The 230,686-nt window shown below is 36.8% G+C and carries 178 protein-coding genes (2 of these 178 running past the window's edge); 87 read left to right on the forward strand and 91 right to left on the reverse strand.

Annotated elements, in window-relative coordinates; all coding sequences use genetic code 11:
* A protein-coding gene (locus IEX65_RS06380; RefSeq protein ID WP_188765184.1) for a DUF1501 domain-containing protein crosses the window boundary here: on the forward strand, window positions 1-330 show its 3' end. Its footprint begins 1,146 nt before the window's first position; the window shows 330 of its 1,476 coding nt (coding positions 1,147-1,476); the start codon falls outside the window, past its left edge; the stop codon is at window positions 328-330.
* Between the two features lie 2 nt (window positions 331-332).
* Here the strand turns inward: IEX65_RS06380 and IEX65_RS06385 are convergent, their stop codons facing one another.
* Together IEX65_RS06385 and IEX65_RS06390 are read right to left on the reverse strand one after the other, a co-directional pair.
* The gene (locus IEX65_RS06385) at window positions 333-2,921 is read right to left on the reverse strand and encodes a glycoside hydrolase family 95 protein (protein ID WP_188765185.1); all 2,589 of its coding nucleotides are present in this window, start codon (window positions 2,919-2,921) and stop codon (window positions 333-335) included.
* An 8-nt stretch (window positions 2,922-2,929) separates the two neighbouring features.
* Window positions 2,930-5,305, reverse strand: a complete 2,376-nt coding sequence (locus tag IEX65_RS06390; protein ID WP_188765186.1) for a GH92 family glycosyl hydrolase — start codon at window positions 5,303-5,305, stop codon at window positions 2,930-2,932.
* Between the two features lie 159 nt (window positions 5,306-5,464).
* Between IEX65_RS06390 and IEX65_RS06395 the strand changes: the two genes are divergently transcribed.
* Together IEX65_RS06395 and IEX65_RS06400 are read left to right on the forward strand one after the other, a co-directional pair.
* Window positions 5,465-6,013, forward strand: coding sequence for an NUDIX domain-containing protein (locus tag IEX65_RS06395; protein ID WP_188765187.1), 549 nt, complete (start codon window positions 5,465-5,467; stop codon window positions 6,011-6,013).
* Between the two features lies 1 nt (window position 6,014).
* Window positions 6,015-6,635: a LysE family translocator gene (locus IEX65_RS06400; protein WP_188765188.1), complete on the forward strand. Its 621-nt coding sequence runs from the start codon at window positions 6,015-6,017 to the stop codon at window positions 6,633-6,635.
* A gap of 68 nt (window positions 6,636-6,703) precedes the next feature.
* Here the strand turns inward: IEX65_RS06400 and IEX65_RS06405 are convergent, their stop codons facing one another.
* The 4 genes from IEX65_RS06405 to IEX65_RS06420 form a co-directional block, all read right to left on the reverse strand.
* Window positions 6,704-7,633, reverse strand: coding sequence for an SPFH domain-containing protein (locus tag IEX65_RS06405; protein ID WP_188765189.1), 930 nt, complete (start codon window positions 7,631-7,633; stop codon window positions 6,704-6,706).
* Window positions 7,634-7,760: 127 nt separating this feature from the next.
* Window positions 7,761-8,462 carry an SDR family NAD(P)-dependent oxidoreductase gene (locus IEX65_RS06410; RefSeq protein ID WP_188765190.1) on the reverse strand — a complete coding sequence of 234 codons (702 nt, stop codon included), beginning with the start codon at window positions 8,460-8,462 and terminating at the stop codon, window positions 7,761-7,763.
* A gap of 114 nt (window positions 8,463-8,576) precedes the next feature.
* Entirely contained in the window at window positions 8,577-9,257 is a 681-nt protein-coding gene (folE, locus tag IEX65_RS06415) for a GTP cyclohydrolase I FolE (protein ID WP_188765191.1), read from the reverse strand.
* A complete protein-coding gene (locus IEX65_RS06420; protein ID WP_188765192.1) occupies window positions 9,238-9,660 on the reverse strand; it encodes a 6-pyruvoyl trahydropterin synthase family protein in 423 nt (140 codons plus the stop codon). The genes folE and IEX65_RS06420 overlap by 20 nt, the downstream gene beginning before the upstream one ends.
* Window positions 9,661-9,991: 331 nt before the next feature.
* Here IEX65_RS06420 and IEX65_RS06425 point away from each other — a divergent pair, with 331 nt between their 5' ends.
* The 7 genes from IEX65_RS06425 (at window position 9,992) to IEX65_RS06455 (ending at window position 18,287) form a co-directional block, all read left to right on the forward strand.
* Window positions 9,992-11,335 (forward strand): Gfo/Idh/MocA family protein, encoded by a 1,344-nt coding sequence (locus IEX65_RS06425; RefSeq protein ID WP_188765193.1) that lies wholly within the window; start codon window positions 9,992-9,994, stop codon window positions 11,333-11,335.
* 74 nt (window positions 11,336-11,409) lie between these two features.
* Window positions 11,410-12,633: a sugar MFS transporter gene (locus IEX65_RS06430; protein ID WP_188765194.1), complete on the forward strand. Its 1,224-nt coding sequence runs from the start codon at window positions 11,410-11,412 to the stop codon at window positions 12,631-12,633.
* 29 nt (window positions 12,634-12,662) lie between these two features.
* The gene (locus tag IEX65_RS06435; protein WP_188765195.1) at window positions 12,663-13,841 is read left to right on the forward strand and encodes a thiolase family protein; all 1,179 of its coding nucleotides are present in this window, start codon (window positions 12,663-12,665) and stop codon (window positions 13,839-13,841) included.
* Window positions 13,842-13,904: 63 nt separating this feature from the next.
* Entirely contained in the window at window positions 13,905-15,233 is a 1,329-nt protein-coding gene (locus IEX65_RS06440; RefSeq protein WP_188765196.1) for a galactokinase, read from the forward strand.
* Window positions 15,234-15,273: 40 nt separating this feature from the next.
* The gene (locus IEX65_RS06445) at window positions 15,274-16,149 is read left to right on the forward strand and encodes a glycerophosphodiester phosphodiesterase family protein (RefSeq protein WP_188765197.1); all 876 of its coding nucleotides are present in this window, start codon (window positions 15,274-15,276) and stop codon (window positions 16,147-16,149) included.
* Between the two features lie 56 nt (window positions 16,150-16,205).
* Complete coding sequence (locus tag IEX65_RS06450; protein WP_188765198.1) at window positions 16,206-17,567, forward strand: amidohydrolase; 1,362 nt, start codon at window positions 16,206-16,208, stop codon at window positions 17,565-17,567.
* Between the two features lie 90 nt (window positions 17,568-17,657).
* Window positions 17,658-18,287, forward strand: coding sequence for an L-threonylcarbamoyladenylate synthase (locus IEX65_RS06455; RefSeq protein WP_188765199.1), 630 nt, complete (start codon window positions 17,658-17,660; stop codon window positions 18,285-18,287).
* A gap of 56 nt (window positions 18,288-18,343) precedes the next feature.
* Here IEX65_RS06455 and mtaB read toward each other — a convergent pair whose 3' ends face one another.
* Window positions 18,344-19,675 (reverse strand): tRNA (N(6)-L-threonylcarbamoyladenosine(37)-C(2))-methylthiotransferase MtaB, encoded by a 1,332-nt coding sequence (gene mtaB / locus IEX65_RS06460; RefSeq protein WP_188765200.1) that lies wholly within the window; start codon window positions 19,673-19,675, stop codon window positions 18,344-18,346.
* A gap of 242 nt (window positions 19,676-19,917) precedes the next feature.
* Here mtaB and purL point away from each other — a divergent pair, with 242 nt between their 5' ends.
* Window positions 19,918-23,634, forward strand: coding sequence for a phosphoribosylformylglycinamidine synthase (gene purL, locus IEX65_RS06465; RefSeq protein ID WP_262891833.1), 3,717 nt, complete (start codon window positions 19,918-19,920; stop codon window positions 23,632-23,634).
* A 163-nt stretch (window positions 23,635-23,797) separates the two neighbouring features.
* On the opposite strand, the gene IEX65_RS06470 is transcribed toward purL, so the two are convergent.
* The 3 genes from IEX65_RS06470 to IEX65_RS06480 all read right to left on the reverse strand — a co-directional run bounded on the left by IEX65_RS06470 (window position 23,798) and on the right by IEX65_RS06480 (window position 28,614).
* Window positions 23,798-24,829: a glutamine synthetase beta-grasp domain-containing protein gene (locus IEX65_RS06470; protein WP_188765202.1), complete on the reverse strand. Its 1,032-nt coding sequence runs from the start codon at window positions 24,827-24,829 to the stop codon at window positions 23,798-23,800.
* 408 nt (window positions 24,830-25,237) lie between these two features.
* Window positions 25,238-26,632, reverse strand: coding sequence for a C1 family peptidase (locus IEX65_RS06475; RefSeq protein WP_188765203.1), 1,395 nt, complete (start codon window positions 26,630-26,632; stop codon window positions 25,238-25,240).
* Between the two features lie 221 nt (window positions 26,633-26,853).
* Window positions 26,854-28,614 carry an LTA synthase family protein gene (locus IEX65_RS06480; protein ID WP_188765204.1) on the reverse strand — a complete coding sequence of 587 codons (1,761 nt, stop codon included), beginning with the start codon at window positions 28,612-28,614 and terminating at the stop codon, window positions 26,854-26,856.
* Between the two features lie 278 nt (window positions 28,615-28,892).
* Between IEX65_RS06480 and IEX65_RS06485 the strand changes: the two genes are divergently transcribed.
* The 3 genes from IEX65_RS06485 to IEX65_RS06495 are packed head-to-tail and all read left to right on the forward strand — an operon-like array spanning window position 28,893 to window position 34,180.
* Window positions 28,893-31,085 (forward strand): glutamine synthetase III family protein, encoded by a 2,193-nt coding sequence (locus tag IEX65_RS06485; protein ID WP_188765205.1) that lies wholly within the window; start codon window positions 28,893-28,895, stop codon window positions 31,083-31,085.
* A 14-nt stretch (window positions 31,086-31,099) separates the two neighbouring features.
* Window positions 31,100-33,160, forward strand: a complete 2,061-nt coding sequence (locus tag IEX65_RS06490) for a sialate O-acetylesterase (RefSeq protein ID WP_188765206.1) — start codon at window positions 31,100-31,102, stop codon at window positions 33,158-33,160.
* A gap of 24 nt (window positions 33,161-33,184) precedes the next feature.
* On the forward strand, window positions 33,185-34,180 hold the full coding sequence (locus IEX65_RS06495) for a hypothetical protein (RefSeq protein WP_188765207.1): 996 nt from the start codon (window positions 33,185-33,187) through the stop codon (window positions 34,178-34,180).
* Here the strand turns inward: IEX65_RS06495 and IEX65_RS06500 are convergent.
* From IEX65_RS06500 to ispG, 6 genes are all read right to left on the reverse strand, one after another.
* The gene (locus tag IEX65_RS06500; protein ID WP_188765208.1) at window positions 34,170-36,653 is read right to left on the reverse strand and encodes a DUF5686 and carboxypeptidase-like regulatory domain-containing protein; all 2,484 of its coding nucleotides are present in this window, start codon (window positions 36,651-36,653) and stop codon (window positions 34,170-34,172) included. The two genes, IEX65_RS06495 and IEX65_RS06500, sit on opposite strands and share 11 nt — an antisense overlap.
* A 116-nt stretch (window positions 36,654-36,769) precedes the next feature.
* The gene (locus IEX65_RS06505) at window positions 36,770-37,189 is read right to left on the reverse strand and encodes a gamma-glutamylcyclotransferase family protein (RefSeq protein WP_188765209.1); all 420 of its coding nucleotides are present in this window, start codon (window positions 37,187-37,189) and stop codon (window positions 36,770-36,772) included.
* A gap of 4 nt (window positions 37,190-37,193) precedes the next feature.
* Window positions 37,194-37,748, reverse strand: coding sequence for a tetratricopeptide repeat protein (locus IEX65_RS06510; RefSeq protein WP_188765210.1), 555 nt, complete (start codon window positions 37,746-37,748; stop codon window positions 37,194-37,196).
* 4 nt (window positions 37,749-37,752) lie between these two features.
* On the reverse strand, window positions 37,753-38,103 hold the full coding sequence (locus IEX65_RS06515) for an MmcQ/YjbR family DNA-binding protein (RefSeq protein WP_188765211.1): 351 nt from the start codon (window positions 38,101-38,103) through the stop codon (window positions 37,753-37,755).
* 5 nt (window positions 38,104-38,108) lie between these two features.
* The gene (locus tag IEX65_RS06520) at window positions 38,109-38,303 is read right to left on the reverse strand and encodes a DUF6728 family protein (RefSeq protein WP_188765212.1); all 195 of its coding nucleotides are present in this window, start codon (window positions 38,301-38,303) and stop codon (window positions 38,109-38,111) included.
* A gap of 50 nt (window positions 38,304-38,353) precedes the next feature.
* Window positions 38,354-40,378 carry a (E)-4-hydroxy-3-methylbut-2-enyl-diphosphate synthase gene (ispG, locus tag IEX65_RS06525; RefSeq protein WP_188765213.1) on the reverse strand — a complete coding sequence of 675 codons (2,025 nt, stop codon included), beginning with the start codon at window positions 40,376-40,378 and terminating at the stop codon, window positions 38,354-38,356.
* A 283-nt stretch (window positions 40,379-40,661) separates the two neighbouring features.
* Here ispG and IEX65_RS06530 point away from each other — a divergent pair, with 283 nt between their 5' ends.
* Complete coding sequence (locus IEX65_RS06530) at window positions 40,662-41,273, forward strand: 7-carboxy-7-deazaguanine synthase QueE (RefSeq protein ID WP_188765214.1); 612 nt, start codon at window positions 40,662-40,664, stop codon at window positions 41,271-41,273.
* A 60-nt stretch (window positions 41,274-41,333) separates the two neighbouring features.
* On the opposite strand, the gene IEX65_RS06535 is transcribed toward IEX65_RS06530, so the two are convergent.
* The gene (locus IEX65_RS06535; protein WP_188765215.1) at window positions 41,334-42,449 is read right to left on the reverse strand and encodes an NAD(P)/FAD-dependent oxidoreductase; all 1,116 of its coding nucleotides are present in this window, start codon (window positions 42,447-42,449) and stop codon (window positions 41,334-41,336) included.
* 3 nt (window positions 42,450-42,452) lie between these two features.
* A complete protein-coding gene (locus IEX65_RS06540; protein WP_188765216.1) occupies window positions 42,453-43,955 on the reverse strand; it encodes a vanadium-dependent haloperoxidase in 1,503 nt (500 codons plus the stop codon).
* Between the two features lie 146 nt (window positions 43,956-44,101).
* Between IEX65_RS06540 and polA the strand changes: the two genes are divergently transcribed.
* The 9 genes from polA to IEX65_RS06585 all read left to right on the forward strand — a co-directional run bounded on the left by polA (window position 44,102) and on the right by IEX65_RS06585 (window position 52,647).
* A complete protein-coding gene (polA, locus tag IEX65_RS06545; RefSeq protein ID WP_188765217.1) occupies window positions 44,102-46,996 on the forward strand; it encodes a DNA polymerase I in 2,895 nt (964 codons plus the stop codon).
* 90 nt (window positions 46,997-47,086) lie between these two features.
* Window positions 47,087-47,482, forward strand: a complete 396-nt coding sequence (locus IEX65_RS06550; protein ID WP_188765218.1) for an Xre family toxin-antitoxin system antitoxin — start codon at window positions 47,087-47,089, stop codon at window positions 47,480-47,482.
* 39 nt (window positions 47,483-47,521) lie between these two features.
* Window positions 47,522-47,971 (forward strand): RES family NAD+ phosphorylase, encoded by a 450-nt coding sequence (locus tag IEX65_RS06555; RefSeq protein WP_188765219.1) that lies wholly within the window; start codon window positions 47,522-47,524, stop codon window positions 47,969-47,971.
* Window positions 47,968-48,570 (forward strand): nucleotidyltransferase family protein, encoded by a 603-nt coding sequence (locus tag IEX65_RS06560; protein WP_188765220.1) that lies wholly within the window; start codon window positions 47,968-47,970, stop codon window positions 48,568-48,570. The genes IEX65_RS06555 and IEX65_RS06560 overlap by 4 nt, the downstream gene beginning before the upstream one ends.
* On the forward strand, window positions 48,570-49,469 hold the full coding sequence (locus IEX65_RS06565; protein ID WP_188765221.1) for a lysophospholipid acyltransferase family protein: 900 nt from the start codon (window positions 48,570-48,572) through the stop codon (window positions 49,467-49,469). Before IEX65_RS06560 ends, IEX65_RS06565 begins: the two co-directional genes overlap by 1 nt.
* Complete coding sequence (locus tag IEX65_RS06570) at window positions 49,466-50,398, forward strand: glycosyltransferase family 9 protein (protein ID WP_188765222.1); 933 nt, start codon at window positions 49,466-49,468, stop codon at window positions 50,396-50,398. The genes IEX65_RS06565 and IEX65_RS06570 overlap by 4 nt, the downstream gene beginning before the upstream one ends.
* Before the next feature lie 120 nt (window positions 50,399-50,518).
* Window positions 50,519-51,883: a M20/M25/M40 family metallo-hydrolase gene (locus IEX65_RS06575; protein ID WP_188765223.1), complete on the forward strand. Its 1,365-nt coding sequence runs from the start codon at window positions 50,519-50,521 to the stop codon at window positions 51,881-51,883.
* A 166-nt stretch (window positions 51,884-52,049) separates the two neighbouring features.
* Window positions 52,050-52,409 (forward strand): DUF1304 domain-containing protein, encoded by a 360-nt coding sequence (locus tag IEX65_RS06580; protein WP_188765224.1) that lies wholly within the window; start codon window positions 52,050-52,052, stop codon window positions 52,407-52,409.
* 76 nt (window positions 52,410-52,485) lie between these two features.
* Window positions 52,486-52,647, forward strand: a complete 162-nt coding sequence (locus tag IEX65_RS06585) for a hypothetical protein (RefSeq protein ID WP_188765225.1) — start codon at window positions 52,486-52,488, stop codon at window positions 52,645-52,647.
* Here the strand turns inward: IEX65_RS06585 and IEX65_RS06590 are convergent.
* From IEX65_RS06590 to IEX65_RS06600, 3 genes are all read right to left on the reverse strand, one after another.
* Entirely contained in the window at window positions 52,613-53,938 is a 1,326-nt protein-coding gene (locus IEX65_RS06590; protein WP_188765226.1) for an ammonium transporter, read from the reverse strand. The genes IEX65_RS06585 and IEX65_RS06590 overlap by 35 nt on opposite strands.
* A 61-nt stretch (window positions 53,939-53,999) precedes the next feature.
* Window positions 54,000-55,127, reverse strand: coding sequence for a porin (locus IEX65_RS06595; RefSeq protein WP_188765227.1), 1,128 nt, complete (start codon window positions 55,125-55,127; stop codon window positions 54,000-54,002).
* 359 nt (window positions 55,128-55,486) lie between these two features.
* Window positions 55,487-55,837, reverse strand: a complete 351-nt coding sequence (locus IEX65_RS06600; protein WP_188765228.1) for a 4Fe-4S dicluster domain-containing protein — start codon at window positions 55,835-55,837, stop codon at window positions 55,487-55,489.
* Window positions 55,838-55,953: 116 nt separating this feature from the next.
* Between IEX65_RS06600 and IEX65_RS06605 the strand changes: the two genes are divergently transcribed.
* On the forward strand, window positions 55,954-56,973 hold the full coding sequence (locus tag IEX65_RS06605; protein WP_188765229.1) for an acyl-CoA reductase: 1,020 nt from the start codon (window positions 55,954-55,956) through the stop codon (window positions 56,971-56,973).
* Window positions 56,974-57,031: 58 nt separating this feature from the next.
* Here IEX65_RS06605 and IEX65_RS06610 read toward each other — a convergent pair whose 3' ends face one another.
* From IEX65_RS06610 to IEX65_RS06635, 6 genes are all read right to left on the reverse strand, one after another.
* Window positions 57,032-58,228, reverse strand: a complete 1,197-nt coding sequence (locus IEX65_RS06610) for a vWA domain-containing protein (RefSeq protein WP_188765230.1) — start codon at window positions 58,226-58,228, stop codon at window positions 57,032-57,034.
* 291 nt (window positions 58,229-58,519) lie between these two features.
* Window positions 58,520-59,374, reverse strand: coding sequence for an AAA family ATPase (locus IEX65_RS06615; protein WP_188765231.1), 855 nt, complete (start codon window positions 59,372-59,374; stop codon window positions 58,520-58,522).
* Between the two features lie 60 nt (window positions 59,375-59,434).
* On the reverse strand, window positions 59,435-59,965 hold the full coding sequence (locus IEX65_RS06620; RefSeq protein WP_188765232.1) for a hypothetical protein: 531 nt from the start codon (window positions 59,963-59,965) through the stop codon (window positions 59,435-59,437).
* Between the two features lie 50 nt (window positions 59,966-60,015).
* Complete coding sequence (locus tag IEX65_RS06625; RefSeq protein ID WP_188765233.1) at window positions 60,016-61,449, reverse strand: MBOAT family O-acyltransferase; 1,434 nt, start codon at window positions 61,447-61,449, stop codon at window positions 60,016-60,018.
* Between the two features lie 274 nt (window positions 61,450-61,723).
* Complete coding sequence (locus IEX65_RS06630) at window positions 61,724-63,028, reverse strand: dihydrolipoamide acetyltransferase family protein (protein WP_188765234.1); 1,305 nt, start codon at window positions 63,026-63,028, stop codon at window positions 61,724-61,726.
* Window positions 63,029-63,124: 96 nt separating this feature from the next.
* Window positions 63,125-64,384 carry a competence/damage-inducible protein A gene (locus IEX65_RS06635; RefSeq protein WP_188765235.1) on the reverse strand — a complete coding sequence of 420 codons (1,260 nt, stop codon included), beginning with the start codon at window positions 64,382-64,384 and terminating at the stop codon, window positions 63,125-63,127.
* Between the two features lie 144 nt (window positions 64,385-64,528).
* On the opposite strand from IEX65_RS06635, the gene IEX65_RS06640 reads away from it, so the two are divergent.
* Window positions 64,529-65,260: a DUF4197 domain-containing protein gene (locus tag IEX65_RS06640; protein WP_188765236.1), complete on the forward strand. Its 732-nt coding sequence runs from the start codon at window positions 64,529-64,531 to the stop codon at window positions 65,258-65,260.
* An 88-nt stretch (window positions 65,261-65,348) separates the two neighbouring features.
* On the opposite strand, the gene rhaT is transcribed toward IEX65_RS06640, so the two are convergent.
* Window positions 65,349-66,419: an L-rhamnose/proton symporter RhaT gene (gene rhaT / locus IEX65_RS06645; RefSeq protein WP_188765237.1), complete on the reverse strand. Its 1,071-nt coding sequence runs from the start codon at window positions 66,417-66,419 to the stop codon at window positions 65,349-65,351.
* Between the two features lie 321 nt (window positions 66,420-66,740).
* On the opposite strand from rhaT, the gene gldC reads away from it, so the two are divergent.
* Window positions 66,741-67,088 (forward strand): gliding motility protein GldC, encoded by a 348-nt coding sequence (gene gldC, locus IEX65_RS06650; protein WP_188765238.1) that lies wholly within the window; start codon window positions 66,741-66,743, stop codon window positions 67,086-67,088.
* A 57-nt stretch (window positions 67,089-67,145) separates the two neighbouring features.
* Here gldC and IEX65_RS06655 read toward each other — a convergent pair whose 3' ends face one another.
* The 6 genes from IEX65_RS06655 to IEX65_RS06680 form a co-directional block, all read right to left on the reverse strand.
* The gene (locus IEX65_RS06655; RefSeq protein ID WP_188765239.1) at window positions 67,146-67,889 is read right to left on the reverse strand and encodes an acyl-CoA desaturase; all 744 of its coding nucleotides are present in this window, start codon (window positions 67,887-67,889) and stop codon (window positions 67,146-67,148) included.
* A gap of 144 nt (window positions 67,890-68,033) precedes the next feature.
* Entirely contained in the window at window positions 68,034-68,693 is a 660-nt protein-coding gene (locus tag IEX65_RS06660; protein ID WP_188765240.1) for a DUF4159 domain-containing protein, read from the reverse strand.
* A 57-nt stretch (window positions 68,694-68,750) separates the two neighbouring features.
* The gene (locus tag IEX65_RS06665; RefSeq protein ID WP_188765241.1) at window positions 68,751-69,443 is read right to left on the reverse strand and encodes a 16S rRNA (uracil(1498)-N(3))-methyltransferase; all 693 of its coding nucleotides are present in this window, start codon (window positions 69,441-69,443) and stop codon (window positions 68,751-68,753) included.
* 2 nt (window positions 69,444-69,445) lie between these two features.
* Complete coding sequence (locus IEX65_RS06670; RefSeq protein WP_188765242.1) at window positions 69,446-71,296, reverse strand: sialate O-acetylesterase; 1,851 nt, start codon at window positions 71,294-71,296, stop codon at window positions 69,446-69,448.
* Between the two features lie 137 nt (window positions 71,297-71,433).
* Entirely contained in the window at window positions 71,434-72,180 is a 747-nt protein-coding gene (locus IEX65_RS06675) for a L,D-transpeptidase family protein (RefSeq protein WP_188765243.1), read from the reverse strand.
* A 110-nt stretch (window positions 72,181-72,290) separates the two neighbouring features.
* Window positions 72,291-73,181, reverse strand: a complete 891-nt coding sequence (locus tag IEX65_RS06680) for an alpha/beta hydrolase (protein ID WP_229250547.1) — start codon at window positions 73,179-73,181, stop codon at window positions 72,291-72,293.
* 245 nt (window positions 73,182-73,426) lie between these two features.
* Here IEX65_RS06680 and IEX65_RS06685 point away from each other — a divergent pair, with 245 nt between their 5' ends.
* The 7 genes from IEX65_RS06685 (at window position 73,427) to IEX65_RS06715 (ending at window position 81,230) form a co-directional block, all read left to right on the forward strand.
* Complete coding sequence (locus tag IEX65_RS06685) at window positions 73,427-74,143, forward strand: alpha/beta hydrolase-fold protein (RefSeq protein ID WP_188765244.1); 717 nt, start codon at window positions 73,427-73,429, stop codon at window positions 74,141-74,143.
* 133 nt (window positions 74,144-74,276) lie between these two features.
* Window positions 74,277-75,278 carry an ATP-grasp domain-containing protein gene (locus IEX65_RS06690; RefSeq protein WP_188765245.1) on the forward strand — a complete coding sequence of 334 codons (1,002 nt, stop codon included), beginning with the start codon at window positions 74,277-74,279 and terminating at the stop codon, window positions 75,276-75,278.
* A gap of 127 nt (window positions 75,279-75,405) precedes the next feature.
* Window positions 75,406-76,503, forward strand: a complete 1,098-nt coding sequence (locus tag IEX65_RS06695; protein WP_188765246.1) for a carboxylate-amine ligase — start codon at window positions 75,406-75,408, stop codon at window positions 76,501-76,503.
* Between the two features lie 65 nt (window positions 76,504-76,568).
* Entirely contained in the window at window positions 76,569-77,393 is an 825-nt protein-coding gene (locus IEX65_RS06700; RefSeq protein WP_188765247.1) for a type 1 glutamine amidotransferase, read from the forward strand.
* Window positions 77,394-77,405: 12 nt separating this feature from the next.
* Window positions 77,406-78,602 (forward strand): ATP-grasp domain-containing protein, encoded by a 1,197-nt coding sequence (locus IEX65_RS06705; protein ID WP_188765248.1) that lies wholly within the window; start codon window positions 77,406-77,408, stop codon window positions 78,600-78,602.
* Window positions 78,603-78,751: 149 nt separating this feature from the next.
* Complete coding sequence (locus IEX65_RS06710) at window positions 78,752-80,188, forward strand: alpha-L-fucosidase (RefSeq protein ID WP_188765249.1); 1,437 nt, start codon at window positions 78,752-78,754, stop codon at window positions 80,186-80,188.
* 19 nt (window positions 80,189-80,207) lie between these two features.
* Window positions 80,208-81,230, forward strand: coding sequence for a sialidase family protein (locus IEX65_RS06715; protein WP_188765250.1), 1,023 nt, complete (start codon window positions 80,208-80,210; stop codon window positions 81,228-81,230).
* 54 nt (window positions 81,231-81,284) lie between these two features.
* On the opposite strand, the gene IEX65_RS06720 is transcribed toward IEX65_RS06715, so the two are convergent.
* From IEX65_RS06720 to IEX65_RS06730, 3 genes are all read right to left on the reverse strand, one after another.
* A complete protein-coding gene (locus IEX65_RS06720; protein ID WP_188765251.1) occupies window positions 81,285-81,878 on the reverse strand; it encodes a hypothetical protein in 594 nt (197 codons plus the stop codon).
* Between the two features lie 158 nt (window positions 81,879-82,036).
* Window positions 82,037-84,307 (reverse strand): aconitate hydratase, encoded by a 2,271-nt coding sequence (locus IEX65_RS06725; protein WP_188765252.1) that lies wholly within the window; start codon window positions 84,305-84,307, stop codon window positions 82,037-82,039.
* A 259-nt stretch (window positions 84,308-84,566) separates the two neighbouring features.
* Window positions 84,567-86,810, reverse strand: a complete 2,244-nt coding sequence (locus tag IEX65_RS06730; RefSeq protein WP_188765253.1) for a M4 family metallopeptidase — start codon at window positions 86,808-86,810, stop codon at window positions 84,567-84,569.
* Between the two features lie 227 nt (window positions 86,811-87,037).
* Between IEX65_RS06730 and topA the strand changes: the two genes are divergently transcribed.
* From topA to IEX65_RS06745, 3 genes are all read left to right on the forward strand, one after another.
* A complete protein-coding gene (topA, locus tag IEX65_RS06735; RefSeq protein WP_188765254.1) occupies window positions 87,038-89,506 on the forward strand; it encodes a type I DNA topoisomerase in 2,469 nt (822 codons plus the stop codon).
* A 124-nt stretch (window positions 89,507-89,630) separates the two neighbouring features.
* Complete coding sequence (locus tag IEX65_RS06740; protein WP_188765255.1) at window positions 89,631-90,329, forward strand: SIR2 family NAD-dependent protein deacylase; 699 nt, start codon at window positions 89,631-89,633, stop codon at window positions 90,327-90,329.
* Entirely contained in the window at window positions 90,326-91,423 is a 1,098-nt protein-coding gene (locus tag IEX65_RS06745; protein ID WP_188765256.1) for a serine hydrolase domain-containing protein, read from the forward strand. The genes IEX65_RS06740 and IEX65_RS06745 overlap by 4 nt, the downstream gene beginning before the upstream one ends.
* Before the next feature lie 52 nt (window positions 91,424-91,475).
* Here IEX65_RS06745 and trxA read toward each other — a convergent pair whose 3' ends face one another.
* Entirely contained in the window at window positions 91,476-91,799 is a 324-nt protein-coding gene (trxA, locus tag IEX65_RS06750) for a thioredoxin (protein ID WP_188765257.1), read from the reverse strand.
* Window positions 91,800-91,885: 86 nt separating this feature from the next.
* Complete coding sequence (dnaE, locus tag IEX65_RS06755) at window positions 91,886-95,464, reverse strand: DNA polymerase III subunit alpha (RefSeq protein WP_188765258.1); 3,579 nt, start codon at window positions 95,462-95,464, stop codon at window positions 91,886-91,888.
* A 268-nt stretch (window positions 95,465-95,732) separates the two neighbouring features.
* Here dnaE and rpmI point away from each other — a divergent pair, with 268 nt between their 5' ends.
* Window positions 95,733-95,927, forward strand: a complete 195-nt coding sequence (gene rpmI, locus IEX65_RS06760; RefSeq protein WP_188765259.1) for a 50S ribosomal protein L35 — start codon at window positions 95,733-95,735, stop codon at window positions 95,925-95,927.
* 284 nt (window positions 95,928-96,211) lie between these two features.
* A complete protein-coding gene (rplT, locus tag IEX65_RS06765) occupies window positions 96,212-96,556 on the forward strand; it encodes a 50S ribosomal protein L20 (RefSeq protein ID WP_188765260.1) in 345 nt (114 codons plus the stop codon).
* A 93-nt stretch (window positions 96,557-96,649) separates the two neighbouring features.
* Here rplT and IEX65_RS06770 read toward each other — a convergent pair whose 3' ends face one another.
* Window positions 96,650-97,075, reverse strand: a complete 426-nt coding sequence (locus tag IEX65_RS06770) for a nuclease A inhibitor family protein (RefSeq protein WP_188765261.1) — start codon at window positions 97,073-97,075, stop codon at window positions 96,650-96,652.
* 152 nt (window positions 97,076-97,227) lie between these two features.
* Here IEX65_RS06770 and IEX65_RS06775 point away from each other — a divergent pair, with 152 nt between their 5' ends.
* The 3 genes from IEX65_RS06775 to dnaK all read left to right on the forward strand — a co-directional run bounded on the left by IEX65_RS06775 (window position 97,228) and on the right by dnaK (window position 102,681).
* Window positions 97,228-97,821 carry a DUF937 domain-containing protein gene (locus IEX65_RS06775; RefSeq protein WP_188765262.1) on the forward strand — a complete coding sequence of 198 codons (594 nt, stop codon included), beginning with the start codon at window positions 97,228-97,230 and terminating at the stop codon, window positions 97,819-97,821.
* A gap of 145 nt (window positions 97,822-97,966) precedes the next feature.
* The gene (locus IEX65_RS06780; protein ID WP_188765263.1) at window positions 97,967-100,681 is read left to right on the forward strand and encodes an NPCBM/NEW2 domain-containing protein; all 2,715 of its coding nucleotides are present in this window, start codon (window positions 97,967-97,969) and stop codon (window positions 100,679-100,681) included.
* A gap of 104 nt (window positions 100,682-100,785) precedes the next feature.
* Entirely contained in the window at window positions 100,786-102,681 is a 1,896-nt protein-coding gene (dnaK, locus tag IEX65_RS06785) for a molecular chaperone DnaK (protein WP_188765264.1), read from the forward strand.
* Between the two features lie 58 nt (window positions 102,682-102,739).
* Here the strand turns inward: dnaK and IEX65_RS06790 are convergent, their stop codons facing one another.
* The 5 genes from IEX65_RS06790 to trpS form a co-directional block, all read right to left on the reverse strand.
* Window positions 102,740-103,855, reverse strand: a complete 1,116-nt coding sequence (locus IEX65_RS06790) for a hypothetical protein (protein ID WP_188765265.1) — start codon at window positions 103,853-103,855, stop codon at window positions 102,740-102,742.
* The gene (locus IEX65_RS06795; protein WP_188765266.1) at window positions 103,855-104,493 is read right to left on the reverse strand and encodes an ABC transporter ATP-binding protein; all 639 of its coding nucleotides are present in this window, start codon (window positions 104,491-104,493) and stop codon (window positions 103,855-103,857) included. The genes IEX65_RS06790 and IEX65_RS06795 overlap by 1 nt, the downstream gene beginning before the upstream one ends.
* A gap of 70 nt (window positions 104,494-104,563) precedes the next feature.
* Window positions 104,564-104,989: a DUF2147 domain-containing protein gene (locus IEX65_RS06800; RefSeq protein WP_188765267.1), complete on the reverse strand. Its 426-nt coding sequence runs from the start codon at window positions 104,987-104,989 to the stop codon at window positions 104,564-104,566.
* Window positions 104,990-105,004: 15 nt separating this feature from the next.
* Window positions 105,005-105,580 (reverse strand): phosphatase PAP2 family protein, encoded by a 576-nt coding sequence (locus IEX65_RS06805; RefSeq protein WP_188765268.1) that lies wholly within the window; start codon window positions 105,578-105,580, stop codon window positions 105,005-105,007.
* Between the two features lie 49 nt (window positions 105,581-105,629).
* A complete protein-coding gene (trpS, locus tag IEX65_RS06810) occupies window positions 105,630-106,604 on the reverse strand; it encodes a tryptophan--tRNA ligase (protein ID WP_188765269.1) in 975 nt (324 codons plus the stop codon).
* Window positions 106,605-106,662: 58 nt separating this feature from the next.
* Here trpS and IEX65_RS06815 point away from each other — a divergent pair, with 58 nt between their 5' ends.
* The 3 genes from IEX65_RS06815 to IEX65_RS06825 are packed head-to-tail and all read left to right on the forward strand — an operon-like array spanning window position 106,663 to window position 110,595.
* Entirely contained in the window at window positions 106,663-107,334 is a 672-nt protein-coding gene (locus IEX65_RS06815; RefSeq protein ID WP_188765270.1) for a DUF2461 domain-containing protein, read from the forward strand.
* A gap of 47 nt (window positions 107,335-107,381) precedes the next feature.
* On the forward strand, window positions 107,382-108,998 hold the full coding sequence (locus tag IEX65_RS06820) for a DUF1800 domain-containing protein (RefSeq protein ID WP_188765271.1): 1,617 nt from the start codon (window positions 107,382-107,384) through the stop codon (window positions 108,996-108,998).
* A 43-nt stretch (window positions 108,999-109,041) separates the two neighbouring features.
* Window positions 109,042-110,595: a DUF1501 domain-containing protein gene (locus IEX65_RS06825; protein ID WP_188765272.1), complete on the forward strand. Its 1,554-nt coding sequence runs from the start codon at window positions 109,042-109,044 to the stop codon at window positions 110,593-110,595.
* A 96-nt stretch (window positions 110,596-110,691) separates the two neighbouring features.
* Here the strand turns inward: IEX65_RS06825 and IEX65_RS06830 are convergent, their stop codons facing one another.
* The 5 genes from IEX65_RS06830 to IEX65_RS06850 form a co-directional block, all read right to left on the reverse strand.
* Entirely contained in the window at window positions 110,692-111,924 is a 1,233-nt protein-coding gene (locus IEX65_RS06830; protein ID WP_188765273.1) for an aspartate aminotransferase family protein, read from the reverse strand.
* 279 nt (window positions 111,925-112,203) lie between these two features.
* Window positions 112,204-112,923: a LytR/AlgR family response regulator transcription factor gene (locus IEX65_RS06835; RefSeq protein WP_188765274.1), complete on the reverse strand. Its 720-nt coding sequence runs from the start codon at window positions 112,921-112,923 to the stop codon at window positions 112,204-112,206.
* Between the two features lie 171 nt (window positions 112,924-113,094).
* Window positions 113,095-114,111: a sensor histidine kinase gene (locus IEX65_RS06840; RefSeq protein ID WP_188765275.1), complete on the reverse strand. Its 1,017-nt coding sequence runs from the start codon at window positions 114,109-114,111 to the stop codon at window positions 113,095-113,097.
* Between the two features lie 169 nt (window positions 114,112-114,280).
* Complete coding sequence (locus IEX65_RS06845; protein ID WP_188765276.1) at window positions 114,281-115,615, reverse strand: MFS transporter; 1,335 nt, start codon at window positions 115,613-115,615, stop codon at window positions 114,281-114,283.
* Between the two features lie 34 nt (window positions 115,616-115,649).
* On the reverse strand, window positions 115,650-117,494 hold the full coding sequence (locus IEX65_RS06850) for an alpha-amylase family protein (RefSeq protein ID WP_188765277.1): 1,845 nt from the start codon (window positions 117,492-117,494) through the stop codon (window positions 115,650-115,652).
* Window positions 117,495-117,596: 102 nt separating this feature from the next.
* Between IEX65_RS06850 and IEX65_RS06855 the strand changes: the two genes are divergently transcribed.
* The 3 genes from IEX65_RS06855 to IEX65_RS06865 all read left to right on the forward strand — a co-directional run bounded on the left by IEX65_RS06855 (window position 117,597) and on the right by IEX65_RS06865 (window position 122,645).
* Entirely contained in the window at window positions 117,597-119,474 is a 1,878-nt protein-coding gene (locus IEX65_RS06855; RefSeq protein ID WP_188765278.1) for a glycoside hydrolase family 13 protein, read from the forward strand.
* Between the two features lie 76 nt (window positions 119,475-119,550).
* Window positions 119,551-120,201, forward strand: coding sequence for a beta-phosphoglucomutase (pgmB, locus tag IEX65_RS06860; RefSeq protein ID WP_188765279.1), 651 nt, complete (start codon window positions 119,551-119,553; stop codon window positions 120,199-120,201).
* Window positions 120,202-120,320: 119 nt separating this feature from the next.
* Window positions 120,321-122,645: a family 65 glycosyl hydrolase domain-containing protein gene (locus IEX65_RS06865; protein WP_188765280.1), complete on the forward strand. Its 2,325-nt coding sequence runs from the start codon at window positions 120,321-120,323 to the stop codon at window positions 122,643-122,645.
* A gap of 72 nt (window positions 122,646-122,717) precedes the next feature.
* Here IEX65_RS06865 and IEX65_RS06870 read toward each other — a convergent pair whose 3' ends face one another.
* Both IEX65_RS06870 and IEX65_RS06875 read right to left on the reverse strand, forming a co-directional pair.
* Window positions 122,718-125,663 carry a 3-coathanger stack domain-containing protein gene (locus IEX65_RS06870; protein WP_188765281.1) on the reverse strand — a complete coding sequence of 982 codons (2,946 nt, stop codon included), beginning with the start codon at window positions 125,661-125,663 and terminating at the stop codon, window positions 122,718-122,720.
* A gap of 114 nt (window positions 125,664-125,777) precedes the next feature.
* The gene (locus tag IEX65_RS06875) at window positions 125,778-127,382 is read right to left on the reverse strand and encodes an acyl-CoA carboxylase subunit beta (RefSeq protein WP_229250549.1); all 1,605 of its coding nucleotides are present in this window, start codon (window positions 127,380-127,382) and stop codon (window positions 125,778-125,780) included.
* Window positions 127,383-127,523: 141 nt separating this feature from the next.
* On the opposite strand from IEX65_RS06875, the gene IEX65_RS06880 reads away from it, so the two are divergent.
* The 3 genes from IEX65_RS06880 to IEX65_RS06890 all read left to right on the forward strand — a co-directional run bounded on the left by IEX65_RS06880 (window position 127,524) and on the right by IEX65_RS06890 (window position 130,802).
* Window positions 127,524-128,678 (forward strand): acyl-CoA dehydrogenase family protein, encoded by a 1,155-nt coding sequence (locus tag IEX65_RS06880; protein WP_188765282.1) that lies wholly within the window; start codon window positions 127,524-127,526, stop codon window positions 128,676-128,678.
* Window positions 128,679-128,757: 79 nt separating this feature from the next.
* Window positions 128,758-129,978, forward strand: a complete 1,221-nt coding sequence (locus tag IEX65_RS28170; protein ID WP_188765283.1) for a DUF559 domain-containing protein — start codon at window positions 128,758-128,760, stop codon at window positions 129,976-129,978.
* Complete coding sequence (locus IEX65_RS06890) at window positions 129,978-130,802, forward strand: enoyl-CoA hydratase/isomerase family protein (RefSeq protein WP_188765284.1); 825 nt, start codon at window positions 129,978-129,980, stop codon at window positions 130,800-130,802. Before IEX65_RS28170 ends, IEX65_RS06890 begins: the two co-directional genes overlap by 1 nt.
* A gap of 80 nt (window positions 130,803-130,882) precedes the next feature.
* On the opposite strand, the gene IEX65_RS06895 is transcribed toward IEX65_RS06890, so the two are convergent.
* Window positions 130,883-132,238: a PhoPQ-activated pathogenicity-related family protein gene (locus IEX65_RS06895; RefSeq protein ID WP_188765285.1), complete on the reverse strand. Its 1,356-nt coding sequence runs from the start codon at window positions 132,236-132,238 to the stop codon at window positions 130,883-130,885.
* A 187-nt stretch (window positions 132,239-132,425) separates the two neighbouring features.
* On the opposite strand from IEX65_RS06895, the gene IEX65_RS06900 reads away from it, so the two are divergent.
* The 4 genes from IEX65_RS06900 (at window position 132,426) to IEX65_RS06915 (ending at window position 138,232) form a co-directional block, all read left to right on the forward strand.
* The gene (locus IEX65_RS06900) at window positions 132,426-133,610 is read left to right on the forward strand and encodes a sialidase family protein (RefSeq protein WP_188765286.1); all 1,185 of its coding nucleotides are present in this window, start codon (window positions 132,426-132,428) and stop codon (window positions 133,608-133,610) included.
* Between the two features lie 24 nt (window positions 133,611-133,634).
* Window positions 133,635-135,854: a ligand-binding sensor domain-containing protein gene (locus IEX65_RS06905; protein ID WP_188765287.1), complete on the forward strand. Its 2,220-nt coding sequence runs from the start codon at window positions 133,635-133,637 to the stop codon at window positions 135,852-135,854.
* Window positions 135,855-135,915: 61 nt separating this feature from the next.
* The gene (locus IEX65_RS06910; protein ID WP_229250551.1) at window positions 135,916-137,235 is read left to right on the forward strand and encodes a DUF3748 domain-containing protein; all 1,320 of its coding nucleotides are present in this window, start codon (window positions 135,916-135,918) and stop codon (window positions 137,233-137,235) included.
* 64 nt (window positions 137,236-137,299) lie between these two features.
* Window positions 137,300-138,232: a dihydrodipicolinate synthase family protein gene (locus IEX65_RS06915; RefSeq protein WP_188765289.1), complete on the forward strand. Its 933-nt coding sequence runs from the start codon at window positions 137,300-137,302 to the stop codon at window positions 138,230-138,232.
* A gap of 167 nt (window positions 138,233-138,399) precedes the next feature.
* Here the strand turns inward: IEX65_RS06915 and IEX65_RS06920 are convergent, their stop codons facing one another.
* Complete coding sequence (locus IEX65_RS06920) at window positions 138,400-139,317, reverse strand: SAM hydrolase/SAM-dependent halogenase family protein (RefSeq protein ID WP_188765290.1); 918 nt, start codon at window positions 139,315-139,317, stop codon at window positions 138,400-138,402.
* A gap of 200 nt (window positions 139,318-139,517) precedes the next feature.
* On the opposite strand from IEX65_RS06920, the gene leuS reads away from it, so the two are divergent.
* From leuS to IEX65_RS06935, 3 genes are read left to right on the forward strand one after another with little or no spacing between them, the layout of a single operon-like run.
* A complete protein-coding gene (leuS, locus tag IEX65_RS06925) occupies window positions 139,518-142,298 on the forward strand; it encodes a leucine--tRNA ligase (protein ID WP_188765291.1) in 2,781 nt (926 codons plus the stop codon).
* 58 nt (window positions 142,299-142,356) lie between these two features.
* Window positions 142,357-143,670 (forward strand): PQQ-dependent sugar dehydrogenase, encoded by a 1,314-nt coding sequence (locus tag IEX65_RS06930; protein WP_188765292.1) that lies wholly within the window; start codon window positions 142,357-142,359, stop codon window positions 143,668-143,670.
* 36 nt (window positions 143,671-143,706) lie between these two features.
* The gene (locus tag IEX65_RS06935) at window positions 143,707-144,297 is read left to right on the forward strand and encodes a Uma2 family endonuclease (protein WP_188765293.1); all 591 of its coding nucleotides are present in this window, start codon (window positions 143,707-143,709) and stop codon (window positions 144,295-144,297) included.
* Between the two features lie 53 nt (window positions 144,298-144,350).
* On the opposite strand, the gene IEX65_RS06940 is transcribed toward IEX65_RS06935, so the two are convergent.
* The gene (locus IEX65_RS06940; RefSeq protein ID WP_374757853.1) at window positions 144,351-146,975 is read right to left on the reverse strand and encodes a sodium-translocating pyrophosphatase; all 2,625 of its coding nucleotides are present in this window, start codon (window positions 146,973-146,975) and stop codon (window positions 144,351-144,353) included.
* Window positions 146,976-147,284: 309 nt separating this feature from the next.
* Between IEX65_RS06940 and IEX65_RS06945 the strand changes: the two genes are divergently transcribed.
* Window positions 147,285-149,753: a PIG-L family deacetylase gene (locus IEX65_RS06945; protein WP_188765295.1), complete on the forward strand. Its 2,469-nt coding sequence runs from the start codon at window positions 147,285-147,287 to the stop codon at window positions 149,751-149,753.
* A gap of 153 nt (window positions 149,754-149,906) precedes the next feature.
* Here IEX65_RS06945 and infC read toward each other — a convergent pair whose 3' ends face one another.
* From infC to IEX65_RS06990, 9 genes are all read right to left on the reverse strand, one after another.
* Window positions 149,907-150,464 carry a translation initiation factor IF-3 gene (gene infC / locus IEX65_RS06950; protein WP_188765296.1) on the reverse strand — a complete coding sequence of 186 codons (558 nt, stop codon included), beginning with the start codon at window positions 150,462-150,464 and terminating at the stop codon, window positions 149,907-149,909.
* A gap of 101 nt (window positions 150,465-150,565) precedes the next feature.
* Window positions 150,566-152,512 (reverse strand): threonine--tRNA ligase, encoded by a 1,947-nt coding sequence (gene thrS, locus IEX65_RS06955; protein ID WP_188765297.1) that lies wholly within the window; start codon window positions 152,510-152,512, stop codon window positions 150,566-150,568.
* Window positions 152,513-152,594: 82 nt separating this feature from the next.
* On the reverse strand, window positions 152,595-153,821 hold the full coding sequence (locus IEX65_RS06960) for a tetratricopeptide repeat protein (protein WP_188765298.1): 1,227 nt from the start codon (window positions 153,819-153,821) through the stop codon (window positions 152,595-152,597).
* Window positions 153,822-153,953: 132 nt separating this feature from the next.
* On the reverse strand, window positions 153,954-154,205 hold the full coding sequence (locus tag IEX65_RS06965) for a redox-active disulfide protein 2 (RefSeq protein ID WP_188765299.1): 252 nt from the start codon (window positions 154,203-154,205) through the stop codon (window positions 153,954-153,956).
* A 26-nt stretch (window positions 154,206-154,231) separates the two neighbouring features.
* Window positions 154,232-154,948, reverse strand: a complete 717-nt coding sequence (locus IEX65_RS06970; protein ID WP_188765300.1) for a DUF3667 domain-containing protein — start codon at window positions 154,946-154,948, stop codon at window positions 154,232-154,234.
* Window positions 154,949-155,052: 104 nt separating this feature from the next.
* Window positions 155,053-155,964, reverse strand: coding sequence for an RsmD family RNA methyltransferase (locus IEX65_RS06975; protein ID WP_188765301.1), 912 nt, complete (start codon window positions 155,962-155,964; stop codon window positions 155,053-155,055).
* Between the two features lie 92 nt (window positions 155,965-156,056).
* Window positions 156,057-157,613: a hypothetical protein gene (locus IEX65_RS06980; protein ID WP_188765302.1), complete on the reverse strand. Its 1,557-nt coding sequence runs from the start codon at window positions 157,611-157,613 to the stop codon at window positions 156,057-156,059.
* 82 nt (window positions 157,614-157,695) lie between these two features.
* The gene (locus IEX65_RS06985; protein ID WP_188765303.1) at window positions 157,696-159,300 is read right to left on the reverse strand and encodes a hypothetical protein; all 1,605 of its coding nucleotides are present in this window, start codon (window positions 159,298-159,300) and stop codon (window positions 157,696-157,698) included.
* On the reverse strand, window positions 159,290-159,700 hold the full coding sequence (locus IEX65_RS06990; protein WP_188765304.1) for an EVE domain-containing protein: 411 nt from the start codon (window positions 159,698-159,700) through the stop codon (window positions 159,290-159,292). The genes IEX65_RS06985 and IEX65_RS06990 overlap by 11 nt, the downstream gene beginning before the upstream one ends.
* 245 nt (window positions 159,701-159,945) lie before the next feature.
* On the opposite strand from IEX65_RS06990, the gene IEX65_RS06995 reads away from it, so the two are divergent.
* A complete protein-coding gene (locus IEX65_RS06995; protein WP_188765305.1) occupies window positions 159,946-161,475 on the forward strand; it encodes a 3-coathanger stack domain-containing protein in 1,530 nt (509 codons plus the stop codon).
* Window positions 161,476-161,527: 52 nt separating this feature from the next.
* Here IEX65_RS06995 and IEX65_RS07000 read toward each other — a convergent pair whose 3' ends face one another.
* Complete coding sequence (locus IEX65_RS07000) at window positions 161,528-164,770, reverse strand: VPS10 domain-containing protein (protein WP_188765306.1); 3,243 nt, start codon at window positions 164,768-164,770, stop codon at window positions 161,528-161,530.
* Between the two features lie 123 nt (window positions 164,771-164,893).
* On the opposite strand from IEX65_RS07000, the gene IEX65_RS07005 reads away from it, so the two are divergent.
* From IEX65_RS07005 to IEX65_RS07015, 3 genes are all read left to right on the forward strand, one after another.
* A complete protein-coding gene (locus tag IEX65_RS07005; protein ID WP_188765307.1) occupies window positions 164,894-165,469 on the forward strand; it encodes a hypothetical protein in 576 nt (191 codons plus the stop codon).
* Window positions 165,470-165,535: 66 nt separating this feature from the next.
* On the forward strand, window positions 165,536-166,000 hold the full coding sequence (locus IEX65_RS07010) for a DinB family protein (RefSeq protein WP_188765308.1): 465 nt from the start codon (window positions 165,536-165,538) through the stop codon (window positions 165,998-166,000).
* A 106-nt stretch (window positions 166,001-166,106) separates the two neighbouring features.
* A complete protein-coding gene (locus tag IEX65_RS07015; protein WP_188765309.1) occupies window positions 166,107-166,649 on the forward strand; it encodes a DinB family protein in 543 nt (180 codons plus the stop codon).
* Window positions 166,650-166,707: 58 nt separating this feature from the next.
* Here the strand turns inward: IEX65_RS07015 and IEX65_RS07020 are convergent, their stop codons facing one another.
* Complete coding sequence (locus IEX65_RS07020; RefSeq protein ID WP_188765310.1) at window positions 166,708-167,811, reverse strand: MBL fold metallo-hydrolase; 1,104 nt, start codon at window positions 167,809-167,811, stop codon at window positions 166,708-166,710.
* Window positions 167,812-168,020: 209 nt separating this feature from the next.
* On the opposite strand from IEX65_RS07020, the gene IEX65_RS07025 reads away from it, so the two are divergent.
* Together IEX65_RS07025 and IEX65_RS07030 are read left to right on the forward strand one after the other, a co-directional pair.
* The gene (locus tag IEX65_RS07025; RefSeq protein ID WP_188765311.1) at window positions 168,021-169,070 is read left to right on the forward strand and encodes a helix-turn-helix domain-containing protein; all 1,050 of its coding nucleotides are present in this window, start codon (window positions 168,021-168,023) and stop codon (window positions 169,068-169,070) included.
* Window positions 169,071-170,216: a methionine aminotransferase gene (locus IEX65_RS07030; RefSeq protein ID WP_188765312.1), complete on the forward strand. Its 1,146-nt coding sequence runs from the start codon at window positions 169,071-169,073 to the stop codon at window positions 170,214-170,216.
* Window positions 170,217-170,223: 7 nt separating this feature from the next.
* Here IEX65_RS07030 and IEX65_RS07035 read toward each other — a convergent pair whose 3' ends face one another.
* The 4 genes from IEX65_RS07035 to IEX65_RS07050 all read right to left on the reverse strand — a co-directional run bounded on the left by IEX65_RS07035 (window position 170,224) and on the right by IEX65_RS07050 (window position 173,833).
* Entirely contained in the window at window positions 170,224-171,357 is a 1,134-nt protein-coding gene (locus IEX65_RS07035; protein ID WP_188765313.1) for a transglutaminase domain-containing protein, read from the reverse strand.
* Between the two features lie 4 nt (window positions 171,358-171,361).
* On the reverse strand, window positions 171,362-172,084 hold the full coding sequence (locus IEX65_RS07040; RefSeq protein WP_188765314.1) for a hypothetical protein: 723 nt from the start codon (window positions 172,082-172,084) through the stop codon (window positions 171,362-171,364).
* On the reverse strand, window positions 172,050-173,186 hold the full coding sequence (locus tag IEX65_RS07045) for an AMP-binding protein (protein ID WP_188765315.1): 1,137 nt from the start codon (window positions 173,184-173,186) through the stop codon (window positions 172,050-172,052). Before IEX65_RS07045 ends, IEX65_RS07040 begins: the two co-directional genes overlap by 35 nt.
* A gap of 71 nt (window positions 173,187-173,257) precedes the next feature.
* Window positions 173,258-173,833: a QcrA and Rieske domain-containing protein gene (locus IEX65_RS07050; protein WP_229250553.1), complete on the reverse strand. Its 576-nt coding sequence runs from the start codon at window positions 173,831-173,833 to the stop codon at window positions 173,258-173,260.
* Window positions 173,834-174,118: 285 nt separating this feature from the next.
* On the opposite strand from IEX65_RS07050, the gene IEX65_RS07055 reads away from it, so the two are divergent.
* On the forward strand, window positions 174,119-174,580 hold the full coding sequence (locus IEX65_RS07055) for a DUF2452 domain-containing protein (RefSeq protein ID WP_188765316.1): 462 nt from the start codon (window positions 174,119-174,121) through the stop codon (window positions 174,578-174,580).
* 99 nt (window positions 174,581-174,679) lie between these two features.
* On the opposite strand, the gene IEX65_RS07060 is transcribed toward IEX65_RS07055, so the two are convergent.
* The 4 genes from IEX65_RS07060 to IEX65_RS07075 form a co-directional block, all read right to left on the reverse strand.
* Window positions 174,680-178,306, reverse strand: coding sequence for an ABC transporter permease/M1 family aminopeptidase (locus IEX65_RS07060; RefSeq protein ID WP_188765317.1), 3,627 nt, complete (start codon window positions 178,304-178,306; stop codon window positions 174,680-174,682).
* A 13-nt stretch (window positions 178,307-178,319) separates the two neighbouring features.
* Window positions 178,320-179,192: an ABC transporter ATP-binding protein gene (locus IEX65_RS07065; RefSeq protein WP_188765318.1), complete on the reverse strand. Its 873-nt coding sequence runs from the start codon at window positions 179,190-179,192 to the stop codon at window positions 178,320-178,322.
* A gap of 248 nt (window positions 179,193-179,440) precedes the next feature.
* On the reverse strand, window positions 179,441-180,001 hold the full coding sequence (locus IEX65_RS07070; protein ID WP_188765319.1) for a 50S ribosomal protein L25/general stress protein Ctc: 561 nt from the start codon (window positions 179,999-180,001) through the stop codon (window positions 179,441-179,443).
* 87 nt (window positions 180,002-180,088) lie between these two features.
* On the reverse strand, window positions 180,089-181,039 hold the full coding sequence (locus IEX65_RS07075) for a ribose-phosphate pyrophosphokinase (RefSeq protein ID WP_188765320.1): 951 nt from the start codon (window positions 181,037-181,039) through the stop codon (window positions 180,089-180,091).
* Between the two features lie 129 nt (window positions 181,040-181,168).
* Between IEX65_RS07075 and IEX65_RS07080 the strand changes: the two genes are divergently transcribed.
* From IEX65_RS07080 to IEX65_RS07100, 5 genes are all read left to right on the forward strand, one after another.
* A complete protein-coding gene (locus tag IEX65_RS07080; RefSeq protein ID WP_188765321.1) occupies window positions 181,169-181,561 on the forward strand; it encodes a hypothetical protein in 393 nt (130 codons plus the stop codon).
* Window positions 181,562-181,598: 37 nt separating this feature from the next.
* Window positions 181,599-182,129: a hypothetical protein gene (locus tag IEX65_RS07085; RefSeq protein ID WP_188765322.1), complete on the forward strand. Its 531-nt coding sequence runs from the start codon at window positions 181,599-181,601 to the stop codon at window positions 182,127-182,129.
* Between the two features lie 129 nt (window positions 182,130-182,258).
* Entirely contained in the window at window positions 182,259-184,430 is a 2,172-nt protein-coding gene (locus IEX65_RS07090) for a TonB-dependent receptor (protein WP_188765323.1), read from the forward strand.
* Window positions 184,431-184,526: 96 nt separating this feature from the next.
* Window positions 184,527-185,117: an RNA polymerase sigma factor gene (locus tag IEX65_RS07095; protein ID WP_188765324.1), complete on the forward strand. Its 591-nt coding sequence runs from the start codon at window positions 184,527-184,529 to the stop codon at window positions 185,115-185,117.
* 3 nt (window positions 185,118-185,120) lie between these two features.
* Window positions 185,121-186,344: a hypothetical protein gene (locus IEX65_RS07100; protein WP_188765325.1), complete on the forward strand. Its 1,224-nt coding sequence runs from the start codon at window positions 185,121-185,123 to the stop codon at window positions 186,342-186,344.
* Window positions 186,345-186,387: 43 nt separating this feature from the next.
* Here the strand turns inward: IEX65_RS07100 and IEX65_RS07105 are convergent, their stop codons facing one another.
* A complete protein-coding gene (locus IEX65_RS07105; protein WP_188765326.1) occupies window positions 186,388-187,995 on the reverse strand; it encodes a S8 family serine peptidase in 1,608 nt (535 codons plus the stop codon).
* Between the two features lie 59 nt (window positions 187,996-188,054).
* Between IEX65_RS07105 and IEX65_RS07110 the strand changes: the two genes are divergently transcribed.
* Window positions 188,055-189,341, forward strand: a complete 1,287-nt coding sequence (locus IEX65_RS07110; RefSeq protein ID WP_188765327.1) for an aminopeptidase P N-terminal domain-containing protein — start codon at window positions 188,055-188,057, stop codon at window positions 189,339-189,341.
* Between the two features lie 48 nt (window positions 189,342-189,389).
* Here IEX65_RS07110 and IEX65_RS07115 read toward each other — a convergent pair whose 3' ends face one another.
* Together IEX65_RS07115 and IEX65_RS07120 are read right to left on the reverse strand one after the other, a co-directional pair.
* Window positions 189,390-189,929: an NADH-quinone oxidoreductase subunit B gene (locus IEX65_RS07115; RefSeq protein WP_188765328.1), complete on the reverse strand. Its 540-nt coding sequence runs from the start codon at window positions 189,927-189,929 to the stop codon at window positions 189,390-189,392.
* A gap of 73 nt (window positions 189,930-190,002) precedes the next feature.
* Complete coding sequence (locus IEX65_RS07120) at window positions 190,003-190,569, reverse strand: Crp/Fnr family transcriptional regulator (protein WP_188765329.1); 567 nt, start codon at window positions 190,567-190,569, stop codon at window positions 190,003-190,005.
* Between the two features lie 140 nt (window positions 190,570-190,709).
* Between IEX65_RS07120 and IEX65_RS07125 the strand changes: the two genes are divergently transcribed.
* Both IEX65_RS07125 and IEX65_RS07130 read left to right on the forward strand, forming a co-directional pair.
* Window positions 190,710-191,108: an Xre family toxin-antitoxin system antitoxin gene (locus tag IEX65_RS07125; RefSeq protein WP_188765330.1), complete on the forward strand. Its 399-nt coding sequence runs from the start codon at window positions 190,710-190,712 to the stop codon at window positions 191,106-191,108.
* Between the two features lie 10 nt (window positions 191,109-191,118).
* Window positions 191,119-191,577 carry an RES family NAD+ phosphorylase gene (locus IEX65_RS07130; protein ID WP_188765331.1) on the forward strand — a complete coding sequence of 153 codons (459 nt, stop codon included), beginning with the start codon at window positions 191,119-191,121 and terminating at the stop codon, window positions 191,575-191,577.
* Here the strand turns inward: IEX65_RS07130 and IEX65_RS07135 are convergent.
* Together IEX65_RS07135 and IEX65_RS07140 are read right to left on the reverse strand one after the other, a co-directional pair.
* Window positions 191,574-204,608, reverse strand: coding sequence for an Ig-like domain-containing protein (locus IEX65_RS07135; protein ID WP_188765332.1), 13,035 nt, complete (start codon window positions 204,606-204,608; stop codon window positions 191,574-191,576). The genes IEX65_RS07130 and IEX65_RS07135 overlap by 4 nt on opposite strands.
* A gap of 15 nt (window positions 204,609-204,623) precedes the next feature.
* Window positions 204,624-205,553: a tail fiber domain-containing protein gene (locus IEX65_RS07140; RefSeq protein ID WP_188765333.1), complete on the reverse strand. Its 930-nt coding sequence runs from the start codon at window positions 205,551-205,553 to the stop codon at window positions 204,624-204,626.
* 271 nt (window positions 205,554-205,824) lie between these two features.
* On the opposite strand from IEX65_RS07140, the gene IEX65_RS07145 reads away from it, so the two are divergent.
* Entirely contained in the window at window positions 205,825-206,646 is an 822-nt protein-coding gene (locus tag IEX65_RS07145; RefSeq protein WP_188765334.1) for an N-acetylmuramoyl-L-alanine amidase-like domain-containing protein, read from the forward strand.
* Window positions 206,647-206,744: 98 nt separating this feature from the next.
* Here IEX65_RS07145 and IEX65_RS07150 read toward each other — a convergent pair whose 3' ends face one another.
* Window positions 206,745-208,013 carry a metal-dependent hydrolase family protein gene (locus IEX65_RS07150; protein ID WP_188765335.1) on the reverse strand — a complete coding sequence of 423 codons (1,269 nt, stop codon included), beginning with the start codon at window positions 208,011-208,013 and terminating at the stop codon, window positions 206,745-206,747.
* A gap of 46 nt (window positions 208,014-208,059) precedes the next feature.
* The gene (locus IEX65_RS07155; RefSeq protein ID WP_188765336.1) at window positions 208,060-208,230 is read right to left on the reverse strand and encodes a hypothetical protein; all 171 of its coding nucleotides are present in this window, start codon (window positions 208,228-208,230) and stop codon (window positions 208,060-208,062) included.
* A gap of 104 nt (window positions 208,231-208,334) precedes the next feature.
* On the opposite strand from IEX65_RS07155, the gene IEX65_RS07160 reads away from it, so the two are divergent.
* Window positions 208,335-208,853 carry a nucleoside/nucleotide kinase family protein gene (locus tag IEX65_RS07160; protein WP_188765337.1) on the forward strand — a complete coding sequence of 173 codons (519 nt, stop codon included), beginning with the start codon at window positions 208,335-208,337 and terminating at the stop codon, window positions 208,851-208,853.
* Between the two features lie 82 nt (window positions 208,854-208,935).
* Window positions 208,936-209,817: a bifunctional methylenetetrahydrofolate dehydrogenase/methenyltetrahydrofolate cyclohydrolase FolD gene (gene folD, locus IEX65_RS07165; RefSeq protein WP_188765338.1), complete on the forward strand. Its 882-nt coding sequence runs from the start codon at window positions 208,936-208,938 to the stop codon at window positions 209,815-209,817.
* A gap of 42 nt (window positions 209,818-209,859) precedes the next feature.
* Here the strand turns inward: folD and IEX65_RS07170 are convergent, their stop codons facing one another.
* The 3 genes from IEX65_RS07170 to IEX65_RS07180 form a co-directional block, all read right to left on the reverse strand.
* A complete protein-coding gene (locus IEX65_RS07170) occupies window positions 209,860-210,087 on the reverse strand; it encodes a T9SS type A sorting domain-containing protein (protein ID WP_510185803.1) in 228 nt (75 codons plus the stop codon).
* A 94-nt stretch (window positions 210,088-210,181) separates the two neighbouring features.
* Window positions 210,182-211,651 carry a capsule assembly Wzi family protein gene (locus IEX65_RS07175; protein ID WP_188765340.1) on the reverse strand — a complete coding sequence of 490 codons (1,470 nt, stop codon included), beginning with the start codon at window positions 211,649-211,651 and terminating at the stop codon, window positions 210,182-210,184.
* A 115-nt stretch (window positions 211,652-211,766) separates the two neighbouring features.
* Complete coding sequence (locus IEX65_RS07180) at window positions 211,767-213,005, reverse strand: DUF819 family protein (protein WP_188765341.1); 1,239 nt, start codon at window positions 213,003-213,005, stop codon at window positions 211,767-211,769.
* A gap of 570 nt (window positions 213,006-213,575) precedes the next feature.
* Here IEX65_RS07180 and IEX65_RS07185 point away from each other — a divergent pair.
* The gene (locus IEX65_RS07185; RefSeq protein WP_188765342.1) at window positions 213,576-214,040 is read left to right on the forward strand and encodes an Lrp/AsnC ligand binding domain-containing protein; all 465 of its coding nucleotides are present in this window, start codon (window positions 213,576-213,578) and stop codon (window positions 214,038-214,040) included.
* Between the two features lie 105 nt (window positions 214,041-214,145).
* Here IEX65_RS07185 and IEX65_RS07190 read toward each other — a convergent pair whose 3' ends face one another.
* The 5 genes from IEX65_RS07190 to IEX65_RS07210 all read right to left on the reverse strand — a co-directional run bounded on the left by IEX65_RS07190 (window position 214,146) and on the right by IEX65_RS07210 (window position 218,809).
* Entirely contained in the window at window positions 214,146-215,006 is an 861-nt protein-coding gene (locus IEX65_RS07190; RefSeq protein ID WP_188765343.1) for a DUF5694 domain-containing protein, read from the reverse strand.
* Between the two features lie 109 nt (window positions 215,007-215,115).
* Window positions 215,116-216,561: a Fe-S cluster assembly protein SufB gene (sufB, locus tag IEX65_RS07195; protein ID WP_188765344.1), complete on the reverse strand. Its 1,446-nt coding sequence runs from the start codon at window positions 216,559-216,561 to the stop codon at window positions 215,116-215,118.
* A 119-nt stretch (window positions 216,562-216,680) separates the two neighbouring features.
* Entirely contained in the window at window positions 216,681-217,169 is a 489-nt protein-coding gene (locus IEX65_RS07200) for a hypothetical protein (RefSeq protein ID WP_188765345.1), read from the reverse strand.
* A gap of 13 nt (window positions 217,170-217,182) precedes the next feature.
* A complete protein-coding gene (gene lpxB, locus IEX65_RS07205; protein ID WP_188765346.1) occupies window positions 217,183-218,313 on the reverse strand; it encodes a lipid-A-disaccharide synthase in 1,131 nt (376 codons plus the stop codon).
* 88 nt (window positions 218,314-218,401) lie between these two features.
* Entirely contained in the window at window positions 218,402-218,809 is a 408-nt protein-coding gene (locus IEX65_RS07210) for a 6-pyruvoyl trahydropterin synthase family protein (protein WP_188765347.1), read from the reverse strand.
* A gap of 163 nt (window positions 218,810-218,972) precedes the next feature.
* On the opposite strand from IEX65_RS07210, the gene rfaD reads away from it, so the two are divergent.
* The 6 genes from rfaD to IEX65_RS07240 all read left to right on the forward strand — a co-directional run bounded on the left by rfaD (window position 218,973) and on the right by IEX65_RS07240 (window position 226,621).
* Complete coding sequence (gene rfaD / locus IEX65_RS07215) at window positions 218,973-219,938, forward strand: ADP-glyceromanno-heptose 6-epimerase (protein WP_188765348.1); 966 nt, start codon at window positions 218,973-218,975, stop codon at window positions 219,936-219,938.
* 158 nt (window positions 219,939-220,096) lie between these two features.
* A complete protein-coding gene (gene lepA / locus IEX65_RS07220; RefSeq protein ID WP_188765349.1) occupies window positions 220,097-221,887 on the forward strand; it encodes a translation elongation factor 4 in 1,791 nt (596 codons plus the stop codon).
* Window positions 221,888-222,158: 271 nt separating this feature from the next.
* Complete coding sequence (locus tag IEX65_RS07225; protein WP_188765350.1) at window positions 222,159-223,031, forward strand: AraC family transcriptional regulator; 873 nt, start codon at window positions 222,159-222,161, stop codon at window positions 223,029-223,031.
* Between the two features lie 48 nt (window positions 223,032-223,079).
* Entirely contained in the window at window positions 223,080-224,054 is a 975-nt protein-coding gene (locus IEX65_RS07230) for an NAD(P)H-dependent flavin oxidoreductase (RefSeq protein ID WP_188765351.1), read from the forward strand.
* Between the two features lie 21 nt (window positions 224,055-224,075).
* Complete coding sequence (tesB, locus tag IEX65_RS07235; protein WP_188765352.1) at window positions 224,076-224,930, forward strand: acyl-CoA thioesterase II; 855 nt, start codon at window positions 224,076-224,078, stop codon at window positions 224,928-224,930.
* A 332-nt stretch (window positions 224,931-225,262) separates the two neighbouring features.
* Entirely contained in the window at window positions 225,263-226,621 is a 1,359-nt protein-coding gene (locus IEX65_RS07240; RefSeq protein WP_188765353.1) for a flavin monoamine oxidase family protein, read from the forward strand.
* Between the two features lie 249 nt (window positions 226,622-226,870).
* Here the strand turns inward: IEX65_RS07240 and IEX65_RS07245 are convergent, their stop codons facing one another.
* Window positions 226,871-227,941: an asparaginase gene (locus tag IEX65_RS07245; protein WP_188765354.1), complete on the reverse strand. Its 1,071-nt coding sequence runs from the start codon at window positions 227,939-227,941 to the stop codon at window positions 226,871-226,873.
* A gap of 282 nt (window positions 227,942-228,223) precedes the next feature.
* Between IEX65_RS07245 and IEX65_RS07250 the strand changes: the two genes are divergently transcribed.
* Complete coding sequence (locus IEX65_RS07250; RefSeq protein ID WP_188765355.1) at window positions 228,224-228,610, forward strand: hypothetical protein; 387 nt, start codon at window positions 228,224-228,226, stop codon at window positions 228,608-228,610.
* 73 nt (window positions 228,611-228,683) lie between these two features.
* Here the strand turns inward: IEX65_RS07250 and IEX65_RS07255 are convergent, their stop codons facing one another.
* Entirely contained in the window at window positions 228,684-229,007 is a 324-nt protein-coding gene (locus IEX65_RS07255; protein ID WP_188765356.1) for a tetratricopeptide repeat protein, read from the reverse strand.
* Window positions 229,008-229,195: 188 nt separating this feature from the next.
* Between IEX65_RS07255 and IEX65_RS07260 the strand changes: the two genes are divergently transcribed.
* Together IEX65_RS07260 and IEX65_RS07265 are read left to right on the forward strand one after the other, a co-directional pair.
* Window positions 229,196-229,930, forward strand: coding sequence for an electron transfer flavoprotein subunit beta/FixA family protein (locus IEX65_RS07260; protein WP_188765357.1), 735 nt, complete (start codon window positions 229,196-229,198; stop codon window positions 229,928-229,930).
* 109 nt (window positions 229,931-230,039) lie between these two features.
* Window positions 230,040-230,686: the 5' portion of an electron transfer flavoprotein subunit alpha/FixB family protein gene (locus IEX65_RS07265; RefSeq protein WP_188765358.1), read on the forward strand. 316 nt of this gene lie beyond the right edge of the window; 647 of the gene's 963 nt are visible here — the first part of the coding sequence; the start codon lies at window positions 230,040-230,042; its stop codon lies off the right edge, out of view.

Below are 230,686 nucleotides of genomic sequence, written 5' to 3' on the forward strand. Positions count from 1 at the left end.
ACGCTGATTGTTTGGGGAGGAGAATTTGGCCGTACACCAATGATGGAAAACCGAGCTGGTGATAATAATACCCCACTCAAAGGCCGAGACCACCATGTTGATGCCTTTACAATGTTTATGGCAGGTGCGGGAATCAAAAAAGGATATTCCCACGGCGAAACTGATGAGATTGGTTATTACGGAGTAAAAGGAAAAACTCACATACACGATTTGCAAGCAACAATTATGCACGTAATGGGCTTTGACCATGAGCAATTTACGTTTCCATTTCAAGGACGGAATTTTAGATTAACAGATGTTTCGGGGAAAGTAATTCGTGAGATTTTGTAGAGTTATTTTGTGACTACTTCGTATTTTTTTCCTTTTTCAGTCCAAAAATCAATGACAAAGCCATTTGGTTCTTCAAGTTTTAATAATTTTGAAGAGTCTTTAATTATCTGCTTATCAACCTTAACAAAGCTAAAGAACTGATTAGGATTTGCTCCTTCAGCGATTTTGGCTTGCATATGATTGATTATCAGCTTTTCATTAGTTCTAACTCTACAATTTCCGTCTATTTTAGAATAAATAGTTGCTTTTAGTAATTTACCATTTTCCCAAGTCATATCTAATTCAAAGCCACCACGTACTTTCAATCCTCTAACATGCCCTGTATGCCATTCTTTCGGAAGGGCTGGTAACAGATGGATTTCTCCTGCGTGGCTCTGCACAAGCATTTCAGCAATTCCTGCCGTTGCTCCAAAATTTCCATCAATTTGAAATGGCGGATGTGCATCAAATAAATTAGGATAAGTTCCCCCTCCTTCCATGTGTGTGGTATGACTTCTAACCAATTTGAATAAATTAGTCAATAATTTCAAAGCATGGTCGCCATCATGTAGTCTTGCCCAAATATTTACCTTCCAACCCATCGACCATCCCGTAGCTAAATCTCCACGACGTTCCATGACTTTCTTGACTGCCGAAGTTAATTCTGGAGTAAACTGATTGATTTGATTACTTGGATGAAAGGCATATAAATGCGAAAAATGCCGATGCTGCACATCAGCATCCTCAAAATCTTCTTGCCACTCTTGCAACTGACCATATTTACCAATTTGATACGGCAAAAGTTGTATAAAGTTTTGTTTTACTATTTTCAATAAAGGTTCTTCAATCCCCAATATTTTACACGCTTCAACATACCGAGACATTGATTCTCGTATAATGGCCACATCCATAGTTGGACCAGCACTAAATGTGCCTTGTTTATTTTGGCCGTAAAGAAAATTTTGTTCAGGCGAGTGTCCTACTGGAGTAACCAAATACCCATTTTCATTTTTCACCAGCCAACCTTGATAAAATTGTACAGCTCCTTTCAGAAGTGGATAAACTTCTTCTTTTAAAAACTTTTTATCACCATTATAAAGATATTTCTCCCAAAAATGACTTGTTAACCAACCTGCAGCCATTGGCCAAAACGAGCAATTACAATTATCTATTGGCTCGGTGTGTCGCCAAATATCGGTGTTATGATGTGCAACCCAACCTTCATTTCCATACATATTTCGGGCAGTCTCTTGGCCATTAATTGCCAATTCCTTGATTGCTTGAAAAAAAGGTTCTTGACACTCAGACAAATTTGTGACTTCGGCTGGCCAGTAATTCATTTGGGCATTGATATTGATTGTATAAGCACCATTCCACGGCGGAGTCATTTGGTCATTCCAAATCCCTTGAAGATTGAGTGGTTGCCCCCCAATTCTTGAACCTGCAATCATCAAATATCGGCCATAATTGAAGTAAAGTGTAGGAAAAGAAGGGTCTTTTCCGTTAGAAAACAACTCGATGCGTTTATCAGTCGTTAATTTTGATTGTGGGCTTTCTGCCGCTAATTCAAGTTCAACTCTGTCGTATAATTTTTTATAATCTGAAAGATGATTTTTGTATAAAACATCAAACGATTTTCCTTGAATTGCCTTAAAATAATTTTCTACGAGTTTTCTGGGGTCTTTACCTTCATAAGCAGGGCTTTTATCAAAACCATTAAAACTTGTTGCAGCCGAAAAAACCAGCACCAATTCAGTAGCGTTTTTTACAATAATTTTATCTTTATCACTAACGAGACTTCCACCTTTATTGTATGCTTTAATAGCCGACTCGAAAGACATTCCCAACCCATCAGCTTTCTCTGCATAAAGCATGTTTTCTATTTCTGGTTTACGATTACCCGATTTGTCATAAAGTTCGGGATATTTATGTTGGTCGCCCAGTTTTTCAACTTGTTCAAAACTTCTTCTCAATCCAAAACCTGCTACTTTACCTTGCATTGTTAGTGCATTTCCTTTTGCTTCAAAATGAGTTGTTGATTGATGTGGAGTTGTAAACCTTAAAGTACAATTAATTTTTTCAGTTCCCTCAGCTTGTAATTTTATAACTATTACATGGTTGGGGTAACTGGCAAAATACGTTCTTTTAAAGGTAGTTTTACCAATTTTATAACTTGTGGAGGCAGTTGCAGTCGAAAGATTTAAGTTTCTTCTATAATCTGAAGCTGTATTGTTTTTATGCTCAAAATCTATCCAAAAATCGCCCATTGGTTGATACAATTGATGATTTCTACCGAGCCATTCTTTTGCTATTACGGCTTGGACTTCTTGGTATTTCTTAGCATTCAATAAATCTGTAACTTCCTTGAATGACTTTCTGACATTGATATTTTTGAATGTACCTTTTGGGTCGCCAGTATAAAGTGTTCCTTCGTTCAGTTGTAGATGCTCTTGTTCTGGATTTCCAAAAACCATTGCTCCCATGTAGCCATTTCCGAGTGGAAGAGCTTCTGTCCAAACTGAAGCAGGTTTATCGTACCAAAGTTCATGATTTTGTGCATGAAGTACGATTTGATAAATCAGAAACAGAAAGAAAAATACTATTTTTTTCATGATTCAAATCACTTTGATGACATTGACTGTGGTGAATCTTTTTCAGCACTTCCCCAGTTTTTATTTGGATTAGCACCCATATTCAGCAATAATTTTCCACCATTGACAAGCGTTTCGTGCCACAACCACGGTTTTTCGTGAGGTTGCCCATTCAATTGAGCCGACTGAATATAAACATTCTTGTTAGAATTATTTTTTGCCTCAATTACAAACTGTTTTCCTTTGTAATATTTAGGATTAAGCTTGAAAGTAATCTTATTAAAAATTGGGCTACTGATTTCGTAAAAAGGCTTTGGAGTAGTGCCTCCATTAGTTGAGAAAATACCTGTTTTTAATAAAACTGATAAACTTCCCATCAGTCCTTGGTCTTCATCGCCACTGTATCCATATTCTGGAGAGATTCCACTATATACTTTTTCTATCACCTGACGAGTCCAATATTGAGTCAACCACGGAGCACCCGAAAAATTGAATAAAAAGGCTGTTTGCATACAAGGTTGATTTCCGTAATTGATATAAACCCTTCTGAACTCTTCGAGTGTTTCTTTATCATGCGATTTTCCCGAAACGAAATCATGTTTTTGAGCTTTCTCAAATGAAGAATTTAATTTTTGGGTAAAAGCCTCTTTTCCTCCAACCAAATTAATTAAACCTTGCATATCGTGCGGAACAAACCAAGTATATTGAGCAGCATTCCCTTCTTCCCAACCGTTATCATAGCGTAAAATATCTACTGGTTCGGCCCATTTTCCATCAAGGGTTCGATTCCACATCCAACCAATTTCAGGATTCCAAATGTTTTTATAATTCTCTGCTCTTTTCATAAATAACTCATAATCAGACGATTTTCCTAAATCTTTTGCCATTTGAGCCAAAGTATAATCTTGATAAGCATATTCTAAGGTTTGAGTAGAACCATCTTGATGAAAACCATATCGAATATTGCTCATCGGGTGCGGCACATAACCACGCTCTAAATAGTACTCAATGCCCCCGCCTTTGAAAGTATTGTGTTCGTAGCCCGCTTTACTCATTAAACCACCAGGAAAATGATTTTTTCTAAGTCCTTCATAAGCTTTATTGATATCATAACCTCTGATACCTTTCAAATAGGCACTTACAATAAATGGTGTAGAAGAAGCTCCTGTCATTACGAAAGTATAATTTCCACCAGCTGGCCCTCTCGGAATCAAGCCACCATCATTGTACATGAGCAACATTGAGTTGATAAATGATTCAGTAACTTCAGGATACACTAAATGCCAGAGCGTATTTAATGACCATTGAGCCCCCCACATGGCATCAAAATTATGATGAGTAAACTTAGGTTTACCATTGGCATCAAGAGGAATTTGTCGAATCTGACGTTCTGCCCCAGTCATGTCCGAATATTTTCCATTAACATCCGAAATTATTCTTCTACCTTGTAAAGCATGCCATAAATCAGTATAAAATCTGCCTTTTTCTATTTCGGTTCCACCCTCAACTTGGATTCTACTAAGCCAATTGTTCCAATCTGTTCGGCTATCGATTACACATTTTTCAAAATCCCAGTGTGATAATTCTGATTTTAAATTGATTCGAGCTTGCTCTTCACTTACGTATGAAATTGCCACTTTCATTTTTCTGACTTCGCCAGCTTGCGTTTTGAAACTCACATACGCTCCAATTTTCTCTCCTTCAATTTGGCCATCTACATCCTCAAGTTTTCCTTTGCTCCATCCTTTAAAAGCATCGAAAGGTTTATCAAATTGTGCTACAAAAAATACAGTTAAGGTTTTAGGACGACGAATTGTTGGAGCCATAATAGCATATCCTTCAATTTCAGTATTTGAGACTTTTTTTACAAAACCTTTTTGTGTATCCGAAGGCCCTAAGAAGGTTGCAAAATCGAACAAAATATGGCTTTTATCAGATTTAGGAAATGTATATTTATGAAAACCTACACGAGTAGTTGAGGTCAATTCAGCTTTGATGGCATAAGCATCTAATACAACTTTATGATAACCTGCCTTTACGATTTCATTGGAATGTGAAAACTTAGAACCGTAAACATTTGAGCCTAAATGTCCATTAAAATCTCCGACCGTGGGCATTACAGGCACGCCAGATAATTGCCAACCATGAATATGACTGAAGCATTTGATACTATCAGAATTATAGCGGTAGCCAGCTCCCCAATCTGCATTTACACCGTTATCGGGGCTAAGATTAACCATTCCAAATGGGCGGCTTGCCGAATTAAAGAAAAACCAACGAGAGTTTGCTGAATCAACCCAAGGGTTTACGTAGTCAACTGGAGCCTTTTGGGCGTTAATTGATAGAACTGAAAATAGAAATACAAAAAATGTTTGAAGTGAAAGTTTTGTTGTCGATGTCTTCATTGAAGGTTAAGGATTAGGGAAACGAAAGTTACAAAAGAATTCTGCTTGCTTACAATAAAATCTTGAAAAAGTATAAAAATCAATCCTTTAGGCATTGTAGGGTCATAACCATTCAACACAAAGTTTTTATGGTTTGTGATTTTATTCTATTTTTGCTCCATGAATGAAGAAAAAAATCCGTGGCAAATTCTTGACTCAGAGGTCAAGTATGAAAATAATTGGATACAGGTTGTCCACCAAAATGTCATCAATCCGAGTGGTGGAAAAGGGATTTATGGAACTGTAAATTTCAAAAATATTGCAGTTGGTGTTGTGCCAATTGATAAAGATGGTAATACATGGTTGGTGGGGCAATATCGCTTTCCGTTGAATGAATATTCATGGGAAATTCCAGAAGGAGGCTGCCCCGATGGAGAAGAAGTGCTTGAAACCGCCAAGCGTGAATTAAAAGAAGAAACTGGCTTAATTGCTCAAAATTGGTCTTTAATCTCAAAACTTCATACATCAAACTCAGTTTGTAATGAAGTTGCCTATATTTTTCTTGCCGAAGAAATAACCCAATCTGAAAGTCAACCCGAAGATACGGAGCAATTACAAGTAAAGAAAGTTTCGCTGAAAGAAGCTCTCGAAATGGTGTTGGCCGATAAAATAACCGACTCTATGAGTGTGGCGGGTATTCTGAAAGTTGCACGTTTAAAAGGTCTTTGATATGCTTGAAGCTATAATTTTTGGTTTTGTCACTGGTGTTGTGCTTAGTTTTGGCTTCGGCAGTGTCTTTTTTGCTCTTATTCAAGATAGTATTCAGTATGGCTACAAAGCTGGCGTTAAAATCTCACTTGGTGTAGTTTTTGGCGATATAATCATGGTATCAATTGCTTTTCTCGGCACTTCATTTCTACCAGATATTCCAAACTTTGGTCTTTATTCACGTATTTTTGGTGCATTTCTGCTTATAAGTTTAGGATTAGTGCAGTTTCGTAAACCTAAAGCACCATCAAAAATGCAGGAATTTAAGTTGGCTCGATTCTTCTATTTCTTCGGCAAGGGTTTTCTTCTGAATGTAATCAATCCAGTCAATTTTATATCTTGGATGCTCGTTTCGGCAACTTTGAAAGGTTATAAATATGATTCACTTGATGAAATTCTATTTTTTAGTACTTGTATCATCATGATTTTTGTGGTAGAATCAGCTTTCGCTATTTTTGCCGACCGAATCAAAACTAAACTCAACGATAATACGATTCTCTACATTAAATATATTTCAGGTTTGGTTTTCATCGGTGTAGGCTTGAAAATGGTTTGGGATGCCTATAAAATGTTGGTTGCGTAAAAAATAATGAGCCACACCTTTGCAAAATGGTGTGGCTCATGTAATTTTCAACAAGTTGGAAACTTGTTTTACTTTCCTTTCTGCTTATTCTCCGAATTCTGATTCAAAGCCATCATTTGCTTCATGGTTTTATCAAATCCTTCGACCGAACCATCCATAAATATCACATTACCTTTTCCATCTTGTGCAACTTGACGCATGGTTTCTGTCCACAACGAGAATAAAATAATTGATGGGTCAAGATGTGCTTTTTCCATTTCAGCAGCAGCAACAGCCATACCTTTTGCAATTTCCTCACGGAATTGAGCTAAGCCTTGTCCACGTAAACGAGCTGCTTCACGCTCAGCTTCAGCCGAAATTCTGATTGCATTTCCATCAGCCTCCGCACCTTTGGTTTTTGTAATTAATAATGCTTGTCCTTCATTTTCGGCAGCTGCTTTGAGGTTATTAGAAGCCACCACACGAGACATTGATTTCACGATTTCTTCGTCAAATGTAATGTCATTTATCTGTAAATCGAGTAAATGATAGCCCCAGCCATTCAAAATATGGTCAAGATTTGCTTTTACATCCGTCACGATTTCGTTTCTTAATCCTAAAATTTCAGCTTGCTTTTTGGTAGCCACAAAACTACGAATCGAACCTTCGATTGAGCGAACTAAGGCTTGCATAAAGTTGGCTTGGTCAACAAACTTAAATGCTACATTCTTTATTTGTTCTTCCGAATTATCAGTTACTGTATATAGCAACATTGCCTTAAAATAAACATTGGCTTGGTCGTTAGTGATAGCCTGAAACTGCAACTCCGCAGAGCGATTTTGAATCGAAATTGTACGGAATACAAACTCTATGAACGGAATCTTAAAATTTAACCCAGGGGTCATAATTCGGCTATATTTCCCGAATACCGTGATTACGGCAACATTGCCTTGCTGAACAATAACAACTGATAAATAAAGAATGACTAATGCAAATACGATAAAGAAGATTGCTCCCATTGTGTTTTACGGTTTTGGTTAAATGAATGGTCAAATGTACTTTGAAAGTAGCAACCTAATCTAAAATCTTGACAAATGGTAAAATCACAAGGAATATTTGCAAAAAATATATTTATCGGCGATAATGTTACTTCAAATTACCCATTCCACCATCAATATGTAGAATCTGGCCAGTAATCCAGCTACCTTCATCAGACAATAAAAGTTTGGCAGCAGCTGCGATGTCAGTACTTGTTCCTACTCTTCCCAGTGGGTGACGTTTGTTTGAAGCATCAATTTTTTCGGGCGAGGAAAGTAACATTTTTGCCAAAGGCGTATCGGTCAATGAGGGAGCGATGGCATTAAAGCGAATTTTTGATGAAGCATATTCGGCTGCCAAAGAACGAGTCAAGCCTTCAACTGCTCCTTTTGATGCCGCTACCGAAGCATGAAAACCCATTCCTGTTTGTACAGCTACTGTGCTAAACAATACAACTGAAGCGTTACCAGAAGCCTTTAATTTGGGTAAAATAGCTTGAATGACATTTATTGCACCCAAGACATTTATCTGAAAATCTTTTTGGAAATCTTCATTTGTAAATCGGTTGAATGGCTTTAAATTGATTGTTCCTGGGCAGTAAGCAACGCCATCGAGTGTGGCAGGAAGTGAACTAAAAACTTGACTATCAGGATTTGCTGCATCCCAAGTGATATGTGTAGATTGTAAATTGGGTTGAGTACGAGAAGCTGTAAAAAGATTAGCACCCGCTTCTATTAATGATTGTGCAAGAGCCAAGCCGATTCCCGAACTTGCTCCAACAATAAGGTAATTTTTTCCTTTGAAAGACATTTCTATAATTAATAATTGAAAATGGATAATTGATAATTTCAACCTCTACAATTTTAAACCGATAGTTAGTTAAATTGTTTTGAACACTGTCAATTATCCATTCTCAATTCTACATTAAATACTAAGCACCTTCAAAAATTCGCTACGTTTTTCCTCCTTATTGAAAGCACCGCTGTAAAAAGATGTAATTGTTGAACTCGTTTGGTCTTTTACGCCACGAGACGAAACACATTGGTGGTCAGCATCGACATAAACCGCTACATCATCAGTCATTAAGGCATTTTTGATGGCATTACCAATCTGAATTGTCATACGCTCTTGTACTTGTGGGCGACGAGCAAAATGATTCACAATTCTGTGCAATTTCGATAAACCAATTACTTTACCATTTGAAATGTATGCCACATGAACTTTTCCTACAATTGGCACAAAATGGTGTTCGCAGCATGAGTAAAACTGGATATTTTTCTCAACCAACATTTCATTATAATTATATTCGTTGGTGAAGAGTGTCATTGCTGGCTCATTTTCTGGGTTTAGTCCCGAAAACAATTCTTTTACGTACATTTTTGCTACACGTTTTGGGGTTCCACGAAGACTTTCATCTTGTAGGTCAAGGCCAAGCGTAAGCATGATTTCTTTGAAATGTTTTTCTATTATTTCAATTTTTTCGTCATCGTTCAAATCAAAAGCATCTTCACGAAGAGGTGTTTCGAGTTTAGTAAACGGATGGTCTTGGTCGTCGAGTAATAAATCGTTCACAAAAGTTTTTTCTTTAAATTGGGTATTCGACATAATTTCGTTCAGTTTCAAAAAGTGTAATTTTCAAATCATAATCGTGCGATATTTTTTCTCGTAAAATATCGTAAATCACAATAGCAATGTTTTCAGCCGATGGATTTAGTTCTTTAAATTCTTCGACGTCTAAGTTTAGATTTTTATGGTCAAATCTATCCAAAACGTTTTCTTTGATTAAATCACTTAAAATTTTCATGTCGAAAACATAACCTGTCTTTGGGTCAACTTCGCCCGACAGTCGAACAATCAGGTCATAATTATGCCCATGGAAATTCGGATTATTACATTTTCCGAAGATTCGGGCATTATCTTCCGCATTCCACTCAGGATTGTGGAGACGATGAGCTGCATTGAAGTGTTCTTTTCGCAACACAGCAACTCTCTTTTTTTGATATTCCAAATTAGATGTTTAAAAATGAATAAAATGTTAGCCAAACAGTCATTACAAAGGTTGTGTACAACACTTGTAGGCTACCGAACGGTGGTTAAATCGTTCTAAAGAAACAGTTTCAAATATACTAACAAGTGGTATTTTTATTTTGTTCAAGATTTTTTCAAAAAAAATATTTACCTTAATTTTTTAGTTACTCAGATTAAAATATTTTTTATCTATTCAAACCAAAAAAGATTATATTTTTTATTAATCATTTAATTATAAAAATTTTTTATTTTATCTTTGAAACACAAATCAACATAATTGTTTGTAATACCATCTTCAAACCAACCTGAATATGAACCGTCGAAATTTTCTTTCAACCAGCTTGGCAACCTCAAGCATTCCATTTATTGTAAAAAAACAAAATCTAAATGAAGATAAAAAAGTAAGACTCGGCTTTATTGGCGTCGGCCTTCGTGGACGTACTCACCTCCAACAAGCACTTTATCGCTCAGATGTAGAAATTCCTGCCATTTGTGATATTGACCTTAATTCAATTGCTGAGGCAAATAAAATTTTCAAAAAATTTGAGAAAAAAGAGCCTGTTGCTTATACCAAAGGTGAACGAGATTTTGAAAATATGGTAAAGCGTGATGACCTCGACGGAATCATCATTGCGACACCGTGGGAATGGCACGTACCCATGTCGGTAGCAGCTATGAAAGCAGGTAAATACGCAGGTGTAGAAGTTTCGGCAACTGTTACGCTCCAAGAATCTTGGGATTTGGTTGACACTTATGAAAAGACTGGTTCTCACTGTATGATTCTCGAAAATGTGTGTTATCGTCGTGATATAATGTCGGTTTTGAACATGGTTCGCAAAAAAATGTTCGGAGAAATGCTCTACGGACATTGCGGCTACCAACATGATTTGCGTTTTGTAAAATTAAATGATGGGAAATCAGCTTACGGTAAAGGCGTAGAGTTCGGAGAAAAAGGTTTCAGTGAAGCACGTTGGAGAACACAACACTCGGTCGATAGAAATGGTGACCTCTACCCTACGCACGGACTCGGGCCTGTTGCTCACTGGATGGACATTAATCGTGGAAACAAATTTGAATATTTGACTTCAATTGCCACAAAATCTCGTGGTATGCACAATTATATTGTAGAAAATGGTGGAGAAAATCATCCGAATGCCAAAGTAAAATTCAAACTCGGAGACATTGTAACCACTACGATTCAATGTGCTAATGGCGAAAATATTGTCATTATTCACGATACAAACAGTCCACGTCCATATTCGTTGGGCTTCAGGGCTCAAGGAACAAAAGGTATTTGGATGAACGATGGCAATCAGATTTATTTAGAAGGTGTTTCTAAAAAACATGACGCTTGGGAACCATTTGCCGACTATCAAAAAGAATATGACCACCCGCTTTGGAAACGTTTTGAGCAAGATGCCGTAAATGCGGGTCACGGTGGAATGGACTTTTTCGTACTTCGTGCATTTATCGAATCAGTCAAAAACAAAGTTGCTCCTCCAATTGACGTTTATGACGCTGCCGCTTGGAGTGCAATCAGTCCACTTTCTGAGTTGTCAATTGCTCGTGGCAGTTCTCCAGTAGAAATTCCTGATTTTACTCGTGGAAAATGGAAAACCAACAAACCAATCTTTGGCTTAAACGATAATTATTAATAAACAAAAACCTTTAGGGTCTTTCATGGGCTTTAAAGGTTTTCAATTTAAAACTAAACTCTAAAAAGATTTTTATGCAAGAAAATAAAAACTACACCGGCCCATTAATAATTATTGGACTTTTATTCTTCGTTTTCGGATTCGTAACTTGGGTAAACGGAACGCTCATTTCTTTCTTCAAAACAGCCTTTGGCTTGAGCAACGCCAACTCATATTTGGTAACCTTCGCTTTCTTTATATCATATACAGTAATGGCCATTCCATCATCGTATGTTTTAAAGAAAGTTGGTTTTAAAAAGGGAATGTCGGTTGGTTTGGCAATCATGGCAATTGGTACTTTTATTTTTGTGCCTGCCGCAAAAGCAGAATCGTATCCCTTGTTTCTGGCAGGTTTATTTACGATTGGCATTGGCTTGACACTTTTACAAACAGCATCAAACCCTTATGCAACAATCCTTGGGCCACGAGAAAGTGCTGCACAACGTATTAGTATTTTAGGAATTGCCAATAAAACAGCAGGAATCATCAGTCAAAAAGTTTTTGGTGGAATTTTATTGGCAGGTAGTGTAGCAGGTGCGGCTCTTTCATCAAAAGAACAACTCGCAAAAGTTATCACTCCGTACATGATACTTACTGGCGTTTTGATTGCACTGGCGGTATTAATTTTATTGACCAAAGGTTTACCAGAAGTAAGCGAAGAACAAGAAGGCAACGACAATTCAATAAACTTAGCCAAAACAAGCATCTTTGATTTCCCGAATTTAGTATTGGGTCTAATTGCCTTATTTTGCTACGTTGGTGTTGAAGTAATTGCCGGTGATTCTATCATAAGTTACGGAATTTCACTGGGATTTTCGAGTGAAGAAGCCAGCCAATTTGGTACCTATACACTATGGTTGATGATGCTTGGCTACGTTTTAGGCATAGTTTTGATACCAAAATACGTTTCTCAACAAACTTGGCTCAAACTTTCATCTATTTTTGGCATAATCGTTACTATATTTGCATTAGTAACCACAGGCTTTACGTCTGTGCTTTGCATAGCAATATTAGGTTTAGCAAATGCCATCATGTGGCCAGCCATTTGGCCACTTGCCATTGATGGTCTCGGTAAATTTACCAAAACTGGTTCGGCTTGGTTAATTATGATGATTGCAGGTGGAGCAATTTTACCACTTGTCTATGGCAGTTTGGCTGACTTTTTACACAGTTCTCAAACGGCCTACGCAATCATGATTCCGTTGTATGCTTTTGTTTTATATTTTGCTATGCTTGGTTACAAAAAGAAGTCTTGGTAAATTTTTCAATTTAGTAAAACGACATTTTTGTGCAACAATCATTTATAATTTCAGCTGTACGCACACCAATCGGTAGTTTTGGTGGTTCATTAGCAAGCATTTCAGCTCCAACACTCGGAGCTACGGCCATTAAAGCAGCTATCGAAAAAGCAGGTATCGACCAAAATCAAGTTGAAGAGGTTCTTTATGGAAATGTGTGTCAGGCAAATGTTGGTCAAGCACCAGCACGTCAGGCAACACTCGGAGCTGGCTTGAGCAATAAAACCAACGTAACGACCATCAATAAAGTTTGTGCGTCGGGCATGAAGTCAATCATGTTTGGTAGCCAGTCTATCGAATTGGGTCAAAACGATATCGTTGTGGCTGGTGGAATGGAAAGTATGTCGAACATACCATTTTATCTATCAAAAGCACGCTATGGCTACGGATACGGCAATGGCGAATTGATTGATGGCTTAGCTAAAGATGGTCTAACGAATGTTTATGATAACAAAGCAATGGGCTGCTTTGCCGATGCAACTGCCCAAAAGTTTGAAATAAGCCGAGAAGAACAAGATGCCTTTGCAATTCAATCATACAAACGTTCGGCCGAAGCTTGGGCAAGTGGTGCTTTTGCAAATGAAGTTACTCCAGTAGAAGTCACTGACCGAAAAGGAAATGTAAAAGTAATTGCCGAAGATGAGGAGTTCAAAAACGTGAATTTTGAAAAAATTCCAACTTTACGCCCTGTTTTTACCAAAGAAGGAACCGTTACAGCAGCCAATGCCTCAACAATCAACGATGGTGCAGCTGCTTTGGTTTTGGCATCATCTGAAGCAGTTGAGAAAAACGGTTTAAAACCAATAGCTAAAATAATTTCTTACGCTGATGGCGAACATGAACCAGAGTGGTTTACGACTGCCCCAATCATTGCCGCTGAAAAAGCACTAAAAAGAGCAGGTTTAACAATAGCCGATATTGATTACTTTGAAATAAACGAAGCATTCGCCGTAGTTCCAATGGCTTTTGCCAAACATTTTGATATTAGTCACGAAAAACTAAATGTTTTTGGTGGAGCAGTATCGCTCGGACACCCACTTGGTTGCTCAGGAGCAAGAATTGTTACGACTCTAATAAACGTATTACATCAAAAAAAAGGCAAGTTTGGTATGGCAGCCATTTGTAATGGTGGCGGAGGTGCAAGTGCCATTATTATTGAAAAAATTTGATATTTATAAACAAAATTCAAACCTTGCGAGCTTATTATATCTCGTAAGGTTTTTTTTATTGAAATGAAAGTAAATTCTGATTCAAGTAGTGCATTACAAAAGTTTTTTGGTCCTAATCAAATATTAGTGCAAGCCACTTCTCCCGGTAGAATGGACGTAATGGGTGGAATAGCCGACTATTCGGGTTCGATGGTTTTGCAAAAATCAATTTCACAGAAAGCAACCGCTACTATCGGAATCAGGAATTATAATCAACTTCACATCAAAAGTTTGGATATCACCTCTCAAAACGAAATTTATATTGATTTAGATGAGATTCCAAACAACTACAACGAAGCTCAGAAATACCTAAGAAATATAGAAGGCGGAGATTGGGCATCTTATATTGTTGGCTGTTATTTAGTTTTAAGCAATGAGAAAAAGGTAAAATTAGGCGGCCTCGACATCTTGATACAATCTGAAGTACCTGTTGGCAAAGGCGTTTCATCATCGGCAGCACTTGAAGTGGCCACCTTAAAAGCAATTACTGAACTCTTCCATGTAGAATTAACTGATACTGAACTACCCAAATTGGCACAAATGGCCGAGAATTTGGTTGTCGGGGCTCCATGTGGTTTAATGGACCAACTTGCCTCTTATTTCGGTGATAACAACAAGCTACTACCTATTTTATGCCAACCCGACAAACTTTATGACTTAGTAGAAATTCCCGAAAACTTATACTTTGTGGGAATTGATAGCGGTGTAAAACACGCTGTAAGTGGTGCGTCATACAGCGAAGTACGCACAGCAGCCTTCATGGGATATTCAATCATTGCACAAAAAATAGGCGTTTCAAAAGAAGATTTAAGAGCGAAGAAAAATTCAGAATTACCATTTGGTGGTTTTTTGAGTAACATTTGTCCATCTCAATTTGAAGCAGATTTTGCTCGTAGCCTCAACTCAATGTATGGCAAAGATTTTATCCATGATTTTGGTGTAGTTACCGACTCTCTTTCAGTCATTAAACCTGATACTTTTTACAATATTAAGGCTTGTGCAAAACACCCGATTTACGAAAACTATCGTGTAAATTCTTTCAAACAGTTATTAAAATCAGTAAACGAACACAATTACGAAGATATGCTTCCAATTATGGGAGAACTAATGTACCAGGCACACGAAAGTTATAATAATTGTGGACTGGGCAATGAAATGACTGATAAAATTGTGAATATGGCAAGAATAAAAGGCTATCAAAATGGCGTTTACGGGGCAAAAATTACAGGTGGAGGAAGTGGCGGAACTGTCTGTTTGATGGTGTATGGCGAAAAAGGACTTCAATCAGCCAAACAACTATTTGAAGATTACCAAGAGCAAACCAATCAAAATTCACTGGTTTTCTTTGAGTAATTACCAAAAGCCTTTTTATAATTTTACACTTCACCACAAAATGAAAAAAATATTTGCCTTATCTTCATTGATAATCGTGCTGATTTATGGTTGTAAAACTTCTAAATCAAGCACCTATGTAGCCGTACCGAAAAAAGGCTTAATGGCTTTTTTGAAGTACAATGAAAATTTCAAGCCAATGATTTCTGCCCATAGAGGTGGTGGTGACATTGCGGGTTATCCAGAAAACTGCATCGAATCATTTGATTATTTGGCCAAACAAATGCCCGCTATCATCGAATGTGACATCGAATACACGAAAGATAGCGTATTGATGATGATGCACGATAATTCACTCGACCGCACAACCACTGGAAAAGGAAAAATTATCGAAAAAAACTGGTCAGATTTCAAGTCGGTAAAATTGAAAGACAACGCAGGAAATTTGACTAATTTTGAGATACCTACACTCGAAAAAGTTTTAAATTGGGGAAGAAATAAAGTAATTTTCACGCTTGATGTAAAACGAAATACACCATACCGAAAAGTAGTTGAGATGGTTGAAAAACTAAAAGCCGAAGAATATTCTGTCATTATCACTTATGATGTAAATCAAGCGAAAGAAGTTTACAAGCTCAACCCAAATTTGATGATTTCAGTTACGATTCGTGATATGAAAGAATACGAACGATACCAAAATGCTGGAATTCCCGATAAAAATATGGTCGCCTTTATTGGAACTCGTGAGCCAAACAAAGAATTCAATGCGTTTCTACACCAAAAAGGTATTTGCACAATTCTCGGAACACTTGGAAACCTTGATAAGATGACAGCCGCAAAAGGCGATAATTTATACCACGAATGGGTGAAAAATGGTGCAGATATACTTTCAACCGACCGAGCCATTGAAGCATTCAAAGCAATTAGTACAAAATAAACACTACCTAACCGAATTTTGACTATATTTGAATATACTAAACTAATATAAAACCAATGAAAAAAATCCTAACCACGGCCCTGTGTATTTCCTGCGGCCTCACATTTGGGCAATCTGCTCTTAAACCAAAAATCAATGCTGGTGCTGATGCCATCGAGAAAAAAGTTATTTCTTGGCGTCGTGATTTCCATGAGCATCCAGAACTTGGAAACATGGAGATAAGAACAGCTAAAATTGTAGCTGACCATCTTCGCTCGCTCGGAATTGAGGTACAGGAAAATGTGGCGGTTACCGGTGTTGTTGGAATTTTAAAAGGCGGAAAACCTGGTCCAGTGGTAGCTCTTCGTGCCGATATGGACGGACTTCCAGTTACCGAACGTGTGGATATTCCTTTTAAATCTACTGTTAGCACAGTTTATAACGGACAAAAAACGGGAGTAATGCACGCTTGCGGACACGATTCGCACGTTGCAATTTTAATGGGTGTGGCAGAGGTTTTATCTTCAATGAAAAATGAAATAGCAGGAACGGTCAAGTTCTTATTTCAACCAGCCGAAGAAGGTGTTTATGACCCAAAACTATTGAAAAATGGCAAATCTGGTGCTGAATTGATGGTGATGGAAGGTGTAATGGAAAACCCAAAGGTTGATGCAGTTTTTGGTTTACATATAAGCTCGGTTACTGAAGTTGGCACAATCGGCTATCGTCCGGGTGCTACAATGGCAGCTGTTGACCAATTGGCAATCAAGATAAATGGCAAGCAAACGCATGGAGCAAATCCATGGTCGGGTATCGACCCAATCGTTACAGCCTCTCAAATTGTAATGGGTTTACAAACAATTGTAAGTAGGAATGTAAATATCACAGAGAACCCAGCTATCGTTACAGTTGGTGCGATTCACGGTGGTATTCGCCAAAATATTATTTCTGAGTCATTGGATATGATTGGAACAATCAGAACTTTTGGCACAGAACAACGTGATTTAGTTCATAGAAGAATCAAAGAAGTAGCAACAAACATTGCCGAAAGTGCTGGTGCGAAAGCTGATGTAACAATTGATACGGGCTATCCAGTAACCTACAATGACCCAGCTTTAACTGAAAAAATGATTGGTTCGGTTGAAGGAGTAGCTGGAAAAGAAAACGTGAAAGTTCAGCCAGTTCAAACAGGAGCAGAAGACTTTAGTTTCTTCCAACAAAAAGTACCCGGTTTCTTCTTTTTCTTAGGTGGAAAACCCAAAGGCAGCACAACTCCTGCCCCACACCATACACCTGATTTTTATATCGACGAATCTGGCTTTACACTTGGAATCAAGTCATTAGCAGCACTAACGGTAGATTATATGGATATGAATGCCGTAAAAACTACTGATAATCAAGCAAGTGCAACAAATAAAAAAGCAAAAAAGAGTAAATAAATAGACCATGGTCGATAGTCAATAGTCCACAGAAACAAATACTATTGACAGTGGACTATTGACCATCGACTATTGACCATCGACTAAAAAATGTCTGCTGAAATTATTGAATTATATCAAGGGAATTTGGATGAACGAAAACTTCAAAAAGTTGTCGAATGTCTAAAAAATGGTGGGATAATCATTTATCCGACTGATACCGTCTATTCGATGGGCTGTGATATTTTCAATACAAAAGCAGTTGAAAAATTGAGTAAAATCAAAGGAATAAAACTCCAACACAACAATTTTTCGATTGTTTGCCACGGTTTATGCAATATTTCAACTTATGCAAAAGTCTCAAATAATGTTTTCAGACTTTTAAAAAGAGCATTACCCGGCCCGTTTACGTTTATTCTTCCTGCAACTGGTGATTTGCCCAAAACTTTACAAACCAAACGTAAAACGATTGGAATCCGAATTCCAGACCACGAAATTCCTTTAAAAATCATCGAAATGTTGGGAAATCCAATCATCACGACTTCTGTAAAAGATGATATTGACGATATTTTAGAATACCCCAATGAAATTGAAGTGATTTATTCACAAAACGCCGAAAAAGTTGATATTATCATCGACGGAGGTTGGTGTGGAATCGAACCATCAACGGTAGTTTTAGCAGTCGATGACGACTTTGAGGTTATCCGTGAAGGCCTAGGCGATTTAAACGAGTTTTTGTAACGACAAATATTCGTATATTCATGGAATACAACATGCCACCAATGCACGAATAAATTTTAATGCACCACATATTCTTCTACCTCCTCAACTTCTACCAACATTTTATCATTTATCGAAGATAAAGTAACTTTCTTGGTTTCATTGATTAGCATTGGGTCGTATTTGGCTGTTACACGCACATAATTCTCGGTCCATCCGTGCATATTTCCGTCCTCAATATCTTCCTCAAATAATACATTAAATTGTTTTCCAATTTGGCTTTCGTAGAAAAATCTCTTTTTCTTATCTGATAAAATATGAAGCATTTTTGAGCGTTCGGCACGCTTGCTTGAAGGCACTGTTGGCTTGATTGAAACTGCGTGAGTATTTGGTCTTTCTGAATAAGTAAATACATGTAAATAACTAATATTCAACTCATTCAAGAAATTATAAGTTTCAAGAAATTCTTCTTCAGTTTCGCCAGGATGGCCAACTATCACATCTACACCAATGCAGCAATCAGGCATTAATTGTTTGATTTTATTGACCCTCTCTACGTAAAGTTCTCTTTTATAACGACGTTTCATCAATGCTAAAACTTTACTCGAGCCTGACTGCAACGGAATATGAAAATGAGGCACAAAACGCTTCGATTTTGCTACAAACTCAATGATTTCGTCGGTTAAAAGATTCGGTTCTATACTTGAAATTCGGAAGCGTTCAATACCTTCAACTTCATCCAATTCTTTTATTAAATCAAAGAAAGTTTCAACTCTAACACCATTTTGTAGGCCAAAATCACCAATATTCACACCTGTCAAAACAATTTCTTTTACGCCACTTTCAGCAATCTCTTTGGCAGCTTTCACTACGTTTGCTATCGAATCTGAGCGACTTTTGCCACGAGCCAACGGAATCGTGCAATAAGAACAAGGATAATCGCAACCATCTTGTACTTTCAAGAAAGTACGGGTACGGTCATTTAATGAATAGGAAGTATGATAATCAACGGCTTCTTCAATATTTGAATTAAAAACAGCAGCTTTTTCTGATTTTTCTCGTGGTTCCTTTACAAAATCGCCTAATAAATCTACCAATCGAAATTTCTCGGCAGCACCCAAAACAGCATCTACCCCTTCGATTTCTGAAATTTCTTGCGGTTTTAATTGTGCATAACAACCAATAATTGCCACATAACCATCAGGATTTACTCGATTGGCTTCTTTGACAATCTTTTTGCATTTTTTATCGGCATTTTCAGTAACCGAACAAGTATTGATTATAAAAATATCAGGGTTTTCATTGAACTCTACTTTCTGATAACCACGACTTTCAAACATTCGTCCGATTGTCGAAGTTTCCGAGTAATTTAATTTACAACCCAATGTATAAAATGCTACTTTTTTCATATTCTAAGCGATTAAGGAAGTCTTCGCTTCGAGCGAAGACTTCCTTTTTCTATTTTAAACTACAAAGTTAGCTAAAAAACAGTTCGTTTTTAGCAGAAAATCTAATTTTCAAGATTCTTCGCCCTATAAAACTGCATTATTTCAAGAAGAATTATAAACATATTTTTCTCATTGCTCGAATCTCAGATTTTCGAGTTTTCTGATGTTTTATTTCTCGTTTTCTTCATTTAATTGAATTAATTTTGCGTTTTCAAAAACCTCTACAAAATAGCAACAAAATGATTCATTTCTTCGGAAGCCAACACACAGTATTTGCGGTACAAACGCAAGACAACCTTTCAAATGAAGACATCAAAAAACTACTTTGGCTCTTCAATAGCAATTCAGACCACAAATACACCATTACAAACACCAAAGACGCTTCATTAAACGACTATTTTGTTGGCCCTCGTGCCGCAATGATTACACCTTGGAGTACGAATGCCGTAGAAATTACTCAAAATATGGGTATTTCGGGTATTATTCGTATCGAAGAGTTTAAATCAGTTTCGGCAGATTTTACGAGCTTCGACCCGATGCTTTCTCAAAAATATGCGGAACTTAACCAAGACATTTACACGATTAATATTCAGCCTGAGCCAATTATCGAAATCGAAGATATTGCGGCCTACAACAAACAAGAAGGTTTATCGCTCAGTGTTGAAGAGGTTGACTACTTGAATAATCTTTCTACTAAATTAGGTAGAAAATTAACTGATTCAGAAGTTTTTGGTTTTTCACAAGTTAATTCGGAACATTGCCGTCACAAAATTTTCAATGGAACATTTATCATTGATGGTGAAGCAAAAGAAACTTCCCTCTTCAAATTAATTAAGAAAACTTCCGAGACAAACCCAAACGATATTGTTTCGGCCTATAAAGATAATGTTGCCTTTGTGAAAGGCCCAAGAGTTACGCAATTTGCTCCGTTAAGTGCTGATAAACCAGATTTTTATGCTGAAAAAGAGTTTGACTCAGTTATTTCTTTGAAAGCAGAAACCCATAATTTTCCTACTACTGTTGAGCCATTTAATGGAGCAGCTACGGGTTCTGGTGGAGAAATCCGTGACCGTTTAGCTGGTGGAATTGGCTCTTTGCCATTGGCAGGAACTGCCGTTTACATGACTTCTTATTCACGCTTAGAAGAAAATCGCCCGTGGGAGAAAGGAATGAACGAGCGTACGTGGTTGTACCAAACTCCGATGGATATTTTGATAAAAGCCTCAAACGGTGCATCTGACTTCGGAAATAAATTTGGTCAACCGCTCATCACAGGTTCGGTTCTGACTTTTGAACACGAAGAAGATGCACGAAAACTTGGTTTCGATAAAGTAATTATGATGGCTGGAGGAATTGGTTATGGAAAAGCTGAACAAGCTATCAAACAAAAACCAAGCGTAGGTGACAAAGTAGTGATTCTTGGCGGTGAAAACTACCGAATCGGTATGGGAGGAGCAGCAGTTTCTTCGGCAGATACGGGTGCTTTTGGCTCAGGAATTGAACTAAATGCTATTCAACGTTCAAACCCCGAAATGCAAAAACGTGCTGCCAACGCAATTCGTGGCTTGGTTGAAAGCGACCATAACCCAATCGTTTCGATTCACGACCACGGTGCGGGCGGACACCTCAATTGTTTATCAGAATTAGTAGAAGAAACAGGTGGTTTGATAGATTTGGATAAATTGCCAGTTGGAGACCCTACCCTTTCGGCCAAAGAAATTATTGGCAATGAATCGCAAGAAAGAATGGGACTTGTAATTGGAGAAAATGATATTGAAACCCTCAAACGCATTGCCGACCGTGAGCGTTCGCCAATGTACACTGTTGGTGATATTACTGGTAGTCATCGTTTTACTTTTGAATCAAAATCGACTGGTGCAAAACCGATGGATTTTGCGATTGAGGATATGTTTGGTAGTTCGCCAAAATTCATCATGGATGATAAAACGATTAAAAGAAATTACTCTGATTTAAGTTATTCAACAGAAAATATACCAACCTATCTCAACCAAGTGCTTCAACTCGAAGCGGTTGCATGTAAAGATTGGTTAATCAATAAAGTTGACCGTTGCGTTGGTGGCCGTGTTGCCAAACAACAATGTGCAGGCCCCTTGCAATTGCCATTGAACAACGTTGGTGTGATGGCTTTAGATTTTAAAGGCAAAGAAGGTATCGCAACCACAGTAGGTCATTCGCCTTTAACTGCCATAGTTGACCCAGTTGCAGGTTCAAGAAATGCAGTGGCGGAAGCACTTTCTAACATTGTTTTTGCTCCACTAAAAGATGGATTAAAATCGGTATCACTTTCGGCCAACTGGATGTGGGCGTGTAAGAATGAAGGTGAAGATGCCCGACTTTATGAAGCCGTAAAAGGTTGTTCAGATTTTGCTATTGAACTCGGAATCAACATCCCAACGGGAAAAGATTCCCTTTCAATGAAACAAAAATATCCAAATGATGAGGTAATTGCCCCAGGAACAGTGATAATTTCGGCGGGAGGAAATTGCTCAGATATTACGAAAGTGGTGGAGCCAGTTCTAAAACGAAATGGCGGGGATATCTACTATTTGAATTTATCGAAAGATGCTTTCAAACTTGGTGGCAGTTCATTTGCTCAAGTTTTGAGTAAAATTGGTAGTGAAGTGCCAACAATCAAGGATGCAGCTTATTTCAAAAAGGCATTTAATACATTACAAGACTTAATCAAAGCCGATAAAATTTCAGCAGGACACGATGTTGGTAGCGGTGGCTTAATTACCACTTTGCTCGAAATGTGTTTTGCAGATGTAAATCTCGGTGTTGATTTTGATTTAAGTCCTTTGAACGAAACTGATACTGTAAAAGCTTTATTCAACGAAAATATTGCGATTGTTTTCCAAGCTGATGCAACAGTTGAATCCGAATTTGAGAAAAATGGTATTGAAATCACAAAAATTGGTTCGGTTGTAGAAGGAGATTCTGTTGCACTAAAAAACAATGCAGACTCTTTCACATTTAGTGTTTCTGAATTAAGAGATACATGGTTTAAAACCTCTTTCTTACTCGATTCTAAACAAACTCAAAATGGAGTTTCGGTTGAAAGATATAAAAACTACAAGAATCAACCATTGAAATTTACTTTCCCGATACAGTTTGATGGAAAGAAACCAGTAATTGATTCGAGTAAACCAAGACCAAAAGCGGCAATTATTCGTGAAAAAGGAAGTAATTCAGAGCGAGAAATGGCCAACGCTATGTATTTGGCAGGTTTTGATGTAAAAGACGTTCACATGACCGATTTAATTTCTGGTCGTGAAACTCTCGAAGATATACAATTTATTGGTGCAGTTGGTGGTTTTTCAAATTCAGACGTACTGGGTTCAGCAAAAGGCTGGGCTGGTGCATTTTTATACAATGAAAAAGCCAATACTGCCATTAAGAATTTCTTCAAACGTGAAGACACGCTTTCGGTTGGTATTTGTAATGGTTGCCAGTTATTGATGGAGTTGGAATTAATAAATCCAGAACACGAAATTCATGGCAAACTTCACCACAACCAGTCACATAAACACGAAAGTATTTTTACATCGGTAAAAGTGCAGAAAAATAACTCGGTGATGCTTTCAACGTTGGAAGGTGTAACTTTAGGTGTTTGGGTGTCGCACGGTGAAGGGAAATTCAATCTTCCTTATTCAGAAGACCAATACAATATTGTTGCAAAATACGGTTATGCCGAATATCCAGCCAATCCGAATGGTTCAGATTATAATACGGCCATGATGTGCGATAAAACTGGTCGTCATTTAGTGATGATGCCGCACATTGAACGTTCGACATTCCCTTGGAACTGGGCAAATTATCCAGAACGCAAAGAAGATGAAGTAACACCGTGGTTAGAGGCCTTTGTAAATGCTCGTAAGTGGATTGAGGCTGTGAAGTAATTACATACTTTTTTAGAGTTTAACGACGGCAAGGTTCAGAACCTTGCCGTCGTTTTTTTATCTGCGAACTGGAAGTTCGCTCCACAGATATGAATACAAAAACCCCACGACAGAGTCATGGGGCTTTGTGAACAAAATATTATTCGAAAAAAAGTCTTTATAATTAAGCAGGAATTACTGCTGTCTTTACAGTTTTGATGATACGTGCTGCAACTTTGTATGGGTCAGCAGCTGAGTTTGGACGACGGTCTTCCAACCATCCTTTCCAGCCTTTTTGCACGGCGGCAATCGGAATACGGATTGAAGCACCACGGTCAGAAACACCATAAGAGAATTTATCAATTGATTGTGTTTCGTGTTTACCTGTCAAACGTAAGTGGTTATCTGCACCATAAACAGCGATGTGTTCTTTAACGAATGGAGCAAACGCTTGGCAAACCGCATCGTAATCTTCTTTTCTACCAGAAGTTCTCAACAAAGTGTTTGAGAAGTTTGCGTGCATACCAGAACCATTCCAGTCAGTATCGCCCAATGGCTTACAGTGCCAGTTAATTGAAACACCATATTTTTCACCGATTTTCTCTAATAAATAGCGGCCAATCCACATCTCATCACCAGCTTGTTTCGCACCTTTTGCAAAACCTTGGAATTCCCACTGACCAGCTGCAACCTCAGCATTGATACCTTCGATATTCAAGCCAGCTTGTAAACAAACTTCAAGATGTTCTTCAACCATGTCACGTCCGAAAGCGTTAGCCGCACCTACTGAACAATAGTATTGTCCTTGTGGAGCTGGATAACCTGTTGCTGGGAAACCAAGAGGTTTGTTAGTTTCTGGGTTCCACAAGAAATATTCTTGCTCGAAACCAAACCAGAAATCATTATCTTCATCATCAATAGTAGCACGTCCATTAGACTCATGTGGAGTTCCATCAGCGTTTAAAACTTCACACATTACCAAGAAACCTGCACCAAGACGAGTTGGGTCTGGGCAAATAAACACTGGCTTCAACAAACAGTCAGATGAACCACCTGGAGCTTGCTGCGTTGAAGAACCATCAAAAGACCACATATCGCAATCTTCTAATTTACCACTGAAGTTTTTTTCAATTTTGGTTTTGCTGCGAAGGCTTTGCGTTGGTTTGTAACCATCAAGCCAAATGTACTCTAATTTTGCTACTGGAACGTTTGCCATTGTTGTAATTTTTTAATGTATTGCGGTTATCATTCAAAGAATATGATACAAATATATAATACGAAAACAATATAATATTCTTTAAAAGGCAAAAATTTTAGTGGAAAATTCTAAATTCTTTATAAAGTACAACTTTTTGTTTGATTTGTTTGGTTTTGGTGTTTTTCTTAGGTAGAAGATTAGCCTATATTTTCAAAATTGAATAAATATTTCGTGCATAAGTACCCATTTTCAAACCTAAATTTTAAGTATTTAAAACTTTAGTAAGTATTTACACTCAAATTTAAACCTAATATTTCAAAATATATCTTTTTGCTACATATAATTATTTGTAGAATTGACCGAAATGATATCTTATCTTTAAAGAATAAAAAAAGTCACAAGTTTTACAACCTGTGACTTTTGATTTTACGCTTCCTCCTCTTCCTCACCTCCTTCTTCTCCGCCCTCTTCTTCAGATGATTCATCAGATTCTTCCTCACCACTTTCTTCTTCGGCTTCTTCTTCCTCTTCGGCTTCTTCTTCCTCTTCGGCTTCTTCCTCCTCTTCACTTTCTTCTTCCTCCTCTTCCTCCTCTTCCTCCTCTTCTTCCTCTTCTTCCTCTTCTTCCTCTTCTTCCTCTTCTTCCTCTTCTTCCTCTTCTTCCTCTTCTTCATACTCTTCTTCCTCCTCTTCTTCCTCCTCTTCTTCCTCCTCTTCTTCCTCCTCTTCACCTTCTTCTTCCTCCTCTTCGTACTCTTCTTCCTCATCCTCTTCGTACTCTTCCTCTTCTAAGCCTTCAAATTGCGATTCATATTCATATAATATTTCATCGAATTCACCATCGCCTTCATATTCGAGTTCATAAAATTCTTCTGGCTCTTCTTCGTCATATTCTATTACTTCGATATTCTCAAAAACGTCAAATTTTTTGTAATCTTTTTCTTTATAAACTACAAAGTTTTTCTTGTCGTAGCCTTTGCCATCATTAATGATAGATTTTTTATCATCAACCCAGCTATCTTCAGAATCAGGAATTGGTGTCGAGCGACCAAAAATCCAACAATCGCCTAAATTAAATTTATTATTAATCAGATAATTATATGGCATGTAGCAGTATCCCTTGTCTCCCCATGCAGTTCCCCATGAATTTCTAACTATAAACATTTCGTCAACATCAGAATATCCTACGCATAGCATGGCATGAAGACCATGTGCCGAACGAGAGGCTTCATCAGGTGATGGCATTGGCACGATACCATGATTTTTTGAACATGAATCAAAAGAAGGGAAAAGTGCAACGCCAAAAACAATCGGATAACCATCAGCTAAGGCTTTTTTCCAATCATCGAGCTTTACTGGAATAAATTTCTTTTGTTCAATTTTAAAGTTACTGGCTGCTTCGTACGATTTTTCGTGAGGTTTATCATTCACTTTTTTTACTTCATAAGGCCATGTATCTTCTTTACAAGCACCCACTTTCATCAAACTATCTACCGCATATTGGATATGGCTTCCAGAGTCTTTGATTGGGCCGCCAGCTCTCAGACGAGCATTGTAATAGATAAACAAACGACTAACATCGAATGCTTTTTTGCTTAAATACTTTTTGATTAGGTATTCGTAAGCTCCAGCTACGGCATTGGCTGTACAGCTACTTAATTGTTGTTGGTTTTCGACAGGTGTCATGTACTGTCTTAAATCTACTTTTGCGGGAACGCCAGACTCTCTAACTTTAGATGAAGGGCGATAACGTTCGGCATTAGCACTTGGTGCTAAATATTCATACCCTTTGACTGTTCCATCTTCAAATTCTAAGCTCATAGTAAATAGTTTGTGCTAAATGCAGTTTTTAAGAATGATTAAATAAGTAAATTGAAGTATAATTATATATGAAGTGGTGGCGTAGAAATTTATAGGAGAGCAAAAGATTTCACAAATAAAGAAAAACTTTACAAATTATTGTATGAGAGTTTCGCTAAATTAAAAAAGTCATCAAAATTTTAATTTCTGATGACTTTCTAAAAATATCACAAAATTTTCTACTACTTGTCTAAATAATCTTGAAACATTCGTTGCATGAGTGCTTTGCCATAATCTTGGTCTTTTGGAGTAATGGTTCCGTTTTGTTGAATCACTTTATGACCAACATTATCATACACAAGTTGTTTCGACTGATTGACAAATCCGAATCCATTATTGAATGCAAAAAACGCCCAAGGTTTGGTTTTCGGGTCAAAAATATTTTTACTCCAATTGTAGGCATAGGCATTGAGATTCACTTGGCGAAGTACAGTTGAAGCCAAATCAATTTGAGAGTAAACATTTGAAACCTCTATTCCTTTTTTTTCTAATGCACCACCTAACCAGAGCATAGGAATTTTAAAATCATCTACTTTTTTACCAGTTTCAGGAATTCGGTGTCCGTGGTCTGCTACTATTACAATCAAGGTATTATTCCACCAAGGTTGTTTTTTTGCTTCTGCAATAAAATTCCCCAAAGATTGGTCAGCATAATACATGGCATTCATAAATTTAGCATCTACATCTTCACCAGCAAATTTTGTCTCGATTGGCACTTCAAACGGCTCGTGACTACTGAGAGTCAATAATGTTGAGAAAAATGGTTGATTAATATTGGCATGGTCTTGCAGAAACTTCTTGTAAACAGCTCCGTCTTGAGCCCCCCACTTGGAGTTCCAATCCTTCGGGTCGAAATCTTGTTTACTTATAATTCGCTGAAAATCAGCTTCGTATAAATAAGATTTTATATTAGCAAATTCGGTTTCTCCGCCATAATAAAAAGCGGTTGAATAAGCATTATCGCCAAAATCTTTGCTCAAAACAGGCAATTTGGCAGATTTATTAGGCTCTGTGATTATAGAGGTTGTCGATTGGGCTGGATAACCACTCAAAATAGCTGGTAGTCCTTTATCTGTGCGGTCGCCGCTTGCATAAATATTCGAGAAATAAATTCCTTCAGATTTAAGGGCATTAAATTGCGGCGTAACTGCCTGACCATTAATAATTTTCTCAGTAGCTTTCTTTGTAAAACTTTCCCAAATTATAAAAATCACATTTGGCTTTTTTAGGTCATTTTTCAAGACCTTTTGTGTAGTATTTGAAGTGGTATAAAGCTCTTTTATGGTTTCAGTAAGTGATTCTTTAGGCAGATAAGTAAACGGGTTAACTTTATCGTAAGTGCCATTTACAATCGAACTCATGAAATTCCACGGGGCATTAATGGCCGAAATATTGGCAAAGTTGTTGGTCGAAAAATAAACGGTACTTTGGTTCATGGGCGAAATCCCTAAACTTCCACGAATCGGCACAATTAAAGCCAATAAACAAATAACAGATACGGGTATAAATGGAATATTTTCGATATAATTCCAATTATCAATATTACGAGTGATGATTCGATATACTATATAAGACGCTATAATAAGAAGTATAATAAAACTTATAAAAAGCTGCAATAATGGAGAAGAACTAACCGATGCCCAAGCTTCCTTTGGTGATTTTAGGTAATACAAAGGCGTAGCATCGAGTCGATAGCCCCATGTATTAAACACCTGTAAATCAATTACAACAATTAAAGTTATAAAAAAAACAGCCACGAAAGTATAGGAAAAAATCCAGTTTTCGAGACGACTTTTCTTTATAAAGTTTGATATACAAACAAGAATAAATGGAATAACGGACAAGTAGCCCGACATCGAAAAATCCATTCTTATCCCATTCCAAAATATTCCCCAAACGGTTTCAAGCGTGAGTAGTTTTGTGTCTTCTATATGATAGCTCAAAAAAATAACCCTGGCCGACAGGAAGTATATCACCCAAAAGCAAAAATAAATTAGTAGAAATTGTAAGCGTTCTTTCATTAAATTGGTTTGATTTGCTTAATTTAGCCCAAATATAAGATAAGAAATGATATTTGTAAATTTTTAAATCATTGTCAGATTGTAAAACACTGATTTTCAAAGGTTTACAAAGCCCCCTTCTGTTCGATATATTTTAAATATTAAAGAGATATTTTTCCACCTATAACCAATAAGAATATTATTCGTAAACAATTAAAGCAATGGCAAGATTAAGATTTAAAGCAGTTGAGGAAGCACAGAATCGAACTGCTACAAAAGTAGAAATTCCAGCAGGAAAAGTAACCGACTTTTACGGTTCAAACATATTTAATGACGAAGTGATGCGTGCGATGCTTTCGCCCGAAGCATACATGAAAGTTACGGTTGCTATTAAAAGCGGTGATAAAATTGACCGTGAAATTGCCGATGAAGTAGCCGCAGCCATGAAATCGTGGGCGGTTTCTAAGGGTGCAACGCATTATACGCACTGGTTTCAGCCATTAACGGGTGGTTCGGCCGAAAAACACGATGCTTTTTTTGATATTAATCTTGATGGAAAAGCTGTCGAGAAATTTAAAGGAAGTGCCTTAACTCAACAAGAACCAGATGCCTCATCATTTCCAAATGGCGGTATCAGAGCGACATTTGAAGCTCGTGGTTACACCGCTTGGGACCCAACTTCACCTGCATTTATTATGTATAATGAAGCTGGTACTGGTACTTTGTGTATCCCTTCTATTTTCGTTTCATACACTGGTGAATTACTTGACTCTAAATCACCATTATTGAAATCACTTCATGCACTCGACAAAGCGGCTACCGAAGTGGCTATTATCTTCGACCGTCATGTCGAGAAAGTTTCGGCAACGCTCGGAGCAGAACAAGAATATTTTTTGGTTGATAAATCGTTATTTAATGCACGTCCAGATTTGATGATGTCGGGGCGTACAGTCTTTGGACATCCGCCAGCAAAAGGCCAGCAACTTGACGACCATTATTTTGGTTCGATTCCTCCTCGTGTAAACGCCTTTATGGTTGACTTTGAATTTGAAGCCCTGAAATTAGGAATTCCTGTTCGTACTCGCCACAATGAAGTTGCTCCAGCTCAATTTGAAGTTGCTCCTACTTTTGAGGAAGTGAACCTTGCTTGTGACCATAACATTTTGTTGATGGATTTAATGAGAAAAATTGCCAGAAAACACAATTTCGAGGTACTTTTCCACGAAAAGCCATTTGCAGGAATCAATGGTAGCGGCAAACATAATAACTGGTCGCTGGGAACAGACACTGGTGTTAATTTGCTCGGGCCAAGCACAAAGCCTAAAGAAAGTTTGCGTTTTGTGACATTCTTGGTAAATGTAGTTAAAGCAGTACATGACAATGCAGACCTCCTACGTGCAAGTATTGCATCAGCAGGTAACGAACACCGACTTGGAGCCAATGAAGCCCCACCAGCAATCATTTCTATCTTCTTGGGAACTCAAATGACAAAAGTTTTGAATGACCTTGAAAATAAAGAAATCGTTTCAATAGAAAAAGGAGAAAACGCATACATCAAGCTTGGTTTGAATCGTATTCCATCAATTTTGCTTGATAATACTGACCGTAACCGTACATCACCATTTGCCTTTACTGGAAACAAGTTTGAGTATCGTGCAGTTGGAGGTTCGGCCAACTCAGCTCAGCCAATGATGATTCTAAATACGATTGTTGCGAATCAATTAGAGAAATTCAGAGCTGATTATGACGCCGAAATGACTGACCATGAAGGCAAAAAAGAAGAAGTGATTGTAAAAATCTTGAAAGGTTATATCAAAGAAAGCAAAAAGATATTATTTGAAGGAAACGGCTATGGCGACGAGTGGAAAGAAGAAGCAGCACGTCGTGGTTTATCAAATATTGCCAGCACACCAGAAGCACTCAAAGCGTATTTGAATAAAGACTTTATCGAGATTTTTGAGCGTATGGGAGTCTTGACAGAAAGAGAATTCCATGCCCGCTACGAGATTGAATTAGAAAACTATATCAAGAAAATTCAAATTGAATCTCGCTTAATTGGAGATTTGGCAATGAACCACGTAGTTTCTACGGCTGTTAAGTACCAAACTCGTTTAGTTCAAACTGCCAAAGCATTGAAAGATATGGAATTGGTAAATGAGTCTGTGCCTGTGGTTAATATCATCAAAGAAATCTCAGAACGAGTAACTATCATTTCAAAATTAGTACATGAAATGACCGAAGCTCGAAAAAGAATCAATAACCTCGAAGATATTGAAGAACAGGCTAAACTTTATGGTACAGAAGTAAAAGGATTCTTCGAGGATATCAGATACCACGTAGATAAATTAGAGATATTAATAGATGATGAAGATTGGCCATTAGTAAAATACCGAGAATTGTTGTATATTCGATAATAATTTTCAATTTTATGATTCCCAAACTTAATATAACAAAACACCAAGTATTAAAAACTTCGCACCGAAGCATTTTACTTGGTGTTTTATTTTTGTTTATTTCTATAAATTCAGCGAGTCAAATTTTAGTGTTTTTTGACAAATTTCCCAAAGATGGCCAACTATTTCAACGAGACGATTTTAATAAAGCCACAGCAACTATTGAAGGGAAAGTTTATACAGAAGGACAAACAGATATTTCGCTGGTTGTTTATAAAAATAAAATTCCATTCATCTATAAAAAGCAAAAACTTCAGTACACAAACCAACCACTTTCTGCTGCTTTCTCATTCTCACCTATTATTGATGCAGAACTTTCAGAGTATGAATTTAAAGTTTATTCTTTTCATAATAAAGATTCAGTATTAGTCAAAGGAGCAAATGAAGTTGTTTGTGGCGATAATATTATAATTTATGGGCAATCAAATGCACTTGCCAATCCAACAGATGAATTACCAAGGTTTAAAGATGAATTTAAGTTTGGAAGAAGTACTTATGCAGACTTTACAAAAAATGAATTTATGTGGGTTGTCACAAGACAATGGAATCATTGGAGTGCTGGTTTTTTAGGTTTAGAAATCCAAAGACAACTCATTGACAAATACAAAATCCCTATTGGTATACTTAATGGCTCCGAAGGAAACAAAAGTATCGAAGAGCTCAGTATCAGAGATGAAGTTTCTCATGATAATCCCTCCACAATTTATGGTCGTTTAGTTAAACGCTCAAAAGCTTTTGACATAGACAAAAATGTTCGAATAATTGTTTGGCGACAAGGTGAAAGTGAAGCACTCGACCCATTCTACAAAAATGATTACGATAAGAAATTTGAAAAATTCAGGAAACAGTTGTACGAAGACTTTCCCAATCTTAAGAAAATATATACTTATCAAAATAATATTTACTTCGGTAACAACCCATCAGCAGGAAATTTAAGAGAATATCAACGAACAATCAAAAATAAATATAATGATTGTGAAGTTGTTTCTACATTTGGAACCGTTACTTTCGATGGACTACATTATAAATTAGAAGGGTATCAGCAAAATGGCAGTGATGTTGCACGATTAATAGCACGTGATTTTCTTAACAGCAAAGATACAGTCGAAATTTTATCACCAAATATCAAATCAGCTTACTTTACAGCAAAAAAAGATAGTTTAATTTTAGAATTTGATTTAAATCAGAAAATGTCTTTTCCAAAAGACGAACCTAAAAAAGATATTAGTCATCCTTCTATAAACGTAAAAGACTATATATATTTAGATGGTAAAGCAGGGAATATTGAGAGTGGAAATGGTGTAGATAATTACATAGTTTTGAAACTTAAAACTCCAAGTGATGCAAAAAAAATAACATATATTCCAGATAATTACACAAATGATTTTATTGCTGTTCTTCCTGGAATTACTCAAATCAAAAATTCAAGAGGGTTAATGGCTCTTACCTTCAAAGACCTGCCAATAACAAACATTAATAATGCACCAACACCAACCTTAAATGGCGAATGGGATACATCTACTTACAAAAGAGTAATTCTGCATTGGCAAGTACCTAAATTTTTGAACTGTACGTATGTGATAGAAAAAGCACAAAACCATCCTAATATTTTTTACGAAATTGGAACGGTCAACGGAACAACTTTTGCTGACAATAAGGTAAAAAAGGGGGTAAAATATTTTTATAGAATTAGAATTAAGGAAGATAACACCTATTCCCCATACAGCAACATAACAGAGGTAAGTTATCAATTGCCAACTGAAAACCAAGCAGTAGAGATTACAAACGAAGACATTCTTGTATATCCTAATCCTATTGCCAAAAACAGTTTATTAAACTTTGAACCGTTATTCGATACCCCAGTTATTCATTTACGAATTATTAATGCTTTAGGTAAGTTAATTTATGACAAACTCAATTCTGGTTATGTTCAAACAATAACCATCCCAACCAATGATTTGGCTGAGGGCCAATATATAATTGAAGCTATTTTGGAGGATAATACAAAATTAATTAAGAAATTTGTTGTTCAATAGAACGATAAACAATACTATTTTTGAATGTTACGTAAATTTTCGATAAAACTCTGCCTTTTTCTAAGTCCATTTTTTGTTTTAATCATCGGGTATTTAATTACAGACCCTTTCAAAATCATCAGAAAGTATGAGGCTTACCCTGATAATTTTGCTAAAAGCTTAAATCGTGACCGTATTTCGACTCAGATTTTTCTGCATAATCATCAGCATTTCAATTACAAATCTTTCATTTTTGGAAGTTCTCGCTCAAGTGTTTTCTATGCTCGTGAATGGGGTAAGCATATCAATGATAAAACACCCTATCATTTTGATGCTTCGTGCGAAACTATTTCGGGAGTTGCTACAAAGCTAAAATTTATTGAAGCAAAAGGTAATAAAATTGATAATGTTTTATTCGTATTTGACAGAAGTTTGTTTAATTATGAACAAGATACCTTAGGAAGTGTATTTATTCAAGATTATCGAGTTAGTGGGCTTCAATGGTGGAAATACCATACAGTTTTTATCAATACTTATTTCTCAAAAGGATTTTTTGTAGCATTTTATGATAATTTACTGACAGGAAGTTTCAGAAATTATATGCGTCAGTTTTTAGAATTTCGTAAGATAAACTATACTCCTATCGTCAATGATTTTATTTTTACGAGTTATATCGAGCAAATCAAGAAAGATTCGGTAGCCTACTATAATCAACCTAATTTCTTTTATAAACGTAGCAAAGAGAAAAACATACAACCAGCAGCAATTAAGGCTTATCAGCTAAAATATTTGGCTATGATTCAAGAAAGCCTAAAAAAGAACAATACCAAGTATAAAATTATCTTAGGGCCTACCTACGACCAAGCTTATTTCAATCAACAAGACTTAGCAACACTCATTAAATATTTTGGTAAAGAAAACGTCTATGATTTTTCAGGTATTAACGAATACACCGAAAACATAGCCAACTATTATGAGATTTATCATTATAAACCTTCGGTTGCCAATGATATTATGAACAAGATTTATGCTACAAAGTAAGCTCTAAAGTAAGTTTAACACCAAATTTCTTGACATTTGGCATATCCCGATAAGTGAGTCGATGAATGGCTTCGACTCTCAACACCTTAAATATATTATTTATTCCGTAGCCTAATTCAACATAGGGTTCTGTACCGAGACCAGAAAAGGGCTTCACATCTCCTGCTGGATTCATTTGCTGATTTTGTGCAGAAAGATTTCCCACTAAAAACTTTCCAGTAGTAAATGTTCTCCATTTTAACTTCTTAATTAGCGGAAAACGATTAAAAAACAAACCTTCAAAATCATGGGTATATCTTGCCGAAGCATACCTATCACTCACAAACTCAAAGTTATTCATGAGGTTGAATGAGTTTCCAACAATAAAAATACTTTCATTTCCTAAGTGACTTTTCAGCAACGGATATGGCACTGTTCCCAAAATCACACCAGCTTCTGCTTTATAATAAGTCTTACCAAAATATCCTAAATTTAGAGTATGGCTATATTTCGCCATCAATTTATGGTAATTAAAGTCGCTATTAAAAATGTTTTTAGCCCCTAAAACGTATCTAAATGTAATTGTTGGAGACCTTGTTGTGCCAAAACTCAATCTCTCATTATCATTCACTATCGCCAATTCATCACGAGCAAATGTGATTTCTGAAATAAACTCCGATGTATTGAAACTCGTAATAAGTGGCGATGCTTCCTCTAAATGGGGTTTTTCACGGTATGAAAAATCGTAGAGTGGGTCAAAACTGCGTGTCCTGAAACCAAAAGTTGTAAATACACCTTTTGCAACTTCACGTTGTAATTGAATTTTTCTTTCAGTTTCATAAAATGGTCGCATTAGAGTACCAAATCTCATGTAAGCCGAATAAATCGCCCCTAATCCTAAGTCTTCTTGACGTAAACCCACCTGCTCAATATCGTTGGTGTATTTTAAACTAATGGTTGTCCAAGGCTTTCTCGAAATAATGCGTGTTACTTCCCCTCCCATTTTCCAAGCTTCATCCTTAGTACCATAAGCCAAATACCCCTGTAAAATCCACTTTCGGCTAAACTCAAAGTTTGTTCGTAAGCCCAAACGCATTCTAACACCTTCAACATTATTGATTGCTCCCGAATAAACCAAAGGGCCAAGTTCGATTCCTGTATAAATCTTTTTATATCCACTTGATAGCAACAAAGCTAAGTTCGTATATCGCTTTACCACTGGCACATTCTTAATGGTATCAATCATTGCATAGGCCATTTGTTCTTTCTCAGAAAAAGGCTCGGGACGAGCTTTCTGCCAATATTTATTATCATTCTCCTTAAAGTCAGGAGATATTTCAATACCGTTATCAAAGAACTTGGCATCTTTTACTTTATCAGCAACGATGTCTTCATTATAATTGGTAAACTTCAAGAGCATACCCGCCGAATTTTTAGTAAGTTCGTTTACATCAACCAAAATACGGTTTTTTACAGGAAACCACACATTTCCAACGGGTTCGAGTTCTTGTTGAATTTTTATACGTTCAACAAAATTCAAATTGGCATCTTTCGTAATAGTCGCATCAATTTGAGCAATCGCCCATGATTCTTTATCAATCCAAATTGAGCCAGCAAATGCTAAATCTTGTTTACGTTTTGGTGTAAAATCAATTTTATAACAAAAGTTATCACCAAAGTAGGTACTATCTGCCAAGTAATAGTCATAAATCAGTTTCCAGTCGTCAGCTACTGGAGAAGCGAAGTTTTTGTTTAAAACATCAACTTGATTTGTATAGAAATTATATTGCTGAAAAGTAGAACCAATTAATTGTGAAGTCAAACTCCCATCAGTGACACCTATGCCTTTGATGTTAGTTTTCTCAATGATTTCTTTAGAAAGACGAGGGTTATTGCGGTAATAATAATGTGAAACCGACTCCGAAATAAAAGTAGGAAGCAAAACGTTTCCATCATCATCGGTCAAAGTGCCAATTTCTTCGATTGCTTTATTTACTTTCTGAGTGATGCGTCGCTCACGTAGTTTTTCACTTATTTTATTAAAATCAACTTCAATTTTATTGTAACTTTTATAATCAAAGCCATCAATTTTCTTGTAATTATTTTCAGACTTAGCAGCAACTGCTTTTCTAATAATTCGATAGGCTGGATTTTCGCCCGAATAAACTTTTACCTCTTGCAGTAAAATCTCTGAAGGCTTGAGTTGAATATTGAGCGTTTGTGTGAGTGAATCTTTTGAAATGTAAAAGGATTTTGAAAAATAGCCCAAACAACTCACAAGCAGCGAGTCAGAAGGAATAGCCCCTAATTGAAATTGAAAATTTCCTTCAAAATCAGTATTCTTTCCGAGAGAGGTATTTTTAATATTTATCGAAGAAAAAGGAATAGGGTCATGCGTGACGGCATCTGTTACCTTACCTTTTATGATATATACATTTTGAGCAGAAACTATGTGTGATAAAATTATAAAAAATAAAATGTAAAGTCCTTTCATTATTTGTGCAAGTTTCATCGACAGCATACTAACCATCATTTTAATTAAAACGTAATTAGTAGTAGAAACGTTGCTTTTATTAATGAAAACTAACAAAAATCATATAAATTCATTGATTATTTATGATATTCATTCAGGAAATCACCTTTGGGCATAAACTCTAAATCTTCAACTGACTGATTGAAATAATAAACCCACGCATCATAAGTTTTACCATCATTTTTGAGTTCAACTTTGGCTTGTTTTCTCACATATTCTGAGTGTGCAGGGTCCATCGGATTATATTCTTCGTAACGGTCTAAAAAACCAAAGAGTTGGTCGGGTTCTCGCAATTTGTAGAGTTCGCCTTTTACGTAATACTTTTCACCTTGCTTGCATGGAACAATACCTGGGTAATAATCAACCATATACATTTTGCCTTCCATTTTGGCTTTTCCAAGATACTCGGCATATCTATCAACCCATTGGTGCGACTCATTATCACCATATTCGCTCAACAGCGTTCCATACACAAAAAGATACTCATTCTCAGTCATTGCCTTACTTTGAAATATTACGAATATTTCCTAAAAAAAGTGTTTGTAAAAGTATTGTAGATTGGCTATCGCCTAAACTTGAAGCAATTTTAAGGTTTTTTTCGGCACTTTCAAAATCTCCACCTCTAAATTCTAATTCTGCAATGAATCTAATTACATCCGCATTTTTTCCTAAAAACATCCTCGAAGCTCTTTTTAGCTCGAAAAGTGCCATTTTATAGTCTTCGAGCATATAAAGACAGTTAGCTTTCTGCAAATATGCGTCAGCTATCGAATTATCTATACGTAAAGTTTTTTCGAAGTCATTGAGTGCAGCCTCCCAGTTTTCAAAATAGTAGTGGCATTTGGCTCGGTAGAAATAGGCGGTTGCCGACTTAGGATATTCAATGATTTGGGCATCAAAATAACGGAAGGCTTTTACGCAATCTTCTTGATTGAATAATTCAATTCCTTCTTGAAAAAGGGCCTCGTCTCTTTCTTGGTCTGAAATATCATTTCCCAATCTGATTCGCAAATAAATGTAAATCAAGAACGGTATGCCAATAAGCATTACCTCCATTTTCTTACAAATTTTTAAGTTCTTCTTTGGTCTTTTTTGTCAAACTACTCACCACAATTTCATAGGATTCATCAATCCATTCACGTAGAAGGGCATCTTTTACTCGGCCGTTGGTTAAAACCATATTCCAATGCTGTTTGTTCATGTGATAAGCTGGCAAAACAGCATCGAATTCTGCCCGCAATTCTTGATTTTTTTCAGGGAAGTTCTTTAGACTGATTCGCTCGAACTCAAAACCTGTCAGAGCAAACATTTTTCCCATTACCTTATAAACAAGCGTATCTGGCCCGAATGGGAGTTCTTCGGTAACGCCTTTTTTTGACAAACAATATTCTCTAAAATTCTCTAAATCCATCAAAATTAACGAGTGGCACAACGTGTAACCATGATAATCAAACAAACCAAAAACATCAAAATTGATATTTTATTGATTCCGTGCATCATTTTCAGATTGAAACTGTGCGGATATTTACCATCTTTATCTTTTTGAAAGATTCTAAAGAAGTAACTAAAAACAGGCCCAATGGAAAAGAATTCTTTTAATTTATTTAGCATCGTGATATTATTTTGAAATTGTTGACTGCTTTTCTGTTATTTTACTCTTACTATTCGGCATATTCAAGCACTTCCTGCTCAAACCAACGACCATCCTCTTTGATAAGCTCAATTAACTCATCTACTGCATTATCGGCATGAACTGACTTTTTCATTACAGTTTGTCCACGATAAAGTGCGATTTTATCTTTTCCGATGCCCACATAACCATAATCAGCGTCTGCCATTTCTCCTGGGCCATTTACGATACAACCCATGATACCTATTTTCACACCTTTCAAGTGGTCGGTGCGTTTTCTAATCATGGCGGTTGTTTCTTGCAAATCGAATAAAGTACGGCCGCAGGAAGGACAACTGATATACTCCGTTTTACTCATTCGGGTGCGTGCAGCTTGCAAAATACCGAATGAAGTACTATTTACGGTTTTCAGACGCTCCAATTTTTCATTTTTATCGGCCAAATCTGGCAAGCCAATCATAATTCCATCACCAAAGCCTTCAATCAATACGCCACCAAAATCAGTTGCTGCAAAAAGTTGAAAATCACTTTCTGAAATTGCCTCGTAATCTTTACTTAAAATTACTGGATTTTTGATAGAAAACTTCAAAACTTGAAAATAAAAACTTCTTAATTCAACCATTGCAGCAGCGTTTTTTGCTTTTGCAATGATTACTGTGTTTTTATATTCTTTTACATGCTCAACAAATGCTGGTGTTAGTTCATCTAAGCTTACCTCTACAAAATTGATTGTTTGATGTAATTGTTTGGCTGGATTGAAAAATTCTTCAACCGTAAACAATGGCAATTTATTTTGTAAATCTGACTGAGTCAACCAAACATCATAATCAAGAATTTCTTTGAGGCCATTTGGCAACATAAATGGCACAGATTTTTTGCCAGAATAAATATAATCTGCTCCTAAATCGTTCATTCTCCATTTATCTGGCAATGGCAAATAAAAATGACCGATTGGTTTTAAATCATCATGAGATTCGACCTCTATTTTAGAGAAATCGGCAATGACTCTCGGTACATTTAAGGCTCCAAAGTTTCCAACCTCAAAAGTCTCTCTACGACTATAACTGTATGGATTTATGGGTGAAACTTCAATTAGTTCTGAATTATGAGTTCTGAATGCTGAGTTATTTTTCTTTATCTCGAAACTTTCCTTTTCTCTTAAATCAGCACTTTTAGTTATAAGTGAACGAGCCACTGGAGCTTCAAATTCTGGGTCTTCGGTTAAACTTACACGAACAGTGTCGCCTAAGCCATCTTCGAGCAACGTACCGATTCCCATTGAAGATTTTATTCTACCGTCTTCTCCTTCACCTGCTTCAGTTACACCTAAATGTAGTGGATAAGGTTTTAGTTTTTCTCCTTCAAGTCTTTGTACTAAAAGACGATACGCCTGCACCATTACTTGTGGGTTCGATGATTTCATCGAAATCACGATATTGAAATAGTTTTCATCTTCGCAGATTCGTAAAAACTCTAATGCTGATTCAACCATTCCGAGCGGTGTATCTCCATAGCGGCTTAAAATACGGTCTGAAAGCGAGCCATGATTCGTTCCGATTCTCATGGCAGTACCATATTCTTTACAAATTTTCACAAGCGGCATGAAACGCTCTCTGATACGCTCTAACTCAACTTGATAGCTTTCTTCGGTATAATCAATTACTTCAAAACGCTTTTTATCGGCATAATTTCCTGGGTTTATACGTACTTTTTCTACGATACGGGCAGCCAGTTCGGCTGCATTTGGCGTAAAGTGAATATCGGCAACTAAAGGTGTATTATAGCCCCTTCTTCTTAATTCATTCTTAATATTTTCGAGATTCTGAGCTTCTTTTACGCTCGGAGCTGTGATACGCACCAACTCACAACCGCTTTCTATCATTCGTATTGACTGTTCAACCGAACCCAGCGTATCCATTGTGTCAACAGTTGTCATTGACTGCACTCGAATCGGATAGTCTGAACCTAAATAAAGGTCGCCAATTTTTACTTGATTCGTGATTCGGCGAGAATACTCAGTAAGAGAATGACAGTATTTTTTTTGAAAATCTTGCATGAAAAATATAAAAAGAAATGGATTACCTCAAAAACGATTGAATTTAAATGGGACCTAACTTAATCATTCATAGAATTTTACAAACTCAATTAATGATTTCTTAGCACAGGTTAAGCTAATCAAAAATAATAAAATAATTATTTTAGTTTTGTTATTATTTTTGCAAAAATAGTCATCATTATAACTATAATAACGATAGAAAGGTTGAAAATTTGTCAACTATTCTTTTTAAGGTCGTATTTTGGTTATTTTTTGGTATTTTTGCAGATATTTTAATTATTAAATGATTTCTACTGAAAATAAATTACCTGTCATGGAGGCGTTTTATACACTACAAGGCGAAGGTTTTCATGCGGGAAGGGCAGCGTATTTTATTCGTTTGGGCGGGTGTGATGTAGGCTGCGTATGGTGCGATGTGAAAGAATCGTGGGATGCTGAAATTCATCCTAAAATAAGCATTAGCCAAATTGTGGCTGATGCAAGCCAACACAATGGCCGTTTAGCTGTGATTACAGGTGGCGAACCTTTAATGTATAATTTAGATGAATTGACAACAGCTTTGAAAGAAGCTGGTTTTCAGACTAATATCGAAACTTCGGGAGCTCACCCAATGTCTGGACATTGGGACTGGGTCTGTTTTTCACCGAAAAAATTCAAAGAGGCTCACCCAAGTATTTTTGAGCAAGCAAATGAGCTAAAGGTAATTGTTTATAATAAATCTGACTTTAAGTTTGCAGAAAAATACGCTAAACTTGTCAATAAAGATTGCCAGCTTTTACTTCAGCCCGAATGGAGCAAGAAAGATACGATGCAGCCTTTGATTGTTGAATATATCAAGCAAAATCCACAATGGAGAATTAGTTTACAGACTCACAAGTATTTAGATATTCCATAAGAATTGTACCGTAGGTTTGGAGTTGAGCAGTTATGTTCAGACCTACGGTACAGATTTCAATTATAAAGTCTTGCCGTGAGTGGCTCTGATAATTGGATTTAATAAAAATGGAACTTTTTTAAGTGTAGAGATTGCTAAATTAGAATTAAACTCATCGCCAAAAAGTTTTTGAAGTTGTCGGCCACGCCATAATCTATTTCGGAAATTCTTATCCCACTGATTGGTATAAGTTTCCTCCATTTCTGCCCTACTGATTTTTTTACGCAAAAAGTCATTGATAATGTCTGAGGCAATAACCCCTGCTCGAATGGCTATTGACATACCATTTCCAGCCAATGGAGTAATCAAACCTGCCGTATCGCCTACCATCAAGATATTTTTATGGACCGCCGATTTGGGAGTAAAAATGATTTCGTTGATAACCAATGGCCGAGCAAACAAAAACTCAGCATTCTGAAAAATATCAAACAAAAATGGATTTTGACACATGAACTCCAATTCCATTTCGTGGATTCCTCCGCTTTGTTTTACATTTTTTCTTTCGGAAAGATAACATAAACAATATTTATCATCTTCGATTGCCGAAATACCGCAATAGCCACCATTAAAATTATGAAGAGCTATCAAATCTTTGGGGAAATCGTATTTTATATGATACTTTACCCCTACAAATGACTGTTTTTGTTCTGGAAATTGGCGAAAAAGTGATTTATCAAGCTTTCCTCGCTTGCCATACGAACCAATTACAAGGTTTGTCTCGAAAGTTTGATTGGTATTTGTCTCAACAAAAAATTTTTCGTTGATTTTCTGAATATCATCAACACTCGTATTTAATAGAAATGTAACTCCTGATTTTTGAGCAATATTATAAAGTTCGTAATCGAGAGTGTATCTACTAATACCAAAACCACCCATTTTAAGGTTGGTTTCGAGGCTTTTTCCTTTTGTTGATGTAAGTTTAAACTTATTGATATTTGTGCAGCCCAAGTGCTCTAAATCCAAGCCAAGGTGTTCAAGAAATGGCCTTACTTCGTTTGAAACATACTCGCCACAAACTTTATTAAATGGGTAAGCATATTTTTCAATCAATAATACCTTGTAATCTTTTTCTGCAAGTTGTATAGATGAAATCAGGCCGCCAAGCCCACCTCCAACAATTATGACGTCATAATCCATAGGTTATTTTTTATATCGCAATGAAAGTGCGTTTTTTCCAACGATTTTGCCTAACTCTTCGCCTTGTTCAATTCCATCTCTAAAATGGATACCACCATAAACCCTCGATATACTACATTCTTTGGCAGCAGTCCAAAAAGACGAAAAAGTCTTTGGTGGGCCAACAAAGTACTTTGAATAATCAGTAAAGCCTACATTATCGCCAATTTTTGATGTAAGCACAGTGGCCATTGTTGAAGTCTGTGCCGAATGTCCCGATGGAAATTCAGGGAATGGAGGCGTAAGCAATGCTGGTTCCCACTGATTATCAATGTATTTTTTGATATAAGCGATTGGTCGAATAAGATTGTTTTGATACTTAATTCTCCATGTTACTATGAAAGCATCACTGATGGCAATCGCTAAGTTGCTGTAAAGCTCGGTAGCACTTGCTAAATCAACTGGTTTTTGCTTTAAAACTTGAGTCAAAATCGAAATTGAGTGTCCGGGAGCCGTATAGGTAAAAGTTGCGGCATCATCCCAAAAGTTAGCTATTTGTAACTTCTCACTGTTTGGCACAACTTGTTTTGAAATATCATACACTTCTTTAGCCATTTTATAGAAAGCTGAGTTTGGATAAATCGAAAACTCAACTTTGGGCTTTATATCAATTTCTTCTTGGTTTTTAGCTAAAAAGGTTCTGTTTTCTCCCCATTTCGGGTGCAGTGGCCCAGTATTTTCTAAATCTGCTACTCGATTGATTTCAAAACATGACTGACAAATTGGCAATTTATACCCCATACTGTAGGTACGCAAAAATGATTGATGTCCGCCATCATTCTTTGAATACTCATAAATCCAAAAAGCAATCTTTGCTCCATAAAGTTTCGATTTTTTCATGGCATCAGGCGAAAGCTGTCTGGTAAAATGGGCATTGACTGAATCATTAAGAGCATAAACTTTTTCCATCCAAATGTAAGGTGCAGAAATAAAAAGCTTGTCAACCAATTTAAAAACTGCTGAATTTAAAGCCACCGCTGGATTGAAAAATCTACTATCAATATTCAAACTATCGGGGCGATGAAATTCTTGTAACTGGTCAGAAAGAGAAATATTCCCCATATTGGCTGGTAAAATTGATTCATAAGCTGCCAGATTGATGTAAGCCATGTTTCGAGATGCCACATTGGGGCTATATCCTTGAGTTTGTTCGATTAACTCAAAAATCAATTCGTGCCATTTAACAAGCAAATCAGAATTTGTATAATCATAAACTCTCATAGGCTCAACTTTGTTCGGTGTCGGATTTCCGATTTGGGTATTCTCGGGTGTTAGCACTTCTTCCAATTCGTCAGCTTTGGTGGCTTTTTCTGTTTTTATTACTTTTTCCGGTACAGCCTTAGGTTTTTCCTTATTTGTAGGTGGAACTGGCTTAGGGGTAGTCTTTTTTGCAGCCGTTGTTGTGGTTTGTGCAATACCAAATGTTACACTCAAAATGATAAGTAATAGGGATAGTATTTTACGCATTTGAAATTCCTGATTTTAGTTTAGCCAAAGTTTAGGGTTTAAAAATGATGATTTTTAAACAATTATTACCTACAAATTTAATTTATTTCTTCACTTAAAAAAAATCAACGTAATTTAGAGCCACAAAAATTAACATCATCAATACAATGCCCACAAAAAAACTTTTTCTGTTGGATGCAATGGCTCTTATCTACAGAGCTCACTTTGCTTTTATCAAAGCTCCACGAATTACCTCTACTGGCCTAAATACAAGTTGTGTATTCGGCTTTGCCAATGCAATTTTAGAAGTGATTCAAAAAGAAAAACCTACGCACATAGGTGTTGCCTTCGACTTACCGGGGGGTACATTTAGAAATGAATGGTTTCCAGAATATAAAGCTAATCGTCAAGAACAGCCAGAAGATATTACGATTGCGATACCTTATGTAAAAAAATTGGTCGAAGCAATGGATATTCCATTGTTGATGATACCGGGCTATGAAGCTGATGACGTAATCGGGACCATTGCTAAGAGAGCGGCAAAACACGATTTTGAGGTATTCATGATGACCCCTGATAAAGATTACGGGCAGTTGGTAGAAGACCATATATATATGTATAAACCAGCGATTTTTGGAAAAGATGCCGAAAAGTTGGGAGTAAAAGAAGTTTGTGAGAAATGGGGTATCGAACGACCAGAACAAGTAATTGATTTGCTTGGACTAATGGGCGATGCCGTTGATAATATCCCGGGCGTACCGGGGGTTGGTGAAAAAACGGCCGCAAAATTGATTGCAACTTATGGCTCGGTTGAGGGTTTGTATGAAAATGCTGATAAATTGACTGGAAAAATTGCCGAAGCAATCAGAAATAACAAAGAACAGGCATTTTTATCAAAAAAACTGGCTCGAATCGAGTTAGATGTTCCGATTGATTTTGATGAGGAATTCTTGAAAATAACAGCACCAAAGCCCGAACTCATGTCGCCACTTTTGGATGAATTAGAGTTCCGCACGCTGCGTAAAAGATTATTACCAAACGAACCACAAGAGCCTTCGGCAAGTAGTAAACAGCCTTCGAGCAGTGCATCCTCAAATGCTGTTCCGCCTGTTAATGCCATAAAAGCAAAGTCTGGTACACAAATTTCGATGTTTGAGGCAATGGCTTCTCCATCAAATGCTTCAACTGCTGAACCATCACAAACGCCATTTGAAGAGGAAGAAGAACTACAATTTAGAGCCAATGCTGTCAAAGATACGATTCTAAATAAAGTTCATGAATATCATTTGATGGATACTCCTGCCCTACGCAAAAGTTTGATTCAGTACCTGAGTAATCAAGACGAATTTTGTTTTGATTCAGAAACCACTTCGGTTGATGCCGTTGATGCAGAAATTGTTGGACTTTCATTTGCCTATTACGCAGGTGAAGCCTTCTACGTTCCGATTCCAAGCGACCAAGCAGAAGCCCAACTGGTGATGAATGAATTTAAAGAAGTATTTGAAAATGAATCGATTACAAAAATCGGACAAAACATCAAATACGACCTCATGGTACTTAAAAACTATGGCATTGAGCTGAAAGGTACAATGTTTGATACAATGCTGGCTCACTACATCATCGAACCCGAACAACGCCACGGAATGGATTATTTGGCAAATGTTTACCTCAATTATGACCCAGTTTCAATCGAAACGTTGATTGGCAAAGGCAAAGGGCAAGGTAGCATGAGAGATGTGGCAGTTGAAAAAATTAAAGATTATGCCGCCGAAGATGCCGATATAACGCTACAACTTAAACAAATACTCGAACCAAAATTGGCCGACTCTCAACAGCAAAAGCTACTCGAAAAAGTAGAAATGCCTTTGGTGAATGTATTAGCCAATATGGAAATGGAAGGTGTAAGAATTGATATGAATGCCTTACATGAAATGTCGAGTGTGCTTGAAACTGACGTAAAGCAAATCCAAACTGATATTTTCACATTGGCTGGTCAGGAATTTAATGTTGCTTCGCCAAAACAATTGGGTGATATTTTATTTGAAAAACTCAAACTTGATAGCAAGGCAAAAAAAACCAAAACTGGACAGTATGCCACTGGTGAAGATATTTTATCGAAACTCGAAAACGACCACGAAATTGTTCGTAAAATACTGGATTTCAGAGAATTAGTAAAACTCAAGAATACTTACGTTGATGCTCTTCCATCGTTGGTTTCAAAAAAGACAGGACGAATCCATACATCTTATAATCAAGCAGTTGCGGCAACGGGACGTTTGAGTTCAACGAATCCAAACTTACAAAATATTCCGATTCGCACGCCACGTGGGCGTGAAATCAGAAAAGCATTTGTACCTCGAAACGAAGATTATGTAATTCTTTCTGCCGATTACTCGCAAATCGAACTCCGCATCATGGCGGCATTCAGTGGCGATGAAAGTATGCTCGAAGCCTTCAATCAAGGCATTGATATTCACTCAACTACGGCCTCAAAAGTTTTCAAAGTAGGTATTCCTGATGTTACTTCAGATATGCGTCGGAAAGCAAAAATGGTCAACTTTGGTATTATCTACGGTATTTCGGCTTTTGGTTTATCACAAAGGCTCAATATTCCTCGTGGCGAAGCCAAAGATATTATTGATGCCTATTGGATTGAGTTTCCAAAAATCAAACAATTCATGGACGACACCATCAACAAAGCCCGTGAAATGAAGTTTGTTGAAACCATTTTAGGTCGCAGAAGATATTTGCGTGATATAAACTCACAAAATATGACTGACCGAGGTTTTGCCGAGCGTAATGCCATCAATGCTCCCATTCAAGGCTCAGCGGCTGACATGATAAAAGTTGCAATGATAAATATTCATGATTTCATGAAACAAGAACAACTAAAATCACGCATGATTCTGCAAGTGCATGACGAACTTGTTTTTGATGCTCATCGTTCGGAAGTTGATTTCTTAAAAACTAAGGTAAATGAATTGATGTGCACGGCAATTCCGATGGCTGTTAAAATGGAAACTGGAATGGGAATTGGCGAAAACTGGTTAGAAGCACATTGATATAGTTATTTGGTGAATAAACTTAGTGGAAATTTGTCTTGCATATTCAGACATTTTTCCACTATATTTGTTCAAGCAAACGATATAATTATGACCGCCGTCAGCACAAAATCCAATAGCTACTCGCTACTAATGCAGGCATACGAAGGTATTAGTGCAAAAAAAATGCAAGAATTGATGGTTGCAACACATCAAGAAAAGAATTTCTTTGCCGATATCCTTCATATTTCACCAAAAACGCTTGATAGATACATCAAAGAAGATAAAAAATTTAACCCAACTGAAAGTGAGAAAATGCTTAAACTTGAACAAGTTTATGAGTGGGGCAAAGAAGTATTCGGAGATGTTGATACTTTTAATAGGTGGATTATAAAACCCGCATATGGCTTAGGCGATAGAATTCCAAAAATACTAATGCAAACCCATGGAGGCTTGACTTTGGTAGAGGATGAGTTAATCAGAATTGCATATGGTGCATTGGCTTGAAAGTAAATCCATAAACAACAATATGTATATTAAAAATTAATGATTGTTTATAGAATTACGACCCCTAAATATGCTCAACTCACAGCATCTGGAAGAAGTGCAAGATGGAATAGAAATGGCCAATTTGTCATTTATTTTGCGGGAAATATATCGCTGGCTTGCCTTGAAAACGTAGTTCATAGAGATAGTGAGGGGTTAATTGGTAATTTCAGTTTGATGAGTGTAGAAATTCCCAAAAAGGTTTCTATTAAAATAATACAAATTGATGATTTACCCGAAAATTGGTCTGATAAATTTAATTTTGAGATTTGCCAAGAGATTAGTACAAAATGGTTAAATAATCTTGAAAGTTGTGTACTATGCGTGCCATCAGTTATTGTTCCACTCGAATCTAATTATTTAATAAACCCTCAACATCCCGACTTCAGATTCATAAAACTACTCTCAGTAGAAAAATTCAATTTCGATAATCGTATAAAATCTACATGAATGTATCAATAATTATTCTTGCTGCGGGTGCATCTTCTCGTATGGGAGCTCCGAAGCAACTTTTATTAATAGATGGAAAAACGCTCATCAAACGTATCTGCGAAACAGCAATGGACACCACTTGCTACCCGATTGTAACAGTTTTGGGAGCAAATAGAAATCTGATTCGTCAAGAGACCGAACGAATGCCCATAACCATCATTGATAATCCTCAATGGGAAAAGGGAATGTCGAGTTCGATAAAAATGGGTTTGGCGGGTGCCTACATGACCGAAAAAGAAATTGAAGCTGCAATTTTCTTGACGGTTGATATGCCTTACGTAAATGCTGAATTAATCAATAAAATGATTGAAAAAGCCAAATCTGATGATAATATTGAAGTCGTAGCCTGTAAGTACGACAATCAGATTGGTATTCCGGTTCTATTTAAACGAAGCTTATTTACTGATTTACTCGAACTCACTGGCGATGAAGGTGCAAAAAAAGTAGTCATGAAAAACAAAGACAAAACCGCTCTGATTGATTTTCCTGAAGGTAAATTGGATTTGGATACCATCGACGAATATCGCAATTTTGTATCAAATTATAACTCAAATTAATGAAACGCATTGGTTTTTATATAGCATTACCTTTCATATATTCAATTTCGTACTTACCCTTTAGTATTTTATATCTAATTTCTGATTTTCTGTATATGATAGTTTATTACGGAATTGGCTATCGAAAAAGTGTAGTTCGTCAGAATTTACAAAGGAGTTTTCCAGAAAAATCTACTGAAGAATTATTAAAAATCGAAAAGGATTTTTACCGTTATATTGTTGATTTCTTCCTCGAAATGCTCAAATGTGTGACGATAAGTCAGGCAGAACTAAAAAAACGATGGAGCATTCAAAACGATGCCATTCTTGATGAATTATTGGCCGAAAAACGAAATATTATCGTTACGGCAGGACACTTCGGAAACCATGAATTAGCAAATTTAGCTCTTTCATTCTTAATAAAATACCGAGTGAAAGCCGTTTATCGACCATTAAATAACAAATACTTCGATGATTTCTTTAAAAATTTTAGAGAAAGATACGGTAGTATTATGATTTCAATGGCAAACGCCTCGAAAGAAATAGCTCAACCTGAAAATTTCAATTATGCGTTCTTTTTAGTAAATGACCAATCTCCCCCACCCGAACGCTCTTATTGGACAACTTTTCTGAATCAAGAAACAGGCTTCTTTACAGGAATCGACCGTTTCGCACGTCAGTATGATATGCCAGTAGTCTATATGTGTATCGACCGATATGCTCGTGGCAAATACAAAGTAAACGTTGAGTTAATCACAAAGACTCCAAATGCTTTGCCAGAAGGAGAATTATTAGAAATTCATGCCCGAAAACTCGAACGTGATATTAAAGCAAATCCTTCAATCTGGTTTTGGTCGCACAAACGTTGGAAATACACGAAAGTTAACGGAGAAATTGTACCAGTAAGCTACAAAAAATGAAAAAAACTAAGTTTCTAATTTTAAGATTTTCATCAATCGGTGATATTGTATTGACTACACCCGTAGTTAGGTGTATAAAATCGCAATATCCTGAAGCTGAGGTACATTTTGCCACAAAAAAACAATTCAAAGTTTTAGTCGAAAACAATCCTTATATCGACAAGTATCATTTATTAGAAAAATCGCTAAATCCTTTTATAAAAACCTTACAATCAGAGGATTATGACTACGTAATAGACTTACACAATAACCTACGAACCTCAATAATAAAATTCCGACTTTCAAAAAAAACATTTAGTTTCGATAAACTCAACTTCAAAAAATGGCTTTTGGTTAATCTTAAAATTCATCAAATGCCAGACATTCACATTGTTGACCGATACCTAAAAACAGTAGAAAGTTTGGGTATTAAAAATGATATGAAAGGGCTTGATTATTTTATCCCCGAAAAAGATAAAGTTCAGATAAACGAATCATATATAGCCTTTGCAATCGGTGGGCAACATTCCACCAAAAAACTTCCAACCAGCCGAATCATTGAAATCTGCCAAAAACTCAATAGTAAAATTATGCTTTTGGGAGGAAAAGAAGACTCTCCCGCCGCCGAAGAAATTGAAAAAGCAGTTGGCGAAAAAATAATAAATGCTTGCGGAAAATATAATCTCAATCAATCAGCATCGCTTGTTCAGCAGGCCGAGTACCTCATTACTCACGATACAGGCTTAATGCACATTGCGTCAGCATTAAAGAAAAAAGTCGTTTCGATTTGGGGAAATACCGTTCCAGAATTTGGAATGTACCCATATTTGACCGAATTCAAAATCATTGAAAATAAAGAACTTTCGTGCCGTCCGTGTTCCAAAATTGGTTATAGTAAATGCCCCAAAGGTCATTTTAAGTGCATGAACGACCTTAATTTAGATTTTTGAACTAAAGGACATTTCCTTTTATCTCATTTTAGTGCATTCTCGTCTCCAAATTGAAGCTTTGATAAGGTTTTAAACATGTTTCTCACTATTTTTGTTAAAACATCTTAACCTTCATCATTCATGAAAAAAATCTATCTTATTATTTTTAGTGCAGTAATTTCTTTTACTTCTTTCTCTCAAAAAATCATTAACCGTGACCCACAAATCGAGGCATTGGTTAGTCAAATTTCTGCCGATAGTCTGAAAAAATTCGATGAAAAACTCGTTTCATTTGGTACTCGTAGTACACTCTCAACAACTACTGATACCAAACGTGGAATTGGAGCCTCACGACTTTGGGTTTTGAGTAAATTTCAAGAATTTGCTAAAACCTCCGAAGGGCGAATGACGGCAGTGCTTGATACTTTCACACTCCAACCTGATGGTCGTAGAATTGACAAAACAATTGCAATGGCAAACGTTATGGCGACTTTGAAAGGAACTGACCCTAACGACGACCGAATTTTTATGGTAAGTGGCCATATCGACAGCCGTGTGACAGATGTAATGAATCGTGAATCAGATGCTCCCGGTGCAAACGATGATGGTAGCGGAACTGTTGCCGTTATCGAATTAGCCCGTGTAATGGCAAAATCAAAATTTCCTGCAACAATTATTTTTGTGGTAGTTAGTGGTGAAGAACAAGGCCTACTCGGTGCTAATTATTTAGCCGAAAAAGCCTTGAAACAAAATTGGAACTTAGAAGCTTTATTAAACAATGACATCATGGGTTCTAATAACTCCAACGAAACCAATATCATTGACAATACACGTCTAAGAATTTTCAGCGAGGGTTTACCAGCTTTTGAAATGGATAAAAAAGTCGGAGCAATTCGTCAGTATGGTGTAGAAAATGATGGAAAAGCACGTCAATTGGCCCGTTATGTCAAAGAAACTGGCGAACGCTACGTTGATAATTTGGAAGTAGTGATGATTTACAGAAATGACCGTTTCTTGCGTGGAGGTGACCATACCCCATTTGTTAATCGTGGATTTGCGGCGGTTCGTTTGTCTGAAATGAACGAAAATTTCCTTCACCAACACCAAGACCTTAGAGTCGAAAAAGGTGTAGAATACGGAGATTTAATAAAGTTTATGGATTTTGAATATCTACGCAAAAATACCTGCGTAAACCTTGCTTCACTGGCTAATCTTGCCAAATCGCCATCAATGCCACAAGATGTAGTTTTAGATGTGCGTGGTTTGGGAAATTCGACCAATTTAAATTGGAAAGCACCAAAAACAGGAAAAGTAAAAGGATATTATGTTTTGATGCGTGAAACTGCCATGCCGTACTGGCAAAAGAAATTTTTTACTACCAACCTAAAAATTTCATTGCCATACTCAAAAGATAATTATTTCTTCGCCGTACAATCAGTCAGTGAAGATGGTAACGAAGGCTTGCCTGTTTTGCCAAGAGTTGGGCTTCGTAATGCTGGAGAATAATTAAAAATAGTCAGCAGTCCATAGTACTCAAGTCAACAGTATGCTACGAATTACTGATTAATCAGTAAATTCTTCCTAATTATATTTGAAAAATATTTGATATAGTCACAAAAAATCGACTCTTTCAGGTCGATTTTTTTATTTTTCACCTAAACCTTTCTCACAAATGGAAATCATTGCAAAAATTCTTATCGGTTTGGTGGCAATAGAGCATTGCTACATTCTTTGGCTCGAAATGTTTGCTTGGACAACCAAAGCTCCGGGCGTATTTAAAAGTCTAAAAAAAGAACTTTTTGAACCAACCAAAGCCCTTGCTGCTAATCAAGGTCTTTACAATGGCTTTTTGGCTGCTGGATTATTTTGGTCGTTGCTCATCGAAAATCACGCTTGGTCTATTTATGTAGCAGTTTTTTTCCTTTCGTGTGTCATAATTGCAGGAATTTATGGTGGATTGACTGCTGGTAAAAGAATTTTTTATGTTCAAGCAGTTCCTGCAATTTTAGCTTTAATTGCCGTGCATTTATAAATGTGGTGCGAACTTTAAGTTCGCATTGAATAAACAGACTTTTATGTATTCAAACTATTTCTATTAGACGAACAGAATGTTCGCTCCACAAAAAGAAAATGCCCACCAAACGGCGGGCATTTTGACTTATGGAGTACAACAAAACCACAATAAAAGTACGGTTTTAACCGCAATTGTGATTTTGTTACAAAAGTATGAATATTTTATGCTTCTACCAATGATTCGTCGTGTTGACTGATGTCAAGACCAGCTTTTTCGTCAGCCTCAGATACACGAAGTGGTAAAATCAAATCAGTGATTTTCAACATTACAAACGACATCGCAAAAGCAAATACAGAAACAATTACTAATGCAATTACGTGATTGATAAACAATTTCGACTCACCGAAGAACAAACCTTGGTCAACAACCGCAGCATTGATTCCTTTGTTAGCAAATACACCAGTCAACAACATACCAACCATACCACCAACACCGTGGCAAGGGAATACGTCAAGCGTATCATCCAAAGCAGTTTTTGTTTTTAAGTGAGCTAAATAGTTAGAAATCAAAGATGAAATTGTACCGATGAAGATAGCGTGAGGGATTGTTACGAAACCAGCACCTGGCGTGATTGCAACTAAACCAACAACTACACCAATACAGAAACCAAGAGCAGATACTTTTTTGCCATTTGCAGCATCAAGTAATACCCAAGCTAAACCAGCAGCAGCAGCAGCAGTGTTTGTAGTAGCAAAAGCCGAAGCAGCCAAAGTACCAGCACTTAGAGCAGAACCTGCGTTGAAACCAAACCAACCGAACCATAATAAACCTGTACCCAATAATACGTAAGGAATATTTGCAGGTGGAAGGAAGCTACCTTCTACGTGTGTACGACGACGTTTCAAGTAAATTGCACCAGCCAAAGCAGCCCAACCAGCCGACATGTGTACAACAGTACCACCAGCGAAATCAAGAACTCCCATTTTGAAAAGGAAACCTTCTGGGTGCCATGTCCAGTGTGCTAAAGGAGCATATACGAAGATACTGAACAAAATAATGAACAATACATAAGATTTGAAGTTGATACGCTCAGCTAATGAACCAGTTACAAGAGCTGGAGTAATTACAGCAAATTTCAACTGGAAGAAAGCAAATACTACTAATGGAATAGTTGGAGCAAGTGACCACGGTTTGCTTTCTAAAACACCTGCAAACATGAAGTGTGTCATTGGGTTTCCAACAAAACCTCCGATTGATTCTCCGAAAGCAAGGCTATAACCTACTGTAACCCAAAGTACAGAAATCACACCCATTGCAATAAAGCTTTGTAACATTGTTGAGATAACGTTTTTGGTGTTTACCATACCGCCATAGAAATAAGCTAAACCAGGGGTCATGATTAATACCAAAGCTGTACTAACTAACATCCAAGCAGTATCGCCTGAGTTAATTCCTTCTGTAACGATTGTTGAAGGCACCGCAGGAAGCAACAACGCAACTACGGCAAGCACTAACAAAATAATCAGGGGAAGCGGATTTTTACGCATAGTGATTTGAGGTTTAAATGTTGTACAAAAAATTAAGTATTGGTTTAGGTTAATAACGAGTTTAGAATTTGAAGATTAAAGCTCCACCGAAAGTCGATTGAGAGTCTTTCGTATATTTACCATCTTTGTCTTCAAATTGAGCCATTCCAGCTTTTGATTTTGCGTAGCTATCAATACGGAACTCTGGCTTGAATAATAAATTATCAGAGATAATAACGTTTCCTGTCAATGTGAATGAATTTACAGAAGTTCCGTTACCTTCACGGTTTTTCAATGCTCTGATACCTGATTTATTATCGAAATATTCGTAACGAACTCCTAAACCAAATTTATCAGACAATGAAGCTTGTGCATATACAGCAGCACCACCCCAGTTTAATTTATCTTGCGAACCATAAGCTGCATTCACACCTAACAAGAATTTCTCAGTAATTTGGTATGAAGTTGTTAAGTCAAACAATGAATAGTATGATTTTGCATCAACACCTTCATCACTACCAATCCAGTTTACATATAAATTCCAACCTTCAGCAGGTGAAACATAGAACTGAGCCATTGTTCCGAGTTTGCTGTTGTTATCATCTTTCGAGTCAATACCATTTACTAAACCGAAAGTCAATGATGATTTAGCTGAAGTAGCAACTGTAGCTTTCAAACCTGTATGGTAGAATGGACCATTGTTAAAGAGGTTTGATAATGAGTAATTGTAATTAACTGGGGCATCAATTACTTCATAACCGATGTGAGTACCCCACTGACCAGCCGTAATCGATAATTTGTCAGTTGCTTTCCAAGTCAAGTATGCTTGTTTGATAGCAAGTGCAGTTCCTGTTGCTTCTTTGCCGCCAACCAAAACACGACCTAAAGCATTACCATAATTACCTAAGTCGCCGTGGTTACCGAATGTTAAGTCAATAACTCCATCAACTTTGTCAGTAGAGTAAGTCATTTTTGTTTGAGCCAAACCAACTTGAAATTGTCCAACCTTTTGGTCGAATGCTCTTTCGTATCCGGATGCTCCTAAATTTGATTTTGATTTTGGTGCGTTAAAGTTTCCGAAGAAATAAGTATCAACGTATCCTGAAAACGTGAAAGGGCTTTTCTTTTCTTCTGATTTTGTTGTAGCATCTTGAGCAAATACGTTTACTACTGTAAACAATGAAAGTACGGTAAAAAATGATTTTCTCATAATTTTCTTTGGTTTAATTAATCATTGGTTAGATTTAATTCTCATGCAAATCTTCGTTAAAAATTAATTAAATCCAAATTTTAAGTATAAAAAAATCCAATATTTTTAAATATTTTATCTAAAACACAAAATATATGTTTAAAAATTAAACTATTTATAAAAAAAGTTATATTTTACATTAAAACGAATATTATTTTGACTTTAAAGCTTTTTAACAAATTATATTCCGAAATACAATTTATTCTTAATATTGTACAATTTCAAGAAAAACACAAAAAAACCCCAAATCAGAATAACTAATTTGGGGCTACTTATTTAGTATAATATACTTACAACTACTACTCAATCATGACACGGCATTATGCCTCAGCATGTAACCATGCTTTTTTAGCCAATAAAGTTTCGTCATCTTCTACGTGGTCTGGGTCAGGCACACAGCAATCTACTGGACAAACCGCCGCACATTGTGGTTCTTCATGAAAACCATGACACTCCGTACATTTGTCTGAAACAATATAATAGAACTCATCAGATACTGGAGCCATTGGGTCTTTTCCACCGATTACGGTTCCATCTTCTAATTCTACTTCTGTGAGTTTTGTTCCACCAGACCAAGTCCATTCAACACCACCTTCATAAATGGCTGTATTTGGGCATTCTGGTTCGCATGCACCACAATTGATACACTCGTCAGTTATAATGATTGCCATACTCTCTCTATATATTTAATAGTTTACTAAACTTTAAACAAATATAAGGCTTCAAAGTTTCAGTTTACTTGTATTTTTGTAAGATTTTACAAACGAGCAATAATTTTCTAAAAATAATGCAATATAAAAAACATATTATTACATTTTCAAATCTTGGTGAATTCATTCTACAAATTTTGAATGATGAACCATTAAAGCCTCTATTTTCGTCGGCAAGAAATGAGAACGGATGGTTTACAGAAGATAACGTAAAGCTGGCTGTTGAAAATATCGCCAAAATTTATTTGAATAAAGTAGCTCTCGAAAAATTTGCCGAAAAATATTCAATTTCAGAAAACAACAATCCTAAGAAAATTGGTATCGTAATGGCTGGGAATATTCCTGCGGTTGGTTTTCATGACTTACTTTGTACGGTACTGACAGGTAATATCGCATTGATTAAACTTAGTTCGAGCGACACCGCTACGATGATGTTTTTAATCAATAAGCTTTTTGAGTTAGACCCATCATTGAAAGAAGTGATTAGAATTGCTCAAAGATTAAACGATGCTGATGCTCTAATTGCAACAGGAAGCGATAACACAGCTAAGCATTTTGAGTATTATTTTGCATCAAAACCAAGAATTATACGCAGAAACCGCACATCGGTTGCAGTGATTAATGGTAACGAAACTCGTAGTGAATTAGCCGATTTGGGTAATGATATTTTCCAATACTTTGGTTTAGGTTGTAGAAATGTATCTAAACTTTATGTACCAATCGGCTATCAGTTTGATAAATTTTATGAATCAATTGAATATTGGAGTACCATTCGTTTGCACCATAAATACAACAATAATTATGATTATAATAAATCAATTTATTTAGTCAATCGAGTACCACATTTAGATAATGGATTTTTAATTTTGAAAGAAGATGAGGCATTGGTTTCGCCAATTTCAGTTTGTTATTATGAAACCTACGAAAATGAAACGCATTTAGCTCAACTTTTAGAAGAAAACGCCGAAAAAATTCAGTGTACAGTTTCAACCGATGCTAAATATGAAAATAGTTTCAGATTTGGTGAAGCACAAGTACCAAAACTTGAAGACTTTGCCGATGGAATTGATACGATGTTTTTTTTGATGAATTTGTAAAATCAAGGAAGCCTTCGGACTGAGGATTTCTCATTTGCGGAGGCTTCTTTCAAATAGACTACGAATTAAATTTCAACTTACTGTTTTTCAAACATTTCATGGCTTTTTCTAAACCACTGATTGTTAGCGGAAACATTCGATTATCAGACCATTTTCTGATTTCTTGAATTGTGTGGGTATATTGCCAGTAACCATCATTAATTGGATTTAGCCAAATCAGGTTTGGGAATTTATCTCTAAATCGTTCGAGCCAAACCGTGCCAGCTTCAGCATTGAAATGCTCTACACTACCTCGTGGTTCGGATAACTCCCACGGCGACATCGAGGCATCGCCAACAAAAATCACTTTATAATCTTTGTTATATTTATTCAATACATCCCAAGTAGAGATTTTATCTTCATATCGGCGATTATTATCTTTCCACATATTTTCATACACACAATTATGAAAGTAGTAAAATTCTAAATTTTTGAACTGATGCTTGGCCGAAGAAAAGAGCATCGAACACTCTTCAACGAAATCATCCATTGAACCACCCACATCAAGCAACAATAATATTTTTACTCTGTTTTGCTTTGATGCCTGCATTTTTATATCCAGAAATCCCGCATTATTGCATGTTCGGTCGATGGTTTCTTCCAAGTTCAATTCATCTTCTACACCTTCACGAGTCAAGATTCGTAAAAGTCTTAAAGCCATTTGGGTGTTACGTGTATTTAACTCAAGATTATCATCATAATTCTTGAACTCACGTTTATCCCAAATTTTGGCAGCATTTTTTCCGCCGCCTTTCCCTCCTATTCTGATTCCAGCTGGATTATAACCTCCATTTCCAAATGGTGAAGTGCCACCCGTTCCAACCCATTTGGTTCCGCCTTCGTGGCGTTCTTTTTGTTCTTCAATTGTTTTTCTTAACCTTTCCAGCAATTCGTCTAAACCACCAGCCGCTTTGATAGCTTCTTTTTCCTCTTCTGATAATTCACTTAAAAACTTTTTTATCAGCCAACTATCATCAATTTTTAGAAAATCTTCTACTCGAACCTCCTCAACGCCATCAAAAAACTGACTAAATAACCTATCAAATAAATCAAGATTCTGTTCATGTTTTACATAAATAGCACGACTCAGAAAATAAAAATCTTCGGTGTTATAGACCACGACTTCTTTATTGAGAGCTTCTAACAAAGTCAGATGCTCTCGAAGGTTGACCTTTAGGTTATTTTCTCTAAGATGATAAAAGAAATTGGTTAGCATTTGGTGAATTAATAACATTCTATTTTAATAATTCAATTTAGTAGTCCATAGGACTTTTATATCGGTAAAAACTAAGTTTTGGTCAATATTAGAATGCCGTAGGTATTCAACAAATTGAGATAATAGTTTAATACCTACGGCATTTTTGTTGTAATTTTTAGGTTTTATGCTACCAATTTGAAAGTCCTACGGACTATAATTGCTCTCACTAAATCTAACATTCTAACCAATCTTAATTGTAAAGATTTTAAAGACACAATACAAGAAGAAATGACAAGTTAGAAACTTGTCCTACTTAACACCTTTCTCCCTTAAAGCCTTAAATAAATCATAGTCTGATTCATTCTTTAGTAATGCTCCAAGATACGGAGGTATTTCGTTCATTTTATTCAAATCTTCTAAATCTTCGGCCGAAACTTTACCAACCAAAAGCAAACGAAGCCAATCAATTAATTCGCTGGTAGATGGTTTTTTCTTGATATTTTTTACTTCTCTGATACCAAAGAAGGTTTTTAAAGCATTTGTAAGAAGCGTTTCTTCGAGTTTTGGATAATGAACATCAACAATCTGTTGCATGGTTTCTTTATCGGGAAAACGAATGAAATGAAAAAAGCAACGACGTAAAAAGGCATCGGGTAGTTCTTTTTCATTATTGGAAGTGATAATGATTATAGGACGATGCTTGGCTTTGATGGTACGTTTGAGTTCGTAACAATAAAACTCCATGCGGTCGAGTTCTTGCAATAAATCATTCGGAAACTCAATATCAGCTTTATCAATTTCATCAATTAATAGTACAGATTGTTCATCCGTCTCGAATGCTTCCCAAATTTTACCTTTTTTGATATAATTTTCTACGTGATGCACACGGTCATCGCCCAGTTGAGAATCTCTGAGCCTCGATACTGCATCGTATTCGTAAAGCCCTTGCTGAGCGGTAGTAGTTGATTTTACGTGCCAAGTAAATAATTGTTTGTTGAGTGCCTTTGCAACCTCAAAAGCCAACAAAGTTTTCCCAGTACCAGGTTCGCCTTTAATCAATAGTGGGCGTTGCAAAGCCACAGCAGCATTTACAGCAGTTTGAAGCTCACGAGTAGCTACATAATTAGAAGTGCCTTGAAAACTGGCGTTTTGTTTGTTTTCCATATAAATTGTAGAACAATTTTCTAAATTGTTTTGCTACGGTGAACAAGTTAGAAACCTGTTCTACTCTTCTTCGCTCGTAAAACTATAAAGAGTTGGGTCGAGTTTGAGCGTTCCAGCGTTAAATTCATTGATAAATTTAGTAATTACCTCATGAGTAATTTCTTCAACATTCAACGAAACATCCAAGCCAATTCCATATTCAAAGTCTGGCTCAACTTCCACAAATTCTTTTACTTTTATTACTTCTTCTTCTTCCAATTCTTCAATGATTTCTTCGAGCATTAACTCTAAGTCTTCATCAATTTTGTGATTGGGCTTACGCTTGTCAATCTCCACATAATTTGGATATGCTTTTTTCATTCGAGTTTCAGCTTCTTCAAAAACTAAACTGCTATGATTCAAACGAAGTGTACCCATTACGGCATCATAAATTACTTCTTTGCCTTCGTGTTTTCCAACAAACTGAAAATGAGCAAATTCTCCCGAATCGTTCATGCCATCTTCATCTTCCACAATCACATAATTTTGTCCTTCTTGCTCACACTCTTTTTTGAGTTCGGCAATCTCTTCAGGGTCAAATCCTTCGTTCATATCTTTATTGTTTAAAATTGTATAATCTATTAATGAAATTCGGTCAAATCTTAGAATTGGAAATAGATAAATTGAGAATTATTATATACTCCAAAACATAAAATCAAAAACAAAACAAGGTAATAAGCACCCCATCTCTGCCATTTTGGCTTTGCTTCAAACCATTTTGCGATACTTCGGCCACGCTGCTGCCATTGCACAAACTCCATGATTAACATTGAAACGATGATTATATATAAATCATTCAAACCAATCATATCTATTACTTGCGAGAGCGTATGTGTACTGCTTTTTAGAATATTTTTTACTACATAAATTGAGTCGGCGTTTGAATGTGCCGCAAAAAATATCCAAGCGAAAGCCACCAATATAAAAGTTATGGTCGTATTGACTAAATCTCTCAAAAAAGCTGAAGGTAAAATCGAAAGGACTTTATCTTGTGCCGATTTGGTAATTTGTCCAAAAATAAGATAAATACCATGTAATGCTCCCCAAATAACAAAATGCCAGCTTGCACCATGCCAAAGCCCCGACATCATGAATACAAAGAAAAGATTGAAGTATCGGCGGTATTTCCCAACTCTATTTCCACCGAGCGGTATATATAGATAATCTCGGAACCAAGTTGAAAGTGAAATGTGCCATCTACGCCAAAATTCAGAAATATTTTTTGAGAAATACGGTCTATCGAAGTTTTTCATTAAATCAAAACCCATCACACGAGCTGAGCCAATGGCAATATCTGAATAGCCAGAAAAATCGCAGTAAATTTGAAATGTAAAGAAAAGAGTAGCAATAATCAATGGAAGCCCTTGATAATCAGTCGGATTTCCATAAACCTTATTTACAAACAATGAAAGTCGGTCGGCAATCACTACTTTCTTAAACATCCCCCAAAGCATCAAACGCAAACCACTTTTGGCCAATTCGTAATTAAACTCGTGCTTTTCATAGAATTGATGTATCACATTCTGCGGACGTTCGATTGGCCCAGCCACTAATTGTGGATAGAACATTACATAAAGCGAATAGATACCAAAATGACGCTCGGCTTTCTGATTTCCACGATAAACCTCAATCGTGTAACTCATGGCTTGGAATGTGTGGAAGGAAAGCCCAATCGGCAAAATTATATCCCAATGAGGCAGCAAGTTTTCGGGAGATATTTTAAAGAGAACCGAATTAAAATTATCAATAAAGAAGTTATAATATTTAAACACCGAAAGCACACCGATATTAGCTACTAAGCTCATAATCAATGCCATTTTTCGATTTCGCCCTTGCGACTGCTCAATCCAAATACCAGCTATATAGTCAATTACAATAGTGAAAAATAAAATAAGAATATAGATTGGAATAAAAAAACTATAAAATACACAACTGGCCATTAGTAAATGAAACCAACGGTATTTATGCGGAAGGGCAAAATAAATAAGCGTAACGAGGGGAAAAAATATTAGAAATTCAAAAGAATTAAAAAGCATGTTCGAGAGTTCTGAGTTCTAAATTCTGAGTTCTGAGTTTTAATTAACACAAAACTACTTTACTTTTCAAAGTTCCGTGTTTATTTTGATTTATAAAAGTTTTTCGAGCAAAACCATTCAGTTTCACAAAGCCTTACAATCAAAAAGGCATCGAAGATGCTTCGATGCCTTTATTTATACCCCAAAAAACAATAAAATCTTTTCTAATAATTGCAGAAAATAAAGCAATTTTAATGCCAGATTTTATTAATTTGGGTAAAAATAGTATATTTTATTAGAATAAATTGCGGTCTAAATCAAAATTTTCTAAATAATCAGAAACTCGTTTTACAAACTGCCCACCCAACGAACCATCAACTACTCGATGGTCATAGGTATGAGAAATAATCATTTTCTGGCGAATACCAATGGTATCTCCTTGTGGGGTTTCGATAACCGATACCTTTTTCTGAATTACACCAAAAGCCAAAATTGATACTTGAGGCTGCACCAAAATCGGTGTTCCAGCAATATTACCAAAAGAACCAATATTTGAAACTGTCAGTGTTCCATCGGCCAAATCATCGGCTTTTAATTTATTGTTTCTTGCACGATAAGTAAGGTCGTTGATTTTCTTCGTCAAGCCAATCAAGCTGTAAGAATCAGCTTCGTGAATGACAGGCACAATCAAATTACCATTTGGAAGAGCAACCGCCATTCCGATATTGATTTTTCCTTTTTTAATGATTTTGTCGCCATCGACTTGCACATTAATCATCGGAAAATCTTTGATAGCTTTCACAACGGCTTCAATCAAAAGAGGTGTGAAAGTAATATTTTCGCCAGTATCTTGCTTAAATTTACCTTTGGTTTTACCACGCCAAACAGCTGCATTTGTCATATCCGTTTCAACGAAAGAAGTAACGTGTGGAGCAATTCGTTTAGACTCAACCATACGCTCGGCAATCATCTTACGCATTCTGTCCATTTCGATGATTTGGTCGCTACCCGAAGCCACAACTATGCGTTCGGGAGCAACAGAAGCTGACACAGCAACAATTGGTGCTACCCCTTGCTTGATAAATGCCAAAATATCGTCTTTAGTTACTCGGCCTTCTAAACCAGTACCAACTATTTTATCCAATTGCTCAAACGAAATACCTTCTTCTTTGGCAATATTCAAGACCAAAGGTGAGTAAAATCTATTATTTGATGGCGTTGTTGCTTGTGCAGCTACGGTTGGAGTAGTAAGAATATTTACCAAATCGCCCACTGGTTGCTCGATAAGCTTTTCGACCTCAGCCAAACTTTCGGTTTTCGACTCTTCTACTACTTTTGGTTGAGCAACTGTTTCTTCTCCCGCTACATCAATGATACAAATCGGTTTACCGATAACAGCTACTTCGCCCTTTTGTACCAAAAACTCTTTAATAACCCCCGAATGCGATGCACCTATTTCAGTGTCGATTTTATCGGTTGCTACTTCCAAAATCATATCATCGGCTTCAATTCTATCACCAACATTTTTTAGCCAGTTTAAAACCGTACACTCAAAAATACTCTCACCCATTTTGGGCATTATCATTTCAATTAAAGCCATAGTTTAAAGTTTTGTTGAAGTTTCTTTTATAGCCCACAGTCAACAGACAATGGTCGATAGTTCTAAAACAATAAATTCTTGTCAGTCGTTTAAAAATTAACTTTCATAATCTCCGTTCATCATTTTACGGAGTAAATTCAAGGCTACAACGCTACCATATTGAATATTAGTGTCTCTTTGGTTAGCCATTTGAATTTTTCGAGCTATTGTTCGGCCTTCCATCGCACAAGCAATCCAAAGTGTGCCTACTGGCTTTTCGGGTGTTCCTCCATCGGGGCCAGCAATGCCACTTGTTGCAATCGCAAAATCAGTTTTCATCAATTTTCTTGCTCCATCTGCCATTTGTGTTACTGTTTCTTCACTTACAGCTCCGTGTTGAGCAATAGTTTCGACATTTACGCCCAAAACATTTATTTTCACCGAATTATCATAACTCACCACACTTCCCATGAAATAAGCAGAGCTACCTGGCACTTTAGTAAACATGTGCGAAATATAGCCACCTGTACAGCTTTCGGCAGCCGAAACTGTTAGTCCTTGCTTCTTCAATTCTTTGCCGATAGCCACTTCTAAATCATCATTATCAAAACCAAAAACCGACGAACCAATGAGCGGTAAAACCTTTTCTATTTCAGCATCAACATCTTTTCTGAGTTGTTCCTCGTCAGTACCAACGGCTGTAAGTCTCAATCTCACTTGTCCGAAACTTGGCAAATAAGCCAATTTGATATGTTCGGGCAAATTATCTTCCCAATTTTCGATTTTTTCAGCCAAAAACGACTCTCCCACTCCAATCGTACGAATCATTTTATGGTAGATTATCGGAGTTTCGAAGAAAGTTTTCAAACGAGGAATTACTTCGTTGGCCATCAAATATTTCATTTCGTGCGGCACACCCGGCATCGAAACGAAAACTTTTCCATTACGCTCAAACCACATTCCCGGGGCAGTGCCAGTTTTATTAGCTAAATAAGTACAACGACTCGGAACGGCTGCTTGTAAACGATTCAACTCTGTCATTGGGCGGCCTCGCTTTGTGAAAAAATCCGTAATAAATGCTAAGGCATCTTCATTAATAACCAACTCATCATCAAAGTATTTACAAAGCATTTTCTTCGTAATATCGTCCTTTGTTGGGCCAAGTCCTCCTGTGAGTAATATGATGTCGGCACGTCCTTCAGCTTCTGCCAAAATCTGTAATATTTTATCTTCTTGGTCGCCTACCGACGATTTCCTAACCGTCTTGATTCCTATTTTATCTAATTCCGTACTCATCCACTGAGTATTGGTATCAGTTATTTGTCCATATAAAATTTCGTCACCAATTGTTACTACTTCCGCTAAAATGGGTCTCATATAAAGATTTAATTAAATAAAACGCAGGACAATGATGTAGTTTTGTAGTTCCAAAACTTTCACGGCACAAAAATACAATTTTCGCTGTTGATTCGTTAGTTAGACAATTAATTATTCACAAAAACAATTAGAAAATTCATTCAAATGAAAAGATTACTCTCTATTTCCTTATTAATCAGTATTTTGACGCTTCAAAGTTGTGCTGGACAGAAGATTAATCTCGGAAAAGTTTTAGATGGTGTTTTAAGCCAGACACAAGGCGGCGGAGCATTGACCAACGATGATGTGGTAATGGGTCTTAAAGAAGCCTTGAAAGTAGGTATCAATAAAGGAGCAGATAGTGCTTCAAAAACAAATGGATTTTATTTGAATCCTAAAATTAAGATTCCTTTTCCTCCAGAAGTTCAGCGTGTAGAAACCGCACTTCGTAAAATTGGTTTAGGAAACGAGGTTGATAAGTTTGTATTATCGCTTAATCGAGGGGCAGAAGAAGCAGCAAAAGAGGCCAAACCAATCTTTATTAATGCGATTCTAAGTATGTCTTTTTCGGATGCTTGGGGAATTTTACGTGGCGATAAAAATGCAGCAACTATGTTTTTGAAACGCACAACTTCTGACGCATTGGTTCAGGCTTTTATGCCAGTTGTTGAAAAAGCACTTCAAAAAACGCAAGCAACCAGATATTATACAGATTTGGCTACAACCTACAATGCTTTGCCATTTACTCAAAAAGTAAATCCTGACTTGAAAGGTTATGCAACTCAAAAAGCTATTGATGGCTTATTTATTTTAGTTGAACAAGAAGAAGCCAGAATTAGAGAAAATCCATTAGCCCGAACTACCGAAATTTTGAAAAGAGTTTTTGGTGCGTCTTGATAAATTATTACCTAAAAAAGCCATGAAAGTCAGACTTTCATGGCTTTTTTGTTATCTCACATTTTTGCTTATCTAAACAAAAAATTAATTACTTCAACGAATTACCATAACCAACAATCAGAACAGAAAGTATAATGGTTAGAATTCCGATAACGATTGTTCGGAGTGTTTGCTTCGATACTCCCTTCCATTCCTTCAGAACTAATCCCCATGAGTTGGCAACTAAAATAATGAATGCCATGTGCAAAATCCATGAACTTGGGCCATTTCCGAGCTTGCTTTCTCCCATACCGTAGAAAAAGAATTGTAAAAACCACGTTGTTCCTGCAATTGCCGAGAAAATATAATTTTTTAATAGTGGCGTTTTTGAGTTGGTATAATCACCAAAAGTTTTGTTGGTGAAATTAAGGTACATACACCAAATAAAATTAGTAGTAAGTCCACCCCAAAGAATTACAACATACACTACGTTATTTCTAAATAAAAATTCTCCTTGACCTGGATTTTGAGCCACCCAAATTTCATTGGCTACTTTCGACATACTCGAACCAGCTTCAATACCAAAACTGAAACAAGCACTCAAAACCCCAGAGATAACAGCAACAATTAAACCTTTTGTTATCTGAAATTCATCATTTGCTTTTTCTGCACCGTCAAGGTCTTTGTCTTTCATTCCACCCGCTTTTCCACAGATAACAATGCCAACAACACAAACGAGAAGCCCCAAAAGAACCATCTGCCCCCAATTGGTGGTCATGAGGTCGGTAATGGTATCTTTTCCAGCGGTTGGCACAAAATCATAATAAACCGAAGGAATAATTGAGCCAAAAACCGAACACAAACCAAGTATAATTGAACTTCCCAATGAAACACCAAGATAACGAACACCAAGACCGTAGGTTAGCCCACCTATTCCCCAAAGTAAACCCATCAGATAAGTCCAGAAAATGGTATTTCCAGCTTCACCCGAAATAATACTGCCGAAATTCGGAATAGTTAGATAAGCAGCCAACGGCGGAACAATTAGCCACGAACATAGTCCCCCAACTATCCAGTAGCTTTCCCAAGCCCAGCCTTTAACTTTTTTATATGGAATGTAGAAACTCCCTGATGCGAAACCGCCCAAGAAGTGAAAAATAATACCTAAGATTGCAGTCATTTTTGTTTAATAGGGTTAGTTTTTTGTAGTTTTTAAATAGGGCGGCTTCCGCAATTATTTTTCAAAAATAATATTGGGCGACTAAAAATACTATCCTGTACTCTCATGCGAAAGATAATTTGTGTTTTTTTATAAAATAAGTTCAGAGTAAATTAGATTTCTGTGGTTGCAAGTATGACATCAACAAATATAATATCTGTATTTAACTGATAATAAGGATTTTATACAAGTGTAAACTGCCGACTGTTGACCATAGACTACTTATTTTGAACTTTATCTCGCAAAAACCTATTATTTACTGAAACAGTTATAGAATCAAATATGAAAAAATCAGAAATTAATTTTACTGTAGAATTAGATGAAACTCGTATTCCAGAAAGAATTTTTTGGGATGCTACCGAAAACCCAAATGAAGGAATCAATGAAACTAAAGCGATTGCCATTGGAGTTTGGGACCATTATCACCGTGGTTTATTAGGAATCAATCTTTGGACAAAAGATATGCCCGTTGATGAAATGAAGCATTTTGCAGTTGATATTGTTGGAAATGTAGCACAATTAGTTGCCGATGCAACTGGAGATAAAAAACTAATCGAAATTTTAGAAAGCACTTGTCGCAGCATGAAGCGTCATATTGACGAAGAAGCGAAGAAAGAAGCTCAAGCATAAAACAAAAACGGCTGAATCCTGAGTATTCAGCCGTTTTTTTATGTTTCTGACATCAACTTACGCTTTTTTCGGAGTAATGATTTTTGTCCAAGTCAATAATTTAATCAACGGATAAGTTGGGTCGAACTCATACCATTTCTTAGCAAAATTGATTGACATCGGATGTTTGTGGTGATTGTTCTGAAACAATTCGCCCATCATCAAAACATCAAAAATCAACGAGTTCTTTGACTCATCATGGTTGTCAAAATTTTGATAACCATATTTATGTCCACTCCAGTTTACGATAGCTCCGTGAATTGGCCCCATCAAAAAGTGGATTGGTAAAAGGAAGAAAAATCCCCAGTGAATATCAAAATAGAAAAAGCCAATTACATAAAAAGCAATATAGGCAAATCCCCAAGCCAAACGTGAAACCCAATTATCTCCGATTTTATCAATCAGATTCCATTCGGGTAAATCTTTCTCAAAACGCTCTTCAATTTTGAATTTGTAGTTCAAAACTGCATTATAAATATCTTTGGTTTTCCACATCATCGTAAACAAATTTTCGGTGTGATGCGGCGAGTGAGGGTCTTTTTCAGTATCACTATATGCGTGGTGCATACGGTGTAAAACAGCATACGAACGTGGATTCAGATAAGACGAACCCTGTGTAATGTAAGTAAAAAAATAAAAGAATCGCTCCCAAAATTTGTTCATAGTAAACATTTTGTGAGCAGAATAACGGTGCAAGAAAAATGTTTGACTGAAAAGCGACAAATACCAATGAGCAAAGAAAAACGAAAGTGCAGCAACCATGCTTAGAAAATAGAAGTTTTGTTGTTTTTGAAAATACAAATATACAAGTCTAACACAAAAGAAGTATGGAAAGTTGGTTACGTATATGGGTCAAACATAAAGTTCTTCAAAATATCCAAAAAATATTCTCAAAATTATCCAATTTTAGTAACTTGTAAAGGCATATTGCACCAAATTAGCACCCATTTGCAATGCTTTCGTACGAAGCTCTTCGGGGTCATTATAGACACTTCTATCTTCCCAGCCGTTTCCTAAATCACATTCATAACTAAAATAACAAACTAAACGCCCTTGCCAGATGAGTCCGAATCCTTGTGGAGCATTGCCGTCATGCTCATGCACTTTGGGCAAACCAGTAGCAAATTTATATTTCTGCTGATAAACTGGGTGAGAAAATGGCAGCTCAACAAATTCTAATTCTGGAAAAACTTTTTTCATCTCACGACGAATAAATTTATTCAAACCATAATTATCATCAATATGAAGAAAGCCGCCAGAAATTAAATATCTACGAAGGTTTTGAACCTCGCCATCATTGAAAACTACGTTTCCGTGACCAGTCATGTGAATAAATGGGTATTGGAAAATATCGGTGCTACCGACCTCAATAATATCTTCTTCGGGGAAGATATTCATTTTAAGATTTTGGTTGCAGAATTTAATCAAATTTGGTAACGATGTCTTATTGGCATACCAGTCACCACCGCCACCGTATTTCAGTTTACCGATTTTAATTGTCGGCTGTTGTGCAAAAGCAAGGTTTGCAGCAATTATACTGAGAAATATTAAAATATTTTTTTTCATAAAGTCAATTTATAAAATCTTTACTACCAACTAAAATTGACAGATTGAAAACCTGTCTTATAAAAATGTATTCACTACCGTACAAGCCACAACACCTGCGGTCTCAGTACGTAATCTCGAATTTCCGAGTGTAACTACTTGAAAACCAGTTTGTTTTGCCATTGCAATCTCTTCTTTGGTAAAATCTCCTTCGGGGCCAATCATCATTAAAACTTCCTTTTTATCAGCCACTACATCTTTTAAAGGTTTTGCATCATCAGTTAGATGAGCAATAAACATAGCTTCAAAGTTTGCGTTATTAATAAATTTATCAAAATCTGTCAATTCATTGATTTTAGGCAAATAGGCTTTGAGAGATTGTTTCATTGCCGAAATTGCTATTTTTTCAAGCCTTTCAGTTTTCTGATTTTTTCGTTCCGAATGTTTGGTTTGAATTAACGTAATTTCGTCGATACCTATTTCAACGCATTTTTCAATAAAATATTCGATGCGGTCAGCGTTTTTGGTTGGAGCAATCGCTATATGTAGATAATGGTTACGTTTCTCAAACGCTCGTTCAACCGACAAAATCTTGACTTCACATTTTTTTTCATGTGCTTTCACAATTTCGCACTCAAACAAACCTCCCACTCCATCAACAACATGAATTTTATCTTTGATGTTTTTTCGTAGCACTTTTACACAATGCCTTGAGTCTTCTTCACTTAAAATTGGAGTTTTTTCAATATCAGATTGATAAAAAAGCAGCATCTTTAATTATTTTTACAACCACCTATTTCAGCCGAAAAGTCGCTACCGAGTTCGGCATCAAAACCATGATTCAAATCTATTGATTTTTTTGCTTCCAAAGATAGTTGTTTTGCATTAGTTATCGAAACGATTGTAGTAATTGATATATTCGCTCCGATGTAAGCTACTGCTGGAAGCGTCTTTAAATTAACATTATCAAGGCATTTTAAGGCCACTTCTTTTGTATTTGACTTAGTATTTGGTGCATTTTCAGCAAAAACTCTGTAAAAATAAATTTTACCCAGTTCGGCTTGTGTATCATAATAATTACCGCCCGACACAACACCAATTTCACCAAAGCTATTATTATCAGTCGAACGCTCTACATGATATTTGGTCTGAGCATTGCTATTCCAAGTGAGTTTAACTTGAACATCTTCATTAACTTCGGTATTGAGCGTAATTACTGTTGGTGGAGGTAAAATAACTGGTGTTTCGCCACCAATACTTATGTTGTCAAAACTAAAGGCACGCATTCCATATTTGTTTTTGAGATGAACCCCGTTATAAAAACTCACCCCAAATTCGCCATAAGCATTAGGCAGATAAGAAACCGTTTTTGCGTTTTCAATATTGGCAACCGTCAAAAATATTCTATTACCAATGCCTTCTCCGCTTTGTACAACATCATTTCGGCCATCGACATAAATGAAATCTTTCATACTCCACGTTTTACCGCTGGCTGATGAGTCTTGCGGATAAATCATTTCCATACCTTCATCAAACTCTAAAACTAATTTCTGATTTTCCCAATATACTTTTTTTATATCAGGCGAATAAACTTGTGAAGACTGATTATCATTATATATTTCTCGCCCAACTATTCTTGCAAGTTCATAGGCCGTTTGACTGTAACCTTTCAGGCCATAATGCAAACCATCGTATCCGCCAGTTCCAACAGTACTCATAGTTGTGATTTTGGGCATAAGATATTTTGTGCGTCTTTGATAATCACGCAAAAAACCAGCTTTACTGTTGTTGACTGTGAGAATGTTTGTCTGAATATTGAAGACTTTCTTGAGATTCGGAAAATCAAGGTTTAGGTTATTGTAAAGCTTTTCAAACTCAGCTGGGTATTGCTCGGACTCCAATTGAAATGAACCATCGCTTTCGCCATGTCGAAAAATCACATATTTGATTTGGTCTTTCACATCACTGAATATCGTTTGTAAAAGCAATTTACCATAATGAGTATTTTTATCAGCAGGGTTTTCAGAATTTCGATTGTTTAGTCCTTTTATGTCAGAACCGCCCACCGAACCAACTATTACGCCTACAGGATAATTATATTTTCCACAAAGAAATTTCTGAAATTCGAGCGTTCCAGTGCCTGGCCAAGTTGAGGTTTTGTAAGGTAAAACCCATTCACTATCGCCATTATCGAAGTTAGCAACCGTAAAAAATCTCATTAAAGGATTTTCGGCGGGTCTGTAAGTGTCAATTCCTCCAGAACCAAGTGCATTTGACTGGCCATATATCAAAAATAAATCGCCAACCGCTACTTGAGTTGATTTCTTAATTTCTCTTGTGTCATCAAGTGTCAGAATGAATGTATAATTAAAATTTCCAGCTTTTAAGGTTGGTGAAAATGTAAAATCAGCAGAAGCATCCAATGTTTGTTCTGAAAAAACATTTCCATCTTGAAGAATTTTTAAAGAAATTGAAGAATGTCCGTTTTCGGTGATTTTTCCTTTTACTTGAAAAATAGCTTCATCTTGGTCATTACGTTGTAATACTTGATTATTGGCAGGAAATTTAGACAGATTTACCTGAGAAAAAACCTCTACACTACTCAGAAAGAGCAGAAATGCCATTAGGATGGAGCAATATTGATTCTTAAATGGGGGCATTACAGACATTCTATTGTTTTTTGAATTAAATAGAAAAATCGTGCCAAAAACAAAAAAGGTACTTTCTTCTGCAAGAAAACACCTTTTCGCAAGAGATTTTGTTATTTTACTATATATCTACCAGAATCTTCAATTACTATTTCGGGCAATTTTTTAGAACTTTCAAAAGCATCAAAACCCGGTTTTAACCACGACCAAAAGGCCAATAAACTGGCATCAGTACCAAATTCATTATTGATTGCTTTATAATTTTGCTCATTCATAACGGTTGGAAATATATGAACATTGATTTTCCCACCCGCACTTTTGGCTTTTGCAGCCAATAAATATAGTTCTTTGATATTTTCATCACCAATCGGAATACATCCAATCGTCACGCAATGACCATGAATAAAAATATTATCTCCAGGATTAAGCTTATCAGCAAAGACGAGGTCTGATTTATTCGGATAATTGATTCTGAACGAGAGATAATATTGGCTTTGTGGATTAAACAAATCTACTTCATAAAATCCCTCTGGAATTTGGCGGTCGCCTGAGCGACGCTTTGGCCCCAAAAAACCAGTTGTAGCACAATAGTCATAGGTTTTGACCAATGTAAATGTTTCGTCAGATTTATTTTTTGCCCAAACTTCAAGCTTCTGTTCTTTCTTGAAGGCCCTTAGAAATAAATCAAAATTGGTAGTATTAATACTTTTTGAAGCCAATAAATCATTAATGGCTTTCGATTTTTCTTTATTGGCAGCAAAAACCCTTGGGAATTTAAGTTGCTGCTCGAAAAAATTTGTAGGGGGAGTCATTGACATAAGGATTGATGTCAAAAGAATCATCGTAAAGGTTCTTTTCATTTTTGTTTTAGGGAGTATAAATTTGCGAACTCCGTAAATTTTGTTCTTTTTTTGAATATTTCACAATTTAGACGCAAAAATTTACCTAAAATATACAAATTCTCGCAATTTTATTTTCCCACCAACCATTTCAAAAATTGTGGCATTGCTTCGCTCCACGTTTTCTGATTATGTTCACCGCCAACAATCTCGACGTACTCAATGTCTCTGCCACGCACATAACCTTTTCCTTCTAATTCTTTTATTAAATCGAGTGTATCGTCAATCGAATCAATAATCCCATTATTATTTCGGTCATCTTGCTCGTCGTTAGTGCCACATTCCAACCAAAATTTTTGTCCAGCATTATAGTTGCCATTTCTTACCAAAACGTGCATAATTCGGTCATTGTGGTCGTCGTAGCCATCTTCATAGGCCTTTTTTCGCCACCAAAAAGAAGCACTAAATGCACCTACTTTTGAGAAAAATTCAGGATTACCCCAAACAATGTCCATTGCAGAAAGTCCTCCCAACGAAAAACCACAAAAATAATTATTAGTGTTTGAGGCGGACGCTTTGTAATTTGATATGATGAATGAAAAAAACTCCGATACTACGAAATTCTTGTAAGCCTCTGCTAAATTTCCACGGTTTTTATAATCAGGCATTGAAGCCGTACCGTATTCTTTCAAACGATTTTCGTTGGTGTGTAGGCCTACAAAAATCAAAGGTTCGATTTCGGCATGGGCATATAATTTGTTTAGTGTCTGTTCGATTTTGAGGTGTTCAAAGTCTTGACCATCATTCATGTACAACACTTTCAAATCAGATAAATTATCATAATTGGGGGGTAAAACTACATCATAAACTACCTCTCTGTTGAGGAATGAAGATTTGAATTTTTGATTTTTAATAACTAAAGCCTTTTGCACGTACTTGGATTTTTTTGTGATGAAAGATTTGGCAAAATTAACAATTCCTTTACCTTCAAAAATAAAAAAATCAAAAATCATTTGTTTCATTGCAGAAATTGGACTAATATTTCAAAGAAATTTTAGATTCCGTTAAACGCAAATATTCGATACAGATAATATATCTGTTGATTCTGAACAAAATAATATTTTACAAAAACACAAAAACACAACAATTTACAGACAATTAAAAATCACAATCCGCTGATTATCAATATTTTATTTGGCGACTTGATTTTTAAAATTAAAAACAAAATACGAATTTTGCACTTTCATCAAACGTACATCGAAAATTTATGCAAGAAAAACATATAAAGTTTTATTCACACATCATGAGTCAAGACATCGACATTCTGATTAGTGGTCACTGGGGCTATCCTATTTTAATGTTTCCTACGTCGATGGGAAATTATCTACAAAACAAAGATTTCGGACTTCTGGACACCGTTGGTGATTTGGTTGATGCAGGAAAAATAAAACTTTATAATGTCGATAGTATTGATTTCCAAAGCTTCTATGCCAAGGATTTGCCTGCTCATGTAAAAATTTACAATTACAATTTATATACACAATTTCTGAAAGAAGAACTCGTACCTGCTATTCAGCGTGAATGTGGAGTGCATAGAATTGCTGTTGCTGGTTGTAGTTTTGGGGGCTATCATTGCTCAAACTTTGCTTTCAAAAATCCTGATTTGGTTGCTCACATGTTTAGTATGAGCGGAGCATTTAGTATCAAGAGTTTCATGAAAGGCCACTACGATGATAATGTGTATTTCAACGAACCAATGGATTTTATGAACCACGCAGAATCTTGGAAATTCAATCACATGAATATCGTTTTAGGTACATCAGACTGGGATATTTGTCGTGAAGATAATCTAAATATGTCGAGACTTTTGGCAAATAAAGGCATCAATCATTGGTATGACGAAAAACGTTGGGCAAGCCACGATTGGCCACTTTGGAAAATGATGTTTTCGGAGTATGTCAGAAAAATGCCACTTTATAGTTAGTGATTAGTTACTGGTTGTCAGTTATCTGTATAGCAAAAAATACATTTTCATCAAAAACGTGCTTTAAACAACCCCAAAAGCACAGCATAACCTTAAATCAAGTCCCCCCATTGGGGGTTAGGGGGCTAACAACATGAAAAAAATAGGTATATTATTTGGAATGGAAGATACGTTTCCATGGGCTTTTATTGAACAAGTAAACAAAACTGCTCCTGCTGGAATTATTGCTGAGGCGGTTCAAATTGATAAAGTTGAGCAAGGCGTACCTACAGATTACGCAGTAATTATTGACCGTATTTCGCAAGACGTACCATTTTACAGAGCATATTTGAAAAATGCAGCTCTTTGCGGAACGGCCGTTATCAATAACCCATTTTGGTGGAGTGCCGACGAAAAATTCTTCAATAACTGTTTAGCAGTAAAACTCGGTGTTCCTGTTCCGAAAACTGTCCTTTTACCATCAAAAGAGCGTCCAGACGATACAACCGAAAAATCATTCCGCAATTTGGTTGCTCCACTTGACTGGGGATATATGTTCAATCAAATCGGTTTCCCCGCTTACATGAAACCACATGCTGGTGGAGGCTGGAAAAGTGTTTACAGAGTTGATAATCCTGATGATTTGTGGCACAAACACGGCGAAACTGGTCAACTTGTAATGCTTTTGCAAGAAGAAATCCAGTTTACAGATTATTATCGTTGTTATTGCTTAAATGGCAAATATGTGCATATTATGCCTTATGAGCCACGCAATCCGCACCATTTGAGATACGCAACTCAGCCAAAAACAACAGGCGAAGCACATAAAAAACTCATGGCTACTATAACTGACTATGTGTTGAAATTGAATCACGCTTTGGGGTATGATTTTAATACGGTTGAATTTGCTATCCGTGATGGTATTCCGTACGCTATTGACTTCTGTAACCCTGCTCCTGATGCCGATATTCACTCAGTTGGACAAGGAAACTTCGATTGGATAGTAGAAAATGCAGCCAAAATGGCAATTGAAAGAGCAATCGAACAAGTAGATGGCAAAAACAACTGTACTTGGGGAACCTATGTAAGAGAAGCAGCAATGCCAGCAGCACCAGCCGCAGTTCCTGTCAAAAAAGCTCCAGCTAAGAAAAAATAAAACAATTTTGAGCCGTGTTATTGAAAAATAGCACGGCTTTTCTTTAAATTGTATTTTTAATCAACATAATTCTCATTCTTCATTCTACATTCTTAATTGTGCGAAAGCACTTTATACCGAATAAACTATGTCTCTATTTACTTTAGGTATTGAAGAAGAGTTTCAAACCATTGACCCAAAAACTCGGGAATTACGCTCTCACATGTCGAAACTGGTCGAAGGTGGGCAGGTAATTTTACAAGAACGCATCAAACAAGAAATGCACCAAGCGGTGGTTGAGATGATTTCGAGTGTTTGCGAAAATATCCAGCAAGCACGAGAAGAAGTGACTTATCTCCGCCGAATGCTTTTTGATTTGGCTGCTAAACAAAATCTACACATTGCGGCAGCAGGAACGCACCCATTTTCGGACTGGCAAAAACAGCTTATCACCGAAGATGCTCGCTACGATAAGCTAATAGACGATATGCGTGATGTGGCTCGCTCAAACCTCATTTTTGGCTTGCACGTACACGTAGGTATTCCAAGCCGTGAAGAAGGGATGCAAATTCTGAACGCTGCACGCTATTTTTTACCACACATCTACGCACTTTCGACAAACTCACCTTTTTGGTGCGGTCGAAATACAGGTTTTAAATCTTATCGTTCAAAAGTTTTCGATAAATTTCCTCGCACGGGTATTCCCGACTATTTTTCGAGCGTAGCCGAATACGATAATTATGTAAACTTGCTCATCAAAACTGGTTGTATCGACAACGGCAAGAAAATTTGGTGGGATTTACGTCTGCACCCATTTTATCCGACAATCGAATTCCGCATTTGTGATATTCCGATACGTGTCGATGAAACCATTTGTTTGGCGGCCTTAATGCAAGCAATTGTAGCTAAACTTCATAAATTACACCAACAAAATCTTAGTTTCCGTCCATATCACAAAATGCTCATCAGTGAAAATAAATGGCGAGCTGCTCGTTACGGAATCCACGGTAATTTGATTGATTTTGGTAAAGAAATTGAGGTACCATACTCGCACTTGGCTGAAGAGTTGATGGAATTTGTTGATGATGTTTTAGACGAACTTGGAAGTAGAAAAGAAGTGGAATACATCCACGAAATATTGAAAATGGGAAGCGGTGCAGACCGACAACTAAAAGTTTTTGAAGAAACTAAAAGCCTAAAATCTGTTGTTGATTATATAGTAAACGAGACCAAAATCGGGCTTTAAATAAGGAATCTCTTTAATTTGAGGGTATATTTTCGTAAATTTACCCTCAAAATACACCCATAAGTATGAAAGAAGATATTAAAATTGCAATTTTAGATATGTACAATGGCTTTGCCAACGAAGGTATGCGTTGTATAAAAATGTTGTGCGGAGAATTTCTTGCACAAGAGGGTATCAAGGGAAACTACGATATTTTTGATGTAAGAAAAAAGAACGAAATACCTAAAATTGAGGATTATGATATTTTCATTTCGACTGGTGGCCCAGGAAATCCATTACCTGAAGGACACGAATGGGAAGCCAAATTTGGCAATTTTCTTGACCAAATTTTTGCCTACAATCAAGCAAATGACAACAAAAAATATTTGTTTTTGATTTGTCACTCTTTCCAAGTTGCCAGCCATCATTTGCAATTAGGGTATATTTGTAAGCGTCGCTCGACTTCGTTTGGAGTCATGCCAATTCATCGAACAAGCGATGGTGAAACTGAACCGTTTTTCAATGGTTTACCCGAAATTTTCTATGCCGTTGACTCAAGAGATTATCAGATGATTCAGCCAAACTGGCAGAAAATCAATGATTTTGGAGCAAAAGTACTGTGTCTCGAAAAAATCAGAGAATACGTTCCGCTCGAAAGAGCTATTATGGCTATTAGATTTTCTGAGGAAGTTTTTGGTACTCAGTTTCATCCCGAAGCCGATGCCGAAGGTATGCTCCGCTATTTCAAACAAGAAGAAAAAATGATTGCTGTAATCAGCGAACATGGTTCAGACAAATACGAACAAATGATTGACCACCTCGATGACCCTGATAAAATCATGCTCACCGAGTCGATAATCATCCCATCGTTTTTGAATCATGCTGCCGAACAAATTTTAGCAGTTGCATAAATTCCCTCTATTATGATTCCTGCCATCCGACAACAATTCAACGAAAGTTTCACGACACAAAAATATGAAGCAATGATTGCGGAAATTCATAAAGATTTCCCCAATCAGCTTGATTTTAGAGTTGCCGAAACCCCTGTTTTCGTTCCGAAAGAACTAAAAATCAAGCTATTACAGGCTTGTAATGATATTATTGAGGTCTTACTGAAGCCCGATTTTAAGGAAAAAACTAATCGTGCAATTCCTGCCAATCAGAATGTGCCGAATGAAGACGCTCACCCAAGTTTTTTGGCAATTGACTTTGCAGTTTGCAAAGACCAAAATGGCGAGTTGAGTCCGCAACTCATTGAGCTACAAGGCTTTCCTTCGCTGTTTGGTTATCAATGGTATTTGGGGCAGAAATACCGCAAGTTTTTTATCGACCCAAAAGGCTTTAGTCAATATTTCAATCGTCTTTCGATGGCATCTTATGTCGATGAAATGAAAAAAGTTTTGTTGGGCGAGGAAAATGCTGAAAATGTAATTTTGCTCGAAATTTACCCCGAACAGCAAAAAACACGCTTAGATTTTGAAATTACTCGACAACTTTGGGGAATCGAACCCGTTTGTTTGACCAAAATCAAAAAAGTTGGCCGACAACTTTTCTATGAAAAGAATGGAAAAACCATTGAAATCAAACGTATATATAATCGACTGATTTTTGATGATTTATTACAGAATTTTCCCGACTTGCAAACTAATTTCAAAATGACTGATGATGTGGATGTCAAATGGGTGACTCACCCAAATTGGTTTTTCCGTATCAGTAAGTTCACTTTACCTTTGCTCAAAAGTGTATTTGTACCGCAAAGTTATTTTTTATCAGATTTGAAAGAATACCCCACCGACTTAGAAAATTATGTTCTAAAACCATTATTTTCATTCGCAGGAAGTGGTGTAAAACTTAATTTTACGAAAGAAGAATTGGATGCCATTGCTGATAAGGAGAATTATTTGATTCAACGAAAAGTTAAATACGAACCAATTATCGAAGATAAAGAAGGAAATATGATAAAGACTGAAATCAGAATGTTATTTACATGGGAAGATAATGCTCCTCGACCAAAACTTGTTACAAATCTGGCTCGTTTAAGTCGTGGGGAAATGATTGGTGTAAACTTCAATAAAAATTTCGATTGGGTAGGCGGTAGTTGTGCCTTTTTTGAAGATTAATTTTGGAAAAATGATAATAAGTTGAGAGTCAGTGTCTAATATTGCAAAATTTAGACACTGACTCTTTTTATTTTATTCAAATTAATTTCTTATTAATTCATTATTATTAAAATATTTTATTTTTACTCGAAATAAATCAATCTTTCAAAATGAAATATAAAATAATTTTATCTACCCTACTATTTTTTTCTTTAATAAGTGAAAGTGGTTTTGCACAAAATACTATTCACCCAACTTCGTCGCTTTATCAATATCCAAAAGAACCCGAAGTTCGTCAAAAACTCGAAAATTGGCGTGACCTCAAATTTGGTATGATTATCCACTGGGGGCTTTATGCTGTGCCTGGTATCATCGAGTCTTGGTCGATTTGTAATGAAGATTGGATTACAAGAGATTCAATGAGCAGATATGACGACTACAAAAAATGGTACTGGGGACTCAGTAAAGATTTTAATCCAACCAAGTTCGACCCCGAATCTTGGGCAAAAGCAGCCAAAAGTGCAGGTATGAAATATTTGGTTTTTACGACCAAACACCACGACGGCTTCAATATGTTTGATACCAAATACAGTGATTTCAAAATCAGCAATGGTCCTTTTGCCAATAATCCACGTGCAGATGTAGCCAAATATGTTTTTGATGCTTTTCGTAAAGAAAATTTCATGATTGGAGCATATTTTTCAAAACCCGACTGGTACACACAGTATTATTGGTGGGACAGATACGCTACACCCGACCGTAACGTAAACTACGATATTCGCAAAAACCCATGGCGTTGGAATAAATACAAAGAATTTACCTACAATCAAATCAATGAACTTACCTCAAACTACGGAAGCGTAGATATTTTGTGGTTAGATGGTGGTTGGGTACGTCCGTTAAACACCGTAAATGATGAAGTACGCTCGTGGGGAGCACCGATTCCGCCATTCAGTCAAGAAATTGATATGCCGAAAATAGCCACCATGGCACGCAAAAATCAACCAGGTTTATTGATTGTTGATAGAACAGTTCATGGGCCATACGAAAACTATCGAACACCTGAGCAGACAATTCCGAAGACTAAATCAGATACTCCGTGGGAAAGCTGTATCACACTTGGTGGTGCTTGGGGCTACGTGCCAAACGATAATTTCAAAACGGCATCAAAAGTAATTCACACTTTAATTGAAGTGGTAGCCAAAGGCGGAAGTCTTTTATTAGGGGTTGGCCCAACCGCAGAAGGAACATTACTTGATGCACAAGTAGAAAGATTGAACGAGATTGGTAAATGGTTAGATAAAAACGGAGAGGCAATTTACGGTACCCGTGCAACCGACCATTTTAATGAGAATGATATTTATTTTACGAAAGGGAAAGGAAATAATTTGTATGCTTTAGTGAAAATAAATGAAGGTTCTGCTCCGAGTGCAAGTATTTCTTGGACAAAAAATATCCCAAAATCTGGCAGCAAAATAACACTATTGGGAGAAGATATTTCGTTGAAGTGGGAAAAGAAAGGTGAAAAAGTTTTGGTATATTTACCGAAAGAAATTACCGAAAAATATCATTCATCACCAGCTTTGGCTCTCAGATTTGAGAAATAAAGTCTATTCAACCCTATCTATGAAAACCATCCATCTATTCACCATCATCCTACTATTGGCATTTAATTGTTTTTCACAAGTAACATTAATCAAAGAAGGATTCATTGATGCAAACCCCGAAGAAAAATCTTGCCATGCCTCAACTATTGTAGAGCTTTCTGGCGGCAAATACATGGCAGCTTGGTTTGCTGGAGAACACGAAAACCACCCCAAAGTGTGCATTTGGGTTTCGACAAAAATTAAAGAAAATTGGAGCAAACCTGTAAAAGTGGCTGATGGTATCTATGAAGGCACTCAATATGCTTGTTGGAATCCGGTTTTGTTTAAAAACCCATCGGGTAAATTATTTTTATTCTACAAAGTTGGCATCAATCCAAGAGAATGGTGGGGAATGATGAAGACTTCTTTGGATGAGGGCAAAACTTGGTCGGCCGCTACTCGCCTACCCAATGATATTTTGGGACCAATCAAAAACAAAAGTATTCAACTCAAGAACGGTGATATTTTACACCCATCAAGCACCGAAAGTGTAGATAGCAAAGTTTGGCATACACACGTCGAGATTTCGGATGCAAATGGCGAAAATTGGCGAAAAATTCCGATTGAATGCGGTGAATATGGTGTAATTCAGCCTTCGGTATTGATTCATAAAGATGGAAGATTGCAAATGCTATTGCGTAGCCGTCAAAACAAAATTATTCAGTCGTGGTCGTCGGATAATGGAAAAACTTGGAGAGAACTCACTCCCATAAATTTACCCAATCCAAATTCGGGTATTGATGCTGTTACGCTAAAAGATGGTTCATTCTTATTAGTTTACAACCCACTTCCATCAGGGAAGGAATGGTCGAATGGCAGAAATGTATTAAAATTGGCACATTCGACCGATGGAATTAATTGGACAGATATTTATACACTTGAAAATAAAGAAAAAGGAGAGTTTAGCTACCCTGCAATCATTCAATCTTCTGATGGTTTAGTACATATCACCTACACTTTTGACCGAAAATTGATTAAGAATGTAGTTTTGAGTGTAAAATAAAAGTTTTCCAATAATTAAAATCCCCACAAAATTTGTGGGGATTTTTAATTATTACTATTTACTCACCTTAATCTTTGTAATTGTATTCGATACAACTTCTTCATAATAAGCCATTACTTTTCGACCATTGATTTTTACCATTTCAGGGGTTACATAATAATCGAATAATAGTTTTTGGTTATCAGTTGTTGTAATAGAAATTGTGCTTGGCAAATCACTTTCGGTTACTTTTCCAGCTCCTCTCAATACACCTACAACAATCTGCACATTATCACTAAACTGCATTGGCTCAGTATTTATAGCAGATTTTCCGTTGATTTGTAAATCGATTAAGGAATTTGTAAAATCGCTATTATAAGTAAATGCTACGTATTTGCCTTTCCATTTCTGCAAAATTCCCATATTTACATTTTTTACTTCTTCAAGATTTATTGTAAAGTACTCTGAGAATTTACGCTCGGGAAACTCAATATGTAGGGTAGCCAAAGGATAGCCCGAATCCTCCACTCCTCTTAAAATGCCCAACTCATTTATTCCATCATCAACTAATGTTTTATTAGTCTTTGGAATTGCCGAATTGCTATGATTTGAGATAAACAACAAAGAAAAAACGAGTAAAATGGCAGCGATTATTTGAAAATTTTTCATTTGATAATAGGTTTATAGTGATTAGTTTTAGTTTGTAAATAACTCATTAATTAGCGATATATACAAAAAAATGCTCCACAATTTCGTGTGGAGCATTTAGCAATTTTATTACTTTAAGCGAACATTAATACATCAAAAGCTCTGTTCACTTCAACTAATTATTTGTTAACTTCTGCAGCAATCAAGTTCAATGCCGAACCAGCCTTAAACCACTCAATTTGACTTGCGTTATAAGTGTGGTTCAATTTGATTTCTTCCGAAGAGCCATCTTTGTGCGTAATAACCAAAGTCAATGGCACACCCTCAGAGAACGTTGTTAAACCTGTGATTGCAAAAGTATCATCTTCTTTGATTTTATCGTAATCTGCTGGATTTGCAAATGTTAATGCCAACATACCTTGTTTTTTCAAGTTTGTTTCGTGGATACGAGCAAACGAACGAACAATGATAGCACGAACACCCAAATGACGAGGCTCCATAGCAGCGTGTTCACGAGATGAACCTTCGCCATAGTTTTCGTCACCTACAACGATTGTACCTACGCCAGCGGCTTTGTACGCACGTTGTACAGCTGGAACTTCACCATACTCACCTGTCAATTGGTTTTTAACCGTGTTTGCTTTATCATTCACGAAGTTAATGGCACCAATCAAAAGATTATTCGAGATATTATCAAGGTGTCCACGGTATTTTAACCACGGGCCAGCCATTGAAATATGGTCAGTTGTACATTTTCCTTTAGCTTTAATCAATAATTTCAAGCCCGAAAGGTCGGTTCCTTCCCAAGGTTTGAATGGGTCAAGTAATTGCAAACGGTCAGATTTTGGACTTACCGCGACTTTTACTTTGCTACCATCTTTCTTAGGTTTTTGGTATCCAGCATCTTTCACATCAAAGCCCATTGGAGGCAATTCTACGCCAAATGGGTTCTCAAGTTTCACCTGTTCGCCATTTTCGTTAGTCAATGTATCTTTTACTGGGTTGAAAGTTAAATCACCAGCGATGGCAAATGCTGTAACAATTTCAGGAGAAGCCACAAATGCGTGTGTATTTGGGTTACCATCAGCACGTTTTGCAAAGTTACGGTTGAATGAAGTGATGATTGAGTTACGCTCACCTTTTTCAGCACCGTGTCTTGCCCATTGACCAATACATGGTCCACAAGCGTTGGCTAAAACTACACCACCGATTGCATCAAATTTAGCTAAGATGCCATCACGCTCTGCTGTGAAACGTACTAATTCAGAACCTGGAGTGATTGTGAATTCTGCTTTCGCTTTTACGTTTTTAGCAGCTGCTTGTGACGCTACCGAAGCAGCACGTGTCATATCTTCATAAGAAGAGTTGGTACACGAACCGATAAGACCCACATCTAATTTTTGCGGCCATTTATTTTTGATAACTGCTTTCGCAAATTTTGATAAAGGCCAAGCCAAATCTGGCGTGAATGGACCGTTGATTCTTGGCTCCAATCTCGAAAGGTTGATTTCGATTACTTGGTCGTAGTATGCTTCTGGATTATCAATACATTCTTGGTCAGGGCGTAACAAATCTTTGATACCATTTGCTAAAGAGGCTACTCTTGCACGGCCAGTTGCTTTTAAGTAAGCGGCCATTTTGCGGTCATAACCAAACAATGAAGTAGTAGCACCGATTTCAGCACCCATATTACAGATAGTACCTTTACCAGTTGCCGATAAGCTATCAGCACCTTTACCGATATACTCAACGATATAACCAGTACCACCTTTTACTGTTAAACGCCCAGCAACTTCCAAGATAACGTCTTTTGCAGAAGCCCATCCTTTTAATTTACCTGTTAATTTAACTCCAATTAATTTTGGCATTTTCAATTCCCAAGCCAAGCCTGCCATAACGTCGCAAGCATCAGCACCACCAACACCAATCGCTACCATACCCAAACCACCTGCATTTGGTGTGTGAGAGTCAGTACCAATCATCATACCACCTGGGAAGGCGTAGTTTTCGATAACTACTTGGTGAATAATACCAGCACCTGCTTTCCAGAAACCGATACCATATTTATTTGAAACAGAAGCTAAGAAATCATAAACTTCTTTGTTTTTTTCGGTAGCAATTTTTAAATCGTCAGTCGCACCCACTTTTGCTTGAATCAAGTGGTCGCAGTGTACCGTTGAAGGCACAGCTACTTTCGGTCGACCCGCCGACATAAATTGTAATAATGCCATTTGAGCAGTTGCATCTTGCATAGCTACACGGTCAGGAGCAAAATCTACGTAATCAGCTCCACGGTTGTAAGCTTTGGTCGGCGAACCTTCCCACAAGTGCGAATAAAGAATTTTTTCGGCCAAAGTAAGCGGACGACCAACTGCCTTACGTGCAGCGGCTACTCTTTCTGGCATTCGAGCGTAAACGCTCTTAATCATATCTAAGTCAAAAACTGCCATTAGTTAAAATAATTTAAGATTTATTGTTACCGAAATTCGATGTAATTATGAGTTGAACAAAAGTACGAAACTATGATTAATTACATGAATGATTTCTTGCAAAAATAGAATAGAAGGAATGTAAATACAACCTTTGAGGTCGATTATCTTAAAAATTTATCAAAAAAAGCTCAATTTTAATCAAAAACAAGAAAGCCCTCGTGTTTGGAGGGCTTTCTTGGGTAAATATTATAGTTTTAAAAGATAATATTTTGATATTTTAATTTTCTATAACCAAAACTTTCGAGAATTGTTTAGGAACAGAATTTTCAGAGTACTGCACTGCTTTTATCACATAATTACCTTTTGGTAGGTCTTGGATATTATACTGCAATACATTTTCACCAGCTTTTACTTGTGAAGTTTTTCGGATATAAGTTCTACCAATCATATCGCTCACCTGAATCATCAAATCAGAATCTGACTTAGATTTGTATGTCAAATGCACCGCTTCTTTACTCGGATTGGGGTAAGTACTCATCGACAATATTCCTTCATCTTTTATCGCAGCTTCAGAGAGTAGTTCAACTTGTTTCGAAATACTCTCGCCCGTTTCACCTTTGGTATTTTTAGCGATTACTCTCCAAGCAAGCGTTTGTCCATTTGCTAAATTTTCGATACTCGCAAAGTTTGAAGATGTTTTCAAATAGCTTTCCCAAGCACCATCTTTCCAAACTTCAACTTCATATTCGTTGGCTCCCTTAACAGATTCCCAAGTTCCATTGAATGAATTTTCTGTAACATCAATGTTTTGTAGGTTTGTTGGAGCTGCCAAACGTAATGCAGGAGTTGGATAAGCGGCACCTACACCTACTGCATAGAAAGCATTGGTTGTGGCAATTACTTGAGCCGAACCTGCACCAAATAAATCAATAGCTGCTTGAATAGCCCCTGTTCTTGCACCAGCATAGTTTGTGCTTGATGTCATATACACAGTTTCCATACGATACGTAATTTTAGCAGCATCTAAGATTCCGATGCCTGTTACATTATAGGCATTTCCAATATCATTAGTACCAGTTCCACCAGTTGTTAATAAATAGAACCAAAAATTCAACACACCACTATTTGTATGAACACCGCAATAATCATTTGATGATGATGGTGTACAGTTAGGATTTATCCAATAAGTACCGCCATAAGTATCTGGGTCAGAGAATTGATTTGGATTTTGCATATTTCTGAAACCTTGGTGGTTTGCAATGTCAAAGTCCTCGCCTACTTTCCAAGTACCTTTGGTTGGGAATTTATAATACTCTACACAAGCCCCCCAAATGTCGCTTAATGCCTCATTCAAAGCACCTGATTCTTTTTGATAAACCAAATTGGCTGAACTTGAACAAACCGCATGACCTAACTCGTGCGAGCATACATCTTGTGAAGTTAGTGGGTCGAATGTTGTACCATTTCCATCACCATAAGTCATACGAACACCATCCCAGAAAGCATTTACGTAGTTGGTAGAATAATGCACGTAGCTTTTAATTTTTGCTCCTGCATTATTATAGCTATTACGGCCGTGTACATTCTTAAAGTAATCATAAGTATTTTGAGCTCCAAGATGGGCATCTAAAGCTGCGTTGTCTTTGGTAGCATTGGCATATTCTGTCCAAGAGTTATTTGCATCAGTAAAATCTGTTGCCGTATTATAACTTGTTTTTTTCTTTAGATTATAGGTTTCAACGCCTAAACCTCTACTAACGTCTCTCAAACGATAAGAACCATTGAAGCTATCTGTTGTTGAAGACTGTGTACCAGAATAACGTGTAGCGAAAGTTCCAGGGGCTGCTGCATGATGAATGATAGCATCACTAAAAATCCATTCGCCGTTTTTTGCATCTATATAAACGTTTGCACGACTGAGTGGTTGAGTTGCATAAATATCAAACTTCCATGCCAAACGTGGTTTGATTTTATCGGCCTTGGTTAAACCTTGAAAGTTTTCAATAATAACTAATTCTCCTGCTGGAGCATATTTACCTTTCACTTTTCCATAATATTCGGCTGCATCCTCTGTATTCCACATATATTCAGTTGCACCTACTACTTTCAAAGCATTTGCCAATGCAGTAGCCTCTGACAATGACGCTTTAGTATCAAAATCGTCGTCAACTTTCTTATAATCACCACTCATGGTTTCAATAAATCCATTGCGAGCGTGCGTCACGTACGTTCCAAATTCAACTTTAATTCCTTTAAAATACTGTTGATGCTTAGTGTGCGTAAACCCTAAACCATCTTTTTCAGATTTTTCGGGTTTAAAATCATTATTAATACTTGATTTTAGATAATTTTTGATAGCTTGCTTAGAATCAGCTTCATCTTTTTTGCTATCATCTCTAAACTGAACGAAAGTAGGTGTGTCGTTATCCGAATCACGGCTTTCTTTTTTTGCATCATTTTGTGCGAATGTAAAGAGCGAAATTCCGGAAAACAGAATTCCTAAGGGGTAAATTTTTCTCATAAGTATAGATTTTTAATTAAATTGATAAAAGGGTTAAAATTCAATTAAAGCAATGAAAAAAAAATACATTTTCAAAATTAAAGAGGCAGAAATATGAGGTGCTTTTCAATAAAATTATCAAGAGGTATCATCAATAAAAAGATATTTTTTTGGCAATTTTTTACAGAAAATAGTTGTTTTATGAATCAAGGCTTATATTTGGGCCATAATTATCAAAATCAGGATAGATGTCGAAAAATTTAGTTATAGTTGAGTCCCCTGCCAAAGCCAAGACCATTGAAGGTTATCTTGGCAAAGATTTTACCGTTAAGTCAAGTTTTGGTCACGTAAGAGATTTACCTGATAAAGAATTAGGAATTGATGTAAAAAATCAGTTTTTACCTAATTATATAGTATCATCTGATAAAACAAAGGTGATAAGTGAGTTAAAGAAATTGGCAAAAGAATCGGAAACTGTCTGGCTCGCAACCGATGATGACCGTGAAGGAGAAGCCATTTCTTGGCACTTAAAAGAGGCTTTGGGCTTGACAGATTCAACGCCAAGAATTGTTTTTAGAGAGATTACCAAAAAGGCTATCACTACGGCAATCCAAAATCCACGTACAATTAACATGGATTTGGTAAATGCTCAACAAGCTCGCCGTGTACTGGATAGACTCGTAGGTTTTGAATTATCTCCTGTTTTATGGCAAAAAATCCGTACGGGCGAACGCACAAACCTTTCGGCTGGGCGTGTTCAGTCGGTAGCCGTAAGAGTAATCGTTGACCGTGAGCGTGAAATTGATGCCCACGATTCAAAATCATCGTTTAAAGTTGTTGCTCAGTTTATTGTCGATAAAGGGAAGGTACTTAATGCAGAACTTGGTAAAAATTTTGAAAAAGAAGCTGATGCCAAAGCATTTCTTGAAAAATGCGTTGGGGCAATTTTCACCATCAAAAATCTTGAAGTAAAACCAGCAAAGAAAACTCCTGCTGCACCTTTCACAACCTCGACATTACAGCAAGAAGCATCTCGTAAATTAGGTTTCTCAGTTTTGCAGACCATGACGGTGGCTCAGAAACTTTATGAAGCTGGTAAGATTTCGTATATGCGTACTGACTCGACTAATCTATCTGATGAGGCAATCGAGAAAGCAAAGACGCAAATTGAGAATGCTTACGGAGAAAAATATGTAAAAACTCGCAAGTACAAAACCAAGAGCGAATCAGCACAAGAAGCTCACGAAGCGATTCGTCCGACCGATTTTGGTAGTGAAAAAGTTGATGGAGATAGAAATGAGCAGCGTTTATATGATTTGATTTGGAAACGCTCGATTGCTTCACAAATGGCTGATGCGGAATTAGAACGTACGATTGCAACGATTGGCATTTCGACCACTAACGAAGAGCTTGTGGCAACTGGTGAGGTCATCAAATTTGATGGTTTCTTGAAAGTATATCTCGAATCGAATGACGATGAAGACGAAGAAAATAAAGGAATGTTGCCACCATTAAGCATCGGTCAAATTCTCGACCTTGCTATGATGAAAGCAACTGAACGCTTCTCGAAACCACCAGCAAGATATACCGAGGCAAGTTTGGTAAAAAAACTCGAAGAAATGGGCATTGGTCGTCCATCAACTTACGCTCCTACAATTTCGACGATTATCAAACGAAATTATGTTGTAAAAGAAGACCGACCTGGTAAGGAAAGAGAGTTCAAGGAATTTACTCTGAAAGAAAATACGATTTCGGAAAGAGTTGGGAAGGAAAACTATGGCACAGAAAAAGCCAAATTATTCCCAACGAACGTCGGAATGGTAGTAAATGACTTTTTGGTTGATAATTTTGATGCCGTAATTGATTATAACTTTACGGCAAAAGTTGAGAAAGACTTCGATATTGTTGCCGATGGCAAAGCTCAATGGCAAAATATAATTGCGAGTTTCTACAAAGATTTCCATAGTAAAATTGAACAAGCCTCTGATGTAAAATCAACGGCTGGTACTCGTGAACTCGGAATCGACCCAAAAACTGGAAAAAAAGTAACGGTAAAAATCGGCAAATTCGGTCCTTATGTGCAGATTGGAGAAAAGGATGATGAAGAAAAACCTGTTTTTGTAAGCCTACAAAAAGGTCAGTTGATTGATACTATCACGCTCGAAGAAGGGTTGGCATTATTCGATTTACCAAAACTCCCTCGTGAAGTAGGTTTCTTTGAAGACCAACCAATTATTGTTTCGATTGGTAAATTTGGGCCTTATATCAAGCATAATGATAAATTTTATAATATTGATAAATCAGAAGACCCTTACAAAATAGACCAAGAGAAAGCCATCGAATTGATTGGTATTCAGCGAAATAGCAATGATTTATCCCAACCAAAAGATTTGGGTATTTACGAAGGTTTGGCCGTAAACATTGGTAAAGGTAGATTTGGCCCGTACGTAAAACACGGAGATAAATACTATAATATTGATAAAAAAACCGACCCTGCGACACTTACAATCGAAGGAGCGATTGAAATAATAAAAGCTAAAAAAGTAGCAGAAAGTAATAAAATCATAAAGGAGTTTGAAGAAAATAAAACAATTCAAGTGCTTAATGGCCAATATGGCCCATATATCAAAGCAGGAAAGCGGAATGTTAAGATTCCGAAAGGAACTGACCCAGCAACGTTAACTTTGGAAGATTGCTTGAAATTGGCAAATGGTTGATTTTAAAGATTAAGTATCAATGCTGAATGAATAACGACATTTGTTCGCATTAAAAATAAATGGCACAACTTATTAGAAATAATAATCGGTTGTGCCATTTTTGTATAATCCAAACACATAAAACATGAAAAGAAAACTCGTAGTTTTGACAGGTGCGGGCATTAGTGCCGAAAGTGGTATCATGACATTTCGTGATGCGGGAGGTTTATGGGAAAATCATAGTATCGAAGAAGTCGCAACCCCCGAAGGCTGGCGTAAAAACCCAAAGTTGGTTTTGCAATTTTATAACGAACGCCGTGCAAAGGCCGCTGAAGCAGAACCAAACGCTGGGCATCTGGCACTTGCTGACTTGGAAAAATACTTTGATGTTAGAATCATTACTCAAAATGTTGATGGCTTGCACGAAAAAGCGGGTTCAACAAACGTTTTGCATCTTCATGGTGAACTTTCAAAGGTAAGAAGCGTCAAAAACGAAAACCTAATTTATGATATTGGTGCAAAATCTATCGAAATTGGAGATTATGCCGAAGATGGAGGACAGCTTCGCCCGCATATAGTTTGGTTTGGAGAAATGGTGCCAATGATTGAGCCAGCAGCTGATTTGTGCCTTAATGCTGATATTTTTGTAGTAATTGGTACTTCAATGCAGGTATATCCTGCCGCAGGATTGATTGGCTATGTGTCAGATGATGCTCCCAAATATATTATCGACCCAAATATGCCCGAGGTTTCTAACCTTTATCAAAATTTGACTTTTATTACCGAAACAGCTACTATTGGCGTGCCACGATTGGCACAAAAACTTATCAAAGATTTTCAATGAGAAAAATAATTTTCTTTTTTTTAATGGTGAACTTCTCTTTTGGACAAACTTTCCAACAAGCTCTTGATTCGCTTCTTGAACATAAATTCCCTGCAAATTCGGCAGGGATAGCGGTGTTGGTAATAAAAAACAATCAAGAAATCTACAAAAAAGGTTTTGGATTGGCCAACATTGAGAAAAAAGAAGCTATTACGCCCAACACAAATTTCAGAATGGCTTCTGTTTCAAAGCAGTTTACTGCAATGTGCATTATACTACTCGAAAAACAAGGAAAATTAAGTTATGAAGACAATCTTTTGAAATTCTTTCCTGATTTTGCTCCTTCTGTGGGGACAATTATTAAAATCAAACACTTACTGACTCATAGTTCTGGAATTATTGATTACGAAGATTTAATCCCCGAAAATCAAAAAAAACAAATTCTTGATGATGATGTATTGGAGTTAGTCAAAAATCAAACAACAACTTATTTTGAGGCAGGTAAACAGTTTAGATATAGCAATACTGGTTTTTGTTTATTGGAACAGATTGTAGAGAAAGTTTCAGGAGAAAAATACAGCAGCTTTATTGAAAAAAATATATTTCGCCCAGTTGGAATGTTAAATACAAGTATGTATTCCGAAAATGCTCAAATTCCAAACCGTGCAATGGGCTACACACGAAACGATAAAGGTGAAATCGCCTTTAGTGACCAAAGTATTACCAGTGCTACAAAAGGCGATGGATGTGTTTATACATCTTTAAACGACTATAAAAAATGGGTAATTGCATTACAAAAAAATCAATTAGTCAATCTGGAAACTCAACTCGCCAAAATAAATTTTCAGCTTAATAACACTTCAAAATTTGAATATGGATTTGGTTGGTTTAACTATCTCAATTCCAAGAATCAGCTTGAGTTATACCATACAGGAAGTACTTGCGGTTTTAGCAATTCTGTAAGTATCGTTCCAAAAAGCAATTATTTCTTTGTTTTCTTTTCAAATATTGCCAACAATCACGGAATTGAACAGCCAATCTATGATTTAATGAAAAAGTATAAACTCACCGATTCGGAGATAAATTTTAAATTTTTACTTGAACAAACACGCTAACAAAAAAGCCTCTGTTCGTTAAAAACAGAGGCTTTTCTTATATATAAACGTATTAAACGTGAGCTTCCAACTTAGCAGTTAATACACTCTTTGGCACTGCACCAACGATTTTATCTACCACTACTCCACCCTTGAAAATCATCAAAGTAGGAATCGAACGGATACCAAAACTTGCTGGAACATTTGAGTTAGCATCTACATCCAATTTCCCAACAATTGCTTTTCCTTCATATTCACCAGCAATTTCTTCAACAACTGGTCCTATCATTTTACATGGTCCACACCATTCAGCCCAAAAATCAACTAACACTGGTGTTTCTGATTTGATTAGTTCTGCAAAACTTGCATCTGTAATTTCAATTGCTTTACCTGCCATTTCTGTAAATTCCTCTTCGGAAATTAATATTATTTATAATTTGTTTTATTGATAAGATAACAAAACAGCATTAAATAAAAGTTCCGTTATGCCAAAACAACATTCTCCTCTCCAACCAACTCTTTCAATTCTTTTACAAAATCATTAGTTGAAGCCACTTTTTGTTTGCGAGAAAGCAACATTACATCCATTTTTTCCTCTGAATCATAGACTGACATTTTGAAATCAAAAGTACCTGGATAGCGAGAGGTTGTTTTTTGGATTTGTTCAATCAACTGAGCATTTACAAACTGTAAGCCCAACGAAATTTTCACTTCTTTGAATAATTTATTTCTGATTTCGCTCAATAATTCCATACCGAGCGGTTTAAATTCAAAATCGCCTTCACGACCCCATTTAGTTTGTACTTTTCCACGAATGAACAAAAACAAACCAACTTGCATATACTTCGAGAAATTCACAAAGTCTTGTCCAAAAAACATCATTTCCATACTCGAATTATAATCTTCAATTTTCATTATTCCGAATGGATTTCCGTTTTTGGAAGTCTTGTGCATCACGCTCGTAACTACCCCCCCAATAGCAAATTCTTTGTTGGCATTGAGTGGGTCGAAAACTTGGTCGAGTGGCACACAACGACGCATTTCAAGTCTAAATTCATCGAGTGGATGGCCCGAAATATAAAAACCTACAACCTCTTTTTCAAACTTTAACTTCTGAATATCTCCCCATTTCTCACATTCTGGAATCTTTGGCTTAGCAATATCAAAAGCACCGCCCATGCCACCAAATAGCGAGTTTTGGCCTGCATCTTTATTTTCGTGATACTTATTGGCGTATTTGATGATTTTTTCAATCAAAGTTGTGCCATCGGTTTCATCGAAAAACTGACCTCGGTGTAAATCTGTAAAGCAATCGAATGCACCAGCATAAGCAAATGATTCAAGTGTTTTCTTATTTACAGTTCGTAAGTTTACACGAGTAATAAAATCAAAAATATCGGTAAAGTGTCCTTTTTTACGTTCTTCTATGATGGCATCAACTGCCGCATCTCCCGAGCCTTTGATACCACCCATGCCGAAACGAATTTCGCCTTTTTTGTTTACGCTAAACTGTTTCTGCGATTCGTTGACATCTGGCCCCAAAACTTGGAGTCCGAGTGCCTTACATTCTTCCATGAAAAATGTAATTTTATCAATATTACCCAACTGCGAAGTCATTACAGCCGCCATGTATTCTGAGGTGTAATGAGCTTTCAAATAGGCCGTTTGGTAAGCCACAAAAGCATAGCAAGTCGAGTGAGATTTATTAAAGGCATAAGAAGCGAAAGCCTCCCAGTCAGTCCAAACTTTTTCGAGCGTTTTACCATCATGACCTTTTGCCATTGCTCCTTCCATAAACTTCGGTTTGAGTTTATCGAGTGTCGCACGGTCTTTTTTACCCATCGCTTTACGCAAAACATCGGCGTCACCTTTTGAGAACCCAGCCAACTTCTGCGACAAAAGCATTACCTGCTCTTGATACACCGTGATTCCGTAGGTTTCACCCAAAAACTCCTCCATATCGGCTAAATCATACTTCACTTCTTCCCTACCATGTTTACGATTAATAAAGTTAGGGATGTAGGCAATCGGGCCGGGGCGATACAAGGCGTTCATGGCAATCAAGTCATCAAGTCTATCGGGTTTGAGTTCCTTCATGTATTTTTTCATACCATCGGATTCAAACTGAAACACCGCATTGGTTTCGCCACGTTGGAAAAGTTCGTAGGTAAGTTTATCATCGAGCGGAATATTATCAATATCTATTTCCACACCATGATTTTCCTTAATCATTCTGAGGCAGTCTTTGATAATCGTCAAATTTCGCAGACCCAAGAAGTCCATCTTGATTACGCCTGCATCTTCGATAATCTTTCCTTCGTACTGGGTAATCAACAATTCTGTTTCTTTTGAAGTAGAAACAGGTAAAATATTGAATAAATCTTCGGGAGCAATGATAATACCAGCAGCGTGGATACCTGTATTCCGTACTGTTCCTTCAAGTTTATGAGCTTGTTGTAAAACCTTACCTGTAAGGTCGTTGCCGTTGTACATCGCCCTAAACTTCTTCACATTTTCTATCTCGTCGGGCTGAATACCAACCTCCACCAAACTGCCCTTTCCTTCGAGTGGATAATTGACCATTTTCTCGAAATCAATACCGTAAGCGGGTTTGTCAGGCACGAGTTTTACGATATAGTTAGCATCTGCCAAAGGCAATTCCATCACACGAGCCACGTCCTTAATGGCTGATTTGGTAGCCATTGTACCATAGGTAATGATTTGAGCAACTTGATTTTTGGTGTATTTCTGAACCACATAATCAATAACTTTCTGACGACCCTCATCGTCAAAGTCAGTATCAATATCGGGCATTGACTTACGGTCTGGATTCAAGAAACGCTCGAAAAGTAGCTGATATTTGATTGGGTCAATGTTGGTGATACCGATACAGTAAGCCACCGCCGAACCAGCTGCCGAACCACGACCTGGCCCAATCATTACACCCATGTCTCGCCCAGCCTTGATAAAATCAGATACGATAAGGAAGTAACCCGCAAAACCCATTGATTTGATGGTAAATAGCTCAAAATCAAGGCGTTCCTGCACTTCTACCGAAATCTCACTGTATCGTTTTCTTGCACCTTCATAGGTAAGGTGCTTCAAGTATTCCCACTGATTGGCAACGTCATCGTCATGAATTTTAAATTCGTTTGGAATCGGGAAGTTAGGAAGCATGATGTCACGCTTCAATTTCAAAGTTTCTACTTTTGAAACAATTTCGTTGGTGTTGTCGATAGCCTCTGGCATATCGCTAAACAACGTGGTCATTTCTTGGGTAGTCTTGAAATAAAACTGGTCGTTGTAAAAGGCAAAACGAGTATCTTTTGATGAGCCTTCATCATCATTAAAATCTTTGGCTGAAGGCGTAGAAAACTTTTCGTTGGTATTGACACACAACAAAATATCATGAGCCACCCAATCTTGTTGGTCAACATAGTGGCTATCATTAGAGGCAATAACTTTTACTTGGTATTTCTTCGCAAATTTCACCAAGACTTCATTTGCCTTGATTTGTTCTGGAATATCATGTCGTTGAAGTTCTACGTAGTAATCTTCCCCAAATCTATCCAACCACCATTGAAATTCTTTTTCTCCTTCCTCCTCTCCCTTTTTGAGAATCATTTGTGGCACTGAAGCTCCAATACAGCACGTAGTGGCAATCAAACCATCTTTATACTGGTCAATCATGGCTTTTGTGATACGTGGATATTTGCCATACAAACCTTCGATATAACCCAAAGAGCAGAGTTTTACGAGATTTTTATAGCCTTGGGCATTTTTGGCCAATAAAAGCTGATGATAACGTTTATCTTTTTGTTCTTTAGTGAATTGCTTACGATGATGGTCTTCTACCACATAAAACTCACAACCAACAATTGGTTTTACGCCAAACTTGCCTGCGGTTGCCACAAAATCAAAAACCCCAAACATATTTCCGTGGTCGGTAATTGCCATGGCGGGCATATTATCGGCTTGAGCTTTTTTGAAGAGTTTTTTGATGTCGGAAGCTCCATCGAGCAACGAAAACTGTGTATGATTATGTAAGTGCGAGAATTGCATTTTACTGAATTTTATTTAAAAATATTTTGCCGGACAATTTTCTAATTTGTCCTTTTCTGCTTCACAATTTGTGAAATTATGCTACGAGTTTAACCATAAATTTACTCAAAAAGTGTGAGTTTTTTGTTAGAAATTTAGATATAAGAAATTAAATCGTTGATAATCAAGTTTATAATTGAAAACATTTTCAAAAAAATTTGAAAACTCAATATCAAATCGTATCTTTGCACCCCAATTTACTTTTTGTTCAATACTTAATGTTTTAGCGATGCCAAAGCAAAAAACCAATTCTGGAGCGAAAAAACGCTTCAAAATTACAGGGACAGGTAAGATTAAGCGTAAACACGCTTTTCATAGCCACATCCTAACAAAAAAATCAAACAAGCGTAAGCGTAACTTAGTTAAAGCTACCCTTGTAAGTTCGGCTGATACTAATCGTATCGAAGGATTATTATGTATGTAATTTGAGAAATTAAGAATTGAGAATGTAGAACGGTTCGCCGTAGCGATTAAGAATGTTCTTCTAAATTTTCACATTCAGTTTTTAAGTTTTCAAATAAAAGTACATGGTTAAATGCAGTTCAAAAATTGATACTGCCTATGTTTCACCCGACAAATGGCAAAAAAGAGTTATGAATTTTGAATTGAGGGTTCTGAGCTGTAAAATGTAATATTCATTCTACATTCTTAATTCTACATTCTCAATTGAATTAGCCGCCAACGTCAAAAAACAAAAACAACAAAAAAATGCCAAGAAGTGTAAACCACGTTGCGTCAAGAGCAAGACGCAAAAAAGTCCTCAAATTAGCCAAAGGTTATTACGGACGTAGAAAAAATGTTTGGACGGTTGCGAAAAACGCCGTTGAAAAAGGTTTAGTTTATGCCTATTCAGGTCGTAAACAAAAGAAAAGAAGTTATCGTCGATTGTGGATTGTTCGTATCAACGCTGGTGTGCGTCCATTAGGAATGTCATACTCTGTTTTGATTGATAAACTCACAAAGGCAGGCATCGAACTTAACAGAAAAGTATTAGCTGACTTAGCAATGAACCACCCAGAAGCTTTCAAAGCTGTTGTGGAAAAAGTAAAATAATTTAGTCGATAGACCATAGTCGATTAATACAATTAAAAAAGGTATCAAATGAGCGAGTTTCGCAAAATTGATACCTTTTTGTTTATAGCTGGACTATGTTTCAATAATCAAAGTTTTCAGACCTTTCCATTTACCTTCTTTATCTTGCCCTATCAAATAGGCTTCAAACTCTACCCTGTTTCCTGCTCTTAAATATTCAATATTAGTCAAATTAGCAGTTATCAATTCTTTCACTTTCAAAAAACTGGCTGCCCGCTGCTTTTCAAAATCTGTCCACCAGTCTTTTTCTATGATGATAGCATCAAAGAACTTTTCCCAAGGCAAAACTTCAACTCTTACTGATGGTACAACTCCTATGTATTTTCTGAATAGAATTGTATCAAACGGAGCAGGATTATCAGCTTGCCAGTCAATTACTTTAATTTTCTCGTCAGATTCACTCGGATAAAACAGGCCATTGACACTTTCGGTCAGTGTTTCGACAAATGATTTTTCGGCAGTTTGAATGATTTCGCTCACTTTAGATAGGTTATAATAATTTCTTTTAACTTTTTTGTTACCTTTCAATGGTTTTTGTGTCAAATATCCGAAAATAATTTCAATATATTTGGAATTAAATGTAAGTAAAATAGTAATATTGTGCCAATTAACAACCATTAAATCTTAAAAAAATGTTAGAAGTATTGCAAGGTCTCATTCAACAAGCTGGTCAAGGTGCTGTAGTTCAAAATCCAGAAGTACCTAACGAACACAATGAAGGCGTTATGAGCGAAGTAATGCAAGGCCTTATGGGAGGACTTTCAAACCAAGCTAATTCGCAAGGTGGTCTTGGTAGCTTAATCGGCTTATTAGGTGGCGGTGCTGGAAACGGTGGCAACTTAATGTCAAATCCGATTGTTGGAAACATTGCTCAAAGTGTAATTGGCAACCTTATGGAGAAATTTGGCTTGTCGAACTCAGCAGCTGCTGGTGTAGTAGGTAGTATGTTACCATCAGTTTTGGGTGGTCTTATCAATAAAACAAATGACCCAGATGATAGCTCAATTGATATGGGCGGTTTAATGGGTGCTATTACAGGTGGCAAAACATCAGGCATTGATTTTGGCAGTATTTTGAGCCAAGGTGCTGGTGCTTTAGCTGACGGTAAACTCGATATGAACGACCTTATGAACATTGCTGGAAGTGCAATGGGCGGTGGTCATAACCAACAACAAAGCGGCGGTGGCTTAGGTAGCTTACTTGGCGGCCTATTTGGCGGTAAATAATATAAACCAAAATTGCTAAAAAACGTAGTTAGTTAAATATATCTGACCATTAAATAAATAATGGAAAAGATATAGACAACTGGCTACGTTTTTTTTCGTTAATTTTGGAACTGCATTTGTAACTTTATATAAAACTTAGCTCTCCATGAGACTTGTATCTCCACTCACACTGTTGTTTTCATTGTTTTCTTTTGTTTCGATTGCTCAAATAAATATCACATTTCCAATGGAAAAGGCTGTATTTCAGAGAAATCAAAATAATACAGCCACCATATACCTTGCAGGAAATTATTCTTCGAGTATTTCCACAGTTGAAGCTCGATTCATTAATGCAACTAATAGCCAGGTTGTTATTGATTGGACAACTTTTACAACTAATATCAACGGTGGAATTTTTAGTGGATATGTTTCAAATGTGCCTGGAGGCTGGTACACTGTGGAAGTAAGAGGAAAATTAGGAACAAATATAGTTGGAACTGCAACATTGAATAGAGTTGGCGTCGGAGAAGTTTTTTTGATTGCGGGACAATCAAATTCTCAAGGGCTTGAAGGTAATCAAGGTGAAGTCGGAGCTTCTGACGAGAGAGTTTTGAATCATAATGAACTATCGTGGTACGATGGCGGATTAGGCCAATGTGATAAAAAATTTCCAAATTATCCATCATTTAGCCAAATTTTTAGCAACGGTGACACAAGAAGTAATCTTTCAAAAACAGGTTTTAATCCGTGGTGTTATGGAAAACTTGGAGATAACTTAGTATCAAAATTAGGGGTACCAGTAGTTTTCTTCAATGCAGGGGCAATCGCAACTTCTTCTATCAACTGGAAAGAAAGTTCAGACGGTTTAACGACAAACAGTCACTATAGTCAACAGCCCTATTGTAACGCATCAGGTGTACCTTATTCAGGGTTTGAACGGATTCTAAATTATTATGCTTCAGTTTTTGGAGCGAGAGCCGTTTTATGGCATCAAGGAGAAACCGACAATTATATACAAATAGCCGAAAATGCTTACACATCAAATGTGAATTATATAATTAATAAGAGTCGTTCTGAAATTGGAAATGTTCCATGGGTAATTTCGAGAGCATCTGTTTTTGATAAAAATGCAAACGGTGGAGCAGGAAACTCCAATAGTTCAGTCATTAATGCTCAAAATTCCTTAATTAATAGTGGAAATAAAATATTCCCTGGCCCATATACCGATGATATTTTAGGCTCAAATCGTGGTGACGAAGTGCATTTTTATGGTTCAGGACTCATTGAATTGGCAAATAGATGGGATGCTGTTCTTAGCACAGACTTCTTTAATAATGCAACACCCATAACAGCACGAAACTTTCCTCAGGTTTCAGTAAGTTGTCATTCATCAAATGAACTTCGACTTACTGCCCCATCTGGTTATAGTTCTTACAAGTGGGTGCGTATAGATACAGGTAATGAAGACTACGAAGATGCTACCGAAGCATCAAGCCAAAGTATAGACCGTTCTTCGGGAATTTATCGTTGTTATGTAACTGATGGTCAAGGTAATATAACATTTACTCAACCAGTTACAGTACAAAATATAGCCTCTCAATGCAGTTGTGTAGGATTGACCAGTTGCTCGGGCGTAACTTATTTATCTGATAATCAAGCATGTAGCTCTTCAAATGGGTGGGGGCCAGTAGAAATGGATAAAAGCAACGGTGAAAACGGTGCTGGCGACGGAACAACAATTAAAATTAGAGGTGTCTCTTATTCAAAAGGTCTTGGCATACATGCAAACTCAACAATAATCTATAATCTCAACAATAATTTTGGTCGTTTTATTTCTACCATTGGAATTGATGATGAAGTTGCTAATGCAACAAATGGTGCGACAGTTGTTTTCAAAGTCTATAAAGATAATATTTTATCATACACGAGTGCCATGCTCAATAAGAGTAGTTCAGCTGTAAAACTTAATATCGACATAACTGGTGTAAACGAACTAAAATTAGAAGTCAGTGACGCTGGAGACAATAACTTTGCCGACCATGCCGACTGGGCAAATGCTCGTCTTCACTGTGTGGATACTCAAGCTCCTTCTGCTCCCTCTTCATTAACCGAAAGTTTACTCTCACAAAACTGTGTGACACTGACTTGGAATGCTTCAACCGATAATATGGAAGTAGAAAAGTATAATATTTATCAAGATGGTGCTTTGATTGGTAGTGTTGATGCACCAACAACCACTTTTAGAGTAATGGGACTCAATCAATTAAACTATTATACTTTTGTTGTAAAAGCTGTTGATTATTCAGGTAATGTTTCAAATCAAAGTAATCTATTGGAGATAGTTACTCTTCAAAATCTTATCATTTCCAACTCTAATAAAATTATAAATAAAGGTCAATCAAGTTCATTGTTGGCTTATGGCTGTTTTGGTGGTACAGTTACTTGGTCCAATGGCTCAACTGAAAACCCTTTAGTTGTTAGCCCTACCGATACAACTATTTATAGTGTAAGCTGCAAAGTGGGCGATTGTACAAGTATTGTCACCAAAGACACCGTAAAAGTAATTCCTGACTGTAAAACACTCTATACCTTAGTTAAAAACAAAGATAATTTCAGTGGTACAAACACCTCTCTGACATTTAATGCTTCTCAAACTATCAGTGCTACAAATATTATATCTTCGAGTGCAAAGATTAACTATAATGCGGCAAAATCTATCACACTACTACCTGGATTTAGTGCAGATAGTGGTACTGTTTTCAATGCAAAAATAGCTGGCTGCCCCAATACACAGTCTGTAATTCTAACACCATCTGACACTTTTGAGGTCATACCAAAAATCGAGACAAAAATTAGTTCTTCTGATTCTAAAACCCAATAATACTCTGACAATCTGTCAGTATTTTCTGCCAAATTTATGCTTGGCATTTCAATTGATGAGATATAAATCAAAACAAATTGATTAAAAATACTGACACAAAAAACATGGGAAAAATTATTGGAATTGACTTAGGAACAACAAACTCGTGCGTTGCTGTGATGGAAGGAAACGAGCCAGTTGTTATTGCAAACAGCGAAGGTGCTCGTACTACTCCTTCGATTGTAGCATTTTTAGAGAATGGAGAAAAGAAAATTGGAGCACCTGCCAAACGTCAAGCTATCACTAACCCTAAAAATACTATTTCTTCTATCAAGCGTTTCATGGGTAAACGTTATACAGAAGTTGGAAGTGAATTGAAAACAGTCGCTTATGATGTAGAGCAAGGAGCAAACAACACTCCACGTGTACGCATCGGCGATAGATTATATACTCCACAAGAGATTTCGGCATCAATTCTTCAAAAAATGAAGCAAACTGCTGAAGACTATCTTGGCACAACTATCACTGAAGCGGTTATTACAGTACCTGCATACTTCAACGATGCTGAGCGTCAAGCTACTAAAGAGGCGGGTACAATCGCTGGTTTAGATGTGAAACGTATCATCAACGAACCAACGGCTGCTGCTTTGGCTTATGGTCTTGACAAACAAGGAAAAGATATTACAGTTGCTGTATTCGACTTAGGTGGTGGTACATTCGACGTTTCGATTCTTGAATTAGGTGACGGTGTATTTGAAGTAAAATCAACCGATGGTGATACACACCTCGGTGGTGACGACTTCGACCAAGTGATTATCGAATGGTTGGCAGATGAATTCAAGAAAGATGAAGGTATCGACCTCCGCCAAGATGCAATGGCTCTACAACGCTTGAAAGAAGCAGCTGAAAGAGCTAAAATTGAGCTTTCGAGTTCGGCACAAACAGAAATCAACTTGCCTTATATCTTCCCAGTGAACGGAATCCCGAAACACTTGGTAAGAAACTTGTCAAGAGCGAAATTCGAGCAATTAGCTGATAGTTTGATTCAACGTGCAATGGAGCCTTGCAAGCGTGCTATGCAAAATGCAGGTTTGAAAATCAGTGATATTGATGAAGTTATCTTAGTTGGTGGTTCGACTCGTATCCCGAAAGTTCAAGAAGAAGTTGAGAAATTCTTTGGCAAAAAACCATCTAAAAACGTAAACCCTGACGAGGCTGTTGCTATCGGTGCGGCTGTTCAAGGTGGAGTTTTGACAGGTGAAGTAAAAGATATTTTATTACTTGACGTTATTCCTTTATCGTTGGGTATCGAAACTTTAGGTGGAGTATTCACAAAAATGATTGAGTCGAATACAACAATCCCAACTAAAAAGACTGAGGTATTCTCGACAGCGGCTGATAACCAACCATCGGTTGAATTGCACATCTTGCAAGGTGAACGTCCAATGGCTACACAAAACCGTACATTAGGACGTTTCCACTTAGATGGTATTCCACCAGCCCCACGTGGTGTTCCGCAAGTAGAAGTAATGTTTGATGTTGATGCCAACGGTATCTTGAACGTTACAGCTAAAGATAAAGGCACTGGTAAAGAACAAAAAATCAGAATTGAAGCATCTTCAGGTTTATCAGACGCAGAAATCCAAAAAATGCGTGATGAAGCTAAAGCTAACGAAGAAGCCGATAAAGCTGAAAGAGAAAAAGTAGAGAAAGTAAATGCTGCTGATACCATGATTTTCCAAACTGAAAAACAGTTGAAAGAATATGGTGATAAACTTTCTGAAGGTAATAAATCTGCTATCGAAGGTGCATTAGCTGAATTGAGAGCTGCTCACGGCACAAAAGATTTAGCTGCAATTGACGCTGCAATGGAGAAAATCAATGCGGCATGGCAAGCTGCTTCGCAAGAAATGTATGCTGCCGGTGCAACTCCTGGTGCTGATGGTGGCCAACAAGCTGGTGGTAGCACAGCTACTGCTGACGAAGGTGTAACTGACGTAAACTTTGAAGAGGTAAAATAATTTCTTTGAAGTAATATATCAAAAAGCCCCCTTTTCGAGAGAATTGGGGGCTTTTCTATTATGCTTGACGGAAGTATTTCCTATAAAAAATGATATATGAAGTTAAAAGATAAATGAAACCCAAAAACTGACTTACTCCGAACTGAATAAAAATTACGCTCAGAAAAAGAGCTATAAAAATCGTATAAAGAAACGGCCTCATATTTTCTGAAACTATTAATAATATAGATTTTAAGCAAAGACTTAGGCTAATCAGAATTAACATAGAATAAAGAAAAGCCTCCCAATGAAAGATGTATTTTAATATAAAAATTTCTGGTAATAATAAGGTGGCAATGGTCAAAAACCAGTTCAAAAATGTGCGTGAGATTTTCGCAGGAAAATTTAAAGCAAAACTTAAATATTTCCGCTTAAAACGATAGATTTCAAAAATTAAAACTGCGTTTGATACTGACATTATTACAGCAATAAAAGCTGCTAAAGAGACTTGATTCATATCGGATAGAATTTCAATCAATCCAATCGGTAATCCAACCGCTATAAATTTTGTAATAAAAAGAGTTATGAGTTGTTTATCAAAAAGATGAAGTAATGGAATTGAGACAAGGTTTTTCTTCCATTTTCTCGTAAATTTTACCAGAATACCACTATTATAAGCCTTGATTGGGTCATTAACTAAATTTGTATATACAAATGCACAAAGCAAGTTTATGCCTATTACAAAGACAAGAAAAAGTAATGGAAGCAAATAAAAACCATACACCAAACCAACAATTATCGAAAACAAAATATAAATAATTATCGGAAAAGATATGAGTATCTGACATATAAACCAGTTTTTCAACTGCTGAGATTTACTCAGTGAATTCGCACTATAAAACAAAAAGAAATTCGTTGGTTGGTAAATTTGGGCAGAAATATAGTTGAAGCTTTTAAGACTAAAAATCAAGAAAACAAACATCATTAATGCTCCCAAAATTGGCGAACTAATGATGGTTAGAATAAAGCTGAGATTATAAAAAATAGTTTCTTGAGTTGTGATGTGGTCATCGCTAAGTACCTGAATATAAAACAAATAGGTCAGGATTGTACCAAACAAAAACAGTAATTGCCCTGCATGTACTTTATAGAATCCTTTAACAAATATCTTATATAGAATTTTTGTAAGTGCCATCAGCATTCAAGCAAATTAAGTGTACGATTTTCTACAAGTAATGTTTTTCGGGCAAGCGTTTCATCTAAATCAAGTGCTTGATGTGATGAAATCAGGAAACTTACGCCTTCCTCAGTATATTTTTTTTCAATCCATTTATACAAAATCTGTAAGGAATCAGTATCAAGTGTAATCAGCGGTTCATCGAGCAAAATCAACTGCGGGTTTCCGAGAAAAGCCAAAACCAACGATAATTTCTTGAGCATTCCACTGGAATAAGCTCCTATTGGTTCATTGATATAAGTTTGCATTTTCATCTCGTTCAGATAAAATTCGGTTTGAAATGAGCTTGCGTTTTTGGCCTCTGCAAACAAATCAACCATATCTTTACCAGTCAAAAACTCAGGAAAAAGTGGTTCGGCTTCAGCAAAATTCACCAGTTTTCTAAATTCAACAGTCTTTCTTTGCGAGTTAAAATCATTTAATTTTATTTCACCCTCAAAATTAATAATTCCAGCAATTGATTTCAATAACGTACTCTTTCCCGAACCATTCTCACCTTTTACCCAATAAATACTCGAATCAAGATATAAATTATTGATTTTCAGCACTTCAACCGCACCAAAAGTTTTCCGATAATTAGTAAATGATAACTGCATACAACAAAAAAGCGAAGATTTATTTCGTTCAAAAATAAATCTTCGCTTCAAGAACTTTATATAAAATGTGTTAATCGGCTTTGGTAAACTTTGAAGTGCGGCCAATAATCGAAATTCCGATAAATCCACGTACATCAAGCTGCGTTGGGCTAACCAAAGTCATTTTGCAAGAATAGGTTTTGCCATTTTTAGGGTCATATACTTCACCGTCTTCCCATGTTCCTTTACCAGTACTCACAAAATTCTTCAAATTCATCAAACCCAACAAAGGGCGAGTCTTTAGTTTCGCATCAGGGTTTTCTTTATCAAGTCGTGGTTTACCATTTTCGTTAGGTTCTTTGAGCCACACAATTTTACCATTGATTTTATCACCTTGTTTGAAAAACTGAATTTTACCAGTTTTTTCCTCATTATACCACGTCCCTTGCGTTATATCTTGAGCATGAGATAAAGTTGAAATTAGCAAAAAAGTGACAATTGAAAGTACTTGTTTCATAAAATTTGGAATTGATTAGGTTATTGATGCTTTTTGTTTGATTAATTTAACAATTGGAAAAATGGCAAACGGAATTAAAAAACCGATTAAACCTCCTACCAATATATCAGTCGGGAAGTGAACACCCACATAAATACGACTATATGACACAATTATTGCCCAAAAGAACAAAAAAAGTGGCAATTTTGAATCTATTTTATAGTTTTTGAACAAAATAATTAGTGCTGCTACCAAGGCAAAACTATTGGAAGCGTGGCTAGAAACAAAACCATATTGCCCACCACAATTGCCAACTACATGCACAATATGCTGAATCAGAGGGTCGTGGCATGGCCTAAAACGCTGAAAATAAGGCTTCATTAAACCAGAGGTTATCCTATCGGCCAATCCAACTGAGATTAACACAAATAATATACTCAACACAAAATCAGCTCTTATGTTCTTAAATAAATAATAAATAATGTAGAGATACAGCGGAATCCAAGTAAACCTGTAAGTAACCCAAAACATTATCGTATCCCACAAAGGAGAATGGAAACTATTGAGCCACAAAAACCACTCGTATTCAGCGTACCTTATTGTTTCAATCATTATTTATAAAAAACTTAGTGAAAGCTATCAAACCACAAATATGACTTAATTATAAATAGCCTAAAACTCTTCTTGCATCGTTTATTGTCTTTTCTGCTATTTCACGTGCTTTGGCTTCACCATGTTGAAGTTTTTCTTCTAAAGCCGAAGTATTTTCCATGTAATAGTTAAAAATCTCTCTTTCCTTCTCAAATTTTTTCCATAAAACCTCAAATAATGCCTGTTTGGCATGGCCATAACCAAAGCCACCAGCCAAATATTTCTGACGCATATCTTCAATATCGCTTGGTTCAGCAACTAATGAAAATAATTTAAAAGTAATGTCAGTCTCTGGATTTTTCGGTTCTTCAAGTGGCGTACTATCAGAAATAATTGATTTGATTGACTTCAATAGTGGCTTCTCTGACAAGAAAATATTAATAAAATTATTGTACGACTTACTCATTTTCGTGCCATCAGTACCAGGAATCACCATTACAGATTCATCAATCAATGGCTCGGGCAGTGTCAAAACTTCGCCATAAGTACGATTAAAGGCCGCTGCAATATCTTTCGACATTTCGAGATGCTGGCGTTGGTCTTTACCAACAGGCACAAAATTAGCTCCGTACAAAACAATGTCAGCTGCTTGCAACACTGGATACGTGAAAAGTCCAGCATTTACATCAGAAAGGCGGTCAGACTTATCCTTAAACGAGTGAGCATTTGCCAACATCGGATAAGGTGTTTGACAATTTAGGTACCACATCAATTCAGTATGAAAACCGGCCAAACGTGACTGACGATAAAAATAGTTTTTTTCGGCATCAAATCCACAAGCCAACCATGCCGCTGCTACTGCACGGGTATTTTCTTGCATCAATTTTGCATCTTTGATGGTGGTCATTGAGTGCAAATCAGCAATAAAAAGAAATGATTCGTTTGCGGGATTTTGTGATAATTTAATTGCAGGCATAATCGCTCCTAAAATATTTCCGAGATGCGGAACACCGCTTGCTTGTATGCCTGTTAATATTCTTGCCATAATTTCTGATAAATAATAAAAAAAATGTAATTTTCCACAAAAATAGATAAAATTACCAATGCTAACCCATCATTCACTTCAATTTTTAAGTAACTTAGAGCAAAATAATAATAGAGAATGGTTTCATGCTAATCGTAAGGATTACGAACAAACAAAAGTTGAATTTGAAAATTTATGCCAAGAAATTCTAAATGGTGTTGCACAATTTCAAGAAAATTTAGTGAATACTTCAGTAAAAAGTTGTATTTTACGCATTAATCGTGACATTAGATTTTCGGCCGATAAATCTCCTTACAAAAAGTACTTAGGTGCAGGCTTTGGGCCTGGTGGTAAGAGTTCTGGAAAAGTAGATTTCTATTTACACATTCAACCAAATAACGAATCTTTTTTAGGTGGAGGAATGTGGGCCCCGACTGGAAGTCAGTTGGCAAGTTTCAGACAAGAAATTGATTATAGTCCGCACATTTTAAAAGGTATTATCGAAGAAGACACTTTTAAGAGCTATTTTAATGAAATTCATGGTGAAAGAGTAAAAAAAATGCCCAAAGGCTACGCCGCAGACCACCCTGATATTGAATTATTGAAATACAAACAGTTGTTTTTTGTTCATAAATACACTGATAGCGAAGTAATATCAGAAAACTTTGCCAGCGAGGTAATTAGCGGTTGTAAAATACTCAAACCTTACCTCGATTATGTAAATAATCTATTTTTCGGAGAAGAAGATTAAACTTTTTGCTCCATTGATTGTCAAAAGTACAAAACCTAATCTTAAATATGACTCAATATTACTCTCCAACAGCCATTCAAGGTGGACTCGATGAGTACAAAGGCGAATGGAAAGTCGCTCAGATTAGTCATTTACTGAAACGTACAATGTTTGGGTCAAGCCCCGACGACATTGCCTATTTTCAGAAAAAGACTGTTAGTCAGACCATTGACGAGCTTCTAATTACACCTGCAAACCCAGAACCTCCGCTAAATTTCTACGATACTGCCGATTACAAAGACCCACAAGGTATCAAATTTGGTGAAACTTGGGTCAATGCTATTTATGGAGATGGAACTGTTAATTCAAAACGGAGAGCGTCCTATAAATATTGGTGGGTGATGCAAATGGCTAATCAAAAACGAAGCATTCATGAAAAAATGGTTTTGTTTTGGCACAATCATTTTGCAACTGAAGTTAACGACGTAGATGATGCTCGTTTTTTGTATATCCATAATACAGTTCTTAGAAAATACGCTTTGGGGAATTTCAAAGACTTCGTTCGACAAATTACCCTCGACCCAGCCATGTTGAGGTATCTCAACGGTCGATTGAACACCAAAAATGCTCCTGATGAAAACTATGGACGAGAACTCCAAGAGTTGTTTACGGTTGGAAAAGGAAGTGGTTCAAAATACACTGAAGATGATGTAAAAGCTGCTGCAAGAGTGCTTACTGGCTTTAATATTAATAATGATAGAATGGTTTATAATTTTACAATTAATAACCATGATACGACCGATAAGAAATTTTCTGCTTTTTATAATAACACTGTTATAAAAGGTGGAACAACGCAAGCTGGAGCAGAAAAAGAATTAGATGATATGCTCACAATGATTTTTTCGGTCGATGAAGTAAGTAAATTTATCTGTCGCAAGTTCTATCAGTTTTTTATATATTACGATATAACACCTGCCGTCGAAAAAGACATCATTGAGCCATTGGCTAAGATTTTCAGAGATAACAAATACGAAATCAAACCTGTAATTTCGGCATTGCTTAAAAGCCAACACTTTTTTGATGCAAATGTTTATGGGGCGATGATAAAAAGTCCTTTGGACTTGGTAGTAGGTACACTTCGTGAGTTTAATGTTGCATTTCCATCAGCAAAAGATTTTGTACAAGAATATTATAATCTTTTTGGTGAAATGATGCGACAAGGGCAAATCATGCAACAAGATATAGGCGACCCACCTAATGTTGCGGGGTGGCCTGCTTATTATCAATCTCCAATGTTTTATGAAATTTGGGTAAATTCGGATACGTATCCAAAGCGAAATCAATATACCGATACTTTCATCAATACTGGTTTTACAAAAAATACAAGAAAAATTCAGATTGATGTAGTGGCGTTTGCGAAAAAAATGCCAACACCAAATGACCCGAATAAACTGATAAGCGATTCGCTTGATATTTTGTATAAAATCCCTGTCAGTAGTGAGCTTGTTCAGCAGGTAAAGAAGGATATACTTTTGAGTGGTCAATCGACTGATTATTATTGGACAGAACTTTGGGATGCTATGATTAGTAAGCCAAACGATACCAATACGCTCAATATGGTTACAACTCGCCTCCGAAGTCTATATAAATATCTGTTGGCCTTGCCAGAATATCAATTAGGTTAATCACACTGCAAATGAAATAACCCTTTCAAAACATCGGGATTCTATGAAACGTAGAGATTTTATACAAAATACATTTGCAGGCGTAGTGATGCCTGCTCTATTAAACGGACTTTCTTTTAAAGCATTCGGCAATGTCGATGATGCTGCAATTGGAGACGAAAACGTGCTTGTTGTGATACAATTATCAGGCGGAAACGATGGTTTAAATACAGTTGTGCCAATTGATAAATATGCACTTTACCAGAATGCACGCACAAATATTGCGATTCCTCAGGATAAACTTCTGACTATACCACAGACCGACACGCTTGGGCTAAACCCTGCAATGACTGCCATGCAGACTATGTTTAAGGAAGGGAAAGCAGCATTGATTCAGGCAGTTGGATATCCAAATCCTAATTTTTCACACTTTAGAGCAACCGATATTTGGAACTCAGCCTCTGATTCAAATGTGTTTGTGAATAATGGTTGGGCTGGAAGGTATTTGGCAATTGATAATCCAAATTACCCAACGGGTTATCCGAGTACGAAATACCCAGACCCTCTGGCAATTCAAATTGGGTCGGTTGTTAATACTGCTCTTCAAGGGCCGATTCAATCAATGGGGATGGCAATTTCAAACCCTTCGAGTTTCTATAATCTAATTTCCAATAAAGTAGAAACTACACCTAATACATTAGCGGGCAAAGAATTGAAGTTTTTAAGAGAAGTAGCTAATCAAACCAACTTATACGCTAATTCGATAAAGACTGCAGCATCGAAAGTAACCAAACAAGCAACATACCCAAATAACAGTTTGGCAAATCAACTAAAAATTGTTGCCCAGTTGATTGCTGGTGGTCTGAAAACTAAAGTTTATTTTGTTAGTATGGGTGGTTTCGATACACACAGCAGCCAAGTAAACACAAGCGATACTACCACCGGTACACACGCTAATCTTTGGAAAACGGTGAGTGATTCAATCAAGGCATTTTCGGATGATATAGTTGCCTTAGGCGTTTCCAAAAAAGTTTTAGGAGTTACTTATTCAGAGTTTGGGCGTCGAGTAAAATCTAATGCCAGTGGTGGCACTGACCACGGTGCAGCCGCTCCGATGTTTATGTTTGGCGATTTGGTAAACCCAATAGTTTTAGGAAAATCGGCTGATATTGCGGCTTCTCCAACAACCAACGACAACGTAACGATGCAGTATGATTTCCGTTCGATTTATGCCTCGATTCTTACTCAATGGTTTTGCCTCGACCAAGCCTACGTCGATGATGTTTTACTAAAAGACTTCCAACCATTGCCTCTTGTGCAGGTACAGGCATGTGGCAAAATCACTGCTAATGAACCTATTGCGATTTCGGAAGACCTTATCAGCAATTATCCAAATCCATTTACTGATTCAACCACACTGACTTTTAATACAAGAGGAGGCCACACAATGATTCAAATTTTTGATAATGTAGGTCGAGTGATTGCAGTACCAGTCGATGGGGAATACGATGCTGGCAAACACGAAGTGGTGCTAGATACTAAAGATTTTAATAGTGGAATGTACTTTGCTCGCCTGCAAAATGGACAAATACAACAGGTAAGAAGAATGGCTAAATAAAAAAGTATGATTTTAGATTAACGATTTCAATATGTAGATTTTAGAATTTTGAAAAAACTTCTGCTACCACGTTTTTGAAATCGTTAATCTTTAAATTCATTCAATACAACTCAAAATCACATCACATGCAAATCTAATTTGCTCTTCGGTAATAATTAATGGCGGTGCAATCCTCATCGAGTTATCACAATACAAAAACCAATCGGTAATTACCCCTTTTTCGATGGCTCGGTCAATGATAGGTTTTAATACCTCAAAACTTTCAAATTCAGCAGCCAACATTAATCCTTTGCCACGCACTTCTTTGATTTTAGGATGAACCAATAATGTTTTGAATATCTGTCCTTTTTGCTCAACAAAATTACATTCAAGCGAACGACATTTTGAAGGATTACAATCTGCTTTACAATTTTTTGAATCGAAAAGCATATTTTCATCAAAAATTGCATTTAAAGTAGCCAGAGATGCGGCACAACTTACGGGATGCCCTCCAAAAGTTGTGATATGTCCTAAAATAGGATTGTCTTTTAAAACGCCCATGATTTCGTGTGAGGCAATAAATGCCCCGATGGGCATTCCTCCGCCCATCCCTTTGGCACAGAGTAATATATCAGGTTTGACATCGTAGTGTTCAAATGCCCAAAACTTCCCTGTTCGGCCAAATCCTGACTGAATTTCATCAAAAACCAATAATGCTCCAACTTCATCGCATCGACTTCTTAAAGCTTGCATATATCCATAATCAGCTTCTCGAACACCCGACTCACCCCCTACTGGTTCAAAAAATACAGCCGCTGTTTGGTGCGTTATTTTTGATAAATCCGCAAAATCATTTCTCTCAATTTTATCAATCGAAGAAAGTAATGGACGAAAGTTACGCTTAAAATGTTCGTCTCCGAGAGATAATGCCCCTTGTGTAGAGCCATGATAAGCCTTTTTGCATGAAACGATGTTAGTGCGACGAGTAAATCGTTTGGCCAACTTCATTGCCCCTTCTACGGCCTCTGTTCCTGAGTTTGTAAAATATACATTATCTAAACCTGTACCTACGAGAGTCTTACAAATCGCTTCGGCTAAATTTACTTGTGGAGTTTGTACGTATTCGCCATAAACCATCAAGTGCATATAATTGTCCACTTGATTTTTGATGGCTTCAACAACTTTTGGGTGGCGATGCCCCACATTGCTAACGCCTATGCCAGAAATTAAATCAATATATTTGGTGGTTTCTCCGTATAGATAAATGCCTTCAGCTTTTTGGATTTCGAGTGCAAGTGGAAAATCGGAGGTCTGGGCTACATTTTGAAGAAAAAGTTGACGAGTTGTCATAAAGTTTATGCTAATTTTCTTGCAAATTTGGCATAAAAAAAACTCGCATGCAAAGCCCACGAGTTTTAAGTACTAACCTATTATTTATGAGTCGTTAATTACTCCAAAACTAAACTGTAAACAGAATCATTTACTACATGCAAACTCCAACTACTAATCATTTTTCAAACCCGAAACCGCCTTATCTTTTCTTGATTAATAATCTATGACACGAAAATAATAGATAAAAGGGAAGTTGCAATACACATGAGACAAAAAGCCCAAATTCTGCGACTATACCTATTTACTACCAATTCGGCGTAATAATTCATCAGAAAACTGCTCACTAACAGGTATCAGATGCGTGCCGATACTTATTTTAAGATTTCTGATTGATTCAATTTTATTTAATGAAACTATATAAGATTTGTGTACTCGCATGAAAGGCATTGTAGCAAATTTCTCTTCGATGCTCTTCATTGTCATGCGTGTAATGATTGGTCTGGGCTGAGTACTAACATAAATTTTTATGTAATCTTTCAAGCCTTCGATATACAAAATATCGGCATATTTAATTTTTACCAGTGAGTATTCGGCATTTACAAAGAAGTGTTCTTCTTGTAAAACCTTAGGAGTTTGGGAATTTTCTTTTAATAAAAATAACTCATTTGCTCGATTACAAGCTTTCAAGAATCGCTCAAATGAAACTGGTTTAAGCAAATAATCAATTACATTGAGGTCGAAGCCTTCGAGAGCAAATTGGTCATAGGCAGTTATAAAAATGACCATCGGATTTGAAACCATACTCTTGACAAACTGAACACCCGTAATTCCAGGCATTTGAATATCAAGGAAAATCAAATCAATATTCCGATTTTCTGCTTTTTCTTTTTGTATTAGTTCTATTGCCTCAAAGGCATTTTTACATCTTCCAACAAATTCGAGATAAGGCACTTGGGTGATATTATCCTCCAATAAGTCAAGTGCTAAGGGTTCATCATCAACCGCTATACAACGCATATTTATAAAAGCGAAATCGCTCGTTTTGATTAATAATAGGTTTGTGTTCTAAACGTTCAGTTAAAAATTTCCTAATAATAACCTATACCATCTTCAAAAACTAAGACCTTTAAAATTATAATTAGTTTAAAATTAATAAAAAAATATCTACAATTTCATTTAAAAAACATTCTATTTGAAATTTAGTTTCAAATCAGTCGTATAAAGATTTTCCGTTTCACTTACATTCAAAACATATTGCTTAGGATAAAGCAGTTCTAATCGCCGTTTTACATTGTTCAAACCAATACCAGATGCTCCATCTTTTGCTTCTTTTTTGTCATAACTAAATTTATTTGTAACCTTAAATCTTAGTTCATCATTGGTAGCTTCCAACTCGACCTTTATAAAAGGATTTTCAATCATTCCTACACCATGCTTAAAAGCATTTTCAACAAAAGGAATCAATAACATCGGCTCAATGCTTTTGCTCGAACCCGTAGATTTTACATCAAAATCAATGTTTACGTAATCCCCAAATCGTACTTTTTGCAAGTCAATATAATTTGAAAGATACTTTACTTCATTTTCAAGTGAAATTCGTTTATCATCTTTTTCATAAAGCATATATCGAAGCAAATCAGCCATTTTCAATAAAACTGGCTCAACTAAATCTGATTTTTTGCGGTTTAATGAAACCAAACTATTCATCAGATTGAACATAAAATGCGGGGAAATCTGTGAACGTAAAAAAGAAAGTTCTGACTTCAATCGCTCATTTTCATTTTCACGCTGAATCTCCTGTTGTTTTTGATAATCAGAGAAAAAACAATAGGAAGCACTAATACCAAATACATATAGATACTGAATGAAAGCATTGACATAAAATAAACTTTTATTGATGTCGCTGCCAACGAAAGTTACACGAACAAAAAAACGGCCCCATAATAGGACCAAAATGAGTGCAACGATACTTAAAAAATAGCGGATTGGCTGTTTTTTATATATTTTAGGAAATAAAACTTCTGAATTAATGTAAAATAGTATAATGGATGAAATGGAAACATACACCCAATAAGTAGTATTTGTATAAGGATTTACTCTCGTTCTTGACGAATCATTCTGAAAGGCATTCAATAATGGTAAAGCCGTGTATCCAATCCACATGATTATGTGCAGGAATACATAAAGATATTTGTTTTTAAACATTGTTGTTAGAAAGTGTAAGGTAAGTTAGTAAGTGTATGATACAAGTATAAATACTTATGATTAAACTTAAATTTTTATAAGATAAATCATTTAGAAGTCGAGACTTAGGAATGCTATTAAGCGACAAAAGCCTTCATCGCTAAATGAAGGCTTTTGTTAATTTCAAAAATCAATCGTTTTTATCTTCAACAAACCTAACAGACAATGCGGCTAATAAAAAACAGACGCCTCCGCCAACTACTGCAAAAATAGCTTGATTATTATATACATTCTTGACGATTGGCCCGCCAATGATTCCATTGATAATTTGAGGGATTGTTATGAAAAAATTAAAAATCCCCATATAAATACCCATCTTCTTGGCAGGAATTGAACCTGCTAAAATTGCATAAGGCATGGCCAAGATACTTGCCCAAGCAAAGCCTACTCCAATCATTGGCAATACCAACCAATGGTAATCGGTGATAAAATAGATAGAAATCAGACTTAAACCGCCAATGATAAGTGAATAAGCATGGGTATTTTTTCGGCCAAATTTGTTGGCCATTTTTGGCAAGAAGAAAGCATATATAGCCGAAACTGCATTATAAACTCCAAAAATAACACCTACCCAGTTTCCTGCGGTATTGTATGCTTCAGAGCTTGAATCAGAAACTGGGAGTTTGTAAATATGCTGAGCAATAGCAGGTGTCATGAAAACCCACATCGAAAATAGACCAAACCAAGAAAAAAACTGAACCAAGCCGAGTTGTTTCATTGTCTTTGGCATTTGCCCAAAATCTTTGAAAATATCAAAAAAACTACCCTTATCAGTTTCGAGTTCTTCGCCTTCAAATTCGGCTTGCTCTTTTGGAGAATATTCTGGTGTTTTGATAATTGTCCAAATAATACAACTTAATAAAAATACCGCCCCGATTATAAAAGACAATACCAAACTAAATGGTACTTTTCCTGCATCAGCACTTTTTTCAAAACCAAACCATTCTGTTAGCACATAAGGAAGCCAAGAACCAACCACAGCTCCAATACCTATTAAAACCGTTTGAATTGAGAAACCAAGTGTTTGTTGTGTGCTATTCAATTTATCAGCAACCAACGCTCTGAATGGCTCCATTGCCACATTAAACGAAGCATCCATAATCATCAAAAAGCCAGCCCCTACCCATAATGCTGGTAAAATACTCACAAACATATCAGCATTGGGCATCAGAATCAAACCAATTGAGGCCAAGATTGCTCCTGTCAAGAAAAACGGTCTTCTGCGGCCAAGTTTAGTCCATGTTTTATCGCTATAATGCCCAATAATTGGCTGAATTACCATTCCTGTAAATGGTGCTACCAACCAAAACCACGAAAGATGCTCTACGTCAGCACCGAAAGTTTGCAAAATACGACTGGCATTAGCATTTTGAAGGGCAAATCCCATCTGAATTCCTAAGAATCCAATACTCATATTCCAGATTTGCCAAAAGCTTAAAAGGGGTTTACTTTTTTTAGAAGTCATTTTTTTGTAAGGTTAAAGTTGAATATATTTTTGCTTATCGAATTTCTAAAACGGTCACACTGTTGGCAGGCAAAGTCAACCTGATTGCCTCTTTAGTTGAGATTGATTTCGTTTGCTGATTAATTACAGCAGAATTCATTTCTTTCTCAAATATGGTTTTTACCGAATAGCTCACGGGTTCATTGATGTTTATTTTCATCATTTCCCAAGCCCCTTGTGGAATAAAAACGCCCGTATCGTATGATTTTTCTAAGTCAAAGTTGCAAACAAATAATAATCGGGAGTCGGCACTCTTTTGATTATCAGTGAATCTTAAATAACTAAATATTTTTTGGTCGTTGTAATTTACTGTCTGGCCATTTCCGTTCACATATTGCAAATCGTAGAATTTACCCTCTTTCACTGCCTCATTTTCATTCGTAAACTTCAAAATTTCGGCATAAATTTTACGCAAAGATTTTTGTTCGGCTGTCAATTTTCCGCCGTCGTATTGATGATTATTTGCCCAATTCTGAAACTCAGGCACACCCCAATAATCAAACATTGTTGTTCGACCATCTTCACCGCTGAATCCTTCGGCAACTGTTGGTTTTACGCCAACTTCCTGTCCAAAATACAACATTACTGGCCCTGTGTGCAAAGCAGCACTAACTACCATTGAAGGAATGGCTTTGAATGGATTATTGGCAAAATATTTTGACGCAATGCGTTGTTCGTCGTGATTTTCTAAGAAACGAAGCATTCGGTTAGAAAACTCACCCGATTCGTTTTGCCAAACACGAGTGATGTCGTTGGCATTTCCGTGTCCTTCCATTAATCGACGGAGTGCATCATAAAGTCCAACCTTATCGTACAGATAATCAAATTTGCCCTCAAAAAGATATTGACGATACGTTTGTGGATTATAAATTTCGGCAATAAAAATAATTTCTGGATTTACTTTTTTGATTTCTGGAATCACCCATCCCCAAAATTCAAATGGTACCATCTCGGCCATATCACATCTGAATCCATCAACACCTTTCTTTGCCCAATAGGTCAGAATATCACGCATTTTAAGCCATGTATTTGGCACCGACTCGAAGTGTTTTGAGCGATTATTGAGGTAATCTACACCATAATTGAGTTTAATTGTCTCAAACCAATCATTAATACTCGGTTTGGCCGAAAACACATCATTACCTGTGGCTTTGGCAGGAATTTCGGTATAGTTTGTTTTTGGAACCACAGGCGGATTTACCTCACTTGGCACAACAAACATTTGGTCTTTGATGTAGTAAAAATTATTATTTGGGTCAAATGCCTTAGTTTTATCGTCGTCTTCACCGAAATCTTTTATTCCTTTTGGCTTTTTATCAGAATGATAGCTTCTTGCTACGTGATTCGGCACACAGTCAATGATTACTTTCAAACCATTTGTGTGGCTACGTTTCACCAAAGCCTCAAATTCTTTCATTCGATTCTTTACATCAACAGCCAAATCTGGGTCAACATCGTAATAATCTTTAATGGCATAAGGCGAACCTGCAATTCCTTTCACAACCAACGGGTTATCTTGCGGAATACCATTTTTAGAATAATCAGTCATGGTGGCGTGTTCGATAACTCCCGTAAACCAAACGTGCGAAACTCCAAACTTTTTTAGTTCTTGTAAAGCCTTATCATTGATGTCATTGAATTTTCCACATCCATTCTCTTCAATCGAACCATAAAATTTGTTTGTTGTTTTTAGATTACCAAAAAGGCGTGTGTAAATTTGATAAATTACTAATTTGTCGGTCTTAGGTAAGTTAGATTTTTCTTTGGTCATTTCTGTTGATTTTTGAGCTACTGCAAAATGGCATATTGCCAAAAAGACAATCGCAATTATTTTATTCATTTTACGTAAGGTTAAAGTTAGTTTCAAATCTAAACAGGATTTTTTTATGAAAAAATAGTTTGTTTGTGTTATTTTGCCATATAAACGAATACTTTAACACTTATGACAAAACTTCAACGACTGCTCCTTCTTGTTTTTGTACAATTAGGACTGCACTATCATGTATTTGCACAAAAACCTGACATTCAACGCATTAACCCTACTAATTGGTGGGTTGGCATGAAAAACCCAAACCTCCAAATATTAGTTTATGGCAAAAACATAAGCTCAGCTAAGGTTAGTTTGAAACCGTATGCGGGTGTAAAACTTCTCAAAACTCAGAAGGTTGAAAACCCAAATTATGTTTTTATTGATTTAGACATCACAAAAGCTGCAAAGGCAGGAAACCTGCAATTTATTTTCAATAACGGCACAGAATCTTCGACCGTAAATTACGAATTACGTCTGCGAACTGCCAAGCCTCAAGCCGTAAGTCAGGCCGATGTGGTATATTTATTGATGCCAGACCGATTTGCTAACGGCGATGAATCGAACGATAAATATGATGATATGTTCGATACGCAAGCCGACCGAAAAAGTCCATTTTTGAGACACGGTGGCGATTTACAAGGCATTATCGACCATCTTGATTATTTCAATGAACTGGGTGTAACCGCTCTTTGGCTAACCCCGATAATTGAAAACAATACACACCAAACCAACGAAGGCGGTACGATGCGTAGCTCTTATCATGGCTATCATTTTACTGACCATTACCAAATCGACCGTCGATTTGGCGGGAATAATGCTTATCAAAAACTCATCAACGAAGCACACAAAAAAGGCATAAAAATTATTCAAGATGCAGTTTATAATCACGTTGGCGAAGACGCTTGGTTGGTGAAAGACCTTCCAGCAAAAAGCTGGTTGCATAACTGGGACAAATACACTAATACTTCATATAAAGACCAACCTTTGTTTGATGTGAATGGCTCTAAATTCGATAAGAAAGTAACCGAAGAAGGTTGGTTTACTTCATTTTTACCCGATTTGAATCAAAAAGACCCTTTACTGGCCAATTATCTGATTCAACACGCACTTTGGACGATTGAGTATTTTAATATTGATGCTTGGCGAATTGACACTTACATTTATAACGATATGGAATTCATGAATCGCTGTAACAAAGCGATTCTCGATGAACACCCAAATATGCTTCTTTTTGGTGAATCTGCTGTGAATACCGTTATCAGTCAATCTTATTTCACCAAAAATAATTTGAATATTCCGTTTAAATGCAATCTTCCTTCGAGTTGTGACTTTCAGGTGCAAGGAGCAATTAACACGGCTTTAAAAGAAAATTTCGGTTGGAACGAAGGCGTAAATCGCTTATACACAACACTTTCGCAAGACCTTGTATATCAAAATCCAGAAAAACTTGTACCATTCGTTGAAAATCATGACACTGACCGATATTTTTCAGTTATTGGTGAAGATTTTAATAAATACAAGTTAGGTTTAACTTGGCTTTACACGGTTCGTGGCGTTCCGCAGATGTACTATGGTACTGAGTTTTTGATGAAAAATTTCAAAAATCCAACCGATGCTGAAGTGAGAAAAGATTTCCCTGGTGGTTTTAAAGGTGATACCGAGAATAAATTTTTAGCGTTTGGAAGAAATGCTCAAGAAAATGAAGCTTTTGAGTTTAACAAAAAATTATTGACCTATCGCAAAACTTCTGAGGCATTAACCAAAGGCAAATTTATGCAGTTTACGCCTTTTGATGGGGGAATTTATGTATATTTCAGATATACCGACAAACAAACTGTGATGGTTGTGAGCAACACAAAAAATACAGAATCAACAGTTCCGACTGCTAATTTTGCCGAAATTTTAAAAGGTGCAAAATCAGCAAAAAATATAATGACTGGCGATACCATTAATGATATTTCGAGCATTAAAGTACCAGCAATGACGGCATTGATTTTGGAACTAAAGTAACACAATTTAGAAAATTGTGGTGTAAAGATTAGAATTTTAACTATGAGACAATTTAGAAAATTGTTGTGCAAATAATATGATTAAAGGATTTTTATTTGATTTAGATGGTGTAATCGTAGAAACAGCCATATTTCATTATCAAGCATGGCGTAAAATGGCCAACGATTTAGGATTCGACATTTCGGAAGAGTTTAATGAAACACTAAAAGGTGTGAGCAGAATGGATTCATTAAATTTAATTCTCGCACACGGAAATGTGGTTTTATTGGAAGAAGAAAAAATTGAGTTGGCTACCAAGAAAAATGAGCATTATCTGACACTTGTTAGCAAAATGACAGCGGATGATATTTTGCCAGGCGTTCGTGAGTTTTTTGCTCAAATCAAGCAAACAGATATAAAAATAGCGTTGGGTTCGGTAAGTAAAAATGCTAAAATGATTCTTGAAGGAGTTGGCTTAATCAATGATTTTGATGCGATTATTGACGGTACAAAAATCTCGAAAGGTAAACCCGACCCCGAAGTATTTCTAAAAGGTGCAGCCGAATTAGGCCTATCTCCCGAGGAATGTCTCGTTTTTGAAGATGCTGTGGCTGGGGTTGAAGCAGGTAAAAATGCAGGAATGAAAGTGGTTGGTATTGGTCATGCAGAGGTTTTGACAAAAGCAGATATTGTTCTTAAAGGATTTGAAAATATTGATTTAAGACAGCTTTTGAGTAAAATTCAATAGAATTGAATTTTATTGTCTGTTCATATATTCCACCAAATCCATCGACTATTAGAAAATTTAAAAATACTTTACCTACATATAAAAATGCTGGCTTTGGCCAACGAAAATTAAAATCAAAAATGAAAAATTATATAACGCACGATGAATGGTGCATCGTAGAAAATGGTTTTCACCCAGAACACAACGAAATTACCGAAAGTTTGATGAGTTTGGGTAATGGACGTATGGGTGGGCGTGGAAATTTTGAAGAAAAATATTCAGGTAAAACTCTACAAGGAAATTATGTGGCTGGAGTTTGGTTTCCTGACAAAACTCGTGTGGGTTGGTGGAAGAATGGGTACCCAAATTACTTTGCAAAGGTTATCAACGCTTGTAACTGGACTGGAATTGATGTAGAGATTGAGGGAGAAATTATTGATTTGAATACTGCCAAAGTGCATGAATTTACTCGTACGCTTGATATGCGAACTGGTGTTTTGGAACGTAACTGCACAATCGAATTATCAAGTGGCAAAACGCTAAAAATTCATTCTCAACGTTTTTTGAGTTTGGTAGATGACGAATCGGGCGTAATTAAATACTCAATTACACCACTTAACTTTTTGGGTTCGGCAAAAGTAACTGTTTCGCTTGATGGCGATGTTTCAAATAAAGATTCGAATCATGGGGAAAAATTTTGGAATGAGATTTCAAAAGAAACTGGACATGGTGAAGGATATTTGACACTCGAAACAAAGAAATCAGTATGGGAAACCGTGCCAACATTCCAAGTTTGTACAGGAATGAAGTTTGATGTGTATCAAGCTGGAGAAAAGATTGACTGTCAGACCTTTCCTATTAAAAAAGAAAAATACGTTGCCAACGAATTCAAAATCAATCTTGAAGAAGGGCAAGAGGTTTCAATCATAAAATTTGCTGCAAACCTTTCATCAGAAAATCATTCAATTGCAGCATTAGGCGAAAATACAAAAGCTTACGTAGAAAAAGTTGCTAAGAAAGGTTTTGATGCAATGTTGGCTGAACAAAAAGCTGCTTGGGCAAAAAAATGGGAAGGAAACGACATTCAGATTGAAGGAGATGTAGCTGCTCAGCAAGCGATACGTTTCAATATTTTCCAACTTCAACAAACCTATACTGGCGAAGATGCTCGATTGAATATTGGCCCAAAAGGATTTACGGGCGAAAAATACGGAGGTGTAACTTATTGGGATACTGAAGCGTATTGTTTGCCGTTCTATTTATCAACTTCTGAACAGAAAGTTGCTCGTAATCTATTGGTTTATCGCCACAATCATCTACAAAAAGCCATTGAGAATGCCGAAAAACTTGGTTTTTTTGGTGGAGCAGCTTTGTATCCGATGGTAACAATGAATGGCGAAGAATGTCATAACGAATGGGAAATCACGTTTGAAGAAATTCACCGAAACGGAGCAATCGCCTATGCAATTTTTGATTATATCCGTTATACAGGTGATTCTCAATATTTGGCAGAATATGGTTTAGAAGTTTTAACTGGGATTTCAAGATTTTGGGCTCAGCGTGTAAACTGGTCGGCCGACAAAGCTAAATATGTGATGCTTGGCGTTACAGGTCCAAACGAATACGAAAACAACGTAAATAATAACTGGTACACCAATTATTTGGCGGTTTGGTGCTTAAAATATACACTCGAAAGCTTTGAATCATTGAAAGCTCAAGACCAATCTCGTTTCGACGAAATTATTGGCATAACCAGTCTTGATTACTCGGCCGAAACTCAGAAATGGCAGCATATCATTGAAAACATGTATTTCCCTTATGACGAAACTCGTAAGGTATTCTTGCAGCAAGATGGTTTCTTAGATAAAGAATTACTAACGGTTGAAGATATAGCTTCTCAACGCCCTATCAATCAAAAATGGTCTTGGGATAGAATCTTGCGTTCGTGCTTCATCAAACAAGCGGATGTCTTGCAAGGAATGTATTTCTTTGAAGAAGATTTTACGGTGGAAGAATTACGCAGAAATTTTGATTTCTATGAGCCAATGACCGTTCATGAATCATCACTTTCGCCTTGTGTTCACGTAATTCAGGCTGCAAAACTGGGTATAAAAGAAAAAGCCTACGAAATGTATGTTCGCACGGCTCGCCTCGACCTCGATGATTATAATAACGATACTGAAGATGGTTTGCACATTACATCAATGGCAGGTACCTGGATGTCGGTGGTGAAAGGCTTTGGAGGATTGAGAGTAAAAAATGATAAACTTTCGTTTGAGCCATTCTTGCCCGAACAATGGCAAGGTTTCTCTTTTAGAACAGGTTTCAGAGGAAACTCTTTAAATATTTCAATAAAAGGAAATACTATTGAAATCGAAAACATTTTTGGTAATGAGATTTCTGTATTAGTTTATGGAAAAGAGGTTGTGGTAGCTAAAAATTCTTCAACATCAGTTACTTACTAATTATTTTCTTCTCGAATTAGGTAAAAACGCTGTCAAATTAAATTTTGACAGCGTTTTTGTTGAGGAAAATTATCAGTTACACCCTCCTATCTCAGCTTTGAAAATTGTGCCGTTGGCTGCTGAAAAACCAGCATTTAATTGAATATTTTTCGCTTGATAAGTTGCATTTGTCGCTGCTCCACTGATAGTATTTGTTGCTATAATCGTACCATTGGTAGCGGATGCTTGTTTGGTAACTGTACCAGTAGTAATATTATCAGTTGGACTAACCAAAGTTAGGCTCGAAGCACAAGGATTTGCTGTTACGTTCAAAAGTTTTTTATTATCACTCAAAAGAACGCAATTTGCTCCAACCACATCATTGATTGTTAAACCTACAAAATTTGAAGGGACAATACCATTTTTATACATTAAACCATAAACTTCATAAGTTCCGCCCGAAAGAGAGGTAAAGTTTGAAGTAGAGCTAACTGCTGAAATAATTCCTGTAACTGTATTCAAAGCGGTATATGTATAGCTGTAACCCACAGGATTTGTTCCAATCTCATAAATATTGCCACTTCCTTGTAAGCTAAATGTAATACTTGTATTTACTCCGTTAATGTTGTATAATAGAGCATAATAAGTTGTACAAGCATTTAAGGTAATTGTACGAGAACTTGTAGCACCAATTGCACCATAAGAGTTTCCAGCCACGAATGTACCACAATTATATGTATTTGAATTAAATATGCTGAAAGCTGTAAAATCTTGTCCTGTACTTGAAATAGTATAAGAGCCAGTCTCTGAAACACTAAATACTACTACGACAGCACTTTCACTTCCCCAAGAAGAGACCTGACAAGTTGTAAATGTGTTATTGGTATTATTTATAACTGGAAAACTTCCAGCACCCGCTGTGCTATATACTTTACTTCCACCGACCAATTTGGTCACTGGATTAGCACTTAAACCTAAATTTAAAGTTGAGCTTCCTGACTGAGCAGTTAGACTGGTGCTTGGACAAATAATCGTACTTGCAGGTTGACAAGTTGAGGTAATAGTAATATCAGCATCGTTTACATCGAAAAATTCTGCATTTGCATTAATAGTACATGCCACTTTAATTCTTCCTTTTGTCGTATTTAAAACATTTGCGGGAATTGTCACACTTTCACTTCCATCATTAGCAGTTGAAGCTAATAATACATAAGGAAATGAATTTCCTCCATCACCAGAAAGTAGAATTTTAACATTTGCATTTAAAGCATTGGTACCATTAACGTTCCAAGTAACCGTTTGGTTGCTTCCAGCAGCAATTGATTGTGTAGTATTAAATGCAGAAACCTGTAATGGCCCAGAATTAGCAACAGTTACAATAATTTCATCAGAATCGACACCTCCACCGCCAGTTTTATTATCACGAACTGTAAAGCGAAACTTCATAGTTCTGGCAACTTGCGGTAAGTCTTCTCCTTCATTATCAGCCGGATTATTTGCATTGGCAGTAATATAGGTCATTTTGGGAAATGTACGAGAAGTAGAGCTACTTGATTGTTCACTTCTAAACAAAGGAGCTGTTGTACTATTTACTGCCGAATACCCTCCAACACCATTAATAGAAGTTCCCAAAGCTCCTTTATCATTTGCAGTTGCCACGTCATACTGTTCCCAAGTGTAGGTCATTGCATCTCCGTTAGCATCTGTTGCTGTACCATTTAATGTAAATGGAGTACCTTTCGGAATGGTTATATCAGCTCCCGCATTTGCCACAGGAGCTGAATTACCAGTTGCCGTTGAGGTTATACATGTACCTGAAGAGCCATTTATTGCATTAAATATAGATTCTAAAGATTTTGTATTGAAATATTGCAAGCCGTTATTCCCTGACAAAGTATAGTTAGTAGGGCTCACACAGTTATTTTTATAACTCATCAACGTTGACCCACTACCGGGTTCTATTGCTGAAGTATTATCCCATCCTCCAGTACAAAAGGTTGGGCTTGAAACTGTACCGCCAATGGCGTTATAAGTGTGCCAAGCAGAAAACTGATGTCCAACTTCATGAACATAAACCCCTACAACCATACTTAAATAGGTGGGCATTGTAGCTCCCGAACTCCACTCTGTCCAACCATTTGCTTTTGAAGCATTAATACAAGGCGTTGGTCCTGCTTGTCCACGAGACGATATGTTTGCGTTTGTATATACATTAAAAGTATGACCAACATCATACTTCGAATATGATAAAGTTCCATTTGTATTCATCACAGTAAATCCTGCTTGCGATGCTGCCGCACTTGCAAAGTTTGTATCAGGCGTGAATGGGTCAGTAGCTGCATTTGTAAATAAAATACTGAAATTGGTAGTTTCAGTAATTAATTGAAAAGTCATCGACGCCTCCAATTCATAAATCAAATTAGCAGCATTAATCACATCAACAATTCGAGCGAGTGCAGTTGCTTGACTATTACCATAAAACGTAACAAATTCACCAGTTGCAGCTGCGGCCATGCGGTATTTTCTAAGTTGAGTTCCAACAGGAAACGGAGCAACACTTGCAATTCGTTTGTTATTTTCTATCATAAATTTCTTAGAAAAATCTTCTAAAACACCACATTCAATATTTTCAGCTTTAGTTTCGGACATTGAATAGATAAGGTATTGATTAGCTTTTTCATCCAATGGTTCAATAAAAAAATAGCCATCAGGCGTGTGAAAAATACCCGTCATTTTATCAGAAATAGTCAGTCGAATCTGCGTTTTTTTGTCATTTGAAAAGCCTTCAATCGTGGTAATCGAAGAAATTTTGGAAGTACCAATGAGCGTTTCTTTAAATTCTATTAATTCTGTTTTACCACTTGGCAATGGAAAATTTAATGAAATTGGCCGAATTAAACCATTCGTAAGAGGAGCATTTACGAGACTTCTTTTGAAATCTGAGAGACTAAACGTAACTGTTTGTTTAGATGGCGAAGCTTGTGCAAATGAATTATTCACCCAAAAGCACATTACAAGGAAAAGGAGAGTTTTTTTCATAAATGATAGGAGTATTTTGTGCAAAAGTTTTAAATAAATATAGCGAGTTAAATTTATATTAATTTATAATAATACACAAAATACTCTCTACAATATTATCAAAGGGAGCGACTGCTACGTCTGAATCACACCAACATTATATCGCTTCGTAATAGGAGCGTGATTAGCGGCCTCAATTCCCATTGAAATGATTTTTCGAGTTTCGAGTGGGTCAATTACGCCATCCACCCACAGATTTGATGCAGCGTAATATGGACTCAACTGAGAATTATATCGGTCGGTAATTTTATCCAATAATTCTTTTTCTTCGTCTTCGCCAATCGTCACACCTTTTGATTTTAGCGTTGCTGTTTGAATCTGAACCAAAGTTTTAGCGGCTGATGCTCCACTCATTACCGCCATTTGGCCAGTTACCCAAGAATAAATCAGACGTGGGTCATAAGCTTTTCCGCACATGGCATAATTTCCAGCTCCGTAAGAATTCCCGATGATAAACGTAAATTTCGGCACAACCGAATTAGCCATTGCATTCACCATTTTTGCACCATCTTTAATGATTCCACCATGCTCTGAGCGACTACCCACCATAAAACCTGTTACATCTTGAAAGAACACTAATGGAATTTTCTGTTGATTACAGTTCATAATAAAACGTGCTGCTTTATCGGCAGAGTCAGAGTAAATAACACCGCCCATTTGCATTTCGCCTTTTTTAGACTTCACAATTTTTCTTTGATTCGCCACAATACCAACTGCCCAACCATTGATTCTTGCCAATCCGCATAAAATTGTTTGCCCATAACCTTTTTTATATTGGTCAAATTCTGAATTATCGACGATTCTCTCAATAACTTCGAGCATATCATAAGGTTTTGTGCGGTCAGTCGGTAAGATTGAGTAAATTTCTTTTGGGTCTTTCGTTGGTAGAACTGCCTCTTTTCTATCAAAACCAGCCTTATCAAAATGCCCCATTTTATCAAAAATCTTACGAATTTCGTCTAAACAAGCTTCATCATTCGGAAACTTGTTATCTGTCACGCCCGAAATCTCACAGTGAGTAGTTGCACCACCGAGCGTTTCGTTGTCAATATCCTCTCCTATCGAAGATTTCACCAAATACGAACCAGCTAAAAAAACAGAGCCGCTTCCTTCAACAATCAAAGCATAATCAGACATAATTGGCAAATACGCACCACCTGCAACACAACTCCCCATAATAGCAGCTACTTGCGGAATACCCATCGATGACATGTGAGCGTTATTCCTAAAAATTCGTCCAAAATGCTCTTTATCAGGAAAAACCTCAGCTTGCATAGGTAAATAAACTCCCGCCGAATCTACTAAATAAATAATCGGTAAATGATTTTCCATCGCAATCTCTTGAGCTCTAAGATTTTTCTTTGCAGAAATTGGAAACCAAGCTCCTGCCTTTACAGTAGCATCATTCGATACAATCACACACATTTTTCCGCTGACGTAACCAATTCCGCACACGCAACCACCATTTGGACAGCCACCTTCTTCTTCGTACATGCCGTCGCCCGCAAAAGTGCCAAACTCAACAAATTCGGCATCTTTATCAACCAAATATTCTATTCTTTCACGAGCGGTTAGTTTTCCTTTGGCTTTGTGGGCTTGTATTTTTTTTATTCCTCCGCCTAATTTTAATTTCTCATACCGCTCAGTCAATTCCTTCAATAAATCTTCCATTTTTAGCATAATTCTTGTTATATTTCGTTGATGAAGCAAAATAGTTATATTTTCTCTAAGATTTAAACAATTTTTCTGCAAATATGTTAAATAGTTGCCAAAACAATGATTAGTTTTGCAACTAATTTATCAACAAACCTAAAATTTAATATGACACACGTAGAATTTGAAATTGACGAACAATTGGAAATGATTCGTCAAAGTGCTAAAGACTTTGCAGAAAACTATATCCGCCCACACTTAATGGACTGGGATGAAGCACAGATTTTTCCAGTTGAATTATTTCATAAAATGGGAGAATATGGTTTCATGGGCATACTTGTGCCTGAAATGTATGGAGGCTCTGGGCTTGGTTATCAAGAATATATCACCATTCTGGACGAAATCTCAAAAGTTTGTGGCTCAATTGGTTTATCAGTAGCGGCTCATAACTCGCTTTGTACTAATCATATTTTAACATTCGGCAACGAAGAACAAAAACAAAAATATTTACCAAAACTGGCATCAGGCGAATGGATTGGGGCTTGGGGATTGACTGAAACGGGAACTGGTTCTGATGCTGGTGGAATGTCAACAACGGCAGTTGAAGATGGCGATTATTTTGTATTGAATGGTTCTAAGAATTTTATTACCCATGCAATTAGCTCAGAGGTGGCGGTAGTAATTGTAAGAACTGGAGCGAAAGGAGATTCTCACGGCATGACTGCTTTGATTATAGAAAAAGGCACTCCTGGTTTCACGGCAGGTAAAAAAGAAAATAAACTCGGCATGCGTGCCAGCGAAACGGCTTGTTTATTTTTCGATAATTGCCGAGTACATAAAGAAAATGTATTGGGACACATCGGCGATGGTTTTGTGCAATCTTTGAAAATTTTAGATGGTGGACGAATTTCTATTGCAGCACTTTCACTTGGAATTGCTCATGGTGCTTATGAAGCAGCTTTAAAATATGCCCAAGAAAGAGAACAATTTGGCAAAGCAATCATTCATTTCCAAGGAATTAGCTTCAAACTGGCCGAAATGGCAACTAAAATTGAAGCAGCAGAATTATTGACCCGCAACGCAGGAACGCTCAAAAATCAAGGCAAAAAAATGACAAAAGAAGGAGCAATGGCCAAACTTTTTGCATCTGAAACAGCCGTTGAGGTAGCTACCGAAGGTATTCAGATACATGGTGGATATGGCTATACCAAAGATTTTCCAGCCGAAAAATTCTACCGTGATGCCAAACTTTGCACTATTGGAGAAGGAACTTCTGAAATTCAGAAATTGGTTATTAGTAGAGAGATTGTGAAGCACCCCTAACCCCTAAAGGGGAATACCTAATTCTCGATAAATTTAACTTAGAATTCAAATTAATCTTTAAAGCGGAGGTTTCAAAGCTATGCAAGACAACATGGAAAATATGTTCTATGGAGCTAATCCAGAAATTTTTGAATTTGCTAAAAGGAACAGAGCGAATCCTACACCTGCTGAAGATTTACTTTGGAATTATCTGTGCAAAAATCAATTGGATGGTTTACGTTTTAAAAGACAACATCCAATAGGTCAGTACATAGCTGATTTTTATTGTCACTCAGTAAAATTAGTCATAGAGCTTGATGGAAGTATTCATCGATTACCCCAAGTCCTTCAAAACGACTTAGAAAAAGAAGATTTTATCAAAGCAAATGGCTTAAAAATTTTAAGATTTACAAATCAAGAAGTTTTTATAAATATAAATGACATCCTAAATAAAATTAGAGAATCAGCAAATCCCCCTTTAGGGGTTAGGGGTATGAAATTAATTGAATGTCCACGAGATGCGATTCAAGGAATAAAGCATTTTATTCCAACTGAAAAAAAAATAAAATACATCAATTTACTGCTTGAAAGTAATCTTTTCGATACCATTGATTTTGGGAGTTTTGTTTCGCCAAAGGCAATTCCACAAATGGCTGATACTGCTGAGGTTGTGCGAGGTTTAGATTTGAGCCAAACCAAAACCAAACTTTTGGCAATCATCGCTAACGAACGTGGAGCAACTGAAGCTTGCCAATTTGAGCAAATTTCTTATTTGGGTTATCCGTTTTCAATTTCAGAAACCTTTCAGCTTCGTAATACAAACGCAACTATAGCTGAATCTTTGGAAAGAGTAAAAGCGATTCAAGAAATTACAGAAAAAGCTGATAAACAATTGGTTATATACATTTCGATGGGCTTTGGTAATCCTTACGGTGATGAATGGAATGCTGAAATTGCCATAAATTGGGTTGATGAATTGCAAAAACTGGGCATCAAGATTTTTTCTTTATCAGATACGGTTGGAGTTGCAACGCCTGAGTCAATTACATATCTTTTTGAAAACCTAATTCCCAAATATCCCAAACTTGAATTTGGAGCTCATTTGCACACAACTCCTGATGCTTGGCAGGAAAAAGTAGATGCAGCTTATAACGCAGGTTGTAGAAGATTTGATGGTGCATTTTTGGGTTACGGAGGTTGCCCAATGGCGGCTGATGAATTGGTGGGTAATATGCCAATGGAGAATTTGATACCCCCGCCCCCTAAAGGGGAGTATAATATTGAACATTTCATATCAGCTTTTCAAGAATTAATAGCATAATGTTTTATACAAATTCTGACATACAAAGATTTCACTCCGTTGAGTTTCAGTTGATAAAAACTCAGCAGGATGGTAATTTATTTACAATCACGCTTAATCGTGCTGAAAAACGCAATGCCTTCACTCCTACCATGCTCCGAGAGTTGGCGTTTGCATTAGAATTTGCCCATCAATCAAATGATATTTGGTGTGTTTTAATCCAAGCCGAAGGACCAGCGTTTTGTGCAGGTATGGATTTGACCATTTTTCAAAATCCAGCTTTAGATATTAAAAATGAGAGTTTGCCAAAGCCCACGAAAGAAATTACGATTGGTGATGCTTTCAAAAATCTTGAAAAACCTTGTATTGCCAAAGTTGAAGGAAGTGTTTTGGCGGGTGGATTTTTAATTATTGGCGGATGCAGCTTCGTAATTTCAGTCGATGATGCTTTGTTTGGTTTACCAGAAGTAAAAAGAGGGATTTTTCCGATGCAAGTAATGGCGACTTTACTCAAAATCATGCCCCAGCGTAAAGCAATGGAAATGGCCATTTTGGGCAAAAACTATTTAGCAAAAGAAGCTTTTGAGCTGGGAATCGTGACCCACCTTTCTACCAAAGAAACTATCAACCAAGACACAAATGACTTGATAAACAGCATTTTAGAAAACTCTCCATTTGCTATAAAGAAAGGTTTTGAAGCTATCAATAATTTTCAAAACCTACCCGAAAACGAGCAACATCATTATCTTCTGGGTATTCTGCAAGAAATCAGAGAATCAGAAGATGCCAAAGAAGGAATTTTGGCCTTTAAAGAAAAAAGAAAACCTGATTGGCGAAATAAATAGAAATGACGAATTTCTCGAATGACGAGTGACGAATAAGCAAAATTGCACCCGAAAGTGATTTTCTTTCGGGTGTTTTTTTTCTACAAAACCTTTTCTGTATCAGTCACATACACACGAGTACAAACACTATACGTTCCTCCATTTGGGTCTTTGTATTTAGTTTCTACATAAAATGCTTGGTACCCCTTTTTGGGAAGCGGTAATGAAGCTGTAATTTTTGGTAAATCTTTCAACTTGATATTCTTACTTAGCCAAAGATTATTTCTAAAATCTCGGTCAGAGGAAGTCGTTTGCCATAAAGTTGCTTCAACCAAATTTTCAGGTATGGCATTAACCGTCAGTTCAGCAGTCACTTTATTAGAATTTATTTCCCATGAATTTACTGGATACGGCTGATTCAAAACCGTAAGTCCGAAAAAAGCACTCAAAGTTTCAAAAGCTTGTTTTCCTCCGCCTAAATTATGGCCAACATTCGGCACATAATGAATCATATTTTTGCCAGGAATTTCGTCCAAATAGTGTTTAATGGCGTCAACTGTCCAATATTCATCGTTAGTACCTATAAAAATCATTTTCGGTACATTTAGCTTGCTTCTATATGAAAATGGGTCAATCATTGCCGTAATTGCTTTTCCATCTTCGGTATCAGTCCCTTGCGGAATGCCCAGTTTTACGTAGTCTTCTATCTCAATGCTATATTCGCCATAAGTTGTGTATTGATAATTAAGAGTAGCTGGCATATTAAGCATATCAATTACCATCGGAGCAATCGCTTTCACACGTTTATCATCAATAGCAGCCGAAAGCCAAGTTGTCCAACCACGTTTTGATGCACCCGAAATCACAAAGCCATTTACTTCATACTTTTGCTTTTGTTTCGTAAATTCCTGCACGGCATCCATAGCCCTAACAGCAGATTTTACCATCGGAAACAACAATGGCCAAGTGTAATCTTTGTCTTGTTTAAATTGATGGAGAGTATATGAAATAAGTGCATCTTCTGTCAAATTTCCATAAAGCGGTTGGTTTGGTACTTGACGAATCAAAGCCACTGTTGCCTTATTTTTTTCAGCCACTCCCGCCAATGAAGGCCATAAACCATCTGATTTACTCCAATTGGGTTGTTCGTCTTTATTTGAGCCACCAGTTATAAACAAAAGAGCATCATTATATTGTCGGTTTTTAGGAACAAAAACTGTTAGTTGGTGTCGCCAAGTATAGTTTCGCCATTTTTGCGAAGTGAGCAATAGCTGATAAATCATTACATTCCCCATTGCCGAGGAGTCTTTCAATTCCCACTGAAAACTTTTATCATTATTCAATAAATAACTTTTTAGTGCTGTCTGTGGTGTAACAGCTGCATTTTGAGCAAAAACATTAACATTAAAAAGGTAAATTAAAAAACAAATAAATGTCTTGATTGAAATAGATTTCATGTCTGAAAAGAGGCTTGATTTAGAAGGTTGAAAAAAGTCACGTAATATTCTTGATTTTTTTTAATAAATACTCAATAAAATCTAATAAATTTGAAATATGGGTAGTCCACAGTCGATAGACCACGAGTCAACGGTTTGATTTACAGTTTATTCTCTTTCAAAACACTTATAACCTAAGCCATTAAATATGAGAAACTATTCTTTTTTGCAATTTTTTCTACTATTCGCTACACAAGTCCTTTTTGCACAAAACCCTGCTATTCAATCATCTACACTTATTTTTCCGATTCAAGAAAAACATGTTCATGCCAGTAGTATTGTGTCATTACCTAATGGCGACTTTCTGTGTGTTTGGTTTCACGGCAGCGGTGAACGCACATCTGATGATGTAAAATTGATGGGTGCAAGACTTGAAAAAGGTAAAACAGCTTGGTCAGAACCATTTTTGATGGCAGATACGCCCAATATTCCCGATTGTAATCCAATACTTTTTTTGAACCACGAAAAAAAGCTTTTCTTGGTTTGGATTGCTGTTCAAGCCAATAAATGGGAACAATCAATTTTAAGGTTTCGTACCTCGACCGAATCTCAGAAAAGTGGTCCACCAATTTGGAATTGGCAAGATAATATTTTACTAAAACCCGATGATAATTTTGCAAAAGAAGTTGCCCAAAGACTGAAAGAAACACCACCCAGCACAGCAGGTTGGGCAGGTTACGCACCAAAATATGATGAATCAATCATTGCTGCGAGTAACGACCCCGTAAAACGTAGTTTCGGCTGGATGACTCGCATAAAACCGCTCCTTTTGCCCAATAAACGAATAATTTTACCATTATATTCCGATGGCTTCAATATGTCGATAATGGCGATTTCTGATGATGATGGCTCAACTTGGCGACCAAGTTTGCCTTTGGTGGGTCGTGGGCCGATTCAACCAGCCATTATTCAAAAGAAAAACGGCAACTTATATGCTCTCATGCGTGATAGCGGCGATGACCCCGCCAGAGTACACACAAGCGAATCAAAAGATAATGGTGAAACTTGGCAAGTAAGCGCCAAAACCACTATTCCAAATACTGCAAGTGTTGAACTTTTGGTGCTGCAAGATGGCCGCTGGGCTTTTGTTGGAAATGATATTGATGACGGTCGCTACCGCATTGGTTTATTTTTATCAGATGATGAAGGAAAAACTTGGAAATGGAAGACTTATCTCGAAAAAGTAGAACCTAACAAAGGAAGTTTTTCGTATCCTTCATTGATTCAAACTGCTGACGGATTATTGCATATCACTTATTCATATCATCTCGAAAAAGATAAAAAGTCTATCAAATATGTTGTTGTAAATCCTCAAAAAATTCCACTTAATTGATTTCATATCAAATCCTCGCCTCAAATGAAAAACATACTTTTATTCATATTTTTACTAAAAATGAGTCTTGTTCTGGCTCAAACAAAACAACCAGTTTATCAAGACAAACCCTTTCTACAAGATTATAGCATCAAGTTTTACAGCAAAAACGATGCAGTTTCACCGCAAAAAGCCTTTTCAGACCGAAATGGCAATATTAAAATATATTCCTCGGCAGGTTTATTAGTTCCGCACGATGGACAATTTCTTTATGCAGGAAATCTGATTGCAGATAATACTTACAGAACTATTCAAAATAAAAATATCAAAGGAATTAGTTTGTACGAAAAGCAATTCGTCTTCTTGGATGATAAAACAGTTTTCAGCAATGCTTGGGCAGGAAGTTTATTTGCCAAACATGAGCTTTCTGATGCAAAATTATTTGTTGGAGGCAAAAATTTCAATTTTCTTATCTCAAATGGAAAAGCCCTTCAGTTGATTGATAAAACACAGACTTTATGGACATTATCCGATTTTAAAGATGAAATTATTGACCTAAAATTTCATCTTTCGACTAATCTTTTTTGGATTTTAGGTAGAAAGTCAGTTTCAACTTTTTCAGCCGAAACTAAGAAAACCGAACTGATTTTTGAAGGAAACGATTTTACTGCTTTTGATTTTTCAGCAGACGATAAAAACCTCTACATCGGTACAAATGATGGCTATTTCTTGGTAAATATTGCCACAAAAAAGCAGATTGGCATCATGCAAACAAAACTACCGACGACCGAAATTACGACCATTAAAAGTATTGGTGAAAAGGTTTGGTTTGGCACTACCAACGGAGCATTTGCCTTGAAAAAAGACGGAAAATTTGACTATTATAATGGTGAAAGATGGCTAACGAGTAATCTAATCAAACACATCTCCGACGGTCCAGAGCATTCTGTTTTAATTGTTAGCGATAACGGACTATCTCAAATTTGTTTCAAACAAATGACCTTGCACGATAAAGCCGTTTTCTTTGAAAAACAAGTCAGAAGCCGACACATAAGAAACGGTTTCAATGCCTCGCTTGATAACATGGAAAAAGGAAATCTTGCAACTGGTTATTTGGCTGACTCCGATAATGATGGGCTTTGGACTTCGATGTATTTGGGGGCAGAGATTTTTCGGTATGTGGTTACGAAAGAAGTGGATGCTTTACAAAACTGTCGAGAATCGCTTGATGCTATGGAAAGGCTTTATTCCATTAATCCGATTGCTGGCTTTCCTGCTCGTTCGTTTGAGCGAAGTGGATTTATTCAACAACTCGCCGACCCCGACCGCTGGCAACACTCGCCAAACAAAGAATGGGACTGGAAAGCAACCACCAGCAGCGATGAGGCTATCGGACATATTTTTGTCTATGGTGCAATGGCCGAACTAATCAAAGAACCTGACCTCAAAAAACGTGCAGTTGCCCTCATTGATACGCTCATGGGGCATATCGTGCGAAACGATTTGTATTTAATTGATTATGATGGAAAACCAACCGCTTGGGGGCGTTGGAATCCGAGTTATGTAAATGCTTTCCCGACCAATGTTGGCGACCGAAAACTCAATTCATCGAATATTATTGCCATGCTTCAAACGGCTTATTATTTCACAAAAAAGCCGATTTATAAAGTAAAAGCATTGGAATTGATGAAAAAACATGGCTATTTTGAAAATTTGATGCGACCAATGAAACAAATTGGTTATGCCCCCGAAGATGCCGACGAACACAGCAAAAAAATGTCGGATGCGTGGAATCATTCCGACGATGAAATGTATTTTCTGGGTTATTGGGGTTTATATCGCTATACTTTAAATGACACGCTCAAAGCTCATTATAAAAAAGCAATTATCGACCATTGGCAAGCCGAACGCCCCGAAAAAGAAGGTTTGTGGAATATTTTTACTGCCGTGACAGGCACACAAAGTTTTGATTTAAACGAAGCTACTTGGTATTTGAAAGAACACCCTCTCGACCTCATCGACTGGACAATTATGAATAGCCACAGGAAGGATATTGACAAAATTTCTACTAACTTCCGCAGCCAAACCATCAAAGAAGTATTACCGCCTGATGAACGACCAATTCAGAGACATAATGCCAATATGTTTAATCTAGACCGAACAAAAGGAAACGGAACTTCGGAACATAGTGCGGGCGATATTTGGTTGCTCCCCTACTGGCTGGGCAGATATTTGGGGGTGATTAGCCAGCCACAAAACAAATAACCTCGAAGCTATGCGAAGCTATTTTTCTTTAATTTTTCTTTTATTGACAAGTTGTAAAACCATGCGTTTTTTACCTGAAATACAATTAACCAACGACCTAAGCTACCACCACGATTTAGATAATAACGATAATTTTTCGCCTGATAATCAATGGTTAGTGTATGATACCCGCACCGATGAAGGTGGAATTGCCGCATCGGCAAAGATTGAGAAAGTGAATGTAAATTCTGGAGAAAAGAGGTTAGTTTATGAAGTAAAAAATCATCAAATTTTCGGCCCTGGCGTTGGTGCAGCAAGTTATTCGCCAGTTGCCAATCAGATTATTTTTATTCATGGCTTAAACAATGTTACTGAGCAAAATCCATATCAACAATGGCGACGCACTGGAGTAATGATTGATGAGTCAAGAAACGAAAACCCGATTTTTGTTGATGCCCGAGACATAAACTTTCCATTTTCAAAAGGTGCATTGAGAGGCGGAACTCATCGACACGAATTTAGTGGAGACGGCAACTGGATTGGCTTTACCTACAACGACGCCATTATGAAGTCTCTCGAAGATGCTACGGTTCAAAAACAAAACTTACGCACGATTGGGGTTTCAAAGAAAGGAAAATCAGTAAACATTTCAGATAAAAATGATGGAGAAAACCTTTCGGGTGAGTGGTTTTCGGCCTTGGTAGTGAAAGTTGTGCCAAATCCGAAAAATGGTAGCGATGAAATAAGCCATGCAGCGGGTGATAGTTGGGTTGGTAAAAATGGTTATTTGAAATCAGATGGAACTCGCCAAATGGCTCGTGCATTTATTGGAACTATAAAAACAGAAAATGGAGAAAATGTTGATGAAGTTTTTATAGTCGATATTCCAGAAAACATTGAAATTGATGGCGAATTCGGTCCTTTGGAAGGTACGGAATCTCAATTACCTCAACCACCAAAGGGTGCTTCGCAAAGACGTTTAACTTTTACTGCCAAAAAGCTAAATGTAGGTTGTACGGGAATTGTCAGGTCAAACTCTGAAGGAAGTTTGCTTGCTTTTTTGGCAAAAGATGAAAAAAATATCAAACAAATATTCACAATTTCACCAAACGGTGGGAATCCAAAACAAATTACTTTTCACGAATCTGATGTTGAAGGAAGTGTTCGATGGCATCCTTCGGGCAAAAGTATATTTTATATTTGGAATGGAAGTATTTGTGAAATTAAAATCAATGACCTTGATTTTGATACACGATTACGAATCATTTCAAAATCAAGCACACCATCGCCAACTAATTTAGTTATATCGCATGATGGAAAAACGATTGCATTTAACAGACTTTTAGAAAACTTAGCAAATGGCATAAAAACCAAGCAAGTATTTTTGATAAAACTTGATTGAGTCTATAAAGGCAATTTTTTACTGAACTATATTCAACAAAACAATATTCAACCTTCCTTAAACAATGAATTTATTACCCAAAGGGCTTTGGCCTGTGATGATTACGCCGTTCAAATCCAACAATCAAATTGATATAGTTGGCTTAGAAAGGCTGACTAATATGTATCTTGATGCTGGTTCAAATGGTATGTTTGCCAACTGTCTTTCGAGCGAAATGTATCAACTCACAACCGAAGAACGAATACTGCTCACGAGTAGTGTCGTTAAGTTTTGTCAAGATAAAGTGCCGGTTGTTGCCACTGGAACTTTTAATCGAGGCGGTGCTACAAATACAGATTTTATCAAAAAAATATACGATACGGGCATAAATGCTGTGATTTTAATTACAAGTATGCTTGTAGAACCCGATGAAAGTGATGATGTATTAAAAATCCGTTTGGAGGAAATTATGAACGAAACAGGCAATATTCCTTTGGGAGTTTATGAATGTCCAGTTCCTTATAAACGTCTTTTAAGTACTGATATGCTCAAATGGATGGCTTCGACTGGGCGTTTTGTGTATCACAAAGATACAAGCTGTAACTCTATTTCACTCGAGCGAAAATCAGACGCCGTAAAAGGAACAAATTTTGGACTTTACAACGCTGATACTGCCACTGCTCTCGACTCACTCGAATCTGGTGCAAGAGGTATTTCTCCAATTTCAGCCAACTTCTACCCTGAACCTTACAGCTATTTATTAAATGAATTTTTCACGAATGGCCGAACAGAAAAATTGAATCAATTACACGCCATTCTGACAATGATGGATAGAGTGACGCATACTTTTTACCCTTTTTCGGCTAAATTGTTCTTACAAAAAAGAGGTTTAAAAATCGAAACCAATAGCCGTATTCCAACAGATATACTTACAAATGTAGATAAAATCAGATTTAATGCGTTGATGGATTCTTTTAAAGTAATTTCTGAAATGTATGATATAAAATCTGTATTGTGAGTTTTAAAATGCAACAGATTTATAATGGCACGCTGATAACGCTGATAAATAAATTTAACGCTGATAATCGCTGATTTTAATTAAAAAATCCGTAAAATCAGCGTTGGTACATCCGCATAATCAGCACGGTCCGCCGTTGCGGTGCCATAAATTTGCAGATAAATATTTCACAACTTCTTTAACTCAACTCGCCAATTTGTGCCACTGCCAACATTATATTTTTTTGAAAAATCATCCATATTGATTCCAAAAGACAAATTCAATAAACTATTCATGTAGCATAGAGTTTCTCCTTCTTTTACATCGCCAAATGTATGCACATAAGGCATTTGTCCTTCAAAAACCTTCTTTTCACCATCAAAAATTTTCACCGAAAGCTTATCACCAATCTTTAATCCAAGCTGATTCGTAGTTTTTGGGTCAATATTTGTCCAAACATTTCCGTACTGAATATCCAAAATCGGAATTCCCCCCGAAATTAATCCATTTTCAAATTTAGGCTTTGGATATTCGAGCATAATTAACTTATTGTCAGGCACTTTCTCCCCTACTTCTTCAAAGTCAATTCCAGCAGAAGCCAATTTTGCTCCCGAATAAGCAAACACATCACGCCCAAAAAAAGTATAAGAATTTTGAGAATTAGGCAAACGATTAGCCGCCGAAATCTCTCGAATTTCTTCAACGCCTTCACTTTCAGCAACTAATGTAAAAAGTCCATTATCGGGGCCAACATAATAGTGGTTGGATTTGGTTTTCAGAATAATTGATTTACGCTCTGTCCCTACTCCTGGGTCAACTACACATACAAAAACGGTCCCAGTTGGCCAATAGGGAGCAGTTTGTTGTAACCTAAACGCACCTTCCCAAATATTGTAGGCAGGAATTTCGTGGGTAAGGTCATGAATAGTCAAATCAGGGGATAAATTCAATGCAACACCTTTCATGGCTGCTACTGCACCATCTTTTACCCCAAAATCGGTCATTAGAACTAATGGCGACGTTTGTGTCTTTGTTTTCGCATAAAACACTGATAATAAAGCTATTGCTAAAATAAAAACCAGCGAGATTATTACCTTTCTGGACATAAGATTGAAAAGGTTTGATTTTGTAGACACAAAATAACAACGATACAGCTTTAAAATTGTATTTTTGTGTAAAAATTTAAGCACTTAGCTATTAGCCATAAGCTTTTAGCATAAGTTGTTTATTGTTTTTAATCAAGATTTTAAAATATTCTAAAAAAAGCTAATAGCTAACGGCTAATAGCAAAAAGCTAATTCAAGAAATGTCGGAGTTCAACCATCGTGAAATTGAAAAAAAATGGCAACAGGTTTGGGAAGAAAACCAAACTTACAAAGTAGAAATCGACCACACAAAGCCTAAGTTTTATGTGTTGGATATGTTTCCGTATCCTTCCGGAGCTGGCCTGCACGTTGGGCATCCACTGGGCTACATCGCAACCGATATTTATTCAAGATACAAGCGTCTGAAAGGTTTTAATGTGCTTCACCCAATGGGGTTTGACTCGTTTGGACTTCCAGCCGAGCAATATGCCATCCAAACAGGACAGCACCCAGCAATCACAACCGAAAATAATATTTCGACTTACATTAGTCAGTTAAAGAAAATTGGTTTCTGCTACGATTGGAGTCGTGAAGTGCGAACTTCTGACCCAAAATATTATAAGTGGACACAATGGATTTTCATGGAATTGTTCAATTCTTGGTATAATAAAGAATCGGATAAAGCCGAAGCCATTGAAACCTTATACGCAAAATTTGAGCAGAATGGAACAACTGGTGTAAAAGCAGCTTGTAATGACGAAACGCCAAGTTTTACAGCTGAGGAATGGAAAGCATTAAGCGAAACCGAAAAATATAAAATCTCACTTGATTATCGCTTAACTTATCTTTCTGATTCGGTAGTAAATTTCTGCCCAGCTTTGGGAATGGTTTTATCGAATGATGAAGTAAAAGATGGCGTTTCGGAGCGTGGTGGCTACCCAGTTATTCAGAAAAAAATGCAGCAGTGGGTAATGAGAATCACAGCCTACGCCGACCGCTTGATTAGTGGTTTGGATTTGGTTGATTGGTCAGATTCATTAAAAGAGCAACAAAAAAACTGGATTGGTCGCTCGGTTGGAGCAATGGTAAAGTTTGCCCTTGAAAGCAATGCTGATTCGAAAATCGAAGTTTTCACGACTCGTGTCGATACCATTTATGGTGTTTCGTTCATGGTTTTAGCTCCTGAGCATGAATTAGTAGCTTCTTTGACAACACCCGAACAAAAAGAAAGCATCGAAAATTATATTTCTGAAACGCAAAAACGTTCAGAACTCGACCGTATGTCTGATGTAAGAACGGTTTCGGGGGCATTTACTGGAAGTTATTGTATCAACCCTTTCAGTGGCGAAAAAGTGCCGATTTGGATTGCAGATTACGTATTGGCAGGTTATGGAACTGGAGCAGTTATGGGTGTACCTTCTGGTGACCAACGTGACTGGAATTTTGCTACCCATTTTGGTTTGCCAATTGTACAAATACTTGATGCTCAAGCAGATATTGAAACCCAAGCCGATGCTACCAAAGAGGGGAAATACATTAATTCGGGCATGATAAATGGCCTTGAATACAAGGGAGCAACCGCCAAATTGATTGCATGGTTGGAAGAAAGAGGTATTGGTAAAGGTAAAGTGAATTATCGTTTGCGTGATGCGGTTTTTGCTCGTCAACGCTATTGGGGCGAGCCTGTTCCTGTGTTTTTTAAGGATGGTCTTCCCTATTTAATTGATAAAGAAGATTTGCCATTGGTTTTACCAGAAATTGACAAATATTTACCAACCGAAGATGGCGAACCTCCACTCGGCCGTGCCGAAGGTTGGAATTATAAAGGGAATGAATATGAGCTAAGTACCATGCCAGGTTGGGCAGGAAGTAGCTGGTATTGGTTCAGATACATGGATGCTCATAACGACCAAGAGTTTGCTTCAAAAGAAGCGATTGACTATTGGCAAAATGTTGACCTTTACTTGGGCGGTACAGAACACGCAACTGGTCACTTGTTGTATAGCCGTTTTTGGAATAAATTCTTGAAAGATAGAGGGTATGTGCCGCAGGAAGAATACGCCATGAAGCTCATCAATCAAGGAATGATTATGGGGCGTTCAAACTTTGTTTATCGTTTGAAGGATTCTGAAAAAGTTACATTTGTTTCCTACGGTTTGAAAGACCAATATGAAACAACAAAACTTCATGTTGATGTAAATATTGTAGATAATGATGTTTTAAACGTAGAGAAATTCAAAGCTACACGAAATGATATTGGTGACGACCCACAATTTATCTTAGAGGACGGAAAGTATGTTTGTGGTTCGGAGGTAGAAAAAATGTCAAAATCTAAGTTTAATGTTGTAAACCCTGATACAATCGTTGAGCGTTATGGTGCTGATACATTCCGTCTTTACGAAATGTTCTTGGGGCCATTGACAGAAAGCAAACCGTGGGATACTCGTGGTATCGAAGGAACGTATAGATTTGTGCGTAAAGTATGGCGTTTGTTCTTCGACCAAAATGGTAAAAATTTGGTAGTTGATGCCGAACCAACCAAAGAAGAACTAAAGGCTTTGCACAAAACAATCAAAAAAGTAAATGAAGATATTGAGTCATTTTCATTCAATACTTCGGTGAGTTCGTTTATGATTTGTGTGAATGAACTTTCTGACCTAAAATGTCATAAAAAAGCAATTCTTGAGCAATTATTGGTTATTTTGTCGCCTTATGCTCCACACGTAACCGAAGAATTATGGCAAGTTTTAGGTCATACGGATAGCATTACTGCACAACAATTCCCAATTTTCGATGCTAAACATTTGGTGGAAGACTCATTCGAGTATCCAATTCAAGTAAATGGCAAGGTTCGTGCAACACTCAATTTCCCTGCTGACATGAGCAAAGAAGAAATTGAAAAATTAGTTTTAGAAAATGAATTAGTAGTTAAATGGTTGGAAGGTGCAACACCAAAGAAAATCATTGTTGTTCCGAAGCGGATTGTAAATGTTGTAATATAATTTTGAAAGGCAGCAATAATTTGCTGCCTTTTTTAATTTACTTTAGACATAACCCAAAATGAAAACTTTACTATTATTTATCTTTAGCCCATTGCTTCTTTTTGCACAATCACCCAATATTCAAGCAAATTTGGTTTCCAGTGCTTTTTCATCAATCGTTGACATTGCCCATGCAAACGACGAGCGACTTTTTATAGTTGATGGAAATCGGATAAAAATAATCGTAAATGGCCAAGTTTTACCAACTCCATTTTTAGATTTAACTAATCAAGTAAATTGGATTATGGCTGTTGCTTTTCATCCTAACTATGCCCAAAATGGTTATTTTTATGTAAAATACAAGGCAAATGATGCAAGTTGTGTTATTTCAAGATTTCAAAAATCAAGCTCAGATGAGAATTTAGCTGATATTAATTCGCAGAATATACTTTACAGTTATCCTGACAATAACGGTCATGAAGGTGGTGATTTAGAATTTGGAAAAGATGGATACCTTTACACCACTACTGGTGATGGTGCTTCGGGGGCGAGAAATACAGATGGTGATGAATTTGGCAATGCTCAAAATATGGCGTCAGTAAAAGGAAAAATTTTGCGTTTTGATGTTAATTCCCCAAATCTCATTCCAGTTGAAAACCCTTACCAACAACCAAATGATAATATTCCCGATGAAATTATAGCCATTGGCTTGCGTAACCCTTGGAAATTTTCTTTCGACCGTCAAACGGGTGATTTATGGATTGGTGATGTGGGACAAGATAGTTATGAAGAAGTTAGTTTTATACCTTTTGGTAGCTTTGAAGAAAGAAATTTCGGTTGGAGTTGCTATGAAGGCAACATGCTTCATTTAACTCAAAACTGTCCACCCAATCAAAATACACTCACCATGCCAATCATCGACTATGCTGGATACAATTTTAATGGAAATCAAGCAGCATCTGTGACTGGCGGATATGTATATAGAGGTACAAAATACCCATCTTTATCTGGCTTTTATTGTTATGCCGATTACAATTCTGGAAAATTTTGGTTATTAAAACGGCTCCCAAACGGAACAATAAGCAATGATTTTAAGGGCGTTTTGATGAACTTTCCAACCACTTTTGGTGAAGATAAAAATGGAGAACTTTATGTAGCTACTTTTGACAAAATATATCAGATTTCGGCTTGTGGAAATGAACAAAACTTAACTGTGAGCGGTCAAATAACTATACCAAGTTTTTATAATGCTCTCAATTCTATTACAAGTACAGCCACAATCACTAACTATTCAAATGTAATATTTAGTGCAAGCAATAAGATTGAACTAAATGCTGGTTTTAAAGTCGATAATGGAAGCGTTTTTTATGCTCAAATTGATAGTTGTCGATAGAAATTGTTATTTTTGCTTTCGTTAAAATATATCAAAATGGGAGAAGCAGCGTTGAAATATAAGTATTCGATTGAAGATTACCTCGAAATGGAGGCCAATTCTTTAGAAAAACTTGAATATCATAATGGAGAAATATTCGCAATGGCGGATGGAACGCTCAATCATAGTTTGCTCTCAAGTAATATAGGAAGATGTATAAGTAATTCAATAATCGCAAAACGAAAAACTTGTAGAACCTATAATAGTGATGCCAAAATTGCGATTTCTGAAGAAAAGTTTGTTTATTCAGATAGTTTTGTAGTTTGTGGTAAAACAGAAGTTTTTCCTGAAATGCCACAGGCAGCCAAAAATCCGATTTTAATCGTTGAGGTTTTATCTGACTCAACAGCTTTGTACGACCGACAAGGTAAATTTCAAGCCTATCAAACAATCGATTCTTTTAGAGAATACGTACTTGTTTCTCAAAACGAAATTTTAGTTGAAGTTTTTTTTAAGCCCGAAAATGCAGTTTTCTGGCAATATCGTTCTTACAACAAACTCGAAGATGTTATTGAACTGAAATCTGTTGATGTTGAAATATCACTCAATGATATTTATTTAGATTGGGAAAACGCCAATTTGTCATAAAAAAGGAAGACTCCGTTATAATCGAAGTCTTCCTTAAATTCTCTCTTAATATTTTACTTCTTTCTAACACTCACCGCAATTCTACGGTTTTGAGAGCGTCCTTCTTCTGTGTCATTGCTCGCTGCTGGGTGTTGTTCGCCATAGCCTTCAGCCTCTAAACGAGCGTCAGCTATACCCAATCCAACTAATGCTGCTTTTACCGCTGCTGCTCGCTCGCTCGAAAGTTTCAAGTTTGCTGCATCATCGCCAGTATTATCAGTGTATCCACCAACTTTGATATTCACATTTGGGAATGCTTTCAAGATTTCAGCGATATTTTTTACTTCATTCATTGAAGTTGAGTCAATCACATTACTTCCTGAAGCAAAATTTAAAGCTTTGAAGTTGAACCAGTTGTCTTTTCCTGCTTCAGCACTTGGGTCTTCGATAAACTTAATAACTTGGTCTTCGATTCCTCCTTCCAAAAAGTTAAGGTTTGCACCTGTTGATAACACTTTGTTGATACTTGTTGGTAGAGGAGCTTCAACAATAGTAGCCTCTTCAGCACTTGCAGTTTCAGATGAAGTGACAGCAATATAAGGAGCAATTACCAACGAAACAATTGACATCAATTTAATCAAGATATTCATTGATGGCCCAGAAGTATCTTTGAATGGGTCACCTACTGTATCACCAGTTACTGATGCTTTGTGTGGCTCAGATTTTTTGTAATACGTTTCTCCACCAATTACAACACCTTTTTCAAATGATTTTTTTGCGTTATCCCATGCACCACCAGCATTTGATTGGAAAATCCCCATCAATACACCTGATACAGTTACTCCTGCCAACAAACCACCCAAAATTTCAGCCGAAGATGTATCTGCAAATACTCCTCTAAATCCAAAACCGATTAAAACAGGCGTAACCAAAGCAATTGCACCTGGCAAAATCATTTGTTTTATTGAAGCTTCTGTCGAAATCGCTACACATTTTTCGTACTCAGGTTCAGTTTTGTATTCCATGATTCCTGGAATTTCACGGAACTGACGACGAACTTCATTCACCATTTCCATCGCAGCTTTACCAACGGCAGAAATACACAAAGCCGAGAAAATAAATGGAATCATTCCACCCACAAACAAACCTGCTAAAACTGGAGCTTTATAAATATCAATTGCTTTGATACCTGCAATACCCACAAAAGCGGCAAATAAAGCCAATGAAGTCAAAGCCGCCGAAGCAATCGCAAAACCCTTACCTGTTGCTGCGGTTGTGTTACCTACTGCATCTAAATTATCTGTACGTTCACGAACTTCTGGAGGTAATTGAGACATCTCAGCAATACCACCTGCGTTATCAGCAATCGGACCGAAAGCGTCAATTGCCAATTGCATGGCAGTTGTAGCCATCATACCAGCAGCAGCAATCGAAACACCATAAAGACCAGCAAAATAATATGACATAATAATACCGGCAGCCAAAGTCAAGATTGGAAGAACTGTTGACTCCATACCAACCGCCAAACCGCCAATGATATTGGTAGCGTGACCAGTACCAGATTTTTCAATGATTGAAAGTACTGGACGTTTACCCATCGCAGTGTAATATTCTGTGATGATTGACATCAATGCACCTACAATTAAACCTACAACGATTGACATAAACACACCATTCGATGTAAATTCATGACCACGTAGCGAAAGTGTTTCTGGTAAAATATGTTTTACTAAGAAATATGAAGCAACAAATGTAATGATGATTGAAGCCCAGTTACCGATATTTAAAGCGGCTTGTACTGAAGATGTTTCAGATTTGATACGTACAAAGAATGTAGAAACCAAAGAAGCCAACAAACCAACACCAGCAATCAACATCGGAAGTAATACTGGCGAGAAACCACCATAATTATCAGTAACGTTGATTTCTTGACCGAGTACCATTGTTGCTAAAATTGTGGCAACATACGAGCCAAATAAGTCAGCACCCATACCTGCTACGTCACCTACGTTATCACCTACGTTATCGGCAATTGTTGCGGGGTTACGAACGTCATCTTCTGGAATACCAGCTTCTACCTTACCAACAAGGTCAGCACCTACGTCGGCAGCTTTTGTGTAAATACCACCACCTACACGAGCAAAAAGAGCGATTGATTCAGCACCTAATGAAAAACCAGCCAAAACTTCGATGGCGATTCTCATATTTTCTGAAGTCAGAGCTTCACCTTTTGCGAAATAGTTATAAAAAACAATAAATAATAAACTTAAACCTAAAACTGCCAAACCAGCAACTCCCATTCCCATTACCGAACCACCAGTAAATGAAACTTGAAGTGCTTTAGCCAACGATGTACGAGCCGCTTGTGCCGTACGAACGTTTGCTTTGGTTGCAATTTTCATCCCGATATATCCTGCCACAGCCGAAAACACAGCTCCGATAATAAAGGCAATAGAAATAATCCAAGATGAATTTGGTGAAGACGAACCTAACCAAGCCAAAAGAATAGCCGTTGGAATAGCAAAGTACGCCAAAATTTTCCATTCTGCTTTCAAGAATGCAATCGCTCCGTCGGCAATATAGCCTGAGAGTTTTTGCATATTGGCATCGCCAGCAGGTTGGCTCGATACCCAACTGAATCGCCAAGCTGTGTAGAGCAAGCCAATTACGCCGCATAATGGAACAAGGTAAACAATCATAGAATCCATAAGTAATTGTATTTGAGTTTAGTGATTACTGTAGTTTTAATTTTCGCAAATTTAAGTTAATTGAGTTGTTAAAAAAAGCCAAAACACAATTTTAGTATTTTTTTGATAAAAAACATTATTTTATCGGTTTTAATATGACGAAAAGCAGATAAATTTGGCTATTTTGTCGAATAATGTGGCCCAGTCATAGATGACAACAATAATTTCTTTCTGATTCGGGGTTTCTTTACTAATTTCGGCTGGCCAATAAAAAACTTCAAAAATATTAGAATTAAACTATTGACTCTTAAACCTTACTCAATGAAAAAAATATCGTTACTGCTCATTTCTCTAATTTCATTTTCGGTTTTTGCCCAAACTAAACAAATGAATACGGGTGAAATCCTTCAAGCAATTAAAAGATTAAATGTAGTTGGCAATGTACTTTACGTTGCGGCTCACCCAGATGATGAAAATACCTTGTTCATCACTTGGCTTTCTAAAGAAAAAATGGTGCGTGCAGGTTATATTGCCATGACTCGTGGCGATGGTGGACAAAACTTAGTTGGTTCTGAACAAGGAGAATATGTAGGTTTATTACGCACTCACGAACTTCTCGGTGCAAGAAGTATCGACGGTGGCGAACAATATTTCACTCGTGCGAATGACTTCGGTTTTACCAAAACAACCGATGAAGCTCTTGCAACTTGGGGAAAAGACCAAATTCTGGCCGATTTAGTTTGGCGTATTCGCAATTTCCAACCTGATGTAATAGTTAATCGTTTTCCACCTGATGCACGTGCTGGACATGGACATCACTCAGCATCGGCCGTTTTGTCAGAAGAGGCCTTCAAAGCAGCCGCTGACCCAAATCGCTTTCCTGAACAGTTAAAATTTGTGAAAACTTGGCAAGCAAAACGTTTGGTTTGGAATTCGTTCTCACCAAATTTTCAGAATAACCAACCAGAAGGCAGTTTTATAAAAATTCCGTTGGGAGATTATAATCCCCTACTCGGAAAATCATACACCGAAATTTCGGCCGAGGCTCGTTCAATGCACAAAAGCCAAGGTTTTGGCTCGGCAAAAACTAAAAATCAACGCACTGACTATGCTCTTCACAAAGCTGGTGAAGAAGCTAAAAACGATTTATTTGATGGAATTGATATTTCGTGGAAAAGAATCAATGGCGGAGAAAAAATTGAAAAGATGGTAAACGACGTGTATAACAATTTTAAAGCACAAAATCCCTCAGCATCTGTTCCAGCCTTGATTGAAGTTTATACAGCAATTAGTAGTTTAGAAGATAATGTTTGGACAAGTTATAAGAAGAAAGAAGTACAAGAATTGATTTTGGCTTGTACTGGACTTTGGTTAGAAGCTAATCCAACAGATTATTCGGTTTCGCCCAATGATAAAATCAAAGTAAATGTGAATGTGGTTAGTCGTAGTAATTCAAATATTACACTCGAAAAACTAACTTTCAAAGGAGCAAACAAAGATACCACTATCAATAAGAAACTTGTTTATAATGATGGTTTAAATATTACGACTGAATTACAAATCCCTGCTAATCAACCGATTACTCAGCCTTACTGGTTAGTTGAGCGTAAAGAAAATGGTTTTTATAAAGTAAATGACCAGCTATTGCGTGGTTTACCAATGAAACCCGCAGATTTGGTTTGTGAATATAGTTTTACTATCGAAGGTAAGCCATTTACATTTCAAACACCTCTAACCTACAAATTTGTAGAACCATCAGACGGTGAAATTTATCGCTATTTCGAAGTTCGTCCAGAAGTAACAGCAACTATTGCCGAGAAGGTTTATTCATTTGGAGACAATAGCCCGAAAGATGTGGTAGTGACTTTGAAAGCGGGTAAAAAAGGCGTAACAGGTACAGTTAAATTAGATGTACCAAGCACTTGGAAAGTAGAACCAGCCATTATCAATTTTGAATTAAAAGAAAAATACGAAGAGAAAAAAGTAACATTCAAGGTGTTCCCGTCAGCTACGGCCTCTGAAATTACAATTAAAGCAATTGCTCAAACAACATCTGGTTCGTATGATAGAGGTATTGCCAGTATTGAATACAAGCACGTACCAACGCTTACACTTTTCCCATTTGCTGAAGCCAAAGCACTTCGCATCGACTTAAAGAAAAAAGGCAATAAGATTGCCTACATTGCAGGAGCGGGCGATGAAGTTCCGGCAGCTTTACAACAAATAGGCTATCAAGTAACGATGCTAACACCCGTTGAACTTGCCAAAGATTTAAGCCAATTCGATGCTATAATTGTTGGTGTTAGAGCATATAACACCGAAGAACACTTGAAATATTTCCAAGAGAAACTCATGGAATATGTCAATAATGGTGGAAATGTAGTGACACAGTATCAAACCAATGCCTTTTATGGTGTCTCGAAAGTAAAAGAAATCGGGCCTTTCCCGATGGGAATTGGGCGGGGCCGTGTAACAGATGAAAATGCTACAATGAAGATATTGAAACCACAACACTCATTATTAAATTCACCAAACAAAATCACAGCAAAAGACTTTGAAGGTTGGATTCAGGAACGTGGTTTGTACTTTGCCGACAAATGGAGTGATAAGTACGAAACTATTTTTGCTATGAATGATGCCAACGAAACCGAGCTCGAAGGCAGTGTTTTGTATGCTAAATATGGTAAAGGGAATTTTGTTTTTACAGGATTGGCATTCTTCCGTCAGCTTCCTGCGGGTGTTCCTGGTGCTTATCGCCTATTTGCTAATATGATTTCCGTTGGCAAATAAGACTATTGCAAAGATTAGACAATTTTACGAATCATTTTATCGTAAAATTGTTAAATCTTGTCTATGAAAATTATCGTAGTATAGGATTTCGATAAAAACACAAAAAGGGCTGAATTGAGATTTCAATTCAGCCCTTAAATATTTCTACGAAAATTATTTCTTAGGTTTCGGAGCAAGAAATACAATCATTCTCTTACCTTCAAGTTTCAATTCACCTTCTGGTTTACCGTATTCTTCCAGACCCGCAATAAAACGTTTCAACAATTCTACTCCTTGGTCTTTGAATACAATCTGACGGCCAACAAAGTGAACGTAAGCCTTAACTTTTGCATTTTCTTTCAAGAATCCAATTGCGTGCTTTAATTTGAAATCAAAATCATGGTCATCGGTTTGTGGGCCGAATCTAATCTCTTTGATTACTGTTTTAGCCGCTTTGGCTTTTATTTCCTTTTGCTTCTTCTTTTGGTCATACTTAAACTTAGAATAGTCAATAACTCTACATACTGGCGGATTGGCCGTTGGTACAATTTCAACTAAATCTAAACTTTGAGCTTGTGCCATAGCAAGAGCTTGGGCGGTGTCAAAAATACCCTGCTCTACGTTATCACCTACTAAACGAACCTGTGGTACACGAATGCGTTGGTTGATTCGGTGTTCGTCTTCCTTCTGTACTGGTTTTCTGAAATTACGATTGAATGGTTGTTGTGCCATTTAACGATTTTAAGGTTGCTAAAAATTGATTTTTACGAAAGTACTATTTTTTTTTGTATAAAACAAATATTAATACTTCAAATATTGCGAAACCGAGACGATTATGCCTTAAACTGAGGTATATTTTTGTATATTTCAGTTTTTGCGTAGGCTATAAACTCTTCGATTGTCATTGAGCCCAAATCGCCTTCGCCCTTTCTTCTGACCGAAACTTTGCCTTCTTCGGCTTCTTTTTCACCTACAATGAGCATCAAAGGCAGTTTATTTACCTCCGCATCACGGATTTTTCTGCCAATTTTCTCATCACGATGGTCAACGTAGCCTCTGATGTCTTGTTCTTGTAAAGTCAAGAATACATCGTTGGCGTAGTCTTCGTATTTTTCAGAAATCGGCAAAATAGCTATTTGGTCAGGCGATAACCACAATGGGAAATTACCTGCGGTTGTTTCAATCAAAATCGCAATGAAACGTTCCATCGAACCAAATGGAGCTCGGTGAATCATTACTGGACGATGTTTTTGGTTATCTGAGCCTACATATTCGAGTTCAAATCTTTGTGGTAACTGATAATCTACCTGAATAGTTCCGAGTTGCCATTTACGCCCCAAAGCATCTTTCACCATAAAGTCGAGTTTCGGGCCATAGAAAGCGGCTTCACCGAGTTCTTCAACAGTTTTTAGCCCTTTTTCGGCAGCTGCACGACGAATTGCATTTTCAGCTTTATCCCATGCTTCATCCGAACCAAAATACTTTGTTTTATTTTCTGGGTCACGTAAAGAAACTTGGGCAGAAAATTCTTCAAAACCAAGTGATTTGAATACATAAAGTACCAAATCAATTACTTTTTTGAATTCATCTTCAACTTGGTCATCAGTACAGAAAATATGGGCATCATCTTGCGTGAAGCCACGCACACGAGTTAAACCATGCAATTCACCACTTTGTTCGTAGCGGTAAACTGTACCAAACTCAGCCAAACGTAAAGGTAATTCACGATAACTACGTGGTCTGGCACGGAAAATTTCACAGTGATGAGGGCAGTTCATTGGTTTCAACAAAAACTCCTCTCCTTCTTCGGGTGTTGTGATTGGTTGGAATGAATCTTTTCCGTATTTTTCCCAGTGACCTGAAGTTTGATATAACTGTTTGCTACCGATATGTGGCGTTACAACTTGCTGATAACCAGCTTTTACTTGTGCTTTACGCAAGAAATTTTCGAGTCTTTCACGCAACATCGCTCCTTTTGGCAACCACAACGGTAAACCTTTGCCTACTTTTTCAGAAAATGTAAACAAATCGAGTTCTTGACCTAATTTACGGTGGTCACGGCGTTTGGCTTCCTCTAAAAGTGTTAGGTAATCTTCTAACTCTTTTTGTTTTGGGAATGTCACCCCATAAATACGAGTCAACATTTTATTGTTTTGGTCGCCTTTGAAGTACGCACCCGCCACATTCATGATTTTTGCTGCTTTGATAAAACCAGTATTCGGAATATGCGGCCCACGACATAAGTCTGTGAAATTTCCCTGCTTGTAGAAAGTAATCGAACCGTCTTCTAAGCCTGAAAGTAAATCTAACTTATATTCGTCGCCTTTTTCTTCAAAATATTTGATTGCATCAGCTTTGGCCATCGGAATCCTTACGTAATCATTCTTCTGACGAGCCAATTCCAACATTTTATCTTCGATTTTCTTGAAATCGTCATTCGAGATGCTTTCGCCATTTGTATCTACATCATAATAGAAACCGTTTTCGAGCGGCGGACCAACCCAAAATTTCACTTTAGGATAAAGAGCTTCTAAAGCCTCAGCCATTAGGTGAGCTGACGAATGCCAAAATGTTGATTTCCCGTCGGTATCATTCCACGTCAAAAGTTGTACGGTTGAGTCGGTTTCGATTGGCAAATTGGCATCTTGAACCGTGCCATTCACTTTGGCAGCCAATACATTTCTTGCGAGGCCTTCACTAATTGAAAGGGCCACGTCATAACTCGAACTCCCTTTTGGATATTCTCTTACACTTCCGTCGGGCAAAGTAATTTTAATCATAAAAAAATCTGTCAACTATTACCTAATATAATATATACTTCTTTTTATCTCTTAAAGTTTCAAATGAAACTAATATAATATTTTACAATTTCAAACGTCTTGAAGAATCGGTTTTAATATTTACTTTTTTCTTCGGTGCAATGATGTTTACCCTAACTCTCGAAGTATCTAAAAGTTTTTTAGGCTCTTCTACTACAACTGGTTTAGCTACCGGAGCTGGGGCTTTCTTCACAGGAATCGGAATTGGTGCTTTGTAAACCCCCAAAGCTGAATTTATTTGACCAGAAACTCTATTCAACGCAATAATCGCTTGGGTATCATTCGGGTCTTTTTCAACTTCAGCCTTCAAAAACTCTTCGGCTTTTGTCAAAGAGCCGAGTTGTTCAAGCGTGAGGGCAATAGAGTAATTGATTTTAGATGTTTCTGGATTTGCATCCAAAACCTTCTCATAAAACTCCAATGCTTTTGTATAATTTTTCCATCGAAAATAAATCGATGCCGAATATAACATTGCATCAATTCTACGGGCATCCATTTTAGATGCTCTGTCATAATAAACAAGAGCAGAATCTAAGCGGCCAAATTTATTATAAACTAAGCCTCTATCAACCAAAAATTCAGCATTCTTGGGAAACTGCAAAATTGCAGTATTATTGACTGCCAAAGCCGAATCATATAATCGGCGATTTTTCAAGATTTCGGTCAAAGTTGAGTAACCTAATTTGAAAGAAGGCTTCATATCAATGGCCTTGTTCATTTTTAAAATAGCAGTATTGGTATCGCCTTTTCGGGCGGCCAATGTTCCTTGATAAAAGTAAGTTTCACCGTCGTAAGGAGCTATTTGCAAAGATTTTGCCAAATATTGTTCGGCATTTTTTAAGTCGTTGCGTTGCTGCGACAAATCACCTAACAAAGTATATAATTCGGGCGTATCAACATTTAAGATTTCGGCACTTTGAGCGAAGGCATAGGCATCACGATATTGCTTCATATCACGCAATATCAATGCTTTTACATAAAGGTATTTGCCAGTATTTTGTTTCAGGCGGTCGGCTCTATTAATATCCTCCAAAGCTTTCTGACTATCACCCATTTTGTGCAGAATAATTGCTCGCTTGTAGTAGTTTTCTGCCAAACTTGGGTTACTTCTGATGGCATCAGTCAGAGCTTCCAGCGATGCAGTATTTTGAATACTTTCTGTTTGGAATGGGGTTGGTGGAATTTTAGAACGTTCACGGTTATCTTGTCCGCACGCATACAAGAGAACTGAAATGGAAATAAATAGGTAGATTTTCTGATTATTAGACATCCGTTTTTATTCACAATTTTGAAAGGTAATAGTAAATTGCCTAATCGTGAGATATTTTTTCACAAAAATCCGAATTTTTTCTTAGAATAAAAACGAAAATTTAAGTTAATGGTCTGTCTGTTACTTTATAATCTATTCCAAACCTCTTGACTTCAACTCTTTATTTATTTCTTTAATAGAATTGAAATTGATAATTGCAATAGGAATCAATGCTAATGGCACTGTCAGAGCAGTCCAATTTTGTTTGCCATTGATAATATTTACTATATTCAGAATAACCAAAAGCGTAAGCATACCAAGAAGCAGCCCAGTCACAAACTTAGTGGTCTTTTTTCTTTTGAGTAATTCTTCGTTAGATAATTCGGTTAGTTTTTTGTTTTCCATTGTTATACAAGGTTAGTTTACAGGTGTCAAAGTTTCATTATTGCATCAACAGAAAAACCTATTAGAAATGCAAGAATTGTAAAAGTTATCATTCCTAAAATGTAAGCCAAAAAGGCTTTACCATAATTTATAAGTTTGGTTTTATCAAAAAACTGCCCAATCGCCCACGAGATATAGATAAACCCAAGTATTCCACCAATAAACATTAATGGGAGTTTTGTAAGTCCTACAATCAAAGCAAATAACGCATAAATTAGCATTGCAATCCCAATAATGAAACAAAGTAAAATTAGAATTTCAAAAAAATTATATTCGTACTTTTTAAAGAACACTTTTATCCAAAATGCAATAAATACAGCCATCATTATATTTCCGTATCCGTAATGGTCTTGATACCATTTAAACATCTTGCTCGTGAATACGGCTTCAGGAGCATTTAGTTTAACGTATCCGTCCTCTACATGAAAATAATGAATCGTTAGAGTATAAATTAATGATGTAACAATTATAAAAATAATAGGTTTTACGAGTCGAGCCCTATTATCAGCAATGAATTCTCTAATACTTTGCCCTGGTCGAAGCAATAACTCCCTGATAGTAAACAATATACCACGTTCAAAGTGCAAAATATGCTCCATTTCATGTTGAATATAGTGTCCATCAATTCGATGAAGTTTTGCTGGTTGTCCACAATTTGGACAATAGTTTAGTGTTACTTCAGTATTACAATTTTTACAAATCATATTTTATTGCAAATCAATATTTTAATTTGCTTCAATTTATACACATCTTAAATATTATCAATGGTTTTTGATTAGTATTTCAAAATATACTGAATCTTTATGGCTTAAATAGTTGAGAAACGATAAAAAACACCCAGAGGGAGCTTCTTCTGAAAGGAATCTTGCAGCACCAATTCTCCCATTTCTGGGTTTTGAACGTTTGCGTAATTTTGCTTAATAATTGTTTCGGCAATGACTGCCGAAAAGCCCATAGAGTAGAGGTTCAGAATAAAAAAATGATGCTTTTCGTCGAGAAGTTCGAGGCAGTTTTTCAATAATTCGTTCAAACCTTCTTCTAAAACCCATTTTTCGCCATCGGGGCCACGTCCGTACGCTGGTGGGTCAAGAATAATTCCATTATACTTTTTTCCACGTTTTACTTCTCTCTTAACAAATTTCAGAGCATCTTCAATCACCCAACGAATATCAGTCAAGCTACTTGCTTCCATGTTTTCTCTTGACCACGAAATCACTTGTTTTACAGAATCTACGTGCGTAATATCAGCTCCATTTGCTTTAGCAATCAATGAAGCTCCGCCAGTGTAGGCAAAAAGATTCAATACTTTTGGCAGTTGCAGCGAAGCATCACTCGATTTCATTGACGTTAGTTTATCCTCAATATAACGCCAGTTGGCTGCCTGCTCAGGAAAAATGCCAACGTGCTTGAATGACGAAAGTGATAATTTGAACTTGAGTTTGGTTTTGCCTTGCTCATAATTCATGTACCATTTTTCTGGCATTTTCTTTATGTTATGCCATTCGCCTCGCTCTTCTGGACTTAATTGGTCACGACCTTTGGTTTTCTTGAAGATTGCCGATGCTTTCCGTTGCCATACTTCCTCAGAAAGAGATTTATCCCAAACGGCTTGTGGTTCTGGACGAGCTAAAATAAAATCGCCGAAGCGTTCGAGTTTTTCGTAATTACCCGAATCGAGTAATTCATACGAACTAATATTTGGAGTAAGTAAATTGTACAAAATGAGTTTTGAGTGCTTAGTTCAGAACTCTGAGTAGAAATTTGGTTTCAAGTAAAAATTGCCATGACAACTCGCCGCTATTGCGGACTTGATTAAAACTCAGAACTCAGAATTTTTGAAATGTAAATAATTTTCTTTACGTTGGTTTCTGGGATTTGCTGCTGCCCTCTTTTCCTTCTTGAAGGTTTCTCTTTAGGAGCAGACATTTCTTTTATGACTTCAAATTTAATACGACTTCCATCAGCAATGAAATAATTTTCGTACCAATTTCTCACATTACGGTATTTTGCAATGTATTGACTATTCTTTGGGTCGTCATTTTCGGAAGAAAGTTTATAGACATCAGGCTCGGCATAGCCTTTGGGTTTTGAAACAACTAAGTTTCCTTTCACACAGTATGCTACCGAATTTTGCTTATTTATGGCCACAACTTCATCAATATCAGATGAGGTTTGTTTTAAATCTATTTTTTGTTGTTTTAACAAATTTCCATCTAAATCAAAAATTGCGGTAAAAGCATTCTGATAATTATAACCTGCTAAAACCTGTTTTGTTCGGTTGCGTTGGTTGCTATAATTTAAACTAAAGTTATAACCCACATAATCAGGATTATCTACGCTAACCACTTGATAGGTGGGCTGATAAAAACTACCTCCAAATGCGATTTGATTTTCAGTAAAGGTAGTTTGTGTAGGTAAAAATGTATAAGTACTTGAAACCTTTTTCAGTTGCTCATCGGTTAATGCCTCGATTCCTTTCAAGAGTTTTCGATAATCATAAAACTTTGTAAAAATGGTTTTATCGTGTTCGAGTTTTGAAAAATATATCCCTTTTACACCATTATTTGACTGATAAACGCCTGTTACGATGCTAACTAATGAGTCAACTTTCGTAAGTTGAGCAGTTAGCGGGAAATTTCCCGCATTGGATTGTATCGCACTTTTTGAAATTAACTTTCCGAGCGTATCATATTTTGCATAAACAACATACGCATTTTTTATAAACTCACCTTTTTTCTTCTTTTCGTTGGTATAACCTGGCTCTTTTATTGACCAAAGAGATTCAATAATATGAGTTTTTTGATTATAATTGATAAACTGAATCTGGGCTTTACCATTTAAATCAGCAGAAGTAAATTGGCCTTCATTCGTTTTAAAATCAAAATCATAAAAAGTTCCTCCTTTTTCATTCATCCCTGCTATCAAAATTCTATCTTTAAAAGCAACATAGCTTTGGTCTTGAAAGAATTCTCGAAGTTCAAAACCCTTGTTTTCTGCTTTACCATCTTTCAAATCAAAGCTAAACAACTGATAATACATTCCTTGGCTTTCGCTAAACAAAAAAGTAACTTTCTGATTATCAAGAAAATATGCGGTTGGTTTTCGTTCTACATCTAATAAAACTTCATTTTCCCATACTTTCCGTAACTCTGTATCAAATTTAACAATGACCGCTTTTGTAATATCTTTTTTAATGAACAGTAAGAGACCGTCTTTACCGAGTGAAATTACCTTCTGCCAAGTTGGATTTCCACTAATTTCTATCTCAACAGTTTTTAGAACTCCTGAGGCAGGGTAAATGGTATTTGTTTTTTGAGCATGTAAAGAATTAGAAAGAATGAGTAATAGAATGAAAAAATATTGTTTCATCAGCAATGAGTTGGTTGAATTTTAGGCACAAAAATATGCCACACCTTTTTATATAACGGTGTGGCATAAATAATTTGATATTTTAGAATGCAATTTTATTTAAATAAAATACCCTCCTACTCCCTTCGGTTCGGTTGGCGATTCGTTGGTATCCCCACGCCAAATAATAATTCTGATGCCAATATTCTATGTCGTCGGTGGCAGTATCTCTTACTTTATCACCTTCTTTTTGAGTGTCAATGTCAATAGTTTTTGTACCTTCAACCACATCATTTCCTCTAACAATTTTACTGGCGAGTTTTCCTTTATTGCTATAAACCAACGAAATATCGTCTCCTTCGGAATGAATTTTTACTTTCTCTTTTAGCTCCATACTTTTTACATTATCGAAGCTAAAACTATTATCCCAAATTAGTTTTCCGTTTAAATCAAACCCTGCAACAACGGCGTGCGTATATTTGAATCCATCGAATTGCTGATTATTACTACCATAATTTGAATACATCCAAGGATTCCAAGCCCAAGAGTTTAGTCCATAATAACGAGAATAACGCAACATACTCAATGAATTATACCCTCCGTACCCAAATCCAAACGGAGAACCAAATGCACTACCATAATATGGATAATTATTATTAGTTCTGAATTCGGGGTAGAATACTTCCGCAACTAATATATATTGATTGTCTTTTTTTATAATATCATGTACTAAAACTCTGTAATTGAGTTTTAAGTCGTCGCCTTTACCTTTTTTCTTTTTTATCTTTTTTTCAATCTTTTCTTGTTGTTTTGGAGGCAGAAATTTGAAAAAGTTTTTGAAATCTGTAAAACTGTGCATTTTCAGATATTCGGGAGTTTCGCCATCAACTTTACTTATATAAAGCCCCTGCGACATTGGTCCACCATTCGACTGATAACCTTTAAATCCATAATTACCAATCATTAGCTGCGTTCCATCATTTAATGAGAAAAGTTTTCCTGTCAATAAACCATAGTCTTCTTCTGGTTCAACGGTAAGTTGCTCTACAATTTTTCCATTTGGATTGATTCGTTTGACTGCCATATAACTCGAACGCCCCTTTTTTACCGAATAAGAAACTATCAATAATCCATTAGCATCATCGTAATCTAATGACGAAATACTGGCAGTTCCTTTAATTCCTCCTGCCAAAATTCGAGGTTGCATTTTACTAAAGTTGACACTCATCAAAACGGGTTCTTCTTTTACCATTCCTGCTAAATAGGCCACGTCGTTATAGACCTTAAATTCTGAAACCTCAAATCTGCGAATATTCTCAAAGAAGAATTTTTGCATGATACCAATGCCAGTAGAGACTTTGATAATTTGATACAAATCAGAATTGTATTTACTAAACAGGAAATAGACATCACGGCCATCTCGATGAAAATCTACCATGGATTGGTTTTCTTCAAGTTCACCATTAGCCGACCATGCTTGTTGTAATTGGGCATCATACTTAGTTATATTGAAACTCAGTTTACCCGTTTTGGTAAGCACCAAAACCCCTTCTTCTCCTAATGTAATTACTTGAAAACTTTGGTCTTCGCCACGAGTGGGTATTTCGATTCGACGCACACTTTGGCCGTTTAATTGAACCACACTCAAGAAAGCAATGATTAAGAAACAAATTTGTAATAAAAACTTTTTCGATTTTCTAATTTCCATATCCTTTTGATACAATGATGTCGAACTCTTCTTTTTTAAGTTGTTGGACAGAGAGGCGAGACTGACGAATAAGAGACACATCCTGTAGTCGTACGTCAGCTTTAATGGCTTTGAGCGTAACAGAATTAGGAAGTTTTTCGACTGGAGCTAAATCAACAACCACCCAACGAGTATCATCTGTAGTTGGGTCTTGATACGCTTCTTTTACTATTTTAGCGATACCGACAACCTCAACTCCTTCGTTTGAATGATAAAATAAAACCAAATCATTCAGTTTCATGGCAGCCAGATTATTGCGTGCTTGATAGTTTCTTACGCCATCCCAAGTGCCTACGCCTTGATTAACGAAATCGTCCCAAGAATATTTGAAAGGTTCTGATTTTACGAGCCAGTAATTCATCTAATATTGATTAAATTTTGATTAATATTTAGTTGCCATTGAAACAATGACGCAAAATTAAAGTAAAATTGAAATTAAGCTAAGTATTATTGAATATTGTCTTGGATACCATTCAATAAAAATATGCCAAATGATGCTTTATTTTTGAAAGATTTGATTCAGAAATAGTATCTTTAAGAAACTATTTACCACTAAATAAGTTATTTAGAATTATTCTAAATTATTAAACAAAAAGTATTTCCTTTGTGAAAAAGAGAATTATGAAGAGCATGAAGGGAATTTTAATCTACATACTTATACAATTTATTATTCATGCTTCACTTGCACAAAGTCCTAACATCCTGTGGCAAAAATCTTTAGGTGGTAGTTTCTATGATAAAGCTGAATCTGTGATTGAATTAGAAGATGGTGGATATATCATAGGTGGTCACTCCCAATCAAACAACTATGATTTATCTATTAATCATGGTGGATTTGACTGGTGGATTGTTAGGCTAAGTAATACTGGAAATATCATTTGGCAAAAAACTTTAGGTGGCGGTGCTGATGACTATCTTCGTGGTATAATAAAAACTCCAGACGGTAATATTCTTTGTGTTGGAGATACCCAATCTAACAATGGTGATATTAGTGGTTTAATCGGTCAAATTGATTTTTGGGTTGTAAAAATTAATTTATCAGGGAATGTAATCTGGGAAAGGTGTTATGGTGGAGAAGCTCTTGATAGGGCTTATTCAGCATGTGTAACCGATGATGGAAACATCCTGATTGCAGGTTCAACCGAATCTCAATATCCATATATTGAAGATAATCATGGTTTATCTGACTTTCTTCTAATCAAAATTGATTCACAAGGCAACAAAATCTGGCAAAAAACTTACGGTGGAAGCAGCAACGAAACCTGTAAATCAATAAAAAAATCAAACAATGGCGGTTATCTGCTTATAGGAAATAGCACATCTAATAATGGAGATTTAAGCAATAACTATGGGCAACAAGATGTGTGGGTTTTAAAAATTGATAATATTGGAGGAATCCAATGGCAACAATCATTTGGAGGAAGTAACGATGACTTCACTACTACTTTTACGGAAGACCAAAATGGAAATTTTTTAATAGTTGGCGAAACTTATTCGTTCGATTATGATGCCATAGAAAATCATAGTAGTTATGGTTCGAGAGATTATTTCATACTGAAAGTTTCTTCACAGGGTCAAAAAATTTGGACTCATTGCTATGGTGGCAGTGGAAATGAATATGCAAGAGGCGTAGTGGAAAGCAATAGTAATGAGTATATTATTGTAGGAGAGTCATACTCGAATGATGGGCAAGCACCCAATAATATTGGCAGTGCAGATATTTGGCTCATCAAATTAAATCCAACAATTGGCAATATAATTTGGCAAAGAAAATATGGTAGTGAAGGCCATGACGAACCCAATGACTTAATTTTGACTTTCGATAATAACTTTCTAATTGTAGGTAATACTTTTCCAGTTAATAATTACAATGATGTCACGCAACATTATGGTGATGACGATTTTTGGGTTGTAAAACTTCTCAATAATGATTGTGTAAAAAATCTATCTCTAAAAAAAGATATGCTCTACGGAAATAAAAATTTCGTTTCTTCTGAAAGTTTATCAAGTAGTGTAAAAAATCAAAGTTCGTCTTCAAACATTATCTATTCAGCAGGAAAAAGTATTCTTTTGCAAAGTGGTTTTTCGATTAAAGCAGGAGCTGTTTTTGAGGCTAAAATTGAGGGATGTAACTAAAAAAATAGCGAAGAGTTTATTCTTCGCTATTTAATTTATCATAATAAACTCATCAGTTTATATCTTTTTTCTTAACAACATTTATTGCTGGAATCTGATTTTCGAGTACCATTTTATTGAATGCTGGTACATCTTCGTCAATTACCTTTTTGAGTTTGTCAGTTGTTTTTTCCATTTTCTTGCTCAAATCATCAAGAGCTTCATAAGCACCTTTGGTTGGTTTGGCATCAGCACTCGAAACTACACTGGCTACACCAGCAATTTTATCATTTAATCGAATAGGATAAGCCAATAAATCTTGTGTTGCACGGGCTTTATTCTGAACTAAAGATTGCTCTAAATCTTCTAAATTTTTAAGCATTGGTTTCGTTAGCTTCTGAAACTTAGCAATTAAAACAGTATCTTTCACGCTCTTCATATATTCAGAAACAGCTTTTTTGATTTCACGCATTTGATTGATTGCTTTATGATTTTCATCCAATTTCTTATGAATCTTCAACAATAAATCAAATTGTTCTTTCAATTCTGCATCAGTAGCTGGATTACGTGGGTCTTTTCTGATTTCAGCAATTTCTTCTTTTACAACATCTTTGCCAACAACCAATCTAACTTTGTAGTTTCCAGGTACAACTTTTGGTCCTGTTAGGCTACCAGCCCACATTGGCGAACGTTCGCCTTGAATCTCAGTTGCATCAGCATAACGCATATTCCAAACAAAGTGATTTAAACCTTCATTGGCCGAAAGAAGACCTGATTTTGTTTGTTTTGTATCTTCGTAGAAATCCTTAGAAGCTTTTTGTTCTTCACCTTTTACATCTTTTTTGCTCGAATAAGTCACTATAGTATCATTTGCCATGGTCAAGAATTGCAATTTTACTTCATCTTTCGGAGCATTTTTTAGATAATAATTTACTAAAACACCATTTGGAGCATTCTGACCTTCATCTTTTGGAGCTCCACGGCGGCCACCACCATCTCCTCCTTGCATACGATAAGAATGACGTGGCTTAAATAAGTGAATATCAGCAATGGCATTATCTTTTATTTCATATAATGGAGTTAAATCATCTAAAATCCAGAATGAACGTCCGTGAGTTGCTACAACTAAATCTTTTTCACGCTTTTGTACCTGCAAATCACGAATCGAAGTGATTGGAAGATTATTATTCATCAGATTCCAAGAAGCTCCATCATCAAATGAAACATAAATTCCTCTTTCTGTTCCAGCATATAATAAACCTTCTTTGTTAGGGTCTTCACGAACAACACGTGTGTATTCATCGGCAGGAATACCACTTATGATACTCGTCCAAGTTTTTCCATAATCACTTGTCTTGAATAGATAAGGCTTTCTATCTCCAAACATATAGCGAGTAGCAGCTACATAAGCTTTTCCTTTGACAAAATCTGATGTATGAATAGTTGAAATCAAAGCAAAATCGCCGAGTTGAGAAGTTGGAATCGTAATATTTGACCAGTTTTTGCCATTATCACGGGTTACATGAATAAAACCATCATCCGAACCTGCCCAAATATTACCTTTTTCGATAGTAGATTCTGCCAAAGCGAAAATCGTGGCGTATATTTCAGCACCAGTTTGGTCAAGTGTGATAGGGCCACCAGTTGCCCCAGTCGTTTTAGGGTCGTTTCTGGTCAAATCGGGGCTTATCGTTTCCCAAGAATGTCCGCCATCGTGTGTTACATGTACATATTGAGATGTTGCATAAAGGCGAGTATCATCGTGCGGTGAAAAAATAATTGGATACGTCCACTGAAAACGGTATTTCTTTTCAGCAGAAGTGTGTCCCATATTATTTTCGGGATATACCATGATATTTTGTTCTTGGTTATTTTCAGCATTAAGTTTTGTCATATAACCATCGTACGACCCACCATAAGTAATCTTAGAGTTTTTAGGGTCAATGGCAATATAACCCGATTCACCACCTGCTACTGGGTACCAATCACGAATACCAATTGAATTTCCATCTGTACGACTTGCGATTCTAACCGTACTGTTATCTTGTTGAGAACCATAAATATTGTATGGAAAATCATTGTCGAGATGAACATGATAGAACTGTGCAGTTGGAATATCAATATCTGAAAACGTAAAACCATCATTGAATGTTACCTCGGCTCCACCATCATCTCCAATGATAAAATTAGATGGATTTTTAGGGTTTATCCATACATCATGCGTATCTCCATGATGAACATTCAAAGTTCTGATTGTTTTTCCTCCATCATTAGATTTGAATGAGTTTACATTCAGAATAATCAAAGCATTTTCATTCAATGGGTCAGCTTGAAGATTCATGTAGTACCAAGGGCGTTGCCAAAGGTTTTTATTATCATTTACAAGCGTCCAATGTTCGCCCGCATCATACGAAGTGTATAGGCCACCTTTAGCATTTTCAATCATTGCATAAAGACGGTTAGAATTGGCAGGAGAAACGGCGATACCGATTTTTCCTAAAAGTCCTTTTGGCATACCTGGTTTTTCATTCAATGATTCCCAAGTATCACCTCCATCTACTGATTTATATAGACCGCAACCAACGCCACCACTACTCATGCTATGGCCATTTCTGTATGCTTGCCAAAGGGTCGCATAAATTACTCTTGGGTTATTGGGGTCAAGTCTTACATGATAAGCACCAGTGCTATCATTTTTGGCCAAGATATGTTCCCAAGTTTTTCCGCCATCTTTACTTCTGAAAACCCCTCTTTCTTTGTTTGGTGCAAACGGATTTCCGACAGCAGCCACATAAACTAAATTGTGGTCTTTCGGATGAACTTCTATTGTTGCAATGGCATCGGCTTTCGGCAATCCAATATGTTTCCATGTTTTTCCTGCATCAGTCGATTTATAAACACCATCGCCGTAGCTAATATTACTACGCATATCGGCTTCGCCCATACCCACATACACAACATTTGGGTCAGATGGAGCAACGGCAATAGCTCCGACCGAGCTTGATTTAAAAGTACTATCACCGATGTGGTTCCAGTTTGCACCGCCATCGGTAGTTTTCCAAACGCCTCCACCAACTGCTCCAAAATAATAGGTTAATGGTTGGTCGGCATGACCAGCAACTGCCAAAGAGCGGCCTGCACGGAAAGGGCCGATATTTCGCCAAGATAGCTCACTATACAAACTTTTATCAATTTTTGATGAAACTGTATTTGTAGATGTCTGCGGAGAAGGAGAAGGCGTATTTACTTTCTTTTTTTGAGAAAAAGCTGAAATTGCCAACCCACATCCCAAAAGTAGAAGGGAGAATTTCTTCATGTTGATGATTAGTTAAGGTTTATCGGTAAAAATACGGGCAATGTAATAACAAAACAAAAAAAAAAACGAAATTTGTAAACAAAATCACCTTACCAAATCAATATAATAAAATTTTCCCAAATTATGAATTTAATAATGTTCACTCCTACAGATAGCTTTGCAGCATTTGTGGAGCAGTGGTCGCAGTTGTACGACCCAAATACAAATTGGGAGGCCAACTACCACAAACACATCAAAATTGGCAAACCATTTACTCACAACGACATTCTGGAATTGTTTGAATGGCAAAGCCAAGCAGGACTCGGAAAAATTAGAACCGCAGCAATCAAAGAGAAGATTTATCCTCATCTCGACTACATCAATGATATGAAGTTTGAGGAAACGCTCGATTTAGTTCAGTTTAATGAAAAATTTGCAGATGTTGCGGCTGTATCACGTACGTTGGTGCTTCACATGATTAAACCAGAAGTTTATCCTTTATTCGACCAAAACGTGCATGTTGCTTACAATTTTATTCATGGCATTGAAATGGGGCCAAATGAATATCCAATCAAAAGTGAACCTCGGTTAAAATTCTATTTTAGGCATTTACTTCCGTTTATCACGAGAGAAAAAGGCGATATTCCGATGAAAAAAATTGATGAAGCACTCAATACATTTGGACAATTAATTAAGCGAAACCCAAAGTTGAAAATATAATTTCGGAGAACTGTATGTCAATTCGTGGCTTTTTCTGAAATTTGCGAGTAAATTATACTTCATGTTATGAATAACAACCAACTCGAAAAAATTATTGATAATCTGGACACCGTTTTTAGAGGCGACGCATGGCACGGACCATCGGTGATGGAGTTTCTGAATTCAATGCCTTTAGATATTGTTGATGTACAGAAAAACTTTTCTAAACATACTATTTGTCAGATTGTGTTTCACCTAACAGCTTGGAGAAAGTTTGTTTACGAAAAACTCAGTGATAATGTTCGCTACGATTTGGTTGACGAGACCGATAATTATGGCAGAGAAGAAGACATAACAAAGGCAAATTGGCAAAATTTGGTAAATAACCTCAAAGAAGCTCAAGAAACTTTGATGGATAAACTTGCCGAATTTGATGATAGTATTCTAAATCGTCTTGTACCAGGGCAAGATTATGATTTTTACAAGTTATTGACTGGCCTTATTCAACATGACACTTATCATCTGGGTATGATTTGGGTTTTGTGGGATTGAAGTTTCAAGCATTTTGTCAAGAATATTGATTTTAAACTAAAATAATCCTTTTCACGTTAAGGTATTTAAAAAATACAAAACTCTTCGAATAGAAGAGCCTTTTATTATGGAAGAATTGCAAACAACAGAGCTTGACCGCATCAAGACATTACTCAATGCCACTTTTCATGGTGGAGCTTGGCATGGACCCTCAGTTTTAGAAAACCTAAAAGATATTAAACCAAAAACAGCAGGTATTCGTCAAAAAAACATCCATACGATTGCTGAATTGGTCTATCATATTACAACTTGGAGGATTTTTGCTTTGAAAAAAATACAAGGCGATGAAGAGTTTGTAATAAAAACCGAAAAACAAAACTGGGGAAATATCATTGAAGTTGATGAATTTGAGTGGGAAACGCTTCAAATGGAGCTTACCCTAAGTCATGACGAGTTGATTAGTGCTTTAGAAGAAAAAGACGATAGCTTCTTGACAGAAATTGTTCCGGGTGCAGAATATGATTTTTATACGCTTCTTCACGGAATTATCCACCACGATTTGTACCACAACGGCCAAATTGGTATTCTGAAAAAATCAGCTCCAAAAGTTAGCAAGTTCGACGATGAAGATGAGTTCAGAGCGACGAGCTATTTTGAAGATGAATATTGATAAAGCTAAAAATAAAAAGGTCTGAGATTTAAAACTTCTCAGACCTTTTTTGATTGTATCAAAACTCCCACCATACTTTATCAGGATACAAACTATCAAGCACCACTGGTTCACCAATCATTGGTGTAGTAAGTTTAATTTCATCAGTAGCAGCAGCTTTTAAACGTTTAATTGGTTCATTCCAAGCATGATTTGCTAATGGAAATTTCGCCCAGTGGACTGGCATTAACACCTTAGTTTTCAAATCTTTAGCAGCTAAGAAAGTCTCTTCGGGTAATGTATGTATATGATGCCAAAGAAGGTTATACTGACCATTTTCGAGCATTGCAATATCAAACGGGCCGTATTTATCGCCAATAGTTTTAAAATGTGTATCATAGCCAGAGTCTCCTCCCAAGAAGAGATTATATCCATGTATTTTTAAAACAAACGACGACCAAAGCGATTTGGCACGAGTAAAGCCACGCCCAGAAAAATGTCGGGCTGGTGTAGCCGTAATCGAAATATCATCAGCTACTTTTACACTTTCCCACCAATCAAATTCCACAATTTTATCAGCACTAACGCCCCAATGCTCCAGATGAGCCCCAACACCCAACGAAGTATAAAATTTCTTAACTTTTGGTTTTAGTTTGAGTATTGTTTCGTAATCAAGATGGTCATAGTGGTCGTGAGATAGAAACAAAATATCTATTTCAGGAAAATCCTCTACCTGATAGGCATCTGCACCTTTGAAAGCCTTCACCATGAAACTAACTGGGGATGCACTGCCACTAAAAACGGGGTCGATTAGTATGGTAGTTTCTTTCGATTTGATAAAATACGACGAATGTCCAAACCAAACAATGGTTGGTTTATCTGCTTGTAAATTTTTAAGGTCTGTTTTTATAGAGGGAATTTCTTTGGGAGGCTCAACATTTGAAGGCTTATTGAAATAATCTTTCAATAAAGTTAGATAACTTCCATTTTCAGACATTACCGATGTATAACTTAAATTTTGAAATGCCCCATCTTTATAATTAGGCGATTTTAATATTCGTTCTAATCTGCTACCTTCCGGGTATTTGCCAAAAACAGCTTGTTGCATAAAACCCCAGACAATTATTGTCAATACAATTACAATTCCTACAATCCAAATTATCATTTTCTTTAAAATTTTCATCTTTTTTTGCTTGTTAGATATAAACTCGTTTCGATAATAAAATAGTTCCAAAAGCAAAAAACTACAATTTTTCTACTTAAAAACGCTTTTTTTTCTACGTATTTGGCGAATTGCTAAAAATTTTAGATATTCGGGTGTGCAAATTTTCCTAAGAAATAATAAGCAAGAATTTGACCGCAATGGGCTGAGTTCTTAAAATCGTAAATCCAATGTCACTCATTAGTAACAACCTCAAATACTTGCGTCGAATTAATGGTTTGACACAAGAACAATTTGCTCGCCGAATTGGCACCAAAAGAGCCAATGTAGGTGCTTACGAAGAATCAAGAGCCATTCCTCCCGTAGATACGCTCAAGATTATTGCCAATACTTTTGGCATTACGGTTGATGATTTTGTAAAAAAAGATATTCGTAAACTACGAGAAACTCCTGACTTAACTTTTGGGTTTGAAGCAAAACCATTTTATGCCAATGACCGTAGTGAAACACCACCCGTTTCGGCAGAAATTGACCCTTTTGATATTCCGATTAATAATTTGCCCAATAATGTTTTTGAGGAAACAAATTTTACCCCAACTCCATCAAAAACAGATTTTGATAATTACTCTGCTCCATCAATTGGAGATTTGATGAAGAAATTTTTGGGCGATGAGCCACCCATAAATCAAGAAATAAAAACCGCAGAAAGAGTAGCACAGAGCGTTAATCTAAAGCCAAGCTTCGAGCGAGAGCCTTATGTTAAACCACAACCTAACGTTCTACAACCAACTCAAAATCAATCAGTTAATCAAAATATTCAATTAGTTAGACGATTTCAGTTTAATGAATATTTGGTAAAAAACAATGATTTTCATTTTCTAAAAACTCTATCAACATTCAATATCCCAACGCTAACAAATAGCGAATATCGAGCATTTGAAGCGGGTGAAGATTTTGCTTTTGAAGGGGCTTTATTGATAGGTTCGTTAGTGAAAAATTGGCACGAAATTGCCGATGGTAAAAACTATATTTTAGTAACAAAATCACAAGGTATCATCTACCGCAGAGTTTACAACCAAGTAAAAATCAAAGGTACTCTCCTACTCAGCACTGACAATAATCGTTTTCCAAGTTCAGAAATTCCGTTTACGGACGTGATTGAAACCTGGGAAATTAAAGCTTTTGTAAGCCATACTTTACCCGAACCAAGCACACCATATAGCAAACTGGGGAATTTGGTTGATGAAATGAAATTTGAATTAGAACGAATAAAGAAATAAATGCAGATTACCTCAAAACAACCCAATATTGGTACAACGATTTTCACGGTTATGTCGCAATTGGCGGCAGAAACTGGTGCTTTGAATTTATCACAAGGTTTTCCTAACTATAATTGTTCGCCAAAACTTATCGAATTGGTCAATCATCACATGAAAAATGGCATGAATCAATACGCCCCAATGGCGGGAATCATGCCTTTACGTGAGGCCATTGCTCAAAAAACATTTGATTTGTATGGAATATCTTATAGCCCAAACGATGAAATTACTATCGTTTCTGGTTGTACAGAAGCTCTTTACGCAGTCATGACGGCCATTATTCACAAAGACGACGAGGTAATTGTATTTGAACCTGCTTATGATAGCTATGTTCCCTGTGTAGAATTGAACGGTGGAAAAGCAGTTTATGTAACACTTACTCCCAACAATGATTTTGCTATTGATTGGCAAGTGGTTAAGTCAAAAATTACTGAGCGAACCAAAGCAATTATGCTCACAACACCACATAATCCGACTGGTAAATGTCTTACGCAAAGCGATATTAATTCATTAGCAGAAGTATTAAAAGACACCAATATTTTTGTGGTTTCTGATGAAGTTTATGAGCATATTATTTTCGATGGTCGCAAACATCTTTCGCCTGCCATGCACCCCGAATTGAAAGAACGTACTTTTGTATGTGGTTCATTCGGCAAAACTTTTCACACAACAGGTTGGAAACTGGGGTATTGCTTAGCCCCGAAAGAATTATCGGCAGAGTTTAGAAAAGCCCATCAATGGATTACTTTTTCTTGCCCAACTCCTTTCCAATATGCTTTTGCCGATTTCTTGAAAGAGCCAGATAATTATCTTTCAGTAACACAATTTTACCAAGAAAAACGAGATAAATTTATTAATTGGATAAAAGATTCAAGATTTGAATGGATTCCTGCCGAAGGAAGTTTCTTTCAGATGGTTTCCTATAAAAATATAACTGACGAATCAGATTACGATTTGGCAGTAAGATGGACAAAAGAAATTGGCGTAGCATCTATTCCGATTTCGGTATTTTATGCCAATAAAATTGATAACAAAATACTCAGATTTTGCTTTGCGAAAGATGATGAAATGCTCGAACGAGCAGCTGAGAGGCTTTGTAGGTTATAAATACGTGTTATTTAGTAGGATGTGGATGATTTTTCCGATGTGTTTCTAACTGAACATACATAGATTTCAATGATTTTTCTTCATCATAAAACTGCTGCATTGACTTTACGATTAAGTTTTTATTTATACCAACACCATATTGTGTATCTTTGATTTTATCAATTAATGGTAAAACTTTATTAAAATTAGATTTAATTTGCTCAGCCAATCTGAGCATTTCTTTTTTTAATGGCAATGCCTTATTTGTCATTTCATCAATTGTTTTGCTGCTATTTATGTATTTATTGTTGCTAAAATATTGATAAATATAGCTATCAATCTTACTTCCATAATAATAGAGCAAAGAACACACTCCCAAATATTCGTTTGGGTTAAAATTATACATTCGAGTTGATTTTCTAAAGAGTTTTTCTTCGTCTTTTAGTCCTTTTTCTGCATTTAAAATCTCATTGAAATTTAATTTTGCAGTATTTGTTGCAACTGCTTTTCCGAAAAAAACATCTAAAGTTTGTGGATTGTCAACTAACTGAGTGGCAGGGTCAATACTACATCTGCTTTTTAGAAACTCTTCGGGTAGATTTTCAAAAGGTGATTTTAATTCTTCAAAGGGAGAAGGGTTTTTAATGAGACTGGCATCCCAAGTTGGGTCGCATAGATACCACTTTTTATTAATCTGAAAAATATTCCAAGCATGGCCAGTCTCGTCTTTACTAATAGTAGAATCTTTTACATTACCCACAACAACATCAGCATAAATTCCCGAGTGTGAACATAGGGCCACAAACAAAAATGCGTATCCTCTGCATAGTGCTTTTTCATTTTTTAAGACAGCCGAGCAAACTTGGGTTGGGTCTTTGAGGCCATTTTTCCAAGTAAAAACATCTGGTTTTCTGATATTAAATCCACGACCATTCTTCTCTTTTTCTAAAAGTTCGTCATCATAATCAATGTTATTGATTATCCATTTATGAATAGCCAACACTTTAATCGAATCTTTAGAAATTGTATCGGTAATGCTTTTTGCCAGTTCTTTGACCTTTGGAGTATCATCAAATTTTGGAAAAATAGAATAATGCTGGGCAAAACTTACCCTCGAACACACCAATAATAAACAGAATGTTAGATAAATTTTGCCACGCATACACTTACATTTTCATTATCTTCAATATCTTGTTTGGCTGAATCAATAGTGACTTTCCTACTTCATACCAAAGTTCATCACCTGCATTTAGAAATAAACCTTTATGCGATGGCTTGGTTCCGTGTGCAAAATCAGCTTCAAATTCGCCAGAAAATGTATTTTTCAAGATGTAATTGAGTTCGTCCCAAACTAAAACTTTTGTTTCGCTTGTGCCATCAATATTATTGGTTCTGACCAATTGTAATTTTCTATCTACAAACGAAGCCGTCACTAAAACCTCAACATTTTCACCCGATTGATTTTTCAGATACGTCAATTTCAAAGCCGCTTCTTTCCCAGCTTTTTCATAAACCGCTTGCTGAATTTCTTCAATCAGATATTTAAAAGCATCCGTGTTTTTTGGATAAAAACTTTTGCCGTCAAATTCCACTTGCCAAAAATCCTGATGAGGCTCTAATGACCTGATTTGCAATTCATTAGCAGATTTTAAACTACCAAAAACCACATCTGACCAAACCTTTGGCAACGTGCCTTTCCAAGTAAAATTATCGTTGGTTGTGAATCCTTCTTCCAAAATTTCATCTTCGGTTAGGTCTTCACGGTCGAGGTAGGTTAGCTCAAAACTTATATCTAAATCTTGGTCAAAACTTCCATTTATTTCAATGGCGTGAGCAAAAGGTGCTGGAATATTTTCAGCCGTTTGATATTTGAGGGAGAACGTAGGCATTTATCGTTTTAATTTTATCAATTTTTCCCGTTGGTGTTTCTATCATTTTTTCCACAAAAAATACTTCCTTCGGGACTTCAAATTTAGGCAAAATTTCTTTGAAACCTTGCAGAATATCTATCTTAGTTGCATCTTCTTTGCTCGGAAAAGCGTGATTTACCTCTTTTTCGAGTACAAAAACTAATCGTTCGCCGAGTTTTTCATCGGGCAGACTAAACACAAAGTTACGCCCACAAAGTTTTTGTTCATCGGTCGAAAGTTTTTTCAAAATTCCCTCGGCCGCTTTTTCGACCTTCTCCAACTGAATCTTCACTCCCCCACTATTAATCACATTATCAATCCTTCCATGCAGAATAAAACTACTTCCGTTGATAATTTCGGCTACATCATTTGTTGTAATCCATTCATTACCAGTAGTTTTCGATTTTATCATCAAACAATTCTCGTCATTGAGTTGTATATCAACACCATCAAGCGTATTAAAGAAATCTTCTTTCTCCGAACCGTTGATACGTTTGGTAGCAATGTGCGTAATGGTTTCGGTCATGCCGTAGGTTACATACACAGGTGGGAAAATAGTTTGTACTTTCTCAACAATCGAATCATTTACGGCTGCCCCCCCAATAATGATTGCTTTAGCCGAACCTAAAATCTCCGTAAAAATTGGCTTACTCTCCAACAAAGTTTGGATTTGAAGTGGAACAAAAGCAAAGAAATTGTGTCCACGGTTTGATTTTAGGATGTATAAATGCTTCTCAATATCTTCAAATGGATTAGATTTTGGCTCAACAACCACTAAATCCATTCCGATTTCAAAGGCACGAACGAGCATCATCATGCCCGCAACATAATCAATATTTAAGCAGCAAAAAGCAGTATCTCCTTCTTCTAAATTGAATGCTTTGGCGGTCATTTTTACAGATGCCACCATCTGCTTACGGTCAAGTGTTATTGTTTTTGGCGTTCCAGTCGAACCAGAAGTTTGAATCTCAAAGGTTTCTTGACCAGATTCCCACAATTCTTTGAATTGAAAAACTTTTTTGTAGTATGGATTATTGGGCTGTGTATTGATACAAGAGCCGTCTCTTTCTAAAAAAATCATATTATAAAATAAAAATCCCTTCTCAATTTGTCAATTTGAGAAGGGTTGAATAAATATTTTGCTATACAAAATTAAGCAAAAACTCTTAAAGTATTGTTAGTTGCATCAAAAGATGTAAAGTATTTGGTAAGTGCGGCCGTAGCTGGGCCTTTGGTTGCGGCTCCTGTCGATGAAAAAGTTGAGCCATGATTCGGACATAAGAAATCATTACTCGATGCACGATAGTCGATAGTCGTTTGTTCGTGTGTACATCTCGAATCAACTGCAATCCAAGTACCATTGGTATCATTTGCACGGGCAATAATAACGTTCTGGGCTTTTACAACCACGGCACTCCCTTTTGTTTTTAGGCTTGAATAAGTGGCATCATTGATATTAATAGTAAAATCAACTTTACCACCGTTTCCTGTTGGAGTTGGGTCAGGAATTTCGCCACCATCTCCGCAAGATTGCATGCAATTCATGAGCATAATTGCCCCAAAACTTAGCCCAACTTGTCGCATAAATTCTTTGCGGTCAATCGTATTGCGGTCAATCGTATTGCGGTCAATCGTATTGCGGTCAATCGTATTGCGGTCAATCGAATTTGTCATTTCATTTTTTTCTGGTGATTCTGTTTCAATATTGGTCATCATAGTTTCTTGCATCTTTTGTTATTTGTTTTTTAACGATTAGTTTAGAGATATGTTTTCAAAAATATCGAAATAATTAAACAAATACAAACTTTCACTTGTTGATGATTGATAAGGTATATTTCCTTAAAAAAACTAAATTATGGATAAAAAATATATTTATTTTTATTTTTATAGTTTTTTTATCCATTATATTTGCAATAAATAGATTATTTATCAGTTTTGAATCGTAAATATCTTTGCTTCATTGCACGATTGAGCAGTTTATGGATTCAATAAAATTAAAAATGACGCTTAAAGATGGAACACAATCCAATTGATAAAATAAAAGTTGCTGAAAACCCAGGTTTACTTGAATACGCTCACACCTCAGGCGGTGCAGTAATTCGCCCTGAAGATATGGGCAAAGTAAAGGGTAAAGCACAACTGGCAATGCGTCAGCAGACGCATGAACAGATAAATAAAATTTATCGTCAGATGGAATTGCTTGCCCAACAAGCCAAAGAAGTACAAAACAGAATTGAGGTTTCGGAGCGAATTTATGACGCTGTAATGGGTTTTGAACCAATTATTGGCCATATTTATTATTTATACGAAAAGAAAGATGGGTCGGATATTCTTTCGATGGTTTCTCCAAACGAATGGGGAAGAAAATTTCCGTTTAACCAATTTCTGGCGAAAGTATTCTTATTGGCCGACCACACTTGGAAAGTAGAGTTTTTCCAAGAAGATGACCGAACAGATACGATTGATTTGGATTAAATATGTGGGGCGAACCGAGCGACGGCCGCTTCCAGTTCGCAGTATTTACCTACAATTATCATAAAAAAGGGCGAACTTTCAGTTCGCCCCACGAATTATTTACACTCCTTCTGCTTTTGAGGCAGTTTTTGTATTATCGTCACTGTGACGGTCAATGAGTTTGTTTATTGGGTCGATACCTGCTTTTTTAGGTTCTTCTTTTACAATAATCGTAAAGATATTTTCCTTTTTGGCGATTTTTCGTTTCTGTAAATACAACAATTTGTCTTCGCCTTTGGCATCTTTTCCATATACACCAACATCAATCCAATCATTTATCGCAATTGGTTTTTCATTTCCCGAACTATCAGCTCTAAATTTCTCGCTGATAGTCTTAATCGTCACTTCGTAAGTTTTATCTTTTAGTTGTTTGTAACTCACACTTTCGGTCTTGTTCTCAAAAAGCGTGATGGTTTCAAACATATCCTTAATAATATATTGCAACGAATCAGGTGTTTGAGCCTTAATATATTTCAATAAATCATTACTCGTTGGATAACGCTTGAATTTTGAATCTGGCCCTGGATATTGCCAATCAGCCAAGAAATTACGCAGAGCAAGGTTTACTTTTTCTTCTCCGATGTAATCTTGAAGTGCATACATCACCATTGAGCCTTTTCGATAGTGAATGTAGCCTTGTCCTTCAACCAGATTGAGTGGCTGTTCTTTTTTGCGTTCAGCCGAACGGCCTCGTAAATAAGTATTTAACTCATATTTCAAGAACTTCTGCATTAATTCTGGTTTTACGGCGTGTTTCATTACCATCAAAGCCGAGTACTGAGCTTGAGTTTCTGACAACATGGCGTTTCCCTTCACATTAGCTTCTGCTACTTGGTGTCCCCACCATTGATGTCCGAGTTCGTGAGCAGTTACATAAAACGGCATATCTAAATCTTCTTCTGGGTCAGAGATTTTCTGAATGAAACCTATCCCCTCAGAAAACGGCACTGTATTGGCAAAAGACTGAGCAAATTCTGAATATTTCGGAAACTCCATGATACGCATTTGGCGATACTGATACGGGCTAAAGTTTTTCGAGAAATAATCAAAAGAAGACTTCATCGACGACATCATTTTATCCAAATTGTATTCGTGGCCTTTGTTGTAATAAATTTCGAGATTGACACCATTCCATTTATCTTTTTTGACTTCATATCGAGCAGAAACAATAGAATAAAAATTACACATCGGAACATCCATTTTATAATAGAAATACTTACGATTATTGTCTTCCCAAGATTTTTGCAAATATCCTGGTGCAATAGCCGTTTGGTCTTTTTCGGTACCAATTACCATTTCAAAACGAATATAATCTGCATCATCACCAAATAAACTTTGCGACAAGCCAATTGGGTCATTTTGCTCCATCATACGCTCTTTCTCAGGTAATTTATTCGACCTACGAGAGTCATCATCACCAATTTCATACTGATTTGCGTAGCCAATCGTCGGAAAATATGTATTATTGAAAAATGTACCGTTATAAACCACATCCGTATTTGAGCCACCTGCCACAAAGCCATTCGTTTCAAATTTTGTCTTGAACGACATTTTTACGGAATCCTTCGGTGCAAGTGGTTTGGCTAATGTATAAATCGTATAACCAAACTTTTCGTACTGATTATTGGCCTTTGCTCCGCCTTCAAACTTCAAATATTCAAGTTTCATTTTATGCTTAATATCATTCTGAATATGCACATCAGCAATCGGTTTTTCGGTTTTATTTTTCAACCAAAAATATCCTTCGGCTGTAAAGTCTCGACTGCTCGGATAAATCTCGACTTTCAGATTTACATCAATTATCTTGGGTTGAGGCAAATTCTCGAATTTCTTCAAAGTTTTTTCGTAGGCAACTTGCTTTTTCTCTTGTTCTTCTCTCGATTCGTATTTATTGATATTATTTGTATTGTAAAACACATAACACCCCGCTCCCACAAACGCCAAGAAAGCGAATATACCAAATGTAAGAATCGGTCGAGTAAGGCGAAGCTTACCTACTTTAATCCGAGTTTTCAAAAGAGCTTCTGAACCACGAACCGATAAAACTACCGCAACGACAAATAAAAAGACCACCAACATTAACCAATAGAATTTCAGCCATGAAAACGATGTAATGAAATGGCCGTATTTATTCATATCAGAGTAGTCTCGGAGGCTTCCACTGCCAAACATTATCAACGGATGCTGAATACCCGCTGCTCCCAAGAAAAATGTAGCCAAGAAGAAAACAAACATCATTGCAAAACCAATGAACTTGTTATTGGCCATGACTTGCACAAAAAATGAAAGCAATGTATAAAGCACCAAGAATGCTAAAGTACTGGTAAACAGTGTTTTAAAATACAAACCGATTTCAAAATTGAAATATCCGTGTCCTGCTTGAACCAAAACTCCTGCAACTATCAGAATCAAAAGTAAGCCAATGTAAACTATCAACATCCCGATAAATTTTGCCAGTAAATTGACCCAATCTGGCACTGGAGTGGCATCTATAATCAGGTGCATATTAGTTACACGTTCTTTCCAAATTAATTCACCTGAATAGAAAACCGCAATTATCAGAAAATACATATCAAAACCATTGAGTAGCCCCAACACATTGGCTGTAATTGGGTACGAACTCGTGCCATACATTTTTTGGAAGTAAAATGAGCTAACTGTCAAATCAACCAAACCCACAAAAACAATAGCAATAAATGGTACTTCACGAACCACCATTTTGAAATAGAAAATCGCTTGTTTCCAAAGCTGCGAAAGGTTAGTGCCAAAGCCGTTAAACTGATGAACAATCGGAATTTTCACCAATTCAGGATTGATTTTTTCTTTGATTTCTTTGATTGCCTTTTTCTTGAAAAGGCTATTTCTGACTACATTAAAGCTAAACAAATAGTAAGTTGCCGCCAAAACCAAAAGACCAAAACCACCCCAAGCCAAGCGATTCCACAATAAAATACCTTCGAGTGGCACAATCTGAGAATTCTTTTGAGCGGGTGTCCAGTATTCAGTAAAAATACTAAACGCACGCACACCAAAAGGGTCGAGCATTGCCGAAAGTGTCTTATTATCAATATCTTGCAGCAAAGTATCAGATACTTGATAAAGCACAAATAGTATAATTCCTTGCGTATAAATAACAATCGTTGAACGACTCAAAGCACCTGCTGCGAAGAAAATTGCTCCTTGAATAAAGAGATTTGTTACTCCCCAAACCATGAAAGGTTGCAAATATGCCCAAGCATCAAAAGCGAGCATTGTTTTTTCTTTCCAAGAGGGGTCCCACGGTAAAAATTTCCCGATGGCAAAACCAAATATAAAGGCCATCCAAATAGAGCAGTAAATCAACACCATCACCAAAAACGAACCAAAGAAACGCCCAAACAAATAATCGAATTTCGACATCGTGGTGCTGAACATCAGCGATTCGGTTTTATGTTCAAAATCACGGAGTACAGCTACCCCCATAATTGCCGAACATATAAACGTGAAGAAGAACGTCATAATGATGGTCATGAACGCCAAATTGAAAGGAGAATTTTCTTTAATTTGACCGCCAGCCACACCTCCGATAGTGACATATTTGGAAGTTACGGCAGCAAAACACAAGACAAATAAGATAGCAAAATAAATATAAGTAGCAGGTCGATTTTTACGATACGAAAACTCAAACCTAAGTATTTCTTTTAACATAGATAGTTTTGGGTTAAGCGTTTGCAAAAATTTTCGAGAAATAAACATCTTCTAAATCACCAGTAACTGCCGTAAAAGTTCCATCGGGATTAGTATCAGAAAGTACATGAATAATTGGGTTTCCGCCAATCAGTTTTTCTGAAATTACTTTAAAGTTGTGTTTATAATCCGACAATTCGGTCTTATTAATTCGTTTTTGCCAAATTTTACCTGTAATCTGACTCAAGGCCTCATCAGGACTACCTTTGAATAGTACTTCTCCTTTGTTAAAAATTGCCATATCAGAGCATAATTCTTTCACGTCTTCAACGATGTGGGTCGAAAGAATCACAACAGTATTTTCACCCAATTCCGACAAAAGGTTTAAGAAACGATTTCGCTCAGCAGGGTCAAGTCCTGCGGTTGGTTCATCAACAATGATTAGTTTCGGATTCGCCAGTAACGCTTGTGCAATTCCAAATCGTTGTTTCATACCGCCCGAATATCCACCTAAATTTTTCTTACGGGCATCCCAAAGATTTGTTTTCTGCAATAAAGCTTCTACAACAGATTTACGCTCGGTTGAATTGGTGATACCTTTCAAAACTGCCAAATGATTGAGCAAAGTGTAGGCATCAACTTTTGGATAAACCCCAAATTCCTGCGGCAAATACCCAAGTGTTTTTCGCACATCATCTTTTTGTTTCAATACATCAATATCACCTAAACTTATTGAGCCATTATCTGGCTCTTGTAAAGTCGCGATGGTTCGCATCAATGATGATTTTCCAGCTCCGTTTGGCCCTAAAAGCCCAAACATTCCTTGGTTAATGGTAAGATTGACATCCTTGAGTGCTTGGACGCCGTTTGCATAAGTTTTGTTTAGATTGGAGATGACTAACTGCATAGGGTTTGTGTTTAAATAGGTTTTCTCTGAACTAATTTATAGTTTCAAATTAACGAATTTACCCTACTTTAGCCAAGTAAATGGTATGAAAGGAACGTAGTTGGGGTTGAAGTACAGATATTTTGTGACGAATTGTATAGTAAAATAAGGAGTTTGAAGTGAAGGAAAGCCTCAATTAGCCAAAAACAAAAAATGGCGAGCTGAAATTCAGCTCGCCATATCTATTAGCGATAAGTATCATCAATTAATTATTGACCACGCAATGCACGAGGAATTGAGATAAAGGCAACTGGATTGCTCGCAGCTTCCAAAATTTTCACTCCTTCGATTTCTGCAATAGTACCAACTTTCACTGATTTACCTAAATCTAAATCTTTAATATCAATGTTGATATAATCTGGGATGTTTTTAGCTGGTCCTTGAACACGGATTTTTTGCATTTTTTGAACCAATTTACCCCCTTTCTTTTGACCTTCTGATGGGCCATGTAATTTAACAGGCACTGCAACTTTGATAACTTTATCAGGCGTGATTTCTAAGAAATCAGCGTGGATAATTTGGTCAGTAGTTGGGTGATACTGAGAATCTTGTAAAATACCAGTGTAAATTTTACCTTCGATGTTGATTGTTACTTCATAAACATCTGGAGTAAACAACAACGGACGGAATAAATACTGTGGTACGTAAAAAGATACTTGCTCAGTTCCTCCGTATAATACACACGGAACCATTCCTTGACCACGTAATTCTTGCGATGCAGTACGACCGAGATTCGCTCTGTTATACCCTACAATCTCTGCTTTTTTCATATTATTTTTTCTCCTTACTCTCAAATCGGAGTTTTTTTAGTGTATATCGTGCCTTGAGAGTTCAGTTAAAGGCACAATCTTTAGGAATTAAAGCCCTAAAATTTGTTGGTTATTTATAAATAAAGTGCTAATAGACCCATTATCACGGATTCGTCCGATGGCTTTTCCAAATAATTCGGCTACAGAAAGAACCTTAATTTTTTCGTTTACTTGGCGTAACGGAATTGTATCTGTTACTATCAATTCTGTAAGTACCGAGTTTGAAATATTATCGTTGGCTTTGCCAGATAAAACTGGGTGTGTACAAAACGCTCTTACCGATTTTGCACCTTTCGATAAAATCAATTCGGCAGCTTTACAAATCGTTCCACCTGTATCAATCAAGTCATCGACCAAAATTACATCCGAACCTTCAACATCTCCGATTAATTGCATAGAAGCAATTTCGTTAGCTTTTTTGCGGTGTTTGTCGCAAATCACAATGTCAGCATCGAAAAATGAAGCAAACTTACGGCAACGAGAAACTCCACCAACGTCAGGAGAAGCAAATTTAAGATTTGTAAGATTTTGAGCTTTTAAATAAGGCACAAATACTGAAGTTCCTTCAAGATGGTCAACTGGAATATCAAAGAAGCCTTGAATCTGACCAGCGTGTAAATCCATTGTCATTACTCTGTCAGCACCTGCGGCTGTAAGCATATTGGCAATCAATTTAGCAGCAATACCAACTCTTGGTTTATCTTTGCGGTCTTGGCGAGCATATCCGAAATACGGAATAACTGCACAAACATAGTGAGCCGAAGCTCGGCGAGCGGCATCAATGAGCATTAGAAGCTCCATGATGTTATCGCTTGGTGGAAAAGTAGATTGGACAATGAATACATCGCAGCCACGTACTGACTCATCAAAACTCACTGAAATCTCACTATCGGCAAAACGGTTGATACTTACCCCACCTAAATCTTTGCCATAAAAATCTGCAACTCGGCTCGCCAAATAATTAGATGACGTACCAGAAAATATCTTAACTTCTGCCATGTTATTGGTTATGTCTCGAAAAGAAAGTGCAAAGGTACGGCTTTTGCTTAAAAAATCACAGATAGGATTGATTATTTTCTGAAATTTTACATAGATTTGCGATATTCATGGATTAAACATTCAAGGGCCATGACCAACAAAAGATTAAAATTAATGCAGTTGTCGTTAGTGGACGAAGTTCCAGAGTTAAACAAAATTTTCTTTTTAGATGTCTTTGCCGAATCTTATTTTGATTCGAGCCGAAAACGCATGCGTTTGAATACTATCAACGGGCAAAGCGTACCACGAGATTTGAAGGTTAGTTGCCCTGCAAAATTAGTTGCAAGCTACCCAGAAGGCACAATTTTTAAATTAGATGCCCGATTGGTTCGTCGTGGCGATGGTCGTCATCCTTACTTTATTGCTGTCAATCGTAGTAATTTACAAAGAGCACTCGAGTTCTTTGATTATAATTTAAAAGTACAAAACGGATTCGATTACGAATTCCCGAAGAAGAAAGAAAAAAAAGAGAAGGTCAAATAATACAATTGACAGGTGGAGCAGCTTTAGGCATTATTTTATGAAAAAATTTTTCTCTTGGACATTACTTTTTATCGTAGCACTTAAAATTGGCGGGTTTATCGTCATTTTAAGTGTAGAGAAAGAAATGGCAAGAAAACAAATGAAACAAAAAATTGCTGAAAGCATTGATATTAATACTCTCACTTGTATTGTAGGTACTCCAGAAAATCTTCAAAAAATAGAATGGGAAGAAGATGAAAAAGAGTTTTGGTTTGAAAATGAACTTTATGATATTGTAAAAACTCAAACTCGTGGTAGGCTTACTTATTATTACTGCCTATCTGATGCAAAAGAAAAAGAAGTCATCGCTAAAATCAAACAGTTCTCAAGCAACCTACAATCACAAAACCCGATTAGCAGTTCAACAAAACAAGTGTTGACGCTCATTTTTCAGCCAATTATTTTTAATCTTTTATATTCTCCATCGTTCAAAACTGTCAGTTACTCATTATCTACTAAGTTCAAATCCATCACTACTTTTTATCAGTTCTTGCATATTGCAAAATTATTAGAGCCACCCCAGTTTTAGTTTTTAGTCGATTTTTCCATTCTAACATTACAGCTAAACTGTATTGAATAGAAATTTATTCAGTATATCTCCACGAATGTATTTCGTTGGAGTAATATTTTCTTGTAATCAAAACTAAAAACTATTTTCATGAAAAGATTAATTATTTTATTATACATTCTTAGCTCTTTTTCGGCATTATTTGCACAAGAAACACCCAAAGCACTCGATGAGGTGATTGTGAAAGAAAAACGAAAAACAGCTAAAGAAAGAGGCGAGTTCAAGCGTCATGCACAAAGTGTTGAGGCTCTCACGGAAGAAGATTTGAATCGTAATAACCCTGCATTTATCGAACAAAGCTTGGGTACAATGGCGGGCGTCCAAGTTGATAAAAGAACTCAGTTAGGTGGTCAAAGAATCGTGATTCGTGGTTATGGCAATGACCAAAAATTCAATAACTGGGGCGTGAAAGCATACTATAATGGTATTCCGCTAACAACTGCTGACGGTGTAACGATTTTAGATGATATAGATTTTGCAACTGTCAATAATATTGAAGTAATCAAAGGGCCAGCTGCGACCATGTACGGTGGAGGTGTAGGTGGTGTTGCTCGTTTTTACCTAAAACCATCAGAAGACAAAGGAGTAACATTAACCGAAAAAGCAGCCGTTGGTTCATTTGGCTTATTCCAATCTAATACCCGATTAGATATTGTGAACGATAGCTCTTCAATGTTTTTGAGTTACGGACATTTGCAATCAAACGGCTACCGTCCTCGTGGTAATAGTTTGAAAAATTATCTTACTTATATGGGTGAATTTAAGCTCACAAAAAAACAAACGGTAATTGCTTACATCAGCCATAACTTCTCACACGAAGGAGTAACAGGTCAGATTTCGTATGCAGATTATTATGCGGGTATTGATAACGGAAACGCAGCTTATGCCAAGAAAAATGCTCGAAATGACATTTTAGCTACTCGTTTCGCCCTTACTCATCAGTATGCTTTTACATCGAAAATCAGCAATAATACTTCTGTTTTTTATTCTAATCAAGACTTCAAGCGTGTAGCTGCTGGTGCCGACGAAAGCAGTTTAAATCCAAATTTTGGTTTAAGGTCAGTGTTTAGTATTAAAGGAAACTTTGGTGCAAATGTTACTAATGATTTGAATCTTGGAACCGAGTTACAGCAATCTCGTTCGCTTATTTCTAATTATCGTTTCTTGGGTACGGATGATGCCAATCCGTTGAAAGTTCAAGATATTTCGAGAGGTTCTTATTTTAAATATACAACTAACCAAAATTCGTTTTTTGCCCACAATCGTACAAATTTCACTAAATACGATTTAGCTTTAATTTTGGGAGTAAGTGCCAATCATCTCGACTACAAACGTATTGACTTATTAGCTCCGCTTGGTTTGGTTGCAGGCTACAACAAAGATTTATCATTTACAAAATCTTTTACAACATCTGTCAACCCGCACATAGCCTTACAAAAAACAATCAACAAACAAATCATCAATTTGAGTTATAGCGAAGGATACAACGCTCCAACTGCCAGCACAGCATTTATCGGTACAATCAACAAAGCAAACGATGATTTATTGCCAGAAAAAGCTCGTATGTTTGATTTAGGTGTGCAAGGTTTAGTATTCAATGGTAAATTAGACTACCAAGTTTCGGTTTTTACGATTGACATTAAGAATAAACTTACACAACTTTCGGGCGTAAACCCTGCTGGTGGAACTTACACTTACTTTGCAAACACTGGTAATCAGCTCAATAAAGGCGTTGAATTGAGTTTAGGATACTTAATTATTCCGGGCAAAGGTGATGGCTTTATCAAAAAAGTTGAGCCGTTTTTAAATCTTTCGAGCTATAACTTTAAATACACCGACTTCGTAACAAGATTTAGTAACGCTCAAGTTGACTATTCTAAAAAACAAGTGGTTGGTGTTCCTAAAACTAAATATACAGCAGGTATTGACATTGTATTAAAGTCTGGTTTCTATTGGAACAATACTTACAATTACATGGGTGAGGTGTACACAGACTTTGCTAATAGCAATTTAGTAAAAAGTTTCGGACTATTTAACAGCAAAATCGGCTACAAACACGTTTCACCTAAATTCGATTTCGATGTATATGTAGCGGGAAATAACCTTACTAACCAAGTCAATTACACATTCCTATTCTTAGGGAACAACATCAACGACTCTGACCCAGGTAGTGGTTATCCAACTGGTGTTGCTACTGATGTGAACCCAGGCCCAAGCAAAGCTTACTATTTTGGTGGTGTAAATGTGAGATATAAATTCTAATATTTCAGAAATACCAATCAAATTCATAAATTTGACAGCGTTTCTACGGAAAATTTACGTCTTAGATAAAAACACCCATCTAAACGTAAATTTTCCGTGATTACAGCAACTACAGAAATTTACTTCAACCCATTAACTCGAAAGCCACTATTGAACTCAAATAGTTTGATGGAAGTAGTAGAAGACTGCCTAAAAGGCAAAGAAAGTGCCATGAAGAAATTCTACGAGCATTTTCACGGCTTTGCTTTGTCGGTGTGTCTAAGCTACTGCGAAAATCGTGACGATGCTCTCGAGATAATGAACGATGGTTTTTTGAAAGTTTTTAAGAGTTTAGATAAAATCGAGAATATCGAGCGTATCAAACCGTGGCTCAGGCGTATCATGATTAATGTAGCGATTGACCATTTTAGAAAAAACATCAAGAATCAAACCACCCAATTACCAGAAAATATTATTGAAACAAACTTCGGCGACACATCGGTTTATGCCCAACTTTCGTCTGAAGATATTATGAAGGCAGTGCAGAGTTTACCAACCAATTATCGTTTGGTTTTTAACCTTTATGCCATAGAAGGGTACTCTCATAAAGAAATCGGCGAAATGCTAAACATGGCCGAAAGTACATCCCGTGCTAATTTATCTTTAGCCAATGGTTTGCTTCGTGAGAAACTCAGAAAAATGCTTTAAATTATGCAAGAAGAACAACAATTTCATCGGTTTATCAGGGAGAAACTTGAGGGTTTTAGTCCTGAAAAATCACCAGAAGACTGGAAGAAGATGAAGCGTAAGCTACTTATTAGCAAAACTTTACGTTTCCTCTACCCTACTTTTGGGCTACTCTTGCTTAGTTTAATTTATGTAGTTGTGAGCGAAACTCCAATCGTGGAGTTTTATATGAGCAGTAAACCTCTATCGCTCGAACTTACGCCATCAGAACCCGAAGAAACAACTAAAACTACAACGCAGAGCCTTCCTCCTGCCGCTGAATCTACCAAATCGAGTATTGAAGAACCCGTTTCAAAATTAAATGAATCGCCAGTTTTCCCTGAATTATACAACGAAACCCAAGAATTTGACGAATCAAACGAGACGGAAGTTAAACTCAATAAAATAACGAATAAAAGATTAGTTTTTAAGGATAATCTCGCCGATGATTTAGCCGAAAAAGAAATTAGATTCCTTTCGGCAAGTGCGGTTTCGATGAGTGATAAAATTTCGAGAGTTAGAGCCCTCGGAAAGACCTATGAGCTTACCTCGTATGATGCTCTCGATAGAAATATTGATAAATGGAAAAACATAGTAATTGTCTGTGACATTACTTCAACGATGTTTCCTTATACCACACAGCTTTTCGATTGGATGAACGAAAATACTGATAATAAGTCGATTAAAGGAATTGTGTTTTTCACAGATTGCGATAGTCTTGGTCGCCAAACTCGTGGACGTCTTCCAGGCAAAATGTTTACGGTCAGAACAAAAGACGAACTCGTACTTTGGGATACAATGTTTGCGGCTATCAATAATACTGAAAACAATAAAGATAAACCCGAAAATAATATTGAGGCAATTCTTTATGCACAAAAAAACTTCCCTGACGCTGACGAAATCGTGATGATTGCTGATAATAGCAGCGAAGTAAAAGATATGAAGCTCTTATCGAAAGTAAAGAAGAAGGTGCATATTATACTTTGTGGCGAAACATACCGCAAAAACTTAGCATTCCAAGACGATTATGTGCAGATTGCCAAGAAAACCCAAGGAACAATACATACTTTAGAAGATGACATTGAAAATGTTTCTAAAGTGAAAGATATGAGCGTGGTGAGGGTCGGAAATATTTATTTCCGTTTCCATAAAGGAAAATTCTATACAACTAAGTTTTTGACAAGGCCAAACCACACCCCCAACCCCTAAAGGGGAGTTCCTTTTTTATACAACTTTAATCTTTTTCTCCCCTTCAGGGGTTGGGGGGTTTCCAAATCACCTCTACCACTTCTTCACGAGTCATTACGGTTGTTTGTTTAACTGATGGATTTCGTTTGAGCGGAATAAAATTATATTTAGCCTTTACAGATTCTTGTGTAATTACGTGAGTAGCATTTTTCTTGTGAAAAACCACTGCAATTTCACCAACTGGCATCGGAATTTCTACTTGTTTTTCGTTTTCGGCTACTTCTATGATTCTTGGTTCAACTTCACTGAGCGGTCTTTTTGCTGCTAATTTCAGTGCTTTCTTGGCACTCGGAACTCCATAACCGATAAAATTATTGCCATAAGGGTAAAGATTAGCCGATTTTTCGAGGATTGTACGAATTTCTTTGTTATTCAAATTTGGAAATGCTTGCATGATACACGCCACAAAGCCAGTAATTACTGGAGCCGCCAACGATGTACCAAAAAGCGAAAAACACGATACATTGGGTTTCATATAAGTCAAAAACTCTGGGCCGATACTACTATACCCCATTTTCATCCCCAATTCATTCGTTGCACCGATAGCAATCACCCCATCTACATCGGCTGGAGTCGAGATAATTCTCCATGAACTATCATCACCTTCATTGCCTGCCGAAACCACCAAAACTATACCTTTTTCGTCAACTGCCATTTTTGCAGCACGGGCAATCACGCTTGTTTTTCCATCCATTTGTTCGGGTGTATAGCTTTCTTTTGGATTTGAAAAACCTTTTGCGTAGCCCAGTGATGTATTTATCAATCGTACCCCCAAACTATCCATCCATTCCATAGCGGCCATCCAGTTATCTTCCTCACCTCTAAATTCTTTATTCCCGCTATCGGTTCGAGCTAAATAAAAATTGGCATTTGTTGCCAACCCAATCTGAAAATTTTCTTTAAAATTTCGACCAGTAATGGCATTCAAAACTTCAGTTCCGTGAAAATCAGATGCAGATTCTCTTTCGCCAAAATAATCTTTTTTCTTTGGGTTTACATAGTCTTTTACACCTAAAATCTGCTTTCTTTCAAATAGGTGTTTGAGGGTTTGTGTATCGTTTGCACCGAAAAAACCAGCATCAATTACACCAATGGTTACACCTTTGCCATTTAAACCAGCATCTAAAAAATGTTCGATACCAATTTGTTTCATCGCAAAATCTACACGAAGGTCATCGTTTTGTTGTTTTTCAACGTCGGCAAGGTTAGAAACCTTGCCGACGTTTTTATTAATATGCTTTATATTTGCTAGCACTGCCTGACTTTCAATAGGTATTATTTCTTTGACAAAATCAAACCTCTTCACTTTTTCTATCTGAGCGTCAGATAAATTTGCCGACACAGCATTCAACCATTTTGATTTTACAAGTGGCTGAATACCAGACTTTTCTAAATCAGTAGTATATTTTTTTGTGAGTGGTAAATCCGAAAATTGATTTTCGACCAAACCAAGCATTCGTCTATTTTCTTTGCATTTTTCAGAAATCGCTGGCTCAGCATTTACCTCTTTATCAGTAAAAACTACCCAATATTTTGACTGCTGGGCTTCGGCTTTCAGAACAAATGCAGAGAGTAAAATAAAAATTGAGAAAATTTGGTTGAATCGAATCATTCGTGTTTGATAATTTATAATTTCGCAAATATTCTAAAATTTCTACTTAAAAAACGAAAATGCGTTACGAAAAAATTGATTCGCAACTATTTATCTCAAATCGTGAAAGATTAAAAAGCCATCTCAAGCCCAATTCGATGGTAATTGTTCAGTCGAATGATGTTTTACCGAGTAACGCTGATGGCACTTTTGGGTTTCGTCAAAATAACGATATTTTCTATTTGACAGGTATCGACCAAGAAGAAACTATTTTGGTTCTGTTTCCAGATTTTCCCGATGAAAAATTTAGAGAAATTTTATTGGTTAGAGAAACCAGCGAACATATAAAAGTTTGGGAAGGAGAAAAACTTTCTAAAAAACAAGCCACCGAAATTTCAGGCATCGAAAAAGTGGTTTGGACGAGCAGTTTTGAGACAATTTTACGAAAACTCATCTTCTTGGCCGACCAAGTTTACTTAAATCTAAACGAACACGATGGTGGAGAATGGAATTTTGAAAGTCGTGAACGAAGATTTATTACTGAATTTAAACACAAATTTCCACTTCATCGAATTGAGCGTCTCGCCCCTTTGATGCACCAATTGAGAGTAATCAAACACCCAATAGAGATTGATTTAATAAGAAAAGCTATCGAAATTACGGGCAAAGGCTTTGTAAGAATGGCCAAATTCTTACAACCAAAAGTTGCCGAATTTGAATTAGAAGCCGAACTCACACACGAATTTTTGAGAAATCGCTCACGTGGCCATGCCTTTGCTCCTATTTTGGCTTCGGGCGAAAGTGCTTGTGTGTTGCACTATGTAACGAACAATAATCTGTGCGAAGCAGGCGAAGTTATTTTGATGGATTTTGGGGCCGAATATGCCAATTATAATGCCGATATTACTCGTTGTTTGCCAGTAAATGGGCGTTTCACGGCTCGACAAAAAGAAGTCTATTCGGCAGTTTTGAATGTAATGAAAGCGGCAAAAAAGATGCTTGTCGTAGGAAATACCATGGAAAACCTACGCAAAGGAGTAGGCAAAATAATGGAAATAGAATTAATAAAACTGGGTTTATTGAAGCAAAGTGAGGTTGAAAATCAGAACGAAGATGCCCCACTTTATAAAAAGTATTTCCCTCACGGAATCTCGCATCACTTGGGGCTTGATGTACATGATGTGGGTAATCGCTATGAAGTCTTTAAGGCAGGAATGCTTTTCACTTGTGAACCAGGGATTTATATTCCAGAAGAAAAACTTGGTATCAGGCTCGAAAATGATATTTTGATTACAGAAACTGGTAATGAAGATTTAATGGCCAATATTCCGCTCGAAATAGAAGATATTGAGGCATTGATGGCATAAAATAAGCAGTTGAAGTCGAAGATATTTTCTTCGACTTCAACCATAAAATTAAATATTATACGATTGTAAAAGTATGTCGTATTCTTCACTATTTCTTCTTCGTAATCCTTCGTTCTGGACCATTTTCTGAATTTCCATCAATCCATCTATAATTTGCTCGGGGCGAGGCGGACAACCCGGAATATAAATATCGACGGGAATAATTCGGTCAATGCCTTGCAAAACCGAATAGGTATCAAAAATACCACCCGAAGTAGCACACGCACCAACTGCCACTACCCAACGAGGCTCAGCCATTTGGGCGTAAACTTGCTTCAAAACGGGAGCCATTTTCTTCGAGATAGTTCCCATTACTAACAATAAATCGGCCTGACGTGGCGAAAAACGTGGAATTTCGGCACCAAATCGAGAAATATCATAGTTTGTACCAATCGTTGCCATAAATTCAATGCCACAGCAAGATGTAGCAAACGGCAGTGGGAACAACGAATAACTGCGGGCGAGTCCAATCACTTTTTCAAATGAAGTAGCAAAAAATCCGCTCCCTGAATAGCCTTCGGGAGCTTCAACGATGTTTATTTTAGTCATAAGTTCCTCATAAAATTGAAGAAACAAAGGACTATGTTTAGTATAAAAAACTTTTTAGCATAAGCTAAAAAAACTAATGTTTTTGTTTTCTGGCTCGACTCAAAGTCACTTGATTCATACCCAAATACGAAGCGATATGTCCTAGTGGAGCTCTTTGTAAAATTGTAGGAAAATTTTCTAAAAAATCATCGTATCGTTCTTTAGCACTCGCAAATTGCAAGCTGTCTATCCGTTGCTGTAACATGAAAACTGTATGAAGTGCTATTAATCTACCTAATCTTTCTAAGTCATGATGTGCTTGGTATAGGTTTTCGAGTTCAAAAATATTGATTGATAAAATTGTTGATGGCTCTAATAACTCCACCGAATGAATGAAATCTTTGATTGGCTTACTTCGGAAAATTGGACCAAAAACACCATTTTCGGCAGCAAAAAAGTCTGTAATTTCTCGTTCCTGATTATGATAATAAATTCTGACTAAACCTTTTTCAATAAAATACAGTCTATCGCACTTCGAAAGGTCAGGCACAAGAATATGGTTCTTAGGGTATGTTTTTTGAACCATTTTATGCGAAAGTGCTATTTGAGCAGCTTCCGAAAGTGGACAGATAGAATTTATGAAATTGTTGAAATTTTGCATACTTCTTTTATATTTATCGACCTAATGACAGCAAGATTGACTGGCAATGATAAACATTTTTTGGCTCAACTTATAAAAAGCAATAAAGACTTTGGGAATTACGACATTTTTCGTTTATTTTACGACAAATGTCAGAAGTTATGTTTTTATTATTTAATCAATCGGTCAAAAATCAATCGGATTTGATTGAATTGGCCCGAACAGGAATTCCGAAAAATGCAGTCGTAAAAATGGCAAAACAATTGTCGTTTTCGGGAAAAGAATTGGCTATTATTATCAATCTTTCGGAACGAACACTACAACGCTACCCAGATAATAAAAAATTAGAAAAAACAGCTTCGGAAAAAGCCATCCAATTGGCAAAACTTTACGAAAGAGGCAGCGAAGTTTGGGGAGATTTGGAGCGTTTCAAAGGCTGGATGCGTCACCCGAATCCATTTCTTGGCTCAAAAACACCGCTCGAAATCCTTGATACGAATTTTGGTTTTGAGATGGTTTTGGACGAAATAGGTAGAATCGAACACGGAATTTTAGCCTAAGCGTTTCTGCATGGAAGTTTTTCGATTGTCTTCAAGTAAATACGCCAACGATTTATCGGGAACTGGTGCAAAGATTCATGGTGGTCGGTGGAATAGAAAAGGTGATGCGGTTTTATACACTGCTGGCACTCGAGCATTGGCTCTTGTGGAGGTACTGGTACATACCACAAATGCTTACTTACCGCTTAATTATCAATTGATTACGATATATATACCCGATGATTCTATCCTAACAATTCCCACAAAATCATTACCCGAAGATTGGAATAATATCGAGCCAAGCGAATCTACCTCAAAAATTAGTACGGCATGGCTAAATGCCAATGAGTATCTTAGTTTACGAGTGCCATCAGTGGTTGTTGAAGGGGAATATAATTTTCTAATCAATCCATTACACGCTGATTTTTCAAAAGTTAAAATCCTCAGAATGGAAGATTTCAACTTTGATAATCGACTTCTCAAACATTAAGGTATCACTCGCCTATTCTTGGTTTTCTTCACTTCAAACGGAGTGCAAATTGGTGTTAGAAGACAGTCGCATACAGTCTTTTTCAATAAAACTTTTTTATCAACAAAGCAGCCAGAAGGATTAAAAATCCTGATAGTGTACCAAACATTGGTTGGGCTTCCTGCAATATTCTTAATAATTAAGCCATCAGTTGGAATGTTACTGGCCGTCTGATAAGTAGTATTTTCGGTAAATACCGAATCTTTCACATAAGCAAACTTGTTGCTACTCGCCCAAGTAAGTAGTTGAATAGCTCCATTATTTTCGACAACGCTTCCAGAGCATTTTGCAGATATTCCTACTACTTCAAAACTCGGTAATTCATTGATAATCAACGATACTTTTGTACGAACATTGCTTTTACAATTACTTACGGTATCTCTTGCTTGCACATAAAGCGTGTCCGAGGTTGTTAAACTGTAACTTAGACCCGTAAATACTTTCGTACCACCAGATGGTGAATCGAACCAATCAGCCGTTTGGCGATTGGCAACAGCGGCTTTAAAAATTGGCAAAATATCACCTCGACAAATGGTTGTATCTTGAATATTCATTGTTGGTGCAGCAATTACTGGGCAATTACAATCGGGAGCGGTCACTTCTTGACTAATGCTACATCCAAATTTCGTTGTAACTGTCAATCTTACACTCAAGGAATCTTTTGGTATATTTTTAAGAATTCCATTCTCGAAAATACCAGCAGTGCTACTCACTAAACTATCCGATGCGTGATAATAAACATTGTAATATTTTAAGTCATGTGTACATTTGGCTGAATCAATAACCAAAGTTGGTAATGGATTAACTATTGCATTAACCGTTGTTGTACTGACACAACCTTTCAATGTTACTGTTAAAGTGTATATTCCTCCATCAAGAACTTTCGCAGGATTGATAATTGGATTTTGTTGAGTTGATGTAAAACCTGCACCCAACCATGAATAACTTGCTCCGCTCACAGTTTCAGCCGAAAGTTTTAAGCTATCGCCTTGACAAACTGGTGAATTAGAGGTAGCATTCACTATTGGTAATTCATTGATAATCAAGGACACTTTCGTACGAACATTGCTTTTACAATTACTTACCGTATCTCTTGCTTGCACATAAAGTGTGTCCGAAGTTGTCAAACTGTAACTTAAACCAGTAAATATTTTTGTACCGCCCGTTGGTGAATCGAACCAATCAGCCGTTTGGCGATTGCCAACGGTGGCTGTGAAAATTGGTAAAGTTGAACCTCGACAAATTGTCGTATCCTGAATATTCATTTTTGGTGTGGCAATTACTGGGCAATTACAATCGGGAGCTATCACTTCTTGACTGATGCTGCATCCGAATTTTGTTGTTACTGTCAATCTTACACTCAAGGAATCTTTTGGTATATTTTTAAGAATTCCATTCTCAAAAATTCCTGCCGTGCTAGTCACTAAACTATCCGATGCGTGATAATACACATTGTAATATTTTAAGTCGGGCGTACATTTGGCGGAGTCAATAACCAAAGTTGGTAATGGATTGATGATTGCATTAACCGTTGTTGTGCTGACACAACCTTTCAAGGTTACGCTTAACGTATATATTCCTCCATCAAGAACTTTGGCAGCATTGATAACTGGGTTTTGTTGCGTTGATGTAAAACCTGCACCCAACCATGAATAACTTGCTCCGCTCACAGTTTCAGCCGAAAGTTCTAAACTATCGCCTTGACAAACTGGTGAATTAGCTGAAGCATTCGCTATTGGTAATTCATTGATAATCAAAGAAATTTTGGTACGAACATTACTTTTACAATTACTTACGGTATCTCTTGCTTGCACATAAAGCGTGTCCGAGGTTGTCAAACTGTAACTTAAACCAGTAAATATTTTTGTACCACCAGATGGTGAGTCGTACCAATCAGCCGTTTGGCGATTGCCAGCGGTAGCTTTGAAAATTGGCAAAGTTGAACCTCGACAAATGGTGGTATCTTGAATATTCATCGTTGGTGCGGCAATTACTGGACAATTACAATCGGGAGCTGTCACTTCTTGATTAATGCTACATCCAAATTTTGTTGTTACTGTCAATCTTACACTCAAGGAATCTTTTGGTATATTTTTAAGAATTCCATTCTCAAAAATACCTGCCGTGCTACTCACTAAACTATCAGATGCGTGGTAATAAACATTGTAATATTTTAAGTCAGGCGTACATTTGGCGGAATCAATAACCAAAGTTGGTAAAGGATTGACTACAATATTGATGGTATCTTTCGCTTCACAGTTATTTAGCGTTACTTTCAAAATATATTTCCCTGCATTGCTTGATGTTACAGGTGTTATAACTGGACTTTGCTCATTAGAAATAAATCCATTAGGGCCTTCCCAAGAGTAGTTTGCTCCTATACCAGCATTTGCTGCTGAAAGTTCTAATGTTTCGCCAACACATAATGAATCATCTTTTGCAGATGCTATTGCAACTGGAAGTGGTTTTATCAAAACACTAATACTATCGGCCTTGAAACACCCATTCAAAACGGCCGTCACTTGATAAAGTCCAGATTGTTGGACCGAAACATTAGGAATTATAGATGTCGATGTTGTATCAGAGAAACCAGCAGGCCCACTCCATTTGAAAGTTGTACCCAATTGATTATTTCCTGTAAACAATTTCAACGTATCCTCAGCACAAACTGGCAAATTACTACTCAATGCAAGAATCGGTAATGGTTTTACTACGACTTCGGTTGTATCGTATTCTATACAATTATCTAAATTGACTTGCAGAATATACTTTCCAGCCTTGGCCATTGTCATTGGCGAAACTGTCGGATTCTGAATATTTGAAGTAAATCCATTTGGTCCCGACCATGAGTAGGTTGCATTAACGCCAGCATTAGCAGCGGTTAATTGTAGAGAATCTTGTTCACAAACAGGACTATTCGATAATATTTGAACTAATGGTTTTGGTTTGATTCCAATAGAAACTGAATCGTTTTTAGAACAAGCATCTTTTGTGACTGTTACTTGATACAAACCAGAAGCATTTAGTGATACTTTTTGGATTTGTACGGTATTTTGAGAACTTGTAAAATTATTTGGTCCACTCCAAGCGTAAGTTCCACCAATTAATGAACTCACCGAAAGTTTTAATGTATCATCTTCACAAATTGGTGTATTGGCAGTTATCGAAACCAATGGCAATGGCTTTACAACTACCAAAGTGGTATCAGTTTGTTTACAACCATCAAGCGTAATCTCGACCGTATAAATTCCGGCTTTAGCTACCGATGCACTATCTAATACTGGATTTTGTAGTGTTGAATTAAAATTATTTGGCCCTACCCAAGCATACTTGGCATTTGTTCCTGCATTTTCGGCCGTGAGTTGAGTAGCTGCATTTTCACAAACTGGGCTATTACTCAAAGCAATCGTTACTGGCAATGGCTTAACAAGTACACTTGCTGTATCACTCAGTGTACATCCATTTAAGGTAACATTGAGCGTGTAAATACCCGACTGTGAAACTATGACATTTGTAAGAATGGTATCCTTTTTTGTGGCATTAAAACCCAAAGGGCCAGACCACAAATATGTAGCAGTAGAATCTTTTTGAGCGTTTAAAACTATACTTTCACCAGCACAAACCGTATTTCCAGAAGCTAAAGCTATTGGTTTTCGCTTGATAATGACATTTGTTCTTGAAGTATCTGAGCAACCATCTAATGTAACTTTCACGAAATAATCTCCCGACTGATTGGGTTGTGTATTGGTCAATACAATCCTTTTGCCCGTACCGATAGGAACTCCATTAGGTGTAAACCATTCATAAGTAGCATTTGGCGAATCTGCCGCTGAGAGTATCACGCTATCACCCTCACAAACAGGAGAAGTATTGTTGGCAATCGTTAGTGGCAAAGGTTTAATCAGCACATTTGTTGTATCTTGATTTTTACAGCCATTCAAAGACGTGGTTAATGTATAAATACCTGATAATGATGGACTTGCAGGAATTATCTTTACTGTTTGACCAGTTGCAGCGTAAGCATTAGGGCCTGTCCATGAATAAGAATCAATAGGATTTGTCGCTGATGGCATTGTCAAGGTTAAAGTATCATTTTCACAAAGGCCGAAAGTTGCATTGCTTAGAGCATTTGCATCTGGAAGTGGTTTTACTAAAACTTCGGTCGTTGCGGTGCTTATACAACCTGCTAACTCGACTGTTAGATTATAAATTCCAGACATTGAGGTTTTTGCAGGAAAACGAAGTGTATCTTCGGAATTTGCCACAAAACCATTTGGGCCAGTCCAAGCAAAGTTTGCACCCGAAACAGCAACGGCCTCTAATTTCAACGAATCTTCTTGACAAATTGGCGAGTTGTTTAGTGCAGTAGCTAAAGGTAATGGTTTGATAATCAACTTAACAGGTGTACGAGTGCTACTTACACAAGTACGAATTGTAATATCAGCACGGCGAGTTTCAGCATAATAAGTATAAGTACCAGCCGCAGTTGGACTTGGATTATAGGTCAAAGAATTGCCTTGTAATAAATTCCCTCCATTGGCTGCATCATACCAATCTACGGTTTCTCCTGCGAGCGTATTTACGTTTACCGCCAATAATGGATTAGGTTGACTCTGACAAATAGCAGTATCTCCCAAACTTACAGAGGCATCTAAAGGTGGGCAAAGGCAGTCAGGTGCATTAACCAAAACAGAATCTTGGCAACCTTCGGGCGATGTGATGTATAATCTTACGTTTGTTCCACTTGGCACATTTTTCAAACTATCATTTATGATAACTCCAGCAGTTGAACTTACGGTTCCACCAAGAGCGATAAATTTCAAAGAATAAGTAGCTAAATCAACCGCACATTTTGGAGTTGAGGTTGAAATTTTTGGTTTTGCGTTGACTACAACTTGGGTCGTTGTAGTGCTTACACATCCATCCAATGTTACGGTTAATGTGTAAATGCCCGAGCAAGCAGGAATTGTGTTAGTGATAATTTCGTTCTGATTTTCGTTCGTAAATGCTTTGGGTCCTGACCATTTATAGCTGGCATTGGCTATTGAATTAGCTGAAATATTCAAAGGAAAACCCTCACAAACTGGACTATTCGACGAAGCAATCGGTTGTGGTTTAGGCTTAATGAAAACATTCACCGAATCAGCAGTCTTACAGCCATTCAAATCAATCAACAACTTATAATAACCTGATTGTGAAGAAATTGCATTAGTAATTACAGGATTTTGCAAACTTGAAGTATAATTATTGGGTCCATTCCAACTATATATCACACCAGTCAATGAGGAGTTGCCAGTTAATTTTAAGGAGTCAGTTTCACAAATCGGTGAGTTAGCATTTAATGAAACCAATGGCTTCGGCTTTATCGTAAATTTGATTGCGGTTCGGGTAGCACTTCTACACTCGTTAATTTCATTACGGGTTTCTGCGTAATAAGTATAAGTGCCTGGCGATGTTGATGTTGGCGTAAAACTCTTGGTCGAATCGACGAGTGGACTTCCCCCACTTGGAGTACTATACCAGTCGGCCGTTTCGTTTGCTCCAACATTTACAGATAAAATTGGATTTATATCTCCTTCGCAAATAACTTTATCGCCATTACTCACAGGAGCATTTACAACTGGACAAGAACAATCAGGAGCATTGATATTCTGAATTTCGATACAATTCTTGTCAGTTTTTACAGTAAGAACAATATTAGTACCAGCAGGGACACCCACGATTTGATAATTATTTCCTCCTAAATTATTTATAGTACCCGCAGTTGTCAGAAGCGTAGTGGCATTACTTGTAAAATCAACTGTATATGTTTTTAAGTTAGGTTTACAAGCAACTAAGCCTATAGTTAGCGTAGGTTTAGGGAAAACTGTTACATCAACAGTTGTGGTTGAAAAACAAATACCAAGTTGAACAGTAAGCGTATAAATACCAGACTGAATGGGAATTGTATTATTTAAAACTGGATTTTGTAAATTAGAAGTAAAATTATTCGGCCCAACCCAAGAATAAATGGCTCCTGTTCCTGCATTATTTGCGGTGAGATTAACACTCTCCGTTTCACAAACTGGACTGTTTACCATCGCAATCGCACCAGGTTTTGGATTGACGGTAATTGAAGTTGTGGCATTATTTAAACAGCCATTTAAGTCAACAATAACTTCATAAATACCAGTTGAAGCAATTATGCTACTATTAATAACTGGATTTTGAAGCGATGAAACAAATCCATTTGGCCCACTCCATTGAAAACTCGACCCATTGGTAGCAATGGCTTTAAGATTAATATTTTCGGTAGCACATAAAGGGCTAATAATTGGAATACTTATAGTTGGCTTTGGCTTAATTGTAATGGCAGTAGATGCAGTAGTTATACAGCCATTTTGTGTTACGGTAAGTGTAAAAACTGCTGAATTAATAGCTGTTTGTGCCAATAAACTCGGATTTTGGAGATTTGAAGTAAAGCCATTTACACCAGTCCATAAATACGTTGCTCCTGCACCTGCATTTTCGGCCGTAAAATTTAAAACCTGCCCTTCACAAACTGGAGAATTAGACGATGGATTAGCAACTGGATTATCATACACCGTAACGGAAGTCGTAGCCGAATTAAAGCAACCATCCAAATCCACAATTACTTGATAAATACCTGTATTGATAGGAGAAACATTAGTAACAATAGGATTTTGAAGATTTGAGGTAAAACCATTTGGCCCACTCCAAGTATATGTGGCACCCGTTTCATTATTGGCATTTAACTGTAAATTTTGTCCCGCACACTTCGGCGAATCATTTGATGCTATGGCAGCCGGTTTCTTTTTAATAGTTATGTTTGCACTCGCAGTTGCCGTACATCCATCTCCCGAAGTTACAGTTAGGAAATATATACCCGAATTAGCTACCGTAGGACTAACAATAGTTGGGTTTTGAGCAGTTGATGAAAATCCATTTGGCCCACTCCAAGCATATACAGCACCCAGCGAAGCTTGAGCAGAAATATTAAGCGGTAAAGTTTCACAAACTGGAGAGTTTGACGAAATCAAAGCAACAGGTAAAGGATTAATAAGCACATTTGTTGTAGCTGTTGCACTACAACCATTCGTATTCGTCACCGTAACTGTATAAATTCCAGTTGCTGAAAGACTTACTGGATTAATACTCGGATTTTGCAAACTTGAGACAAATCCATTCGGACCTACCCAAACATAACTTACGCCTCCGCTTGATGTTAAATCTAAACTTTTTCCTACACAAACTGGGCTATTTGAACTCGCTGTTGGAACTGGCAAAGCATTGATAACAACATTTGTCGTGGCAGTTGCACTACAACTATTGGCATTCGTAACCGTGACCGTATAAATTCCAGATGCCGAAATACTTACTGGATTAATACTCGGATTTTGTAAACTTGAAGAAAAGCCACTCGGCCCAGCCCAAGCATAACTTACGCCTCCACTTGATGTTAAATCTAAACTTTTCCCAACACAAACTGGCGTGTTTGAACTTGCAGAGGGAACAGGTAAAGCATTGATAACAACACTCGTAGTAGCTGTTGCACTACAGCCATTCGCATTCGTTACCGTAACTGTATAAATTCCCGATGCTGAAAGACTTACTGGATTAATACTCGGATTTTGTAAACTTGAAGTAAAACCATTAGGCCCTACCCAAACGTAACTTACTCCACCACTTGATGTTAAATCTAAACTTTTACCAACACAAACGGGCTTATTTGAACTCACTGTTGGAACTGGCAAAGCATTGATAACCACATTCGTCGTAGCTGTTGCACTACAACCATTGGCATTTGTTACCGTAACTGTATAAATTCCTGTTGCTGAAATGCTTACTGGATTAATACTCGGATTTTGTAAACTTGACGCAAAACCATTTGGTCCTCCCCAAGCATAATTTACCCCACCACTTGAGGTTAAATCTAAACTTTTCCCAACACAAACAGGCGTGTTTGAACTTGCCATGGGAACTGGTAAAGCATTGATAACTACATTCGTCGTGGCTGTTTCACTACAGCCATTCGCATTTGTAACAGTAACTGTATATATTCCTATTGCTGAAAGACTTACTGGATTGATACTCGGATTTTGTGAACTTGATGTAAAACCATTAGGCCCTACCCAAGCATAGCTTACACCACCACTTGAAGCTAAATCTAAACTTTTCCCAACACAAACTGGCGTATTTGAACTTGCTGTTGGTACTGGTAAAGCATTGATAATCACACTCGTCGTAGCAGTTGAACTACATCCATTCGCATTCGTCACCGTAACTGTATAAACACCTGATGATGAAACACTTACTGGATTAATACTCGGATTCTGTAAACTTGATGTAAAGCCATTTGGCCCTAACCAAGCATAGTTTACTCCACCACTTGAGGTAAAATCTAAACTCTTTCCAACACAAACTGCCGTATTTGAACTCGCTGTTGGAACTGGCAAAGCATTAATAACCACACTCGTCGTGGTGGTTGCACTACAGCCATTCGTATTTGTAACTGTAACTGTATAAATTCCCGTTGCTGAAATACTTACAGAATTGATACTCGGATTTTGTAGACTTGAAGTAAAGCCATTTGGCCCTACCCAAGCATAGTTTACTCCACCACTTGAGGTAAAATCTAAACTCTTTCCAACACAAACTGGCGTATTTGAACTCGCTATTGGAACTGGTAAAAAATTGATAACCACATTTGTTGTAGCGGTCGCACTACAGCCAGTCGCATTTGTAACAGTAACTGTATAAATTCCAGCTGCTAAAAGACTTACAGGATTGATACTTGTATTTTGTAAACTTGAAGAAAAACCATTTGGCCCTACCCAAGCATAACTTACTCCACCACTTGATGTCAAATCTAAACTTTTCCCAACACAAACTGGGGTATTTGAACTCGCTGTTGGAACTGGTAAAGCATTGATAATCACACTCGTAGTGGTGGTTGCACTACAGCCATTTGCATTTATAACTGTAACGGTATAAATTCCCGATGCTGAAATACTTGCTGGATTAATACTCGGATTTTGTAAACTTGATGTAAAACCATTCGGACCTACCCAAGCATAGTTTACACCCCCACTTGATGTTAAATCTAAACTTTTCCCAACACAAACTGGGGTATTTGAACTCGCTGTTGGAACTGGTAAAGCATTGATAATCACACTCGTCGTGGTGGTTGCACTACAGCCATTCGCATTCGTCACCGTAACTGTATAAATTCCAGTCGCTGAAATACTTGCTGGATTAATACTCGGATTTTGTAAACTTGAAGTAAAGCCATTTGGTCCTAACCAAGAATAGCTTACCCCACCACTTGAAGCTAAATCTAAACTTTTTCCAACACAAACTGGCGTATTTGAACTCGTCGTTGGTACTGGCAAAGCATTAATAACCACATTCGTCGTGGCAGTCGCACTACATCCATTGGCATTCGTAACCGTAAATGTATAAATTCCTATTGCTGAAAGACTTACTGGATTAATACTCGGATTCTGTAAACTTGAGGTAAAACCATTTGGTCCAACCCAAGCATAGCTTACACCACCACTCGAACCTAAATCTAAACTTTTCCCAACACAAACTGGCGTGTTTGAACTCGCTGTTGGAATTGGTAAAGCATTGATAATGACATTCGCCGTGGCTGTCGCACTACATCCATTGGTATTCGTAACCGTGACCGTATAAACTCCTGTTGCTGAAAGACTTACTGGATTAATACTCGGATTCTGTAAACTTGAGGTAAAACCATTTGGTCCAACCCAAGCATAGCTTACACCACCACTCGAACCTAAATCTAAACTTTTCCCAACACAAACTGGCGTGTTTGAACTCGCTGTTGGAATTGGTAAAGCATTGATAATGACATTCGCCGTGGCTGTCGCACTACATCCATTGGTATTCGTAACCGTGACCGTATAAACTCCTGTTGCTGAAATGCTTACTGGATTGATACTCGGATTCTGTAAACTTGAAACAAATCCATTTGGCCCTAACCAAGCATAACCCACTCCGCCATTTGATGTCAAATCTAAACTTTTACCAACACAAACAGGCGTATTGGAACTTGCCGTTGGTACTGGTAAAGAATTGATAACCACACTCGTCGTGGCAGTTGCACTACAACCATTCGCATTCGTTACTGTAACTGTATAAATTCCCGTTGCTGAAAGACTTGCTGGATTAATACTCGGATTTTGTAAACTTGATGTAAAACCATTAGGCCCTACCCAAACGTAACTTACTCCACCACTTGATGTTAAATCTAAACTTTTACCTACACAAACTGGGCTATTTGAACTCGCTGTTGGAACTGGCAAAGCATTGATTACCACTTTCGTCGTAACAGTCGCACTACACCCATTACCGTTAGTAACCGTAACTGTATAAACTCCTGATGAAGAAATACCTACTGGATTAATACTTGGATTCTGTAAACTTGAAGTAAAACCATTCGGTCCTACCCAAGTATAACTTACTCCACCACTTGATGTTAAATCTAAACTTTTCCCAACACAAACTGGCGTGTTTGAACTCGCTGTTGGTACTGGTATAGCATTGATTACCACATTCGTCGTAGCTGTTGAACTACAGCCATTCGCATTTGTAACAGTAATCGTATAAATTCCTGTGGCTGAAATGCTTACTGGATTGACATTTGGATTCTGTAAACTTGATGTAAAACCATTAGGCCCTACCCAAACGTAACTTACTCCACCACTTGATGTTAAATCTAAACTTTTTCCAACACATACTGGCGTATTTGAACTTGCAGAGGGAACAGGCAAAGCATTGATAACCACACTCGTAGTAGCTGTTGCACTACATCCATTCGCATTCGTCACCGTAACTGTATAAATTCCAGATGCCGAAAGACTTGCTGGATTGATACTTGGATTTTGTAAACTTGATGTAAAACCATTTGGTCCTAACCAAGCATAGATAACTCCACCACTTGATATTAAATCCAAACTTTTTCCAACACAAACTGGGCTATTAGAATTGGCTGTTGGTGTTGGTAAAGGATTTATAGTGACAGCAGTAGTTGAACTTGCACTACAACCATTTAAAATCACATTCAGACTATATGTTCCACTTGCCGCAGTTGTTACTGTTGTTATACTCGGATTTTGTAATCCTGATGTAAAATTATTAGGGCCACTCCATTGATAAATCGCTCCTGTAACGCCCCCAGAACCCAATAAATTTAAAGTATTACCTACACAAACAGGGCTATTACTATTTGCCGATGTATTTGGTAAAGGCTTAATAGCCACATTTGTAGTAGCAGTAGCCGTACATCCGTTTAATGTAACTGTTGAAGTATAAACTCCATTAGATGCAGGAGTTATACCACTAATTGTTGGATTTTGTAAAGCAGAAGAATATCCGCTCGGTCCATTCCATAAATATGATGCTCCTGTTCCACCATTGACCGAACTTAACGTTAAAGTTTGTCCTTGACAAATGGGTGAATTATTACTTGCTCCTACTGTTGGTAATGGCTTAACCGTAACACTCGTTGTGGCCGTTGCAGTACAACCATTCAATGTAACTGTTAAAGAATAAGTACCATTCTGGGTACTTTTAGCAGCTGCGATACTTGGATTTTGTAAAGTAGATGCAAAAGAATTTGGTCCACTCCAAGCATAAGTTGCTCCGGTACCTGCATTTGTGGTGGTCAAATTCAATGTTTGACCTTGACAAATAGCTGAATTTGAACTTGCATTAATTGCTGGCAATGGCTTTACTGTAATCGGAATCTCAAGAATATCATTGCAACCATTCACAGTTTTACTCACAAAATAGCTTCTTGAGGCCGTTGGGCATACCACCGAACTTGTAAGTTGATTTACATCTGCTTGAGCATCAGCCAATGTGTTAAAATATTTAATACTTACAGTACTATTAGGAAGCAGAGGGGTATTATCAGTAAATAATGTCGATAAATCTGTACAAGTTTCAGTACATATGCTTGTTCCTGAAGTAACTAAATCTGGATATGGCGTAACAGTGCCAACTAATGTTGGGGTTGAAGCAATTCGGCATGTAATTAGGTTAATATTACCACTTTCAGATGCTAAAACTCTATAATAATAAATACCACTCGTTGCAGGTGTTAATGTATATGTAGTAGTTGTTGCACCACTTATATTTGTCCAATTAGTAGCATCTGTACTGACTTGCCATTGAAACACAGGATTATTATAGCCACTACTTAACGTTGCATTCAGCGTGAACGACTGACCAATACAAATCTTAGCTGTTGTAGAATTGGTATTCAAAAACTTAGTTGTCAACGTCGGCCCGCATGCTCTAAACTGAATATCATCGAGGGCTAAATCATTCCCACAGCCTCCAGGTGCATTATTTACTAAACGTAAAACGACGGTTGAAACCCCCGTTGGTGTAGTAAAAAATGTTGCATATCTATTCCACTGTGGACTTGAAGTTTCGGGAATACTTCCAGTAGAAAATGTTTTTAAGACTGTCCCAGAAGTTGTTTCAATATTAAAAGTTACATTTGGAAATCTTTGAGAATTAGTCGAGCAGCTTCCCGCTTTTAATAAATTCATTATCCAAGAAGAAAACTCATAAGTTGTTCCACCACACAAACCAGAAATAGTTGTTTTGAAAAATTCACCTGGTGAATATGAAGCATTAACCACCATCATGTAGCCATTAGTATCACCTGTATGGTCACGTGTAGAAAGCAACCAACCACCACCATAACAAGTATTATTGTCGGTAGCATTGGCTACTGAAGTTGTGCGTATTCCATAAAATCCATCTTGAATACAGGTCACTCCCGAGTATGTGTAATTCGTTTGTCCAGTCGGTAAGGCCGCACCAATACTTGCACCCGAACCAAAAGTAACGTTCACAACAGGGTCGCCCAAAGACCCAGTACAAGACTGAGCCTTTGTTTGTACACTTTCAAGAAAAATCAACAGCAAGATGACTATTTTTACAATCCCTTTCATCAAATTTATAAGGATTTATTTATTTTTCAACCGTTCCAATTCGGTTTTCAAGGCTTCAATTTGCACTTGTTGTTCTTGAATCGCCTTCACCAAATACGGAATCAACTCTATATAATTTACACTCAAAAACTCGACTGGTTCACTCAATTTTGCCTTAGTTACGGGATCGTATTTAGCAGGTTGAATGGCTTTTGTAACCAATTCAGGTAAAACTGCTTGCACATCTTGAGCTATAAATCCGTGATGATTACCTGCTGGCAAATTCATTCCTGCAATTTTTTCATATTGATACGAATAAGGCGAAAGCTTCATGAGCGTTCCGAGTCCATTTGAAATCTTAGAAAGGTTATTCTTTAATTTAAAATCAGAAGCCGATGTGACTGTACCTGTTACAGTTACATTTCCATCAAAATACCCAGCATATTGTGTAGCAGGCCCAAAGCTAAACGCCTCACCATATACGCCATATAATGCACGTGCATTAGCATTGCCGTAGGCCGAACCTAAAACCCCAAATGCGGCACCAATGCCCATATTAGTTCCCACTCCCTTCACGCCAAAGTTATCGCCACTGCCATCAATAACTGCCATGCCCAAAACTCCATGATTAAGTATGGCAGTATTGCCCGTTAATCCTAATAATCCAGCATTACTGAGTGTAGAATTTGTTGCGTAACCATAAACCGAAAAAACCTCATTGCCAGTTGAAGCAGGAGTAGCTTCGGCACTTATGGCAGAATATACTTGGCTCGATATCGGAGTGATAGTTGGTGTTGTACCAACACCTTTTACGTGAAGTTTGGCGTTTGGATTTGAGCCATCGTTATTGATACCTATCGAAGTTGCCTTCAAAATATTATCAGAAGGACTAAGTAAAATAGATTGTGCCACTACCATCGAGTGGCTCAATATCAATGAACTGCAAAGCAATAAACGCTTAATCATGTTTTTATAGGAAATTTATAGGAAATAAGCACGTAAGTCCTTGATGTCATTTACTGAAGAATCAGCGGTAGTTTCAAAAACTTATATTTTGACTTTGTCGAAAAACGTACCAATCAATCATTTTTTTACAAAATCTTACCCAACGGTAGCATTTTGAGTTAAGCTGTAATATTTTAGTAGTTGAGCCGTTCAATAATCGTATTCAAAAAACGTTTGAATTCTACATATCGAAATCATACCTTTGTCAGATAATCTCAAAATCAAGTATCAAATGCTGTTCAAAAACACCTTCAGTCTATTTCTTACAGCCTTTTCTCTGAACATTGTATTTGCACAAAGTGCCGACGAAATGGTATTTATGCAGAAAATGAAATTGCCTAAAGGCGAAAACAAAGCACAAACAGCCATAGCAATCGCTAAGAGTTTCATTGGTCAGCCTTACAAGGCAGGAACGTTGGACGCTCTTCCGAACGAACAATTAGTTTGTAATCTTAGAGATTTTGACTGCTGGACATTTGTAGAAAGTGTAACAGCAATGACTTTGACGAAGTACGATGAAAAACCGAGTTACGAGAAATTTAATAATCACCTAAAAAATCTGCGTTACCGCAAAGGAAAAGTGAATGGTTATGGCTCACGCATCCATTATTTTAAAGAATGGATGATTCAAACTGAAGATAACAATATTGCTCAAGAAATGACGCCTCTGATTGGTGGCGAAGAAGCCAATAAAGACATCAACTTTATGACTTCTCACCGAAGTCTATACACAAAATTACAAGATAACGAATCTTTTGCAGCCGTAGAAAAAGCCCAAAAAACAATCAATACTTACGATTTCTTTTACATACCTAAAAGTAAGGTAGCTAAAATAGAGTCTGAAATTCAAGATGGAGATATTATTGGCATAACATCAGGAGTAGAAGGACTGGACTTCAATCACGAGGGTTTTGCCATTAAACAAAATGGTCGAATTCATTTACTTCATGCGTCATACGACCTCAAAAAAGTAATGATTACCACCGAACCTTTGGCTGATTATCTCAACAGAATAAAGAAGCATTCAGGAATTACCGTTCTGCGTTTACTATAAAATCACTATCTTAGATACAAAAAGTACGAAGTCACTCAAGTAAAACCTTGACATAGCTTCGTGCTTTTTGTGTTCTAAGTGCTAAAATTTCAGTATTGTTATTCTACTAAGACTCCATTTTTATAAACTTTTTTTACCTTTCTAATATCGGTAATTGTCTGCGAAGGATTGCCCTCCACTACCAAAATATCTGCCAAAAGTCCATTTTTGATTCGACCAACCTCTTTATTGATATGAAAAGCATCAGCATTGATACTTGTGGCGGATTTTAAAGCCTCTGTCGGGCTCATTCCGTATTCGACCATCATTTCAAGTTCACGGGCATTATCACCATGAGCAAAAACTCCCACGTCACCACCAAAACAAATCTTCACTCCTGCCTCCAGAGCTTGTTTAAAAGTAATTCGCTTTTTCTTGATTCTTTCTGGTTCTTCATCTACTCCCTTTTTCCAACCTCTGTATTGACTAATTGCATCACCAGCCGCCAGAGTCGCACACAAATACACATTCTTTTCTGCCATCAATTTCCAGATTTCGGGTGTGCCGTTATCACCATGTTCAATCGTTTCTACACCACCCAATATTGCACGACGCATACCTTCTACGGTTGAAGCATGGGCAACCGTTGGTCGGCCAGCACTTTGAGCGGTTGCCACAATCAACTTTATTTCGTCCAAAGAAAAAGTCGGAGCGGCTTCTCCTCGCAATCCCCAACGATAATCGGCATAAATTTTTATCAAATCGGCCCCTTTCCCAATCTGATTACGGGTCTTTTTTATCAAATCATCAAAACCGTCAGCTTCTTCTGCCCCTTGTGGCACTTTGATGTCGGGCGAAAAAGTACGTGGTCCATAACTACCCGTAGCAATTAAAGCTTTCGTAGCTATCAGTAATCTCGGGCCAATAATCACACCATCATCAATGGCTTTTTTCAGACCTACATCATCAAACTCTGCTCCTTCTGTACCCAAATCTCGTGCGGTAGTAAAACCCGCTTTGAGCGTTTTTTCAGCATGTATAACTGCCCTTGCTGTGCGATACGAACGTGGTTCTTTCAAAACTTGGTCATCCCACGTTACTTCGTTGTAAGGATGGAGAAAAAGATGCGTATGCCCTTCAATCAACCCAGGCAAAAGCGTACAATTTTTCAAATCAACAATTTTAGCATCTTTTGGCAAACTTTTTTCAATATTCGCCTGACTATCAACTTGTTCAATTTTATTTCCCTTGATGACTACTCCGTATTTTTCAAGATTTTTTTCACCATCAAAAACCCTATCTGGACGTAGATAAACCAAACTTTGAGCAGAAACTTTACTAAGACACGTAGCAATAATAAATAATAATAACGTTTTTCTGAAGTACATTTTATAAAAGATGAAGTGAGTTTTTATTATAAGATTTGTGTAAAATTTATTTTCGCTTGTACATTCTAAGGCCTACAACCCCAATAATTACGAATAAAAGAGCCATTACGGTATTTGTAGAAGACTTATCCTTGATGTAGAGTTTCATGACGAGAAGAAAAATACCACAGAAAATTGCCACATAGCTGGCATAATAAGAAAGTTTATCTTTGTTCATTTTTTTAGGGTTTTTGAGATTTTGATTTAAATATAATCAAATTTAATTTTCTTTGTGAAAGAATCTCAAAATCTAACTCAAAAGCATATTTTTCAAACAAAATCATGATTATTGGCATTGGAGGCGTGAGCCGCTCAGGAAAAAGTACACTCGCCAATCTGTTGGTGACTTATTTCAGAAAAAATGGAAAAAAAGCAATCATTTTCCACCAAGATGATTTTGTTTTTCCTGAAACACAAATTCCAAAAATTAAAAACAAAACCGATTGGGAATCGCCACAATCCATTGATTTTGAGCAGTATAAAGAAGTTATAGAGCTTTTTAAAACTCGATTCGATGTCGTAATCGCTGAAGGTTTATTTGCATTCTATGATGATAGCATTAATCAGCTTTACGACAGAAAATTTCATGTAAAAATATCGAAACGAACATTCTTGATTCGTCGTGCAATGGATATCCGCTGGGGCTACGAGCCAACTTGGTTTATCGACCACGTCTGGCTTTCATTTTTGAAGTACGGTAAGCCAAGAAAAGATTTAAAAGGCATTGTAAATGTAAGTGGAGAAGATGAATTTGATATGGACAAGGTCATTAAGAGCCTCGACTCCCCTCGGATAGCGTAACAAAAAATCTTAAATCATCAATCGTAATTCGTAAATCGTAATTATCTTCTTACTTTTGCACTTTCAATAAAAAATCAGCTCCATGACAATCATTGATGGTAAACTTATTTCTGCTCAAGTTAAGCAAGAACTCAAAGAAGAAGTAGAGAAACAAAAAGCAAATGGTGGTAAAATTCCGCATTTAGCCGCAATTTTAGTTGGCGATAATGGTGCAAGCGAAACCTACGTAGCAAGTAAAATCAGGTCTTGTGAAGAAATTGGTTTCAAATCGACACTCATTCGCCGTGATTCAAGCACTACTGAAGAAGAAGTTCTCGAAATCATTCAACAACTCAACGAAGATGATGATATTGATGGCTTCATCGTTCAACTTCCGCTTCCTGCACACATAAATGTAGATAAAGTAATCGAAGCCATCGAGCCACGCAAAGATGTTGATGGTTTTCATCCAATAAACATTGGTCGTATGGCCAAAGGCTTACCTGCTTACATTTCGGCAACTCCTTTTGGTGTTTTAGAATTAATCAAACGCTATAATATTGAAACCGCAGGAAAACACTGTGTGGTTGTGGGAAGAAGCCAAATCGTAGGTTTGCCGATGAGTATTTTGATGCAACGCAATACCTACCCAGGAAACTGTACGGTATCTTTGGTGCATAGTAGAACGCAAAACCTCTCAGAAATTACCAAACAAGCTGACATTTTAGTTGCAGCACTTGGAAAACCAGAATTCATTACGGCCGATATGGTTAAAGAAGGTGCCGTTGTGATTGATGTTGGCCTAACCAGAGTGGTTGATACTACAAAGAAAAGTGGTTTTGCACTCAAAGGTGATGTAAAATTCGATGAAGTTGCTCCTAAATGTAGTTATATTACGCCTGTACCGGGTGGAGTTGGACTAATGACCGTAGCAGCCTTGATGTACAATACACTACTTTCGGCAAGAAGAGAAATTTATAAGTAGATAGTCTGAGTGGTATGTTTCGGCATACCACTCTTATATTTTTTAATTATGGCTCACATTAAATTGATGAGTAATTGCCTTGCCATGTGGCAAAAGTAACTCTACAAAATATACACCATCTTGTAATTTATCTACTTCAAATTCATTGCTCGCTTCATTTTCGAGGTCTCTCATTTCAAGAACTCTGCCTTGAGAATCTTTAAGAAATATTTTTGTTTTCATTTCTGTCATCGTTTCTATATGGATTAGTAAGTACAAAAGATTTGCCAATTTAATATAAAGACGTTCGTTTGACCGAAATATGTTGCATTGGTTTAAATAATTTTAAAAAAAATTATTTAATGGTGTCAATAAGCAGTTCTACTCACCATTTTTTTATCAATGAGATATAACTTCCATAATTATCTTTTATTAAATCGCCATGGTCAACCGATACATTGACATTCAAATCGGCTTTTAATCTACGAAGCGGAACCGTAGTGTTGACTGAATAAGAAATTTGGTCAACTGGTTCTATAACTCTTCCCAGTAAACTTGTATTTCCAAAATTTCTACTAAACGAAAGTCGATTCGAGAAACTAATCGTTCCAATCTGATTCAATAAAGCTCCATAAAATGCCCAAATACGATTATTATTCACGAAAACATTACCATTTCCAAGCTGATTTTCGTTTCTGATATTTTGTTCGGGAGTCAAAAAAGGCGTACCAATCGTACGTTTATTATAAGACCAACCATCAAAATATTGTTGATGATTAAACAAAAAACTTTCTTCATTAGGATGTCGGTCAGGCATATTCAACAAACGCCCTATTCCTGCTACATATCTACCTTGGTTTTTAGTAAATAAATACTCAAAAACAACTCTCTTAAACGAAGATTCAGGTTTTGGAGTAAAACTAACTCCATAAAGACCATCATCTGTATTTGTCAGTCCAAAAAGTTGCCCATCATCAAACAAAAATTGTCGATAAAGTATCAATTTGCTCTTCTTAAACTTAAATTCGGCAGCAGCATCAACCGAGCCAAGTTGATTCCCAAAATGATTGGTAGTTTCAAAAGCATTGTAAGTATAATACTTAGGAGATTGTTTCCAAAGGCCTTTTAAAGGCAAAACCACGTTTCCGTAAACATACCAATCGGCAGGAAACTTACCATTATACAAGCGGTCATCATTAATCGGCAACGTATTTTTAGGTGTTCCACCCCATGTTACATTATGAACAATACCTCCGTAAAGATTGAGCATTGAAGCGGGCTTTCCAAGCCTAAAAAACAATGATTTTTGATGAAGATAATATCCTTTAGCAAAAGTCTGATTCCCAAACCACCCGTGCGAATAAGTACCTTTAAAACTCAGCCATTTAAAAAATAACTTAGTATAGTTTGGCATTCCAATTTGTACTTTCGGAATTGGCATGGCGTTTCCCGACCACGAAACCGAACCCGAAGATAAAAGGGTATCAACAATTCCGAAAATCTCTTTTCTACGGCCAGCATATATCTCAAATTTTCCAAGTTTTGTGCAGAGAAAGCCTTCGGGTAATAATAATTGCGGATTTTTACCAAGAATCGTTACAGCTTCAAAGCCGTAATCAAATTTGAAGAATCTATTGAGTGTGTCTTTTTGAGTCTTGATACTTTGTCGGCAAAGAAACGCTGGTAAATCGCTCGGAATACTTCCAAACTGATTAGAACTCTGCCAAAAAGGTAATTTATTTGTAATAGAAAAATAACTTCCTATTTCGAATCTATAATCAAACTTTTTAGGTGGATTTTGCTGAGCATTACACGCCACAACTAACCCCAGCCAAAAGGTAAATATTTTTTTCATGTTCGCTCAATTTTATACTAAAAATCGAGCAAATATGATGCCTAAGATAAAATTTGGTATATATACGTCTTTTATGGTACACTAAAAACCTAATTTGTTAATTGCAAGTCTCTTATTAGTTAGAAACCCATTGCATTACAAGCCCAGTAAGGTAGCCACAATAAGTGCCAACGGCATTGCCAAGTATTGCCAACAAAACACCAATCGGAGCCAGCGAAGGATTAAATGCAGCCGCTACAACCGACGCAGAAGCAACTCCCCCAACATTCGCTTGCGAACCAACTGCTGTAAAGAAAAAAGGAGCTTTCACGATGTACGATGCAATGATAGTGAAGACTGCGTGAATCAAAATCCAAATCAATCCAACCAAAAATAACATCGGATTTTTGAACGCCTCAAAAATATGCAATTGCATACCAATAGTAGCAATCAGAAAGTAAAGAAACAAAGTACCAATTTTAGAAGCACCGAATCGCTCAAGATTACGAGCCTTCGTATTTGACAAAATAAAACCTGAAAGCGATGAAACTGTCACAATCCAAAATGATTTGGACGCTAAACTATAAGCCTTCAGATTCGGATAATTGGTTTCGATAAAAGGAGCAACATTATCGGCCACAATATGAGCAAGACCCGTTATTCCAAACCCAACGGCCAGTAATAAAAATAATTCTTGAAATGTTGGATTCTTTTGTTTGGCACTTTCAATCTCAACCCTTTCTTGTATTTCTTTAATGATACTTGCATCTGCTTTCATTTTTTTATCGATAATTGCAGCTTTTGCCACGAAATAAAGCAGAAACCCCAACCATAACTCTGCAAAAAGCACATCAATCACACTCGTTTGGGCAAAAACAGCAGGCGATGGCTGAAAGATTTCTTTCAAAGCCAACTGATTGGCATTGCCGCCAGTCCAACTTCCAGCTATCGTAGCCAAGCCTCGCCAAATTTCTTCACCGTCTTTTCCCAAGAAAGTTGGGTCAATCATTTTTCCTACCCAAATTCCAACTGGTCCGCCTACCATCACTCCTATTGCTCCAGCAAAAAAAACAAACAAGGCTTTTCCACCAAGCTGTCGAAGAGCTTGAATATCAATACTCAATGTAAAAAAGACTAAACAAGTTGGCAAGAAAAATCGTGAAGCGGTTTCGTCAAGCTGAGAATCAGCCGCCGAAATAACATTAAACGAACTCAATAAACCTGGAATAAAAAAGCAAAGAAGTATTGAAGGAACAATTTTATAAAATTTCTCAAACGACTTTAGAGTAGTTGAATAAAAAATAATAGCCAACGTAGCCATTAAAATTCCAAGCACTACAGCATCGTTTGTAAAGAAGGCTTTTTCTTCAATCATGGTTTAGGTTTGTTTCAGTCAGAAACACAAAGTAAATAATTCTTGATTAAACATTCGTGTTTTTTATACACAAAAAAACACGCAAACCTCAATTCGGGATTGCGTGTCGCAATTACACTTCATCAACAAACTAAAAACCAAATAATATTTTTACTAAGCAAAAATACTCAAAAAAAAAGTATGAAAGAAATTTATCAATTAAAATATTCTTTCACACTTTTAAATTGCTTGCTGTAAGAGGGGGAGTCGAACCGCCCACGGTGTAGTTAGCCACAGTACAAATTTGGTGGTCAATCCCAGTCGACTAAGATAGTCCGGCTTTATGCTGCGTTTGTCCTATAATCACCACCCCCGAGACAGGAGGGCATGGCTGCCAATTTCATCACCTTACAGTATAAATCAAAACTTTAAACTTTGCTGTAATTGTGGTGCTTTGTCTTATTTTGATGTTACAAAGTTAATACAAAAAAGACATACGTTGCAAATATTTTATAAAAAATATTTAATATTTACATTATTCATAATTTTTAATTAACTTTATTATCAAATTTATAATTCAAGTTTTTAAAAATGGAAAAAAATTTAGAAATTGATAAAACAGATTTGAAGATTTTATCATTGCTCATGCAGGACGCCAAGATGCCTTACACAACAATTGGAGAAAAAATCTTTGTTTCAGGTGGGACAGTTCACGTACGTATGAACAAAATGGAGCAAATGGGCATAGTAAAAGGCTCTCAACTAATCGTTGACCCCATTAAACTCGGTTGGGACATTAGTGCTTTCTTAGGCATCTATCTTGATAAAAGCGAATTATACGATACAGTGGCCGACCAATTAGAAAATATACCAGAAGTTGTAAGCATTAATTACACGACTGGTCAGTATAGTATTTTTGTAAAAATTGTTTGTCGAGATACCCAACATTTACGAGAAGTGCTTCACGATAAAATTCAGAAGGTTGGCGGAATCAATCGCACCGAGACTTTTATTTCATTGGAAGAAAGGTTTAATAGGCCTATTCCTTTGGTGTGATGGGGGATTTATTTATTGAGAAATTTTCACAGAATCGGGTTTGGAAACCCGATTCTATGGAGAGTCATCCATTCTACAAGTTCATATATTAAATAAAAACAACTTTCATTTCAAAATCTCTCTCACATCCACAATTTCAAAATATGGGTGCGATTTTAGCATATCTCTTAAAATCTGAACGTGTCCCCCGCCGATTATTACAAGCAATTTTCTATCATACGGGCTTACACTCGATAAGATATTTTGCATAATTTTAGTATTGCGATAATATTCTTTAGCAGTGAATTCCGCTCCGTAGCCATTGGTATTAGTATCCATCCAGCCAGTTATGTTAAAATAATGTAGCGTTGCGATACTTTGCTCAGAATTTAGGTTTATTAAGTGTTCTTTAATCGGAAGTTTTTTCCAAGTCTCATAATTACTCAAATATTCATTAAATGAACGATTGACACTCGGATTTTGCTTGAAATAAACATCATAAGTTGGCTTCACTCGTTCGAGTTCATGTGAGTAAAAAGTTTGTAATGTATCAATTTTATTGCGTGCGGTTCGCATTCCCAATGATAAATCTGGTTGAACGTAATTAATGCAAGTAACGCCAACAGGATTATTGATTTTCTTAGCCAGTTTAATACCAATCTGAAAAATCTCGTTGAGTTCTCCACTTTTTTCGGCAGGGCGAAAACCATTCAAATAATTTCGGTAAACAGTATTCCAATAAGGTTGAGCATCGGGGGTATTTTCAACAAAAATTTTATCGGGTTTAAACCTTGCCAAAGCATCGACCACATCTTGCACTTGTTTTTGGCGTTCGGCAGAAAGCAAATCATCAATCCCTCCTTTCACATAATCGGGAGTTTCGCCCATGTGAAAAACACCCAAAAAAGCCACTTGTACCCTCCCACTCTGGGCATTCAAGAGAGTTGAACCGCAAATATAAAATATGACAGATAGAAGATATTTCATAGATAAAACTAAATAAGTTAACGGCACAATTTACAAAATTGTGCTACATATCTAAACAAAAAGGCTGCCAAATGACAGCCTTTTCAATAATATATAATTCTCTGTGAAATCAACCTACACTACCCTCTAACGAAATTTCGAGTAGTTTTTGTGCTTCTACCGCAAATTCCATTGGTAATTGGTTTAAAACTTCTTTTACATAACCATTAACAATCAACGCAACGGCTTGCTCAGTCGGAATACCTCTTTGATTACAATAGAACAATTGGTCTTCACCAATTTTTGAAGTTGTAGCCTCGTGTTCTACCGATGCTGATGAATTTTTCACTTCGATATACGGGAAAGTATGGGCTCCGCATCTATCACCCAAAAGTAAAGAATCGCACTGTGAGAAATTACGAGCATTGGCCGCACGTTTTGAAATGTCAACCAATCCACGGTAAGAGTTTTGGCTTCTTCCTGCCGAAATACCCTTAGATACAATACGACTCTTTGTGTTTTTTCCTAAGTGAATCATCTTTGTACCAGTATCGGCTTGCTGCATGTTGTTGGTCACTGCAACCGAGTAGAATTCGCCGATTGAGTTATCGCCACGCAATACTACTGATGGGTATTTCCAAGTGATTGCCGAACCAGTTTCTACTTGTGTCCAAGAAATTTTAGAGTTTTCTCCAAAACACAAACCACGTTTCGTAACGAAGTTATAAATTCCACCTTTTCCGTCTTTATCGCCTGGATACCAGTTCTGTACAGTCGAATATTTCACTTCTGCTCTTTCATGGGCAAAAATCTCAACTACCGCAGCGTGTAGTTGGTTTTCGTCACGCATTGGGGCAGTACAGCCCTCTAAATAACTTACATAAGACCCTTCGTCGGCCACAATTAATGTACGCTCAAACTGCCCAGTTCCTGCAGCATTAATACGGAAGTAAGTTGATAATTCCATTGGGCAACGAACGCCTTTTGGAATATAACAAAACGAACCATCAGAGAAAACCGCCGAGTTGAGAGCCGAATAATAGTTGTCTTTCACTGGCACTACCGAACCCAAATACTTTTTGATAAGGTCTGGATGCTCATGAATTGCCTCAGAAATTGAGCAGAAAATAATACCTAATTCTCCAAGTTTGGCTTTGAAAGTGGTCGCAACCGAAACCGAGTCAATAACTGCATCAACCGCAACACCCGATAAACGTTCTTGCTCCTTCAATGAAATACCTAAACGCTCGAATGTACGGCGTAATTCTGGGTCAATTTCATCAAGACTATTGATAACTTTTTGTTGTTTTGGAGCAGAATAATACTTAATGCTCTGTAAATCAACTGGTTTGTACGAAACATTAGGCCAAGTTGGCTCGGTCATGGTTTGCCAAACTCTATATGCACTCAATCTGTATTCAAGCATCCACTCTGGCTCGTTTTTCTTTGCAGAAAGGAGTCTGATGACATCTTCATTCAAGCCCGCAGGAATTTCGTCAGCTTCAATATCTGTGTAAAATCCGTATTTGTATTCGGATGTGGTTAGTTCTTCTAATAATTCTAAATCTTTGCTCATGCTATTGTTTTGCTTGATTTACTCTATATAACGCAACAAAATTTATGCGGTAAATGTTCGCAAATTTAGACTTAATATAAATAGGATTTTAAATATTCTCTAAGTTTTTATACAATCGCTTACTTAGCAGGCTCAAAAGTTGCCGAAAATTCGTAATTTACACCATTAAGTGCTAATGTAGTTTTGCCAACAAAAATATTATCATTTAACTCAACAATATCGAATGAAATATTATCAAATTGGCGACCTTGAAAACTGATTTTATCAACAGTAAATTTGGTTTCATCTGCATTGAAACCCCAGTTTGCCTTCAAAACTAAATCTGGGTCAGCAGCATTACATTTTGTTGCACCTTCTCTGATTTCGTAAGTCTTTGTTGTCGAAAAAGTAAGGATATTATCTACTACACAAGTGGGTTGTGAGTTTACTAAATCAATTGTTAGACCACCGTTTGCGGCTATTGCTTTTGTATTTTTCCAAGATTTTGAACTTGTACCTGCCAAATACTCAGTTTTTGTTTTTGGCGTAACAGTTGTTTCGCTCTTTTTGCACGAAAAAAGTGCTACAAACGTCAGTGTAAGAGCAATCGAAATGCTTTTGATATTCATCTTTTATTATAATTTATTGTTTTGTACTACTCAATATTTCTACAATTCTTCGTCCAGTTTTTTCGGATGCTCCTACTTCACCCAGACTTTCTTTTACTTGCTTATAATCAAGTATTTGTTGATTTCTAAATGATTGATTATTGATAATTTTATCTAATTCGTTCGATAAATTCTCAATAGTTAAATCATCTTGAATCAATTCTTTCACTACTTCCTTTTGTGCCACTAAATTTACTAACGAAATATATGGCACTTTTATGACCCACTTACCTATTTGATATGAAATTATGCTCGTTTTATAACAAACCACTTGCGGAACGCCAAAAAGAGCGGTCTCAAGTGTAGCAGTGCCAGATGTCACTAAAGCAGCCGTACTGTGCGATAATAAATCGTAGGTTTGGTCAATAACAAGGCTGATATTATCGTTCAGAAATGGTTTATAAAAATCTAAAGATAAATTCCCGACCCCTGCAATAACAAACTGATAGTCAGCAAATTTACTTTGAGTAGCTACCATCAAATTGAGCATTTTCTCAACCTCTTGTTTTCTACTGCCAGGTAATAAGGCTATGATTTTTTTATCAGATAAGTTATTTCTAATTAAAAAATCGGCAGAAGGTTTAAAGGTAGCAATGGCATCAAAAAGTGGATTTCCAACAAATTCTACATCAAAATGATATTTTTTAAAGAACTCCACTTCAAATGGAAAAATAACAAAAAGTCGGTCGAGATTTTTTTTCAAGCTCCAGGCACGGCTCTGATTCCATGCCCAAACCTTTGGCGAAATATAATAGAAAACCTTGTAACCTTCCTTTTTTGCCCATTTGGCAATTCGCATATTAAAACCTGCGTAATCAATCAAAATAATGGCATCAGGCTTAAACTCTTCGATAGTTTTTTTGCACTCCCCAATGAAACCTAAAATTGTCGGCAAATTCTTCAATACTTCCAGAAACCCCATAAAGGCCAAATCTCGGTAATGTTTTGTGATTTCTGCACCTGCTTCTTGCATATAATCGCCACCCCAAGCTTTTATAATCGACGGAACGCCGCCTGCCTGATTATCAGCCGTCTTGATGGCCTTTATCAAATTAGAGCCATGTAAATCGCCCGAGCGTTCGCCTGCAATGATGAAGTATTTCATTGTACTCAATGATTGAATGAGTGAATGAGCGAATGAGTGAATGTGTTTTTTTTATTCTATCATTCACTCAATCATTCATTCAAAATTATTATCCGAAATATTCCACAAAATGATTAGCGGTTTCTACCAACTTGATACAGTGCAATTGACCGTGGCAATAATTTGGAATAATTGGCTGGAGAATTTTCCAGATTTCTACCGCAAAAACTTCTGTACTTGGCAATTTGCCTTTCAAAAACTCAACATCAGTATTCAAGAAAGTATGGTCAACTTTATTCACAATTTCTTGTTTCATGATTTTGCTAAGGTCTTTCAAATCCATCACAAAACCCGTTTCTTCGTTAATTTCACCTTTTACAGTTACGTAAAGTTCCCAGTTATGCCCATGAATATTTGAGCAAAGTCCGAAAACCTCCAAGTTTTTTTCTTTCGACCAATGCGGATTATATAGTTGATGAGCAGCGTTGAAGGTTTCTCTTCTTGTAATAAAAATCATTATTTGCTTAATTTTTTCGCAAAATTACCAACAAAAAAACTTATTTATTCAAAATACTCATAATTCTTAAAAAAGTACAATTTAATCAAAGTTTAGTGTATGGATTTGTAAGCTACAATGTTATAATTTTGCAAACTATTTCAAAAAAAATAGGATATACACTATGATAATTGTAACAGGTGCAGCCGGTTTTATCGGAAGTTGCTTGATTCAGCGTTTGAATCAGGATAACTTTAATTTCATTATTGCCGTCGATGATTTTTCAAATGAAGAAAAAATGGAAAATCTCAAGGGCAAAAAAATTCAAGAATTTGTACATCGAGACAATTTCTTTGAATGGTTGGAGAAAAACCAAGCTGAGGTTGAATTCTGTTTCCATATTGGAGCAAGAACAGACACCACTGAATTCGATACCGATATCTTCGACCGCCTGAATCTCAATTATTCAAAACGTATTTGGCAAAAATGTCATGAGTTTCAGATTCCTTTGGTATATGCCTCATCAGCAGCTACTTACGGAGCAGGTGAATTGGGCTACGACGACAACGAACTTGTAATTCCACAATTAAAGCCTCTGAATCCTTACGGGGATTCTAAAAATGACTTCGACAAATGGGCTTTACAACAAAAAAATGCTCCTTTCTTCTGGGCTGGCTTGAAATTCTTTAATGTATATGGCCCGAACGAATATCACAAAGGACGCATGGCCTCGGTGATTTTCCATTCATTTAATAATATCAATAAAAACGGTAACATCAAACTTTTCAAATCGCATCGCCCTGACTTTAAAGACGGTGAACAAATGCGTGACTTTATTTACGTAAAAGATTTGGTTGATGTTTGTATTTTCTTGATGCACTCACGCCGAAATTCGGGTATTTATAATTTAGGTACAGGTCAAGCTCGTACTTTCCTCGACCTCGCTAAAGCTACATTTGCGGCACTCAATCTTGAGCCAAACATCGATTTTATTGATACTCCGATTGATATTCGAGATAAATATCAATATTATACGCAGGCTAATATGAGCAAACTTCGTATGATTGGTTATAAAAAACCATTTACAAGCCTCGAAGATGCGGTGAAGGATTATGTCACAAATTATTTGGTTGGCAAAAAATATCTTTAAAAATCTGCCTTTTTCTTACTAATTTTGCGGTAGAACAGGTTTTCAACCTGTTTGTTTGAGTTAACGTATGTCAATAAAATAATATCAGAATTACGTTTCGGCTTAATTCTTAACTAATATAACACGAACAAAACAGGTTAGAAACCTGTTCTACATGAATGAAAAATATTCGTAATTTTTGCATCATTGCACACATCGACCACGGTAAAAGCACACTTGCCGACCGATTATTACAATTTACAGGAACAGTTTCGGGTAGAGTTATGCAAGCCCAAGTGCTTGACGATATGGATTTAGAGCGTGAACGTGGTATTACCATCAAGAGTCACGCTATTCAGATGAACTATAAGTTTGAAGGCGAAGAATACGTACTGAACTTGATTGACACCCCAGGTCACGTTGACTTTAGTTACGAAGTTTCTCGTTCGATTGCAGCCTGTGAAGGTGCTTTGCTGGTTGTTGATGCAGCCCAAGGAATCGAAGCCCAAACAATCAGTAACTTATTTTTGGCTTTGGAGCATGACCTTGAAATCATTCCTGTTTTAAACAAGATTGACTTACCTGGGGCAATGCCCGAAGAGGTAAAAGACCAAATAGTTGATTTGATTGGTTGTGACCGTGATTCAATCATTCCTGCAAGTGCCAAAGAAGGTATCGGTATCAACGAAATCTTAGCAGCAATTATTCACCGAATCAAACCACCAGTTGGCGACCCAAAAGCCGAACTCCAAGCCTTGATTTTTGACTCTACATTTAATTCTTTCAGAGGAATCGAGGTAATTTTCCGAGTAAAAAATGGAAGAATCAATAAAGGTGATAAAGTAAAATTTGTGGCTACTGGTAAAGAATACTTTGCTGATGAAGTTGGGATTTTACGATTAACCAAAGAACCACGAGACTATGTTGATTGTGGCGATGTAGGCTATATCATTTCGGGTATCAAAGTTGCCAAAGAAGTAAAAGTTGGTGATACAATTACGAATGCTCTTAATCCGACGAAAGAAATGATTAAGGGTTTCCAAGAAGTAAAACCAATGGTATTTGCGGGTATTTACCCAGTTGATACTTCTGAGTTTGAAGATTTGCGTGATGCCATGGAAAAACTTCAACTCAATGATGCAGCCTTAATATGGGAACCTGAAACTTCGGCAGCTTTGGGCTTTGGTTTCCGTTGTGGGTTCTTGGGTATGCTTCACATGGAAATCGTGCAGGAACGTTTGGAGCGTGAGTTTGATATGACAGTGCTTACGACAGTACCTTCCGTAAAATTTCACGTTGTTGGTAAAAAAGATGAAATCTTGGAAGTTTCAGCACCTTCCGAAATGCCCGACCCAAATGTTATCAACTGGATTGAAGAGCCATTTATCAACGCTCAAATCATTACGGCTGCAGAATACGTGGGGCCAATTATTGGCTTGTGTATGGACAAACGTGGTTTATTGAAAAACCAAGTTTATCTAACCTCTACCCGTGTAGAGTTAACATTTGAATTGCCACTTTCAGAGGTTGTATTCGACTTTTTCGATAAATTAAAAACTATTTCTCGTGGATATGCTTCACTTGATTATCATTTGATTGGCTATCGTGAATCGAACTTAGTAAAATTAGATATTCTCTTAAATGGAGAGCCTGTCGATGCACTTTCGGCCATCGTTCACCGTGATAAGGCGTATGAGTGGGGTAAAAAACTATGCGAAAAATTGCGTGAATTATTACCACGTCAGCAGTTCGACATTGCTATTCAGGCTGCCATTGGTGCAAAAGTAATTTCGAGAGAAACAGTAAAAGCATTGAGAAAAGACGTAACAGCCAAGTGTTATGGTGGTGATATTTCTCGTAAACGTAAACTCTTAGAAAAACAAAAGAAAGGAAAGAAACGTATGCGTCAGATTGGAACAGTAGAAGTTCCACAAGATGCTTTCATGGCTATTTTGAAGATTAATAACTAATCTAAAAAAAGCTAAATATATTTCTATTCAAGCCGTAGAAAAGTGTTTTCTACGGCTTTTTTTATTGTTATATTAACAATATTTAATGAATAACATAAATTTATCAAGCAGAAAATACTCAATAATTACAGTTAATTCAGAACTCACTAACCTCATTAAAAAAAGCATTTAATTATAATTTTTTGAAGATTAATTATCATTTCATAAATATAAAAACTATTTTTACTACCTATTCTTGAGTACAACTATTTTAACCTATTATTATAAACCTATGAGTACCTTTCATCATGAAATCACTCTACTCACTCCACAAGACTGCTTTATGGTTGTTGACCACTACAAAAAAGGATTTATATCTCAACCCCACTTTCATGAAGATTTTGAGCTAAATTTTATCGAAAATGCAAAAGGTGCAAAACGCATCGTGGGCGATAGCAATGAACAAATTGATGATTTAGAATTAGTATTGGTTGGCCCAAACTTACCGCATAATTGGGCTGGATATGAGTCGCCAGAAAATGAAGTTCGTGAAATCACTGTTCAGTTTCACCGTGATTTATTTAACGATAAACTGCTGCAACGTAATCAGCTAAGTGCAATTCGTACGATGCTTGAAAAAGCGAATATGGGAATTGCATTTTCGCAAGAAACAATTACTCAAATAAAACCCCGATTGACTGAACTTTCCAATAAAAATGGTTTTAATTCAGTAATCGAACTTATTTCAATTCTGAACGATTTGTCGGTGTCGCCAAATATGCGTACGCTCACAAGTAATACCTTTTCAATCGGCATCAAGGAATTTAAAAGCCGACGACTTGAAAAGGCTTTTGAATATATGAAAGCCAATTATAATAAAGAAATAACACTCGAAGACATAGCCAAAATAGTCAATATGGCGGAAGTAAGTTTTAGTCGTTTTATCAAAAAATGTACAGGAAAAACCTTTGTCGATAGTCTAAATGATATTCGTTTGGGTCATGCAACTCGCCTTCTGATAGAAACAACATTCACAATTTCTGAGATTTCTTCTAAATGCGGATACAATAATCTTTCTTATTTTAACAGGGTTTTCAAGAAAAAACACGAAATAACTCCCAAAGAATTTAGAGAAAATTATGCTGGCACAAAGACTTTTGTATAAAAATCTTCTACCTTTACGAGCATATTCAACAACAAAAACCAAATAAAAATGATACCGCAAAAATTTTCAGATTCGCTGTCTTTGCCAGCGGTAGCCGCACCGATGTTTCTGATTTCTGGGCCTGATTTAGTAGTAGAATGTTGTAAAAACGGCGTGGTTGGCACTTTTCCAGCACTCAATCAACGCTCTACCGAAGGTTTTGAAAAATGGCTCATTGAAATTGAAAATAAACTTACTGGTTTTACTCAGCCAAACGGAAAACCAGCTGCTCCTTATGGTGTAAATTTAATTGTTCATCGCTCAAATCCACGTCTTTATGCTGATGTAGAAATGATTGTGAAACACAAAGTTCCGGTCGTAATTACATCTCTCGGTGCGGTATCTGATATTGTTGATGCAGTGCATAGTTACGGTGGACTTGTTTTTCATGATGTAATCAACCGACGCCACGCTGAAAAAGCTGCCGAAGCAGGTGTTGACGGACTAATATTAGTTTGTGCAGGTGCAGGCGGACACGCAGGAACTCTTCACCCTATGGCATTTGTGAACGAAATCCGCAGTTTTTTCAATAAAACAATTTTGCTTTCAGGATGTATCAGCACAGGTAGAGATATTGCTTCGGCTCTGCAAATAGGAGCTGATTTAGCTTACATGGGTACACGCTTCATCAATACCACTGAAAGTAAAGCCGACGCAGCTTACCAAGAGATGATTATTGAAAGCGAAACCGCTGACATTGTTTATACGGCAGCTGTTTCGGGAGTAAATGCCAATTTCTTGAAACCAAGCCTCGAATCCGCAGGACTTACGCCCGAACTTTGGAGCAAAGCAGGAAAAATAGATTTCGGAAAAGAATTAGATGCTGCCCAAGCAGAAGCCAAAGCGTGGAAAACCATTTGGTCGGCAGGACAAGGAGTTACTTCCATACATGATGTACAAAGTACTCAAAACTTGATAGACAATTTGAAGCAAGAATTTCGTTCTGCTATTGAAGAACAGTATCAATTATTACAAAAATATTAACCTTATAGGTTTAGATTTTCAATGAAAACAGCCGAAGAATTAGTACAATTATTGAGTCTTGAAAAAATAGAACAAAATATATTTAGAGGAGAAAACTATCAAGCACCGTGGAAACGTGTTTTTGGTGGTCAAGTGCTTGCACAATCGCTTTATGCAGCTTACCAAACCGTACCAGAAGACCGAGTTTTGCATTCGATGCACGGCTATTTCATTCTAACAGGCGATATTTCTATGCCGATTCTGTATGAAGTTGACCGCATTCGTGATGGTGGAAGTTTCACAACTCGTCGGGTAAATGCTATTCAAAACGGGAAAGCTATTTTTAGTATGATAAGTTCTTATCAAAGCTCGCAAGAAGGTATTAATCACCAAATTACGATGCCTAATGTACCTCCACCTGACACATTGGTTTCTGATTTGGTGTTAATCGAAGCATTTAAAGACAAAGCACCTGATTTTTATAAGAATTTTTCGCACCCACGCCCACTGGAATTTCGTCCAGTTGAGCGAATAAATCCGCTTAAACCGCAGAAGCAACAGCCTTTTCGACACGTTTGGATAAAAGCCAACGGAGATTTACCCAATGACTTGCGTTTACACCAAATCATTTTGGCTTATGCTTCTGATTATAACCTTTTAGGCACAGCCACCCTCCCCCACTTGGATACCGTTTCGCTCAATGACTTATTTTTGGCAAGCCTCGACCACGCCATGTGGTTTCACGAAGATTTCAGAATTGACCAATGGCTTCTTTATGCACTCGATAGCCCAAGTGCCTCAAATTCAAGAGGTTTTACGAGAGGTAATTTCTTTACAGAAGATGGTAAGTTAGTAGCATCGGTTGTGCAAGAGGGCTTGATTAGAGTTAAGAAATAGATTCAATCATTTAACACTTTTTACAATTAAATTAAAGGTGACAAAAAAGAATACGATATTATTCTCAATCGGAGCAATTATTTTTGGATACTTTCTTAATAACGTCGCTTGGTCAGGTAAAATTGAACACCCATTAAGTACTATTTGTTTGTTGGGTGGCATAGCATTAATATTCATTGGCCTTATATTTTTAGTTTCGACTTTTTTTAGAAAAAATAATTAAGCTATACTATGCAGCAAGTCTATTTTGCCGATGATAGAAGCATTTGACTCCTTCAAAAAGGCAAAATAAATCATGATGTCAAAAATTGTAATAAGTCCAGATTCAAGAAATGCAAAGACGAAAATTCATAAAAAATAGTTTATCTGGAATACCTATACTATTAACCGTTCCTACAATTTTAAACAGTTCGTGTCAGAATGATACTATTATTCCTACTGACAAAACAGTGATTATTGTTGGAGCAGGAATTTCTGGACTTTCGGCTGCGAAAAAACTTCATGAAAAAGGATTTAAAGTAACAATACTGGAATCGCAAGATAAAGTTGGTGGTCGATTAAGAACTAACCGAAGTTTAGGCATTGCTTTTGATGAAGGTGCGAGCTGGATTCACGGCATTGATGGAAATCCAATTACAACTTTGGCAAAGCAAGCAAGAATGACCAGTGCATTTACCGATGATGAAAGTAGAAAGTCTTATGATATTGGAGGAGTTCTGAGAACCCCGACAATTTATGATACTGCCGAAGATGAACTTTATACAATTCTAAATTCCCTAAACAAAAAAGGTAGTGCAACGCAAAGTTTTGAAACAGTTTTCAATAGTTTATATCCAACAAAAGCCAAAGACCGTCTTTGGAAATTTCTTCTTTCCACTTATATTACTTTTGATACTGGAGATTTAGATAAACTTTCTTCCCTTCTTTACAATGAAGGCGAAGAATATGCTGGCGTAGAGCAAATTGCGACCAATGGATATGATACGATAGCTCAATTTTTGGCAAAAGACTTAAATATTTTGCTTAATCAAAGGGTATCAAAAATTGATTATAGCAACGCAAAGGTAAAAATCATCCATAATGAAACAATCAGCGAAGCTGACTATGTGATAGTAACAGTGCCGCTTGGTGTTTTGAAAGCCAACACCATTCAATTTTTACCAGCTATTCCCTTGTCTAAACAAACAGCCATTCAGAAAGTAGGAATGAATTGTGTAAATAAATTCCTGCTAACTTGGAATACAGCATTTTGGGATGACGTTCAGTATATTTCCTACACACCCGAAGCTAAAGACAAATTCAATTATTTTGTCAATCTAAAAAAAGTAAATCCTGCAGCAAATGCTTTAATGACTTTCGCCTACGCAAACTATGCTCGACAAACCGAAACGATGACTGATGCTCAAGTGATTGACGAAATAATGTCGCACCTAAAAGATATTTACGGCAATAAGATTCCAAATCCAACCAATATGCTACGAACCAAGTGGCAATCAAACGAAAATTCTTTCGGTGCATACTCATACACAGCAGTTGGCACAGAAATGCAACATTTCGATGATTTGGCTGAGGAAATTGACAATAAAGTTTTTTTTGCGGGCGAACACACTGAAATTGATTACTTTTCAACTGCTCACGGAGCATATCTAAGCGGAATTCGAGAAGCCGACAAAATTATAGATTTGCAATGATATAGGAGTTACGCAAAATTTTTGAAAGAAGGTCATGGCTAATTAGAGTATTTAATTTCCTAACCCCAGACTTGAGTCTGGGGTTTAAACATAAAAAGAACATAGGCTTTAGCCTTGACTTATATTTCGTAGATATTGTATTTATTTTGCGTAACTCCTACGATAAACTAAATCAATAATTAATAAGTGGTCGACCCCAAAATTCCCCAATAACCAGTTTCCCAATAACAAATCAACCAGTAACCAACCTCAGCTCATTTCACCACAAATACTTTGTTCCATTCTATATTTTACTCGTTCAGGCTCAGTTTCTTGGCCTAACAAAAACATCAATTTCGTAATTGCCGCCTCGGTCGTAATATCCGAACCACTAATGATTCCAATAGATTTTAGTTTACTACTGGTCTGATAATGACCTTGTAGCACTCGGCCACCGTCACACTGCGAAACATTCACAATCACAATTCCTCGCTTGGTAGCCTGATGCAATTCCTCCAAAAACCATTCGTCCGATGGGGCATTTCCCGCACCATACGTTTCTAAAACAACTCCTCGCAAACCTTCTGTACTCAATAAATTATGTACCATTGCTTGATTTATTCCTGGGAAAAGTTTCAAAATCATCACTTGTTCTTCGAGTTTTTCATGCACAACCAATGGTAGGTCAGGGCGAAATGGCATAATAAACGGAAAATTGAAATCAATCGTTACGCCCACTTCGGCCAAAGCAGGATAATTCTCCGAGCGAAAAGCATTAAACTGACTGCTTTCTTTTTTCTTTGCCCTATTTCCACGCAATAAATAAGAATTAAAATAAACCGCCACTTCTGGCACAACTGGTCGTCCATTTATTTCGGCTGAGGCAATTTCTAAAGCCGTAATTAAATTTTCACGAGCATCTGTGCGGGCAATACCGATTGGCAATTGAGCTCCAGTCAGAATAACAGGTTTCGATAAATTTTCTAATAGAAAACTCAATGCCGAAGCTGTATAAGCCATCGTATCTGTTCCGTGCAAAATCACGAAAGCGTCAAATTGTTCAAAATTATCTCTCACAATCGCCGCCAGCTCAATCCAAGTTTCGGGTTTGATGTTTGATGAGTCAATCGGTTTTGGTAAAGTAAGAATCGTCAACTCAAATTCGAGTCTTTTTAGTTCTGGAACATTTATTAAAATTTGGTCGAAATCAAAAGGCACGAGTGATTTTGATTTTGTATCATAAACCATTCCCAATGTACCTCCTGTATAAATCATAAGGACTGATGCCGAACGATTTTTTTTGTCTGATGAAGTAAAAATTTTAGAAGTTTTGTAAGTCATTTTAATTTTTTTTCAAGAAAAAATGAAGTGTCGTTTTAGGCGTTTTTACGAAAATTGATATTTTTTTCCTAAAAACAAGTGAAATCTAAATTTGATTTTCGATAATTAAGTACTTTTTAAGTATAAATACTCAAAAATAAAACCAAATTTTCTATTTTCTAAATTTTCATAATTATACTATTCCAAGAAATTATTACATTTTATTGAACATTTTTAAGATTTTTTCGTTATGTTTGATACAAGAACAAAATATTATTCGGAAAAATTAAAAATATAAGAGTTATGAATATCCAGCCAACCTTACGTATAGTTAGTGATGATGTAGCAATAATTGACTGCTTAGTTGACCACGGTGAAATGTTTAAATCATTTGATACCAACAAAACTACAACTTTCTTAGTAGATGAAGACCTACACATTGTATTTTACTTTGCAGAATCTGAAGTGGAAAACAAATTCATGATGTATATAGTCGATAACTTCACCGAAAATCAAGATTGTATGGCTTTGGTTTTGAATCATTTGGAAGAACAAATCAAAAACAATAACTATACATATATCATGAAGCAAGCCAAGAGCAAAGTTTTGGATATGCTTCACATGACAAACACTTTCAGAGCATTATTTGGTAAAAACAAAACCGAAGAAGCCAACGAGTTGTATTACTAAGTAGCCGATGGACATAGACGATAGTCAATAAAACTTTTTACTATCGACTGTGGACAGTGAACCATCGACTCATTTATTCCATTTCATCAAGAAACATTCGGTAAGCCCGTTTAAGCTCATCATAAGCTTTCATTGATTGCTGTTGATGAGCTTTTTCTATACCAACTTGGTAAGTTTGCTCAGCTTTTGTATAATCTTCCAACTCAACATAGACGGCCGCCGCATGATAATAGGTTGGCACATAGTCAGGGTGTTCGTTCAATAATCTTTCGAGATAATACTTTGCCTTCTGAATGTCCTTATTCATATACTCCATCGCAATGGCGTAAATATTAAAAGGTTCATTTGGTTCTTCTTCTAAATACTGAAATAAAATTTTTAAGCGTTCTTCTTGCATTGAATATATCTTTAATTTAGATTTGCATAATGTTATGCACGCATACTATTATTTACTTATTTCAATAAATAATACTATCTTTCTAAGTGCATTGATTATCAGACAATTTCTTAAAATATGCTTTTGAGCTAACCCCTAAAAGCATACAATAAATAAAATCTCCCTTTAGGGGTTGGGAGCCTAAAATTATGAAAATATTAGTTTGTATTTCGAGTGTACCCGATACAACTTCAAAAATCTCCTTCACCGACGGAGATACAAAACTAAACAAAGCTGGCGTAACTTACATCATCGGCCCTTATGATGATTACGCCCTGGCTCGTGCAGTAGAATTAAAAGAGCAATCGGGAGCCACAATTACTGTATTGAATGTAGGCGGTGCTGATGCCGAACCACAAATCAGAAAGGCATTGGCTATCGGTGCAGATGATGCCATCAGAGTTGATGTAGAACCAACAGATTCATTCTTTGTTGCTGAGCAAATTGCAGCGGTTGCTAAAGAAGGAAATTATGACTTGATTTTGATGGGTCGTGAAACAAGTGATTATAATTCAGGTGTTGTTCACGGAATTGTTGGTGAAATGCTCGGAATTCCGTCATTCTCGCCAGTAATGCAACTCGATGTAAACGGAAATGAAGCAAGCATGACTCGTGAAATTGAAGGTGGAAAAGAAAAACTAACAGCTTCTCTCCCACTTGTTTTGGGTTGTCAAGAGCCAATTGCCGAATGGAAAATTCCAAATATGCGTGGAATCATGACGGCTCGTACGAAACCATTGAAGGTTATTCCAGCGGCTGGTGCGGCACTTACAAGCACCGAAAAATACAGCTTACCAGCTCCAAAAGGTGCCTGCAAGATGATTCCTGCCGAAGAAGCCGAAAAACTAATTGAATTATTAAAAACAGAAGCGAAAGTGCTATGAGTTCTGAATTCTGAGTGCTGAGTTATGAGTTGCTAATTAATTTTAAACTCATAGCCAAACACTCTTAAATCCAAACTCAGAACTCTCAATTCAAAACTCAGAACTCAAAATGATACTCATATTCACAGAGATTGCCGATGGTGCAATCAAAAAATCATCACTTGAAGCCATTTACTATGGCTCAAAAGTAGCCGAAATGATGGGCACAACTGCAACAGCACTCGCAATTGGTAGTGCAGATGCAGCAGAATTAGCAAAAGCAGGAAACTATGGAGCTACCAAAGTTTTACATGCAGCTGATGCAAAATTAGCTAATCCAAATAGCATGGCCTATGCAAGTGTATTGGCTGAAACTGTAAAGAATACAGGTGCAAAAGTTGTGGTTGCAGCAAAATCTTCGTTTGCAGATGCCGTAACAGCTCGTGCGGCTGGTGCATTAAAAGCAGCTGTTGTTGGTAATGTGACTGAATTACCAAATCTTAGCAATGGATTCCAAGTAAAAGTAAGTATTTTCACTGGAAAAGCTTTTGCTGATGTAAATGTAAATGGAGACGTAAAAATCTTGGCAATCAAGAAAAACGTAGTTGCTCCAGTTGAGAGCAGCGATAGTGCATCGGTAGAAAGTATTTCACCTATATTAGCCGATAATCTTTTTGCAGCAAAAGTAACCGAAACTATCAAAGCAACTGGTACTATTTCATTACCAGAAGCAGACTTAGTTGTTTCGGGTGGTCGTGGAATGAAAGGACCAGAACA

The organism is Emticicia aquatilis (assembly GCF_014644295.1).
In the GTDB taxonomy this organism is placed as follows: Bacteria; Bacteroidota; Bacteroidia; order Cytophagales; family Spirosomataceae; genus Emticicia; species Emticicia aquatilis.

Coding starts and splice junctions, on each gene's coding strand:
- IEX65_RS06385 (WP_188765185.1), bottom strand. CDS start 2,921: ATGAAAAAAATAGTATTTTTCTTTCTGTTTCTGATTTATCAAATCGTA.
- IEX65_RS06390 (WP_188765186.1), bottom strand. CDS start 5,305: ATGAAGACATCGACAACAAAACTTTCACTTCAAACATTTTTTGTATTT.
- IEX65_RS06395 (WP_188765187.1), top strand. CDS start 5,465: ATGAATGAAGAAAAAAATCCGTGGCAAATTCTTGACTCAGAGGTCAAG.
- IEX65_RS06400 (WP_188765188.1), top strand. CDS start 6,015: ATGCTTGAAGCTATAATTTTTGGTTTTGTCACTGGTGTTGTGCTTAGT.
- IEX65_RS06405 (WP_188765189.1), bottom strand. CDS start 7,633: ATGGGAGCAATCTTCTTTATCGTATTTGCATTAGTCATTCTTTATTTA.
- IEX65_RS06410 (WP_188765190.1), bottom strand. CDS start 8,462: ATGTCTTTCAAAGGAAAAAATTACCTTATTGTTGGAGCAAGTTCGGGA.
- folE (WP_188765191.1), bottom strand. CDS start 9,257: ATGTCGAATACCCAATTTAAAGAAAAAACTTTTGTGAACGATTTATTA.
- IEX65_RS06425 (WP_188765193.1), top strand. CDS start 9,992: ATGAACCGTCGAAATTTTCTTTCAACCAGCTTGGCAACCTCAAGCATT.
- IEX65_RS06430 (WP_188765194.1), top strand. CDS start 11,410: ATGCAAGAAAATAAAAACTACACCGGCCCATTAATAATTATTGGACTT.
- IEX65_RS06440 (WP_188765196.1), top strand. CDS start 13,905: ATGAAAGTAAATTCTGATTCAAGTAGTGCATTACAAAAGTTTTTTGGT.
- IEX65_RS06445 (WP_188765197.1), top strand. CDS start 15,274: ATGAAAAAAATATTTGCCTTATCTTCATTGATAATCGTGCTGATTTAT.
- IEX65_RS06450 (WP_188765198.1), top strand. CDS start 16,206: ATGAAAAAAATCCTAACCACGGCCCTGTGTATTTCCTGCGGCCTCACA.
- IEX65_RS06455 (WP_188765199.1), top strand. CDS start 17,658: ATGTCTGCTGAAATTATTGAATTATATCAAGGGAATTTGGATGAACGA.
- mtaB (WP_188765200.1), bottom strand. CDS start 19,675: ATGAAAAAAGTAGCATTTTATACATTGGGTTGTAAATTAAATTACTCG.
- IEX65_RS06470 (WP_188765202.1), bottom strand. CDS start 24,829: ATGGCAAACGTTCCAGTAGCAAAATTAGAGTACATTTGGCTTGATGGT.
- IEX65_RS06475 (WP_188765203.1), bottom strand. CDS start 26,632: ATGAGCTTAGAATTTGAAGATGGAACAGTCAAAGGGTATGAATATTTA.
- IEX65_RS06485 (WP_188765205.1), top strand. CDS start 28,893: ATGGCAAGATTAAGATTTAAAGCAGTTGAGGAAGCACAGAATCGAACT.
- IEX65_RS06490 (WP_188765206.1), top strand. CDS start 31,100: ATGATTCCCAAACTTAATATAACAAAACACCAAGTATTAAAAACTTCG.
- IEX65_RS06495 (WP_188765207.1), top strand. CDS start 33,185: ATGTTACGTAAATTTTCGATAAAACTCTGCCTTTTTCTAAGTCCATTT.
- IEX65_RS06500 (WP_188765208.1), bottom strand. CDS start 36,653: ATGAAAGGACTTTACATTTTATTTTTTATAATTTTATCACACATAGTT.
- IEX65_RS06505 (WP_188765209.1), bottom strand. CDS start 37,189: ATGACTGAGAATGAGTATCTTTTTGTGTATGGAACGCTGTTGAGCGAA.
- IEX65_RS06510 (WP_188765210.1), bottom strand. CDS start 37,748: ATGGAGGTAATGCTTATTGGCATACCGTTCTTGATTTACATTTATTTG.
- IEX65_RS06515 (WP_188765211.1), bottom strand. CDS start 38,103: ATGGATTTAGAGAATTTTAGAGAATATTGTTTGTCAAAAAAAGGCGTT.
- IEX65_RS06520 (WP_188765212.1), bottom strand. CDS start 38,303: ATGCTAAATAAATTAAAAGAATTCTTTTCCATTGGGCCTGTTTTTAGT.
- ispG (WP_188765213.1), bottom strand. CDS start 40,378: ATGCAAGATTTTCAAAAAAAATACTGTCATTCTCTTACTGAGTATTCT.
- IEX65_RS06530 (WP_188765214.1), top strand. CDS start 40,662: ATGATTTCTACTGAAAATAAATTACCTGTCATGGAGGCGTTTTATACA.
- IEX65_RS06535 (WP_188765215.1), bottom strand. CDS start 42,449: ATGGATTATGACGTCATAATTGTTGGAGGTGGGCTTGGCGGCCTGATT.
- IEX65_RS06540 (WP_188765216.1), bottom strand. CDS start 43,955: ATGCGTAAAATACTATCCCTATTACTTATCATTTTGAGTGTAACATTT.
- polA (WP_188765217.1), top strand. CDS start 44,102: ATGCCCACAAAAAAACTTTTTCTGTTGGATGCAATGGCTCTTATCTAC.
- IEX65_RS06550 (WP_188765218.1), top strand. CDS start 47,087: ATGACCGCCGTCAGCACAAAATCCAATAGCTACTCGCTACTAATGCAG.
- IEX65_RS06555 (WP_188765219.1), top strand. CDS start 47,522: ATGATTGTTTATAGAATTACGACCCCTAAATATGCTCAACTCACAGCA.
- IEX65_RS06560 (WP_188765220.1), top strand. CDS start 47,968: ATGAATGTATCAATAATTATTCTTGCTGCGGGTGCATCTTCTCGTATG.
- IEX65_RS06565 (WP_188765221.1), top strand. CDS start 48,570: ATGAAACGCATTGGTTTTTATATAGCATTACCTTTCATATATTCAATT.
- IEX65_RS06570 (WP_188765222.1), top strand. CDS start 49,466: ATGAAAAAAACTAAGTTTCTAATTTTAAGATTTTCATCAATCGGTGAT.
- IEX65_RS06575 (WP_188765223.1), top strand. CDS start 50,519: ATGAAAAAAATCTATCTTATTATTTTTAGTGCAGTAATTTCTTTTACT.
- IEX65_RS06580 (WP_188765224.1), top strand. CDS start 52,050: ATGGAAATCATTGCAAAAATTCTTATCGGTTTGGTGGCAATAGAGCAT.
- IEX65_RS06585 (WP_188765225.1), top strand. CDS start 52,486: ATGTTCGCTCCACAAAAAGAAAATGCCCACCAAACGGCGGGCATTTTG.
- IEX65_RS06590 (WP_188765226.1), bottom strand. CDS start 53,938: ATGCGTAAAAATCCGCTTCCCCTGATTATTTTGTTAGTGCTTGCCGTA.
- IEX65_RS06595 (WP_188765227.1), bottom strand. CDS start 55,127: ATGAGAAAATCATTTTTTACCGTACTTTCATTGTTTACAGTAGTAAAC.
- IEX65_RS06600 (WP_188765228.1), bottom strand. CDS start 55,837: ATGGCAATCATTATAACTGACGAGTGTATCAATTGTGGTGCATGCGAA.
- IEX65_RS06605 (WP_188765229.1), top strand. CDS start 55,954: ATGCAATATAAAAAACATATTATTACATTTTCAAATCTTGGTGAATTC.
- IEX65_RS06610 (WP_188765230.1), bottom strand. CDS start 58,228: ATGCTAACCAATTTCTTTTATCATCTTAGAGAAAATAACCTAAAGGTC.
- IEX65_RS06615 (WP_188765231.1), bottom strand. CDS start 59,374: ATGGAAAACAAACAAAACGCCAGTTTTCAAGGCACTTCTAATTATGTA.
- IEX65_RS06620 (WP_188765232.1), bottom strand. CDS start 59,965: ATGAACGAAGGATTTGACCCTGAAGAGATTGCCGAACTCAAAAAAGAG.
- IEX65_RS06625 (WP_188765233.1), bottom strand. CDS start 61,449: ATGCTTTTTAATTCTTTTGAATTTCTAATATTTTTTCCCCTCGTTACG.
- IEX65_RS06630 (WP_188765234.1), bottom strand. CDS start 63,028: ATGGCTTTAATTGAAATGATAATGCCCAAAATGGGTGAGAGTATTTTT.
- IEX65_RS06635 (WP_188765235.1), bottom strand. CDS start 64,384: ATGAGACCCATTTTAGCGGAAGTAGTAACAATTGGTGACGAAATTTTA.
- IEX65_RS06640 (WP_188765236.1), top strand. CDS start 64,529: ATGAAAAGATTACTCTCTATTTCCTTATTAATCAGTATTTTGACGCTT.
- rhaT (WP_188765237.1), bottom strand. CDS start 66,419: ATGACTGCAATCTTAGGTATTATTTTTCACTTCTTGGGCGGTTTCGCA.
- gldC (WP_188765238.1), top strand. CDS start 66,741: ATGAAAAAATCAGAAATTAATTTTACTGTAGAATTAGATGAAACTCGT.
- IEX65_RS06655 (WP_188765239.1), bottom strand. CDS start 67,889: ATGGTTGCTGCACTTTCGTTTTTCTTTGCTCATTGGTATTTGTCGCTT.
- IEX65_RS06660 (WP_188765240.1), bottom strand. CDS start 68,693: ATGAAAAAAAATATTTTAATATTTCTCAGTATAATTGCTGCAAACCTT.
- IEX65_RS06665 (WP_188765241.1), bottom strand. CDS start 69,443: ATGCTGCTTTTTTATCAATCTGATATTGAAAAAACTCCAATTTTAAGT.
- IEX65_RS06670 (WP_188765242.1), bottom strand. CDS start 71,296: ATGGCATTTCTGCTCTTTCTGAGTAGTGTAGAGGTTTTTTCTCAGGTA.
- IEX65_RS06675 (WP_188765243.1), bottom strand. CDS start 72,180: ATGAAAAGAACCTTTACGATGATTCTTTTGACATCAATCCTTATGTCA.
- IEX65_RS06680 (WP_229250547.1), bottom strand. CDS start 73,181: ATGAAACAAATGATTTTTGATTTTTTTATTTTTGAAGGTAAAGGAATT.
- IEX65_RS06685 (WP_188765244.1), top strand. CDS start 73,427: ATGCAAGAAAAACATATAAAGTTTTATTCACACATCATGAGTCAAGAC.
- IEX65_RS06690 (WP_188765245.1), top strand. CDS start 74,277: ATGAAAAAAATAGGTATATTATTTGGAATGGAAGATACGTTTCCATGG.
- IEX65_RS06695 (WP_188765246.1), top strand. CDS start 75,406: ATGTCTCTATTTACTTTAGGTATTGAAGAAGAGTTTCAAACCATTGAC.
- IEX65_RS06700 (WP_188765247.1), top strand. CDS start 76,569: ATGAAAGAAGATATTAAAATTGCAATTTTAGATATGTACAATGGCTTT.
- IEX65_RS06705 (WP_188765248.1), top strand. CDS start 77,406: ATGATTCCTGCCATCCGACAACAATTCAACGAAAGTTTCACGACACAA.
- IEX65_RS06710 (WP_188765249.1), top strand. CDS start 78,752: ATGAAATATAAAATAATTTTATCTACCCTACTATTTTTTTCTTTAATA.
- IEX65_RS06715 (WP_188765250.1), top strand. CDS start 80,208: ATGAAAACCATCCATCTATTCACCATCATCCTACTATTGGCATTTAAT.
- IEX65_RS06720 (WP_188765251.1), bottom strand. CDS start 81,878: ATGAAAAATTTTCAAATAATCGCTGCCATTTTACTCGTTTTTTCTTTG.
- IEX65_RS06725 (WP_188765252.1), bottom strand. CDS start 84,307: ATGGCAGTTTTTGACTTAGATATGATTAAGAGCGTTTACGCTCGAATG.
- IEX65_RS06730 (WP_188765253.1), bottom strand. CDS start 86,810: ATGAGAAAAATTTACCCCTTAGGAATTCTGTTTTCCGGAATTTCGCTC.
- topA (WP_188765254.1), top strand. CDS start 87,038: ATGTCGAAAAATTTAGTTATAGTTGAGTCCCCTGCCAAAGCCAAGACC.
- IEX65_RS06740 (WP_188765255.1), top strand. CDS start 89,631: ATGAAAAGAAAACTCGTAGTTTTGACAGGTGCGGGCATTAGTGCCGAA.
- IEX65_RS06745 (WP_188765256.1), top strand. CDS start 90,326: ATGAGAAAAATAATTTTCTTTTTTTTAATGGTGAACTTCTCTTTTGGA.
- trxA (WP_188765257.1), bottom strand. CDS start 91,799: ATGGCAGGTAAAGCAATTGAAATTACAGATGCAAGTTTTGCAGAACTA.
- dnaE (WP_188765258.1), bottom strand. CDS start 95,464: ATGCAATTCTCGCACTTACATAATCATACACAGTTTTCGTTGCTCGAT.
- rpmI (WP_188765259.1), top strand. CDS start 95,733: ATGCCAAAGCAAAAAACCAATTCTGGAGCGAAAAAACGCTTCAAAATT.
- rplT (WP_188765260.1), top strand. CDS start 96,212: ATGCCAAGAAGTGTAAACCACGTTGCGTCAAGAGCAAGACGCAAAAAA.
- IEX65_RS06775 (WP_188765262.1), top strand. CDS start 97,228: ATGTTAGAAGTATTGCAAGGTCTCATTCAACAAGCTGGTCAAGGTGCT.
- IEX65_RS06780 (WP_188765263.1), top strand. CDS start 97,967: ATGAGACTTGTATCTCCACTCACACTGTTGTTTTCATTGTTTTCTTTT.
- dnaK (WP_188765264.1), top strand. CDS start 100,786: ATGGGAAAAATTATTGGAATTGACTTAGGAACAACAAACTCGTGCGTT.
- IEX65_RS06790 (WP_188765265.1), bottom strand. CDS start 103,855: ATGGCACTTACAAAAATTCTATATAAGATATTTGTTAAAGGATTCTAT.
- IEX65_RS06795 (WP_188765266.1), bottom strand. CDS start 104,493: ATGCAGTTATCATTTACTAATTATCGGAAAACTTTTGGTGCGGTTGAA.
- IEX65_RS06800 (WP_188765267.1), bottom strand. CDS start 104,989: ATGAAACAAGTACTTTCAATTGTCACTTTTTTGCTAATTTCAACTTTA.
- IEX65_RS06805 (WP_188765268.1), bottom strand. CDS start 105,580: ATGATTGAAACAATAAGGTACGCTGAATACGAGTGGTTTTTGTGGCTC.
- trpS (WP_188765269.1), bottom strand. CDS start 106,604: ATGGCAAGAATATTAACAGGCATACAAGCAAGCGGTGTTCCGCATCTC.
- IEX65_RS06815 (WP_188765270.1), top strand. CDS start 106,663: ATGCTAACCCATCATTCACTTCAATTTTTAAGTAACTTAGAGCAAAAT.
- IEX65_RS06820 (WP_188765271.1), top strand. CDS start 107,382: ATGACTCAATATTACTCTCCAACAGCCATTCAAGGTGGACTCGATGAG.
- IEX65_RS06825 (WP_188765272.1), top strand. CDS start 109,042: ATGAAACGTAGAGATTTTATACAAAATACATTTGCAGGCGTAGTGATG.
- IEX65_RS06830 (WP_188765273.1), bottom strand. CDS start 111,924: ATGACAACTCGTCAACTTTTTCTTCAAAATGTAGCCCAGACCTCCGAT.
- IEX65_RS06835 (WP_188765274.1), bottom strand. CDS start 112,923: ATGCGTTGTATAGCGGTTGATGATGAACCCTTAGCACTTGACTTATTG.
- IEX65_RS06840 (WP_188765275.1), bottom strand. CDS start 114,111: ATGTTTAAAAACAAATATCTTTATGTATTCCTGCACATAATCATGTGG.
- IEX65_RS06845 (WP_188765276.1), bottom strand. CDS start 115,615: ATGACTTCTAAAAAAAGTAAACCCCTTTTAAGCTTTTGGCAAATCTGG.
- IEX65_RS06850 (WP_188765277.1), bottom strand. CDS start 117,494: ATGAATAAAATAATTGCGATTGTCTTTTTGGCAATATGCCATTTTGCA.
- IEX65_RS06855 (WP_188765278.1), top strand. CDS start 117,597: ATGACAAAACTTCAACGACTGCTCCTTCTTGTTTTTGTACAATTAGGA.
- pgmB (WP_188765279.1), top strand. CDS start 119,551: ATGATTAAAGGATTTTTATTTGATTTAGATGGTGTAATCGTAGAAACA.
- IEX65_RS06865 (WP_188765280.1), top strand. CDS start 120,321: ATGAAAAATTATATAACGCACGATGAATGGTGCATCGTAGAAAATGGT.
- IEX65_RS06870 (WP_188765281.1), bottom strand. CDS start 125,663: ATGAAAAAAACTCTCCTTTTCCTTGTAATGTGCTTTTGGGTGAATAAT.
- IEX65_RS06875 (WP_229250549.1), bottom strand. CDS start 127,382: ATGCTAAAAATGGAAGATTTATTGAAGGAATTGACTGAGCGGTATGAG.
- IEX65_RS06880 (WP_188765282.1), top strand. CDS start 127,524: ATGACACACGTAGAATTTGAAATTGACGAACAATTGGAAATGATTCGT.
- IEX65_RS28170 (WP_188765283.1), top strand. CDS start 128,758: ATGCAAGACAACATGGAAAATATGTTCTATGGAGCTAATCCAGAAATT.
- IEX65_RS06890 (WP_188765284.1), top strand. CDS start 129,978: ATGTTTTATACAAATTCTGACATACAAAGATTTCACTCCGTTGAGTTT.
- IEX65_RS06895 (WP_188765285.1), bottom strand. CDS start 132,238: ATGAAATCTATTTCAATCAAGACATTTATTTGTTTTTTAATTTACCTT.
- IEX65_RS06900 (WP_188765286.1), top strand. CDS start 132,426: ATGAGAAACTATTCTTTTTTGCAATTTTTTCTACTATTCGCTACACAA.
- IEX65_RS06905 (WP_188765287.1), top strand. CDS start 133,635: ATGAAAAACATACTTTTATTCATATTTTTACTAAAAATGAGTCTTGTT.
- IEX65_RS06910 (WP_229250551.1), top strand. CDS start 135,916: ATGCGTTTTTTACCTGAAATACAATTAACCAACGACCTAAGCTACCAC.
- IEX65_RS06915 (WP_188765289.1), top strand. CDS start 137,300: ATGAATTTATTACCCAAAGGGCTTTGGCCTGTGATGATTACGCCGTTC.
- IEX65_RS06920 (WP_188765290.1), bottom strand. CDS start 139,317: ATGTCCAGAAAGGTAATAATCTCGCTGGTTTTTATTTTAGCAATAGCT.
- leuS (WP_188765291.1), top strand. CDS start 139,518: ATGTCGGAGTTCAACCATCGTGAAATTGAAAAAAAATGGCAACAGGTT.
- IEX65_RS06930 (WP_188765292.1), top strand. CDS start 142,357: ATGAAAACTTTACTATTATTTATCTTTAGCCCATTGCTTCTTTTTGCA.
- IEX65_RS06935 (WP_188765293.1), top strand. CDS start 143,707: ATGGGAGAAGCAGCGTTGAAATATAAGTATTCGATTGAAGATTACCTC.
- IEX65_RS06940 (WP_374757853.1), bottom strand. CDS start 146,975: ATGATTGTTTACCTTGTTCCATTATGCGGCGTAATTGGCTTGCTCTAC.
- IEX65_RS06945 (WP_188765295.1), top strand. CDS start 147,285: ATGAAAAAAATATCGTTACTGCTCATTTCTCTAATTTCATTTTCGGTT.
- infC (WP_188765296.1), bottom strand. CDS start 150,464: ATGGCACAACAACCATTCAATCGTAATTTCAGAAAACCAGTACAGAAG.
- thrS (WP_188765297.1), bottom strand. CDS start 152,512: ATGATTAAAATTACTTTGCCCGACGGAAGTGTAAGAGAATATCCAAAA.
- IEX65_RS06960 (WP_188765298.1), bottom strand. CDS start 153,821: ATGTCTAATAATCAGAAAATCTACCTATTTATTTCCATTTCAGTTCTC.
- IEX65_RS06965 (WP_188765299.1), bottom strand. CDS start 154,205: ATGGAAAACAAAAAACTAACCGAATTATCTAACGAAGAATTACTCAAA.
- IEX65_RS06970 (WP_188765300.1), bottom strand. CDS start 154,948: ATGATTTGTAAAAATTGTAATACTGAAGTAACACTAAACTATTGTCCA.
- IEX65_RS06980 (WP_188765302.1), bottom strand. CDS start 157,613: ATGAAACAATATTTTTTCATTCTATTACTCATTCTTTCTAATTCTTTA.
- IEX65_RS06985 (WP_188765303.1), bottom strand. CDS start 159,300: ATGGAAATTAGAAAATCGAAAAAGTTTTTATTACAAATTTGTTTCTTA.
- IEX65_RS06990 (WP_188765304.1), bottom strand. CDS start 159,700: ATGAATTACTGGCTCGTAAAATCAGAACCTTTCAAATATTCTTGGGAC.
- IEX65_RS07000 (WP_188765306.1), bottom strand. CDS start 164,770: ATGAAGAAATTCTCCCTTCTACTTTTGGGATGTGGGTTGGCAATTTCA.
- IEX65_RS07005 (WP_188765307.1), top strand. CDS start 164,894: ATGAATTTAATAATGTTCACTCCTACAGATAGCTTTGCAGCATTTGTG.
- IEX65_RS07010 (WP_188765308.1), top strand. CDS start 165,536: ATGAATAACAACCAACTCGAAAAAATTATTGATAATCTGGACACCGTT.
- IEX65_RS07015 (WP_188765309.1), top strand. CDS start 166,107: ATGGAAGAATTGCAAACAACAGAGCTTGACCGCATCAAGACATTACTC.
- IEX65_RS07020 (WP_188765310.1), bottom strand. CDS start 167,811: ATGAAAATTTTAAAGAAAATGATAATTTGGATTGTAGGAATTGTAATT.
- IEX65_RS07025 (WP_188765311.1), top strand. CDS start 168,021: ATGTCACTCATTAGTAACAACCTCAAATACTTGCGTCGAATTAATGGT.
- IEX65_RS07030 (WP_188765312.1), top strand. CDS start 169,071: ATGCAGATTACCTCAAAACAACCCAATATTGGTACAACGATTTTCACG.
- IEX65_RS07035 (WP_188765313.1), bottom strand. CDS start 171,357: ATGCGTGGCAAAATTTATCTAACATTCTGTTTATTATTGGTGTGTTCG.
- IEX65_RS07040 (WP_188765314.1), bottom strand. CDS start 172,084: ATGCCTACGTTCTCCCTCAAATATCAAACGGCTGAAAATATTCCAGCA.
- IEX65_RS07045 (WP_188765315.1), bottom strand. CDS start 173,186: ATGATTTTTTTAGAAAGAGACGGCTCTTGTATCAATACACAGCCCAAT.
- IEX65_RS07050 (WP_229250553.1), bottom strand. CDS start 173,833: ATGCAAGAAACTATGATGACCAATATTGAAACAGAATCACCAGAAAAA.
- IEX65_RS07055 (WP_188765316.1), top strand. CDS start 174,119: ATGGAACACAATCCAATTGATAAAATAAAAGTTGCTGAAAACCCAGGT.
- IEX65_RS07060 (WP_188765317.1), bottom strand. CDS start 178,306: ATGTTAAAAGAAATACTTAGGTTTGAGTTTTCGTATCGTAAAAATCGA.
- IEX65_RS07065 (WP_188765318.1), bottom strand. CDS start 179,192: ATGCAGTTAGTCATCTCCAATCTAAACAAAACTTATGCAAACGGCGTC.
- IEX65_RS07070 (WP_188765319.1), bottom strand. CDS start 180,001: ATGAAAAAAGCAGAGATTGTAGGGTATAACAGAGCGAATCTCGGTCGT.
- IEX65_RS07075 (WP_188765320.1), bottom strand. CDS start 181,039: ATGGCAGAAGTTAAGATATTTTCTGGTACGTCATCTAATTATTTGGCG.
- IEX65_RS07080 (WP_188765321.1), top strand. CDS start 181,169: ATGACCAACAAAAGATTAAAATTAATGCAGTTGTCGTTAGTGGACGAA.
- IEX65_RS07085 (WP_188765322.1), top strand. CDS start 181,599: ATGAAAAAATTTTTCTCTTGGACATTACTTTTTATCGTAGCACTTAAA.
- IEX65_RS07090 (WP_188765323.1), top strand. CDS start 182,259: ATGAAAAGATTAATTATTTTATTATACATTCTTAGCTCTTTTTCGGCA.
- IEX65_RS07100 (WP_188765325.1), top strand. CDS start 185,121: ATGCAAGAAGAACAACAATTTCATCGGTTTATCAGGGAGAAACTTGAG.
- IEX65_RS07105 (WP_188765326.1), bottom strand. CDS start 187,995: ATGATTCGATTCAACCAAATTTTCTCAATTTTTATTTTACTCTCTGCA.
- IEX65_RS07110 (WP_188765327.1), top strand. CDS start 188,055: ATGCGTTACGAAAAAATTGATTCGCAACTATTTATCTCAAATCGTGAA.
- IEX65_RS07115 (WP_188765328.1), bottom strand. CDS start 189,929: ATGACTAAAATAAACATCGTTGAAGCTCCCGAAGGCTATTCAGGGAGC.
- IEX65_RS07120 (WP_188765329.1), bottom strand. CDS start 190,569: ATGCAAAATTTCAACAATTTCATAAATTCTATCTGTCCACTTTCGGAA.
- IEX65_RS07125 (WP_188765330.1), top strand. CDS start 190,710: ATGTTTTTATTATTTAATCAATCGGTCAAAAATCAATCGGATTTGATT.
- IEX65_RS07130 (WP_188765331.1), top strand. CDS start 191,119: ATGGAAGTTTTTCGATTGTCTTCAAGTAAATACGCCAACGATTTATCG.
- IEX65_RS07135 (WP_188765332.1), bottom strand. CDS start 204,608: ATGAAAGGGATTGTAAAAATAGTCATCTTGCTGTTGATTTTTCTTGAA.
- IEX65_RS07140 (WP_188765333.1), bottom strand. CDS start 205,553: ATGATTAAGCGTTTATTGCTTTGCAGTTCATTGATATTGAGCCACTCG.
- IEX65_RS07145 (WP_188765334.1), top strand. CDS start 205,825: ATGCTGTTCAAAAACACCTTCAGTCTATTTCTTACAGCCTTTTCTCTG.
- IEX65_RS07150 (WP_188765335.1), bottom strand. CDS start 208,013: ATGTACTTCAGAAAAACGTTATTATTATTTATTATTGCTACGTGTCTT.
- IEX65_RS07155 (WP_188765336.1), bottom strand. CDS start 208,230: ATGAACAAAGATAAACTTTCTTATTATGCCAGCTATGTGGCAATTTTC.
- IEX65_RS07160 (WP_188765337.1), top strand. CDS start 208,335: ATGATTATTGGCATTGGAGGCGTGAGCCGCTCAGGAAAAAGTACACTC.
- folD (WP_188765338.1), top strand. CDS start 208,936: ATGACAATCATTGATGGTAAACTTATTTCTGCTCAAGTTAAGCAAGAA.
- IEX65_RS07175 (WP_188765340.1), bottom strand. CDS start 211,651: ATGAAAAAAATATTTACCTTTTGGCTGGGGTTAGTTGTGGCGTGTAAT.
- IEX65_RS07180 (WP_188765341.1), bottom strand. CDS start 213,005: ATGATTGAAGAAAAAGCCTTCTTTACAAACGATGCTGTAGTGCTTGGA.
- IEX65_RS07185 (WP_188765342.1), top strand. CDS start 213,576: ATGGAAAAAAATTTAGAAATTGATAAAACAGATTTGAAGATTTTATCA.
- IEX65_RS07190 (WP_188765343.1), bottom strand. CDS start 215,006: ATGAAATATCTTCTATCTGTCATATTTTATATTTGCGGTTCAACTCTC.
- sufB (WP_188765344.1), bottom strand. CDS start 216,561: ATGAGCAAAGATTTAGAATTATTAGAAGAACTAACCACATCCGAATAC.
- IEX65_RS07200 (WP_188765345.1), bottom strand. CDS start 217,169: ATGAATATCAAAAGCATTTCGATTGCTCTTACACTGACGTTTGTAGCA.
- lpxB (WP_188765346.1), bottom strand. CDS start 218,313: ATGAAATACTTCATCATTGCAGGCGAACGCTCGGGCGATTTACATGGC.
- IEX65_RS07210 (WP_188765347.1), bottom strand. CDS start 218,809: ATGATTTTTATTACAAGAAGAGAAACCTTCAACGCTGCTCATCAACTA.
- rfaD (WP_188765348.1), top strand. CDS start 218,973: ATGATAATTGTAACAGGTGCAGCCGGTTTTATCGGAAGTTGCTTGATT.
- lepA (WP_188765349.1), top strand. CDS start 220,097: ATGAAAAATATTCGTAATTTTTGCATCATTGCACACATCGACCACGGT.
- IEX65_RS07225 (WP_188765350.1), top strand. CDS start 222,159: ATGAGTACCTTTCATCATGAAATCACTCTACTCACTCCACAAGACTGC.
- IEX65_RS07230 (WP_188765351.1), top strand. CDS start 223,080: ATGATACCGCAAAAATTTTCAGATTCGCTGTCTTTGCCAGCGGTAGCC.
- tesB (WP_188765352.1), top strand. CDS start 224,076: ATGAAAACAGCCGAAGAATTAGTACAATTATTGAGTCTTGAAAAAATA.
- IEX65_RS07240 (WP_188765353.1), top strand. CDS start 225,263: ATGCAAAGACGAAAATTCATAAAAAATAGTTTATCTGGAATACCTATA.
- IEX65_RS07245 (WP_188765354.1), bottom strand. CDS start 227,941: ATGACTTACAAAACTTCTAAAATTTTTACTTCATCAGACAAAAAAAAT.
- IEX65_RS07250 (WP_188765355.1), top strand. CDS start 228,224: ATGAATATCCAGCCAACCTTACGTATAGTTAGTGATGATGTAGCAATA.
- IEX65_RS07255 (WP_188765356.1), bottom strand. CDS start 229,007: ATGCAAGAAGAACGCTTAAAAATTTTATTTCAGTATTTAGAAGAAGAA.
- IEX65_RS07260 (WP_188765357.1), top strand. CDS start 229,196: ATGAAAATATTAGTTTGTATTTCGAGTGTACCCGATACAACTTCAAAA.